Source organism: Streptomyces aculeolatus (assembly GCF_020400605.1).
GTDB lineage: Bacteria > Actinomycetota > Actinomycetes > Streptomycetales > Streptomycetaceae > Streptomyces > Streptomyces aculeolatus.
The window spans coordinates 1-214,808 of sequence record NZ_JAINRD010000014.1 but is presented as its reverse complement, the minus strand read 5'-3'; the positions used below and the strand labels follow the sequence as shown (position 1 = coordinate 214,808).

The 214,808-nt window shown below is 73.9% G+C and carries 193 protein-coding genes, 1 tRNA gene, 1 pseudogene and 1 riboswitch; of the genes and pseudogenes, 113 read left to right on the top strand and 82 right to left on the bottom strand.

What is annotated here, in order from left to right; translation table 11 throughout:
- Positions 1–124: 124 nt before the first annotated feature.
- From LG396_RS23260 to LG396_RS23235, 6 genes are all read left to right on the top strand, one after another.
- Positions 125–748: a hypothetical protein gene (locus LG396_RS23260; RefSeq protein ID WP_225796214.1), complete on the top strand. Its 624-nt coding sequence runs from the start codon at positions 125–127 to the stop codon at positions 746–748.
- Between the two features lie 255 nt (positions 749–1,003).
- Positions 1,004–2,245 carry a branched-chain amino acid ABC transporter substrate-binding protein gene (locus tag LG396_RS23255; RefSeq protein WP_225796213.1) on the top strand — a complete coding sequence of 414 codons (1,242 nt, stop codon included), beginning with the start codon at positions 1,004–1,006 and terminating at the stop codon, positions 2,243–2,245.
- 108 nt (positions 2,246–2,353) lie between these two features.
- Positions 2,354–3,283, top strand: a complete 930-nt coding sequence (locus LG396_RS23250) for a branched-chain amino acid ABC transporter permease (RefSeq protein ID WP_018835625.1) — start codon at positions 2,354–2,356, stop codon at positions 3,281–3,283.
- A gap of 5 nt (positions 3,284–3,288) precedes the next feature.
- Positions 3,289–5,085 (top strand): branched-chain amino acid ABC transporter permease, encoded by a 1,797-nt coding sequence (locus tag LG396_RS23245; RefSeq protein ID WP_225796227.1) that lies wholly within the window; start codon positions 3,289–3,291, stop codon positions 5,083–5,085.
- Between the two features lie 5 nt (positions 5,086–5,090).
- Entirely contained in the window at positions 5,091–5,999 is a 909-nt protein-coding gene (locus LG396_RS23240) for an ABC transporter ATP-binding protein (protein WP_018835627.1), read from the top strand.
- Positions 5,996–6,712 (top strand): ABC transporter ATP-binding protein, encoded by a 717-nt coding sequence (locus LG396_RS23235; RefSeq protein ID WP_027742901.1) that lies wholly within the window; start codon positions 5,996–5,998, stop codon positions 6,710–6,712. The genes LG396_RS23240 and LG396_RS23235 overlap by 4 nt, the downstream gene beginning before the upstream one ends.
- Before the next feature lie 130 nt (positions 6,713–6,842).
- Here the strand turns inward: LG396_RS23235 and LG396_RS23230 are convergent, their stop codons facing one another.
- Positions 6,843–7,517, bottom strand: coding sequence for an ANTAR domain-containing response regulator (locus tag LG396_RS23230; protein WP_037750724.1), 675 nt, complete (start codon positions 7,515–7,517; stop codon positions 6,843–6,845).
- Positions 7,518–7,620: 103 nt separating this feature from the next.
- Here LG396_RS23230 and LG396_RS23225 point away from each other — a divergent pair.
- The 3 genes from LG396_RS23225 to LG396_RS23215 all read left to right on the top strand — a co-directional run bounded on the left by LG396_RS23225 (position 7,621) and on the right by LG396_RS23215 (position 10,380).
- Positions 7,621–7,703 (top strand) — tRNA-Leu (locus tag LG396_RS23225).
- An 89-nt stretch (positions 7,704–7,792) separates the two neighbouring features.
- Positions 7,793–8,581 carry a helix-turn-helix domain-containing protein gene (locus LG396_RS23220; protein ID WP_225796212.1) on the top strand — a complete coding sequence of 263 codons (789 nt, stop codon included), beginning with the start codon at positions 7,793–7,795 and terminating at the stop codon, positions 8,579–8,581.
- 383 nt (positions 8,582–8,964) lie between these two features.
- Positions 8,965–10,380, top strand: coding sequence for a lytic transglycosylase domain-containing protein (locus tag LG396_RS23215; RefSeq protein ID WP_225796226.1), 1,416 nt, complete (start codon positions 8,965–8,967; stop codon positions 10,378–10,380).
- Positions 10,381–10,416: 36 nt separating this feature from the next.
- Here LG396_RS23215 and LG396_RS23210 read toward each other — a convergent pair whose 3' ends face one another.
- Both LG396_RS23210 and LG396_RS23205 read right to left on the bottom strand, forming a co-directional pair.
- Positions 10,417–13,137 (bottom strand): ATP-dependent RNA helicase, encoded by a 2,721-nt coding sequence (locus LG396_RS23210; protein WP_225796211.1) that lies wholly within the window; start codon positions 13,135–13,137, stop codon positions 10,417–10,419.
- 72 nt (positions 13,138–13,209) lie between these two features.
- Positions 13,210–14,088 (bottom strand): class I SAM-dependent methyltransferase, encoded by an 879-nt coding sequence (locus tag LG396_RS23205; protein WP_225796210.1) that lies wholly within the window; start codon positions 14,086–14,088, stop codon positions 13,210–13,212.
- A 340-nt stretch (positions 14,089–14,428) separates the two neighbouring features.
- Between LG396_RS23205 and rpsA the strand changes: the two genes are divergently transcribed.
- The 4 genes from rpsA to LG396_RS23185 all read left to right on the top strand — a co-directional run bounded on the left by rpsA (position 14,429) and on the right by LG396_RS23185 (position 20,584).
- Positions 14,429–15,922: a 30S ribosomal protein S1 gene (gene rpsA, locus LG396_RS23200; RefSeq protein ID WP_018835634.1), complete on the top strand. Its 1,494-nt coding sequence runs from the start codon at positions 14,429–14,431 to the stop codon at positions 15,920–15,922.
- Between the two features lie 188 nt (positions 15,923–16,110).
- Entirely contained in the window at positions 16,111–17,319 is a 1,209-nt protein-coding gene (locus LG396_RS23195) for a sensor histidine kinase (RefSeq protein WP_225796209.1), read from the top strand.
- Positions 17,316–17,984 (top strand): response regulator, encoded by a 669-nt coding sequence (locus LG396_RS23190; RefSeq protein ID WP_018835636.1) that lies wholly within the window; start codon positions 17,316–17,318, stop codon positions 17,982–17,984. The genes LG396_RS23195 and LG396_RS23190 overlap by 4 nt, the downstream gene beginning before the upstream one ends.
- Before the next feature lie 431 nt (positions 17,985–18,415).
- On the top strand, positions 18,416–20,584 hold the full coding sequence (locus tag LG396_RS23185; RefSeq protein ID WP_225796225.1) for an MMPL family transporter: 2,169 nt from the start codon (positions 18,416–18,418) through the stop codon (positions 20,582–20,584).
- A gap of 134 nt (positions 20,585–20,718) precedes the next feature.
- Here the strand turns inward: LG396_RS23185 and LG396_RS23180 are convergent, their stop codons facing one another.
- Positions 20,719–21,957: a type 1 periplasmic-binding domain-containing protein gene (locus LG396_RS23180; protein ID WP_225796208.1), complete on the bottom strand. Its 1,239-nt coding sequence runs from the start codon at positions 21,955–21,957 to the stop codon at positions 20,719–20,721.
- A 294-nt stretch (positions 21,958–22,251) separates the two neighbouring features.
- Between LG396_RS23180 and LG396_RS23175 the strand changes: the two genes are divergently transcribed.
- From LG396_RS23175 to LG396_RS23155, 5 genes are all read left to right on the top strand, one after another.
- Positions 22,252–23,178, top strand: coding sequence for a PAC2 family protein (locus LG396_RS23175; RefSeq protein WP_018835639.1), 927 nt, complete (start codon positions 22,252–22,254; stop codon positions 23,176–23,178).
- Positions 23,179–23,429: 251 nt separating this feature from the next.
- The gene (coaE, locus tag LG396_RS23170) at positions 23,430–24,050 is read left to right on the top strand and encodes a dephospho-CoA kinase (RefSeq protein ID WP_225796207.1); all 621 of its coding nucleotides are present in this window, start codon (positions 23,430–23,432) and stop codon (positions 24,048–24,050) included.
- 96 nt (positions 24,051–24,146) lie between these two features.
- Positions 24,147–24,512, top strand: a complete 366-nt coding sequence (locus tag LG396_RS23165) for a tetratricopeptide repeat protein (protein WP_018835641.1) — start codon at positions 24,147–24,149, stop codon at positions 24,510–24,512.
- Between the two features lie 132 nt (positions 24,513–24,644).
- Positions 24,645–25,319 (top strand): nitroreductase family protein, encoded by a 675-nt coding sequence (locus LG396_RS23160; protein WP_037747475.1) that lies wholly within the window; start codon positions 24,645–24,647, stop codon positions 25,317–25,319.
- Positions 25,320–25,520: 201 nt separating this feature from the next.
- Positions 25,521–26,393, top strand: a complete 873-nt coding sequence (locus LG396_RS23155; protein ID WP_225796224.1) for a sugar phosphate isomerase/epimerase family protein — start codon at positions 25,521–25,523, stop codon at positions 26,391–26,393.
- 292 nt (positions 26,394–26,685) lie between these two features.
- On the opposite strand, the gene LG396_RS23150 is transcribed toward LG396_RS23155, so the two are convergent.
- Positions 26,686–28,455 (bottom strand): hypothetical protein, encoded by a 1,770-nt coding sequence (locus tag LG396_RS23150; RefSeq protein ID WP_225796206.1) that lies wholly within the window; start codon positions 28,453–28,455, stop codon positions 26,686–26,688.
- Between the two features lie 321 nt (positions 28,456–28,776).
- On the opposite strand from LG396_RS23150, the gene LG396_RS23145 reads away from it, so the two are divergent.
- Positions 28,777–29,418 (top strand): nucleoside/nucleotide kinase family protein, encoded by a 642-nt coding sequence (locus LG396_RS23145; RefSeq protein WP_225796205.1) that lies wholly within the window; start codon positions 28,777–28,779, stop codon positions 29,416–29,418.
- A 22-nt stretch (positions 29,419–29,440) separates the two neighbouring features.
- Here LG396_RS23145 and LG396_RS23140 read toward each other — a convergent pair whose 3' ends face one another.
- Positions 29,441–29,752 carry a DUF6343 family protein gene (locus tag LG396_RS23140; protein ID WP_100302389.1) on the bottom strand — a complete coding sequence of 104 codons (312 nt, stop codon included), beginning with the start codon at positions 29,750–29,752 and terminating at the stop codon, positions 29,441–29,443.
- Between the two features lie 75 nt (positions 29,753–29,827).
- The gene (locus tag LG396_RS23135; RefSeq protein WP_037747462.1) at positions 29,828–30,139 is read right to left on the bottom strand and encodes a hypothetical protein; all 312 of its coding nucleotides are present in this window, start codon (positions 30,137–30,139) and stop codon (positions 29,828–29,830) included.
- A gap of 223 nt (positions 30,140–30,362) precedes the next feature.
- Between LG396_RS23135 and LG396_RS23130 the strand changes: the two genes are divergently transcribed.
- Positions 30,363–30,821, top strand: coding sequence for a type II toxin-antitoxin system PemK/MazF family toxin (locus tag LG396_RS23130; RefSeq protein WP_018835648.1), 459 nt, complete (start codon positions 30,363–30,365; stop codon positions 30,819–30,821).
- A 61-nt stretch (positions 30,822–30,882) separates the two neighbouring features.
- Here LG396_RS23130 and map read toward each other — a convergent pair whose 3' ends face one another.
- Positions 30,883–31,650 carry a type I methionyl aminopeptidase gene (gene map, locus LG396_RS23125; RefSeq protein WP_130455751.1) on the bottom strand — a complete coding sequence of 256 codons (768 nt, stop codon included), beginning with the start codon at positions 31,648–31,650 and terminating at the stop codon, positions 30,883–30,885.
- Between the two features lie 54 nt (positions 31,651–31,704).
- Here map and LG396_RS23120 point away from each other — a divergent pair, with 54 nt between their 5' ends.
- Complete coding sequence (locus tag LG396_RS23120; RefSeq protein ID WP_018835650.1) at positions 31,705–31,989, top strand: helix-turn-helix domain-containing protein; 285 nt, start codon at positions 31,705–31,707, stop codon at positions 31,987–31,989.
- A 99-nt stretch (positions 31,990–32,088) separates the two neighbouring features.
- On the top strand, positions 32,089–32,922 hold the full coding sequence (locus tag LG396_RS23115; protein WP_037747453.1) for a hypothetical protein: 834 nt from the start codon (positions 32,089–32,091) through the stop codon (positions 32,920–32,922).
- A gap of 56 nt (positions 32,923–32,978) precedes the next feature.
- Here the strand turns inward: LG396_RS23115 and LG396_RS23110 are convergent, their stop codons facing one another.
- From LG396_RS23110 to LG396_RS23100, 3 genes are read right to left on the bottom strand one after another with little or no spacing between them, the layout of a single operon-like run.
- Complete coding sequence (locus tag LG396_RS23110; protein WP_225796204.1) at positions 32,979–33,953, bottom strand: carbohydrate kinase family protein; 975 nt, start codon at positions 33,951–33,953, stop codon at positions 32,979–32,981.
- Positions 33,954–33,963: 10 nt separating this feature from the next.
- Entirely contained in the window at positions 33,964–34,863 is a 900-nt protein-coding gene (locus LG396_RS23105; protein WP_145899385.1) for a pseudouridine-5'-phosphate glycosidase, read from the bottom strand.
- Positions 34,864–34,904: 41 nt separating this feature from the next.
- A complete protein-coding gene (locus tag LG396_RS23100; protein ID WP_018835654.1) occupies positions 34,905–35,396 on the bottom strand; it encodes a hypothetical protein in 492 nt (163 codons plus the stop codon).
- A gap of 132 nt (positions 35,397–35,528) precedes the next feature.
- Between LG396_RS23100 and LG396_RS23095 the strand changes: the two genes are divergently transcribed.
- Positions 35,529–36,110 carry an HAD domain-containing protein gene (locus LG396_RS23095; protein WP_018835655.1) on the top strand — a complete coding sequence of 194 codons (582 nt, stop codon included), beginning with the start codon at positions 35,529–35,531 and terminating at the stop codon, positions 36,108–36,110.
- Between the two features lie 31 nt (positions 36,111–36,141).
- Here LG396_RS23095 and LG396_RS23090 read toward each other — a convergent pair whose 3' ends face one another.
- Both LG396_RS23090 and LG396_RS23085 read right to left on the bottom strand, forming a co-directional pair.
- The gene (locus tag LG396_RS23090; protein ID WP_100302383.1) at positions 36,142–36,684 is read right to left on the bottom strand and encodes a DUF1697 domain-containing protein; all 543 of its coding nucleotides are present in this window, start codon (positions 36,682–36,684) and stop codon (positions 36,142–36,144) included.
- 43 nt (positions 36,685–36,727) lie between these two features.
- A complete protein-coding gene (locus tag LG396_RS23085) occupies positions 36,728–37,270 on the bottom strand; it encodes a methylated-DNA--[protein]-cysteine S-methyltransferase (RefSeq protein ID WP_225796203.1) in 543 nt (180 codons plus the stop codon).
- 225 nt (positions 37,271–37,495) lie between these two features.
- Between LG396_RS23085 and LG396_RS23080 the strand changes: the two genes are divergently transcribed.
- Complete coding sequence (locus LG396_RS23080; RefSeq protein WP_372483552.1) at positions 37,496–38,353, top strand: MHYT domain-containing protein; 858 nt, start codon at positions 37,496–37,498, stop codon at positions 38,351–38,353.
- Positions 38,354–38,416: 63 nt separating this feature from the next.
- Here the strand turns inward: LG396_RS23080 and LG396_RS23075 are convergent, their stop codons facing one another.
- Entirely contained in the window at positions 38,417–39,352 is a 936-nt protein-coding gene (locus LG396_RS23075; RefSeq protein ID WP_225796202.1) for a glycerophosphodiester phosphodiesterase, read from the bottom strand.
- Between the two features lie 299 nt (positions 39,353–39,651).
- Between LG396_RS23075 and uvrB the strand changes: the two genes are divergently transcribed.
- The 4 genes from uvrB (at position 39,652) to LG396_RS23055 (ending at position 45,911) form a co-directional block, all read left to right on the top strand.
- Positions 39,652–41,781, top strand: a complete 2,130-nt coding sequence (gene uvrB, locus LG396_RS23070) for an excinuclease ABC subunit UvrB (protein WP_130455745.1) — start codon at positions 39,652–39,654, stop codon at positions 41,779–41,781.
- 160 nt (positions 41,782–41,941) lie between these two features.
- Positions 41,942–42,553 carry a TerD family protein gene (locus LG396_RS23065; protein WP_372483551.1) on the top strand — a complete coding sequence of 204 codons (612 nt, stop codon included), beginning with the start codon at positions 41,942–41,944 and terminating at the stop codon, positions 42,551–42,553.
- A gap of 72 nt (positions 42,554–42,625) precedes the next feature.
- Positions 42,626–44,680, top strand: coding sequence for a TerD family protein (locus LG396_RS23060; RefSeq protein ID WP_225796201.1), 2,055 nt, complete (start codon positions 42,626–42,628; stop codon positions 44,678–44,680).
- A 229-nt stretch (positions 44,681–44,909) separates the two neighbouring features.
- Positions 44,910–45,911, top strand: a complete 1,002-nt coding sequence (locus tag LG396_RS23055) for a TerC family protein (protein ID WP_225796200.1) — start codon at positions 44,910–44,912, stop codon at positions 45,909–45,911.
- Positions 45,912–45,973: 62 nt separating this feature from the next.
- On the opposite strand, the gene LG396_RS23050 is transcribed toward LG396_RS23055, so the two are convergent.
- The 6 genes from LG396_RS23050 to LG396_RS23025 all read right to left on the bottom strand — a co-directional run bounded on the left by LG396_RS23050 (position 45,974) and on the right by LG396_RS23025 (position 50,610).
- Positions 45,974–46,255 (bottom strand): DUF397 domain-containing protein, encoded by a 282-nt coding sequence (locus LG396_RS23050; protein WP_018852362.1) that lies wholly within the window; start codon positions 46,253–46,255, stop codon positions 45,974–45,976.
- Positions 46,252–47,121: a helix-turn-helix domain-containing protein gene (locus LG396_RS23045; protein ID WP_225796223.1), complete on the bottom strand. Its 870-nt coding sequence runs from the start codon at positions 47,119–47,121 to the stop codon at positions 46,252–46,254. Before LG396_RS23045 ends, LG396_RS23050 begins: the two co-directional genes overlap by 4 nt.
- A 199-nt stretch (positions 47,122–47,320) precedes the next feature.
- Positions 47,321–48,259, bottom strand: coding sequence for an extracellular catalytic domain type 1 short-chain-length polyhydroxyalkanoate depolymerase (locus tag LG396_RS23040; protein WP_225796199.1), 939 nt, complete (start codon positions 48,257–48,259; stop codon positions 47,321–47,323).
- 66 nt (positions 48,260–48,325) lie between these two features.
- Positions 48,326–49,171, bottom strand: a complete 846-nt coding sequence (locus LG396_RS23035; protein WP_225796198.1) for a PaaX family transcriptional regulator — start codon at positions 49,169–49,171, stop codon at positions 48,326–48,328.
- 86 nt (positions 49,172–49,257) lie between these two features.
- Positions 49,258–49,914 (bottom strand): MBL fold metallo-hydrolase, encoded by a 657-nt coding sequence (locus LG396_RS23030; protein WP_018835667.1) that lies wholly within the window; start codon positions 49,912–49,914, stop codon positions 49,258–49,260.
- A gap of 12 nt (positions 49,915–49,926) precedes the next feature.
- Complete coding sequence (locus LG396_RS23025) at positions 49,927–50,610, bottom strand: maleylpyruvate isomerase family mycothiol-dependent enzyme (protein WP_225796222.1); 684 nt, start codon at positions 50,608–50,610, stop codon at positions 49,927–49,929.
- Between the two features lie 224 nt (positions 50,611–50,834).
- Here LG396_RS23025 and uvrA point away from each other — a divergent pair, with 224 nt between their 5' ends.
- Positions 50,835–53,798: an excinuclease ABC subunit UvrA gene (uvrA, locus tag LG396_RS23020; RefSeq protein ID WP_225796197.1), complete on the top strand. Its 2,964-nt coding sequence runs from the start codon at positions 50,835–50,837 to the stop codon at positions 53,796–53,798.
- A gap of 376 nt (positions 53,799–54,174) precedes the next feature.
- Complete coding sequence (locus tag LG396_RS23015; protein ID WP_225796221.1) at positions 54,175–57,441, top strand: phosphodiester glycosidase family protein; 3,267 nt, start codon at positions 54,175–54,177, stop codon at positions 57,439–57,441.
- Positions 57,442–57,505: 64 nt separating this feature from the next.
- On the opposite strand, the gene LG396_RS23010 is transcribed toward LG396_RS23015, so the two are convergent.
- Entirely contained in the window at positions 57,506–58,450 is a 945-nt protein-coding gene (locus LG396_RS23010) for a carbohydrate kinase family protein (protein ID WP_225796196.1), read from the bottom strand.
- Between the two features lie 153 nt (positions 58,451–58,603).
- Here LG396_RS23010 and uvrC point away from each other — a divergent pair, with 153 nt between their 5' ends.
- The 12 genes from uvrC (at position 58,604) to LG396_RS22945 (ending at position 72,678) form a co-directional block, all read left to right on the top strand.
- On the top strand, positions 58,604–60,679 hold the full coding sequence (gene uvrC / locus LG396_RS23005; protein WP_225796195.1) for an excinuclease ABC subunit UvrC: 2,076 nt from the start codon (positions 58,604–58,606) through the stop codon (positions 60,677–60,679).
- 18 nt (positions 60,680–60,697) lie between these two features.
- Positions 60,698–61,654: an RNase adapter RapZ gene (gene rapZ, locus LG396_RS23000; RefSeq protein ID WP_225796194.1), complete on the top strand. Its 957-nt coding sequence runs from the start codon at positions 60,698–60,700 to the stop codon at positions 61,652–61,654.
- The gene (locus tag LG396_RS22995; protein ID WP_018835673.1) at positions 61,651–62,685 is read left to right on the top strand and encodes a gluconeogenesis factor YvcK family protein; all 1,035 of its coding nucleotides are present in this window, start codon (positions 61,651–61,653) and stop codon (positions 62,683–62,685) included. Before rapZ ends, LG396_RS22995 begins: the two co-directional genes overlap by 4 nt.
- Positions 62,676–63,653 (top strand): DNA-binding protein WhiA, encoded by a 978-nt coding sequence (gene whiA, locus LG396_RS22990; RefSeq protein ID WP_018835674.1) that lies wholly within the window; start codon positions 62,676–62,678, stop codon positions 63,651–63,653. Before LG396_RS22995 ends, whiA begins: the two co-directional genes overlap by 10 nt.
- Before the next feature lie 782 nt (positions 63,654–64,435).
- Complete coding sequence (gene gap, locus LG396_RS22980; RefSeq protein ID WP_018835679.1) at positions 64,436–65,440, top strand: type I glyceraldehyde-3-phosphate dehydrogenase; 1,005 nt, start codon at positions 64,436–64,438, stop codon at positions 65,438–65,440.
- A 190-nt stretch (positions 65,441–65,630) separates the two neighbouring features.
- Positions 65,631–66,851, top strand: a complete 1,221-nt coding sequence (locus LG396_RS22975; RefSeq protein ID WP_027742943.1) for a phosphoglycerate kinase — start codon at positions 65,631–65,633, stop codon at positions 66,849–66,851.
- A gap of 9 nt (positions 66,852–66,860) precedes the next feature.
- The gene (gene tpiA / locus LG396_RS22970; protein WP_100302370.1) at positions 66,861–67,646 is read left to right on the top strand and encodes a triose-phosphate isomerase; all 786 of its coding nucleotides are present in this window, start codon (positions 66,861–66,863) and stop codon (positions 67,644–67,646) included.
- A 151-nt stretch (positions 67,647–67,797) separates the two neighbouring features.
- Positions 67,798–68,028, top strand: coding sequence for a preprotein translocase subunit SecG (gene secG / locus LG396_RS22965; RefSeq protein WP_037720488.1), 231 nt, complete (start codon positions 67,798–67,800; stop codon positions 68,026–68,028).
- A gap of 92 nt (positions 68,029–68,120) precedes the next feature.
- On the top strand, positions 68,121–68,456 hold the full coding sequence (locus tag LG396_RS22960) for an RNA polymerase-binding protein RbpA (protein WP_078572785.1): 336 nt from the start codon (positions 68,121–68,123) through the stop codon (positions 68,454–68,456).
- Positions 68,457–68,660: 204 nt separating this feature from the next.
- The gene (locus LG396_RS22955) at positions 68,661–69,890 is read left to right on the top strand and encodes an MFS transporter (RefSeq protein ID WP_225796193.1); all 1,230 of its coding nucleotides are present in this window, start codon (positions 68,661–68,663) and stop codon (positions 69,888–69,890) included.
- 10 nt (positions 69,891–69,900) lie between these two features.
- Positions 69,901–71,553 (top strand): glucose-6-phosphate isomerase, encoded by a 1,653-nt coding sequence (gene pgi / locus LG396_RS22950; protein ID WP_225796192.1) that lies wholly within the window; start codon positions 69,901–69,903, stop codon positions 71,551–71,553.
- Between the two features lie 60 nt (positions 71,554–71,613).
- Positions 71,614–72,678, top strand: a complete 1,065-nt coding sequence (locus LG396_RS22945) for a PP2C family protein-serine/threonine phosphatase (protein ID WP_225796191.1) — start codon at positions 71,614–71,616, stop codon at positions 72,676–72,678.
- On the opposite strand, the gene LG396_RS22940 is transcribed toward LG396_RS22945, so the two are convergent.
- Positions 72,648–73,409 carry a sugar isomerase domain-containing protein gene (locus LG396_RS22940; protein ID WP_225796190.1) on the bottom strand — a complete coding sequence of 254 codons (762 nt, stop codon included), beginning with the start codon at positions 73,407–73,409 and terminating at the stop codon, positions 72,648–72,650. The two genes, LG396_RS22945 and LG396_RS22940, sit on opposite strands and share 31 nt — an antisense overlap.
- Before the next feature lie 116 nt (positions 73,410–73,525).
- Between LG396_RS22940 and LG396_RS22935 the strand changes: the two genes are divergently transcribed.
- Positions 73,526–74,683: an N-acetylglucosamine kinase gene (locus LG396_RS22935; protein ID WP_225796189.1), complete on the top strand. Its 1,158-nt coding sequence runs from the start codon at positions 73,526–73,528 to the stop codon at positions 74,681–74,683.
- A gap of 154 nt (positions 74,684–74,837) precedes the next feature.
- On the opposite strand, the gene pgl is transcribed toward LG396_RS22935, so the two are convergent.
- From pgl to tkt, 5 genes are read right to left on the bottom strand one after another with little or no spacing between them, the layout of a single operon-like run.
- A complete protein-coding gene (pgl, locus tag LG396_RS22930) occupies positions 74,838–75,620 on the bottom strand; it encodes a 6-phosphogluconolactonase (RefSeq protein WP_018835689.1) in 783 nt (260 codons plus the stop codon).
- A gap of 10 nt (positions 75,621–75,630) precedes the next feature.
- A complete protein-coding gene (opcA, locus tag LG396_RS22925; protein WP_225796188.1) occupies positions 75,631–76,716 on the bottom strand; it encodes a glucose-6-phosphate dehydrogenase assembly protein OpcA in 1,086 nt (361 codons plus the stop codon).
- Entirely contained in the window at positions 76,713–78,242 is a 1,530-nt protein-coding gene (gene zwf, locus LG396_RS22920; protein WP_225796187.1) for a glucose-6-phosphate dehydrogenase, read from the bottom strand. The genes opcA and zwf overlap by 4 nt, the downstream gene beginning before the upstream one ends.
- Positions 78,243–78,248: 6 nt before the next feature.
- Entirely contained in the window at positions 78,249–79,367 is a 1,119-nt protein-coding gene (gene tal / locus LG396_RS22915; RefSeq protein ID WP_018835692.1) for a transaldolase, read from the bottom strand.
- Between the two features lie 47 nt (positions 79,368–79,414).
- The gene (tkt, locus tag LG396_RS22910; protein ID WP_225796186.1) at positions 79,415–81,505 is read right to left on the bottom strand and encodes a transketolase; all 2,091 of its coding nucleotides are present in this window, start codon (positions 81,503–81,505) and stop codon (positions 79,415–79,417) included.
- A gap of 253 nt (positions 81,506–81,758) precedes the next feature.
- Between tkt and LG396_RS22905 the strand changes: the two genes are divergently transcribed.
- Complete coding sequence (locus tag LG396_RS22905) at positions 81,759–82,700, top strand: heme o synthase (RefSeq protein ID WP_018852375.1); 942 nt, start codon at positions 81,759–81,761, stop codon at positions 82,698–82,700.
- Between the two features lie 42 nt (positions 82,701–82,742).
- Complete coding sequence (locus LG396_RS22900; protein WP_225796185.1) at positions 82,743–83,384, top strand: hypothetical protein; 642 nt, start codon at positions 82,743–82,745, stop codon at positions 83,382–83,384.
- Positions 83,385–83,435: 51 nt separating this feature from the next.
- Here LG396_RS22900 and LG396_RS22895 read toward each other — a convergent pair whose 3' ends face one another.
- From LG396_RS22895 to LG396_RS22885, 3 genes are all read right to left on the bottom strand, one after another.
- Complete coding sequence (locus LG396_RS22895) at positions 83,436–84,419, bottom strand: COX15/CtaA family protein (protein WP_018835696.1); 984 nt, start codon at positions 84,417–84,419, stop codon at positions 83,436–83,438.
- Between the two features lie 91 nt (positions 84,420–84,510).
- Positions 84,511–85,302, bottom strand: a complete 792-nt coding sequence (locus tag LG396_RS22890; protein WP_037747378.1) for an ABC transporter permease — start codon at positions 85,300–85,302, stop codon at positions 84,511–84,513.
- Between the two features lie 76 nt (positions 85,303–85,378).
- On the bottom strand, positions 85,379–86,314 hold the full coding sequence (locus LG396_RS22885; RefSeq protein WP_225796184.1) for an ABC transporter ATP-binding protein: 936 nt from the start codon (positions 86,312–86,314) through the stop codon (positions 85,379–85,381).
- Positions 86,315–86,496: 182 nt separating this feature from the next.
- Between LG396_RS22885 and LG396_RS22880 the strand changes: the two genes are divergently transcribed.
- From LG396_RS22880 to LG396_RS22815, 14 genes are all read left to right on the top strand, one after another.
- Complete coding sequence (locus LG396_RS22880) at positions 86,497–87,258, top strand: helix-turn-helix transcriptional regulator (protein WP_018835699.1); 762 nt, start codon at positions 86,497–86,499, stop codon at positions 87,256–87,258.
- Complete coding sequence (sufB, locus tag LG396_RS22875; protein ID WP_018835700.1) at positions 87,255–88,703, top strand: Fe-S cluster assembly protein SufB; 1,449 nt, start codon at positions 87,255–87,257, stop codon at positions 88,701–88,703. Before LG396_RS22880 ends, sufB begins: the two co-directional genes overlap by 4 nt.
- A 75-nt stretch (positions 88,704–88,778) precedes the next feature.
- Positions 88,779–89,960 (top strand): Fe-S cluster assembly protein SufD, encoded by a 1,182-nt coding sequence (gene sufD / locus LG396_RS22870; protein WP_037747374.1) that lies wholly within the window; start codon positions 88,779–88,781, stop codon positions 89,958–89,960.
- Positions 89,957–90,292, top strand: coding sequence for a non-heme iron oxygenase ferredoxin subunit (locus LG396_RS22865; protein WP_018835702.1), 336 nt, complete (start codon positions 89,957–89,959; stop codon positions 90,290–90,292). The genes sufD and LG396_RS22865 overlap by 4 nt, the downstream gene beginning before the upstream one ends.
- A gap of 7 nt (positions 90,293–90,299) precedes the next feature.
- A complete protein-coding gene (gene sufC, locus LG396_RS22860; protein WP_018835703.1) occupies positions 90,300–91,064 on the top strand; it encodes a Fe-S cluster assembly ATPase SufC in 765 nt (254 codons plus the stop codon).
- Complete coding sequence (locus LG396_RS22855; protein ID WP_225796183.1) at positions 91,061–92,317, top strand: cysteine desulfurase; 1,257 nt, start codon at positions 91,061–91,063, stop codon at positions 92,315–92,317. The genes sufC and LG396_RS22855 overlap by 4 nt, the downstream gene beginning before the upstream one ends.
- A gap of 16 nt (positions 92,318–92,333) precedes the next feature.
- On the top strand, positions 92,334–92,786 hold the full coding sequence (gene sufU / locus LG396_RS22850) for a Fe-S cluster assembly sulfur transfer protein SufU (RefSeq protein ID WP_018835705.1): 453 nt from the start codon (positions 92,334–92,336) through the stop codon (positions 92,784–92,786).
- Positions 92,783–93,172, top strand: a complete 390-nt coding sequence (locus LG396_RS22845) for a metal-sulfur cluster assembly factor (protein WP_225796182.1) — start codon at positions 92,783–92,785, stop codon at positions 93,170–93,172. The genes sufU and LG396_RS22845 overlap by 4 nt, the downstream gene beginning before the upstream one ends.
- 230 nt (positions 93,173–93,402) lie before the next feature.
- Positions 93,403–94,014, top strand: coding sequence for an RNA polymerase sigma factor (locus LG396_RS22840; RefSeq protein WP_037747366.1), 612 nt, complete (start codon positions 93,403–93,405; stop codon positions 94,012–94,014).
- A complete protein-coding gene (locus LG396_RS22835) occupies positions 94,007–95,008 on the top strand; it encodes a CU044_5270 family protein (protein WP_225796181.1) in 1,002 nt (333 codons plus the stop codon). The genes LG396_RS22840 and LG396_RS22835 overlap by 8 nt, the downstream gene beginning before the upstream one ends.
- Before the next feature lie 193 nt (positions 95,009–95,201).
- Positions 95,202–96,197 carry a 2,3,4,5-tetrahydropyridine-2,6-dicarboxylate N-succinyltransferase gene (dapD, locus tag LG396_RS22830; protein WP_225796180.1) on the top strand — a complete coding sequence of 332 codons (996 nt, stop codon included), beginning with the start codon at positions 95,202–95,204 and terminating at the stop codon, positions 96,195–96,197.
- A gap of 172 nt (positions 96,198–96,369) precedes the next feature.
- Entirely contained in the window at positions 96,370–96,939 is a 570-nt protein-coding gene (locus tag LG396_RS22825; protein ID WP_037747359.1) for a SigE family RNA polymerase sigma factor, read from the top strand.
- Positions 96,936–98,165, top strand: a complete 1,230-nt coding sequence (locus tag LG396_RS22820) for a WD40 repeat domain-containing protein (RefSeq protein ID WP_225796179.1) — start codon at positions 96,936–96,938, stop codon at positions 98,163–98,165. Before LG396_RS22825 ends, LG396_RS22820 begins: the two co-directional genes overlap by 4 nt.
- A 53-nt stretch (positions 98,166–98,218) precedes the next feature.
- Positions 98,219–99,076: an EI24 domain-containing protein gene (locus LG396_RS22815; protein WP_225796178.1), complete on the top strand. Its 858-nt coding sequence runs from the start codon at positions 98,219–98,221 to the stop codon at positions 99,074–99,076.
- On the opposite strand, the gene LG396_RS22810 is transcribed toward LG396_RS22815, so the two are convergent.
- Positions 99,066–100,901 carry a DUF8508 domain-containing protein gene (locus LG396_RS22810; RefSeq protein ID WP_225796177.1) on the bottom strand — a complete coding sequence of 612 codons (1,836 nt, stop codon included), beginning with the start codon at positions 100,899–100,901 and terminating at the stop codon, positions 99,066–99,068. The genes LG396_RS22815 and LG396_RS22810 overlap by 11 nt on opposite strands.
- Before the next feature lie 228 nt (positions 100,902–101,129).
- On the opposite strand from LG396_RS22810, the gene LG396_RS22805 reads away from it, so the two are divergent.
- The 3 genes from LG396_RS22805 (at position 101,130) to LG396_RS22795 (ending at position 106,560) form a co-directional block, all read left to right on the top strand.
- A complete protein-coding gene (locus tag LG396_RS22805; protein WP_018835714.1) occupies positions 101,130–102,611 on the top strand; it encodes a hypothetical protein in 1,482 nt (493 codons plus the stop codon).
- 353 nt (positions 102,612–102,964) lie between these two features.
- Entirely contained in the window at positions 102,965–105,334 is a 2,370-nt protein-coding gene (locus tag LG396_RS22800; protein WP_225796219.1) for a PQQ-dependent sugar dehydrogenase, read from the top strand.
- Between the two features lie 185 nt (positions 105,335–105,519).
- Positions 105,520–106,560, top strand: a complete 1,041-nt coding sequence (locus LG396_RS22795) for a 3-keto-disaccharide hydrolase (protein WP_225796176.1) — start codon at positions 105,520–105,522, stop codon at positions 106,558–106,560.
- Positions 106,561–106,630: 70 nt separating this feature from the next.
- Here LG396_RS22795 and LG396_RS22790 read toward each other — a convergent pair whose 3' ends face one another.
- Both LG396_RS22790 and LG396_RS22785 read right to left on the bottom strand, forming a co-directional pair.
- Positions 106,631–108,013 carry a TerD family protein gene (locus LG396_RS22790; protein WP_225796175.1) on the bottom strand — a complete coding sequence of 461 codons (1,383 nt, stop codon included), beginning with the start codon at positions 108,011–108,013 and terminating at the stop codon, positions 106,631–106,633.
- A 16-nt stretch (positions 108,014–108,029) separates the two neighbouring features.
- A complete protein-coding gene (locus LG396_RS22785) occupies positions 108,030–108,986 on the bottom strand; it encodes a DMT family transporter (protein WP_225796174.1) in 957 nt (318 codons plus the stop codon).
- Positions 108,987–109,075: 89 nt separating this feature from the next.
- Between LG396_RS22785 and LG396_RS22780 the strand changes: the two genes are divergently transcribed.
- The 12 genes from LG396_RS22780 (at position 109,076) to LG396_RS22725 (ending at position 122,697) form a co-directional block, all read left to right on the top strand.
- Positions 109,076–109,678 (top strand): TetR/AcrR family transcriptional regulator, encoded by a 603-nt coding sequence (locus tag LG396_RS22780; protein ID WP_018835719.1) that lies wholly within the window; start codon positions 109,076–109,078, stop codon positions 109,676–109,678.
- A 193-nt stretch (positions 109,679–109,871) separates the two neighbouring features.
- Positions 109,872–110,504: a GntR family transcriptional regulator gene (locus tag LG396_RS22775; protein WP_225796173.1), complete on the top strand. Its 633-nt coding sequence runs from the start codon at positions 109,872–109,874 to the stop codon at positions 110,502–110,504.
- Between the two features lie 53 nt (positions 110,505–110,557).
- The gene (locus tag LG396_RS22770; protein ID WP_225796218.1) at positions 110,558–111,454 is read left to right on the top strand and encodes a dihydrodipicolinate synthase family protein; all 897 of its coding nucleotides are present in this window, start codon (positions 110,558–110,560) and stop codon (positions 111,452–111,454) included.
- A complete protein-coding gene (gene araD / locus LG396_RS22765) occupies positions 111,451–113,190 on the top strand; it encodes an L-arabinonate dehydratase (RefSeq protein ID WP_100302345.1) in 1,740 nt (579 codons plus the stop codon). Before LG396_RS22770 ends, araD begins: the two co-directional genes overlap by 4 nt.
- A 100-nt stretch (positions 113,191–113,290) precedes the next feature.
- Positions 113,291–114,241 (top strand): carbohydrate ABC transporter permease, encoded by a 951-nt coding sequence (locus LG396_RS22760; protein WP_225796172.1) that lies wholly within the window; start codon positions 113,291–113,293, stop codon positions 114,239–114,241.
- Complete coding sequence (locus LG396_RS22755; RefSeq protein ID WP_018835724.1) at positions 114,238–115,146, top strand: carbohydrate ABC transporter permease; 909 nt, start codon at positions 114,238–114,240, stop codon at positions 115,144–115,146. Before LG396_RS22760 ends, LG396_RS22755 begins: the two co-directional genes overlap by 4 nt.
- Entirely contained in the window at positions 115,143–116,342 is a 1,200-nt protein-coding gene (locus tag LG396_RS22750; RefSeq protein ID WP_225796171.1) for a Gfo/Idh/MocA family protein, read from the top strand. Before LG396_RS22755 ends, LG396_RS22750 begins: the two co-directional genes overlap by 4 nt.
- Positions 116,339–117,205, top strand: a complete 867-nt coding sequence (locus tag LG396_RS22745) for a DUF6807 domain-containing protein (protein ID WP_225796170.1) — start codon at positions 116,339–116,341, stop codon at positions 117,203–117,205. The genes LG396_RS22750 and LG396_RS22745 overlap by 4 nt, the downstream gene beginning before the upstream one ends.
- Positions 117,206–117,291: 86 nt before the next feature.
- Complete coding sequence (locus LG396_RS22740) at positions 117,292–118,617, top strand: ABC transporter substrate-binding protein (protein WP_225796169.1); 1,326 nt, start codon at positions 117,292–117,294, stop codon at positions 118,615–118,617.
- Positions 118,618–118,684: 67 nt separating this feature from the next.
- On the top strand, positions 118,685–119,983 hold the full coding sequence (locus LG396_RS22735; protein ID WP_225796168.1) for a pectate lyase family protein: 1,299 nt from the start codon (positions 118,685–118,687) through the stop codon (positions 119,981–119,983).
- A gap of 169 nt (positions 119,984–120,152) precedes the next feature.
- Entirely contained in the window at positions 120,153–121,601 is a 1,449-nt protein-coding gene (locus tag LG396_RS22730; protein WP_225796167.1) for an NCS2 family permease, read from the top strand.
- A 37-nt stretch (positions 121,602–121,638) separates the two neighbouring features.
- Positions 121,639–122,697: a type II toxin-antitoxin system prevent-host-death family antitoxin gene (locus LG396_RS22725; RefSeq protein WP_225796166.1), complete on the top strand. Its 1,059-nt coding sequence runs from the start codon at positions 121,639–121,641 to the stop codon at positions 122,695–122,697.
- Here LG396_RS22725 and LG396_RS22720 read toward each other — a convergent pair.
- The 4 genes from LG396_RS22720 to LG396_RS22705 all read right to left on the bottom strand — a co-directional run bounded on the left by LG396_RS22720 (position 122,684) and on the right by LG396_RS22705 (position 126,820).
- Positions 122,684–123,325 (bottom strand): response regulator, encoded by a 642-nt coding sequence (locus tag LG396_RS22720; protein ID WP_026278308.1) that lies wholly within the window; start codon positions 123,323–123,325, stop codon positions 122,684–122,686. The genes LG396_RS22725 and LG396_RS22720 overlap by 14 nt on opposite strands.
- A gap of 92 nt (positions 123,326–123,417) precedes the next feature.
- Positions 123,418–124,638: a sensor histidine kinase gene (locus LG396_RS22715; RefSeq protein ID WP_225796164.1), complete on the bottom strand. Its 1,221-nt coding sequence runs from the start codon at positions 124,636–124,638 to the stop codon at positions 123,418–123,420.
- Positions 124,639–124,642: 4 nt separating this feature from the next.
- Positions 124,643–125,866: a hypothetical protein gene (locus tag LG396_RS22710; RefSeq protein ID WP_225796163.1), complete on the bottom strand. Its 1,224-nt coding sequence runs from the start codon at positions 125,864–125,866 to the stop codon at positions 124,643–124,645.
- Positions 125,867–126,046: 180 nt separating this feature from the next.
- Positions 126,047–126,820, bottom strand: coding sequence for an IclR family transcriptional regulator (locus LG396_RS22705; protein ID WP_026276174.1), 774 nt, complete (start codon positions 126,818–126,820; stop codon positions 126,047–126,049).
- Positions 126,821–126,955: 135 nt separating this feature from the next.
- Between LG396_RS22705 and LG396_RS22700 the strand changes: the two genes are divergently transcribed.
- Complete coding sequence (locus LG396_RS22700; RefSeq protein WP_225796162.1) at positions 126,956–128,491, top strand: aldehyde dehydrogenase (NADP(+)); 1,536 nt, start codon at positions 126,956–126,958, stop codon at positions 128,489–128,491.
- A gap of 150 nt (positions 128,492–128,641) precedes the next feature.
- The gene (locus tag LG396_RS22695; RefSeq protein WP_225796161.1) at positions 128,642–130,579 is read left to right on the top strand and encodes a hypothetical protein; all 1,938 of its coding nucleotides are present in this window, start codon (positions 128,642–128,644) and stop codon (positions 130,577–130,579) included.
- Positions 130,580–130,642: 63 nt separating this feature from the next.
- On the opposite strand, the gene cobC is transcribed toward LG396_RS22695, so the two are convergent.
- From cobC to LG396_RS22625, 14 genes and pseudogenes are all read right to left on the bottom strand, one after another.
- Entirely contained in the window at positions 130,643–131,746 is a 1,104-nt protein-coding gene (gene cobC / locus LG396_RS22690) for an Rv2231c family histidinol phosphate aminotransferase CobC (protein ID WP_263979473.1), read from the bottom strand.
- Positions 131,736–132,665 carry a sirohydrochlorin chelatase gene (locus LG396_RS22685; protein ID WP_225796159.1) on the bottom strand — a complete coding sequence of 310 codons (930 nt, stop codon included), beginning with the start codon at positions 132,663–132,665 and terminating at the stop codon, positions 131,736–131,738. Before LG396_RS22685 ends, cobC begins: the two co-directional genes overlap by 11 nt.
- A 208-nt stretch (positions 132,666–132,873) precedes the next feature.
- Positions 132,874–133,437, bottom strand: a pseudogene (locus LG396_RS22680) (precorrin-8X methylmutase); the annotation flags it as partial.
- Positions 133,434–133,697 (bottom strand): DUF362 domain-containing protein, encoded by a 264-nt coding sequence (locus LG396_RS39780; RefSeq protein WP_018835740.1) that lies wholly within the window; start codon positions 133,695–133,697, stop codon positions 133,434–133,436. The pseudogene LG396_RS22680 and the gene LG396_RS39780, both read right to left, overlap by 4 nt.
- A complete protein-coding gene (gene cobJ, locus LG396_RS22670; RefSeq protein WP_225796157.1) occupies positions 133,694–135,448 on the bottom strand; it encodes a precorrin-3B C(17)-methyltransferase in 1,755 nt (584 codons plus the stop codon). The genes LG396_RS39780 and cobJ overlap by 4 nt, the downstream gene beginning before the upstream one ends.
- Before the next feature lie 25 nt (positions 135,449–135,473).
- On the bottom strand, positions 135,474–137,054 hold the full coding sequence (gene cbiE / locus LG396_RS22665; protein WP_225796156.1) for a precorrin-6y C5,15-methyltransferase (decarboxylating) subunit CbiE: 1,581 nt from the start codon (positions 137,052–137,054) through the stop codon (positions 135,474–135,476).
- On the bottom strand, positions 137,051–138,346 hold the full coding sequence (locus tag LG396_RS22660) for a cobalt-precorrin-5B (C(1))-methyltransferase (protein ID WP_225796155.1): 1,296 nt from the start codon (positions 138,344–138,346) through the stop codon (positions 137,051–137,053). Before LG396_RS22660 ends, cbiE begins: the two co-directional genes overlap by 4 nt.
- A complete protein-coding gene (gene cobM, locus LG396_RS22655) occupies positions 138,346–139,176 on the bottom strand; it encodes a precorrin-4 C(11)-methyltransferase (protein WP_100302330.1) in 831 nt (276 codons plus the stop codon). Before cobM ends, LG396_RS22660 begins: the two co-directional genes overlap by 1 nt.
- Before the next feature lie 11 nt (positions 139,177–139,187).
- Positions 139,188–139,916, bottom strand: a complete 729-nt coding sequence (gene cobI / locus LG396_RS22650; RefSeq protein ID WP_037747281.1) for a precorrin-2 C(20)-methyltransferase — start codon at positions 139,914–139,916, stop codon at positions 139,188–139,190.
- Entirely contained in the window at positions 139,913–141,403 is a 1,491-nt protein-coding gene (locus LG396_RS22645) for a cobyrinic acid a,c-diamide synthase CobB (protein WP_225796154.1), read from the bottom strand. The genes cobI and LG396_RS22645 overlap by 4 nt, the downstream gene beginning before the upstream one ends.
- 7 nt (positions 141,404–141,410) lie before the next feature.
- Positions 141,411–142,028 (bottom strand): cob(I)yrinic acid a,c-diamide adenosyltransferase, encoded by a 618-nt coding sequence (gene cobO, locus LG396_RS22640; protein ID WP_037747278.1) that lies wholly within the window; start codon positions 142,026–142,028, stop codon positions 141,411–141,413.
- Entirely contained in the window at positions 142,028–144,214 is a 2,187-nt protein-coding gene (locus LG396_RS22635) for a putative cobaltochelatase (protein ID WP_225796153.1), read from the bottom strand. Before LG396_RS22635 ends, cobO begins: the two co-directional genes overlap by 1 nt.
- Positions 144,215–144,329: 115 nt before the next feature.
- On the bottom strand, positions 144,330–148,016 hold the full coding sequence (cobN, locus tag LG396_RS22630; RefSeq protein WP_225796152.1) for a cobaltochelatase subunit CobN: 3,687 nt from the start codon (positions 148,014–148,016) through the stop codon (positions 144,330–144,332).
- A complete protein-coding gene (locus LG396_RS22625) occupies positions 148,013–149,119 on the bottom strand; it encodes a cobalamin biosynthesis protein (protein ID WP_225796151.1) in 1,107 nt (368 codons plus the stop codon). The genes cobN and LG396_RS22625 overlap by 4 nt, the downstream gene beginning before the upstream one ends.
- A 410-nt stretch (positions 149,120–149,529) precedes the next feature.
- Positions 149,530–149,692, bottom strand: a riboswitch (cobalamin riboswitch).
- A gap of 66 nt (positions 149,693–149,758) precedes the next feature.
- On the opposite strand from LG396_RS22625, the gene LG396_RS22620 reads away from it, so the two are divergent.
- Positions 149,759–150,442, top strand: a complete 684-nt coding sequence (locus tag LG396_RS22620; RefSeq protein WP_225796217.1) for a histidine phosphatase family protein — start codon at positions 149,759–149,761, stop codon at positions 150,440–150,442.
- Between the two features lie 55 nt (positions 150,443–150,497).
- Positions 150,498–151,199: a DsbA family oxidoreductase gene (locus LG396_RS22615; protein ID WP_037747262.1), complete on the top strand. Its 702-nt coding sequence runs from the start codon at positions 150,498–150,500 to the stop codon at positions 151,197–151,199.
- Positions 151,200–151,298: 99 nt separating this feature from the next.
- Here LG396_RS22615 and thpD read toward each other — a convergent pair whose 3' ends face one another.
- The 4 genes from thpD to ectA all read right to left on the bottom strand — a co-directional run bounded on the left by thpD (position 151,299) and on the right by ectA (position 154,608).
- Positions 151,299–152,192 carry an ectoine hydroxylase gene (gene thpD, locus LG396_RS22610; protein ID WP_037747260.1) on the bottom strand — a complete coding sequence of 298 codons (894 nt, stop codon included), beginning with the start codon at positions 152,190–152,192 and terminating at the stop codon, positions 151,299–151,301.
- 5 nt (positions 152,193–152,197) lie between these two features.
- Entirely contained in the window at positions 152,198–152,596 is a 399-nt protein-coding gene (locus LG396_RS22605) for an ectoine synthase (RefSeq protein WP_018835755.1), read from the bottom strand.
- 133 nt (positions 152,597–152,729) lie between these two features.
- Complete coding sequence (gene ectB, locus LG396_RS22600) at positions 152,730–153,998, bottom strand: diaminobutyrate--2-oxoglutarate transaminase (RefSeq protein WP_018835756.1); 1,269 nt, start codon at positions 153,996–153,998, stop codon at positions 152,730–152,732.
- Positions 153,999–154,053: 55 nt separating this feature from the next.
- The gene (ectA, locus tag LG396_RS22595; protein ID WP_026276176.1) at positions 154,054–154,608 is read right to left on the bottom strand and encodes a diaminobutyrate acetyltransferase; all 555 of its coding nucleotides are present in this window, start codon (positions 154,606–154,608) and stop codon (positions 154,054–154,056) included.
- Between the two features lie 409 nt (positions 154,609–155,017).
- Between ectA and LG396_RS22590 the strand changes: the two genes are divergently transcribed.
- Entirely contained in the window at positions 155,018–156,109 is a 1,092-nt protein-coding gene (locus LG396_RS22590; protein WP_225796150.1) for an amidohydrolase family protein, read from the top strand.
- A 52-nt stretch (positions 156,110–156,161) separates the two neighbouring features.
- Here LG396_RS22590 and LG396_RS22585 read toward each other — a convergent pair whose 3' ends face one another.
- On the bottom strand, positions 156,162–157,364 hold the full coding sequence (locus LG396_RS22585; protein WP_225796149.1) for an IS110 family RNA-guided transposase: 1,203 nt from the start codon (positions 157,362–157,364) through the stop codon (positions 156,162–156,164).
- 440 nt (positions 157,365–157,804) lie between these two features.
- Here LG396_RS22585 and LG396_RS22580 point away from each other — a divergent pair, with 440 nt between their 5' ends.
- The gene (locus LG396_RS22580; protein ID WP_225796148.1) at positions 157,805–158,776 is read left to right on the top strand and encodes an SCO1860 family LAETG-anchored protein; all 972 of its coding nucleotides are present in this window, start codon (positions 157,805–157,807) and stop codon (positions 158,774–158,776) included.
- Between the two features lie 13 nt (positions 158,777–158,789).
- On the opposite strand, the gene LG396_RS22575 is transcribed toward LG396_RS22580, so the two are convergent.
- From LG396_RS22575 to LG396_RS22565, 3 genes are read right to left on the bottom strand one after another with little or no spacing between them, the layout of a single operon-like run.
- Complete coding sequence (locus tag LG396_RS22575) at positions 158,790–160,319, bottom strand: cobyric acid synthase (protein WP_037747251.1); 1,530 nt, start codon at positions 160,317–160,319, stop codon at positions 158,790–158,792.
- Positions 160,316–160,558, bottom strand: coding sequence for a hypothetical protein (locus LG396_RS22570; protein ID WP_018835761.1), 243 nt, complete (start codon positions 160,556–160,558; stop codon positions 160,316–160,318). Before LG396_RS22570 ends, LG396_RS22575 begins: the two co-directional genes overlap by 4 nt.
- A 35-nt stretch (positions 160,559–160,593) precedes the next feature.
- Positions 160,594–161,811 (bottom strand): inorganic phosphate transporter, encoded by a 1,218-nt coding sequence (locus tag LG396_RS22565; protein ID WP_225796147.1) that lies wholly within the window; start codon positions 161,809–161,811, stop codon positions 160,594–160,596.
- Positions 161,812–161,971: 160 nt separating this feature from the next.
- On the opposite strand from LG396_RS22565, the gene LG396_RS22560 reads away from it, so the two are divergent.
- The 3 genes from LG396_RS22560 (at position 161,972) to LG396_RS22550 (ending at position 165,284) form a co-directional block, all read left to right on the top strand.
- Complete coding sequence (locus LG396_RS22560) at positions 161,972–162,604, top strand: class II aldolase/adducin family protein (protein WP_018835763.1); 633 nt, start codon at positions 161,972–161,974, stop codon at positions 162,602–162,604.
- A gap of 70 nt (positions 162,605–162,674) precedes the next feature.
- The gene (locus tag LG396_RS22555; RefSeq protein WP_225796146.1) at positions 162,675–163,814 is read left to right on the top strand and encodes a DUF8805 domain-containing protein; all 1,140 of its coding nucleotides are present in this window, start codon (positions 162,675–162,677) and stop codon (positions 163,812–163,814) included.
- A gap of 165 nt (positions 163,815–163,979) precedes the next feature.
- Complete coding sequence (locus tag LG396_RS22550; RefSeq protein ID WP_225796216.1) at positions 163,980–165,284, top strand: hypothetical protein; 1,305 nt, start codon at positions 163,980–163,982, stop codon at positions 165,282–165,284.
- A 30-nt stretch (positions 165,285–165,314) separates the two neighbouring features.
- On the opposite strand, the gene LG396_RS22545 is transcribed toward LG396_RS22550, so the two are convergent.
- Positions 165,315–165,722 carry a VOC family protein gene (locus LG396_RS22545; RefSeq protein WP_018852416.1) on the bottom strand — a complete coding sequence of 136 codons (408 nt, stop codon included), beginning with the start codon at positions 165,720–165,722 and terminating at the stop codon, positions 165,315–165,317.
- A gap of 221 nt (positions 165,723–165,943) precedes the next feature.
- On the opposite strand from LG396_RS22545, the gene LG396_RS22540 reads away from it, so the two are divergent.
- The 3 genes from LG396_RS22540 (at position 165,944) to LG396_RS22530 (ending at position 168,980) form a co-directional block, all read left to right on the top strand.
- The gene (locus LG396_RS22540; protein WP_225796145.1) at positions 165,944–167,542 is read left to right on the top strand and encodes an ABC-F family ATP-binding cassette domain-containing protein; all 1,599 of its coding nucleotides are present in this window, start codon (positions 165,944–165,946) and stop codon (positions 167,540–167,542) included.
- Between the two features lie 335 nt (positions 167,543–167,877).
- Positions 167,878–168,096 (top strand): helix-turn-helix domain-containing protein, encoded by a 219-nt coding sequence (locus tag LG396_RS22535; RefSeq protein ID WP_026276177.1) that lies wholly within the window; start codon positions 167,878–167,880, stop codon positions 168,094–168,096.
- Between the two features lie 92 nt (positions 168,097–168,188).
- The gene (locus LG396_RS22530) at positions 168,189–168,980 is read left to right on the top strand and encodes an enoyl-CoA hydratase/isomerase family protein (protein ID WP_100302316.1); all 792 of its coding nucleotides are present in this window, start codon (positions 168,189–168,191) and stop codon (positions 168,978–168,980) included.
- A 64-nt stretch (positions 168,981–169,044) separates the two neighbouring features.
- Here LG396_RS22530 and LG396_RS22525 read toward each other — a convergent pair whose 3' ends face one another.
- Positions 169,045–169,683 carry a hypothetical protein gene (locus tag LG396_RS22525; RefSeq protein ID WP_225796144.1) on the bottom strand — a complete coding sequence of 213 codons (639 nt, stop codon included), beginning with the start codon at positions 169,681–169,683 and terminating at the stop codon, positions 169,045–169,047.
- A 143-nt stretch (positions 169,684–169,826) separates the two neighbouring features.
- Between LG396_RS22525 and LG396_RS22520 the strand changes: the two genes are divergently transcribed.
- Genes LG396_RS22520 through LG396_RS22500 form a run of 5 tightly spaced genes read left to right on the top strand, consistent with a single transcriptional unit; the run spans position 169,827 to position 172,410 of the window.
- Positions 169,827–170,312, top strand: coding sequence for an Asp23/Gls24 family envelope stress response protein (locus tag LG396_RS22520; protein ID WP_372483550.1), 486 nt, complete (start codon positions 169,827–169,829; stop codon positions 170,310–170,312).
- 48 nt (positions 170,313–170,360) lie between these two features.
- Positions 170,361–170,555 carry a hypothetical protein gene (locus LG396_RS22515; protein WP_225796143.1) on the top strand — a complete coding sequence of 65 codons (195 nt, stop codon included), beginning with the start codon at positions 170,361–170,363 and terminating at the stop codon, positions 170,553–170,555.
- A 3-nt stretch (positions 170,556–170,558) separates the two neighbouring features.
- Positions 170,559–170,990 (top strand): Asp23/Gls24 family envelope stress response protein, encoded by a 432-nt coding sequence (locus LG396_RS22510; RefSeq protein ID WP_225796142.1) that lies wholly within the window; start codon positions 170,559–170,561, stop codon positions 170,988–170,990.
- Positions 170,987–171,664 carry a DUF6286 domain-containing protein gene (locus LG396_RS22505; RefSeq protein ID WP_018842774.1) on the top strand — a complete coding sequence of 226 codons (678 nt, stop codon included), beginning with the start codon at positions 170,987–170,989 and terminating at the stop codon, positions 171,662–171,664. Before LG396_RS22510 ends, LG396_RS22505 begins: the two co-directional genes overlap by 4 nt.
- Before the next feature lie 5 nt (positions 171,665–171,669).
- On the top strand, positions 171,670–172,410 hold the full coding sequence (locus LG396_RS22500) for an Asp23/Gls24 family envelope stress response protein (RefSeq protein WP_225796141.1): 741 nt from the start codon (positions 171,670–171,672) through the stop codon (positions 172,408–172,410).
- Between the two features lie 221 nt (positions 172,411–172,631).
- Here LG396_RS22500 and LG396_RS22495 read toward each other — a convergent pair whose 3' ends face one another.
- The 5 genes from LG396_RS22495 to LG396_RS22475 form a co-directional block, all read right to left on the bottom strand.
- On the bottom strand, positions 172,632–173,387 hold the full coding sequence (locus tag LG396_RS22495) for an SDR family oxidoreductase (protein WP_018835776.1): 756 nt from the start codon (positions 173,385–173,387) through the stop codon (positions 172,632–172,634).
- Positions 173,388–173,391: 4 nt separating this feature from the next.
- Complete coding sequence (locus LG396_RS22490) at positions 173,392–174,363, bottom strand: SURF1 family cytochrome oxidase biogenesis protein (protein WP_225796140.1); 972 nt, start codon at positions 174,361–174,363, stop codon at positions 173,392–173,394.
- A gap of 45 nt (positions 174,364–174,408) precedes the next feature.
- Positions 174,409–175,650: a DEDDh family exonuclease gene (locus LG396_RS22485; RefSeq protein WP_225796139.1), complete on the bottom strand. Its 1,242-nt coding sequence runs from the start codon at positions 175,648–175,650 to the stop codon at positions 174,409–174,411.
- A gap of 63 nt (positions 175,651–175,713) precedes the next feature.
- Positions 175,714–176,409: a response regulator gene (locus tag LG396_RS22480; protein ID WP_018835779.1), complete on the bottom strand. Its 696-nt coding sequence runs from the start codon at positions 176,407–176,409 to the stop codon at positions 175,714–175,716.
- Positions 176,406–177,644, bottom strand: coding sequence for a sensor histidine kinase (locus tag LG396_RS22475; RefSeq protein WP_225796138.1), 1,239 nt, complete (start codon positions 177,642–177,644; stop codon positions 176,406–176,408). The genes LG396_RS22480 and LG396_RS22475 overlap by 4 nt, the downstream gene beginning before the upstream one ends.
- A gap of 219 nt (positions 177,645–177,863) precedes the next feature.
- On the opposite strand from LG396_RS22475, the gene LG396_RS22470 reads away from it, so the two are divergent.
- From LG396_RS22470 to LG396_RS22460, 3 genes are all read left to right on the top strand, one after another.
- Positions 177,864–178,250: a hypothetical protein gene (locus LG396_RS22470; protein WP_225796137.1), complete on the top strand. Its 387-nt coding sequence runs from the start codon at positions 177,864–177,866 to the stop codon at positions 178,248–178,250.
- A 161-nt stretch (positions 178,251–178,411) separates the two neighbouring features.
- On the top strand, positions 178,412–179,407 hold the full coding sequence (locus tag LG396_RS22465) for a LysR family transcriptional regulator (protein WP_225796136.1): 996 nt from the start codon (positions 178,412–178,414) through the stop codon (positions 179,405–179,407).
- A gap of 161 nt (positions 179,408–179,568) precedes the next feature.
- Entirely contained in the window at positions 179,569–180,762 is a 1,194-nt protein-coding gene (locus LG396_RS22460) for a M14 family zinc carboxypeptidase (protein WP_225796135.1), read from the top strand.
- Between the two features lie 99 nt (positions 180,763–180,861).
- Here the strand turns inward: LG396_RS22460 and LG396_RS22455 are convergent, their stop codons facing one another.
- Positions 180,862–181,311 carry a carboxymuconolactone decarboxylase family protein gene (locus LG396_RS22455; RefSeq protein WP_225796134.1) on the bottom strand — a complete coding sequence of 150 codons (450 nt, stop codon included), beginning with the start codon at positions 181,309–181,311 and terminating at the stop codon, positions 180,862–180,864.
- A gap of 84 nt (positions 181,312–181,395) precedes the next feature.
- Here LG396_RS22455 and LG396_RS22450 point away from each other — a divergent pair, with 84 nt between their 5' ends.
- Together LG396_RS22450 and LG396_RS22445 are read left to right on the top strand one after the other, a co-directional pair.
- Positions 181,396–182,265 (top strand): sigma-70 family RNA polymerase sigma factor, encoded by an 870-nt coding sequence (locus LG396_RS22450; protein WP_225796133.1) that lies wholly within the window; start codon positions 181,396–181,398, stop codon positions 182,263–182,265.
- Between the two features lie 108 nt (positions 182,266–182,373).
- Complete coding sequence (locus tag LG396_RS22445; RefSeq protein WP_225796132.1) at positions 182,374–183,129, top strand: lysoplasmalogenase; 756 nt, start codon at positions 182,374–182,376, stop codon at positions 183,127–183,129.
- Between the two features lie 60 nt (positions 183,130–183,189).
- Here LG396_RS22445 and LG396_RS22440 read toward each other — a convergent pair whose 3' ends face one another.
- Positions 183,190–184,713: a S8 family serine peptidase gene (locus LG396_RS22440; protein WP_225796131.1), complete on the bottom strand. Its 1,524-nt coding sequence runs from the start codon at positions 184,711–184,713 to the stop codon at positions 183,190–183,192.
- Between the two features lie 269 nt (positions 184,714–184,982).
- Between LG396_RS22440 and moaA the strand changes: the two genes are divergently transcribed.
- The gene (gene moaA / locus LG396_RS22435) at positions 184,983–185,972 is read left to right on the top strand and encodes a GTP 3',8-cyclase MoaA (RefSeq protein WP_225796130.1); all 990 of its coding nucleotides are present in this window, start codon (positions 184,983–184,985) and stop codon (positions 185,970–185,972) included.
- 88 nt (positions 185,973–186,060) lie between these two features.
- Here the strand turns inward: moaA and LG396_RS22430 are convergent, their stop codons facing one another.
- The gene (locus LG396_RS22430) at positions 186,061–186,333 is read right to left on the bottom strand and encodes a hypothetical protein (RefSeq protein ID WP_018835789.1); all 273 of its coding nucleotides are present in this window, start codon (positions 186,331–186,333) and stop codon (positions 186,061–186,063) included.
- Positions 186,334–186,519: 186 nt separating this feature from the next.
- The gene (locus tag LG396_RS22425) at positions 186,520–186,915 is read right to left on the bottom strand and encodes a DUF3099 domain-containing protein (protein ID WP_100302301.1); all 396 of its coding nucleotides are present in this window, start codon (positions 186,913–186,915) and stop codon (positions 186,520–186,522) included.
- A 174-nt stretch (positions 186,916–187,089) separates the two neighbouring features.
- On the opposite strand from LG396_RS22425, the gene LG396_RS22420 reads away from it, so the two are divergent.
- Positions 187,090–187,371: a GlsB/YeaQ/YmgE family stress response membrane protein gene (locus tag LG396_RS22420; RefSeq protein ID WP_018835791.1), complete on the top strand. Its 282-nt coding sequence runs from the start codon at positions 187,090–187,092 to the stop codon at positions 187,369–187,371.
- Between the two features lie 49 nt (positions 187,372–187,420).
- On the opposite strand, the gene tyrS is transcribed toward LG396_RS22420, so the two are convergent.
- From tyrS to LG396_RS22405, 3 genes are all read right to left on the bottom strand, one after another.
- Positions 187,421–188,698: a tyrosine--tRNA ligase gene (gene tyrS, locus LG396_RS22415; RefSeq protein ID WP_100302300.1), complete on the bottom strand. Its 1,278-nt coding sequence runs from the start codon at positions 188,696–188,698 to the stop codon at positions 187,421–187,423.
- A 67-nt stretch (positions 188,699–188,765) separates the two neighbouring features.
- Positions 188,766–190,175, bottom strand: coding sequence for a TldD/PmbA family protein (locus LG396_RS22410; RefSeq protein WP_225796129.1), 1,410 nt, complete (start codon positions 190,173–190,175; stop codon positions 188,766–188,768).
- The gene (locus tag LG396_RS22405) at positions 190,172–191,701 is read right to left on the bottom strand and encodes a TldD/PmbA family protein (RefSeq protein ID WP_225796128.1); all 1,530 of its coding nucleotides are present in this window, start codon (positions 191,699–191,701) and stop codon (positions 190,172–190,174) included. Before LG396_RS22405 ends, LG396_RS22410 begins: the two co-directional genes overlap by 4 nt.
- Before the next feature lie 234 nt (positions 191,702–191,935).
- On the opposite strand from LG396_RS22405, the gene fabG reads away from it, so the two are divergent.
- The 3 genes from fabG (at position 191,936) to LG396_RS22390 (ending at position 194,053) form a co-directional block, all read left to right on the top strand.
- Positions 191,936–192,655, top strand: a complete 720-nt coding sequence (gene fabG / locus LG396_RS22400) for a 3-oxoacyl-[acyl-carrier-protein] reductase (protein WP_018835805.1) — start codon at positions 191,936–191,938, stop codon at positions 192,653–192,655.
- Between the two features lie 5 nt (positions 192,656–192,660).
- A complete protein-coding gene (gene fabI / locus LG396_RS22395; RefSeq protein ID WP_225796127.1) occupies positions 192,661–193,428 on the top strand; it encodes an enoyl-ACP reductase FabI in 768 nt (255 codons plus the stop codon).
- Between the two features lie 211 nt (positions 193,429–193,639).
- Positions 193,640–194,053, top strand: coding sequence for a hypothetical protein (locus tag LG396_RS22390; protein WP_100302296.1), 414 nt, complete (start codon positions 193,640–193,642; stop codon positions 194,051–194,053).
- Between the two features lie 8 nt (positions 194,054–194,061).
- On the opposite strand, the gene LG396_RS22385 is transcribed toward LG396_RS22390, so the two are convergent.
- Positions 194,062–194,745: a FadR/GntR family transcriptional regulator gene (locus LG396_RS22385; RefSeq protein ID WP_018842761.1), complete on the bottom strand. Its 684-nt coding sequence runs from the start codon at positions 194,743–194,745 to the stop codon at positions 194,062–194,064.
- A gap of 52 nt (positions 194,746–194,797) precedes the next feature.
- Here LG396_RS22385 and LG396_RS22380 point away from each other — a divergent pair, with 52 nt between their 5' ends.
- On the top strand, positions 194,798–196,165 hold the full coding sequence (locus LG396_RS22380; protein ID WP_225796126.1) for an MFS transporter: 1,368 nt from the start codon (positions 194,798–194,800) through the stop codon (positions 196,163–196,165).
- Positions 196,166–196,232: 67 nt separating this feature from the next.
- On the opposite strand, the gene LG396_RS39365 is transcribed toward LG396_RS22380, so the two are convergent.
- Complete coding sequence (locus LG396_RS39365) at positions 196,233–196,349, bottom strand: SGM_5486 family transporter-associated protein (protein ID WP_018835810.1); 117 nt, start codon at positions 196,347–196,349, stop codon at positions 196,233–196,235.
- Positions 196,350–196,773: 424 nt separating this feature from the next.
- On the opposite strand from LG396_RS39365, the gene LG396_RS22375 reads away from it, so the two are divergent.
- On the top strand, positions 196,774–197,292 hold the full coding sequence (locus LG396_RS22375) for a SixA phosphatase family protein (RefSeq protein ID WP_027768728.1): 519 nt from the start codon (positions 196,774–196,776) through the stop codon (positions 197,290–197,292).
- Between the two features lie 60 nt (positions 197,293–197,352).
- Here LG396_RS22375 and LG396_RS22370 read toward each other — a convergent pair whose 3' ends face one another.
- On the bottom strand, positions 197,353–199,659 hold the full coding sequence (locus LG396_RS22370; protein ID WP_225796125.1) for an excinuclease ABC subunit UvrA: 2,307 nt from the start codon (positions 199,657–199,659) through the stop codon (positions 197,353–197,355).
- 62 nt (positions 199,660–199,721) lie between these two features.
- Between LG396_RS22370 and LG396_RS22365 the strand changes: the two genes are divergently transcribed.
- Positions 199,722–200,720: a helix-turn-helix transcriptional regulator gene (locus LG396_RS22365; RefSeq protein WP_225796124.1), complete on the top strand. Its 999-nt coding sequence runs from the start codon at positions 199,722–199,724 to the stop codon at positions 200,718–200,720.
- Here LG396_RS22365 and serB read toward each other — a convergent pair.
- A complete protein-coding gene (gene serB, locus LG396_RS22360; RefSeq protein ID WP_018835815.1) occupies positions 200,680–201,870 on the bottom strand; it encodes a phosphoserine phosphatase SerB in 1,191 nt (396 codons plus the stop codon). The genes LG396_RS22365 and serB overlap by 41 nt on opposite strands.
- 411 nt (positions 201,871–202,281) lie before the next feature.
- Between serB and LG396_RS22355 the strand changes: the two genes are divergently transcribed.
- Complete coding sequence (locus tag LG396_RS22355) at positions 202,282–204,855, top strand: ABC transporter ATP-binding protein/permease (RefSeq protein ID WP_443729182.1); 2,574 nt, start codon at positions 202,282–202,284, stop codon at positions 204,853–204,855.
- An 81-nt stretch (positions 204,856–204,936) separates the two neighbouring features.
- On the opposite strand, the gene LG396_RS22350 is transcribed toward LG396_RS22355, so the two are convergent.
- On the bottom strand, positions 204,937–205,341 hold the full coding sequence (locus LG396_RS22350) for an aggregation-promoting factor C-terminal-like domain-containing protein (protein WP_100302292.1): 405 nt from the start codon (positions 205,339–205,341) through the stop codon (positions 204,937–204,939).
- Between the two features lie 328 nt (positions 205,342–205,669).
- Here LG396_RS22350 and LG396_RS22345 point away from each other — a divergent pair, with 328 nt between their 5' ends.
- The 4 genes from LG396_RS22345 (at position 205,670) to LG396_RS22330 (ending at position 208,385) form a co-directional block, all read left to right on the top strand.
- Positions 205,670–206,836: a GAF domain-containing sensor histidine kinase gene (locus LG396_RS22345; protein ID WP_037747486.1), complete on the top strand. Its 1,167-nt coding sequence runs from the start codon at positions 205,670–205,672 to the stop codon at positions 206,834–206,836.
- Positions 206,829–207,524, top strand: a complete 696-nt coding sequence (locus LG396_RS22340) for a response regulator (RefSeq protein WP_018842754.1) — start codon at positions 206,829–206,831, stop codon at positions 207,522–207,524. The genes LG396_RS22345 and LG396_RS22340 overlap by 8 nt, the downstream gene beginning before the upstream one ends.
- A gap of 165 nt (positions 207,525–207,689) precedes the next feature.
- Positions 207,690–207,935 (top strand): chaplin, encoded by a 246-nt coding sequence (locus LG396_RS22335; RefSeq protein ID WP_037747171.1) that lies wholly within the window; start codon positions 207,690–207,692, stop codon positions 207,933–207,935.
- A gap of 210 nt (positions 207,936–208,145) precedes the next feature.
- Positions 208,146–208,385, top strand: a complete 240-nt coding sequence (locus tag LG396_RS22330) for a chaplin (protein WP_026276188.1) — start codon at positions 208,146–208,148, stop codon at positions 208,383–208,385.
- Between the two features lie 87 nt (positions 208,386–208,472).
- On the opposite strand, the gene LG396_RS22325 is transcribed toward LG396_RS22330, so the two are convergent.
- Positions 208,473–209,270, bottom strand: coding sequence for an Rv1486c family protein (locus LG396_RS22325; RefSeq protein ID WP_225796122.1), 798 nt, complete (start codon positions 209,268–209,270; stop codon positions 208,473–208,475).
- Positions 209,271–209,385: 115 nt separating this feature from the next.
- Here LG396_RS22325 and LG396_RS22320 point away from each other — a divergent pair, with 115 nt between their 5' ends.
- From LG396_RS22320 to LG396_RS22310, 3 genes are all read left to right on the top strand, one after another.
- On the top strand, positions 209,386–210,183 hold the full coding sequence (locus tag LG396_RS22320; RefSeq protein WP_018835823.1) for an ABC transporter ATP-binding protein: 798 nt from the start codon (positions 209,386–209,388) through the stop codon (positions 210,181–210,183).
- A gap of 136 nt (positions 210,184–210,319) precedes the next feature.
- Positions 210,320–210,700 carry an NfeD family protein gene (locus LG396_RS22315; protein WP_051102863.1) on the top strand — a complete coding sequence of 127 codons (381 nt, stop codon included), beginning with the start codon at positions 210,320–210,322 and terminating at the stop codon, positions 210,698–210,700.
- Between the two features lie 82 nt (positions 210,701–210,782).
- Complete coding sequence (locus LG396_RS22310; protein WP_018835825.1) at positions 210,783–211,745, top strand: SPFH domain-containing protein; 963 nt, start codon at positions 210,783–210,785, stop codon at positions 211,743–211,745.
- A 114-nt stretch (positions 211,746–211,859) separates the two neighbouring features.
- Here LG396_RS22310 and LG396_RS22305 read toward each other — a convergent pair whose 3' ends face one another.
- From LG396_RS22305 to LG396_RS22295, 3 genes are all read right to left on the bottom strand, one after another.
- Entirely contained in the window at positions 211,860–212,387 is a 528-nt protein-coding gene (locus tag LG396_RS22305) for an HNH endonuclease (protein WP_018835826.1), read from the bottom strand.
- 81 nt (positions 212,388–212,468) lie between these two features.
- Positions 212,469–213,008 carry a YbhB/YbcL family Raf kinase inhibitor-like protein gene (locus LG396_RS22300; protein ID WP_018835827.1) on the bottom strand — a complete coding sequence of 180 codons (540 nt, stop codon included), beginning with the start codon at positions 213,006–213,008 and terminating at the stop codon, positions 212,469–212,471.
- A 144-nt stretch (positions 213,009–213,152) separates the two neighbouring features.
- A complete protein-coding gene (locus LG396_RS22295; protein WP_018835828.1) occupies positions 213,153–213,935 on the bottom strand; it encodes a sporulation protein in 783 nt (260 codons plus the stop codon).
- Between the two features lie 51 nt (positions 213,936–213,986).
- Here LG396_RS22295 and LG396_RS22290 point away from each other — a divergent pair, with 51 nt between their 5' ends.
- Entirely contained in the window at positions 213,987–214,625 is a 639-nt protein-coding gene (locus LG396_RS22290; RefSeq protein ID WP_225796121.1) for a DNA-3-methyladenine glycosylase, read from the top strand.
- Positions 214,626–214,808 lie beyond the last annotated feature (183 nt).

Below are 214,808 nucleotides of genomic sequence, written 5' to 3'. Positions count from 1 at the left end.
CCCCGGGGGGGGGGGGGGGGGGGCCCCCCCCCCCCCCCCCGCCGCCCGTGCGTACGTTCGGTAGTCGGACGCGGGTGTGCACAGCCCGCTGCGCCCGGGCGCGTACGCCCTTACCCTGTCCGCCATGAGCGCGCCCACCCGGCCGGAGCCGGGCCCCGAGCCGGAGCAGGGCCCGCCCGCGGAGGTCCTCGGCGGCGGCTCCGCGGGACCGCGCCTCGGCGAGCGCTGGACGGCGCTGCCGTCCCGTTCCCGCCGGCTCGTCGGCGCCGTCGCCGGCCTCGCGGTGCTGGCCGTTCTCGGCGTATACGCCCTGGCCACACGGCCGGAGCCGGAACCGGCCGCGCTCGTGCCGTACCCGATCCAGACGACCGACTTCTCCTTTCTCGGGATAGAGACCCCCAAACCGGGCGATACCGCTTTTGCCGCGCAGCTCATGGCCACCTCGGACAGCGACGCCTCCCTCGAGAAGATCACCCAGGGCTACAGCGGCCTGAAGCTGTCCGTCCGGCCCGCACTCCCGCTCGAACTCCCCGAGAACCAACCCACCCGGGTCACCGTCAGGTTCGAGGTCGTCCGGTGCGCCGGCCTCCCCCTGGACGCCCGCCTGCCCTCGCTGCGCGTAACGCTGCGTAACACGCGCGCAATACAGGACTACAGCTCCATCCTCGGCGGCACCTACGCCGCCGAACTGTCCCGGGCGCTGCGTACGATATGCGAACCCGCCCCCCGGGCCGCCCCCGGCGCATAGGACACCAGCAGCGGCTTCGCGCCCGTTCGGGCGTCCGGACTCCGCGGATCCGGCACAGACCGCGCCCGCCGACGCGGAAGGTGGCTGTAAGGGTCATAACAAGAGAGTCACAGCATTGCCTGCACCTCTGCCCCCTCGACCCGGGGCGGCTTAGAGTCACGCCCAGTCACCGCGCAGCAGGTCACCTTCCGACGCCTGCCGCGTGCACCGGCCCACTCTGCGCAGTCGAGGCCGCGCCAGGGGAAAGGACTGATCGTGCGTCACCGTTCCTTGCTCATACTCACCACTGCGGTCACCGCAGGGGCTCTCACGCTGTCTGCTTGCGGTTCCCGCGACGACGACAGCGAAGACGGGGGCGGTGGCGACGGAACGACCGTCGTTATCGGCCTCGACGCCCCGCTGACAGGTGACCTCTCGGCCCTGGGCATCGGCATCCAGAACTCCGCCGAGCTCGCCGTGAAGACGGCCAACGAGAACGAGGAGGTCAAGGGCGTCACGTTCGAGCTCGAGCCCCTCGACGACGTGGCGCAGGCCCAGCAGGGCCAGCAGAACGCCACCAAGCTCGTCGGCAACGAGGACGTCATGGGCGTCGTCGGCCCGCTCAACTCCGACGTCGGCCAGTCCATGCAGAAGGTCTTCGCCGACGCCGACATGGTCCAGGTCTCGCCCGCCAACACCAACCCCTCCCTGACCCAGGGCGAGGAGTGGCAGGACGGCGAGAAGACGCGCCCGTTCGACACGTACTTCCGCGTGTCCACCACCGACGCCATCCAGGGCCCGTACGCGGCGCAGTACCTCTACAACGAGAAGAAGCTGAAGAAGGTCTTCGTCATCGACGACAAGAAGACCTACGGCGCCGGCCTCGCCGGCACCTTCGCCGACGAGTTCGAGAACCTCGGCGGCAAGGTCGTCGGGACCGACCACGTCAACCCCGACGACAAGGACTTCGCGGCCATCGCCACGAAGGTCAAGAACTCCGGCGCCGACTTCGTCTACTACGGCGGCGAGTACCCGGCCGGCGCCCCGCTGGCCGCCCAGGTCAAGAAGGCCGGGGCCAAGATCCCGACCGTCGGCGGCGACGCCCTGTTCAGCGCCGAGTACGTGGCCCTCGCCAAGGAGAACGCCGAAGGCGACATGGCCAGCTCCGTCGGCGCCCCGCTGACCACCCTGGACACCGCCAAGGAGTTCATCAAGAACTACGAGGCAGCCGGCTACGAGGACGCCTACGAGGCGTACGGCGGCTACTCCTACGACTCCACCTGGGCCATCATCCAGGCCGTGAAGGCCGTCGTCGACGAGAACGACGGCGAACTGCCCGGTGACGCGGACGAGGCCCGCAAGGCCATCACCGAGGCCATGAACGACGTTTCCTTCGAGGGCGTGACCGGCAAGGTCGGCTTCGACGAGTTCGGCGACACCACCAACAAGCAGCTGTCGCTGTACCAGGTCAAGGACGGCGAGCACGTGCCGCTGACCAGCGGCGAGTTCGAAGGCTGACCGGGGCGACCACCACCGCCCACTGATCACAAAGACCGCAAGCGGCGCGGGGGGCGCACACAGCGCCCCCCGCGCGGCCATATCTGACACCCACTCGGAGGCCCAGCGGTGAACGATCTGCCGCAGCAACTTGCCAACGGCCTGCTACTCGGCGCCTTGTACGGGCTCATAGCCATCGGCTACACGATGGTGTACGGCATTGTTCAGCTCATCAACTTCGCCCACGGCGAGATATTCATGATCGGCGGCTTCGGCGCCCTGACGATGTGGTTGTGGATGCCCAACGGCACCAGCCTGCTCGTCGCCCTGCCGCTGATGATCCTCATGGCCGTCATCTGCTCCGTGCTCGTCGGCGTCGGCGCCGAGCGCTTCGCCTACCGTCCCCTGCGCGGCGCACCCCGCCTCGCCCCCCTCATCACCGCGATCGGCCTGTCCATCGCGCTGCAGCAGGCCATCTGGGCCTGGTACCCCGAGGCCACGAAGTCGCGGCCGTTCCCCGAGTTCTCCGGCCCGCGCCTCGACTTCGGCGCGTTCACCATCGAACGCGGCGAGCTCTACCTGCTCATCGCCGCCCCCGTGTGCATGATCGCCCTCGGCTTCTTCGTCTCCAAGACCCGCACCGGCCGCGCCATGCAGGCCACGTCGCAGGACCCGGACACGGCCAAGCTCATGGGCATCAACACCGACCGCATCATCGTCATGGCCTTCGCCATCGGCGCCGCCTTCGCCGCCATCGCGGCCATCGCCCACGGCCTGCGCTACGGCGAGGTCAACTTCAAGATGGGCTTCATCGCCGGCCTCAAGGCCTTCACCGCCGCCGTCCTCGGCGGCATCGGCAACATCTACGGCGCCATGATCGGCGGAGTGGTCCTCGGGCTCTCCGAGGCCATGGCCACCGCCTACATCGCCGACATCCCCGGCATGGAGCAGCTCGGCGGCGGTGCGTGGAAGGACGTCTGGGCGTTCGTCCTGCTCATTCTCGTACTGCTCTTGCGGCCCCAGGGCCTGCTGGGCGAACGCGTCTCGGATCGGGCGTGATAGCGATGAACACCCTGGAGAAGAACACCGCACCCGAAACCGCCCCCGCGGGCGGCGTGCTGCCCCTGCCCCCGGGCCCCGCCCGGCTCGTCGCCCTCGTCGGCGCCGCCGGCACCTTCGTCTCGACCTTCCTCTCGTGGACCTACACGGAGGAGTTCCCGGGCAACCTCACCGTCTACGGATACCCCGGCGGACTGCAGCTCCTGACGCTCACCGGCGCCCTGCTCACCCTGCTGTTCCTGCTCTCCGGCAGCGGCCTGCGCGGACTGCGCTGGCTCACCCCCGGCGGCCCCAACAGCGCGGTACGGCTGCTCGCACTCGGCACCCTCGGCGTCACCGGCTACACCGTCGGCGCCATCATCAAGAACCTCGGCGGCCTGATCAACGTCGACCCCGGCGGCTACATCGCCGTCGTCATGGCCCTGATCACCGTCATCGGCGCCCTCGGACTGCCGGCCGACGTCCCCGTGGACCCCGAGAAGCCGCCGGCCAACCCCTGGGCACAACTGGTCCACTCGCTGAAGGCACCCGTCCCCGGACGTCTGCGCGACATGCCCGGCTGGGTGGAGATCGTCATCATCTCCGCCGCCTTCGCCCTCGGCCTGTACATCTTCACGTTCGGAATCGACACCGACTACGCCGAACTCTTCATCGGCTACATGGTGCTCGTCTCCTTCGCGTTCCCCGCCGTGGGCCGCGCGGGCCTCACCCGGCAACTGGGCCAGCTCACCGCCAAGCACCGGAACGTGACCGTGACCGCGGCCTTCGTCGCCGCGTTCGCCTTCCCGTTCACCCAGAGCAACGACGCCTACGCCAGCATCGGCACCAACATCCTCATCTTCGCCACCGTGGCGCTCGGCCTCAACGTCGTCGTCGGCCTGGCGGGCCTGCTCGACCTCGGCTACGTCGCCTTCCTCGGCGTCGGCGCGTACACCGCGGCCCTCGTCTCCGGCGCACCCACCTCCAGCATCGGGGTCACCTTCCCGTTCTGGGCCGCCGTGCTCACCGGCGCCGCCGCGTCGCTCGTCTTCGGCGTCCTCATCGGCGCCCCGACACTGCGGCTGCGCGGCGACTACCTCGCCATCGTCACCCTCGGGTTCGGCGAGATCTTCCGCATCGGCGTCCAGAACCTCGACGGCGACTCCGGGCCCGACATCACCAACGGGCCCAACGGCATCCCGAACATCCCCGAGCTGGAAATCCTCGGCTTCAACCTCGGCGAGGAACACACCATCCTCGGCCAGGAGCTGGGCAGGTTCTCCAACTACTTCCTGCTCATGCTGCTGTTCACCGTCGTGATCGTGACGATCTTCCGGCGCGCGGACCAGTCGCGCATCGGCCGCGCCTGGGTCGCCATCCGCGAGGACGAGACCGCCGCACGGGCCATGGGCATCAACGCCTTCCGGCTCAAGCTCCTCGCGTTCGCGCTCGGCGCCACCCTGGCCGGCATGGCGGGCACCGTACAGGCGCACGTGACGTACACCGTCACGCCCACGCAGTACAAGTTCGTCGAAGCCGTGCCGCCGAACTCCGCGTTCCTGCTGGCCGCCGTCATCCTCGGCGGCATGGGCACCGTCAGCGGCCCGCTCATCGGCGCGTCGCTGCTCTACCTGATCCCCGCCAAGCTGCAGTTCGTCCAGGAGTACCAGCTGCTGCTCTTCGGCGTGGCGCTGGTCCTGCTCATGCGCTTCCGCCCCGAAGGCCTCATCGCCGACCGGCGCAAGCAGCTCGAGTTCCACGACACCGGCCAGCTCGACGTGCCCAAGGAAGATACCGACCTCAGCAAGAAGGTGGGGGTGTGACACCGATGGCCAGCGACACCATCCCCGCCAAGGGACAGGGCGGCGGAACCGTCCTGGACGCCCGCGGCGTCACCATGCGCTTCGGCGGCCTCACCGCCGTACGCAACGTCGACCTCACCGTCGACCAGGGCGAGATCGTCGGACTCATCGGCCCCAACGGCGCCGGCAAGACCACCTTCTTCAACTGCATGACCGGGCTCTACATCCCCACCGAGGGCACGGTCCGCTACAAGGGCACGGTCCTGCCGCACCGCTCCCACCGCGTCACCGAGGCGGGCATCGCCCGTACCTTCCAGAACATCCGTCTCTTCGCCAACATGACGGTCCTGGAAAACGTCCTCGTCGGCCGGCACACCCGCACCCGCGAAGGGCTGTGGTCCGCGCTCCTGCGCGGCCCCGGCTTCAAAAAGGCGGAGCGGACGTCCGAAGCACGCGCCATGGAGCTGCTGGAGTTCACCGGGCTGGCCGCCAAGCGCGACCACCTCGCCCGCAACCTCCCCTACGGCGAACAGCGCAAGCTGGAAATCGCCCGGGCACTGGCGAGCGAACCCGGACTGCTGCTCCTCGACGAGCCCACCGCGGGCATGAACCCGCAGGAGACCCGGGCCACCCGCGAGCTGGTCTTCGCGATCCGCGAACAGGGCATCTCGGTACTCGTCATCGAGCACGACATGCGGTTCATCTTCGGACTCTGCGACCGCGTCGCCGTCCTCGTCCAGGGCGAAAAACTGGTCGAGGGCACCCCCGACGTCGTCCAGAGCGACGACCGCGTCGTCGCCGCGTACCTCGGCACCCCCTTCGAGGGCGTCCCCGAGGACGAGGCCGTCGCCGAGGTCACCGCGGCCGAGGACGCGCTCGCCAAGAACACCGGGAGCGGCAGCACCCCCAAGACGAGCAAGGAGGGCGACGCGTGACCGCGCTACTGCAGGTCGAAGACCTGAAGGTCGCCTACGGCAAGATCGAGGCCGTCAAGGGCATCTCGTTCAGCGTCCAGAGCGGCGAGGTCGTCACGCTCATCGGCACCAACGGCGCCGGCAAGACGACGACCCTGCGCACCCTGTCCGGACTGCTGAAGCCCTCCGGCGGCAAGATCTTCTTCGACGGCACGCCGCTCAACGGCGTCGGCGCCCACAAGATCGTCGCCATGGGCCTCGCCCACTCCCCGGAAGGCCGCCGGCTCTTCCCCCGCCTCACCATCACCGAGAACCTCCAACTCGGCGCCTTCCTCCGGAAGGACTCGGCGGGCATCGAGCAGGACATCACCATGTGCTACGAGCTGTTCCCCATCCTCGGGGAACGGCGCAAGCAGGCCGCGGGCACCCTCTCCGGCGGCGAGCAGCAGATGCTCGCCATGGGCAGGGCACTGATGTCCCGGCCCAAGCTGCTCATGCTCGACGAACCCTCCATGGGCCTCTCGCCGATCATGATGCAGAAGATCATGGAGACGATCCGGGAGCTGAAGTCCCAGGGCACCACCATCCTGCTCGTCGAGCAGAACGCCCAGGCCGCACTCTCCATCGCCGACCACGGCCACGTGATGGAGGTCGGCAAGGTCGTCCTGTCGGGCACCGGCGAGGAACTGCTGCACGACGAGTCCGTGCGCAAGGCATACCTCGGCGAAGACTGAAACCCACCGCACACACAGAGCGGCCCGCGCCCCGGGGAGGGGGGCACGGGCCGCTCTCACGTGCGACGCGGGCGCGGCGCGGGCGCGGCAGGCAACCGCCGAACGGATGCCGCCCTGCCGGCCCCGCGGACTAACCCTGCTTCTTCTTGCCCTTCTTCTCCGCGTCGTCCTCGATCACGGCCTCGGCCACCTGCTGCATCGACAGCCGGCGGTCCATCGACGTCTTCTGGATCCACCGGAACGCCGCCGGCTCCGACAGCCCGTACTCGGTCTGCAGGATGCTCTTCGCCCGGTCCACCAGCTTGCGCGTCTCCAGCCGCTGGGTGAGGTCGACGACCTCCTTCTCCAGCGTCTTCAGCTCCGTGTAACGCGACACGGCCATCTCGATGGCCGGGACCACGTCACCCTTGCTGAACGGCTTCACCAGATACGCCATGGCCCCCGCGTCCCGCGCCCGCTCGACCAGCTCGCGCTGGGAGAACGCGGTGAGCATCAGCACCGGGGCGATGGAGTCGGCGGCGATCTGCTCGGCGGCGGAGATGCCGTCGAGCACGGGCATCTTCACATCGAGGATCACCAGATCCGGGTGATGCTCCCGAGCCAACCGCACCGCGGTCTCCCCGTCCCCGGCCTCCCCGACGACGGTGTACCCCTCCTCCTCCAGCATCTCCTTCAGATCGAGCCGGATGAGGGCCTCGTCCTCGGCGATGACGACCCGGGTGGTCTGCGGCGGCACGTGTTCGTCGCCACCGGCACTTACGGCGGCGATGTCCTCCGGGGTTTCGGGGGTCTCGGGGGCGCTCACGGTGCTCCTCGGGGTATTGCCTGGCTGCGGAAGGGGCATCCACGAGAGTACCGACCCCGCGGGGGGAGGTGAGTACGCGGTAGGGTGGGACCGCGCAGAGCGGGCCCGGTTGGTGGAACTGGTGAGACACGCGGCTCTCAAACAGCCGTGCCTTCGGGCATGTGGGTTCGAATCCCACACCGGGCACTCTCCCTCGCTCAAGCGGAGCGCACCCTTCTCGTGAATTCCGGCGGCCGGGCAGTGTGTTCACACTCCGGGTCGCGCACAGTTGTTCCATGAACACGCACGGTGCGGATATCCGCGATCAGGCACTTGCCATGCTGCACAACGGGGCCCGGAACGCCGACGTCGCCAGACGCCTGGGCGTCCCCGCAGGGACCGTCGGCTACTGGCTCCACCGGGACCGGGCCGCACGGGGGACGTTGCCCGGTGTGCCGGAGCGGCCGTGCCCGCGGTGCGACGGCCGCCCCCTGAACGACACGGCCTACTCCTACCTCCTGGGCCTCTACCTGGGCGACGGCCACATCGTCCGGTACTCCGGACACCGGGTGCCCAGCCTCATGATCACCTGTGCCGACGCCTGGCCCGGGCTGATGCGCGACTGCCGCCGTGCGATGAACGCGGTCTTCCCGCACAACAGGGTCTGCCTGGTCTCCCGGACGGGCTGCCACAACGTGAAGGTGTACTCCCTTCACCTGCCGTGCCTGTTCCCCCAGCACGGCGCGGGAAAGAAGCACGAGCGGCGGATCGCTGTGGAGCCGTGGCAGCAGGAGATCCTCGACCGGCACCCCTGGCCCTTCATCCGCGGGCTCATCCACTCAGACGGGTGCCGGATCACGAACTGGACCACTCGTCTCGTCGCCGGCCGGCGCAAGCGCTACGAGTATCCGCGCTACTTCTTCAGCAACAAGTCCGACGACATCCGCAGGCTGTTCACCGACGCCCTCGATCGCGTCGGCGTCGAGTGGTCGGCCCTTGCCCGCGGCTCCGATCCGTTCAACATCTCCGTCGCCAGGCGGGCGTCCGTCGCGCTCATGGATGTCCACGTCGGGCCGAAATACTGACTCCGGGACTCCGGATTCCGGGGGATGTCCGGGTGCCGTCACCGTTCATCCACAGGCGGTAGAACGCGGCATCAACTTGACGTATGGTCGCGAGCATTGCTGTGCGGGGGAGCCTGCAGACCTACGGAGGGGACGGGTAGGCGATGTCTGCGCCGACGCGACGACGACTGCGCAAGGGTGCGATGACCGCGGCTGTGGCTGCCGCCGCGATGGCGGCGCTGTCGGCCTCACAGGCGCCGGGTCTCGCGGCCGGGCCCGAGGCTCCCGGGAAGAGCGCCCCTGACCAGGCGCCGGGGGGCGGGGAGGACTCGATCACGGGTGGCTCTCCTTATTACACGGACCTGCCGCCGCTGGAGAGCGCCAACCCCTCTCCGGGTGACGAGTTGGAGGACGAGGCCGACGAGTCCGGGATTCCGGCGACGGTCCTCGACGCGTACAAGCAGGCCGAGAGCCGGCTCGCGCGCAGCAACCCCGGGTGCAACCTGGAGTGGGAGCTGCTGGCGGCCATAGGCCGGGTGGAGTCGGGGCATGCCCGCGGCGGTGACGTGACCGCGGACGGCACGACGCGGAACCCCATCCTCGGCCCCGTGCTGAACGGCAACGGCTTCGCCAACATCACGGACACCGACGGCGGCGAGTACGACGGGGACACCAGCCACGACCGGGCCGTCGGCCCGATGCAGTTCATCCCCTCGACGTGGGCCACCTGGGGCAGCGACGGCAACGACGACGGTGAGCGCAATCCGGACAACGTCTACGACGCGGCGCTGTCCGCCGGGCGGTATCTGTGCGCGGGCGGGCGGGACCTGTCCTCGCAGGCCGACCTGGAAGCCGCCATCCTCGGGTACAACCAGTCGCAGTCGTATCTCCGCACGGTCCTGACCTGGTACGACTTCTACAAGGAGGGCGGCGCCGACCCGGTGCCCGACGGCTCGGGTGCCGACCCGGGCGACCGGAGCGACGGCATCAACACGCCGAGTCCGTCGCCGAGCCCTTCGGAGAGCGACAAGCCGGGCAAGGGCGGCGGCAAGGACGAGGGCAACGACGACGGCGAGGGCAACGGCGGCGGCTCGCCCAGTCCCGGTCCCAGCGATCCGCCCCCCTCCGGCGGGGGCGGCGACGACGACCCCGAGGAGCCGGCGCCGACCATCTCGGACCTGCGGGTGGCGAGTGCGCAGTCCAGCACCGCGTACACCGGTGCCGACTTCGCGGAGCGCCCGAAGGTGCGGGGCGTGACCTCGCGCGGCGCGGGCGTGTCCGGGAAGACGGTCACGTTCACGATCAGCGGCCAGACCGGTGCGGTCTTCGCCGGCGGCGGGAAGACCGCGTCGGTCACGACCAACAGCTCCGGTTACGCGACGGCGCCGGTGGTCAAGGCCGGTCAGCTGGCCGGGGACTTCACGATCCGTGCCACGACGGGCGGCGGCGTGAGCCCGGTGGACTTCGCCGCCGAGGTGGAGGCGTCGTACGGGCTGGCGCGTGTCGGTGACGAGGCGCTCAAGGCGGCGGCGGGCGGCGAGTTCGGTGCCGTCGAGGCCAAGGTGACGTACCGGGGCGGCCCTGCCGCGGAGGCGCCGGTGACGGCGGCGATGGTCACGGAGGCGGGCGAGCAGAACGACAAGGGCCCGTACTTCAAGGACGCGGAGGGCAACCCGGTCCGCAAGCTGAACCTGACGACGGACGCGGACGGCACGGTGAAGCTGCCGACGATCCAGGCGGGCGACGAGACGGGGAAGTTCCTGCTGCTGCTGACCACGAGCGAGGGCGTGACGTTGACGCTGGAGCTGACCGTCGAGTAGCCGGGCGGCGGGGCGCGTGGTGTCCGGGGCTCCCGGTCAGCGGCCGGCGTTCGTGCGGCGCGTGGTGTGCCGGGTGGGCGCGGCGGTGGCCGGGTCCTCGGGCCAGGGGTGCTTCGGGTAGCGGCCGCGCAGTTCGGCGCGGACCGCGGGGTAGCCCTGTCGCCAGAAGGAGGCCAGGTCGGCGGTGACGGCGGCGGGGCGGCCGGCGGGTGAGAGCAGGTGCACCAGGAGCGGTACGCGGCCGTCCGCGATCCGCGGTGTGCTGTCGAGGCCGAAGAGTTCCTGGAGTTTGACGGCGAGCACGGGTTGCTGCGGGTCGTCGTAGTCGACGCGGATGCGGGAGCCGCTGGGCACCTCGATGCGTTCCGGGGCGAGTTCGTCGAGCCGGGCGGCTTCGCCGCGGGCCCAGGGGAGGAGCCCGTGGAGTACGCGGGCGGCGTCGGTGCGGCGGGGTTCGTCGTCCAGCCAGTCGTCGGCGCGGGCGAGGAGTGCGTCGTCGCGGACGTCGGGCCAGGGGTCGCCGAGTGCATGGTGCAGGAAAGCGAGCCGGCGCCGTAGCGCGCGGGCGGCGTCGGTCCAGCGCAGCAGGGCGGTGCCTTCGCGGCGCAGTCCGTCGAGGCGGGCGGCGTGCAGGCGGGCGGGGTCGGGGCGGGGGAGTGGCCGGGCGCGGAGTTCGACGGCGCCGAGGCGGGTGACGCGGCGGGCGACGGTTTCGCGGCGCTCGGTGGACCAGGTGACTTCGTCCTCGGTGCCGAGGAGTGTTTCCGCGGCGCGCAGGGCGGTGTCCTCGTCGAGGGGGGCGCCGAGCCGCAGCCGGGCGCCGGCGGCGCCGACGGGCCGGTCGGCGACGGCGACGGCGAGCCATGCCTGGCCGCGCAGGGCGGATTCGCCGCCGGTTTCGACGCGGGTTCCCGATGCCATGAGGTAGGACCCGTCGCCGCGTCCGCGGGCGACGCGTTCGGGGAAGGCGAGGGCGGCGACGAGGCCGGCGACGGCGTCGTCGCCGAGCGGGCCGCGGCCGTCCCGGGCGGGGGAGCGGGCCTCGGGGGTGCGTCCGGTCGCGTCGGCGGGGACGGTGCCGGTCCCGGTGCGGTCGGCGGGTTCGGCGGCTGCCGCGGGCGGGGCGCCGGGTTGCCCGGTGGCCGGGGTGGCGGTCCGCGGGTCCGGTTCGCGTGCCGCGTCTCCGGTCCCGGCTTTCGCGGGCTCGCCCGCCGGTGTGCCGAGGGCGCGCCGCAGGCGCTGGGCTTCGCGGCGCCAGCGGGCGGCGTAGGCGTCGCCGCCGCGGCGGGCGCGGCGCCAGGCGGCGGCGAGGTCGTCGCCGTACGGGCGCGGCGGTTCCTCACTGAGCAGCGCCACGGCCTCCGCGGCGGCCCGGGGGCCGGCTTCGGCGGCGGCGTCGAGCAGGGCGCGGCCGAGCCGGGGGTGGAGGCCGAGGCCGGCGAGGCGGGTGCCGCGGGGTGTCGGGCGGCCGGCGGTGTCCACGGCGCCGACCGCCCGCAGCACGTCGCGGGCGGCGGCCATGGCGCCGGGCGGCGGGGCGTCGAGCAGGGCGAGCCCGGTGGCGTCGGGGTCGCCCCAGCAGGCGGCTTGGAGGGCGAAGGCGGCGAGGTCGGCGACGGCGATCTCGGGCGACGGGTAGCGCGGCAGCCGGCCGTCCTCGGCCTCCGCCCAGCAGCGCAGCGCGAGCCCGGGCCCTTCGCGCCCGGCGCGGCCCAGTCGCTGCGTGGCGGTGGCGGCGGACACCCGTACGGTCGTGAGCGCTCCGAGGCCGCGGGCGTGGTCCATGCGCGGTTCGCGGGCGAGTCCGCCGTCGACGACGATCCGTACGCCGGGCACGGTGAGGCTGGACTCGGCCACCGCGGTCGAGAGGATCACGCGCCGCTCGCCGGGGGCGCTTCCGCGCAGCACGGCGTTCTGCACGTCGGCGGGGGCCTGTCCGTGCAGTTGGAGCACTTCTGCGGGTACGCCGCCCAGCAGTCCGGCGACCCGGGCGATCTCGCCGACGCCGGGAAGGAAGCACAGGATGTCGCCGTCCGGCCGGCGCAGCGCTTCGCGTACGACGTCGGCGATGTGGGCCAGCAGCGCCGGGTCGACCCGGGTGCCGTGCGCGGGGCGGGTGCCGGCGGGCGGGGGGCGGTAGCCGATCGCCACGGGGTGCATGGTGCCTTCGCCGCGTACGACGGCGGCGGGGGCGGAGTCGTCGGGTCCGGTGAGGAGGTGCGCCCAGGCGGCGGTGTCGGAGGTGGCGGAGGCGGCGATGAGCCGCAGTTCGGGGCGGAGGGCGGCGCGTACGTCGACGAGGAAGGCGAGTGCGGTGTCGGCGTCGAGGTGCCGTTCGTGGCACTCGTCGAGGAGAACGGCGTCCACGCCGGCCAACTCGGGGTCGCGCTGGAGGCGTTGGAGGAGGACGCCGGTGGTGACGACCTCGACCCGGGTGCGGGGTCCGGCGCGGCGTTCGCCGCGGACGGTGAAGCCGACCCGGTCACCGGTCTCCTCGCCGAGCAGCCACGCCATGCGGCGGGCGGCGGCCCGCGCCGCCATGCGGCGGGGTTCGGCGACGAGTACCCGGCGGGGGGCGGCTTCGGCGCCGGGGAGGAGTCCGGCGAGGGCCAGCGGCACGAGGGTGGTCTTGCCGGTGCCGGGCGGTGCGCCGAGTACGGCGGCGCCGGGAGCGTCGGGGCCGTCGAGGGCGGCGCGCAGGGCGGGCAGCGCGTGGCGTACGGGCAGGGCGTCGAGTGCGTCGGAGCGGAGGGCCACGAACGCCAGTGTGCTACGGCCCGGGCTCCCGGCGGCGCGCGCCTGCCGCTTGAACAGGCGGGCGGGGGTCGCTCAGGCCGCTTCGCAGACGAAGATCGCCGTGCCGGGGATGAGGTGCCCGCGCAGCGGCGACCAGCCGCCCCATTCCTGGTCGTGCCACTGCGGCCACTCCGGCTCCACCAGGTCGAGCAGCCGGAAGCCGCCGTCCACGACGTCGCGGACGCGGTCGCCGAGCGTGCGGTGGTGTTCGACGTACAGTGCGCTGCCGTCCTCGTCCTGCTCGACGTACGGGGTGCGGTCGAAGTAGGACCCGGCGACCGACAGCCCCTCGGGGCCGGGTTCGTCGGGGAAGGCCCAGCGCACGGGGTGGGTGACGGAGAAGACCCACCGCCCGCCGGGCCGCAGCACCCGCCGGACCTCCCGCATCACCGCGACCGGGGAGGCGACGAAGGGCACGGCGCCGTACGCGGAGCAGGCGAGGTCGAACGACCCGTCGCGGAACGGCAGCGCCGCCGCGTCGGCCTGGAGCAGCGGGAACGGCGCGGCGGCGCCGGAGGCGTCGAGGGCCAGGCGGCGCGCGTGCTGCAACTGCCGGTGCGAGAGGTCCAGTGCTACGGGCAGCGCCCCCTGCTCCGCGAGCCAGCGGGAGCACTGCGCCGCGCCCGCGCCCACCTCCAGTACCGCGCGCCCCGTCAGTGAACCGGCCGGTCCGAGCAGCCGCGCCTCGGCCTCGTCGAGGCCCTCGGGGCCCCAGATGAATCGGGCGCCGTCGGCGCCGCCGAGGAAGCCGCCGTGTTCGCGCTGGTAGTCGTCGGCGTTGCGGTCCCACCAGCCACGGCTCGCGAGGCGGGTTTCCCGCGCGGGGACGGGGCGTCGGGTAGCCTCTGCCGGAACATCCGCATCAGCAGCCCCATCGGCACCATCGGCACCGTTTTCGTACTCGTGGACCATCGGCCGGACCTGTCGTAGTACCTTCCTGCCACGCGCGAGAGTGACGGAGCGCCACTACTGCCGGGTATGAGGCGGCATGCCCCAGGTGCACTCTTCGCGCATTGACCATGCCCGGCTGCCCCCGTATGCTACAAGTTGCGCTGCGGGCCTGCGTGCCTCGGACGGAGCAGGCCGCGCTCGCATCTGTTGTATGTCCCCTCGGTTCACGAGGCGCTGCCGGACTCCCCCTGGGGGGTTGGGAAAGCGCCTCTTAGGCTGTCCGGCTTCGGCGGTGCGATCACAGGGCTCTCGGCGTGGAGTGACGACGACTCAACTTGCCCGTACCGGAGCCCAATCCCACATGACGAGCAGCACCGAGAACACCGCGGCCGCCACGACGCAGGTCGCGGTCAACGACATCGGTTCCGAGGAAGCCTTCCTCGCCGCGATCGACGAGACGATCAAGTACTTCAACGACGGCGACATCGTCGACGGCGTCATCGTGAAGGTCGACCGGGACGAGGTCCTGCTCGACATCGGCTACAAGACCGAGGGTGTCATCCCTTCCCGGGAACTCTCGATCAAGCACGACGTCGACCCGAACGAGGTCGTCGCCGTCGGCGACGAGATCGAGGCCCTTGTTCTTCAGAAGGAGGACAAGGAAGGCCGGCTGATCCTCTCGAAGAAGCGCGCGCAGTACGAGCGTGCGTGGGGCACCATCGAGAAGATCAAGGAAGAGGACGGCATCGTCACCGGTACCGTCATCGAGGTCGTCAAGGGCGGTCTCATCCTCGACATCGGCCTGCGGGGCTTCCTGCCCGCATCGCTGGTCGAGATGCGCCGCGTGCGCGACCTGCAGCCCTATGTCGGCAAGGAGCTCGAAGCCAAGATCATCGAGCTGGACAAGAACCGGAACAACGTGGTTCTGTCCCGCCGTGCCTGGCTCGAGCAGACCCAGTCCGAGGTCCGGCAGACCTTCCTCACCACCCTCCAGAAGGGCCAGGTGCGATCGGGTGTTGTCTCCTCGATCGTCAACTTCGGCGCCTTCGTGGACCTGGGCGGCGTGGACGGCCTGGTGCACGTGTCCGAGCTGTCCTGGAAGCACATCGACCACCCCTCCGAGGTCGTCGAGGTCGGCCAGGAGGTCACGGTCGAGGTCCTGGACGTCGACATGGACCGCGAGCGCGTCTCGCTGTCCCTGAAGGCGACCCAGGAAGACCCGTGGCAGCAGTTCGCGCGCACGCACCAGATCGGTCAGGTCGTGCCCGGCAAGGTCACGAAGCTGGTGCCGTTCGGCGCGTTCGTCCGCGTCGACGAGGGCATCGAGGGCCTGGTCCACATCTCCGAGCTGGCCGAGCGCCACGTGGAGATCCCGGAGCAGGTCGTCCAGGTCGGCGACGAGATCTTCGTCAAGGTCATCGACATCGACCTGGAGCGTCGCCGCATCAGCCTCTCGCTGAAGCAGGCGAACGAGACCTTCGGTCCCGACCCGATGGCCGTCGACTTCGACCCGACGCTCTACGGCATGGCCGCCTCGTACGACGACCAGGGGAATTACATCTACCCCGAGGGCTTCGACCCGGAGACCAACGAGTGGCTCGACGGGTACGAGAAGCAGCGCGAGGAGTGGGAGGGCCAGTACGCCGAGGCCCACACCCGCTTCGAGCAGCACCAGGCGCAGGTCGTCAAGTCCCGCGAGGCCGACGCCCAGGCGGCGGCCGAAGCGGGCGACTCGGCGCCGGCTCCGTCCGGCGGCGGTTCGTACTCCTCCGAGGGTGCCGACGACTCCGGCGCGCTGGCCTCGGACGAGGCGCTGGCGGCGCTCCGCGAGAAGCTGGCCGGCGGCCAGAGCTGACCGCGGGCCGGAAGGCGTAGCAGTCGGACGCAGCACGACAGACGGAAGCCCGTCGTCCCTCCGGGGGCGGCGGGCTTCCGCCTGTGTGCCCGTACGCGGTCTCCTGCCCGTACGCGGCCTCCGGCGGGGCGTGCGGGCCCGCGGGCCTTCGTTCCGGGGCGTGCGCCCTGGGCACGTACGCTGGGGTCATGCCCCTGCCCGTACGCCAGCTCCGCCTGCCCCAGGGCCGCGCGGCGGACACCGCCCTCGCGGCCGGGACGGGCACGCTCGTGGCGCTGGGCACGGTGCAGGCGTTCGTCGGCGAGCGCAAGGAGTCGTGGACGACGACGGCCGTGGGCTGGGCGCTGATCGTGCTGGCGTCCGGGGCGCTGTACTTCGCCCGCCGCCATCCGGTAGCCGTGGCCGGGTTCGTCATCCCGCTCGTCGGCGTCTACTACGTGAGCAGCGCGTACGACGGACCCGTGTTCCTCGTGCTCGTCATCGCGCTGTACGGCGTGGCCGCCGCGGGGCGGCTGCGCGCGGCGGCGGCGCTGGGCGCGCTCGTCGTCGCCGGCACCACCGCGGGGACGCTGTCGGGCAACGACGACGTCAACGGCGTCGCGCTGTTCATGCTGACCGGCTGGATCGTCGCCGTGCTGGCGCTGGGCGCGATGTGGCACGGGCGGCGGGCGCACGTCGAAGGCGAGGCGCGCCGGCGCGCGACCGAGGAACGGCTGCGTATCGCACGCGAGTTGCACGACGTCATCGGGCACAACATCTCGCTGATCAACGTCCAGTCGGGCGCGGCGCTGCACCGGCTGAAGAAGAGCGACGCCCCCGACCCGGCCGCCGCCGACGCGCTGGCGACCATCAAGGAGACCAGCCGCGAGACGCTGCGCGAGCTGCGCACCACGCTGGGGGTGCTGCGGCAGGTCGACGACGAGGCGCCGACGGCGCCCGCGCCCGGGCTGGCGCGCCTGGGCGAGCTGACCGAGCGGGCGGCGGACACCGCGGGGCTGCGGGTGCAGACTCTCGTCGAGGGTGCGGAGCGGTCGCTGCCGGCGGAGCTGGACCTGATCGTGTACCGGGTCGTCCAGGAGTCGCTGACCAACGTCGCGCGGCATGCGCGGGGGGCCACGTCCGTGACCGTACGGCTGGACTACGGTGAGCGCGAGCTGCGGCTGGCGGTGGAGGACGACGGACGGGGCGCGGCCGCCGACGTCCGTACCGGGGACGGAGCCGGGAGCGGACCAGGAGGCACCGGGACCGGCGCGGTCGGTGGCGGCACCGGCATCGGCGGAATGCGGGAGCGGGCGCGGGCGGTCGGCGGGGAGCTGGCCGCGGGGCCGCGGCCGGGTGGCGGCGGCTTCGCCGTCACCGCCAGGCTGCCCTACGGAACGGAGCACGCGCAGGCATGATCAGGATTCTGCTCGCGGACGACCAGAAGCTGGTGCGCGCCGGCTTCCGCTCGATCCTGGAGGACGAGGACGACCTCGACGTGGTCGGGGAGGCGAGCGACGGCGCCGCGGCGGTGGCCGCGTGCCGCGAACTGCGCCCCGACGTCGTACTGATGGACATCCGGATGCCGGACACCGACGGCCTGGAGGCCGCCCGGCGGATCGCCGCGGACGAGCGGCTGGCGGACGTCAGGGTCGTCATCCTGACCACGTTCGACCTCGACGACTACGTCTACGGGGCGCTGCGCGCCGGCGCCGCCGGGTTCCTGGTCAAGGACACCGAGCCGGAGGAGCTGATCCACGCGGTGCGGGTGGCGGCGCGCGGCGACGCGCTGATCAGCCCCTCGGTGACGCGGCGGCTGATCGCCGAGTTCGCCGGCCGGGTGAAGGCTCCGGAGCCGAGCCCGCGGCTGAACGCGCTGACGGAGCGGGAGGCCGAGGTGATGCAACTGGTGGCGGCGGGGCTGACGAACGACGAGATCGCGGCGCGGCTGGTGCTGAGCCCGGCGACGGCGAAGACGCACGTGAGCCGGATCATGACGAAGCTGGGCGTACGGGACCGGGCGCAGCTGGTGGTGCTGGCGTACGAGTCGGGGATGGTCCAGCCGGGCTGGCTGGGCCCCTGAACCCCCGTCCCGCACAGCGCTGTTCGGCACGGCCCGCCCACACCCCCCACGCACCCGCCCAAGGGTAGGCCGCCCCACCGACAGCGAGCCGCCCCCGCGGACCCCGCCGCCGAGCCCGCCCGCCAAGCTCCCCGCCGGCCCCGCCCGCCCTCCGCATCAGCGCCCTGCCCGGCGCCGCCGCGCGGCCGTAGGGGCTCCCCCTAGGGGATCGGGCAGGGCCCGGGGGAGCGGACGCAACCCGGGTAGTACGGGGCGGCCGCGGACGCAACCCGTGGGGTACGGCCGTTGCCTGCACCGGGCCGATGTGTGCACCCGGCTCCGCCCACCAAGCTGGCGTCATGTCCGCAAACCCCGCAGCTCCGCCCCCCGCCCCCGACGTCCGCCCCGGGCTCTTCGCCCGTCTCGCCGACTGGTCACGCCGCCGCCGCAGAATGGCGGTCCTGCTCTGGATCGCCGTCCTCCTCGGCGTCACCGCGACCTCCCAGGCCGTCGGCGGCGACTGGCGCAACGACTTCTCCCTCCCCGGCACCGACTCCCAGGCCGCCACCGACCTGCTGGAGGAGCACGGCTCCGCGCAGGCCGGCGACAGCGTGGAGATCGTGTTCAAGGACGAGCGGGGGATGCGCGCCGCGGGCACCGAGCAGGACGTCGAGCGGGTGCTGGAGCAGGTGCGCGGGCTGCCGAGCGTCGTGGACGTGCGCAGCCCGTACGCCGACGGCGGGGCCGCGGTGTCCGAGAAGGGCGACATCGCGTACGCCACCGTCACCCTGGACGACAAGGCGGAACTCGTCCCCAAGGCCGACGTCAAGGAGATCATCGACACCGCGCAGGACGCGCAGACCGACGCGCTCCAGGTCGAGCTGGGCGGCGACGCCGTGCGCGGCGCAGAGGAGGGCGGCGGCGGGGCCGCCGAGGGCGCGGGCATGCTCGCCGCGCTGGTGATCCTCGTGCTGCTCTTCGGCTCGCTGGTGGCCGCCGCCGTGCCGCTGGTCACCGCGCTGTTCGCGGTCGGCACCGCCGTCGGCCTGATCACCCTGGCCGGGCACGTCTTCACCGTCGCCGACTTCACCCCGCCGATCATGATGCTCGTCGGCCTCGGCGTGGGCGTCGACTACGCGCTGCTCATCTTCTACCGCTACCGCCACGAGCTGGTCCGCGGCGCCGACCGCGACAGCGCCGCGCGGATCGCGCTCGACGCCGCCGGGCGCACGGTCTTCTTCGCCGGCTGCACCGTCATCATCGCCCTCCTCGGCCTGGTCGCCCTCGGCCTCGGCGCGCTGCAGGGCGTGGCCCTCGCGGTGGCGCTGACCGTGCTGGTCACCATGGCCGCGTCGCTGGTGCTGCTGCCCGCGCTGCTCGCCGTCCTCGGCCGGCGCATCCAGCGCCACGTCCTCAAGCACGCCGAGAAGGCCGCGGCCAAGGGCAAGGTCGAGGGCCGCCGCTGGCGCGCCCTGGCGACGGCCGTGCAGCGCCGTCCGCTGCCCGCGCTGGTCGCCGCCCTGGTCGCCCTGCTGGCCCTGTCGGCACCCGCGCTCGGGATGCGGCTCGGCTTCGCCGACGCCGGGAACGACCAGACCTCCACCACCAGCAGGAAGGCGTACGACCTGCTTGCCGAGGGCTTCGGGCCCGGCTTCAACGGCCCGCTCTTCGTCGTCGCACAGGGCGGCGGCGCCACCGGTGCGGCCGAGGCGGGGGAGCAGGCGCAGGCGCAGATCGCGCGGACCGACGGCGTGGCCGCGACGAGCCCGCCGCTGCCGTCCGAGGACGGCGAGGTCGCCACCGTCATCGTCTTCCCCGAGTCGGCGCCGCAGGACGCGGCGACCGCCGACCTCGTGCACGACCTGCGGGACGACGTGCTGCCGCCGCTGGCGGCGCAGACGGACGCGGAGTACCTGGTCGGCGGCGCCACCGCCGGTGCGCAGGACTTCTCCGACACGGTCGCCGACCGGATGCCGCTGTTCGTCGCGCTCGTCGTCGGCCTGTCGACGCTGCTGCTGATGCTGGTGTTCCGCTCGCTGTGGATCCCGCTCAAGGCGGCGGTGCTGAACCTGCTGTCCATCGGCGCCGCGCTCGGCGTGATCACGCTGGTGTTCCAGGAGGGCTGGTTCGGCGTGGAGCAGGGGCCGATCGAGGCGTTCATCCCCGTGATGATCTTCGCCATCGTGTTCGGGCTCTCCATGGACTACGAGGTCTTCCTCGTCTCCCGGATGCACGAGGAGTGGGAGCGTACGAAGAACGCCGCGCACTCGGTACGCGAGGGCCTGGCCGTCACCGGGCAGGTGATCACGGCCGCGGCGCTGATCATGATCGTGGTGTTCGCGGCGTTCATACTCAGCCCGGACCGGATGCTCCAGCAGTTCGGGCTCGGTCTCGCGGTGGCGATCCTGCTGGACGCCCTGGTGATCCGCTGCCTGGTCGTGCCCGCGGTGATGCAGTTGCTCGGCCGGCACGCCTGGTGGCTGCCCGGCCCGCTGGCCAGGAGGCTGCCGAAGGTGGCGCTGGAGCGCCCCGAGGGGCCGCAGAGGGCCGAAGGCACCGGGGGCGTCGCGGGAGACGAGGCACGGGAGCCGTCCGGGCAGCGGGGCGCCGGGGTCCCGTAGGACGGCTGCGGACGGCGGACGCGCGGCGGCCCGCCCGTACGCCCTGGCCACGGCCAGGGCGTACGGGCGGGCCTTTCCGTACGAAGGGGGCGGCACGTCCGTACGACCCGGGTCCCGCCCTTACGGCCCGCGTGTCAGCGGCGCTTCTCCGCCTGCTGCCGCCACCGGCCCTCCTCCCGGCGGTCGAGCCACACCACCGGGTGCTCCTCGGCCTGCGACAGCTCCTTCCACCAGCCGCCCAGCGTCCCCCGCACCTGCACCGTCGGAAGCGCCTCGGCCAGCGCGGCGCGCGCCAGGTCCGGCTCGTTGCTGTTGCGCTCCTCCGCCGAGACGGTGTCCCAGGCGGAGAGCATCGCCCGGGCCGCGTCGTAGGTCTCGACGGCGTACGGGCGGGTGGCCAGCTCCGCGCCGAGGGCCTCGCGGACGGCGGCGCGGCGGTCGGCGTCGGGGTCCAGGCGGACGTCGTAGTGGCCGCGGACGGTCAGCCAGCCGTCCGGTACGGAGAAGCCGGCGTCGGCGGCGGGGTTGCGGCCGGTGCACGTCGGCGCGGTCGGATCCCACAGCGCCTTCACGCCGTCGAACCCGCTGTCCTCGACCTCCTCCAGCCACTCCGCCAGGTTCCGCGCCCCGCCCTCCAGGAACACCGCGTCCGGCCCGAACCGGCCGATGCCGTCGGCGAGCTGCCCGGCGTCGTCGGCGCGGACCTCGACGCCGTCCGCGCGCAGCCGGTCGACGAGCGCCCGGGTGGGGTCGGCGGCGGTGTCGCCGCGGACGTAGACCTTGCGGACCCCCGGGGTGGCGGCGAGGTGGCGGGCCAGGACGACGCCCATGTCGGCGGTGGACGCGGAGGAGCGCAGCTCGTTGGTGTCGGCGTAGCGCGCCTCGGGACCGGTGCCGGCGCCGTCGTGGCGGCAGGCGCGTACGACGGGGAGGCGGAAGGACGTCAGGCCGCTCTCCGGCAGGTTGAGGGCGGGGTCGCCGCCGACGACCCCGGTCAGGCCCGGCTCCCTCTCCACCCAGCGGGCTATCAGGCTGCGGTTCGCGGGCTCGGTGGACTCCTTGTGGGCGGTGAGGTCCGAGACGCCCAGCGGCGGCGTCGCCACGCCGCCGTTGCCGCCGCCGTTGCCGCTGCCGTGGTCGGCGAGCGCCCGGGTCACGCTCCGGGTCAGGACGGTGTCCCGGCCGCCGCCCGGGTCGGCGTCCCCGAGGGCTCCTATGCGGTACACGCCCGTGAAGGCGGCGGCCGTGGTGGCGTCGGGTGACGGCGCCCCCGGCGGTCTCAGCCCGGCGCCGCCGGGCCATGCGGACACGACGATGCTCGCGATCACGATGACGCAGGCACCGATGGCGGCGAGCGTGAGGGAGCGCGACACGCGGCGCCGCCCCCCTCGGCGGGGCCTCAGCGGCTCCCGCAACCCACCGCGCCCGCCCGGGACTTCTCCTCCCGGCCCCTCCTCAGGCACGACGACCCCCTCCTTCTGCGAAGAAGGACGCTATACGCCGCGGCGAGGTTCCGCCGCCGTACGTCATGATCCAGCCAGCCGGTCCGGCCGGATTCCGGGGCCGGCGGCCCGGCTGACCTGGTGTACGGGCGGTGCGGCGGCCGCGCCCGCAATTCGGTCCGCGTCACCGGGAATCACCGCGGGCACGCGGGGTGTTACACCCTCATGAGCATGTACGAATGGGACCCCAGCGGGCTCGCGGCCGTCGACGCGGTGCTGGAGCACGACTCGGCGGGGCTGACCCTGCTCTACCACCTCGAAGGCTTCATGGACGCCGGCGAGACCGGCGCCCAGATCAACGAGCGGCTGCTCGACGACCTGCCGCACGAGGTCGTCGCGCGCTTCGACCACGACCGGCTCGTCGACTACCGCGCGCGCCGGCCCCTGATGACCTTCCGCCGCGACCACTGGGCCGCGTACGAGGTCCCCACCCTCGAACTCCACCTCGTCCGCGACGCCACGGCCAGCCCGTTCCTGCTGATGACGGGCCCCGAGCCCGACGTGGAGTGGGAGCGCTTCGCCGAGGCCGTCCGCGAGATCGTGGAGCGGCTGAACGTGCGCCTGGCGGTCAACTTCCACGGCGTCCCCATGGGTGTGCCGCACACCCGCCCGGTGGGCCTCACGCCGCACGGCAACCGCATTGACCTGGTGCCGGGCCACCGCGGCGTCTTCGACGAGGCCCAGGTGCCCGGCAGCGCCGACGCGCTGCTGGAGTACCGGCTCGGCGAGGCCGGGCACGACGTCCTCGGCGTCGCGGCGCACGTGCCGCACTACCTGGCCCGCACCCCGTACCCGGACGCCGCGCTGACCGTCCTGGAGTCGATCACCTCCGCGACGGGCCTCGTCCTGCCGGGGGTGGCGCACGCGCTGCGCTCGGAGGCGCTCAAGGTGCAGAACGAGATCGAGCGCCAGGTCGACGAGGGCGACGAGGAACTGGTCGGCATGGTCCGCGGGCTTGAGCACCAGTACGACGCGCTGGCCGGCGGCGACGACCGGGAGAACCTGATGGCCGAGCCCGCGGAACTGCCCTCTGCGGACGAGCTGGGCAGCGCCTTCGAGCAGTTCCTCGCGGAGCGCGAGGAGGGCGACTGAGACGCGGACCGTGCGGCGGCGGGGACCGGAGCGCGGACGGTGCGCTCCGGCCTCCGCCGCCCTTGCGTACGCGGCCCAGGGTCTGTCGTTTGGATCTTGCCGGATCAGGGAGCGGCGGCTGGTGCCGTGCATCGCAAGGCGGAGGAGGGAGGCGACGCGGAGCGTCGTTGACCGACGACAACGCGGCGAGGTGCGGTGCCAGGCGCCGCGAGCCCGGCGAAGATCCAAACGACAGACCCTAAGGTTGACCCATGCTGACGGTGGGACTGACCGGCGGGATCGGCGCCGGCAAGAGCGCGGTGTCGCGGCTGCTGGCCTCGTACGGGGCGGTGATCGTCGACTCCGACCGGATCGCCCGCGAGGTGGTGGAGCCCGGCACCCCGGGGCTGGCCGCGGTCGTCGCGGAGTTCGGCGACGGCGTGCTCGCCGCGGACGGAAGCCTGGACCGGGCGAAGCTCGGCGGCATCGTCTTCGCCGACGCCGACCGGCTCCGGGTGCTGAACGCCATCGTCCACCCCCTGGTCCGCGACCGCTCCGCCGCGCTGCAGGAGGCGGCGGGCCCGGACGCGGTCGTCGTGAACGACGTGCCGCTGCTGGCCGAGAACGACCTGGCCGGGCTGTACGACGTCGTCGTGGTCGTCGACGCGGCGCCCGCCACCCAGCTCGACCGGCTGGTACGGCTGCGCGGCATGGCCGAGGACGAGGCACGCGCCCGGATGGCGGCGCAGGCCACGCGCGAGCAGCGGCTGGCGATCGCCGACATCGTCGTGGACAACGACGGTACGCAGGCGGAGCTGGCGGAGCGGGTGCGCAAGCTCTGGGAGGAACTGGTGGCACGCAAGGGGGTCAGGGGGCGGAACACCGGGGCATGATCCCGTGTTGAAGGTGATTCGTCTCCCCGCGGTCTCCCGGTGAGCAAGGCGGAAGACGTCAGAGGGAGGACGGAGAGGACGAGGAAGGAGTCCGCCGTGGCCGAGCGCAGCCCGGAGACCGACGTCGTCGACTACCGGGCGGCCGAGCAGTTGCTCGCCGCCCGCGATCCGCGGGGCGCGGTCCAACTGCTCGACCCGCTGGTCGAGGCCCATCCCGAGAAGGTCTCGCCGCGGCTGCTGCGCGCCCGCGCGTACTTCATGAGCGCCCGCCTCGGCGCGGCGGAGGCCGATTTCCGCACGGTCGTCGACCGGGAGCCGGACAACGCCTACGCGCACTTCGCGCTGGCCCGCACGCTGGAGCGGGCCGGGGGCGACCCGGACGAGGTGCGGCGGCACTTCCGGCTGGCGGCGGCGCTGGACCCGCGGCCGGACTTCGTGGACGCGGCGGGCTTCGAGGAGTAGCGGGGCGGCGGGCACGCCGCCTACGGACGTACGGACGACGGACGGACGGGGACGGGCAGGCGGGCGGCGGGCGCTGGCCTTCCGGCCGTACCAGGTCTAGTCCAAGTCCGTCCGGCGTGTTCTGCTGGCCTGATGACGACCTCGCAGCCCCATCCGGCCCCGTATCCCACCGTCCCGTACGAGCCGCTCGGCGTGCCGGCGTCGGACGCGCCGGTGCGCAGCCGCGTCTTCCACGACGCGATGACGCGCCGCCGCACCGTACGCGACTTCTCGCCGCGCCCGATCCCGGACGGCGTCCTGGAGTGGGCGGTCCGCACCGCCGCCACCGCGCCCAGCGGCGCCAACGTGCAGCCGTGGCGCTTCGTCGTCGTCACCGACCCGGACCGCAAGCGGCGGCTGCGGGAGGCGGCGGAGCAGGCGGAGCGGGAGTTCTACGCGCGCCGGGCCTCGCCGGAGTGGCTGGCGGCGCTGGCGCCGCTGGGTACGGACTGGCACAAGCCGTTCCTGGAGGCGGCGCCCGCGGTGATCGTCGTCTTCGAGGTGCACAAGGGGCCGCAGAGCCCGCGCCCGTACTACACGAAGGAGTCGGTCGGCATCGCCGTCGGCTTCCTGCTCGCGTCGCTGCACCAGGCGGGGCTCGCGACGCTGACGCACACGCCGAGCCCGATGCGGTTCCTCGGCGAGGTGTGCGAGCGGCCGCCGGAGGAGCGGGCGGCGTACGTGATCCCGGTCGGCTACCCGGCAGAGGGGGCGCGGGTGCCGGACATCCGGCGCAAGGAGCTGGACGACGTGCTGGTCCGGCTCTGAGAGGCCGGGCGCGGGGCCCGTGGCCCCCGACCCGTTGACCGCGTGACGCGGGCCGCTTACTCTGATGCGCGCATGCCAGAAAGCGCTTTCTAAACGGACTCGTGAGACGCGGGAGAGGCGGTTGTGCGCATGAACGGCAGGCACGAAACGGACCTTGGAGCCGACGGGACGGGCAGGCCCCGGCGGCCGGTGAACAGCGGGATGGGGCGGCGCGGGCTGCTCGCCGCGGCGCTCGGCGCCGGTACCGCCGCCGCCCTCGGCGGCGCGGCCGGACCCGCGGCCGCGGCCCAGGCGGCGGGGCGCGGCAGTTGCGGCAAGCGGCGCATCCCGCCCGGCGGTATCGGCATGCACCTCTACACCATGCGCGGGCCCCTGGCCACGGACTTCGCCGGCACCCTGCAGCAGTTGTCCGACATCGGCTACGCCACCGTCGGCGTCAGCGGCCGGCACGGCCACAACGCGCAGCAGATCCGCGGCATGATCGACGACGCCGGGCTCAGCGCGGTACTGGAGCACGTCGCGTGGGACATCGTCCGCGGCAGCGGGCTGCCGCAGGCGATCGAGGACGTCCACACCCTGGGCGGCCAGTGGGTCGTCGTCCCCAGCCTGCCCGGCGCCATGCACACGCCGGCCGGCTTCCGCGAGGCCGCGCGGATCATGAACGAGGCGGGCCGCGCCTGCCGGGACGCCGGCCTGCAGCAGGTCCTCTTCCACAACCACGGCAGCGACCACGCCACCGTCGACGGCGAGGTGCTCTTCGACATCCTCGTCAACGAGACCGATCCCCATCTCGTCGCCTTCGAGTTCGACGTGTTCTGGGCGTCGCGCGGCGGTGCCGACCCGCTCACCTACTTCCGCCGCTACCCGGGCCGGTTCCCGGCCCTGCACGTCAAGGACATGGCCGAGAACGGCGACTTCGCCGACGTCGGCTCCGGCGTGCTGGACTTCCCGAGGATGTTCCAGGGCGCGAAGAGCGGCGGGGTCAGGCAGTGGCTCGTCGAGCACGACAACCCGGCCGACCCGTTCGCGACGGCGCGCAACAGCTATGAGTACCTGGCTGCGCTGCGTTACTGACGCGCGCCTGCGCCACCGCGGCGCTCCCTGCCACGGGGTGCGTCCGGTGCCTCCGGCCTTTCCGGTGCCTCCGGTGCGTTTCCCGGGCGGGGGACGCACCGGGCGGACCCGCACCCGGGCGGGTGTTCGCGGGTCCCGGCGCGGCGGCGGCCGCTCGGCGGGCTCTCCTGGCTCCCGCCGACGGCCGCCGCCGCTCGGGCCGCGTCCGGCACGGTCCGCGGGCCCTGGTGCGGGACGTGGGGCCCCGGGCCCTGGCCCCCTCGCCGCAGACCCGCCCCGCAAGCCCGCCCCTCTACGGCCGGTTCAGCGCCCGCGCGGCGCCCGCGGCCACGGCGGTGGCGAGGATCCACCCGGCGGCGGTGAGCAGATACGCCACCCACTGCGAGCCGCCGTCGGGCGCGAACGCGTTGCCCTGGCCGAAGTCGACGACCGGCAGCAGCGTGTCCAGGGTGTAGACGAACGGGTTGAACCCGATCTTCTTGTCCGGCTCCAGTGCCCGCGGCCGGTCCGCGTGGAAGAGGAGCGAGCCCAGCACCAGCAGCCCGGCCAGCCAGGCGACGGCCCGCTCGGGGCGGTAGCCGTAGCCGACGACGCCGTCCTGCACGATGCCCCAGACACGGGCGTACCAGGGCAGCCGGACGCGGCGGGCGCGCTGCTTGGCGAGCAGGACGCGGCGGGCGTCGTCGTCATGACCGAGGCGGCGGTACTCGGCGGCGAGCTGCTCGTAGGGCTGTGGAACGTATGGGCTGTCGCCCCGGCTCAGCCAGGACAGCCGCTCGGCGGCCGACAGCGGGGTGTGGAGCTGTCCGTAGACGGCGCCGTCGAGGTGGACGCGGGACGGCCAGGAGCCGGCGGTGTCGTGAACCACTCCGAATGTGGAGTGCCGCAGGTCGAGGGCGCCGTGGAGTCGGGCGGTGCGCAGGTCGGCCTCGGGAGTGCTGGTGCGGCGTATGGACAGGGCGGTGGCCTCGGGAGCGTGCCGGGCGATGCTGCTGCCGGCGAGGTCAAGGCGGCCGGTGATTTGCGCACCCGACAGCACGACCCGGCCGGTGGCCGTCACGTGGTCCCCCTCGATGTCCCCGCCGACCTGGATTCCGTACGCGTTGAGGGCGGTGCCCTCCACGTCTCCCCGCAGTTCGGCGCCACTCATCACGAGCCGGCTCCCTATCGCCGTGCCGGCGATCCGCATCTCGCCCCGGGAGCAGAAGCCCTTGTCCAGCACGACGTCGGAGCCGATGTGCGCTCCGGGGACGTCGAGGGTCTGCCCGGCCGGGTGGTCGAGCGTGGCGGCGCGCAGGAACAGCGCGCCGTTGATGGCGGCGCCGCGGGCGGCAAGCCTGCCGGTGGCCGTCAACCGGTACGCGGACAGGTCGCCGTCGATCTGGACCCGGGCGGCGTCGAGAGCGATCCCGTCCGGGCCGGGAGCGAGTGTGGCGGCGCGCATGTCGACGCTGCCGCCGACGCGGGCGCTGCGCAGCACCACCGTGCCCTGGGCGGAGAAGTCGTCGCGCATGAGGATGTCGTTGTCGACCTGGAGGCGGGTGGCGTTGAGCGCCTCGCCTTCGGGGCCGTGCAGCCGGGCGCCGTTGAGGATGAGGGTGCCGGCGATACGGGTGGCGACGAGCCGGATCTTGCCGCTGGTCGTACAGCCGGTCAGGCGGAGGCTGCCCTCGGCCCAGAGGTGGGAGGCGAGCAGGCCGGGCAGGTGCGAGCCGTTGAAGCTGAGCTGGCGCGTACGGGCACCGTAGAGGTCGACGGACTCCTCGAACGAGCAGTCCTGGAGCCGCAGATGGTGCTCCACGTCGGCGTGGTCGAGCGCGAGGCGGCCGGTGATCCGCGCGCCTGTGAGCTGCACCGCGGCGGTGTGCCCGGACTCGGTGTCGCGCGCGCCGAGCAGCAGCGCGGCGACGACCTCGGCGCGCACGATGCGCTCCGGGCCCCAGGCCGCGCCGCCGGCCGGGTCGTCCGCGGCGGGATCGCCGGTGCGCAGGTCGACGCGCTCGGCGGTGGGGAAGGCGTCCCACAGCCGCCGCTCGGGCGGGCTCAGCTCGTCCGGTCCCACGTGTGTCGTCCCCCTCGCTCCGCGCCGGCCGCGGTGCGCGCACGCGCATCCGCTGCCCCCGTACTCAACCACTCCCGCGCACCGCCCGGTTGGGCAGCCCGCAGACCCGCAGCCCGCAAGCCGGCAGACCCGCAGACCCGCCGTCGGCAGACCCGCCGCCCGCAGACCCGCTCAGCCGCGGCCGTCGGGCACGGCACAGCACCGCCGACCCTCCCCGCGGCGTCCACGCACCGCAGCCCGCAGCGGTCGCCCAGCCCCCACCCCGCCCGCGCAGCCCCCTCCGCCACGGCAGCCGCCGCCGCCGCGCGGCATCATGGGACCGTGCGGTTGGAAGCGATCTCCTGGGAGCGGCTCACCGACGCGCTGGCCGAGCGCATCGCCGGGACGAAGGCGGCCGACGGCAGCCCGTGGCTGCGCGTCGCCGTGGACGGTGCTCCGGCCGCGGAGCCCGGGGTGCTGGCCCGACGGGTCGGCGACGCCCTGCGGGTGCTCGGGCACGAAGCCCTCGTCCTCGACGCGGGCGGGTTCCTGCGGCCGGCCTCCCTCCGCTACGAGTTCGGGCGCGAGGACCCCGACGCGTACTACGACACCTGGCTCGACACCGGGGCACTCTGGCGGGAGGTGTTCGGCCCGCTGGAGCCCGGCGGCGACGGGCGCGTCCTGCCGGACCTCTGGGACCCCGCCACCGACCGCGCCACGCGCAGCCCGTACGTCCAACTGCCGCCCGGCGCCGTCGTGCTGCTGCACGGACCGCTGCTGCTCGGCCGCTGGTTCCCCTTCGACCTGGCCGTCCACCTCCGTCTCTCCGCCGCGGCTCTGGCCCGGCGCACACCGGAGCAGGACCGCTGGACACTGCCCGCCTTCGCCCGCTACGAGGACGAGGCCGACCCCGCGGAAGCCGCCGACGTCCTCGTACGCCTCGACGACCCGCGCCGCCCGGCCTGGCGGCCCGGGAGCCCCTGAGCCCGGCGCTCCGCGCCCCGCGTCAGCGCAGCCGCTTCGACTCGTGGGTCTCCTCGGTCTCCTCGTCGTCCCTGCGTATCGGCTCGTACGGCGGCACGTCCCGGCCCGGCTGGAAACGCGGGCCCTGTCTCATGTGCCGGACCACCACCACGATGTCGACGGTCGTGATGGCGGCGAGAGCCGCGGTCACCGCGGCCCAGACCGGTTGGTCGACGGCGACGAAGAAGACCGTGCCCGCGATCATCCAGAGCGTTCCCCACAGCGCCAGCCAGAAGCGCAGGCGCAGCGGAGAGCGGGCGTGCACGGGCTCGTCGCCAGAGCGTATGAGCCTCATGCCTAGCACCTCCTGCCTCCAGCATCCGACTCCGCGGGGCCGAGGTCCAACCAGGCACGCTGCGCGTACGACCCCCTACTGCGCGCAGCGCGCCAGGGATATCCGCCGGCCCTGCGGCCACTGCGCCTCGGGCAGCCCCTCCGCCCGCTCGGCGTCCGCGAGCCCGTCTGCCATGCGGGCGGACCACACCGCCGCGTCGGGCCCGTCCCGCAGCTCCGCGGGTGCGCCGGGGCGGCCCGCCCCGGTCGGCTCCGTGCGCTCCGCCAGCTCGGCGGCCATGCCCGCCAGGTCCAGCCCGGCGCCCTCGGTCTCGTCCACGTCGCACGCGGCCAGGCCGAGCTCCTGCTCCGCCGATTCGAGCTCGTCGACAACGTCGTGGTAGTCCATGCCCTGGAAGCTACAGCCCCGCACTGACAACGGACGCCCCGGCCGCCCTCAGCGCCCCATTTCCCCCGGCATATGACGCCCTGCCGCAGACGCCCCGCTGCGCCGCCCTCGCGCAGTCGCCCGGCCCGGGAACCGCCCGGAGGCCGGCGTCGGAAATCGGGTATCGTGCCCCCGCCGCCACCGCGCCGCCGCCCGCGCGTTCCCGGTTGCTACGGTGCCTTGCGTGACCACGCCGACCGACGACAACGGCCAAGCGAGCCAGCCCGGGCAGCACGGCCCCACCGCCACCACCGAGATAGACCCGCGCGCCGCAGGCGTCGTGCGCACCTCCTACGCGCCCGACCCCGACGGCGACCCCGACCCCGGCGAGATCGTCTGGACCTGGGTCCCGTACGAGGAGAACGACGGCCGCGGCAAGGACCGCCCCGTCCTCGTCGTCGCCCGCGAGTCCGCAGGCACCGTCCTCGCCGTCCAGTTGTCCAGCAGGCGCCGCGACGACGACCACGACTGGGTGCGCATAGGCGCCGGCCCCTGGGACCGCGCGGGCCGCGACTCGTGGGTCGACCTGGACCGCGTCCTGCGGCTGCACGACGGCGGCATGCGGCGCGAGGCGTGCTCGCTGGACCGCCAGCGGTTCCACCTCGTCGAGCACCGCCTGCGCCTGCGCTACGGCTGGCGCTGACCCCGCGCGGCGCGGCCGTTGCCCGCCGCCCGCCCGGCCCCCGGCCGCGTACGGGACGCGCTCACAGCGCCGTCAGCACCCGCGGCCCGTCCTCCGTCACCGCGATCGTGTGCTCGATGTGCGCCGCCCTGCTGCCGTCCGTCGTGCGCAGCGTCCACCCGTCGCCGTCCACCCCGTAGTCGTCCGAGCCGCCCGCGAGCAGCATCGGCTCGATCGCCAGCGTCAGCCCGTGCCGCAGCGGGTAACCGCGCCCCGCGCGCCCCCGGTTGGGCACATGTGGGTCCTCGTGCATCCGCCGCCCGATGCCGTGCCCGCCGAAGTCCGCCGGCATCCCGCAGCCCGCCTCCGCGGCCACGCGCCCGACGGCGGCCGAGATGTCGCCCAGCCGCCCGCCCGCGACCGCCGCCGCGATCCCGGCGTCGATCGCCCGCTGGGTGGCGGCGATGAGCGCGGTGTCCTCGGGCCGGGGCGTGCCCACGGTGAAGCTGATCGCCGCGTCGCCCGTCCAGCCGTCCAGTTCTGCGCCGAAGTCGAGGGACACCAGGTCGCCGTCGCGCAGCCGGTAGGAGGTGGGGATGCCGTGCACGATCGCGTCGTTGACGGAGGTGCAGAGGACGGCCGGGAAGGGCGTGGAGGCGAACGACGGCCGGTAGCCGAGGAACGGCGATCCCGCCCCCGCCTTGTCCAGGACCTCCCGCGCGACCCCGTCCAGCTCCAGCAGGCTCACGCCGACGCCGGCCGCGTCCCGGGCGGCGGCGAGGGCCTGGGCGACGACGCGGCCGGCCTCCCGCATGGCGTCCAGCGCGGCATCGTTCTTGATTTCGACCATGACGTGGCCCTCCCTCACTGTCCCAATTACTATACCGGTATTAGTATCACGCTCATGGTTCGTACTCCACTGACCCCCGAGGAGCGCCGCCGCGGCGAGCGCTTCGGCGCCCTGCTGCGCGCCGCCCGGGGCGAGCGCAGCATGACCGACGTCGCCGCAGCGGCCGGCATCTCCGCCGAGACGCTCCGCAAGATCGAGACCGGCCGCGCCCCCACCCCGGCCTTCTTCACGATCGCCGCCCTGGCCACCACACTCGGCGTCTCCCTCGACGCCCTGGCCGACACCTGCGCCGCACCCGAGCCGGACGCCCCCGCGGACCGCGCCGTCCACGCCGCGTAGCGCCCGCGGGTCAACTCCCGGCCCCGTCGCCGCCACCCGACCCGGTGAGTCCGCCGCCGGAGTGCCGTAGCGGGGCGCGGCGGCGGGCATGGCGCACCCATGACGTACGCGAACGGCACCCGTGACACCCCCGGCGGCGGCTGGGAGGCGCGCTACCGCGCCGCCCTGGAACGGGGCGCCGGCCGCGGGGAGGCGCTGCTGACGGGGGTGGCGGCGCTGGCGCTGTACGGGTTCCGCGCCGTGCCCGCCGCCGCGGACGTACGCGTGGTCGACGTGCTCGTACCGCCGCGCCGCCGCCTCACCCCGCCGCCCGGCCTCCGCATCCACCACGCCCCGCGCCGCCTGCCCCCGCCCGTCCGCCTGCCGCCCGGACTCCCCGCCGCCCCGCCGGTCCGTGCCGCCGCCGACGCCCTGCGCGACGTGCTCGACCACGACAGGACCGCCGCCCTCCTGCGCGAACTTCTCGACACCCGCGCCACCCCGCCCGGCGCCGCGGCCACCGCGCTGCGCGCCGCCGGCCTGCACACCCGCCCCGACGTCGCCGCCGTACTCGCCGCCCTCGGCCCCGCCGTCCGCCCACCCGCCGAGGTCCGCGCCCGCACCGTGCTCCGCACCGCCGGCCTGCCGCCCCCGCTCTGGCACACCCCGCTGCACCTCGACGGCTACTGGCTCACCACCGCGCACGCCCACTGGCCCCGCACCGGCGTCCTCCTCCACCTCACCGAGCCGCCGTTCCGCACCGACGACGGCACCGTGGAGCACCACAACGCCCTCGAATCCCTGGGCCTGCACCTCGTCCACACCACGCCGCGGCAGTTGTTCCGCGAGCCGGACGCCTTCACCGCCGCCGTCCGCGAGGGCCTCGCCGCGGCTCCGCACGGCCCGGACCCGCGCCGCCTGCGTGCACGCCCGTGGCGCCGGCGGGTGCTGTGAGGCGCGGACCCCGGCCCGCGCGACCCCGGGCCTCCACTACGCTCCCTGCCCGGCCGCTACGCCCCCTCCCCGCGGCTACGCCCTACGTCCCGCACCACCGGCCGTCCGCCCGGCGTGCGGACCGCCGTCGCCGCAGTGGCGCACCCCGCGACCGCGGCCGCGCGCGGGGTGCTGCCGGACTGTACGGCCGCCAGATAGGCGCCCGTGAAGGCGTCGCCGGCGCCCGTCGTGTCGAGGGGCGTCACCGGGGTCACGGGTATGTGCACCGCGGCTGCTCCTGGCGCGGCCAGGTGCGCGCCGTCGGCGGCGGCGGTGACCACGGCGGTGGCGTCGAGCGCGGCGGCCAGGGCCGCTGCCGCGGCGGCGGGGGAGGGGAGGCCGGTGAGCAGCGCGGCCTCCGCGGCGTTGGGGAACACCGTGTCGGCGCCGGCGATCGCGGCGAGGAAGGCCCGTACACCCGACTCCGCGATGAAGCCGGCCGACGCGGGGTCCACGCTGACCGTCGCCCCGCGGGCGTGCGCCTCGGCGGCGGCGAGAGCGGCGAGCGCGCGGCCGGGGGCGGCGAAGAACAGGTAGCCGGAGAGGTGGACGTGCGTGACGCCGGTCAGCAGCCCAGGCTCCCAGTCCTGCGGCCCCAGCCGGAACGCCGCCCCGCTGTCCGTCAGGAACGACCGCTCGCCACCGCCGTCGACCAGGGCGACGACCTTGCCGGTGGGCGCCTCGGGATCCGTACGGACGTGGGCGTCGACCCCGGCGCGTACCAGCGCGGCGCGATGCCAGTCGGCGGCATCCCGGCCCGCGCGCGCCAGCAGACGCACCCGCGCGCCGCAATGCGCCGCCCACGCGGCGACGTTCGCGCCGGCGCCGCCGGGCAGGATGGCGATCTCGGCCGGCGTGTCCGTACCGGGGGCGAGGGGTGCGGCGTGCCGGGCGACGACGTCGGTGACCACGTCGCCGATCACGAGCAGCACCGCACGGCCGGCGCCGTCGCGCCTCTCCCCGCCCCCGTCCGCTGCCGGACCTCCGCTCATACCCGGCCCCTCACGCCCCGCCCGCCACCGCGATCTCCGCGGCGAGCCGCACGTTGCCCCGTACCGCCGCGAGGTTCGCCTCCAGCGACGCCCCCCGCGTGTGCTCCGTGAGATAGCCGAGCAGGAACGGCGTGATCGCCTGCCCGCTCACCCCCCGCCGCTCCGCCTCGCGCAGGGCGTCCGCCAGCACCGCGTCGTGCACCGCCGGGTCCAACTGCTCGCCGGCGGGCACCGGGTTGGCCACGACCACCGCGGACGGCGGCACGTCCAGCTCCCGCTGGGCGCGCAGCACCGCCGCGACCTGACCGGGCGTACTGACCGTCCATTCCACCGGCTCTCCGGACGTGCGCAGGTAGAACCCGGGGAACTCCGCCGTGCCGTAGCCCAGCACCGTCACGCCCAGCGTCTCCAGGCGCTGCAGCGTCGCCGGCACGTCCAGGATGGACTTCACGCCCGCGCACACCACCGCGATCCGCGTCTCCGCCAGCAGCCGCAGGTCCGCCGACTCGTCCTGCGACTGCGTCCACTCCCGGTGCACCCCGCCGAGGCCGCCGGTGGCGAAGACGCCGATGCCGGCGCGGGCCGCGAGGAACGCCGTGGCGGCGACGGTCGTCGCGCCGCTCGCGCCGAGGGCGGCGGCCGGCGCGAGGTCGCGTACGGTCAGCTTGCGCACGGTGTCGTCGGACGCGATGCGCTCCAACTGCGCCCCGTCGAGCCCGACATGCGGGGTGCCGTCGAGGACGGCGATGGTGGCGGGCACGGCGCCCGCGGCGCGGACGACGTCCTCCAGCTCCACCGCCACCCGCAGGTTGCGCGGGCGGGGCAGGCCGTGGGCGATGATCGTCGACTCCAGGGCGACGACCGGTCGCCGGTCCGCGAGCGCGGCGCGTACCTCGTCAGTCAGCTGCATGCGCCCACGGTACGTGCCGGCCGTGGCCCGGTGATCAGTCCCTACGTGTCGTACAGGCCGTCCCACGGCTCGTGGAACCCGAGCCGGTCGGGGTACAACTCCGCCCAGTCCGGCTCGTCCTCACCGTCCGCCGCAGCTCCCGGGCCGCCCGGCGCGGCCTCTGCGTGCCGCTCCGCTACCAGCCCGAAGCGGATGCCGTCGACCGAGACCTCGAACGGCCTGATCGCGATGTCGCCGAACGCCAGCCCCGGCAACTCGTCGAGCCAGCCCTCCATCTTCGCGTCCAGCCGCCCGTCCGCGGGCACGCCGGGGCCCGGGGTCCAGATGTCGGACCCGGTGTGGTGGCCCGCGGCGTCGAAGCGGTGCAGCACGGCGTACCAGCGGCGGTGCTCCAGCCAGTCGGGGCCCATCCGGTAGTCGGGCGGGTACGCGGCGGTGATCGAGGCGAGGAACTGCCCGTCGTCGTAACGGCCGATGTTCTCGGTGCGGTAGCCGGGCTCGTGACGTATCGGGATGACCTCAGGGATCGCCATGGCCCAGACCTTAAGGGGTGGACGTCGCGGCCGGCATGCGGGCCCCGCCCCGGGCGCCCGGAGGGCGGACCGGGGGAGCGGGGCGGGCGCGCGGGGGGATACGCGGACGGCGTCAGCCCTTACCTTCGGAGGATGGACGACGTTGACCGCGCTGCCGACCCTGACGCCGCCCCGGCCCCCGCCTCCGACGCTCCCGACGTCCCCGCCCGCCCGCTGCTCCTGCTCGACGTGGACGGCCCCCTCAACCCGTACGCCGCGCCCGGACAGCCGCCCGGCTACGGCGAGTACGTGGTCACCGGCATGCCCGCCGGGCCCATCCGGCTGTGGCTGCGCCCCGCGCACGGGGAGCGGCTGCTGTCGCTGCCGTACGAACTGGTGTGGGCGACCACGTGGATGCACGAGGCCAACACCGTCATCGGCGACCGGGTGCTGGGGCTGCCGCCGCTGCCGGTCATCGAGTGGCCGTCGATGTTCACCGCCGACGACCCGGACGGGCTGTACTGGAAGACGCGCCACGTCGCCGCGTGGACCGCCGGCCGGACGTTCGCCTGGGTCGACGACGAGATCACGTCTGCCGACACGTCGTGGATCTCCGAGCACCACGCGGGGGAGGCGCTGCTGCGGCGGATCGACCCCGCGCGCGGGCTGGTGGAGGAGGACTTCGAGGCGCTGGAGGCATGGGCCCGGGAACGGGGCCGGAGCCGGCCGGGATGAACCCGCCGGCACCCGGGCGCCGCGGCTGGCCTCAACCGTCCGCCATCTGAAGCAGCTTGAGGACGGTGTTCCAGTTGCGGGCGGTCGCCGTCACCGCCAGCCTGCGGCCGGCGAAGTCGCCGGCCAGCTTCGACCGCCCGAGCCCGCCCGGGCACCAGACGTAGACGACGCGGTCGCCCAGCTCGAACCGGTCGGGCGCGTAGGACGCGGGGTCGACGGTACGGAACCACGCGTCGTCCGGCGCCGGCCCGGACAGGAACACGGCCAGGAAGCGGGCCGGTTCCGCGGCGCCCTCCGGCAGCGGATTGCCGGCGACGACGGCCGCGATCTCGTCCCGCGTGCGCGCGACGACCGGTATCCGCAGGCCGAACTCCTGCTCCACGACCGCCTCGACGGCCGCGGCGGTCTCCGCCGGCGGCGTGCCGGGGTCGTCGAAGACGACGTTCCCGCTGGCGACGTACGTGGCGACGCCCCGGAAGCCGTGGCCGGTCAGCGCCTCGCGCAGCCGTGCCATGGGGATCTTGTTCTTGCCGCCGACGTTGATGCCGCGCAGCAGGGCGATCTGCTTGCTCACGCCCGGCGCCTTTCTCTTCGCGCTCTTCGCACTCTTCGCACCATCAGAACAGCGGCTCCGGCAGCACGCCCTCCAGCGCCAGCAGGCTCCGCTTCGTGTCCAGCCCGCCGCCGAAGCCGCCCAGGCCGCCGTCGCTCTCGATCACGCGGTGGCAGGGCACGACGATCGGCAACGGGTTCGACCCCATGGCCCGGCCCACCGCCTGCGCGGCGCCCGGCTCCCCGACGCGGTCGGCGAGGAACTGATAGCTGACCACCGAGCCGAACGGCACCCGGGCGGCCAGCTCCTCCAGCACCCGCCGGTTGAAGCCGTCGGACAGCGACCAGTCCAGCTCCAGCCGGAACTCCTTCAGCCCGCCCGCGAAATACGCCCGCAACTGCTCCTCGGCCACCGCTATGTGCCCCACGGCGCCCGCCGGCTCGTCCCGGCCCGCGGCGCCCGCACCGCCCGTGCCCGCGGCGTCGGGCCCGGCGTGGAAACCGACCTTGACCAGACCCCGGTCCGTGGCGGCGAGCAGCAGCGGGCCGATCGGCGAGTCGACCACGCGGCGGGCCGTCCGGGGTGCGAGGGCATCGGTGGCGTTCATGCTGCGAGCGTAGGACACGGCACTGACAGTCACCGCCGCCCGTGCTCCGCCCCAGGTTCGCGTCCGACGGGGCAAATCGGCCGCGTACCGATTGCGTATCGGCTGCCCCGCGGGCGGTGGAACCATTTCGGCCGCGACTCGCACAGACCTACGATTCCTTCTGGTTGCCCTGTACATCTGTCGACACAGCTGTAGACACACCTCAGTAGACCCGGGAGTCCCTCCGTGCTCGCTGCCCCCGTGCCCGTCGACGGGTTCACGTATGGCCTGCTCACCCCCGTCACCGCCTTCATCATGGCCGCGGTCGGCAGTGCCCTGGGGCTGCGCTGCACCATGCGCGCGCTGACCGTCGAGCCCGCGCGGCGGTCGGGCTGGCTGCTGCTCGGCGCGGTCGCCATCGGCACGGGCATCTTCACCATGCACTTCATCGCGATGATGGGCTTCACCGCCGACTCCGTCCACATCAACTACAGCGTGCCGCTCACGCTCGCGAGTCTCGGCGTCGCGATCGTCGTCGTCGGCATCGGCGTCTTCATCGTCGGCTACCTCGGCCGCACCGCGTTCGCCCTCACCACCGGCGGCGTCGTCACCGGACTCGGTGTCGCGGCCATGCACTACCTGGGCATGGCGGGCATGAAGATGGACCGCGGACGGCTCGTCTACGACGGCACGGTCGTGGCGCTGTCCGTGCTCATCGCCGTGGTGGCGGCCACCGCCGCGCTGTGGCTGGCGATGACCGTGAAGAGGTTCGGCGTCGCGGTGGGCGCCGCGCTGATCATGGGCGTGGCCGTCTCCGGTATGCACTACACGGGGATGGCGGCGCTGGAGGTGCAGGCGCACGCCACCAACGCGGCGGCGGAGGGCAAGAGCCCGGCGGAGATCCTGGCCCCGATCCTGATCGGTCCCGTGCTGCTCCTGGTGTTCGTCGGGCTGTTCGTCGGCATGGACCCGCTGGAGGACGAGTGGCGGGTGTCCGCGGGCGACGGGGGCGTCGCGGGCGGGGACGCCGCCGCCCCCGAGCCCGCGGGCTCGGGAGCGGCGTCGTACTTCGAGCGGGGCGGCGGCCGGCCGGGTGGAGTCTGACACCGAGGCCGGCCGGCGGCCCGGCGGACCGGGCGGCCCGTACCGGACCGCCCGCGGCCGCCGCTACTCGGCGGCGACCCCGAAGCCCGCCTCCTCAAGCGCCTCGGAGATCAGGTCCGGCTTGTTGGTGATGATGCCGTCCGCACCCCACTCGGCCAGCTCGACGGCCCGCGCCGGGTCGTCGACCGTCCACGTGTAGCTCTCCAGCTGCTTGCCGTGCGGCCCTTCCAGGGCGTGCACGGCCGCGTAGTACTCGGCCGACATGGTGCCGTGGTTGGAGTTGATCTGGTCCGAGAAGGCGGCGTACTCGGGCAAGGCGGCCACCGCGGGGGTGCCGAGGAAGCCGGTCTTCACGTCCGGCCGCAGCTCGTGCACGGTCTTGATGGAGTCCGCGCCGAAGCTCTGCACGACCAGCTTGTTCTTCACGGCCGCGCGGCTCAGCCAGCCGCTCTTGCGCAGCTCGGTGAGGATCTCCGCCTCGATCCCCGGGTACAGCTCCGGCTTCTTGATCTCCAGCACCAGCTTCTGGCGGTTCTGCGTGACCCGCTCCATGTACTGGTCGAGGGTCGGCACCCGTGCGCCGGCCCACTCCTCGCCCTTCCAGATGCCGGCGTCGAGCGTGCGGATCTCCTTCCAGGTGAAGTCGGAGACCTTCCAGGGGGCGCGGTCGGGGAAGACCTCCTCCACGTTCGTGGTCCGGGTGAGCGTGTCGTCGTGCATGATGACCAGCTCGCCGTCCTTGCTGCGCTGCACGTCGTTCTCGACCCAGTCGATCCCCATCTCGCGGGCCGTGTCGATGGCCGCGAGGGTGTTCTCGGGGGCGTACGCGGAGGCGCCGCGGTGCGCGACGGTCACGATCGGTGCGGCGGTGGTGGCGGAGGTGGAGTCGGCTGCGGGCTCGGCAGCGGTCGCGGTGGCGGAGGTGGCGGCCGCGGTGAGCACGAGGCCGGCCAGCGCCGTCAGAGCGCCGGACGCGCGCGTAAGCGTGCGGGAGGGCATGCAGTCTCCTCGACTAGAGGTGATCACTTGTCGCCGCAGGGTCCCAGTGGCAGGCGACAGAGTACGAGGCCGCGGATGGCCAGAGATTGAACGCCGATATCGGCGCGGTGAACGCGGGCCGATATCGGTCGGTGCAGGTGACAGGCTTGGGGAAGCGCTTGCTATGCCGATTTGGGCCCCGCGGAACTGGCTGGAAATCATCTGGTCGGCTGAGCCCTACATTCGGTATTGGGCCAGGTCGGCGAGAGCGCCGGGGCGGTCCGCGGCGCGTTGTCAGTGGCGGGTCGTACGGTGGGGGCATGCGGCCCGTCACAGACATCGAACGCACCATGGCGCCCTTCGAGGTAGTCAGCCCGTATCAGCCGAACGGCGACCAGCCCGCCGCCATCGACGAGCTGGAGCGGCGGATCAGGGCAGGCGAGCGGGACGTCGTGCTGCTCGGCGCGACCGGCACGGGCAAGTCGGCGACGACGGCCTGGATGGTCGAGCGCCTGCAGCGCCCCACGCTGGTCCTCGCGCCCAACAAGACGCTGGCCGCCCAGTTGGCGAACGAGTTCCGCGAGCTCCTGCCGAACAACGCGGTGGAGTATTTCGTCTCGTACTACGACTATTACCAGCCCGAGGCGTACGTCCCTCAGACGGACACGTACATCGAGAAGGACTCCTCGATCAACGAGGAGGTGGAGCGCCTGCGCCACTCCGCGACGAACTCGCTGCTCACCCGGCGCGACGTCATCGTGGTCGCCTCCGTCTCCTGCATCTACGGCCTGGGCACGCCGCAGGAGTACGTCGACCGGATGGTGCCGCTGAAGGTCGGCGAGGAGATCGACCGGGACCAGCTGCTGCGCCGCTTCGTCGACATCCAGTACAGCCGCAACGACCAGGCGTTCACGCGCGGTACGTTCCGGGTGCGCGGCGACACCGTCGAGATCTTCCCGGTCTACGAGGAACTGGCCGTCCGCATCGAGATGTTCGGTGACGAGATCGAGGCCCTGTCCACGCTCCACCCGCTGACCGGCGAGGTCATGAGCGAGGACGACGCGCTGTACGTCTTCCCCGCCTCGCACTACATCGCCGGCCCCGAGCGGATGGCCAAGGCCGTCGCCGGCATCGAGACCGAGCTGGGCACGCAGCTGGGCGCGCTGGAGAAGCAGGGCAAGCTGCTGGAGGCGCAGCGGCTGCGCATGCGCACGACGTACGACCTGGAGATGCTCCAGCAGATCGGCACCTGCTCCGGCGTCGAGAACTACTCGCTGCACATGGACGGCCGCGAGACCGGCTCCCCGCCGCACACCCTGCTGGACTACTTCCCGGAGGACTTCCTCCTCGTCATCGACGAGTCGCACGTCACCGTCCCGCAGGTCGGCGCCATGTACGAGGGCGACGCCTCCCGCAAGCGCACCCTCGTCGACCACGGCTTCCGACTGCCCTCCGCGCTCGACAACCGCCCGCTGAAGTGGGAGGAGTTCCTGGAGCGCATCGGCCAGACCGTCTACCTCTCCGCCACTCCCGGGCCGTACGAGCTGTCCCGCGGCGACGGCGTCGTGGAGCAGATCATCCGGCCCACCGGGCTCGTCGACCCCGAGGTCGTCGTCAAGCCGACCGAGGGCCAGATCGACGACCTGGTGCACGAGATCCGCACGCGCGCGGAGAGGGACGAGCGCGTCCTCGTCACCACGCTGACGAAGAAGATGGCCGAGGACCTCACGGACTACTTCCTGGAGCTGGGCATCCAGGTGCGCTATCTGCACAGCGACGTCGACACGCTGCGCCGCGTCGAGCTGCTGCGCGAGCTGCGCGCCGGGGAGTACGACGTCCTGGTGGGCATCAACCTGCTGCGTGAGGGCCTGGACCTGCCCGAGGTCTCCCTCGTCGCCATCCTCGACGCCGACAAGGAGGGCTTCCTGCGCTCCGGCACGTCGCTCATCCAGACCATCGGCCGCGCCGCGCGCAACGTCTCCGGCGAGGTGCACATGTACGCGGACAAGATCACGCCGGGCATGGAGAAGGCGATCGACGAGACGAACCGCCGCCGCGCCAAGCAGGTCGCGTACAACGAGGAACACGGCATCGACCCGCAGCCGCTGCGCAAGAAGATCAACGACATCGTCGCGCAGATCGTCCGCGAGGAGGTCGACACCGAGGCGCTCCTCGGCTCGGGCTACCGGTCCGCGAAGCCCGACCTCCCGGCGAAGGCGCCGGTGCCGGAGCTGCGGCAGAAGACGAAGCCCGCCGGCCGCCGCGCCGAGGCCGCCGCGGCACCGACGGAGACGCCCGCCGCCGACCTCGCCGCGCAGATCGAGGACATGACCGCCCGGATGCGGTCCGCCGCCGCGGACCTCCAGTTCGAGGTGGCGGCCCGGCTGCGGGACGAGGTGGCGGAGATGAAGAAGGAGCTGCGGCAGATGAAGGAGGCCGGGTTGTCGTAGGGCCGGGTTGTGCGGGGCGTGGAAGCGCCCCCGGGCGTACGCGGAGCGTGGCCGTCCGGGACCGCACAACCGGTGCTGTGTAGCAGGAGCGCCACAAATCCTCCTCCGGGGGGAGCACAGGGCCGCTGTCCTGCGTAATGTGCGTGGCAGCGCGCCGGTCATGGCGCGTTCGAAGCAGGAGGGGAACGTAAGCGTGTCGATCAACTTGTCCAAGGGTCAGGCCATCAGCCTGCAGAAGTCCGATGGCGGCACCCTCAGCTCGGTCCGCATGGGGCTGGGCTGGCAGGCCGCCGAACGGCGCGGTCTCTTCGGGAAGCGCACGCGCGAGATCGACCTCGACGCCTCCGCCGTGCTCTTCGCCGACAAGGAGCCCGTCGACGTGGTCTTCTTCCGCCACCTCGTCAGCGACGACGGCTCGGTGCGGCACACCGGCGACAACCTCGTCGGCGGCGCCGGCCAGGGCGGCGACGACGAGTCGATCCTGGTGGACCTGCAGCGCGTGCCGGTGCACATCGACCAGGTCGTCTTCACGGTGAACTCCTTCACCGGCCAGACCTTCGAAGAGGTGCAGAACGCCTTCTGCCGGCTCGTGGACGAGAGCAACGGCCAGGAGCTGGCGCGCTACACGCTCACCGGCGGCGGCACGTACACCGCCCAGATCATGGCGAAGGTGCACCGCACCGGGTCCGGCTGGGGCATGACCGCCCTGGGTTCGCCGGCCAACGGCCGTACCTTCCAGGACCTGATGCCGTCGATCCAGCCGCTTCTCTAGGGGCGACGGGACGACCGGTTTCCGAGGCATGACGCGACGTCGACGGCCGCAGCGAGTGCAGGGGAGGGCCGCATGACGGCCGAGTTGGTCCGCGGGCAGAACCATCTGCTGCCGCAGACCCGGGTGGAGATCAGGATTTCGGCGGGGAGCCCGGTGACGCCGGGCGCCACGCTGGGGGGAGAGGACGGCAGGGTCAGCGACCCGGGCCGGATCGCGCACCCCGGTGCGCCGCAGCTGCCGGGCCTCGAAGTGCCCGCCCAGGCCGCGGCGGAGCACCGGCTGGCGGTAGACCTGGACGCGGTCCCGCCGGACGTGGAGCGCGTACACGTACTGCTGGCGCTGCCCGCGGGCGTGCCGGGGCCGCGGAGCTTCGGCGCCATCGAGCCGCCGTCGGTGGCGGTCACGGGCCTCGACGGCACGGCGATCGCGCGGTTCGTCATCACCGGCCTGGACAGCGAGTCGGCGGTCACCGCCGTGGAGCTGTACCGGCGGGGCGATGCGTGGAAGATCCGGGCCGTGGGCCAGGGGTACGCGGGCGGGCTCGCCGCCATGCTCGCGGACCAGGGCCTGCCGGAGGCACAGCAGCTCGCCGCGGACATCGAACGGGCCGTGGCCGAGGGGCTCGCCCGCGCCGTCGCCCCGGCGCCGCCGCCGACCGCCGGCCAGCCGGCGGGAGCGGGCGCCCGGCGTCCGCAGCCGGCGGCCGAGGAGCGGCAGGCGCAGGCCGGGCCCGTCGACTACCGCCACCCGCGCCGCGCCGCGGCCGCGGGTGCCGCCGGGGCATCGGGCGCCCCGGGCAGCGGACCGGGCACGTCCGGTACGCCGCGCGCCCCCGCGTCCGCCGCCGCGCCGCCGCCCCCGGACGTGGGGGCCGGCACCGGCGCGGGAGCCCGTGCGGGCGCACCGGCCGGGGCGGGTGCCGCCGCGGGCGGCGTCCCGCCGCAGGGCGACCGCGCCAAGTCCGGCCCGCCGGAGCCGGTCGCGGGCGACGCCCCCGGCTGGAGCATGGAGGAGCGGCTGTACAACCAGGTCTGGGGCATGTTCGAGGACCTGGCCCGCACGGTCGCCGCGTACCGCAGCGCCGTCGACTTCGCCGACTCCCGGATGGACCGCGAACTCGACCAGCTGCTGGCCGACCCGCGCGCCCGGATGGGCTCCATCGCCGACTCCGCGCGCGCCGAGGTGCTCGCCCGCCACTCGACCCTGGTCGACCGGGCCCGCGAGGTCCTCGACCGCGACCTCGGGCAGCTCGTCGCCGAGGCCGGCGTCGTCGAGCCCGCGCTGCCGCCGGCGTTCGCCTCCTGGGCGAGCCCCGTGTGGCACGAGTACGAGGTGCCGGGTGAGTCCCCGATGGCCCTGCGCCTCGGCGACCTCCACCTCCCCGAGCACACGGAGCTGCGCGTTCCGCTGCTCGTACGGCTGCCGCTGGAGCGCGGCCTGTGGGTGGACAGCGGTACGTCCTCCCTCGGCCCGGGAGCGCTCGAAGGCGACCCGGAGCGCGGCTTCCCGGACGCCGCGGAGCGGCGCGCGCTGGCGCTCGACACCGCCGTGGCGCACGCCGCGCGGCTGATGTCGGTGCACCCGGCGGGCGAGTTCAACGTCCACTTCATCGACCCGGGCGGCACCGCCACCCCGGCGCTCACCCCGCTGCTCCACTCCGGCGTCCTCGCCGAGCCGCCGCCGAAGGGCGCGGCAGGCGTCACCGACACCCTCACCCGGCTGACCCAGCGCATCGACCTGGTGCAGATGGCGCTGCGCAGCGGCGCGGCCGACGCGCTGCCGCCGGACCTGGATCCGGCGCAGCAGCTCCTCGTGGTCAACGACTTCCCGCACGGCTTCGACGACCGCGCCATCAACCAGCTGCGCTACCTCGCGGACGAGGGCCCGTCCGTCGGTGTGCACCTGCTGGTGGTCGCCGACCGCGAGGACGCGAAGGGCTACGGCCCGCTGCTGGACCCGTTCTGGCGCGGCATGCTCAGGCTCACGCCCACCCCGGACGACCACCTGGCCGACCCCTGGATCGGCCACGCCTGGACGTACGAGCCGGCCCGCGCGCCGATGGGCAGCCGGGTGCTGGAACAGGTGCTGGCCCAGGTCGCGGCGGCCCGCCGCGCGCTGCGCCGCTGACCGGTCCGTACCGCATCACGCACGGCCCGCAGGCACTGCGCCTGCGGGCCGTTTCGCGTACGCGGCCCCCGGTTCGCATACGCTCTGACCTGCATATTTGATCGGAACTTTGCCATGGCTTGGCTCGTTCTATACAGTCGACGGTTGGGGGTGAGCTTCCAGTTCTCCGAGTGGAAGGCACGCCCGGCAACCATGACGCTGTACATGCCGGACTTGCCGCGGAGGACGAGTGGACGTATCGCTGACCCTGTGGGTGCTCACGATCGTGGGCCTGTGTGCCCTGATCGGCACCGACTTCTTCGTCGGCCGGAAACCCCATGAGGTGACGCTCAAGGAGGCCGGCACGTGGACGATCATCTGGATCGTCCTCGCCGGACTCTTCGGCGTCGGACTCCTGATCTGGGGCGACGGCCAGGCGTCCGGTGAGTTCTTCGCCGGCTACGTCACCGAGAAGTCGCTGAGCGTCGACAACCTCTTCATCTTCGTCATCATCATGAGCAAGTTCGCCGTGCCGCCGCAGTACCAGGCCCGGGTGCTCATGGTCGGCGTCCTCATCGCGCTGGTGATGCGCGCGGCGTTCATCGCCGCGGGCGCCGCGCTGATCGCGTCGTTCTCCTGGGTCTTCTACATCTTCGGCGCGTTCCTCATCTACACCGCCTGGAAGCTGATCCAGGAGGCCAAGGGCGACGACGAGGAAGAGGAGTGGGAGGAGAACCGGCTGCTCAAGATGGTCGAGCGCCGCTTCGCCGCCACCGACAAGTACCACGGCACGAAGCTGTTCATCACCGAGAACGGCAAGCGGCTGATGACGCCGATGCTGATCGTCATGCTGGCGATCGGCACCACGGACCTGCTCTTCGCGCTGGACTCCATCCCCGCGATCTTCGGCCTCACCCAGGACCCGTACATCGTCTTCACCGCGAACGCCTTCGCGCTGATGGGCCTGCGGCAGCTCTACTTCCTGATCGGCGGGCTGCTGAAGAAGCTGGTCCACCTCTCGTACGGCCTGTCGGCCATCCTCGGCTTCATCGGCGTGAAGCTGGTGCTCCACGCGCTGCACGAGAACGGGGTCCACGTCCCGGAGATCAGCACGGCGATCTCCCTGAGCGTCATCGGCGGCGTGCTGGTCATCACGACGATCACGAGCCTGCGGGCCTCCCGCCGCCTGGAGTCCGAGAAGAAGGCGGAGGAGCCGGCGGAGGCCGGCCGCCCGGGCAAGAGCGAGGACTGACCCAGACCCTCTACGTGCCCGGCCCGGAGGGCGTCCGGGACCGGGCACGTAGAGCTACACCGTCAGCGGGGCTCTTGGGCCGACGCGAAGGCGACAAAAGAAGTCCACGCCTCGGGCGACACCGTGAGCACGGGGCCGGAGGGGTCCTTGGAGTCGCGCACGTGCACTCGCTCGGGCGCGACAGCCACCTCTACGCAGTTGCCGCCGCCCGATCCGCTGTAGCTGCTCTTCGTCCACGCGACGGCGACCTCTACGCAGTTGCCGCCGTCCGACCCGCTGTAGCTGCTCTTCACCCAAGCCGACTCACGTGAGCTGCCGGCGTTCGTTGCCTGCTCCACGTTCATAGATCTCCTGCCAGGCGGTCGATGAACTGTGCCGATTCATCGGGGTTCAGTGCCAGTGAACGCATCTTTCCATACCGGTGAGTGAACGCGCTGACACGGTCAGCGTCGGAGACGACGAACCCTGCCTCCTGCGACTCCACGTAACCCACGGTCTCGTGCGCCGACGTCTCCATGACGACCATGGGGCCGTTGAGCCCGGGATGGAAGCCGCAGGTCCAAGGCATCACCTGGATCTCCACGTGCGGCAGATCCGCGTGCTTCCGCAGTGCCTCCAACTGCTCGCGCTGTACCCGCTTTCCGCCCACCGGGTTGCGGAGCGCGGCCTCGCCGACGATGAAGCACAGCTCCACCGGCTTCTTCCTGGTGAGCAGCCGCTGCCGCGACAGTCGCGCCTCCACGCTCAGCTCGATCTCCTCTTCGGCGAGCGGCGGGCAATGTGCCGAGAACAACGCCCGCGCGTAGCCCTCCGTCTGCAACAGCCCGGGCACCAGCAGCGGATCCCAGTCGTACCGGCTCAACGCCTCCTCTTCCAGCAGCGCGACGTCCCGGAAGAACTCCGGCAGCTTCGCCCGGTCCACCTCCTCCTGCAGCACCATCAGCGTGCCGCGGGCGTCGAGTTCCCGCTCCGCGCCCCGCGTGAAGGCCAGCTTCGCCGGCCGCCTGGCCTGTTCGATGGCGGAGACCGTCTCGTAGGAGTAGCCCACCGCCTCGGCGAGTTGGGGCTGCGTCAGGCCGGCGCGCCTGCGGTGGAGCTTGACCAGCTTCCCGTACGCGACCCAGGTCGGCGGCGGCGCCTCCTTCTCCTTCTTGACGCGCTTTCCCGCTTTCCGCTGGTGCCTTGCCTGCTCACTGCCGCCCGCGCCCATACGCGTCACCCCTCGTCAGTTGTCGACACGATCAGGCTATTCGCGTAATCGTGCGACTACTGAGCGAAGTCGAAATTCGCCACCCCCAAGCCACCCCGCCCCTGCTGTCACCAGTCGCACGTCCGCCGGAGGGCGAAGGGGAGCCGTCAGTGCGGGACCGCACCAGCGGCTCCCCTCCGTCAAGCCCGGCCGCAGGCGGTCAGGTTCCGTCGATGCCGAAGAACGACACGGCCGCGCCGGCCATGCCGCTCATGGGCAGGCTGTGGCCGGCGCCCTGGACGCTGATGGCCTCGACCCGCACGGTCCCGCTTGCGTCGGCGAAGCGGTCGCGCGTCCAGCCGGGCTGCGGCTGGTCCGTCGAGGTCGGGGTCTGACTCAGGCCGAAGACGTCGGTCCACTGCTCGACCGCTTCTCCATGAAGCTGGTACGGCACGAGGGGGTCCGCGGTGCCGTGCCAGAGCTGTACCCGGGGGCGGTCACCGGTGTGGCCCGGGTACGCGGCCCGGACCGCGTCGCCCCACTGCTGCGGAGACTTGTCCAGGTTCCCGCTCACGCACTGGCTCGTCCAGGGCGGGAAATCGGCCTCGTTCGCGAAGCAGGTGAAGGGGACGCCCATGAACGACGCCCCGGCCTTGAACACGTCCGGGTAGACGGCGAGCAGGGCTTGCGTCTCCATGCCGCCGGACGAGCTGCCGGTGGCGAAGACCCGTGCGGGGTCGCCGCTGTACTGCCGCTCCGCGTAGCCGACCATGGAGACGATCGACGCGGGATCGCTGCCGCCGCCACGGGTCTTGGACTCCGGTGACCACACGTCGAAGCAGTTGGACATCGCCGTCTGCTTCGTCGCGGTCGGGTAGATGACGACGAACCCGTACTGATCGGCCAGCGAGTTGAACTCGCTGGACCCGGCGAAGCCGGGACCGGAGCCACCGCAGCCGTGCATGGCGACGACGATCGCCGGGCTGGCGGGAGCTGCATCGGGAACGTAGATGTGCATGCGCAGATTGCCGGGATTATCGCCGAAGTCGGTGACCTCGACGAGTTCGGCCGCGGTTGCCGACGCCGGGGCGGCGATGGCGGCGAGGGCGATCAGTAAGCCGCTTGCGAGGGTGGCGAGAGCGGCTCTGATGCGAGTCATGCTGCCTCCTGTTCTGGCCCCGCCCGCATCAAGTTAGGCAGCTCGATAACGACCGTCAATGATGTGTCAAACATTGGCCGAAGGGTGCTGTGCCCCTGTGTCGGCGATGGTCGCGAGCCACGCCGCGGCCAGTTCGTCCGAGGGGGCGATCAGCTCGGCCTGCAGGGTCCGGAACATCTCCTGTGCCCGCACACCCGGCCACTCCGGCGGCAGCAGTGCGGGCGGCAGCCGCGGGTCCTGGCGGATCAGCAGCAACCACTCCGCCGTCATCCGGGTCCGCCGCGACAGCGCGTCCAGCTCACGGAAGGCACCGCCCGACCAGCGGTCGAGGAAGCCCCGGTAGCTCGTGGCGAGCGCCCGCAGGTCCCACGCCTCCCGGGCGATCCTCGCCGGGTCGCTCCACATCGCCGCCTCGCCCCGAAAGACCGAGGCATGGTCGAGCAGGTCCAGTTCGGACAGCACCTGCGAGATGTCCGTCGTACCCGGCGAGACCCACAGGCCGCTGCGCAGGGGAGCGAACCCGGCCCACCCCAGCCGGGTCCGAAGCGCGTGACGGTCGGCACGCCGCGTCTCCGGCACCGAGAACGCCAGCAGAGTCCAGCGGCCGTCCCATTCCCGGTCCACGATCTCGGCCTCCAGCTTGCGCAGGCCGTCGCGCAGCACCGTGACCCCGCGCGGTGCCAGTCCGAAGAAGACCTGACGGCCACGGCGTATCGGTCGCAGGAGGCCGCGGCGCGCCATCCGGGCCACGGTTGCGCGCGTGGCGTGCTCGCCGACCTCCAGCCGGTTCAGCACGGCGATGATGCTGCCCGCGGAGACGGCCACACCGCGGCCGAGCACCTGGTCGCCGAAGAGGGCGAGCAGAAGCGTCTGGGGGCGCACGACCTGCCCGGCGTCATCCGAGGCGTCCACCGGCTCCCTCCACGGTCCCTCCCGCCGGTCGCGGGGCTGCGACAGGCTACCTCCGCGGAGGGGGCCGACCGCTCAGGTCCTCGCCCTCACCAGCCGCGTTCGCGCCACTCCGCCAGGTGGGGGCGCTCCGCGCCGAGGGTGGTGTCGTCGCCGTGGCCCGGGTAGACCCAGGTCTCGTCCGGCAGCTCCGCGAAGATCTTCGTCTCCACGTCGTGCAGCAGCGACGTGAAGCGCTCCGCGTCGCCCCAGGTGTTGCCCACGCCGCCCGGGAAGAGGCAGTCGCCGGTGAAGACGTGCGGGTGGCCGTGGGGGTCGTCGTAGACCAGGGCGATGGAGCCCGGGGTGTGGCCGACGAGGTGGCGGGCGGTGAGCGGGATGCGGCCCACCGTGATCGTGTCGCCGTCGTCCACCAGGACGTCCGTCGGGACCTCGATGTCCGCGGCGTCCGCGCGGCCCGCGTAGGTGCGGGCGCCCGTGGCCGCGACGACCGGGGCCAGGGCCTGCCAGTGGTCGCCGTGGCCGTGGGTGGTGACGGCGGAGGTGATGCCGTCCGGGCCGACGAGGGTGAGGAGCGTGTGGGGCTCGTTCGCGGCGTCGATCAGCAACTGCTCGTCCGTCGCGCGGCAGCGCAGCAGATAGGCGTTGTTGTTCATCGGCCCGACCGCGACCTTGGAGATCATCAGGTCAGTCAGCTCGTGCACGTCGGCGGCGCCGCCGACGGTGACCTTGCCCGTGTACGACATGTGACCAGCCTCTCAGAGAGGGGGCAGGGTCGGCAGTGCGGCGCCGTCCTCGGTACGTACGCCCGTGCCCGTGGTGCGGCCGGCGAGCCAGCCCATCAGCGCGTACGGGGCGCCCGTGACCCGCACCGGGGCGCCGGCGGCGCCCGCCGCGGCGCCGGTGGTCCAGGTCCCACCGCCGGGGGCGGAGAGGGACAGGGGCGGGACCTCCTCGTTGCCCGCGAAGCGGGCGCTGAGGAAGGCGATCTCCCGGGCCACGAAGTCGGCCGGGAGCTGGTCCAGCGTGTAGCCCGCGTCGAGGTCCACGTGGTGCAGCTCCACCTCCACCAGCCGCCGGAACGGGATCCGCGCCATGACGTCGGTCACGCCGCCGCGCAGCTCACACCGCGCCGACCAGCCGTCCGCCGGGATGTCCGCCGCCGTCTTCTCCAGCCGGGCCGCCGTCGCCCGTACGTCGTCGAGCTGCTCGGCGAGCGGGCGGGGGGCGCCGGCGGCGATGTCGGCGTCGCGGGCCTCGGCGCTCGGGTACATGGGGCGGCCGGTGAGCACGTTGACCAGGGCGTCCGCGTTGCGGGCGAGGTGGGCGAGCACGTGGCCGCGGGTCCAGCCGGGCAGGGCGCTGGGCGCCCGTACCGCGTCGTCGTCCAGCTGCCCGGCGCGGGTGAGGAGGCTGTCGGTGGCGGCTCGTAGGGTGGCCATGTCCCGTACGGGGTCGTGCGTGTGACCTGCGGTTTCTGTCATGGGATCCCCTGGAGGCGAGCGGGTGGGAATGCTGGGCCGGGCTTCGTTGTCAGACCCAGACGTTAGCGTGTGGCTCGATGGGAGAAAGCTGCGGACAGCTCCGCGGCCACCCCCATACGCTTGACAAGGGGTGCCGCCCGTCCGGACGGTCCCCGCCGCTCATCACGAAAGGTCCGACCGGCGTGGCCGACCGTCTCCTCGTCCGTGGCGCTCGCGAGCACAATCTGAAGAACGTCTCGCTCGACCTGCCCCGCGACTCCCTCATCGTCTTCACGGGACTCTCGGGGTCCGGCAAGTCGTCCCTGGCGTTCGACACGATCTTCGCCGAGGGCCAGCGCCGCTACGTCGAGTCGCTGTCCAGCTACGCCCGGCAGTTCCTCGGCCAGATGGACAAGCCGGACGTCGACTTCATCGAGGGGCTGTCGCCGGCCGTCTCGATCGACCAGAAGTCCACCTCGCGCAACCCGCGGTCCACGGTCGGCACGATCACCGAGGTCTACGACTACCTGCGGCTGCTCTTCGCCCGTATCGGCAAGCCGCACTGCCCGGAGTGCGGCCGGCCGATCACCCGGCAGTCGCCGCAGGCGATCGTGGACAAGGTGCTCGCGCTGCCCGAGGGCAGCCGTTTCCAGGTGCTGTCGCCGCTGGTGCGCGAGCGCAAGGGCGAGTTCGTGGACCTCTTCTCCGACCTGCAGTCGAAGGGGTACAGCCGGGCGCGGGTCGACGGGCAGACGTCGTCGCTGACCGACCCGCCCAAGCTGAAGAAGCAGGAGAAGCACACGATCGAGGTGGTCGTCGACCGCCTCACGGTCAAGGAGAGCGCCAAGCGCCGGCTGACGGACTCCGTCGAGACCGCCCTCGGGCTCTCCGGCGGCATGGTCATCCTCGACTTCGTCGACCTGGACGAGGACGACCCGGACCGCGAGCGGATGTACTCCGAGCACCTCTACTGCCCGTACGACGACCTGTCGTTCGAGGAGCTGGAGCCGCGCTCCTTCTCGTTCAACTCGCCGTTCGGCGCCTGCCCCGACTGCACGGGCATCGGCAGCCGGATGGAGGTCGACCCGGAGCTGATCGTCCCCGACCCGGACAAGTCGCTGGACGAGGGCGCCATCCACCCGTGGTCGCACGGCCACACCAAGGACTACTTCGCCCGGCTCGTCGGCGCGCTCGCCGACGACCTCGGCTTCCGCACGGACATCCCGTGGGCGGGGCTGCCGCAGCGGGCGCAGAAGGCGCTGCTCCAGGGGCACCGGACCAAGATCGAGGTGCGCTACCGCAACAGGTACGGCCGCGAGAGGTCGTACACCACGGCCTTCGAGGGCGCCGTGCCGTTCGTCAAGCGGCGGCACGCGGAGGCGGAGAGCGACTCCAGCCGCGAGCGCTTCGAGGGGTACATGCGGGAGGTCCCCTGCCCGACCTGCAACGGCACGCGGCTGAAGCCGGTCGTCCTCGCGGTCACGGTGCAGGGCAGGTCGATCGCCGACATCTCGGCGATGTCGATCAGCGACTGCGCCGACTTCCTCGGCGAGATGTCGCTGAGCGACCGCGAGAAGACCATTGCCGAGCGGGTGCTGAAGGAGGTCAACGAGCGGCTGCGCTTCCTGGTCGACGTGGGCCTGGACTACCTGTCGCTCAACCGCGCCGCCGGCACCCTCTCCGGCGGCGAGGCCCAGCGCATCCGGCTCGCCACGCAGATCGGCTCCGGCCTCGTCGGCGTGCTGTACGTGCTGGACGAGCCGTCCATCGGGCTGCACCAGCGGGACAACCACCGGCTGATCGAGACCCTGGTCCGGCTGCGCGACCTGGGGAACACGCTGATCGTCGTCGAGCACGACGAGGACACCATCAAGACCTCCGACTGGGTCGTGGACATCGGCCCGGGCGCCGGCGAGCACGGCGGCACGGTGGTGCACAGCGGTTCGCTGAAGGAGCTGCTGGACAACGACGCGTCGGTCACCGGGCAGTACCTGTCGGGGAAGAGGGAGATCCCGACGCCGGAGATCCGGCGGCCCGTGGACGGCAAGCGGGAGCTCGTCGTCCGCGGGGCGCGGGAGAACAACCTCCAGGACATCGACGTGGCGTTCCCCCTCGGGGTGCTCACGGCGGTCACGGGTGTCTCGGGGTCGGGCAAGTCGACCCTGGTCAACGACATCCTCTACACGCACCTCGCGCGCGAGCTGAACGGCGCGCGGAGCGTGCCCGGCCGGCACACCCGGGTCGACGGGGACGACCTGGTGGACAAGGTGGTGCACGTCGACCAGTCGCCCATCGGCCGTACGCCGCGCTCCAACCCCGCGACGTACACGGGCGTCTTCGACCACGTCCGCAAGCTGTTCGCGGAGACGACGGAGGCGAAGGTCCGGGGCTACCAGCCGGGCAGGTTCTCCTTCAACGTCAAGGGCGGCCGCTGCGAGAACTGCTCCGGCGACGGCACGATCAAGATCGAGATGAACTTCCTCCCGGACGTGTACGTGCCGTGCGAGGTCTGCCACGGGGCGCGGTACAACCGCGAGACGCTGGACGTGCACTACAAGGGCAAGTCCATCGCCGAGGTGCTGGACATGCCGATCGAGGAGGCGCTGTCCTTCTTCGAGGCGGTGCCGGCGATCGCGCGCCACCTGAAGACGCTCAACGAGGTGGGCCTCGGGTACGTGCGGCTCGGCCAGCCGGCGCCGACACTGTCGGGCGGCGAGGCGCAGCGGGTGAAGCTGTCGAGCGAGCTGCAGAAGCGCTCCACGGGCCGCACGGTGTACGTGCTCGACGAGCCCACGACGGGTCTGCACTTCGAGGACATCAAGAAGCTGATCGGCGTGCTGACCGGGCTGGTCGACAAGGGCAACACGGTGATCGTCATCGAGCACAACCTGGACGTCATCAAGACCGCCGACTGGGTCGTCGACCTCGGCCCCGAGGGCGGCAGCGGCGGCGGCCTGGTGGTGGCGGAGGGCTCGCCCGAGGAGGTCGCCGCGGTGCCGGCCAGCCACACGGGGAAGTTCCTGCGGGACATCCTGGGCGACCGGGTGAGCGACTCGCCGCCGGCCCGGAGGCGTACGACGGCCAAGAAGGCCGCCAAGGCCACGTCGGCCAAGGCCCCCGCCAAGAAGGCGGCGGCGAAGAAGACCGCGGCCAAGCGCCGCGGCTGACGCCCGGACGACACGCGGCGGGCGTGTCACGCCGACACGCCCGCCCCCTCCCACCTGGTACGGACCTGTCTGACGCGATCTCAAATGACGGACCGGCGGCGGCAATTGTTCGGTCGGAGTTTGCGCGCGCCCTCTGGTGTAGACCACTTTCCACTGCCAGGCTGTGGCCCGCCGTGCGCAAGAAGCGTGCGTTCCCGTGTCGTTCCAAGGAGAAAACGTGCTCAGAGCGGGAGTACGCAGTAAACCCTTCCGACCCAGAGCCGTCGCGGCAGCGGCGGCTTCCTTGTTGCTCCTCGGGGCCCCCGCGGCCGTCGGCCAGGAGCGGCCCGCCGCGACCGGCGCCGCCGGTCCGGTCTCCGTGCCCGCCGGCGAGGGCATGGACATCGCCTCCGTCTCCCGGCCCGTCGCCCCCGGGATGGAACTGACCTCCTTCGAGCGGCTGGAGACCGACAAGTGGCTCAAGGCCGACGCGCTCAGCGTCGACCTGGGGGCCGGCACCCGCGTCGACTACCTCGGCGGCAAGGTCTCGGAACGCGCCCCCGTCTCCGAACTGGCCGCCGAGCACGACCCCGGCCCCGGCCGCACCACCGTGGCCGCCATCAACGCCGACTTCTTCGACATCAACGAGACCGGCAGCCCCCTCGGCCCCGGCGTCGAGGAGGGCCGCGCCACGCACTCGTCGGCGCCCGGCGTCTCCGAGGCGGTCGGTGTCGGCCCCGACCAGGCGGGCCGCGTGCTCGACCTGTACTTCGACGGCACCCTCACCCTCCCCGACGGCACGCACCCCCTCGGCGGCCACAACGCCGCCAACGTCCCCGCGGACGGCATCGGCGCGTACAACGCCCGGTGGGGCGAGGCCGACCGCGCCCTGACGGTCGACGGCGCCACCGAGGTCACCGAGGTCGCCGTGCGGGACGGCAAGGTCGCCGAGGTGACCGCGGGGCCCGGGAAGGGCGCGATAGCCGAAGGCACCACGGTGCTCGTCGGCCGCGACACCGGCGCCAAGATCCTCGCCCAGCTCTCACAGGGCGACGCGGTGCAGGTGGAGTACGACGTCCGCACCGGCGACGGCGGCCCCGTGCCCCGTACCGCCGTCGGCGGGCGCGGCGTCCTCGTCGAGGACGGCGTCCCGCAGGACTGGGAGGGCAAGCCCAACAACACCGCCGCCCCCCGCACCGCGGTCGGCTTCTCCAAGGACGGCGGCACCATGCACGTGCTGACCGTCGACGGCCGCCAGGCGGACGCCGGCGGCGTCACGCTCACGCAGCTGGCCAGGATGATGGACGCCCTCGGCGCGTACGACGCGCTGAACCTCGACGGCGGCGGCTCCTCCACCCTCGTGGCCCGCGCCCCCGGCTCCGACGAGCGGTTCGTGGAGAACTCGCCGTCCGACGGCGAGGAGCGGGAGGTCCCCAACGGCCTGGCGTTCACCGCCCCCGGCGGCAGCGGCAAGCTCAAGGACTTCCGCGTCACCACCGCCGCCGACCCGAAGCTCGCGCCCGGCGTCGACCCGGTGCCCGGCGGCCACCCCGACCGCGTCTTCCCGGGCCTGACCCGCGACCTCGACGCCGCCGGCTACGACGAGACGTACGGCCCCGCGCCCGGCCGCCCGTCGTGGTCCAGCAACCGGGGCGACATCGGCGGCGTCGACGGCGACGGTACGTTCACGGCCCGCCGCGGCGGCACCGCGGAGGTCACCGCCCGGCGCGGCGGCGCGTCCGGGAGCGTCGAACTGACCGTCCTGGACCGGCTGGAGCAGATCACGCCCACCAGCGAGCGCGTCGGCCTCGCCGACCCGGCGGACGAGGCCGCCTTCGGCATCGTCGGCCGCGACGCCCACGGCACCAGCGCACCCGTCGACCCCGCGGACGTACGCCTCGACTACGACCGCGCGCTCTTCGACATCGCCCCGGACGCGCGCAGCGGCGGCTTCACCGTACGCGCCCGCACCACCGAACCGACGGCCTCCGGCGTGCTCAAGGCGACCGTGCAGGGCAGGACCACGCACGTCGCGCTCACCGTCGGGCTCACCGAGACGGAGCTGGCGGACTTCGAGAACGCCGCCGACTGGACCTTCTCCACGGCCCGAGCCACCGGCTCGCTGGCCCCGGAACCCGAGGGCCACACGGGCGCCGGGATGAAGATCACGTACGACTTCTCCCAGTCCACCGCCACCCGCGCCGCGTACGTCACGCCACCGCAGCGCATCGCCATCCCCGGCCAGCCGCTGAGCTTCGGGCTGTGGATCAAGGGCGACGGCAAGGGCGCCTGGCCGTCGCTGCAGCTCAAGGACGGCGCGGGCGCCGACCTCGTGCTCCGCGGCGACTACGTCACCTGGCAGGGCTGGAAGCAGGTCGTCTTCCAGGTCCCGGAGGGCACGCAGTACCCCCTGTCCGTCTTCCGCTTCTACCTCGCGGAGGCCAAGCCCACCAGCCAGTACAGCAGCGAGGTCGTCATAGACGGCCTGACCGCGCAGAGCCCGCCCGGGGTCGACCTGCCGCGCACGCCCGCCCACCGCGACCCGCTGATCGACTCCGGCGGCGAGACGGCGGACCGGGACTGGCAGTACGCGGTGATGTCCGACGCGCAGTTCGTCGCCCGTGAGCCGGACAGCCCGATAGTCCGGCAGACCCGGCGCACCCTCCAGGAGATCAGGGCGGCCCGGCCGGACTTCCTCATCGTCAACGGCGACCTGGTCGACGAGGGTTCGCCCGAGGACCTGACGCTCGCCCGCGGGATACTGGAGGAGGAGCTGGGCGACGCCGTGCCCTGGTACTACGTGCCGGGCAACCACGAGGTGATGGGCGGCTCCGTCGCCAACTTCGTCGCCGAGTTCGGACCCGCGCAGCGGACGTTCGACCACAAGGGCACCCGCTTCCTGACCCTCGACACCTCCTCGCTGACGCTCCGCGGCGGCGGCTACGCGCAGATCGCCGAGGTCAAGCGGCAGTTGGAGGCGGCGGCGAAGGACCCGTCGGTGGACTCGGTGACCGTCGTCCAGCACGTCCCGCCGCGGGACCCGACCGCGCAGCGCGCCAGCCAGCTCAGCGACCGCAAGGAGGCGCGGGTGCTGGAGGACTGGCTGGCGGACTTCCGGGCGCGTACGGGCAAGGGCGCGGCGTTCGTCGGCGGGCACGTCGGCACGTTCCACGCCGAGCACGTCGACGGGGTGCCGTACCTGATCAACGGCAACTCCGGGAAGGCCCCGGCCACCCCGCCCGGCGAGGGCGGGTTCTCCGGCTGGTCGCTGATCGGCGTCGACGAGGTGTCGCGCGGCGAGCAGCAGCAGGCGCGGAACGCGCCCCACCGCGGGCTGCCCGACTGGGTCTCCGTGCAGACCCGGCCGCACGTGGACACGCTGGCCGTGGCCGCGCCCGAGGAGGTCCGCGTGGGCCGCTCGGCGGCGGCGACGGCGTCCCTCGCGCAGGGCGCGCGGCAGGTGCCGGTGGCGTGGCCGGTCAGCGCGGACTGGTCCGGTACGGACCGGCTGCACATCGGGCCGCCGCGCTCGGCGGACCGGGGTGACATCGCGGCGTACGACCCGGCCACCGGCGAGGTGACGGGGCTGCGCCCCGGGACGGTCACCCTGACGGCGACGGTCAACGGCGTCACCGGGGGGGACCGGATCACGGTCACCCGCTGACGGCACCCGGCAGCGGGGCGGTCGGTCGCGGGGCTCTCCGGCCCCGCGGCCGTGCCGCCGCGGGTCAGTCGTCCGTGAACTCCGCCAGCTCCGCCGCGTACGGCGGCTCGGCGCCCGCGCGGGAGCAGGTGATCGCTGCCGCGCGGGCGGCGTGGCCGAGGGCCGCGCGCCAGCCGGCGGGGTCGAGGCCGGCGAGGGCGCCGGGCGCCAGGGCGTCGTGGGCGTCGAACCAGTGCAGCAGCGCAGCGTTGACGGTGTCGCCCGCGCCGATCGTGTCCACGACGCGGACCGGCGGCGCCGGCACGTCGTACCGCTGAAGGCCCTGCGCGAGCACCGCCGTCAGCCCTTCGCCGCCGCGGGTCAGCACTGCCGCCCGCGGCCCCGCCGCGAGCCACTCCGGCAGCGCCTCGGCCCACGGCCGCCCGCCGGCGAGCCACTGCGCGTCCTCCACCGACAGCTTGAGCAGCGCCACGTGCGGCAGCCAGGAGCGGAAGCGGGCGCGGTAGGCGTCGGCGTCGGTGATGAGCCCGGCCCGGATGTTCGGGTCGAGGAGCGTGAACAACCCGTCCGCGGCGGCCCGCTTCAGCAGCGTCTCGTACGCGGTCGCCCCCGGCTCCAGCACCAGCGAGCACGTCCCCACCGCCAGCGCCCGGACCCCGGCGGGCAGCGCGTCCGGCGCCCGGAACAGCCGGTCGGCCGTGCCCTCGGCGTAGAAGCGGAAGCCCGCGGACCCGTCCGGGCTGACGTCGGCGACGGCGAGCGTCGTGGGCTCCGCCCCCCGCTGCACGAGGCCGGTGTCGACCCCCGCCGCCTCCAGCCCCGCCATCAGCGCCGCCCCGAAGGCGTCGGTCGACACCCGCGAGGCGAACGCCACGGGGGCCCCGAGCCGGCCCAGCGCCACCGCGGTGTTGTACGGCCCGCCACCGCGCACGGGCTGCAGCGCGGGCAGTACGCCTCCGCCCCCGGCCGGTACGAGATCGATCAGAGCCTCTCCGCCAACCACGATCATGTGCCCAGCGTACGGTCCGACCGCTGTCCACAGGTCCCCGGAAGGCAACACGGGCACGCCCCGGCGACCATACGGTCACCGGACTGTCGCGGGCTCGGTACACGGCTGTGGACAAGCGGTCCGGCGTCAGTGGGCGACAGTAGGGTGGGGACCATGGCCGATCCGTCCAGTTACCGTCCCAAGCCCGGGCAGATTCCCGACTCTCCGGGGGTCTACAGGTTCCGGGACGAGCACGGCCGGGTCATCTACGTGGGCAAGGCGAAGAGCCTGCGGCAGCGGCTCTCGTCGTACTTCCAGGATCTCGCCGGGCTGCACCAGCGCACGGCCACGATGGTCACCACCGCCGCGTCGGTGGAGTGGACCGTGGTGGCCACGGAGGTCGAGGCGCTCCAGCTGGAGTACACCTGGATCAAGGAGTACGACCCCCGGTTCAACGTCAAGTACCGGGACGACAAGAGCTATCCGTCCCTCGCCGTGACGCTCAACGAGGAGTTCCCGCGGGTGCAGGTCATGCGCGGGCCCAAGCGCAAGGGCGTGCGCTACTTCGGGCCGTACGCGCACGCCTGGGCCATCCGCGAGACCGTCGACCTGATGCTGCGTGCGTTTCCCGTGCGGACCTGCTCCGCCGGGGTGTTCAAGCGCAGCGCGCAGATCGGCCGCCCCTGTCTGCTGGGGTACATCGGCAAGTGCTCCGCGCCCTGCGTCGGCCGGGTCACGGCCGCGGAGCACCGGGAGCTGGCCGAGGAGTTCTGCGACTTCATGGCGGGCCGCACGGGGACGTACCTGAAGCGGCTGGAGCGGCAGATGCACGAGGCCGCGGAGGAGATGGAGTACGAGAAGGCCGCGCGGCTGCGGGACGACATAGGGGCGCTGAAGAGCGCCATGGAGAAGAACGCGGTCGTCCTCGCCGACGCCACCGACGCCGACCTCGTCGCCCTGGCCGAGGACGAGCTGGAGGCGGCGGTGCAGATCTTCCACGTCCGCGGCGGCCGGGTCCGCGGCCAGCGGGGCTGGGTCACCGACCGGGTGGAGGCCGTGGACACCGCCGGCCTGGTGGAGCACGCGCTCCAGCAGCTCTACGGCGACGAGCAGGCCGAAGGCATCCCGCGCGAGGTGCTGGTCCCGGCGCTGCCGCAGCCGGCCGGGCCGGTACGGGAGTGGCTGACCGAGCGCCGCGGGGCCCGGGTGGACCTGCGGGTGCCGCAGCGCGGCGACAAGAAGGACCTGCTCGCCACGGTCGCGCGGAACGCGCAGCAGGCCCTCGCCCTGCACAAGACGAAGCGCGCCTCCGACCTGACCACCCGCTCCCGGGCGCTGGAGGAGATCGCCGAGGCGCTGGAGCTGGACTCGGCGCCGCTGCGCATCGAGTGCTACGACATCTCCCACCTCCAGGGCGACGACGTCGTCGGCTCCATGGTCGTCTTCGAGGACGGCCTCGCCCGCAAGAGCGAGTACCGCCGCTTCGAGATCAAGGGCTTCACCGGCCAGGACGACGTGCGCGCGATGCACGAGGTGGTCACCCGCAGGTTCCGGCGATACGTGCAGGAGAAGCAGAAGACGGGGGAGTGGGGCGATCCCGAGGCCGAGGCCGCCGCGGAGCGCGGCCGGGCCGCGCACCCGGACACGGTCGTGGACCTGGACGTGCACGCGGACACCGACGCGGACACCGGGACGGGCGCGGACGCCGGCGCCGGCGGACCGGCAGGGCGGGACCCGGACACCGGGCGGCCCAAGAAGTTCGCGTACCCGCCCCAGCTCGTGGTCGTCGACGGCGGGCAGCCGCAGGTCGCCGCCGCCAAGCGGGCCCTGCGCGAGCTGGGCGTGGACGACGTGGCCGTCGTGGGCCTGGCCAAGCGCCTCGAAGAGGTCTGGCTGCCCGACAGCGACGACCCCGTGATCCTGCCGCGCAGCAGCGAGGGCCTGTACATGCTGCAGCGCGTACGGGACGAGGCCCACCGCTTCGCCATCGCCTACCAGCGCAAGAAGCGGGCCAAGAGCATGAAGGCCGGACCGCTGGACGACGTGCCGGGCCTGGGGGAGAGCCGCCGCCGGGCCCTGCTGAAGCACTTCGGTTCGGTGAAACGGCTCAGAGCTGCGACTATTGATCAAATCTGTGAGGTTCCCGGCATCGGCCGCAAGACGGCCGAAAACATCGCCGCGACCCTTGCGCAGGCGGCACCGGCCGCGCCGGCGGTGAATACGGCCACCGGAGAGATCATGGACGAGTGAGGACCGGGGGACAGAGCGATGAACGACAACGGGACAGACGAGACGGACGAGACCGCCGTGACCACGGGTGACCTGGCCTCCGGGCCGGGCGAGACGGGTGACTCCGCGCAGGCGGGCATCCCGGAGCTGGTGATCATCTCCGGGATGTCGGGCGCCGGCCGGAGCACTGCCGCGAAGTGCCTGGAGGACCTCGGCTGGTTCGTCGTGGACAACCTGCCGCCCGCCCTCATCCCCACCATGGTGGAGCTGGGTGCCCGCTCGCAGGGGAACGTGGCGCGGATCGCGGTCGTCGTGGACGTCCGCGGCCGGCGCTTCTTCGACAATCTGAAGGAGTCCCTGGCCGACCTGAAGGAGAAGCAGGTCCCCCGGCGCATCGTCTTCCTGGAGGCGTCGGACAACTCGCTGGTGGCCCGCTTCGAGTCGGTACGCCGCCCGCACCCGCTGCAGGGCGACGGCACGATCCTCGACGGCATCGCCGCCGAGCGCGACCTGCTGCGCGAGCTGCGCGGCGACGCCGACCTGGTGATCGACACCTCCAGCCTGAACGTGCACGAGCTGCGCGCGAAGATGGACGCCCAGTTCGCCGGCGGCGAGGAGCCGGAGCTGCGCGCCACGGTGATGTCCTTCGGCTACAAGTACGGCCTGCCCGTGGACGCCGACCTGGTGGTGGACTGCCGCTTCCTGCCGAACCCGCACTGGGTCCCCGAGCTGCGCCAGTTCACGGGGCTGAACGAGGACGTCGCGCAGTACGTGTTCAACCAGCCCGGCGCCAAGGAGTTCCTCAACGGCTACGCGGAGCTGATGCATCTGGTCACCGAGGGTTACCGGCGCGAGGGCAAGCGGTACGTGACCATCGCCGTCGGCTGCACCGGCGGCAAGCACCGCTCCGTCGCGATGTCCGAGCGGCTGGCCCGCCGGCTCGCCTCGGACGGCATCGAGACCGTCGTCGTCCACCGGGACATGGGGCGCGAGTGAGCCGGATCGCCGGCGGCCGGAACCTCCGGCTGCGCCGCCGGGGCGCCCGCAGGCCCGGTTCGCAGCCGAAGGTGGTCGCGCTCGGCGGGGGGATGGGCCTGTCGGCCTCCCTCGCCGCGCTGCGCCGGATCACCGGCGATCTCACCGCCGTCGTCACGGTCGCCGACGACGGCGGCTCGTCCGGGCGGCTCCGCGCCGAGCTGGGCGTGCTGCCGCCGGGCGACCTGCGCAAGGCGCTCGCGGCGCTCTGCGGCGACGACGACTGGGGCCAGACCTGGTCCCGCGTCATCCAGCACCGCTTCACCAGCCAGGGCGAGCTGCACGACCACGCCGTCGGCAATCTGCTGATCGTCGCGCTCTGGGAGCAGCTCGGCGACCATGTCGCGGCCCTCGACCTGGTGGGTACGCTCCTGGGCGCGCACGGCCGCGTGCTGCCCATGTCCGCGGTGCCGCTGGAGCTGCGCGCCGACGTACGCGGCCACACGCCGGAGCTGCCCGAGGAGGTCACCACCGTGGCCGGCCAGGCCACCGTGGCCCTCACCCCCGGCGAGGTGCAGCAGGTCCACCTGGTGCCCGCCGACCCGCCGGCCGTCCCCGCCGCCGTCGAGGCCGTCCGGGAGGCGGACTGGGTGGTGCTCGGCCCGGGCTCCTGGTTCTCCTCCGTCATCCCGCACCTGCTGGTGCCCGACCTGCGCGAGGCCCTGGTGGAGACCAAGGCCCGCAAGGTCCTCTCCCTCAACCTCGCCCCGCAGCCCGGGGAAACGGACGGATTTTCCCCGCGGCGTCATTTGGAGGTTTTGCGACGACACGCCCCTAAACTCGCCCTCGACGTGGTGCTGGCCGACAAGGATGCAGTGCCCGGTGCGGCAGAGCGCGACGGGTTGCGCGAGGCTGCGAAAGAGCTTGAGGGCTCGGTCGAGCTGGCGCCGGTGGCGCGGACCGACGGGACTCCCCGGCACGATCCGGAGCTGCTGGCCGCCGCGTACGACCGTATTTTTCGGATGCATGGAAGGATCGGGCCATGGCGATGACGGCAGCGGTGAAGGACGAGATCTCGCGGCTCCCCGTGACCCGGACGTGCTGCCGCAAGGCGGAGGTCTCCTCCACGTTGCGGTTCGCCGGCGGGCTGCACCTCGTCAGCGGCCGGATCGTGATCGAGGCCGAGCTGGACACCGGGGTCGCCGCGCGCCGGCTGAAGAAGGACATCCTGGAGATCTTCGGCCACGGCTCCGAGATGATCGTCATGGCGCCCGGCGGGCTGCGCCGCAGCAGCCGGTACGTGGTCCGCGTCGTCGCCGGCGGTGAGCAACTGGCCCGGCAGACGGGCCTGGTCGACGGCCGCGGCCGGCCCATCCGCGGGCTGCCCCCGCAGGTCGTCTCCGGCGCCACCTGCGACGCCGAGGCCGCCTGGCGCGGCGCCTTCCTCGCCCACGGCTCGCTCACCGAGCCCGGCCGCTCCTCCTCGCTGGAGGTCACCTGCCCGGGACCGGAGGCGGCCCTCGCCCTGGTCGGCGCCGCCCGCCGGCTCAGCATCCCCGCCAAGGCCCGCGAGGTGCGCGGCGTGGACCGCGTGGTCGTACGGGACGGGGACGCCATCGGCGCCCTGCTCACCCGGCTCGGCGCGCACGAGTCGGTGCTCGCCTGGGAGGAGCGGCGGATGCGCCGCGAGGTGCGCGCCACGGCCAACCGGCTGGCCAACTTCGACGACGCCAACCTGCGCCGCTCCGCCCGCGCGGCGGTCGCGGCCGGTGCGCGGGTGCAGCGGGCGCTGGAGATCCTCGGCGACGAGGTGCCGGAGCACCTGGCGGCGGCCGGCCGGCTGCGCATGGAGCACAAGCAGGCGTCGCTGGAGGAGCTGGGCGCCCTCGCCGACCCGCCGCTGACGAAGGACGCGGTCGCGGGGCGTATCCGCCGGCTGCTCGCGATGGCCGACAAGCGGGCCGGCGACCTGGGCGTCCCGGGCACGGAGGCGAACCTCACGGAGGAGATGGTGGGCTGACGCCCCCCGTTCCCCCGCCTGTCAGTCGGACCGTACCGAGGACCCGTCGACCGCCGCCGTGGCCCGGTTTCTTCACCCCTACTCGTCCACAAGGTGCGGCGGGCCGGTGTCCCACTCGTGTTCGTTGACCCAGCCCACTCCTCCGCAACAGCACCTCCCAGGCCCGATTCGCTTGCCGGCCGTGCGGCGTCGTTGCGCATGCCGACCGGAACGCTTCCCACGTCCTCGCCCGCAGAGGCCAGGCCGTGTGGACTGCGGGGCGTGAGTCGCGCGTCCCAGTCGTCCGGCCCATAGGCTGAACGGCTCAGACGCGGGAGCAACCCCGCAGCCAGCGGGGGACCTACCCGCAACCGGCCCCGCAGGGCCGGGCAGTTGACCCAGTACTACCTCGGCGCCTACTCCCGCCGCCCGGCAGCCCGGCGGCGGACGCCGACTGGGCCCGTTCCGGCAAGCTCTTCGAGAGCTACGCGGCCGTCTCCACCCGCGACACCGTCCTCGTCGGCTTCGGGGTCGAGCACCTCGGCGACAAGGCGGCACGGGCCGCTCTTCTGAGCCGCGCACTGTCCCATCTGAGGCGCTGACACAGGCCCGCTGACCGGCCACGACGCCGGATCGCGGCGGCGGCCCGTAGCCCTACCGGGGGGTACGGGCCGCCGTCCGCATCACCGGCGGGGTCCGGGCCGCCACGCGGGTGCGGAAGCGGTAGGGTCGGCAGTGGTCGGGGATTCCCAGTCAGAGCACCGGTCGATGAAGGACCGGCGTACCAACGAGGAGATCGGTTCGTGACGATCCGCGTAGGCATCAACGGCTTCGGCCGCATCGGCCGCAACTACTTCCGCGCCATCCTTGAGCAGGGTGCGGACATCGAGGTCGTGGCGTTCAACGACCTGGGTGACGCCGCGACCACCGCACACCTGCTGAAGTACGACACCCTGCTCGGCAAGCTCAAGGCCGAGGTGAGCCACACCGCCGACGCCATCACGGTCGACGGCCGCCCCATCAAGATGCTCGCCGAGCGCGACCCGGCGAACCTGCCCTGGGGCGAGCTGGGCGTGGACGTGGTCATCGAGTCCACCGGCATCTTCACCAAGGCCGCGGACGCGCAGAAGCACCTGGACGCCGGGGCCAAGAAGGTCATCATCTCCGCGCCCGCCAAGGGCGAGGACATCACCATCGTCATGGGGGTCAACGAGGACTCCTACGACCCGGCCAACCACAACATCATCTCCAACGCCTCGTGTACGACGAACTGCGTCGCGCCGATGGCGAAGGTGCTGGACGAGAGCTTCGGCATCGTGCAGGGCATGATGACCACCGTCCACGCCTACACCAACGACCAGCGCATCCTTGACTTCCCGCACAAGGACCTGCGCCGCGCCCGCGCCGCCGCCGAGAACATCATCCCGACCACCACCGGCGCCGCGAAGGCCACCGCGCTCGTGCTGCCGCAGCTGAAGGGCAAGCTGGACGGCATCGCCATGCGCGTGCCGGTGCCCACGGGCTCCGTCACCGACCTGGTCGTCGAGCTGAGCCGCGAGGTCACCCGGGACGAGGTCAACGCCGCGTACCAGAAGGCCGCCGAGGGCCAGCTCAAGGGCATCCTGGAGTACACCGAGGACCCGATCGTCTCCTCGGACATCGTCAACACCGCGCCGTCCTGCACCTTCGACTCCCTGCTGACGATGTCCCAGGGCAAGCAGGTCAAGATCGTCGGCTGGTACGACAACGAGTGGGGCTACTCCAACCGCCTGGTCGACATCACCACCTTCGTCGGCGAGCGCCTCTGAGCGCGCCGCACCCGCCGCGCCGGCCGTGCCGGGCGGCAGCCCGGGGGCCGCGGCTCCCCGTGCACGCCACGTGGGCCGGGGCCCGGCCGCCGCACGGCGGCGGGGCCCCGCTCGTTCCGACGACCAGGCCGCCGCGTGCGCCGCTCCGCGGCGGCGCGCTGGCGGTGTCAGCAGTGATGCAGGAGTCCTCATGAAGACGCTCGACGACCTCCTCGGCGAAGGCATCGCCGGCAAGCGGGTCTTCGTCCGCGCGGACCTCAACGTGCCGCTGGACGGCACCACCATCACCGACGACGGCCGCATCCGCGCCGTCGTCCCGACGATCGCCAAGCTGGCCGAGGCCGGCGCGCGGGTGGTCGTCGCCTCCCACCTCGGCCGCCCCAAGGGCGCGCCGGACCCGGCGTTCTCGCTCGCACCGGTGGCGCGTCGGCTGGGCGAACTGCTCGGGGACTCCGCGAAGAAGACGGAGTTCGCCACGGACACCGTGGGCGACAGCGCGAAGGCCACCGTCGCCGGGCTCGGCGACGGCGAGGTCACGCTGCTGGAGAACCTGCGGTTCAACCCCGGCGAGACCGCGAAGGACGACGCCGAGCGCGGCGCGTTCGCGGACGATCTGGCCGGGCTCGCCGACGTGTACGTGGGCGACGGCTTCGGCGCCGTCCACCGCAAGCACGCCTCGGTGTACGACCTGCCGGCCCGGCTGCCGCACTACGTCGGCCACCTCATCGCCGCCGAGGTGGGCGTCCTGCGCAAGCTCACCGAGGACGTCGCGCGGCCGTACGCGGTCGTGCTCGGCGGCGCCAAGGTCTCCGACAAGCTCGGGGTCATCGATCACCTGCTGGAGAAGGCCGACCGCATCCTCATCGGCGGCGGCATGATGTTCACCTTCCTCAAGGCCAAGGGGTACGAGGTCGGCTCCAGCCTGCTCCAGGAGGAGCAGGTGCCGGCGGTCCGCGAGTACCTGGCGCGGGCCGAGGAGCTCGGCGTGGAGTTCGTGCTCCCCGTCGACGTGGTCGCCGCCCGGGAGTTCCCGGACGTCAAGGCGCAGGCGCCGACCGACCCCGTGACCGTACCGGTGGACGCCATGCCCGCCGACGTGATGGGGCTGGACATCGGCCCGGCGTCCGGCGAGCTCTTCGCCTCGAAGATCGCCGACGCCGCCACGGTCTTCTGGAACGGGCCGATGGGCGTGTTCGAGCACCCCGACTACGCCGACGGCACCCGCGCGGTCGCGCAGGCCCTGGTGGACAGCTCCGCGTTCACCGTCGTCGGCGGCGGTGACAGCGCCGCCGCCGTGCGCATCCTGGGCTTCGACGAGAATGCGTTCGGCCACATCTCGACCGGTGGCGGCGCCAGCCTCGAATACCTCGAGGGCAAGACGCTCCCCGGCCTCGCCGCACTGGAGGACTGACCCGTAACGATGAACGACAAGCCGACCCGTATCCCGTTCATGGCGGGCAACTGGAAGATGAACCTCAACCACCTCGAGGGCATCGCGCACGTCCAGAAGCTCGCCTTCGCGCTCCACGACAAGGACTACGAGGCCGTCGAGGTCGCCGTCCTGCCGCCGTACACCGATCTGCGCTCGGTGCAGACGCTCGTGGACGGCGACAAGCTGAAGATCAAGTACGGCGCCCAGGACATCTCGCCGCACGACGCCGGCGCGTACACGGGCGACGTCTCGGGCCCGATGCTGGCCAAGCTCAACTGCACGTACGTCGTCGTCGGCCACTCCGAGCGGCGGCAGTACCACGGCGAGGACGACGCGCTCGTCAACTCCAAGGTCAAGGCCGCGTTCAAGTACGGCATCACGCCGATCCTGTGCATCGGCGAGGGCCTGGACGTGCGCAAGGCCGGCGACCAGGTCGCGCACACCCTCGCGCAGCTCGACGGGGCGCTGAAGGACGTCGCCGCGGCGGACGCGGAGAACATCGTCGTCGCGTACGAGCCCGTGTGGGCCATCGGCACCGGCGAGGTCGCCACCCCGGAGGACGCGCAGGAGGTCTGCGGGGCGATCCGGCGGCGGCTGGCCGAGCTGTACAGCGACGAGGTGGCGGACGCGGTACGCATCCAGTACGGCGGCTCCGTCAAGGGCGGCAACGTCGCGGCGATCATGGCGCAGCCCGACGTGGACGGCGCGCTGATCGGCGGCGCTTCGCTGGACGCCGACGAGTTCGTCAAGATCGTCCGCTTCCGGGACCAGTGAGGTACGCGGCCCCGGGCCCCTTCCCCCGATCCGGGGAGTAGGCCCGGGCCGCCTGTTCGTCGTAGGCTGTCGGGGGCCGGTCACGCAGGATGACTGCACCGGCCCCCTTCCGTATCCGTCCGTCACCGAGAGAGTTGGAAAAGCCGTGACCGTGGCCTTCTCCATCGCCCTGATCATCTTCAGCGGGCTGCTGATGATGCTCGTCCTCATGCACAAGGGCAAGGGCGGCGGCCTGTCCGACATGTTCGGCGGCGGCATGCAGTCCTCAGTCGGCGGCTCCTCCGTCGCCGAGCGCAACCTCGACCGGATCACCGTGGTCGTCGGCCTGATCTGGTTCGCCATCATCGTCGTGCTGGGCCTGCTGATGAAGTTCGACAGCTGAGCCACCACGGCGGCCGACGGTACGTAGACTAGGGCGCCCGCGGCGGGGTCGCCGACGATGCCTCGCCGCATTTCACGCAGGGAGTTACGACCGTGGCAAGTGGCAACGCGATCCGTGGAAGCCGGGTCGGCGCGGGGCCGATGGGGGAGGCGGAGCGGGGCGAGTCAGCGCCGCGCCTGCGGATCTCCTTCTGGTGCTCCAACGGGCACGAGACCCGACCCAGCTTCGCCACCGACGCGCAGATCCCGGACAGCTGGGACTGCCCGCGCTGTGGCTTCCCGGCGGGCCAGGACCGGGAGAACCCGCCGGACCCGCCGCGCACCGAGCCGTACAAGACGCACCTCGCGTACGTGCGCGAGCGGCGCAGCGACGCCGACGGCGAGGCCATCCTCGCCGAGGCCCTCGCCAAGCTCCGCGGCGAGATCTGACCCACCCCGGCCCAGGCGGGCGGCCACCGGCGGCAGAGCGCCGAGCCGCCCGGGCCCCGCCGGCGGTACCCCCTTCTTCTCCGGCACAGGACCCGCACCGGCAGGGCGCTGCCACGCGCGCAGTGCCCCCGCCGCCCGATCTGAGGCGGCGGATAGGGCAACCGACCGAGGTGCCCCGGGCGCCCGCGTACCTACGGTCCCGGCATGCGATCCGAGGCCACCCGCCCGCGGCACACCGCGGCACCCACCTGGCGCGGCGGATTCGGGCGGCTGTGGTCCGCCGCCGTCGTCTCCCGCTTCGGCGACGCCCTGCGGGGCGCGGCGCTGCCGCTGCTCGCCGTCGAGCTGACCGACTCCGCCCTGCTCGTCGCCCTCGTCACCGCCTGCGGCTTCCTGCCCTGGCTGCTCTTCGGGCTGATCGGCGGCGCGATCGCCGACCGGGTCGACCAGCGGCGCGCGATGTGGGTCGTGGACGTGCTGCGCGGGCTGCTGATGGCGGCGTTCGCGCTCGCCGTGTGGCTGGACCGGGCCGGCATCGGCCTGCTCCTCGCCCTCGCCTTCGCGCTGACGGCGCTGCAGACCGTCTTCGACAACGCCGCCACCGCCCTGCTCCCCGCCGTCGTGCCCGCCGCCGCCCTCGGCACCGCGAACGGGCGGCTGCTGGCCGGCCAGGAGGCCGTGCACCGCTTCGCCGGCACCCCGCTGGTGCCCGTGCTCGTCGGCGCCGGGGCGGCCGTGCCGTACGCCGTGGACGCCGCCTCGTACCTGCTGGCCGCCGTCCTCGTCGCCGGCCTGCCGCACCGGTCGCGCCCCGCCGCCGCGGAGCGGCCCCGGACCCCGCTGCGCCGGGACGTCGCCGACGGGCTGCGCACCCTGTGGTCCGACCCGGTGCTCCGGGGCGTCTGCGCGGCCGCCGTCGTCGCCAACACCGGCTTCGGCGCCCTCGTCGCCACCCTCGTGCTGCACCTGACCGGCTGGCTCGGCGCCGGCACCACCGGCTACGCCCTCGCGCTCACCGCGTACGGCGCCGGGAGCGTCGCCGGCGGCATGGCCGCGGGCCGCGTCGCCGCCGCCCTCGGCACCCCGCGCACCCTGGTCTGCGCGGGCCTCGCCCAGACGGCGTGCCTGACGGCCTTCGGCACGGTACGCAGCCTCCCCGCGGCCGGGGCCGCGCTCGCCGTCCTCGGCCTCGCCGGGATGATCTGGACCGCCACCGAGGTCACCGTGCTGCAGCGGCGCAGCCCCGCCGGCGCCGTCGGCCGGGTCAGCGCCGCGTTCCGCACCCTGTCGGTCTCCGCGGTGCCGCTCGGGGCCGTGCTCGGCGGGGTGCTCGCCGGCTCGCTCGGCCGCAACACCCCGGCGCTGGCCGCCGCCGTCCTCATCGCCCTCGGGGTGCTCGTGCTCGGTCCGGCGGCACGCACCGGGATCAATTAGGTTGGACGGCATGGCCGACACCACGTCACGCACCAGGCTCGACCAGACCCCCGAGTGGCACGCACTCGCCAAGCACCGCGAGGAGTTCGGCGCCACGCACCTGCGCGAGCTGTTCGCCGCCGACCCCGAGCGCGGCCGCCGGTACACGCTCCGCGTCGGCGATCTCTACCTCGACTACTCCAAGCAGCTCGTCACCGACGAGACCCTGCGCCTGCTGCGCGAACTGGCCGCCGCGACCGGTGTCGCCGAACTGCGCGACGCCATGTTCCGCGGCGAGAAGATCAACATCACCGAGGACCGCGCCGTGCTGCACACCGCGCTGCGCGCGCCCAGCGCCGAGTCCGTCGAGGTGGACGGCGTCGACGTGGTGCCCGGCGTGCACCACGTGCTGACCCGGATGACCACCTTCGCCGACCGGGTCCGCTCCGGCGACTGGCGCGGCCACACCGGCAAGCCGGTCCGCGCCGTCGTCAACGTCGGCATCGGCGGCTCCGACCTGGGCCCGGCCATGGCGTACGAGGCGCTGCGCGCGTACACCCAGCGGGACCTGACCGTCCGCTTCGTCTCCAACGTCGACGGCGCCGACCTGCACGAGGCGGTCCGCGACCTCGACCCCGAGACCACGCTGTTCGTCATCGCCTCCAAGACGTTCACCACCATCGAGACGATCACCAACGCCACCGCCGCGAAGCGCTGGCTGCTGGCGGGCCTGGACGCCGGCGACGAGGCGGTCGCCAAGCACTTCGTCGCTTTGTCGACCAACGCCGAGAAGGTCGCCGAGTTCGGCATCGACACGGACAACATGTTCGAGTTCTGGGACTGGGTCGGCGGGCGCTACTCGTACGACTCCGCCATCGGCCTGTCCCTGATGGTGGCCATCGGCCCGGTCGCCTTCCGCGAGATGCTGGCCGGCTTCCGGCTGGTCGACGAGCACTTCCGCACCGCGCCGCCGGAGGAGAACGCGCCGCTGCTGCTGGGCCTCCTCGGCGTCTGGTACGGCAACTTCTTCGACGCGCAGTCCCACGCCGTGCTCCCGTACAGCCACTACCTGTCGAAGTTCACCGCCTATCTGCAGCAGCTCGACATGGAGTCCAACGGCAAGGCCACCGACCGCGGCGGCGAGCGGGTCGGCTGGCAGACCGGGCCCGTGGTGTGGGGCACGCCCGGCACCAACGGCCAGCACGCGTACTACCAGCTGCTCCACCAGGGCACCAAGATGATCCCCGCCGACCTGATCGGCTTCGCCCGTCCCGTCCCCGGGCTGGACGAGCTGGCGGGGCAGCACGACCTGCTGATGGCCAACCTCTTCGCCCAGGGCCAGGCCCTGGCCTTCGGCAGGACGGCGGCGGAGGTGGCGGCCGAGGGCGTGCCCGGGGCGCAGGTGCCGCACCGTACGTTCCCGGGCAACCACCCGACGACGACGATCCTGGCCGACGGCCTCACGCCGTCGGTGCTGGGGCAGCTCGTCGCGCTGTACGAGCACAAGGTGTTCGTCCAGGGCGCCGTCTGGGACATCGACTCCTTCGACCAGTGGGGCGTCGAGCTGGGCAAGGTGCTGGCCAAGCGGCTGGAGCCGGCGCTCTCGGACGGCGCGGAGGTCGAGGGCCTGGACGGCTCGACCCTCGCGCTGGTCGACGCCTACAGGGCGCTGCGGGGGCGCTGACCTGCGGCGTTCGGCGGCGTTCGAGTCGCGGGGCGGGATACCGCGCGGCAGCCTGGAGGCATGCGGGCGCTGCGCGGCTACTCGTCCTACTGGGCCGGAGGCATCTTCCTCCTCGCCGTGACCGTCGTCGACCTGGCGACATCGCGCGAAAGCTCGCTGGCCGCCCTGTTCGCGGTCGTACCGGTATTCGTCGCGGTCAACGGAACGCGGCGGGCGATCCTCGTCTCCGGTGCGGTCGCGCTGGTCATGGGTGCGCTGCTGAGCTGGTGGAACTTCCGCGCGGCGGACCTGGACTTCTTCGCCCGCGACCTCGGGATCGTCTGCGCCACCGGGATCGGCCTGCTCGTGCACCGCGAGCGCCTGGCACGCGAGAAGCAGCTCGTCAGCGTCACCCGTGTAGCCGACGTCGTGCAGCGGGCCCTGCTGCCTGTCCCGCCTGCACGGGCCGGGCCGCTGGACGTGGCGCACTCGTACCGCTCCGCCGCGGACGAGGCGCTGATCGGCGGCGACTTCTACAAGGTGCTCAGTACCCGCTGGGGCGTGCGCGTCGTCATCGGCGACGTACGCGGCCACGGCCTCCGCGTCGTCCGCACCACTGGCATGGCCATCGGCGTCTTCCGCGAGGCTGCGTACGACGAGCCCGAGCTCGACCGGATCGCCGCCCGGCTGGACCGGAGTCTGGAGCGGGACAGCGGGCCGGAAGGGTTCACCACGGTGCTGCTGCTCAACGTCTCGGGGGAGGGGGTGTGCAGAGCCCTCGGCTACGGTCACCCCGCGCCGCTGCTCCGCACAGCCGGGGGCCGCGTGCATGAGACAGGGCTGCCCTCCTCCGTGCCGCTGGGCCTCGGCCTGCCGCGGAGCGGCTACGCCGAACCCGAACGGACCATGGCGCTCGCCGAAGGAGACGAGCTGCTGCTGGTCACCGACGGGGTGCTGGAGGCACGCAACGCGGCGGGCGACTTCTACCCGCTGGCGCAGCGCTTCGCGAGCGCGCCGCGGAACTGCCCGCCGGCAGAGGTGCTGGCAGCGCTGCGGCGCGACCTCGCGGACTGGACGCCCGAGGCGCACGACGACTCGGCGCTGGTGCTGCTGCGCTACGCCCCGCGGCGGATCCGGCCCGCGTAGCGGGCCTCCAGCGCGGCGTTGTGCTCGTCGCCCCCGGGGATGTTCGCCGACAGGTACACCGGCGGCGTCGCGCCGCGCTCCAGCAGCAGCCGCACCGCCTCGGCGACGACCTGCTGCACGAGCAGCGCGCCGGTGATGGACGACACCGCGCAGGCCGTGCCGCCGCCGGGCAGCGCGAGGACGGAGTCGCCGAAGGGGGCGCCGTTGTCGAGCACCACGTCGGCGTGGTCGGTCAGCCGCTTGCCGGAGGGGTGCCGGGACTCGGCGCGGGTGCCGTGGGACAGCGAGGTGATCGCGACGAGCGGGTGCCCGTGCTCCTTGACGACGGCGGCCATCTCGACGACGCAGCCGTTGATGCCGGAGTTCGAGGCGATGACGAAGGCGTCCGAGGGGTGCGGCGCGGCCAGTTCGTACAGCCGGCGCGCGGTAGCGGGGTCGCGCTCCAGCTTGGCGTCGGAGAGCAGCGCGGGGGGCTCGCCGCCGTGGATGACGAGGTCGCGCAGGGCGATCTTGTTCGTCGGTACGAAGCCGCCGGCGCGGCCGGCGATCTCGGTCGCCAGCGACTCGGAGTGCCCGGTGCCGAACGCCTGGATCACGCCGTCGCCCCCCAGCGCGTCCGCGAACACCAGGGCGGCGGCGCCGACCTCGGCGCGCTGCCCCTCGGCCACCCGCCGCAGTGAGGTCAGGGCCGCGGCGGTGAAGGCGGCTGCGCTGATCGGCTTGTGGGTCATCGCTGCTCCCGGGAGTGGTCTGGACAACATGCCGTACGCGGGGTCAATCTCAGGCAGTCGCGTACGGCACGTCAAGGGCGCGGGTGCGGCGGGACGCCGACCACGGGAGCGGGCACATGGAGAAGCTGGTCATCGGCATCGACGTGGGCGGTACGAGCACGCGCGCGGCCCTCGCGCCCGCGGCGGGCGGCGGCGCCCTGCGCACGGCGTCCGCGGGGGCGGGCAACCCGCGCTCCGTGCCGCCGGAGGTCCTCACGTCCCGGCTGACGGCGTGCGTGGCGCCGCTGGCGGAGGCGGCGGGGCCGGGGGCGGTCGCGGCGGTGGTCGCGGGCGTCGCCGGCGCGGAGCCCCGCAACCCCGACGACGCCGGCACACGCGTGGCGTACGCGGCCGTGCGCACGGCGCTCCGCCGCGCCGGGGCCGGGCGGGTGCCGGTGCAGGTGCGCGGCGACACGGAGATCGCCTTCGCGGCGGGCCCGGGCGCACCGCCGTCGGGTGTGGTCCTGGTCGCCGGCACGGGCGCGTCGGCGGCCCGGATCGCGGCCCGGCGGCAGACGGCGACGATCGACGGCCACGGCTGGCTGCTGGGCGACGAGGGCAGCGGCTTCTGGATCGCCCGGCAGGCGCTGCGCGCGGCCCTGCGGTCGCTGGACGGCCGGGCCCCGGCCACGGCGCTGGTGGAACTGCTGACGGAGGCGACGGCGGCCGGGGGACGGCCGGGGGCGCGCACGGAAGGCGCGGAAGCCCCGGTACGGGCGCGGAGCGCGGCCGGAGTCGTGGAGGGCGCGGAGCGGGCCCTCGGGGCTCGTCAGGCGGGCGGTGCAGGGAGCGCGGGGGCGGCCGCGGCGGACGGGGGAGCGGGGCGCGTACGGGAGCGGGACTCGCCCGCGGGGCCGCCCGGCGGCGGCACGTCCGGGCGGGCGGCCGGCGGCCCGGTGCGGGATCCGGTGGTGCGGGTCGCGCTGGTGGACGCCGGGTTCGCGGGGAGGCCGGTGGAGATCGCGCGGCTGTGCCCGGTGGTCGTACGGGCCGCGGAGGCCGGTGACGCCGTGGCCGGGGCGATCCTGGACGAGGCCGCGGACCACCTCGTGGAGACCGTCAGCGTGCTCGCCCCGGTGCCCGGCGAGCCCCTGGTCACCACCGGTGCCCTCCTCGCACCCGCGGGCCCGCTCCTGCCCCGTTTCACCGCCCGCGTGCGCCCGTACGGGCTGACCCCGGCCCCCGTCCCGGACGGCCTGGCGGGTGCGGTGGCGCTGGCCCGCGAGCTGCCCTGAGGCAGGCGGGCCACCTCGGTGCCGGGGCCGGCCGGGCCGTCCGGGAGTGCACCGCCCGCTGCGGCGGGCGCACCTCCTCCGGCACCGGTGCCTGGCGGGCACCCCATGCGGTCCGCCTGTCGACGCCCCCGGCGCGCACAGGTCCCCGTACCCCCTACGGCGACGCCGGCGGGTACAGCGTCGGCGGCAGCAGCGCCGCCGCCGGGCGGTCCATGAGCCACAGGGTCCTGCGGCTGCCCCGCGCGCCCGCCGCCGGAGTCTGGATCTCGCCCCCGCCCGACAGCGCCATCGCCGCCGCCCGGGCCTTGTCCTCGCCCGCCGCCAGCAGCCAGACCTCCCGCGCCGCCCTGATCGCCGGCAGCGTCAGCGAGATCCGCGTCGGCGGGGGCTTCGGCGCCCCGTGCACGCCGACGACCGTGCGCTGCGTCTCCCGTACCCCCGGCAGCTCCGGGAAGAGCGACGCGACGTGCGTGTCCGGGCCGACGCCCAGCAGCAGCACGTCGAACGACGGGACCGGACCGTGGTCCTCCGGCCGCGCCGCGGCGGCCAGTTCACGCGCGTACGCGGCAGCCGCCGCGTCCGCGTCGGCGCCGAACTCCGCCTGCGCCGCCGGCATCTCGTGCACCCGCGCCGGGTCGAGCGGCACCGCGTCCAGCAGCGCCGCGCGCGCCTGGGTCGCGTTGCGGTCGGGGTCGCCGGGCGGCAGGAAGCGCTCGTCGCCCCACCACAGGTCGAGCCGTGACCAGTCGACCGCGTCCCGGGCCGGCGCGGCCGCCAGCGCCGCCAGCAGGCCGTTGCCGTTGCGGCCGCCCGTGAGCACGACCGACGCCGCGCCCCGCGCCGACTGCGCGTCCACGACCTTCGTGATCAGCCGGGCGGCGGCCGCCTCGGCCATCAGCTCCTTGTCGCGGTGGACGACGATCTGCGGCGTGCTCACGGGGCCCCGCTCACGACGCCTTGGCCGAGGACGGCTTCGCGGCCGACTTCTTCGCCGGCTGCTTCTTCGCCGCCGCCTTCTTCCCGGTGCCGGCCTTCGGGGCGGCCCCGGATTCGGCCGGGGCTTCCGCCGCTTCCGCTGCTTCTGCTACGTCCGCCTCCACCGCCCCCGCCGGCGCCAGCCGCTCCACGCCGTACGCCACCGCATGCGCGTACGCCTCGTCCGGGTCGAGCCGGCGCAGCTCCTCGGCGATCAGCTCCGCCGTCGTGCGCCGCTTGAGCGCCACGTGCCGCTCCGGCTGCCCCGGCACCGCCAGCTCCGCCAGCGCGCCGTTCGGCCGGTCCAGGCAGATCACGCCGTCCGTCGTCAGCAGCCGCACCGCGGTCAGCCCCGGGCCCGGCGAGCCGGTGCGCTCCACCGGCACCCGCAGCCGGTCCGCCAGCCACAGCGCCAGCAGCTCCGAGGAGGGGTTGTACTCCTCGCCCTCCACGACCGCCGACTCGATGGCCGCGTGCCGCTGGTCCAGCGCCGCCGCCAGCACGCTGCGCCACGGCGTGATCCGCGTCCACGCCAGGTCGGTGTCCCCGGGCGCGTACGCCGTGGCCCGCTGCCGCAGCGCGTCGACCGGGTCCTCGCAGGCCGCCGCGTCCGTGATGCGGCGGGTGGCGAGCCTGCCGAGCAGGTCCTCCGCCGGGTTGTCCGGCGCGTCCTCCGGCCACCACACCACCACCGGCGCGTCCGGCAGCAGCAGCGGCAGCACGACGCTCTCCGGGTGCCCGGCCAGCTCGCCGTGCAGCCGCAGGAGCACCGTCTCGCCGGTGTCCGTCTCGTTGCCCACGCGCACCTCGGCGTCCAGCCGCGCCAGCGCGCGCTCGCGCGGGGAGCGGCCGGGGCGCTTGATGACGACCAGGATCCGCGACGGATGCTCCTTCGACGCCTGGCTGGCGGCCTTGAGCGCGTCGTAGTGGTTGCCCTCGTCGGTGACGATCACCAGCGTGAGCACCATCCCGACCGCCGGCGTGCCGGTGGCCCGCCGCGCGCCCACGAGCGCGGCGTTGATCTGGGCCGAGGTGGTCTCGGTGAGGTCGATGTTCATGGCCGCCGCCAGCTCCGTCCGTCTCGTGCCAGCATCTCGTCCGCCGCCTTCGGACCCCAGGTGCCCGCCGTGTACGACTCGGGCTTGCCGTGCCCGGCCCAGTGCTCCTCGATCGGGTCGAGGATCTTCCAGGACAGCTCGACCTCCTGGGGGCGCGGGAAGAGGTTCGCATCGCCGAGGAGCACGTCCAGCAGCAGCCGCTCGTACGCCTCGGGGCTGGACTCGGTGAAGGACTCGCCATAGGCGAAGTCCATCGTCACGTCCCGCACCTCCATCGACGTGCCCGGCACCTTGGAGCCGAACCGCACGGTGATGCCCTCGTCCGGCTGGACGCGGATCACCAGGGCGTTCTGGCCCAGCTCCATCGTGTCGGTGGTGTCGAACGGCAGGTGCGGCGCCCGCTGGAAGACGACGGCGATCTCCGTGACCCGGCGGCCGAGCCGCTTGCCGGCGCGCAGGTAGAAGGGGACGCCCGCCCAGCGGCGGTTGTCGATCTCCAGCTTGATCGCGGCGTAGGTGTCGGTCCCGGAGTGCGGGTCGATACCGTCCTCCTCCAGGTAGCCGCGCACCTTCACGCCGCCCTGCCAGCCGGCCGTGTACTGCGCGCGGACCGTGTGCAGGCCGAGGTCCTCGGGCAGGCGCACCGACTCCAGCGCCTTGGTCTTCTCCGCCACCAGCGCCTGCGCGTCGAAGGCCGTCGGCTCCTCCATCGCGGTCAGCGCCAGCAGCTGGAGCAGGTGGTTCTGGATGACGTCGCGCGCGGCGCCGATGCCGTCGTAGTAGCCGGCGCGGCCGCCGATGCCGATGTCCTCGGCCATGGTGATCTGCACGTGGTCCACGTACGACCGGTTCCAGATCGGCTCGAACATCGTGTTGGCGAAGCGCAGCGCCAGGATGTTCTGGACGGTCTCCTTGCCGAGGTAGTGGTCGATGCGGAAGACCTGGTCGGGCTCGAAGACCTCGTGGACGATCCGGTTCAGCTCTTCGGCGCTCTTCAGGTCGTGGCCGAACGGCTTCTCGATGACGGCGCGCCGCCAGGAGTCGCCGGCCGGGTCGGCCAGGTGGTGCTCCTTGAGCTGCTGGACGACCAGCGGGAAGAACTTCGGCGGCACCGAGAGGTAGAACGCGAAGTTGCCGCCGGTGCCGCGCGCCTTGTCCAGGTCGTCGACGGTGGTGCGCAGCCGCTCGAACGCCTCGTCGTCGTCGAAGTCGCCCTGGACGAACCGGAAGCCCTCGGAGAGCTGCTGCCACACCTCTTCGCGGAACGGCGTGCGCGCGTGCTCCTTGACCGAGTCGTGCACGACCTGCGCGAAGTCCTCGTCCTCCCAGTCGCGGCGGGCGAAGCCGACGAGGGAGAAGCCGGGCGGCAGCAGGCCCCGGTTCGCCAGGTCGTACACGGCGGGCATGAGCTTCTTGCGCGACAGGTCGCCGGTGACGCCGAAGATCACCAGGCCCGAGGGGCCCGCGATCCGCGGCAGGCGCCGGTCCTGCGGGTCCCGCAGCGGGTTGGTGTCAGAGCCGGTCACCGTCGACTACGCCCCCTTCGGTACACGGCGCTCCAGCTCCTGCCGGGTGGAGTCGAGCAGGTCGGTCCAGGACTTCGCGAACTTCTCCACGCCCTCGTCCTCCAGCAGGCCGACCACCTCGTCGTACGAGATGCCCAGCTTCTCCAGGGCGTCGAGGTCGGCACGCGCCTCGGCGTACGTGCCGCGCACCTTGTCGCCCTCGATGCCGCCGTGGTCGGCGACCGCGTGCAGCGTGGACTCCGGCATGGTGTTGACCGTCCCCGGGGCGACCAGGTCGTCCACGTAGAGCGTGTCCTTGTACGCCTTGTCCTTCACGCCCGTCGACGCCCACAGCGGGCGCTGCTTGTGGGCGCCCGCCTTCTCCAGCGCGAGCCAGCGGTCCGAGGAGAAGACCTCCTCGTACGCCTCGTACGCCAGCCGGGCGTTGGCGACGGCGGCCCTGCCGCGCAGCTCCTTCGCCTCGGGCGTGCCCAGGGCGTCGAGCCGCTTGTCGACCTCGGTGTCCACGCGGGAGACGAAGAACGAGGCGACCGAGCGGATCTCCGCCAGGTCGAGACCCGCGGCCTTCGCCTGCTCCAGACCGGCGAGGAAGGCGTCCATCACCTCGCGGTAGCGCTCCAGCGAGAAGATCAGCGTGACGTTGACGCTGATGCCCTTGCCGAGCACCTCGGTGATGGCGGGCAGCCCCGCGCGGGTGGCGGGGATCTTCACGAACATGTTGGGCCGGTCGACCAGCCAGGCCAGCTGCTTGGCCTCGGCGACGGTGGCGGCCGTCTCGTGGGCCAGCCGCGGGTCGACCTCGATGGAGACCCGGCCGTCCTGGCCCTCGGTGGCGTCGAACACGGGGCGGAGCACGTCGGCGGCGTCGCGTACGTCGGCCGTCGTGATCATGCGGACGGCCTCCTCGACGGTGACGCCGCGGACGGCGAGGTCCGTGAGCTGGCCGTTGTAGCCGTCGCCCGCCGAGATGGCCTTCTGGAAGATCGTGGGGTTGGTGGTCACGCCCACGACGTGGCTCTCGTCGATCAGTTCGGCGAGGTTGCCGGACGTGATGCGCTTGCGGGACAGGTCGTCGAGCCAGATCGCGACGCCTTCACCGGAGAGGCGCTCGAGTGCGTCGGTCATCGGTATTGCATCTCCTGACATCGTTTCGTCTGTATGCGTCAGCGACTTCAGGCCCGCAGGGATTCCCGGGCGGCCTCGGCTACGGCCTCGGCGGTGAGTCCGTACTCGCGGAACAGAACCTTGTAGTCGGCGGAGGCGCCGAAGTGCTCCAGGGAGATGACGCGTCCGGCGTCGCCGACGAAGCGCTGCCACGGCATCCCCACGCCCGCCTCGACGGCCACCCGGGCCTTGACGGCGGGCGGCAGCACGGCGTCGCGGTACTCCTGCGGCTGCTCGTCGAACCACTCCACGGACGGCATCGAGACCACCCGCGTCGGCACGCCCTCGGCCTGCAACTGCTCCCGGGCGGCGACGGCGAGCTGCACCTCGGAGCCGGTGCCGATGAGGATGGCCTGCGGCTCGGCCCGCTCGCCGCCGGGGCCCTCGGCCTCGAACATCACGTAGCCGCCGCGGGCTGTGTCGTCGTTGGCCTCGTACGTCGGCACGCCCTGCCGGGTCAGCGCCAGGCCGTGCGGGGCGCCGACGCCGTACTCCTTGGTGTAGCGGCGCAGGATCTCGCGCCAGGCGATCACCGTCTCGTTGGCGTCCGCAGGGCGGACCACGTTCAGCCCGGGGATCGCGCGCAGGCTCGCCAGGTGCTCGACCGGCTGGTGGGTCGGGCCGTCCTCGCCGAGGCCGATGGAGTCGTGCGTCCACACGTACGTCACCGGCAGGTGCATCAGCGCCGAGAGCCGCACGGCGTTGCGCATGTAGTCGGAGAAGACGAGGAACGTGCCGCCGTACACACGGGTGTTGCCGTGCAGCGTGATGCCGTTCATGGCGGCGGCCATCGCGTGCTCGCGGATCCCGTTGTGGACGGTCCGGCCGTACGGGTCGGCGCCGGTCAGCGGGTTGTCGGCGGGCAGGAACGAGGCCGAGCCGGGGATGGTGGTGTTGTTCGACCCCGCGAGGTCGGCGGAGCCGCCCCACAGCTCGGGCAGCACCGGGCCGAGCGCCTTCAGCACCTCGCCCGACGCCTTGCGGGTCGCGACGGCCTTGCCCGCCGGGAACGACGGCAGCTCGTCCGCCCAGCCCGCGGGCAGCTCGCCGGCGCGGATCCGGTCGAACTCGACGGCGCGCGCGGGGTTGTCCTGCCGCCAGACGGCGAACTGCTTGTCCCACGCGGCGTGCACCTCCGCGCCGCGCTCACCGAGGGCGCGGGAGTGCGCGAGCACGCCGGCGTCGACCTCGAAGTGCCGCTCGGGGTCGAAGCCGAGGACGCGCTTGGTCGCGGCGACCTCCTCCTCGCCCAGCGCCGAGCCGTGCGCGGCCTCGGTGTTCTGCGCGTTCGGGGCCGGCCAGGCGATGATCGAGCGGGCCGCGATGAACGACGGCCGGTCGGTGACCGCCTTGGCCTCCTGGAACGCCTGGTACAGCGCCTCGGGGTCGAGGTCGCCGTTCGGCTTCTGCTCGACGCGCTGGACGTGCCAGCCGTACGCCTCGTAGCGCGCGACCGTGTCCTCGGAGACGGCGGCGGCGGTGTCGCCCTCGATGGAGATGTGGTTGTCGTCCCAGAGCAGGATGAGGTTGCCCAGCTTCTGGTGGCCGGCGAGCGAGGACGCCTCGTGCGAGATGCCCTCCTGGAGGCAGCCGTCGCCCGCGACCACCCAGATGTGGTGATCGAAGGGAGAGGTGCCGGCGGGCGCGTCCGGGTCGAAGAGGCCGCGCTCGTAGCGCGCGGACATCGCCATGCCGACGGCGTTGGCGACGCCCTGGCCGAGCGGCCCCGTCGTCGTCTCGACGCCGGCGGTGTGTCCGTACTCCGGGTGGCCCGGGGTCTTGGAGCCCCAGGTGCGGAACGCCTCCAGGTCGGCCAGCTCCAGGCCGAACCCGCCGAGGTAGAGCTGGATGTAGAGCGTCAGGCTGGAGTGGCCCGCGGAGAGGACGAAGCGGTCCCGGCCGGTCCACTGCGGGTCGGCGGGGTCGTGCCGCATCACCTTCTGGAAGAGGGTGTACGCGGCGGGGGCCAGGCTCATCGCCGTGCCGGGGTGGCCGTTACCGACCTTCTGTACGGCGTCCATGGCCAGAACGCGGACGGTGTCCACCGCTCGGTCGTCCAGTTCGTTCCACTCGAGGTCGGTGGTCGGCTGCGTGCTCACCCTTGTTCAGGGCTCCTCTCTCCACGGTCGGGAACTCCGGCGACCGGAAAGCACCGGGCGCCTTCGAGCCTATCCCGCTGATATCCAGACTGCCGGTGCCGGGCCCGTTGCGCCTGCCGGCGGGCGTCCGCGCACGCCCGCCGGGGGGCGGCCGGGTACCCGCCAACACGGGGCACCCCCCGCGCGGAGGGCCGATACGCAGCGTCTACAGTGACGACGTACAGAATCCCTTGACCGCGATGCAGAGGTGTCCGTGACGGCCGTCGAATCCCGACCCGCGGGTGTACTCGGGCAGGGCTCTCTGCACCGGCCGACCGGTGCCCGGGTCAAGGCGTTCGTGGCGCTGACCAAGCCGCGCATCATCGAGCTGCTGCTCATCACCACCGTTCCGGTGATGTTCCTGGCCGCCGAGGGCGTGCCCGACCTGTGGCTGGTGCTCGCGACCTGCGTCGGCGGCTATCTGTCCGCCGGCGGTGCCAACGCGCTGAACATGTACCTGGACCGGGACATCGACGCGCTGATGCACCGCACGGAGCAGCGGCCGCTGGTGACCGGGATGGTGCGGCCGGCCGAGGCGCTGGCCTTCGGCCTGGCGCTGACGGTGGTGTCCACGGTGTGGTTCGCCACACTCGTCAACCCGCTGTCGGCGGCGCTCGCCCTGGGCGCGAACCTCTTCTACGTCCTCGTCTACACGATGCTGCTGAAGCGGCGCACCTCGCAGAACATCGTCTGGGGCGGCATCGCCGGCTGCATGCCGGTCGCCATCGGCTGGTCCGCGGTGACGAACAGCGTCTCCTGGGCCTCGCTGATCCTCTTCCTGGTGATGTTCTTCTGGACGCCGCCGCACTACTGGCCGCTGTCGATGAAGGTCAAGGACGACTACGCGCGCGTGAAGGTGCCGATGCTGCCGGTGGTGGCGTCGAACAAGGTCGTGGCGCGGCAGATCGTCGGCTACAGCTGGGTGATGGTCGCCGTCTCGCTGCTGCTGTGGCCGCTGGGCTACACCGGCTGGTTCTACCCGGTGGTGGCCGCGGTGCTCGGCGCGGTGTGGCTGCGCGAGGCGCACGGGCTGCTGCGGCGGGCGAAGAGCGGGGTCGTGGGCGCGAAGCTCAAGGAGATGCGGCTCTTCCACTGGTCGATCACCTACGTGTCGCTGCTGTTCATCGCGGTGGCCGTGGACCCCTTCCTGCGCTGAGTCCCTTCCTGCGCCGACTTACCGGCGGGTAGCATCTGCGGCATGAGCGACGACGACCGCAGGACCCGCAAGCTCACCCGGCAGATCGAGTCCTTCGCCGGCCGCCACGGCGGCGCGCGGGGGCAGGTCGCGTACCTCGGCGAACCGGGCGCCCGGCTGGTGCTGGTCGGGGCCGACGGCTCGTGGGGCGACCTGGTGGCGCCGAGCATGCAGAGCGCGACGGCGGCGGCCGAGGCGGCGGGAGTGGCGCTGCAGGAGGACTTCGACGGCGAAATGGCGGCGGAGGTGCGGACCGGCCCGTACGAGTGGACGCGGATGGCCGGGATCCAGGTGGGCGGCCCCGCGAACCCGGGCGCGGCGGCCGAGCCGCCCGAGCCTGCGGCGGCCTCCGAGGGCGGAGCCGAGCGGAGCGAGGCGCCCGCGGCCGAGCCTGCGGCGGACTCCGGTGAGAGCGCCGGGGCAGGCGGATCGGCCGAGTCCTCGCCCCCGCCACCGCCCGCGGAGCCTCCCGCCGCCGCGGCCGCGCCGGCGGAGAAGGCCGGCACGGACGGCGCCCGGAGCGCCGAGACACCTGAGGGCACGGGCGACGGTGGCACGGGGTCCGGGGACGCACCGGCCGCGGAAGGCCGTACCGACGCCGCAGCGGACACCGGCGGGGCCGGCGGGGAGAAGAAGGACTCCTGACCGCCGCCCGGCGAACCGTCCGGTCCCGTCCCCGCCGGGAGGCGGGCGGCCCTACGGGGCCGGGGACCCCACCGGCCGCGCCTCCGCCGGAGCGGTCGGCGGCGGCACCTCGGCGGGCTCCACGTGCGGCCGGTGCCGCAGCGAGACGACCACCCGCAGCACCGCGATCCACACCAGCGTCGAACCGAACAGGTGGATCATGACCAGGACTTCGGGCACGTCCGTCAGGTACTGCGCGTAGCCGATGACGGCCTGCGACATCAGCACCAGGAACAGGTCCCGGGTGCGGGACAGCGGCCCCGCAGGCCCGTCGACGAGCTTCAGCGTCACCCAGATCGCAACCGTCAGGGCGATCACCGCCCAGGCCGTGACCGAGTGCACCTTCGCGGCGTGGTCCCAGCTGATCCACCCCATCCGGGGCACGTCGCTGGAGTCGCCCGCGTGCGGCCCGGTGCCGGTGACGACGGTGCCGGCGGCCAGCAGCAGGACCGACACGGCGACCAGCGCCCGGGTCAGCCGCCGCACCACGGCCCCGACGAGCATGTCCGGCCCGCCGTCGCCCTCGCGGGCGCGGTGCCAGGTGAGGTACGTGATCGTGATCAGCCCGGTGGCGAGCAGGAAGTGGGCGGCGACGGTGTACGGGTTCAGCTCGGTGAGCACCGCGGCGCCGCCGAGGACGGCGTTGCCCATGACCACCCAGAACTGCAGCCAGCCCAGCCGCGTCAGCTCGCGGCGCCACGGCTTGGTGGAACGGGCGGCGATGATGGCCCAGCCGACGGCGGCGCACAGCACGTAGGTGAGCAGCCGGTTGCCGAACTCGATGGCGCCGTGCATGCCCATCTCGGACGTCGCCAGCAGGCTGTCGTCGGAGCACTTGGGCCAGGTGTCGCAGCCGAGCCCGGAGCCCGTCAGCCGGACGGCGCCCCCGGTGACGACGATGAGGATGCTCATCAGCACCGCGGAGAGCGTCGCCCGCTGGACCGTCTTCTGCGTCGGGGTCCAGCGCTCGGCGATGAGGGCGAGGGGGTTCAGCACGGCGCCTATCGTATGCCGCCCCTTGTGCGCGGTTTCACGAGGGGGGGAGGCGGACGTTCCCGTACGCCCGTGAGCCCCGGTCGGCGCCGGGTCACTCCCAGCGGAAGAACCGCGCGGCGGCGGCGAGCCCCAGCACCGCCCAGCCGGCCAGCAGCCCCAGGTCGCCCCACGGCATGCCGCCGCCGTCCTGGAGGACGTCCCGCAGCCCGTCCGACAGCGCCGCGACGGGCAGCACTTCCAGCACCGCGCGGGCGCCGTCGGGGAACTTCTCCAGCGGCACGAGCACGCCGCCCGCCACCAGCAGCAGGACGAAGACGAGGTTCGCCGCGGCGAGCGTCGCCTCCGCGCGCAGCGTGCCCGCCATCAGCAGCCCGAGGCCCGAGAACGCGGCCGTGCCCAGGGCGACGAGCAGCACCGCGGCGAGCGCACCGCCGGCCCCGCCGCGCGGCGACCAGCCGAGCGCCAGCGCGATGGCGGTCAGCAGCACCAGTTGCAGCGCGATCGTGGCCAGCACCGCCGCCGCCTTCGCCGCCATCAGCCCGGCGCGCGGCAGCGGCGAGGCGCCGAGCCGCTTCAGCACGCCGTAGCGGCGGTCGAAGCCGGTGCCGATGGCCTGGCCGGTGAAGGCGGTGGCCATGACGGCCAGCGCGATGGCGCCGGGGGCGAGGAAGTCGACGCGCCGGCCGGGGCCGGTGTCGACGACGTCGACCGTGCTGAAGAGCAGCAGCAGCACCGCCGGGATGATCATGGTGAGGAGGAGCTGCTCGCCGTTGCGCAGGAGCAGCCGGGTCTCCAGTCCCGCCTGCGCGGCGACCATGCGGGGCAGCGGCGCCGCCCCGGGGCGCGGCGCGTAGACGCCGGTCCCCGCCTGCCGAGCACTCATCCGCGCACGTCCTTCCCCGTCAGCTCCAAGCCGCGGTCTCCCGGGGGGCGACCCCCGTACCCCCGGATGGCCCCGTTCACGAGCGCACGTCCTTCCCCGTCAGCTCCAAGAAGACGTCCTCCAGCGTGCGCCGCTCCACCGTCATCTGCTCCGGCAGCACCCCGTTCTGCGCGCACCAGGTCGTGACCGTGGCCAGCAGTTCCGGGTTGATCTCGCCGCTTATCCGGTACGAGCCCGGGGCCAGCTCCAGCGCCGCGGTCTCCGGGGGCAGCGCCTTCAGCAGCGAGCCGAGGTCGAGGCCCGGGCGGCCGGTGAAGCGCATGGTGTTCTCCGCGCCGCCGCGGCACAGCTCCTCGGGGGTGCCCTCGACCAGCAGCCGTCCGCCGTCGATGATGGCGACCTTGTCGGCGAGCTGCTCGGCCTCGTCCATCTGGTGAGTGGTGAGCACCACGGACACCCCGTCGGCGCGCAGCTCGCGGATCAGCTCCCAGGTGGCGCGGCGGGCCTGCGGGTCGAGGCCCGCGGTCGGCTCGTCGAGGAAGACCAGCTCGGGGCGGCCGACGACGGCCATGGCCAGGGCGAGCCGCTGCTGCTGGCCGCCGGAGAGCCGGCGGTAGGGGGTGCGGCCGCAGGAGGCGAGGCCCAGCCGCTCGATCAGGGCGACGACGTCGAGGGGGTGGGCGTGCAGGCGGGCGATGTGCCGCAGCATCTCCTCGGCCCGGGCGGCCGGGTAGACCCCGCCGGACTGCAGCATCACGCCGACGCGGGGCCGCAGTTCGGCGGCGTCGGCGAGGGGGTCGCGGCCGAGGACGCGGACGGTGCCGGCGTCCGGCCGGCGGTAGCCCTCGCAGATCTCGACGGTGGTCGTCTTGCCCGCGCCGTTGGGGCCGAGGACGGCGGTGACGTCGCCGCGGGCGGCGGTGAGGCCGAGCCCGGCGACGGCGGTCTTCTCGCCGTACCGCTTGACGAGGCCGGACACCTGGACGGCCGCGTCGGTGGAGGGCTGTTGCATGAGTGCGAGTCTAAAGAGCCCGCGGGCCCGGCCGGCGCCGCCCCGGGAGGGTTCACGCCAGGGGGTGGGCCGTGGCCCGTACGGAACTTAGGTAACCCTAAGTGATGCATTCCACCACACGGTGATCGAGACCCGGCTTGTCGCATCGCGGCGAATTAAGCAACAATGGCGTTGTGAAAAACGTGGACCCGGGTGCGAGCACCGCGAAGGACCAGGCGGCCGGGCCGGCCGCCGGTGCCGCCGTGCCCGGGGACGGGACGCGCAACCGCGTGGTCCGTTCCATCCTGGACCACGGCCCCTCGACCGCAGCCGACCTGGCCCACCGGCTCGAACTCACCCCCGCCGCCGTCCGGCGGCATCTCGACGCCCTCGTCGCCGAGGGCATCGTGGAACCACGCGACCAGCGGGTCTACGGGACCCGTGGCCGCGGCCGCCCGGCCAAGGCCTTCGCCCTGACCGACTGCGGCCGGGACGCCTTCGACCAGGCGTACGACCAGCTCGCCGCCGACGCCCTGCGCTGGATCGCCCAGAGCGCGGGCGGCGGGGAGCGGGGCGAGGCGGCCGTCGCCGCCTTCGCCCGTGACCGGGTCGCCGAGCAGGCCGAGCGGTACGCCGCGGAGCTCGCCGGCGTGCCGCCCGAGAGCCGGGTCGAGGCTCTCGCGCGGCTGCTCTCCGCGGACGGGTACGCTGCCACCGCGCGCAGCGCGCCCGGTGCCCCCGGCGAGCAGCTCTGCCAGCACCACTGCCCGGTGGCGCACACCGCCGAGCAATACCCGCAGCTCTGCGAGGCGGAGACCGAGGTCTTCTCCCGCTTGCTCGGCACCCATGTGCAGCGTCTGGCCACCATCGCCCACGGCGACGGGGTGTGCACGACGTTCGTCCCCGAAATCAGCGGGCACCACGCCCGCAGGCAGCCACCGACATCCGGGAGGACCCCCGCATGACTGCGCCCACGGCCTCTGCCCCTACTGAGGCGAACGCCGCCTCGGAGCACCCCGAGCTCGAAGGGCTGGGACGCTACGAGTACGGCTGGGCCGACTCCGACGCAGCCGGAGCCGCCGCCAAGCGCGGCCTGTCCGAGGACGTCGTCCGGGACATCTCCGGCAAGAAGTCCGAGCCCGACTGGATGCTGAAGACCCGGCTGAAGGGTCTGCGGCTGTTCGGCAAGAAGCCCATGCCCACCTGGGGCTCCGACCTCTCCGGCATCGACTTCGACAACATCAAGTACTTCGTCCGGTCCACCGAGAAGCAGGCCCAGTCCTGGGAGGACCTGCCGGAGGACATCAAGAACACGTACGACAAGCTCGGCATCCCCGAGGCGGAGAAGCAGCGCCTGGTCGCCGGCGTCGCCGCGCAGTACGAGTCGGAGGTCGTCTACCACCAGATCCGCGAGGACCTGGAGGAGCAGGGCGTCGTCTTCCTGGACACCGACACCGCGCTGAAGGAGCACCCGGAGCTCTTCAAGGAGTACTACGGCACGGTCATCCCGCCCGGTGACAACAAGTTCGCCTCCCTCAACACGGCGGTGTGGTCCGGCGGCTCGTTCATCTACGTCCCCAAGGGCGTGCACGTCGAGATCCCGCTCCAGGCCTACTTCCGGATCAACACCGAGAACATGGGCCAGTTCGAGCGGACGCTGATCATCGTCGACGAGGACGCCTACGTGCACTACGTCGAGGGCTGCACCGCGCCGATCTACCAGTCGGACTCGCTGCACTCCGCGGTCGTCGAGATCATCGTGAAGAAGAACGCCCGCTGCCGGTACACCACGATCCAGAACTGGTCGAACAACGTGTACAACCTGGTCACCAAGCGCGCGGTGGCCTACGAGGGCGCGACCATGGAGTGGGTCGACGGCAACATCGGCTCCAAGGTCACCATGAAGTACCCGGCGATCTACCTGATGGGCGAGCACGCCAAGGGCGAGACGCTCTCCGTCGCCTTCGCCGGCGAGGGCCAGCACCAGGACGCCGGCGCCAAGATGGTGCACATGGCGCCGAACACGTCGTCCAACATCGTCTCCAAGTCGGTGGCGCGGGGCGGCGGCCGGACCTCGTACCGCGGCCTGATCGAGATCGGCGAGGGCGCGGAGAACTCGAAGTCCAACGTGCTCTGCGACGCCCTGCTGGTGGACACGATCTCCCGCTCGGACACCTACCCGTACGTCGACGTCCGCGAGGACGACGTGACGATGGGGCACGAGGCGACCGTCTCCAAGGTCAGCGACGACCAGCTCTTCTACCTGATGCAGCGCGGCCTGTCCGAGGACGAGGCGATGGCGATGATCGTCCGCGGCTTCGTCGAGCCCATCGCCAAGGAGCTGCCGATGGAGTACGCGCTGGAGCTCAACCGGCTGATCGAGCTGCAGATGGAAGGCGCGGTCGGCTAGCGGCCGCACCGCGTCCGCCGGCAGGCCGGCACAGCCTTCGAGAAGATCCACGAGAAAGCGAGTACGAGAACAGTCATGGCCGACGCCCAGAAGATCCCGGCCGGCTCCACCGCCGCCGGAAGCATCGCGGTGGCCGCCGAGTCCACCGTGGCCACCAGGATGAGCGCCCCGCCGTCCTTCGACGTGGCCGACTTCCCGGTCCCGCACGGCCGGGAGGAGGAGTGGCGCTTCACCCCGCTGGCGCGGACCCGCGGCCTGCACGACGGCAGCGCCACCGCCACCGGCGAGCCCAAGACGGCCATCACCGCGCCCGACGGCGTCACCGTCGAGACCGTCGGCCGCGGCGACGCGCGGCTGGGCCGGGCCGGCACCCCGGTGGACCGGATCGCCGCCCAGGCGTACTCCTCGTTCGAGAAGGCCACGGTCGTGACCGTGCCGAAGGACACGCAGCTCACCGAGCCCATCCGGGTCTCGGTGCACGGCGAGGGCGGGGTGTCGTACGGGCACCAGCTCATCGAGCTGGGCGCCTTCGCGGAGGCCGTCGTCGTCATCGACCACACCGGCGACGCGGTGCTCGCGGAGAACACCGAGTACGTGCTCGGCGACGGCGCCAAGCTCACCGTCGTCTCCGTGCAGGACTGGGCCGACAGCGCCGTGCACGTCGCGCAGCAGTCCGCGCTCATCGGCCGGGACGCCACCTTCAAGTCCGTGATCGTCACCTTCGGCGGCGACCTGGTCCGGCTGCACCCGCGGGCGAACTACGCGGGTCCGGGCGCCGAGGCCGAGCTGTACGGGCTGTACTTCACCGACGCGGGCCAGCACCAGGAGCACCGCCTGTTCGTCGACCACGACGCCCCGCACTGCCGCAGCAACGTCGCGTACAAGGGCGCGCTCCAGGGCGCCGACGCGCACGCCGTGTGGATCGGCGACGTGCTGATCCGCAAGGCCGCCGAGGGCACCGACACGTACGAGCTGAACCGCAACCTGGTGCTCACCGACGGCGCCCGCGTCGACTCGGTGCCCAACCTGGAGATCGAGACCGGCGAGATCGTCGGCGCGGGCCACGCGTCGGCCACCGGCCGCTTCGAGGACGAGCAGCTCTTCTACCTGATGGCCCGCGGCATCCCGGCCGACGAGGCCCGCCGGCTGGTCGTCCGCGGCTTCTTCGCCGAGCTGGTGCAGCAGATCGGCATCGAGGACGTCGAGCAGCGGCTGATCGAGAAGATCGAGGCCGAGCTGGAGGCGTCCGTCGCATGACCGACACGACCGACGCGACGTATGTCCGCGCCTGCGCGCTGAGCGAGCTTGAGGAAGACCTCCCCAAGCGAGTGGAGCTCGGCGGCACGCCGGTGTCGGTCGTCCTCACCCAGGACGAGGTGTTCGCGATCTACGACATCTGCTCGCACGCGAACGTCTCCCTCTCCGAAGGCGAGGTGGAGGACTGCCAGATCGAGTGCTGGCTGCACGGCTCCACCTTCGACCTGCGTACCGGCAAGCCCTCCGGGATGCCCGCGACGCGCCCCGTCCCCGTGTACCCCGTCAAGATCGAAGGGGACGACGTGCTCGTCTCCCTCACCCAGGAGTCCTGAAGGCACCATGGCAACGCTTGAAATCCGCGACCTGCACGTCTCCGTCGAGGCCGACAACGCCACGAAGGAGATCCTCAAGGGCGTCGACCTGACCGTGAAGCAGGGCGAGACCCACGCCATCATGGGCCCCAACGGCTCCGGCAAGTCCACCCTGGCGTACTCCGTCGCCGGCCACCCGAAGTATCAGATCACGTCCGGGACCGTCACCATCGACGGCGAGGACGTGCTGGAGATGAGCGTCGACGAGCGCGCCCGCGCCGGCCTCTTCCTCGCCATGCAGTACCCGGTCGAGGTCCCCGGCGTCACCGTCTCCAACTTCCTGCGCACCTCCGCCACCGCCATCCGCGGCGAGGCCCCCAAGCTCCGCACCTGGGTCAAGGAGGTCAAGGAGGCGATGGCGCGGCTGAACATCGACCCCGCCTTCGCCGAGCGCAGCGTCAACGAGGGCTTCTCCGGCGGTGAGAAGAAGCGCCACGAGATCCTCCAGCTGGAGCTGCTCCGGCCGAAGATCGCGATCCTCGACGAGACCGACTCCGGCCTGGACGTCGACGCGCTGCGCATCGTCTCCGAGGGCGTCAACCGGATCCGCGAGACCGGCGAGGTCGGCACCCTGCTGATCACCCATTACACCCGTATCCTGCGCTACATCAAGCCCGACCACGTGCACGTCTTCGCGGGCGGCCGGATCGCCGAGTCCGGCGGCCCGGAGCTGGCGGACAAGCTGGAGGAAGAGGGCTACGCAGCCTATGTGAAGGGCGGCGCATCCGCGTGACCCCACTGCCGGGCCTCCTCGACACCGAGGCGATCCGCAAGGACTTCCCGATCCTGGACCGCACCGTCCACGACGGGAAGAAGGTCGTGTACCTCGACAACGCGGCCACCTCGCAGAAGCCGCGCCAGGTGCTCGACGCGCTCAGCGCGTACTACGAGCGGCACAACGCCAACGTGCACCGCGGCGTGCACGTCCTCGCCGAGGAGGCCACGGCGCTGTACGAGGGCGCCCGTGACAAGGTCGCCGCCTTCGTCAACGCGCCCAGCCGGGACGAGGTGGTCTTCACCAAGAACGCCTCCGAGTCGCTGAACCTCGTGGCCAACATGCTCGGCTTCGCCGACGAGCCGTACCGCGTGGACCGCGACACCGAGATCGTCATCACGGAGATGGAGCACCACTCCAACATCGTCCCGTGGCAGCTGCTCGCGCAGCGCACCGGCGCGAAGCTGAAGTGGTTCGGCCTCACCGACGACGGGCGCCTCGACCTGAGCGACCTCGACGAGGTCATCACGGAGAAGACGAAGGTCGTCTCCTTCGTGCTGGTCTCCAACATCCTCGGCACGCACAACCCCGTCGAGGCCATCGTCCGCCGCGCCCAGGAGGTCGGCGCGCTGGTCGTCGTCGACGCCTCCCAGGCCGCCCCGCACATGCCGCTGGACGTGCAGGCGCTGCAGGCCGACTTCGTCGCCTTCACCGGGCACAAGATGGCCGGGCCCACCGGCATCGGCGTGCTCTGGGGCCGCAAGGGGCTGCTGGACGACCTGCCGCCGTTCCTCGGCGGCGGCGAGATGATCGAGACCGTCTCGATGCACTCCTCGACGTACGCCCCGGCGCCGCACAAGTTCGAGGCCGGTACGCCGCCGATCGCCCAGGCCGTCGGCCTCGGCGCCGCGGTGGACTACCTCAGCGGCATCGGCATGGAGCAGATCGAGGCGCACGAGCGCGCCATCACCGAGTACGCGCTCGGGCGCCTGCAGGAGGTGCCGGACCTGCGGATCATCGGCCCGACCTCGGCCGAGGACCGCGGCGCCGCGATCTCCTTCACGCTCGGCGACATCCACCCGCACGACGTCGGCCAGGTGCTCGACGAGCAGGGCATCGCGGTCCGGGTCGGCCACCACTGCGCGCGGCCGGTCTGCCTGCGGTACGGAATTCCTGCGACCACGCGGGCGTCGTTCTATCTGTACTCCACCCCGGGTGAGGTCGACGCGCTGGTCGACGGCCTGGAGTACGTCCGGAACTTCTTCGGCTGAAGGGCGTGGGAACAGCGTGAAGCTCGATTCGATGTACCAGGACGTCATCCTGGACCACTACAAGCACCCGCACGGGCGGGGCTTGCGGGCCGGCGACGCCGAGGTGCACCACGTCAACCCGACCTGCGGTGACGAGATCACGCTGCGCGTGAAGCTCGACGGGCGGACCATCGAGGACGTCTCGTACGAGGGCCAGGGCTGCTCCATCAGCCAGGCCAGCGCCTCCGTGCTCAACGAGCTGCTGGTCGGCAAGGAGCTGGCCGAGGCGCAGCGGATCCAGGAGCAGTTCCTGGAGCTGATGCAGTCGCGTGGGAGGATCGAGCCGGACGACGCCATGGAGGAGGTGCTGGAGGACGCGGTCGCGTTCGCCGGCGTCTCGAAGTACCCGGCGCGCGTGAAGTGCGCCCTGCTGTCCTGGATGGCGTGGAAAGACGCCACGGCCCAGGCGCTGAAGGAGGCCGCAGCATGACGGACACCAGCACGACGGACACCAGCACGACGGACACCGGCACGACGGACGCCGACACGGCCGCCGCGGGCGCCAAGCCGGCGGAGGAGGACGAGATCCGCGAGGCGCTGTACGACGTGGTCGACCCCGAGCTGGGCATCGACGTCGTCAACCTCGGCCTGATCTACGGCATCCACGTGGACGAGGGCAACATCGCCACCCTGGACATGACGCTGACCTCGGCGGCCTGTCCGCTGACCGACGTCATCGAGGACCAGGCGAAGGCCGCCACCGAGGGCATCGTCAACGACCTGAAGATCAACTGGGTCTGGATGCCCCCGTGGGGCCCCGACAAGATCACCGACGAGGGCCGCGAGCAACTGCGCGCGCTGGGCTTCAACGTCTGACATCCGCGAGAAGGCCCGCCCCGGTCCGCCGGGGCGGGCCTTCTCGCGTCTCGGCACGTCCGCGGCCGCCCGCCGCCGCGCCGGCGACAACCGGCGGACGGCCGGCGGGAAACGGGTGAGAACGCGTTCGGGGCGATCGGGCAACAAGAGGTGACAGCACTCCGCTCACACCTTTCTCGATCGGGGACCGCCCAGTGATCGACCCACCGCACGACATCACGGAGAGATTTGTGGAACCACCGCAGGACGTCTCGCCGCTCGTCGACGGAGACGCCGCCGTGATCGAGGAGTCGCTGGACCGGCCCGAGGCGTTCGCCGAGCTGTACGACCGGTACGCCCCCGCCATACACCGCTACGCGACCCGCCGGCTCGGCGGCGGCGCGGCGGACGACATCACCGCCGACACCTTCCTGGCCGCCTTCCGCAACAGGGCGCGCTTCGACCCCCGCCGCGCCAGCGCCCGGCCGTGGCTCTACGGCATCGCCGCCAACCTCATCGGCCGGCACCGCCGCGCCGAGGTGCGGGGCCTGCGCGCCCTGGCCCGTACCGGCGTCGACCCCGTGGCCCACTCCTGGGTGGACGAGGCCGACGACCGGCTCGCCGCCGAGGCCGCACACGCCCCGCTCGCGGGCGCGCTCGCCGCCCTGGCGTCCGGCGACCGGCACGTGCTGCTGCTCGTCGCCTGGGCCGACCTCAGCTACGCGGAGGTGGCCGAGGCGCTGGACATACCCATCGGCACCGTGCGCTCCCGGCTGAGCCGGGCCCGGCGCAAGGTCCGCGCGGCCGTCGGACCCGATCCCCAGTCCACCCACGACGCACCCGAGGCGGCAACCCATGGATGAGATGTCGAAGTTGCGCGAGTGGCGCGCCGACGCGCCGACCCCCGACCGGGCCCGGCTCGCCCCCGGCCGCCGCCGGCTGCTCGACGCGGCCGGCACCCGCAAGCGCCGGCGGCTGCCGGCGCCGGGCGACTGGCGGGTGGTGTCGGGCGCGGTCGCCGCGGGCGTGACGGCGGTGGCGCTGCTGTCGACGAGCCTGGGCGGCGGACCGGGCGACGGTACGGGGACGCCGGCGGCGGACGGCGGCGTGCAGACGGCGCAGCCGCTGGTGCCGCAGGCCAGGGCGTCGGACCTGCTGCGGAAGGCCGCGACCGCGGTGGCGGCGGACTCCGTGCCGCAGCCGCAGTCGGGGGACTGGGTGTACGTACGGGAGGTCCGCGTCGGCGGCTCGGAACCTGACGACAACTCCCCGAACGTGTCGGAGAGCTGGTTCGAGTACGCGGACCCCGAGTTCGAGGACTGGAACGAGGGCGACGACCACTCGCCGCGGGAGGGCTTCGAGTACCTCGCCGCGCTGCCCGAGGACCCCGACGCGGTGCTGCAGAAGGCCCGCTGGTTCTATCCCGAGGACGGCGACCGCCCCGACACCGAGGACCCCGGCGCCGGGCGCAGCGACACGGAGCTGGCCGCCTGGAACTTCGGGTCGCTGGGACTGCTGGCCGGGACGGTGCCCAACCACCCCCGCGGGCAGGCCCGCATCTACGAGGCGATGGCCACGATCCCGGGGCTGCGGGTCGCGGACACCACCGTGATGGACCCGGCGGGCCGGCGGGCGCTGGCGTTCTACCTCGGCGACGAGGTGGACGCCGACGACGGCCCGTTCCGCGACGAGCTGCTGATCGACCCGGAGACGTACACCTACCTGGGCACCCGGTACATCGCGACCGAGGACACCGACCAGTCGCGGTACGGGCCGGCGGCGGAGGAGGGCGACGTGGTGGCCGGCACGGCGGTCCTCAGCACCGCGCTGGTGGACGACGACGGCGAACGGCCGTGAGGGCCGGCGGCGTCCGGAGGGGGCGAAGCCGTACGGGACAGGGGTCCGTACGGGACGCGGGGGCGGCCCGGGAGCACCGGGCCGCCCCCGTGGGCCGCCGCGGCGCCCGCCCCGCGGCCGGCGGCCCCTGGCGGAGCGTGTCGCCATACGGACCGGTTCGCCTCCCGTGCGGGGCGGCGGTTAGCGTTCGGGTATGAGCGACGCAGCGACCTCCGCCACCCTCACCACCGGCGCCGCGGCCACCGGCCTGGCCACCGTCACCCCCGACGGCACCGTCCTGGACACCTGGTTCCCCGCCCCCGCGCTCGCCGACGGCCCCGGCCCCGCGGGCACCGAGCGGCTGACCCCCGAGCGCGCGGCCGAGCTGCTCGGGGAGCCGGCGCGGGCGGCACTGGGCCCCGACCCGCGGCGCGGGGTGGAGGTCGTCGCGGTGCGCACGGTGATCTCCTCGCTGCAGGAGAAGCCGGCCGACGCCCACGACGTGTACCTGCGGCTGCACCTGCTCAGCCACCGGCTGGTCCGCCCGCACGGGCAGAGCCTCGACGGCATCTTCGGCCTGCTGGCCAACGTCGCCTGGACCTCCCACGGCCCCGTGCCCGCCGACCGGATCGAGGAGGTGCGGCTCGCGGTCCGCGCCGCCGGGCAGCACCTCCAGGTCAGCCACCTCGACAAGTTCCCGCGCATGGTCGACTACGTGCTGCCCTCCGGCGTCCGCATCGGCGACGCCGACCGCGTCCGCCTCGGCGCGCACCTCGCCGCCGGCACCACCGTCATGCACGAGGGCTTCGTCAACTTCAACGCCGGCACCCTCGGCACGTCCATGGTCGAGGGCCGGATCTCCGCGGGCGTCGTCGTCGGCGACGGCTCGGACGTCGGCGGCGGCGCCTCGATCATGGGCACGCTCTCCGGCGGCGGCAAGGACGTCATCTCCCTCGGCGAGCGCTGCCTGCTGGGCGCCCAGGCCGGCATCGGCATCTCGCTGGGCGACGACTGCATCGTCGAGGCCGGCCTGTACGTCACCGCCGGCACGAAGGTCGCGCTGCCGGACGGCGCCGTGGTCAAGGCCCGCGAGCTGTCCGGCGCGAGCAACCTGCTGTTCCTGCGCAACTCCACCACCGGCGCGGTCGAGGCCCGCCAGCGCTCCGGTTCGTGGGGCGGGCTGAACGCCGCGCTGCACGCCAACGACTGACGCGGGGCGGCCGGTTCGTACCCCGGATCCGCCTCCCCGGCCCCGCCCGAGCCCGCCGCGCACGGCATGTCGCCGTGCGCGGCGGTTTTTTCGTCTTTCGAGGCATAGCGGCGGTACGCGGGAGGCGTCTACAGGGGCAGGGTGACCCCGGACGAGGGAGGGGCAAGGGGAGATGGACGCGGCAAGCGAGGCCGGTTTCCACGAGTTCGTGGAGTCCAGGTCCGGTGTGCTGTTCAGGACCGCACTGCTGCTGAGCGGCGGTGACCGCGGCGCCGCGGAGGACCTGCTGCAGAACGCGCTGATCAAGGCGGCGGGGCGCTGGCAGCGCATCGACGAGCCGGAGGCGTACGTCCGCCAGGTGCTCTACCGCCAGCAGATCAGCCGCTGGCGGCTGCGCTGGCGGTCCCGCGAGCAGGTCGTCGCCGAGCCGCCGGAACCTGGCAGGGCGGCGGCAGGCGGCGACCCCGTGCACGACGCGGAGCTGCGGATCGTGATGGCGCGGGCGCTGCGCCGGCTGACCGTGAAGCAGCGCACGATGCTCGTGCTGCGGTACTACGAGGATCTGCCGGAGGCCGAGGTGGCCGCCGTCCTCGGGTGCTCGGTCGGCACCGTGCGCAGCACCACGCGGCGTTCACTGGACAAGCTGCGCGCCATGTCCCCGGAGCTGGCCTCCCTCGGCCTCGACCCGCCGGGCACCCCGCAACCCGTACGCGAAGAGCAGTTGACGGAGGTCAAACCGTGAAGGTCGAGGAGCTGGTGCGCCGTTCGCTGCACCACATGGCGGAGTCGGACGCGCGTCCGGACCCCGGGCTGGCGGGGCGGGTGCTCAGGACGCGGCGCAGGCGCCGGGCGCGGGGCGTCACCGGCGCCGTGGCGGCCGTGGCCGCCGTCGTCGCGGTGGCCGTCGCCGTGCCGCTGACCGTGCCCGGATCCGGCGGGGGGGAGTCGGCCGCGGTCCCGCAGGACGACGTGATCGGGCGGCCGGGGGAGTCGCCGCCGCGGGGGCTGATCGCCGCCGGCGACGTGGCCCTGGCCTCCTGGTACACCAACGAGACCGAGGACCTGCCCGGCGGCGACGCCGTCGGAGGCCGCAAGTGGCGCCTGTACGACCCGGACACCGGGCGGTACGAGGACACCGACTGGGCCTGGATCGACGTCGCGCCCGGCATGCGCACGGCGGCCGTCCTCGAGGACGACCTGCCCGCGCGGCGCATCGGGCTGCTCGACCTGGCCAGCGGCGAGGTGGAGCGGTGGATCCCGCTCGACGGCGAGGGCGTGGGCTCGGTGGAGTTCTCGCCGGACGGCGAGCGGCTCGTGGCCACCGCGTACTCCCACAACCCGGACCGCCGCTTCAAGGACGCCTCGTACTGGCTGAACGACGACAAGGTGCCGGGCGCCAAGCGCAGCCGCACCGGCTTCTACGTCGCCGACGCGGACTCCGGCGACGCCGAGTACACCGAACTGCCGTACGCCGACGACCCCGACCACGGTATGGAGGGCATGAACGGACGCGAGGACCTGAACTGGAGCAGCGACGGCGAACTGCTCTGGGAGCACTGGGCGTTCGAGCCCGGCCGCCTCTACTACGACCTGTCCGGCGAGAAGGCCGAGCGGCCGGCGCGGGAGAAGCACGTCTCGTACGCCGAGGCCGGCCTGTCGCCCGACGGCCGGCTGGTCGGCGGCGAGTTCGCCGGCGAGGGCGACGAGATCGCCTCCGAGGTGCTCGACGCCCGTACGGGCGAGCGCGTCGCGAAGGTGCCCGGGCAGCAGCTCCTCGCCTGGGCCGACGACGAGCGGCTGATCGCCTGGGGCTGCGACCCCGGGGTCTGCCAGGAGAACGAGTACAAGAACCGCCTCGTGCTCATCGGCTTCGACGACGACGAGGTGATCCCGCTGTCCGGCAACCGCGCGGGCAACGGCGACGGCGGCGACGCCCGCCGCTGGGTCCCCGAGTTCACCGAACGCTGACCCCCGCCCCCGTCCGCGACCGCGCATGCCCGCAACCCTCTAGGGTTGCGGGCATGCGTGACTTCACCACCGGATTCGGCTACGTCGGCAAGGGGCTGCGCTGGGTCGCCGGGCACGGGCGGTCGTGGGCCCTCGGCCTCGTGCCCGCTCTCATCGCGCTCGTGCTCTACGCCGCCGCGCTCGCCGCCCTCGCCTACTGGGCCGACGACGTCGCCGTGTGGGCCACGCCCTTCGCGGACGACTGGGACTCGCCCTGGCCCGGGCTGCTGCGCGGGCTGTTCATGGCGCTGCTGCTGCTCGGCGGCATCGGCCTCGCGCTGCTCACGTTCACGGCCGTCGCGCTGCTGATCGGCGACCCGTTCTACGAGGCGCTGTCCGGGCGCGTCGAGGAGGACGCCGGGCACTGCCCGCCCAGCCCGGACGAGCCGCTGCTGCCGGGGCTGTGGCGGTCGCTGAAGGAGAGCGTCCATGTGCTGTCGCGGGCGCTGATGTTCACCGTGCCGCTGTTCTTCCTCGGCTTCGTGCCGTTCTTCGGGCAGACCGTCGTGCCCGCGCTCGGCTTCGCCGTCGCCGGCTTCTTCCTCACGGTCGAGCTGACGTCGTTCGCCCTGCAGCGCCGCGGGATAGACGTGCGCGGGCGGCTGGCGCTGCTGCGCCGGCGCAAGATGCTCGCGCTCGGCTTCGGCGTGCCGATCGTGCTGCTGTTCCTGGTGCCGCTGGCCGCGGTGGTGGTGATGCCGGGGGCGGTGGTGGGCGCGACGCTGCTCGCCCGCCACCTCGTCGGCGACGACGTGCCGGCCGCCGGCCCGGCACCCGGCCCGGCACCGGTGCCGGGCGCCCCGGGGACGCCGCCCGCGCCGCCCGCCCCCGGTGCGCCGCCGGGCGCCGGGCCGCCGCCCGTCAGGGCCTGAGCCGGGCGACCGAGGGGTCGTGGTCGCTGGCCTGGTCGGCGTACTCGGCGTTGAGGTGCACGATGTCGTAGTCCGCCCGGGCCGCCAGCGCGGGGCTGGTCAGGATGTGGTCCAGCACCTGGGAGTTGCCGTTGAAGACATACCCGTAGCGCTCGGCGCGCGGCAGCCCGTTCACCAGGTCCACGAGCGCGCGTCCTGCGGTCAGCCGCTCGACGGCGGGGGAGAAGGGGAAGTCGTTGATGTCGCCGGCGACGACGACGCCCGCCCGGCGGTCCACGGCGAGCACGTCCCGTACGAACCCGTTGACCGCCGCGGCCTGCGCGATCCGCTGCTCCTCCGAGCCGCGCGCGGGCGGCTGGAAGCGGCTGTCGAGCCCTTGGTCGCCGCCCTTGGAGCTGAAGTGGCCGGCGACGACGAAGACCGTGCGGCCGCGGAAGGTGAACTCGCCGGCGAGCGGCTTGCGGCTGTCGTTCCAGGCCGCGTCGCCGGGCGCGATACGCCCCGGGGAGGCGGAGAGCGCCGGGGCGCCGCCGTCGTCGGTGACCGCCACGGGCGTCGTGGCGTCGCCGCCGGGGCGGTCGGTGAAGGACACGCGCTCGGGGTCGTAGAGGAACGCGACGCGGATGTTGCCGCCCGGCTGGCCGCCGTCCGCGTCGTCCGCGGGGTCGATCTGGCGCCACTCGTAAGCGGGCCCGCCGGCGGCGGCGATCGCGTCGGTCAGCTTGCGCAGGGTGGCGCCGGCGCCGGTCACGGCGTCGTCGGTGGCGCCGTTGTCGTCCTGGACCTCCTGGAGCGCGACGATGTCGGGGGAGGCGAGGCCGTCGACGAGGGCGCGGGCCAGCCGGTCGAACTTCGCGGCGCCGTCGCGGGCGGAGAGGTTCTCCACGTTGTACGTGGCCACCGCCAGTTCGTCCGCGCGCTGCGGGCGGGCCGACTCGCGGTCCGGTCCGGTCCGCCGCTCGGCGCCGAGAGCGGTGGCCTGGAGCTCGTAGCCGCCGAACTGGTCGTAGTCCAGCGGTCCTTCGGTGGTGCCGCCGAGCCGGTCGCCGACGTCCAGGACGGGGAAGGGGCGCTCGGCGAACGGGATGAGGGAGGCGACCTTGACCCGGCCGCCGTTGGGGTCGCGGTAGCCGGCGTACAGCACGCCGCCGCGGGCGGTGCGGTTGTGCGCGGGCTCGGCGGTCACCCACAGCTCGTTGAACGACGTGGTCGGCCCGACGACCCGGGCGTCGCGCACGGCGACCCGCATGCCCTCCAGCGACTCGTAGCGGTCGAGCGCGTACGAGCCGGGGCGCAGCCGCAGGTCCTCGATGCTCCCGCCGTCCGCGTCGGGGGCGAACCGGGCCGGGACGGTGGCGTCACGGAGCACGAAGGCCCCGGGCAGCGGGTTGCCGGCGGAGACGGTGGTCCACGTGGCGCCGGTCAGCTCGGTGACGGACTGCAGCCCGGCGTCCTTGCCGCCGGGGTAGTACTCGGTGACGGTGCCGGAGACCTCGACCGCGTCGCCGGGCGCGACACCGGGGGTCGTGGAGCCGGTGAAGACGAAGACGGCCTCGCTGGTGGCGGGGTCCGCGTCGGGCCGGGGGTCCTGGAGCCAGAAGCCGCGGGCGGAGCCGAAGGCGCGGACGGCCGTGACGGTACCGGGCACGGCGCTCACCTGCTGCCCGGCGAACGGGGATATCCGGGTGTCGCCCTGGACGTCGCGGATGCGTATCTGCCCGTCGCCGGCCGCGGCGCCCGCGGCCCCGGCGGCGGGTGCGGCGAGCAGCGCGGCGGCGAGCGCGGCGGCGACGGCGTACGGGACGGGGCGGGCGCGGCGTTGCATGGTGTCCTCCGGGACAGGGACAGGGACAGGGACGGGGCAGGATGGGACGGGGGCGGAAGGGACCGTGCGTCTACGCGCGTCAATGTCGTGTGCGCGTACGGGCGTTGTCAAGGAACCTGAAATGAACACCGGGCGCGCGGCCCGCCGGAACGGCGTCTTCGGCCGCGCCGCCCCGCGGGGGCTACCCTTGGGCAGCGTCCGATTGATCCCCAGTCTTCGGAGTTGTCGATGACCGCAGACCGCACCGTCCTCCCGCCCGTCCGGCTGCCCGCCGAGGCGGAGCTGGCCCGGGAGGCGCTGGCCGCGCCGCTCTTCGCGCGGGCCGTCCGGCTGGCCCGCTGGGCCGGTCCCGGGCTGCGGGTGGGCGCCGGCGGGGAGCTGCCCGACGCCGAGGTGCGCGAGGCCGCGGCGGAGCTGGGCCTGAAGGAGAGCGCGGACGACGAGGGCGAGACGCGGGCCGTCGCCGGCGAGGCGTGGCGGATCGCCGTGGACGTCGGCCTGGTCGACGTGACCGCGCCGGAGGAGGGCGACGAGGAGCTGGGCACCGCGGCGCCGAGCGCGGACCTGCGGCTGGTCACCGGCGGCGCGCCCGCCGACGTGCTGGAGCTGTGGGCCGCCGCCTGCGAGTGCGTGCTGTCCGACGCCGCGCTGCCGGACATGAGCGCGCTGGTGGAGCAGATCACCGCGGGCGAGGAGCTGGACCTCGACCGGCTGGACTGGGACCCCGAGGCCGACGCGGACTTCCTCGACGGCGCGCTCGGCAACCTCTACCTGCTCACCGCCATGGAGGGCCCCGGCACCGACGGCGCCGTCCCGCTGCCGGCGCTGGCCGCCTCCCTCGTCGTGCCCGACGACATGGACGAGCCGACCGAGGAGGTCCTCGCGGAGGTCTCGGAGGCGGTGCTGCGGCTCGACGAGCAGTTCCGGATGCTGGAGCCGGTGGGCGTCGTGGCGTACCGCCCGGTGGCCGAGGAGATCCTGCTCGAAGCCGCCGGCGCCGCACCGGCCGCGGACGGCGCCGAGGACGACGCCGACGACGCGGACGTCTCCCGCTACGGAGTCGTGCGCCTGACCCCTCTCGGCCTGTACGCGCTGCGCCGGCGGATGCTCGCCGAGGGCCTGGTCGCCCCGCTCGTCGGCGAGCTGGCGGGCGAGGACGCCTACGTCCTGCTCGACGCGCTGCCCCGGCTGCCCGACGCGGTCGCCCAGACGGAGGCGGAGGCGTGGCTGGAGGACCGCAAGCCCGCCGAGGCGGCCGCCGCGCTCCTCGACGCCGCCCGCGGCGCCGACGACCGCGCCCCCGCCCGCCGGCTGGCCTGCCAGCAGGCGCTGGCCGTCGCGGGCGGCGAGGCGGAGCCGGCGGTACGGGACGTCCTGCACGACCGCGAACTGGGCGGTCTGGCGCGCGTCTGGCTCACCGAGCGCGGCGTCGCCGGCGTGCCGCAGCCCAGCGAGGACATGGTCTTCTGGCTGGCGGTCGACACGGTCGCCGCCCAGTTGGGCGGGCTGCGGGACGACACGCCGGAGCTGCGCGAGCTGGTGGAGCATCTGGTGGCCATGCACCGCGGCTTCTTCGCCGCCGCCTGGCGGGTGGACCACCCGGCCACGCCGGAGGTGCTGGAGGCGATGGGCCGCCTCCACCCGGACCGCCAGGTCGCCAAGGACGCCCGCAAGGCGGCCTTCAAGGCCCGCTCCCGGCCCGCGGAGTAGCGCCCGCCGTCCCGGGGCGGATCCGAGAGCGCCCGGCCCGTACGCGGCCGGGCGCTCTCGTGTGCTCCCAACTGGGCTTTGTCCTATCCCGGGATGAAGTTGCCCGCGGTTGCTGCCAAAGCTCTTTTCGGCAGGGACGAAAGCGGTTACGGTCCTGACGGCGGCGCGCGCCCGTCCGCACACCAGTCACTTGTCCGCACACCAGTCACGCATGTCAGGTATGTCGCGAAACGATGCCCCGCACCCGTCACCCCACGGGAGGACGCAACGTGAACAGGACACGACCGAGACTCCGCACCGCGCTGGCGGCTTTCGCGGGAGCCCTGCTCCTCGGCAGCGGCCTCGCCCCCGGCATGGCCGCCGCCGGCGCCGCACACGAACCACCGCCGGCGGCCCAGGACGGCCCCGCCGCCCCCGACCTGCAACAGGTCACCCTCGCCAAGGGCGTCGACCAGGTCGGCGAGCCGATGGCGCTCGCCGTGCTCCCCGACGGCGCCGTGCTGCACACCTCGCGCGACGGCACCCTCTGGCACACCGGCGCCGCGGGCGGCACCCGCGTCGCCGCCCAACTGCCCGTCTACCCGCACGACGAGGACGGCCTCCAAGGCGTCGGCGTGGACCCGGACTTCGAGGACAACCGCGCCGTCTACCTCTACTACGCGCCCGTCATGGACACCCCGCACGGCATCGCGCCCAGCGACGGCGAGCCCGCCGACTTCGAGGCGTACGAGGGCGTCAACCGCCTCTCGCGCTTCACCCTGAACCAGGACGGCACCCTCGACCTCGGCAGCGAGCAGACCGTGCTGGAAGTCGGCACCGACCGCGGCCGGTGCTGCCACAACGGCGGCGACATCGCCTTCGACAGCGAGGGCAACCTGCTGCTGTCGACCGGCGACGACACCGACCCCTTCTCCTCCGACGGCTACACGCCCATCGACGAGCGCGAGACCCGCAACCCGTCCTTCGACGGGCAGCGCTCCGCGGGCAGCACCGACGACCTGCGCGGCAAGATCCTGCGCATCAAGGTCGACCCCGCCGACGGCTCGTACACCGTCCCGGACGGCAACCTCTTCGCGCCCGGCACGGAGAAGACCAGGCCCGAGATCTACGCCATGGGCTTCCGCAACCCGTTCCGGATGAGTGTCGACAAGGCGACCGACACCGTCTACGTCGGCGACTACGGCCCCGACTCCGGCGCGGCCGACCCGGCGCGCGGCCCCGGCGGCCAGGTCGAGTTCAACCGGATCACCGAGGCCGGCAACTTCGGCTGGCCGTACTGCCACGGCGCGAACGACGCCTACATCGACTACGACTTCGCCACCGGCGCGTCCGGCGAGGCGTTCGACTGCGCGGCGCCGCGCAACGAGTCGCCGCGCAACACCGGCCTGACCGAACTGCCCCCGGCCCAGTCCGCCTGGATCGCCTACGACGGCGACTCCGTACCGGAGTTCGGCAGCGGCTCGGAGTCCCCGATGGCCGGCCCGGTCTTCCGCCACGACCCGGACCTCGACTCCCGGCTCCAGCTCCCCGAGCGCTACGACGAGCTGTTCTTCGCCGGCGAGCAGGGCCGCGAGTGGATCAAGACCATCGGCGTGAACGAGGACGGCGGCGTCGGCGCCATCGAGGACTTCTCGTCCGGCAGCAAGATCATGGACATGGAGTTCGGCCCCGACGGCGCGCTGTACTTCCTCGACTACGGCACCGGCTTCTTCAACGGCGACCAGAACTCGGCCCTGTACCGCATCCAGAGCGCCGCCCAGGGCTTCGCCCCCGTGCCCGTCGCCTCCTCCGACGCGACCACCGGGCACGCGCCGCTGAAGGTCGCGTTCTCCTCGGCCGGCACCGCCGACCAGGACAGCGAACAGCTCAGCTACCGCTGGGACTTCGGTGACGGCAAGACCTCCGGCAAGCAGAACCCGACGCACAACTACGGCAAGGACGGCCAGTACTCCGCCGTCCTCACCGTCACCGACCCGGACGGCAACACCGGCACCTCCGCCGTGCGCGTCGTCGTCGGCAACACCCCGCCGGAGGTGGAGCTGACGCTGCCGGCGGACGGCACGGTCTTCGAGTACGGCGACGCCATCCCGTTCGAGGTGGCCGTCACCGACGCGGAGGACGGCGAGATCGACTGCTCCCGGGTGCGCGTCGACTACGCGCTCGGCCACGACACCCACGGCCACCCGATGACCTTCGAGGAGGGCTGCACCGGCACCATCGAGACCTTCGAGGAGGACCGGCACGACGACAACGCCAACCTCTTCGGCCTCATCCGCGCCCGCTACACCGACGGCGGCGGCGCCACGGCCGGCGTGCCCGCGCTGAACACCAGCGCCGAGCACAAGCTCCAGCCCGCGCACCGCCAGGCCGAGCACTTCGACACCGCGGAGGGCGCCGCGGCAGGCTCCGCGAGCGGCGCCGAGGGCGGCCGGGCCGTCACCGGCGGCGGCGGCGAGTGGATCGCCTTCGAGCCGTACGTGCTCGACGGCCTCACCCGCCTGACCGCCCGCGTCGACGCCGCCGGCAGCGCCGACGGCGCCGTGGAACTGCGCGCGGGCGCGCCCGACGGGCCGGTGCTCGCCACCGCCCCGGTGGGCGGCGCGAGCGGCTGGAGCGAGGTGGGCGCCGAGGTGACCGACGCTCCCGCGGGGACGACGTCGCTGTACCTGGTGTTCACCGGAGGGGAGTTCAAGCTGGACAGCTTCCACCTCGGCAGCGGCTGAGCCCGCACGCCGCCACCGCACTGCCGCCGGCGCCCCGAGGGGAGCGCCGGCCGGCAGCGGCGGCGCGGCGCGCCCGGAGCCGGGACCGCACCGGCCGGCTCCGGGCACCTTCCGCGCCGTAGCACCGCATCCCCCCACGGCCCCTTGACCCGTATGCCCGACGACACCACCCGAGGAGCCACACCATGCGTCGTACGAGCCTTCCGCTCGCCGGCACCGCCCTGGCCGCAGCCACCCTCGCCGGCGGACTGCTCGCCCCGACCGCGACCGCGGCCGGGGAGTCCGCGACCGCCGCCGGCGACACCACCTGCGCGGCCCCCGACGCCCGCCCCACCGTCCGCTTCCTGGACGACGACAGTGGCGTGCCCAACCGCGCGGCCGGCGGCGGCTGCACGGTCAACGACCTCATCGACGACGAGCGAGCCTGGCAGAGCCGGGGCGCGTTCACGGCCCACACCGCCAAGGTGTCGGGCTCCCTGCTGCGCGCCGACGTGATCGGCCCGGGGGAGTACGCCCGGCTGGTCGTGACCGCGGCGCAGTCCGGCATCGGCGGGAAGCACGGGCCCGCGCCGTACGACGTGATCTTCGACGGCAGCCAGGAGTCCTTCGACGACTGGGGCTACGTCGGCGGGCGCGGCTTCGACCTGAACGACGACGGCTCGATGGCCACAGGGCCGGAGCCGGCGGGCGGCGGGCTCGGGCTGCTCTGGTACGAGAAGGAGGAGTTCGGCGACTTCTCGCTGCGGCTGCAGTTCCGCGACGAGCGGGCGGACGACGGCCGCTCCAACAGCGGCGTCTTCGTCCGCTTCCCGGGCGTCGACCCGGCGGCCAACCCGGAGTGCCGGACCAACGACCCGGCGTGGGTGTCCGTCAACTGCGGGCACGAGATCCAGATCAACGACTCGGCCGAGACCTCCGGCAACGACCCGCGCAAGACCGGCTCGGTCTACGGTTTCGCCGACCTCGACCTGGCCGCCGCGAAGCCCACGGAGAAGGGCGTGTGGAACGACCTGGAGATCCGGGTGGTCGGGCAGCAGTACACGGTGATCCGGAACGGCGAGGTCATCAACGAGTTCGAGAACAAGCCCGGCCTGCCCTTCCCGGGCCGCCCGGACGACCCGGGCACCAGCGGCCGGCAGTTCGCCGAGGGCTACATCGGGCTGCAGAACCACGACACGCAGTCGGTCGTGGAGTTCCGCAACATCCGGGTGCGCGACCTGGCGTAGCCGGAGGGCGCACGTGAAAGCGGCGGGGCACGGTCGCGGACCGGGCCCCGCCGCCTGCGTGCCGTACGGGCTAGAGGGCCGCCGCGGCCGGCTTGACCATGCCCTTCACGGTGCGCGAGTCGACGTACTCGCCGAGGGCGGTCATCTCCCACTCGCCGCTGAACTGCTTGATGAATTTCGCCATGAGAACGCCCGTGCGAGGCTCGGACCCGGTGAGGTCGAAGCGGACCAGCTCCTCGCCGGTCTGCCCGTCCAGCAGGCGGCAGTACGCCTTGGCGACGTCGGTGAACTTCTGCCCGGAGAAGGAGTTGACCGTGAAGACCAGGCCCGTGACCTCCGGGGGCAGGCCGCCGAGGTGGACGGTGATGACCTCGTCGTCGCCGGCGCCCTCGCCGGTGAGGTTGTCGCCGGAGTGCTGGATGGCGCCGTTCAGGATCTGGAGCTTCCCGAAGAAGCAGTTGTCGATCTTGTTGCGCTGGGGGCCGTACGCGATGACGGAGGCGTCCAGGTCGATGGACTTGGCGCGGCGCCTGCCACCGCCGTAGGCGGGCTCCCAGCCCAGGCCCATCTTCACCGTGCTCATCAGCGGCCGGCCGCCCTTGACCAGGGAGACCGTCTGGTTCTTCTGGAGGTTGACGCGGCCCTTGTCGAGGTTGACCTTCCCGGGCTGCCCGGCCGCGGCCGGCGGCTGGCCCGGCTGCTGCGGGGCGGCGGCCGGGGGCGGGCCGAAGCCGCCGGGGGCGGGCGCGCCGGGCGCCGGGGGAGCGGCGGGCGGGGCGGCGGGGGCGCCCCACTGGCCCGGGGGCGGCGGCATGGAGCCGGGCACCGGCGCGGCCGGCGGCATGGGGGCGGCGGGCGGCACCGGGGCGGCGGGCGCCTGCGGGGCCTGGGGCGCGGCCGGAGCCTGCGGGGCGGCCGGGGCAGGCGGCGGCGGGGGTGCGGCGGGCGCGGCCTGGGCGGGTGCGGGCGCCGGCTCGTCGACGCTGACGCCGAAGTCCGTGGCGATGCCGGCGAGCCCGTTCGAGTAGCCCTGGCCCACGGCGCGCACCTTCCACGTGCCGTTGCGCCGGTAGACCTCCACGACCACGAGCGCCGTCTCGCTCGACAGCTGCGGCGGCGTGAACGTGGCGACGACCGCGCCGCTGGCCGCGTCCCGCACCGTCGCCGTCGGCTCGGTGCCGGAGAACGTGCCGCTGTCGAGGCTGGCGGTGACCACGATCTTCTCGATGTCCGCGGGCACGCCTGCGGTGTCCACCGTGATGCTGTCGCCGGCGCCCGCCGACTGGTGCGTCACTCCGGGGCCCGAGGGCTGGTTGTAGAAGACGAAGTCGTCGTCGGAGCGCACCTTGCCGGCGGCGGTGAGCAGGAGGCCCGAGACGTCGAGCCGCACCGGCGCGGTGACGTCCACGGCCACCCGGGCGGCGCTGAGCGGTAGGTTCGAGCCAGGGGTCATCGCAGTCATGCACGGGCTAACGAACGGCCCCGGTCCGCGGTTCCTCCCGTGTCCGCCGGACGAGGACCTTCCCGGAGCCGGTACGTCCCGGGTCGCCGGCCGGCCGCCGCGCGGCCCCCGTGCGCAGGGTCGCCGCCGCCACCCCGGCCGCCGCGACGGCCATGCCCGCGACCGCCAGGAGGCCGGGTGCCTCGCCGAACATCACGTACGCCCACAGCGCCGTGACCGGCGGCGTCAGGTACATCAGCGCGCTGGTCGCGGTGACGCCGCTGCGGCGCAGGCTCAGCCAGTAGAAGCCGTAGCCGCCGGCCGTGGACAGCACCACCACCCACGCCACCGCCAGCCAGAAGCCGCCGCCCGCGGGCGGCGCGCCCCGGCCGCCGGCCAGCGCGACGGCGCCGAAGAGCACGGCGCTCACCAGCACGTGCACGGGCAGCGCGTCGGCGGGCGGCAGCGGCGAGCGGGCCCGGCGCTCCAGGAAGCTGGCGCCGAGCAGCGCGGCCATGCCGGCGAAGGGCAGCGCGTAGGCCCACGGCGGTGCCGCGCCGGTGCCGCCGAGGTCGTCCCGTACGACGAGCGCCACGCCCGCGAGCCCCACCGCAAGACCCGCCCACTGCCGCCGGCTCACCGTCTCGCCGAGCAGGGGCCCGGCCAGCGCGCCGGCGGCCAGCGGCTGGAGCGCGGCGATCAGCGCCGCGCTGCCCGCGGGGACGCCGAGGCCCACGGCCCAGACGATGGCGCCCAGGTAGCCGCCCTGGGACAGGGCGCCGATCACGGCCTGCTCGCCCAGCGCCCGGCGCGGGAGCCGGCGGCGGCGCAGCAGCAGCCAGCCGCCGCAGAAGAGCGCCGCCGCGGCGAGGAAGCGCCACATGAGCAGGGTGTCGGCGGCGGCCTCGCGGGTGCCCAGCTCGGCGCCGATGAAGCCGGAGCTCCAGAAGGCGACGAGACCGGCAGATATGGCCGTGACACCCATGCTGACCTCCTTGATTAAACCGATCGGTTTACTCGCTTTGGCCAGTGTACTAAACAGGTCGGTATACTCGGCGGCGGAGGTGGTCGCAGATGGCGGCACAGACAGCGGTGCAGCCGCGGCTCACGCCCGCGGCGCGGAAGATCCTGGACGCCGCGGAGACGCTCTTCTACAACCGCGGCATCACCGCCGTCGGCGTGGACCTCATCGCCCGCCGGGCGGGCGTGACGAAGAAGACGATCTACGACCGCTACGGCTCCAAGGACGCCCTCGTCGCCGCCTACCTGCGCCGGCGCGACGAGCGCTGGCGCACCTGGCTGCCCGCCGAGGTCGAGCGCACCGCCGCCGGCGGCACCGCCTGCGACCGGATCCTCGCCACCTTCGACGCACTCGGCACCTGGATGGGCGGGCAGTCCCCGCGCGGGTGCAGCTTCGTCAACGCCGCCGCCGAGCTGACCGACCCCGGGCACGCCGGGCGCCAGGTCATCGCCGACCAGAAGCACTGGCTGCGCGGCTACCTGCGCGAGCTGTGCGAGCGGGCCGGCGCCGCGGACCCCGGGCTGCTCGCCGACGAGCTGCTGCTGATCCACGAGGGCGCCACCGTGCTCTACGGGCTCTCCGCCGTGCCCGACCCCGTCACCGTCTCCCGGCGCCTCGCCGAGGCCGCGCTGCTGCGCGCCGGCTGCACCGCCTGAGCCGTACGCGCCGTCCGGGCCGACGCCCGTACGCCGCGGGCCGCCACCCGCGTCCGCCGCCCGACTCCCCGCGGCGGCGCGGAAGTCGTGCTGCCGCACCCATTGACGAACCCTCCGTGCCGCCCTACTTTCAGCGCGTCGTACTTCGTACGTCATATATGAGACGCGATACCTGAGATATCCAAGGGCACCCATGACCTTCGCTCCAGGCCCGATCCCCTCCCGCACGCAGTTCGTGCAGGACGCGATCAAGCACGCCGTCCTCACCGGCAAGCTCACCCCGGGACAGCCGCTCGTCGAGGCCGACCTCGCCGCGCAGTTCGGGGTCTCCAAGACCCCCGTGCGCGAGGCGCTCAAGACGCTGGCCGGCTCCGGACTCGTGGTGATGAGCCAGTACAAGGGCGTCACCGTGCGTACCGTGGACGCCGCCATGGCCCGCGAGGTCTACGACGTCCGCCTGCTGCTCGAACCCGAGGCGCTGCGCCGCACCGTCGCGCTCGACGCCTCGCTGCAGGCCGCGGAAGAGGCCCTGACGCGCGCCGAGTCCGCGCCCGACGCCGCCGACCGCAGCCTCGCCAACCGCGACTTCCACCGCGCCCTGTACCTGCCCTGCGGCAACCCGCTGCTCAGCCGCATGCTCGACGACCTCCGCGACCAGGCCGCGCTGGTCTCCACCGTCGCCTGGTCCGCCAACCCCTCCTGGGAGCGGGAGGCCGGCGAGCACCGGGAGATCCTCCGGCTCGCCGCCGCCGGCGACGCACAGGCGGCGGGCGCCGCGCTGCACGACCACATCGCCTCGTTCCTTGCCCGGGCGTTCCCCGCATGACCGCGGCCCAGGCGCTGCCCGAAGCCGCCGCCCCCGACAGGAAGGCCGGCCCCATGGACCACCTCAGGCCCGCGCTCGCCGAGGCCGTCGCCATCCCCGTCACGCCCTTCGACGCGGCCGGCGCCATCGACGAGGGCGCCTTACGCGCGCTGCTGCGCCGCCTCCTCGACGGCGGCGTACGGACCGTCACCCCCAACGGCAACACCGGCGAGTTCTACTCCCTCGGCCCCGGCGAGCGCCGCCGCGTCACCGAGCTGACCGTCGCCGAGGTCCGCGGCGAGGCCGCCGTCATCGTCGGCGTCGGCCACGACCTGCCCACCGCAGTCGAGGCCGCCCGGCACGCGCGGGAGGCGGGCGCCGAGATGGTGATGGTGCACCAGCCCGTGCACCCGTACGTCTCGCAGAGCGGCTGGGTCGACTACCACCGCGCCATCGCCGAGGCCGTGCCCGGCCTCGGCGTCGTGCCGTACATCCGCAGCGACCGGCTCGACGGCGCCCGGCTGGCCCGGCTCGGCGAGCTGTGCCCCAACGTCGTCGGCGTCAAGTACTCCGTCCCCGACGCCGCCCGCTTCGCGGCGTTCGCGCGCGACGCCGGGGCGGAGCGGTTCGCGTGGGTCGCCGGGCTCGCCGAGCTGTACGCGCCCGCCTACTGGGCCTGCGGCGCCACCGGCTTCACCTCCGGCCTGGTCAACGTCGCGCCCAAGGTGTCGCTCGCGATGCTGGAGGCGCTGCGCGCCGCCGACTACCCCGCGGCCATGCGGGTCTGGGAGCAGATCCGCCCCTTCGAGGACCTGCGCGCCGCCGACGCCTCCGCCGACAACGTCTCCGTCGTCAAGGAGGCCCTGGCCACCCTGGGCCTGGCCCGCCGCGACGTGCGCCCGCCGGGCAGGCTGCTGCCCGAGCCGGTACGGGAACGGGTCGCGGAGATCGTCCGGGGGTGGGGGATATGACCGGCGAAGGGCCCGGGCAGGGGCGCGAGTTGCGCAGCCACCGCTGGTACGGGGACGGGGTCGCCGCCGGACTGCGCTCCTTCAGCCACCGCGCCCGCACCCGGCAGCTCGGCTACCTGCCCGAGGAGCACCTCGGCAAGCCGGTCGTCGCCGTCCTCAACACCTGGTCCGACATCAACCCCTGCCACGCCCACCTGCGCGAGCGCGCCCAGGCCGTCAAGCGCGGCGTGTGGCAGGCCGGCGGCTTCCCGCTGGAGTTCCCCGTCGCCACGCTCTCGGAGACCTTCCAGAAGCCCACGCCCATGCTCTACCGCAACCTCCTCGCCATGGAGACCGAGGAGCTGCTGCGCTCGTACCCCGTCGACGGCGCGGTGCTCATGGGCGGCTGCGACAAGACCACCCCCGCGCTCCTCATGGGCGCCGCCAGCGCCGGCCTGCCGGCCCTCTTCGTACCGTCCGGGCCGATGCTGCCCGGCCGCTGGCGCCGCGAAGTCCTCGGCTCCGGCACGGACATGTGGAAGTACTGGGACGACCACCGCGCCGGCCTCGTCGGCGACTGCGAGCTGGCCGAGCTGGAGTGCGGGCTCGCCCGCTCGCCCGGCCACTGCATGACCATGGGCACCGCCTCCACCATGACCGCCGCCGCCGAGGCGCTCGGCATGACCCTGCCCGGCGCCTCCTCGATCCCCGCCGTCGACTCCGGGCACGAGCGGATGGCCGCGGCGGCGGGCGCGCGGATCGTCGGGATGGTCCGCGAGGACCTGACCCCCGACCGGATCCTCACACGCGAGGCGTACGAGGACGCCGCCGCCACCGTCCTCGCCCTGGGCGGCTCCACCAACGCCGTCATCCACCTCGTCGCCATGGCCGGCCGCTCCCGCGTCGCCCTGGCCCCCGCCGACTTCGACCGCATCGCGCGCACCGTGCCGGTGCTCGCCGACGTACGGCCCGGCGGCCGCTACCTCATGGAGGACTTCCACTTCGCCGGCGGCCTGCCCGCGCTGCTCTCCCGCATCGCCGACGTGCTGCACCTCGACCGGCCCACCGTCACCGGCCCGCTGCGCGACCGGCTCGCCGGCGCCCGGGTGCACGACGCGGAGGTGATCAGGACCCGCGCGAACCCCGTCGCCGCCGAGGGCGGGGTGGCCGTGCTGCGCGGCAACCTCTGCCCGGACGGCGCCGTCATCAAGCACGTCGCCGCCGAGCCCCGGCTGCTCGCGCACACCGGGCCCGCCGCCGTCTTCGACGACTACCGCGAACTCCAGCGCACCATCGACGACCCCGCGCTCGCGCTCACCGCGGACCACGTGCTGGTGCTGCGCAACGCGGGCCCGCTGGGCGGCCCCGGCATGCCCGAGTACGGGATGCTGCCGATCCCCGCGTACCTGCTCAAGCAGGGCGTGCGCGACATGGTGCGGATCTCCGACGCCCGGATGAGCGGCACGAGTTACGGGGCCTGCGTGCTGCACGTCGCCCCCGAGGCGTACGTCGGCGGGCCCCTCGCGCTCGTCGAGAACGGCGACCTCGTCACCCTCGACGTCGCCGCCCGCACCCTGCGGCTGGAGGTCGGCGACGCCGAACTGGCCCGCCGCCGCGCCGCCTGGACGCCGCCGCCCCCGCGCTACGAGCGCGGCTACGGCGCCCTGTACGCCGACCAGATCACGCAGGCCGACACCGGCTGCGACTTCGCCTTCCTGGCCCGTACGGGCCGGGTGCCGGAGCCCTACGCGGGCTGACCGCCCGGCCCCGCACCACTCCCGTCCCACCCCGCCAGAACCTGTCCGACTCATCGAACGACGTTCGCGAAGCGCTTCGACGGCACCGATAGGAGCAGACATGGCCCAAGCCGTGGCGCGGCCGCCCGGAACGGCCCGGCGGCGCGCGGAGGACCGGCGCGGGGGAAGCCGCGGCCGGGGCTCCCGGCGCCTCCCGTATCTGCTGATCGCCCCCGCCGGACTGCTGATGCTGGGCTTTATCGCGTACCCGATGCTCAGCGTCTTCTACTACAGCCTGCGGCACTACAACGTCACCAAGCCCTGGCGCGACGGCTTCGCGGGCCTGGACAACTTCACCACGCTGCTCACCGACGACCCGCTGTTCTGGGACTCCCTGGCCTTCAGCGCCAAGTGGGTCGTCGTCGAGGTCGGCCTCCAGCTCGCGTTCGGCCTCGCCCTCGCACTGATCGTCAACCAGACCTTCGTCGGCCGCGCGTTCGCCCGCGCGCTGGTGTTCTCGCCGTGGGCCGTCTCCGGCGTCCTCACCACCACGATCTGGATGCTGCTCTACAACCCCGCCACCGGCGTCAGCCGCTACCTCGCCGACGCCGGCATCGGCGAGTACGGCACCTCGGTCCTCTCCGACACCGGCACCGTCTTCTGGGCCGCCGTCCTGGCCGAACTCTGGCGCGGCGTGCCCTTCTTCGCCATCCTCATCCTCGCCGACCTCCAGTCCGTGCCGAGGGACCTCTACGAGGCCGCCGCGGTCGACGGCGCCGGGCGGCTGCGGCAGTTCGTCCACATCACGCTGCCCCACCTGCGGGACGCGATCATCCTGTCGACGCTGCTGCGCGCGGTGTGGGAGTTCAACAACGTCGACCTCCTCTACACCCTCACCGGCGGCGGCCCCGCGGGCCGGACGACCACCCTCCCGCTGTACGTCGCCAACACCGGCATCCACGGCCACGACTTCGGCTACGCCTCGGCGCTGACCACGGTCGCGTTCGTGATCCTCCTCTTCTGCTCGATCCTCTACCTGCGTCTGAGCAAGTTCGGAGGCGACAACCGATGAGCACCGCTCCGACCGCGCTCGCCGCGCCCCCGCACGCCCGCGGCGCCGCGACCGCACCGCCGGCCCGCCGCGGCCGGGCGCGCAGGCGGCGCCCGTACGACGAGGTGCCGCGCTGGCAGATATGGGTCCCGCTCGGGCTCTACCTGCTGTTCACGCTCATCCCGTTCTACTGGATGCTGCTCTTCGCGCTGCGCCCCGCCGGCTCCACCTCGCTGGTGCCCTGGCCGATGACGTTCGAGCACTTCGACAAGGTGTGGACCGAGCGCAGCTTCGCCACCTTCTTCCAGAACAGCATGCTCGTCGGCGCCGCCACGCTGGTCATGACCACCGGCGTCGCGCTCGCCGGCGGCTACGCGCTGGCCCGCTTCGACTTCCGGATCAAGAAGGTCTTCCTGCTCGGGCTGCTGTGCTCGCAGTTCATCCCCGGCGCGCTGATGCTCGTCCCGCTCTTCGAGATCTTCCGCAGCCTCCAGATGATCAACTCGCTGGGCAGCGTCGTCATCGCCGAGACGGTCTTCCAGCTCCCGCTGTCGCTGATCCTCATCAGCACGTTCATCAAGAACGTGCCGTACGCGCTGGAGGAGGCCGCCTGGGTCGACGGCTGCGGGCGCTTCCGGGCGTTCTGCGCGGTGGTGCTGCCGCTGCTGCGGCCCGGGCTGATCGCCGTCGGGTCCTTCGCGTTCGTGCACAGCTGGAACCACTTCCTCTTCGCGCTGATGTTCCTCAGCGAGCAGGACAAGCAGACGATCCCCGTCGGCCTCAACACGCTCATCGGCGCCGACAGCGTCGACCTGGGCGCGCTGGCGGCGGGCGGGGTGATCGCGGCGGTGCCGGTGGTCATCGTCTTCGCGTTCATCCAGCGGTGGCTGATCACCGGCTTCAGCGCGGGGGCGGTGAAGGGATGACGGCCCACAGCCCCCGTACGCCCGCTTCCGTGCCCGTCGTGCTGGCCGGGGCCCGCGGGCACGGCCGGCGGCACCTGGCGAACATCCGCCGGCTGGAGCGGGCCGGCCGGGTCGTGCTCGCCGGGATCTGCGAGACCCGCCCGCTCGCCGACGCGGAGTTCGCCGGCGAACCCGTCCCGCAGGGCGCCGACTTCGCCGCGCTGCTGGACCGTACGGGCGCCCGGCTGGCCGTCGTCTCCACGCCGATCCCCACCCACGCCGACTTCGCCGTGGTGGCCGCCGCGTACGGCGTGCACCTGCTGCTGGAGAAGCCGCCCGCGGCGTCGTTCGCGCTCTACGAGCGCATCGAGGCCGCCTGCCGCTCCGCCGGCGTCGCCTGCCAGATCGGCTTCCAGTCCCTCGGCTCGCACGCCCTGCCCGCCGTCCGCGCGCTCGTCGCCGGAGGCGCCGTCGGCCCGGTGCGCGGCATCGGCGCCGCGGGCGCGTGGGTGCGCGACGAGGCGTACTTCCGCCGCGCGCCCTGGACCGGGCGGCGCCGGCTCGACGGCGTCGACGTGGTCGACGGGGTGCTCACCAACCCGCTCGCGCACGCCGTGGCCACCGCGCTCGCGCTGGACGGCACGGTACGCGCGGGCGAGGTCGCCGGCATCGAGCCGGAGCTGTACCGCGCCCACGACATCGAGGCCGACGACACCTCCTGCCTGCGGCTGACCACCGCCCGCGGCACCGAGATCGTCGCCGCCGTCACGCTGTGCGCCGAGCGGGCGGCCGAGCCGTACGTGATGGTGCACGGCACCACCGGCCGGATCACCCTCTGGTACAAGGAGGACCGCGTCCTGGTCCAGCGCGCCGGGCACGGCCCGGAGGAGATCACGTACCCGCGGACCGACCTCCTCACCAACCTCCTCGACCACCTCGGCGCCGGCACGCCGCTGCTCGCGCCCGTCGCGGACGGCGGCGCGTTCATGCGGGTCGTCGAGGCCGTACGCACCGCGCCCGACCCCGTGCCGCTGCCCGCCGCCGCCTGGCGCACCGCACCGGCCGACGGCGCCGGGCCGGCCGCCGCCGCCCCGCCGGCCGTGCGCCGCGTGGTGCCCGGCATCGACGCGCTCGTCGCCGCCGGCGCCGAGCGGCTGGCCCTCTACTCCGAACTCGGCGCCCCCTGGGCCGCCGGCAGCGAGGTGAGCCACGCGTGACCACCCCCTCCCGCAACCGCACCGGCGCCGACGCCGCCACCCTGCTGTCCTGCGCGGGCCGCCGCGTCGGCCGCTACGTCCACCGCCCGCACCTCGCCCGCCGGCTGTCCCCGCGCCCGTACCTCCACCCGCTCACCACCCTGGCCGGGGTGCCGGTCACCGAGCTGATGCCCGGCGACCACCCGCACCACCTCGGCGTCAGCATCGCCGTCCCGGACGTGGCCGGCGCGAACTTCTGGGGCGGGCGCACCTACGTCCGCGGCCGCGGCCCCACCGAGCTGGACAACCACGGCGAGCAGCGGCACGCCGGCTGGCTGCTGCGCGACCCGGACGGCTTCGTCGAGGAGCTGAGCTGGTACGCGGACGGCGCCGAGGTGCTGCGCGAGCGCCGGGCCGTCGCGGTCGCCCCGGCGGGCGCCGGGGCGTGGGCGCTGGGCGTGTCGTTCGCGCTGACCAACGTCTCCGGCGCACCGGTCTCGTTCGGCAGCCCCGCCACCAACGGCCGCCCCGGCGCGGGCTACGGCGGCTACTTCTGGCGGGCGCCCCGGACGGAGCGCCCGCCGCGGGTGTTCACCGCGGCCGCCGAGGGCGAGGACGCGGTGCACGGGCGGCCCGCCCGCTGGCTGGCGCTGGCGTCGGACGCCTGGACGCTGGTCTTCGCCGGCGCCACCGACGCCACGCGCCGCGACCCCTGGTTCGTCCGCACCCGGGACTACCCCGGTGTCGGCTCGGCGCTGGCCTGGTCCGCGCGGGTGCCGCTGGCGCCGGGGGAGAGCCTGACGCGGCGGGTCGTCACGGCGGTGGCCGACGGCCGGCTGGACCGCGCCGCCGCGGCGGCACTGGCGCGCAGAGCGGTGGCGTGAAGGGCCGCGGCAGCCCGTACACCGCACTCCTCCGACCCCGTACCTCCCTCATTCCACCGAAGCATCCCACCGAAGAGAGCCGACACATGACCATGACCACACCACTGAGAGCAGCCGCCGCCCTCTGCCTGGCGGGCTCCCTCACCCTCACCGCGGCCGCGTGCGGCGACGACGGCAGCACCGGCGGCGGCAGCGAAGGCGAAGGCGCCGGCTCGATCACCTTCTGGGACAACAACGGCGGTGTGCGCACGCCGGTGTGGAAGGAGATCATCGCGGACTTCGAGAAGGCGCACCCGGACATCGACGTCGAGTACGTGCCGATCCCGATCAACGACGTGCAGTCCAAGTACGACACCGCCATCGCGGGCGGCGGCCTGCCGGACGTCGGCGGCGTCACCACCTCGTACCTCGCGAACATGGTCGCGCAGGACGCGCTGGAGCCCGTGGGCGGCCGGATCGAGGACGGCTCACTGAAGGGCGTGCTGGCCGAGAGCATGACCGAGAGCGTCCGGGCCGCGGGCGGGCGCGGCGACGAGATGTACTCCGTGCCGACCTCCGCCAACAACGGGACGCTGTGGTACCGCACGGACCTCTTCGAGGACGCCGGGCTCGCCCCGCCCACCACCTGGGACGCGTTCCACGACGCCGCGGAGAAGCTGACCGACAAGGAGGACAACGCCTTCGGCTACACCATCCGCGGCGGCGAGGGCTCCATCGCGCAGGCGCTGGACGCGATGTACGGGCAGTCGGGCATCACGGAGTTCTGGGACGGCGAGGAGACGACGGTCAACGCGCCGGAGAACGTCGCGGCCCTGGAGAAGTACGCCGGGCTGTACGGGGACGTCACGCCCGAGGCGGACGTGAACAACGACTTCGTGAAGATGGTCGCCCAGTTCGACAACGGCGACATCGGGATGCTGAGCCACAACCTCGGCTCGTACCAGGACCACCTCAAGGCCTTCGGCGAAGGCGGCTTCGCGGGCCTGCCGCAGCCGTCGGGACCCGGCGGGAAGCGGGTGCAGGTCTCCAACCCGGTCGACGGCCTCGGGCTCTTCAAGTCCAGCGACAACAAGGGCGCGGCCTGGAAGTTCATCGAGTTCGCCGCGGCCCACGAGGCCAACAGCGCGTGGAACGAGTCGGCCGCCCAGATCCCCGCCAACAGCGAGGCCGCACAGGACGCCTGGGTCAAGGAGTCGGCGCGGGACAACGGCGCCTTCGCCTCCCTGACGGACGGCAGCACCGAGATCGTGCAACTGCCGTACTACCTGCCGGACTGGAACAACATCAGCAAGACGGACAACGAGCCGGCGTTCCAGAAGGTGCTCCTCGGCGAGATGAGTGCGAAGGAGTTCCTGGACGCCATGGCGGAGCAGCTGAACGAGGCCCGGGCGGAGTGGCAGGAGCAGCAGTGACCCCCGCGGGCCGGCGGCCGCCCGAGGCTGCCGGCCCGCCGACACCGACTCTGAGAAGGAGCCGCACATGCGTCACCTGACACGTCACGCGGCGGGCCCGCTCGCGCTCTGCGCGGCACTGCTGGCCACGGCGGCCGCCCCCGCCTCCGGACACGGCACCCCGTCCGGGCACGACCCCGCCCGCGCCACCCTCCCCGCCCGCGACGGCTGGGCGTCGGCGGCCGGCGGCACGACGGGCGGCGCCGCGGCGGACCGGGAGCACGTCCGCACGGTCCGTACCTGGGACGAGTTCCGCGCCGCGCTCGCCGCGGGCGGCGGCGAGCCGCAGATCATCCGGGTCGCCGGCACGATCGACGCGGGCGCCGCCGGCTGCGCGCGGTACGAGGCCCCCGGCTACGACTTCGACCGCTACCTCGCCGACTACGACCCCGCCGTCTGGGGCTACGACACCCCCGTCAGCGGCCCCCAGGAGGACGCCCGTGCCGCTTCCGCCGCCAACCAGGCCGCGGCGATCCAGGCGTACGTGCCCTCGGACACCACCGTCGTCGGCGTCGGCCGGAACGCCGCGATCAGGGGCGCCGGCCTGCAGATCAAGGACGCCGACAACGTCATCGTCCGCAACCTCACCCTGGAGAGCCCGCTCGACTGCTTCCCCCAGTGGGACCCCACGGACGGCGAACGGGGCGCGTGGAACTCCGAGTACGACGCGGCCGTGGTCCACAACTCCACCCACGTCTGGCTCGACCACAACACCTTCACCGACGGCCGCCACCCCGACAGCTCCCTGCCGCGCCACTACGGCGAGCTGTACCAGCAGCACGACGGCGAACTCGACGTCGTCCGCGGCGCGGACCTCGTCACCGTCTCCTGGAACGTCTTCGAGGACCACGCCAAGACCCTGATGATCGGCAACAGCGACGCGGCGGGCGACACGGACCGCGGCAGGCTGCGGGTGACGCTGCACCACAACCTCTTCCGGAACGTGGGCGAACGGGCGCCGCGGGTGCGCTTCGGCCAGGTCGACGCGTACAACAACCACTACGTGATCGCCGAGGAGTCGTACGCGTACTCCTTCGGCATCGGCTTCGAGTCGCGGCTCGTGGCGGAGAAGAACTCCTTCCGCCTCCCGCCGGGGGCCGGCCCGGGCCGGATCCTGAAGAAGTGGAGCGAGGCCCCGCTGACGGCCGCACGCAACCACGTCAACGGCGCGGAGACCGATCTCGTCGCGGCCCACAACGCGGACAACCCGGACACCCCGCTGCGGCGGGGCGCCGGCTGGACCCCGACGCTGCGCACCCGGGTCGACGACCCGCGGGCGGTGCCGGGCACGGTGGTCCCGCGCGCGGGCGCGGGCCGCATCCGCTGACCGGGGGCCGGCCGGTACCGGGCGGGGACGGTCCGTGGGTACGGCACGGACCTGTGCGGGTCCGCCGCCGAGGCGTAACACAAGCTCAACCTGATCAGGCGCCTCAGCAGGCACAATGCCACCTGCCGTGCTCACGGCAACCGTCCCCGTCGCCGCTCAGGAGTCCCCCGTGTCCGACAAGATTGCCGACAAGTCCCCTCACCCGCCGTCGAGTTCGGCGCGCCTGGAGAGCTTCTTCCGGATCCGCGAACGCGGCTCGACCGTCGGACGGGAGATCCGCGGCGGACTCGCCACGTTCTTCACGATGGCGTACATCCTCGTGCTCAACCCGATCATCCTGAGCGGCGCCGAGGACAAGTACGGCAACCAGCTCGACTTCGGCCAGCTCGTCACCGTCACCGCGCTCGTCGCCGCCGTGATGACCGTGCTCATGGGCGTGACCGCCAACCTCCCGCTCGCGCTGGCCGCCGGGCTCGGCATCAACGCCGTCGTCGCGTACCAGATCGCCCCGCTGATGACCTGGGCGGACGCGATGGGGCTCATCGTGCTGGAGGGCATCATCGTCTGCCTGCTCGCCGCCACCGGCGTGCGCGAGGCGGTCATGAACGCCATCCCGCAGCCGCTCAAGGTCGCGATCAGCGTGGGCATCGGGATGTTCATCGCGCTCATCGGCTTCATCGACGCCGGCTTCGCCACCCGCATCCCGGACATCGCCGACACCACCGTCCCGCTCCAGCTCGGCAGCACCGGGTCGCTGAGCGGCTGGCCGGTCGTCGTGTTCTGCGCCGGCGTGCTGCTCACCGTGTCGCTGCTCGCGCGGGGCGTGAAGGGCGCCATCCTCATCAGCATCCTGGCGATGACCGTGGTCGCCATCGTCCTCGACTCGGTCGCGGACATCGCCGACGAGGCGTGGGGCCTGACCGTCCCCGACTGGCCCGGTGACGTCGTCGAGGCGCCGGACTTCGGGCTGCTCGGCGAGTTCAGCTTCTTCGGGGCGTTCGACGAGGTCAGCGCGGTGACCGTGGTGCTGCTCGTCTTCACCCTCTTCCTCACCGACTTCTTCGACACCATGGGCACCGCCGTCGGCGTCACCAGCGAGGCCGGCCTCCTCGACGAGCAGGGCCGCGTCCCCCGCCTGGGCCGCCTCCTCTTCGTCGACGGCCTCGCCACCGTCTTCGGCGGCGCCGCCTCCGGCTCCTCCAGCACCAGCTACATCGAGTCCGCCGCCGGCGTCGGCGAGGGCGCCCGCACCGGCCTGGCCAACCTCGTCACCGGCGGACTCTTCGCCCTGGCCCTCCTCTTCACCCCGCTCGCCCTGGTCGTCCCCTCCCAGGCCGCGGCCCCCGCGCTCATCGCGGTCGGTTTCCTGCTGATGACGCAGGTGCGCCACATCGACTGGACCCGGTACGAGATAGCCGTCCCCGCCTTCCTCACCATCGCCGTGATGCCGTTCACGTACTCCATCACCAACGGCCTGGGCGCCGGCTTCATCGCGTACGTGCTCCTCCAGGCGGTCATGGGCCGGGCCCGGAAGGTGCACCCGCTGATGTGGGCGGTGTCGGTGCTGTTCGTCGTCTACTTCGCGATCGAGCCGATCGAGGACCTGCTCGGCGTCTGAGGCCCGTTGTCGGACCCGGCCGGTAGCCTGCGCCGGCATGGACAGCGTCGAACTGATCGATTTCGTCCCGGACTTCGAGCAGGCCGTCGGCCGGGTCGCGGAGACGGGCGAGCGGGTGCGGATCACGGAGGGCGGCGAGCCGGCGCGGGTGCTGGTGTCGGCGGCCGAACTGGCCGAACTGGAACACTTCGCCCAGCGCGCCGGCGACTACGGCATGCCCCGGACCCGGCCCCGGCCCACCGACGAGCGGTGGCGCCCGTTCGGCCCCGAGGAGCAGGGCCCGTACACCCGGTTCGTGCACAGCGACGGGGTGCGGATGACGTTCGTACGGGACCGCGAGGTGGTGGCGGAGCTGAAGTCGGCCGCCGAGTTCGAGTGGGTGGAGGAGAGGGCGCGGCTCGGCCGCCAGAGCTACATGCCGCCCAAGCAGCGGGCCGCCTTCGAGGAGTTCCTCGCCCGCCAGCCGCCCGTGGGCGACGGCATCGCGTGGATCGCCGGCTCCTGGCTGGAGGACGAGCCCTTCCCGGTGCTCGACTTCGTCAAGGGCCGCACGCCCGAGGACGTCGCCCTCGCCTACGGGGCCGACCCGCGGGACATCGCCGAAGGGCTGCTACTGCACGAGGTGCGGGAGATGGACCGGCGCGACGGCACCGAGGAGTTCATGCGCGTCATCGCGTTCGGTGAGGCCGGCGAGTGGACGTGGCTGGGGTACCTGTCGGACGACCACGGCGGCCGGCTCTCCCCGCCGCCCGCGGAGCAGATCAAGCTGGTCTCGTGCGCGCCCAAGGGCATGTACCACTTCGCCTACCTCAGCGACGGCGCGTACCAGAACCCCTTCCCGACCGAGGACCACGTCGCGCCGGCGCGGGACGGGTGGGAGGTCAACTGGTACACCCCCGGCGAGATGCCCTTCGTGCCCGACGCACCCCTCGGCTTCCTCAATCCGCACATACGCAGGGCGGAGGAAGTGACCCTCTGGAACGACCCCGCCGAGCTGTTCTTCGCCGGGCTGGAGCGGGCCTTCGGCCTCGCCCTGCCCAAGCAGGGCATCACCGAGGGGAAGGTGCGCTGCGCCCGGCTCCTCACCCCGGGGTGACGAAGCCCGACTCGTACGCGGCGATCACCGCCTGGGTCCGGTCGCGCGCGCCCAGCTTGGCGAGCACCGCGGCGACATGCGACTTCACCGTCGCCGCGCCGATGTCCAGCCGGGTGGCGATCTCCGCGTTGGCCAGCCCCTGCGCCATCAGCCGCAGCACGTCCGCCTCGCGGTCGGTGAGTCGCGCGCGGAGCGCGGTGGTGCGGTGGGACCTGGCGTGCTCGGCGGCCAGCGCGCGGACGGCGGCGGGGTAGAGGAGGGAGTCGGTGCGGGCCACGAGGCGCACGGCCTGGACGAGGTCGGCGGCGGCCGAGCGCTTGAGCAGGAAGCCGGCGGCGCCGGCGCGGAGCGCGTCGTAGACGTACGAGTCGTTCTCGAAGGTCGTGACGACGACGATGCGCGGCGGCGCGGCCATGGTGCGCAGGAGTTGCTCGGTGGCGCGGATGCCGTCGACGTCCGGCATGCGTACGTCCATCAGCACGACGTCGGGCTCCAGCCGCCGCACGACGGACACCGCCTCGGCGCCGGTCGCGGCCTCGCCGACGACGTCGAGGTCGTCCTCCGCGCTGAGGATGGCGCGCAGGGCGGTACGCACCATGCGCTCGTCGTCGGCGACGACCACGCGCAGCGGCCGCGCCGGGCCGGGCCGGCCGGGCCGGCCGGCGGTGTGCGGGCCGGTCGTGTGCGGGTCCGGCGTTCCGGCGCCGTCTCGGGGGCCGTTCACCGCGGGAGCCTCGCCGTCAGGCGCCAGCCCTGCGCGTACGGGCCCGCCTCAGCGGCGCCGCCGAGCAGCCGAGCGCGTTCCGCGACCCCGCGCAGCCCCCGGCCGCCGCGCGCGGCCGGGTCCTTCGGGGGCGCGGTCTCCGGCACGTCGTTCTCCAGCACGATCCCCAACTCCCCGCTCTCCTCCGCCACCGTGATCCGCAGCCGTACCGCCACCGGACCCGCGTGCCGCAGCACGTTCCCCAGCCCCTCCTGCACGATCCGGTACGCCTCCCGCGACACCGGCCCCGGCAGCGCCGCCGTGTCCGCCTCCACCCGCGCCCGTACGTCCGCCCCCGCCGCCCGGGTGCGCGCGAGCAGCGCGTCCAGGTCGCGGGCCAGGTCCGGCGCGGGCGCGTGGCCCGGGGCGTCGTCCTCCTGCCGCAGCAGGCCCAGCACCGTGTCCAGTTCCGCGACCGCCGCGCGCGTCGTGCCCTCGATCGCCGCCAGCGCCTCCCGGACGAACTCCGGGTCCCGGTCGAAGACCCGCCGCGCCGCGCCCGCCTGCAACGTCACCGCGCTCAGCGCGTGCCCGACCGAGTCGTGCAGCTCCCGCGCCAGCCGGTTGCGGCGGGCCAGGTCGGCGGCGCGGTCCTCGGCGGCGGCGAGCCGGTCGGCCGGCGTGGGGCCGAGGAGCGCGGGGGCGGCGCGGGCCAGCAGCAGGCCGGCGGCGGCCGCGGCGGCGGTGAGCGCGGCCAGCAGCGCGAGGCCGAGGGGCGGCGCGACCGGGGCGGGCACCGCGAGCGCCCCCCAGTCCCGCTCGCGCAACCCGCTCCAGAACGGCGTCGCGAGCAGCACCGCCGCCATCGGCGGCACCGCCAGGGTCGCCCCGCTGACCAGCGCCCCCACGCCCGCGTGCAGCGTGAACCACCCGGCCGTCCGCCGCCGCGCCGCCCACGACCGGTCCCGCCCGGCGGGCGGCAGCCCGCCGGGCACCCGGCACAGCGCCTGCGCGGCGGAGGTCTCCAGCGTCCGCACCATCGGGAAGACGAGCGGGGTGGCCGCGACCAGCGGCAGGGCCAGCAGGTACGCGACCACTTGCCAGCCCAGGTCGCGGAAGGTGTCGGCGTCGTGGTCGACGATCTGTACCGCCACGCTGACGAGCAGGAAGTACGGCATGAGCAGCGCCCCGCCGAGCAGCAGGTGGGCCCAGCGGAGCCGCACGACGGCCGCCGACACGGGGTCAGCTCCGCCGGGGGATCGGGGCGCGGCGGCCGGGTGCGACGGGCCGGAGGGGGGAGCCGGGCGCGGAGGGCTGCATCCGGGCGGGGCTCGCGGCCCCCGCGGGTGGGGCGGCCCCTTCCGGCCCGGCGCCGCTCGCGGCGGCCGGGCGTCCGGCGTGCGCCGCGGGGCCGGCGGCGGCCCGGGCGAATCCGGCCGCCGACGTGTCCCCGGCCGGCGACGCGCCTTCCGCCGCCGACGCGCCCCCGCCCGCCGCCGCGGGCACCCGCGCCGATAGTTCCGCGAGCAGCGTGGCGCCCACCGCGAGGACCAGCAGGCCGGTGATCATGCCGCCAGCGTAGGCGAGGTTCATCGCCTGCGTCGGCTGCCTGTCACCCCGTACCGGGTTCTCCGTGGCCAGCGACGCGAGCAGCATCCAGCCGCTCCACGCCGCCAGCGCCGAGCCGCCGGTCCAGCCCAGGGCCACGGCCGTCGTCAACCGGGTGCGCGGGCGCCGGCGGTGGGCGAGCAGGAGGACGCCCGCCGCGGCGGCGAGCGCGAACGCCACCTGCATCCCCTCGTTCACGTGGAGGTCGGCGGCGCGCTGCCCCGCGTACTCGTCGGACAGCCCGGCCGTCGACCCCAGCGCCCAGCTCAGGTGCACCGCCGCGACCGCAGCGGCGACGACCGCGGCCAGCACGGCGAGCACACGCTGCGCCGGTGCGGTGGGGGACGGCGGCAGGTCGCCGAGCCGGCCGCGCAGCAGAGGGCCCCAGCGGTCGCGTACGTACAGCACGAACAGCCCGCCGAGCGCCAGCGCCTGGATGCCGAAGCCGACGTACACGACGGTGAACACCCACGCGTCGAGGAACTGCGCGTCGTCGTCCGCCGCACCGCCGCCGCCCCCGCCGAACATGCTGATCAGCGCCTGGAGCGGGAAGCCCACCACGATCGGCGCGAGCAGCCCGGTCGCGGCCCACAGCGGCAGCCCGACGAGCCACGCCGGCATCCGGCGGCCCCAGGGCCGGGTCAGCGCGAAGGCCAGCACGATGACGGCCGCGTCCATGAGGACCGTGAGGGAGTTGGCGGCGGCCATGGTGGCGCGCTTGTCGAGCAGTTCGCTGCCGGCGGGGATGCCGACGGTGCTGCCGGCGATCCAGGCGATCTTCAGCGTCAGGTACGGGAGGCAGGCCGCGGCGGCGACGAGGCGGAGAACGCGGGCCGGGCGCGTAGTGGTGGAGTCCATGCCTTCACGGTCCCGTCCGCGCCCGTTCCGTACGTCGCCCCAGCCGGCGATCCGCCTCCGCCGCGCGGCGGAGACGCGACCGCCGCAGGGTCGTACGCGACCGGGCGCGGGGGCGGCGCACACGCCCGCCGGCCGTCCCCCTCGGGCGTCCGCCGTCCCCTCGGACGCCCGCCGGCCCGCTCAGAGGTGCCGCGTCGCCAGCGTCAGGCGGTCCCGCGCGTCGAGCAGCGCGTCCCGGATGCCCTGTTCGTGCGCCGGCGTCAGCCGCGCCACCGGCACCGAGCAGCTGATCGCGTCCCGCGCCGGCGTCCGGTACGGGACCGCGACACCCAGGCAGCGCAGCCCGAGCGTCGACTCCTCCCGGTCCAGGGCGTATCCGCGCTCGCGCACCCCGTGCAGCTCCTCGATCAGCCGCTCCCGGTCCGTGACCGTGTGCTCGGTCAGCGGCGCCAGCGACTCCGGCAGCAGCTTGCGGATCTCCTCGTCGGGGTACGTGGCGAGCAGCGCCTTGCCCAGCGCCGTCGCGTGCGCCGGGAGCCGGCGGCCGACGCGGGTGAACGGCCGCAGGTAGTGCTGCGACTGGCGGGTGGCGAGATAGACGATGTTCACGCCGTCCAGCCGCGCCAGGTGGATGGTCTCCGTGGTGTCGTCCGCGAGCCGGTCGAGGGTGGGCCGGGCGGCGGCGACGACCTCGTCGCCGTCGATGTACGACGTGCCGACGAGCAGCGCCCGCACCCCGATCCCGTACCGTGTGCCCGTCGCGTCGGTCTCCACCCAGCCCAGCTCCGTCAGCGTACGAAGGAGCATATAGAGGCTGGACTTGGGGTAGCCGACGGCTTGCTGGACGTCACCGAGGCTGTGCATTCCCGGCCTGGCCGCGAAATACTCGAGAAGTTCCACGGTGCGGACGGCAGACTTGACCTGTCCACCCCCACCGGCGTCGGCGACCCCCATGGCGCTTGACCCCTCTGCTTCCGCAGCGATAAAAGTGCAAGAAATTCATGTACAGGGACGGCGTTCAGAATACCGAACCACCGGTATCGTCGGTCACCGTCTGCCCTGTGTGCAAGAGGAACGGAGACATCCCAGTTGTCCGCACCAGTCTGGAGCGTCGATCCCCGCACCGGTAACCGCCGGGAGCAGGTCGCCACCGAGGCGACCGCCGAGGAGGTCGACACGACCGTACGCGCCGCGCACGCCGCCGCCCCGGCGCTCGCCGAACGCGCGCAGCGCGCCCGGTTGTTGCGGGCCGCGGCCGACCTCTTCGACGAGCACGTCGACAAGGTCGTCGAGTGCGCCGACGCCGAGACCGCCCTCGGCCCCGGCCGGCTCAGCGGCGAACTGGTACGCACCACCTACCAGTTGCGCGCCTTCGCCGACATCGCCGAGGCCGGCGACTTCCTCGACGCGCGCATCGACCACGCCGACCCCGCCCTCACGCCGCCCCGGCCCGACCTGCGCCGCTGGAAGGTGCCGCTCGGCGTCGTCGCCGTCTACTCGGCCTCGAACTTCCCGCTCGCCTTCTCCGTCCCCGGCGGCGACACCGCCAGCGCGCTCGCCGCCGGCTGCCCCGTCGTGGTCAAGGCCCACCCGGACCACCCCGGCACCTCCGAGCTGTCCGCGGCGCTGCTGCACCGCGCGGCGGAGGAGGCGGGGCTGCCGCCCGAGGTGGTCTCCGTCGTGCACGGCTTCGACGCGGGCGTGGAGCTGGTGCGCCATCCGCTCGTCGCCGCCGCCGGGTTCACCGGCTCGGTGCGCGGCGGACGGGCCCTGTACGACGCCGCCGCGGCCCGCCCCCGGCCCATCCCGTTCCACGGCGAGCTGGGCAGCCTCAACCCCGTCGTCGTCAGCGAGGCGGCCGCCGCGGAGCGGGCCGAGGAGATCGGCGCGGGCCTCGCGGGGTCGATGACGCTGGGCGTGGGGCAGTTCTGCACCAAGCCCGGGCTGGTGCTGGTGCCCGCGGGCGAGTCCGGCGACCGGCTCGTCACGTCGCTCACGGCGGCGGTCAGCGACACCGAGGCGGGCGTCATGCTCGACCACCGGATGCGGGACGCGTTCGTCGGCGGCGTACGGGAGCGGGCGGAGCTGGAGGGCGTGCAGAGTCCGGTGACGCCGGGCGCGGGCAGCGAGCACACCGTCAGCGGCGGCTTCCTCACCGTCGACGCCGAACACGTCACGAGCGGCGGCGAGTACGACCTGCTGCTGGAGGAGTGCTTCGGCCCGGTCACCGTCATCGTGCGGTACGGGGACGCGGCGCAGGTCTCCGCGGTGCTGGCCCGGGTGCCGGGCAGCCTCACGGCGACCGCGCACCTGGGCGCCGCGGAGGCGGAGGCCGACGGCGGGGACGGCGGCGCGGCGCGGCTGCTCGCGGAACTGACGCCGCTCGCCGGGCGGATCCTCGTCGACGGCTGGCCCACGGGCGTCGCCGTCGCCCCCGCGCAGCAGCACGGCGGCCCGTACCCGGCGACGACGTCGACCTCGACGTCCGTCGGCGGCACGGCGATCGAGCGCTGGCTGCGCCCGGTGGCGTACCAGAACGCCCCGCAGCCGCTGCTGCCCGCAGAACTCCGCGACGGCAACCCGGCGGGCGTGCCCCGCACGGTGGACGGCGTCCGGCAGAGCTGACGCCCGACGCGGGCGGCGGCGCGGGCGGCCGCGGTTCGAACGCCGCCCGCACGCGTCGCCCGTACGGGCCGGCGACCGCGCGCACCGCCTTCCGTCCCGCAGGATGTCTCCCCGGGAGAGAGCCCGACCGCGCTCCCGGGGAGGAGCACCATGGTCCGGTCCAGGCGGCTGGCCGCGGCGTGCCTGATCGCCGCCGCGCTGTCGTTCGTCGCCGTCCCGAACGCCCGCACCGCGGGCACGCCGCGCGTCGACCTCGCCGTCCTCGTCGTGGACGACGGCGGTGCGCCGGTCGCGGCGATCGCCGGCCATCTGGCGGCGATCGGCACGCCGTTCACGACGGTGCGGCCGGGGGAGCGGGACCGGCCGCGGATCGACGAGGAGTTCCTGACCGGCGCGGGCGGCGGACGGCCGCGGGCGCGGTACCAGGCGGTGGTCGTACCCGGTGGCCGCACCGCCCTGGGCCGGGCCGAGACCGCCGCGCTCGCCGCGTACGAGCGGCGCTTCGGCATCCGCCAGGTCGACGCCCACGCCGCCCCCGGCCCGCACGCCGCGCCCGGCGCGGCCGCCTGGTCCGGCAGCCTCGACGGCCGCACCGCCCGCGTCACCCCCGCCGGGCGGGCCGGGCCCTTCGGCTACCTGCGCGGCCCGGTGCCGTTCGCGGACCTCGATCCGCGGACGCCGGAGACGTACGGCCACCTCGTCCGGCCGGGCGGCGACTTCACGCCGTACGTGGACGCCGCCGTGCCCGGGAAGCCGCACACGCGCGGCGCGCTCGTCGGCGAACTCGCCGGCGACGGCCGGCGCCGGCTCCTCGTCACCCTCGGCGAACCCGGCGACCGGATCGCGTACCGGCTGCTGGCCCGCGGCATCGTCGACTGGGCCACGAAGGGCGTCCACCTGGGCGCCGCCCGCTACGGGTTCGCCGTCCAGGTCGACGGCGTCCTCGACCGCGACGCCCGCTGGGACCCCGACGGCGACTGCACCTCCGGCGCCCCCGGCTGCGGCCGCCCGCGGCCGGTCCGGATGACGGCCCGCGACGCCGCGTACGCCCGCGAGTGGTCGGCCGACCGGGACTTCACCCTCGACCTCGTCTACAGCGGCGGCGGCTCGGAACGCCACCGCCGCGCGCACGGCGGCACCGACGCGCTGGCCGACCGGCTGATCACCGACCGCGAGGCGTACCGCTGGGTCAACGGCACGTACGACCGCGCCCGGCTCGGCTGCCTCCGCGCAGGCGGCGGCGACGGTGAGGGGCGCTGCGCGCGGGACGCGGCGGGCGGGGTGCGCTGGACGCCGGAGCAGCGCATCGCGCGGCAGATCGAGGACAACGTGGTCTGGGGGCAGGCGCGGAACCTGGTGGTGCGCCGGGACGAGTTGGTCACCGCCGGCCACTCCGGGCTCGCCGCCCCGCCGGAGCAGCCCCTCGACAACCCGGAACTCGCGCCCGCCCTCGGGACGACGGGCGTCCGCTGGCTGGCCGCCGACCGCACCCGGGACCCGCTGCTGCGCCGGGTCGGGACGGCGCTGACGGTGCCGCGGCACGGGCTGGGGCTGTTCGCGGGGGCGGGGCGGGAGGAGGACCAGCTCGACGAGTACGGGCACCGCCGCGGGCAGCGGCTCGACCCCTGCACCGGCTACCGCTCGCGGCTCGTCCCCCGCGCGGCCCGGACCGCCCTCGGCCACGTCCTCGCCGCCGACCCCACCCCGCACTACCTGTACCAGTCGAACCTCGCCGAGGACCGGATCGCCTACCCCCTCCTCGACCGCGTACTGGCCGACTACCGCCGCCTGTTCACCCCCGCCACCCCGCTCGACAACCCCCGCCCCCGCGCCATCGCCCGCGACCTCCAGCGCCGCGCCGCGTGGGCGGAGGCGGTACGGAACGGGGACGTCACCGCGTACCGCGTCGGCGGCACCGTGACGGTGCGGGCGCCGGCCGGCGTCGAGGTGCCGGTCACCGCTCCGCCCGGGGCCGTGCAGCGGTTCGCCCGCGGCGACGCGGACGTGGGCCGGCCGTACGGCGGGAGGGCCGCCGGGTGGACGCACGCCGACGCGGTCCGCGGGGCGGTCGTCCTCCGGCTGCCGTGACCGCGACGGGAAGGCACGGAAGGGACTGGCGGGACGGCCCGGGCCCGGGCCCGGGGCCGGGGCTCAGCCCAGCGCCCGGGCCAGCGCCTCCGCGAACCGGTCCGTCGTCCGCCGGTCGCGTACCGCGAGGCGCAGCCAGCCGGGGCCGAGGCCGGGGAAGGTGTCGCCGCGGCGCACGGCGAAGCCGAGGCGGCGCAGCCGCTCGCGCACGACGAGCCCGGCGCCGCCGCCGTCCGCGGCCCCCACGCCTCCCGCGTCTCCCGCCACATGGATGAGGACGAACGGCGCCTCCGCCGTCCCGGCGGTCGTGACCTCCGCGAACTCCCCGAGCCTGCGCAGCAGGTACGCCCGGTCCGCACCGACCTCCGCCGCCGCCTCAGCCGCCTCCGCGAGCGCCCGCGGCGCGCACACCGCCTCCGCCGCCGCCAGCGCCGGGGTCGACACCGGCCACAGCGGCTGCGCCCGCTCCAGGGCGGCGACGGTTGCGGGGTCGCCGAGGACGTAGCCGACGCGCAGGCCCGCGAGCCCCCAGGTCTTGGTGAGGCTGCGCACGACGACCAGGCCGGGGACGTCCGTACGCCCGGCCAGCGACTCGCGCTCGCCCGGCACCGCGTCCATGAACGCCTCGTCCACGACGAGGATCCGCCCCGGCCGGGCCAGCGCGGCGAGGCCGGCGGCGGGGTGGAGGACGGACGTCGGGTTGGTGGGGTTGCCGACGACCACGAGGTCGGCGTCGCGCGGCACCGCCCGCGGCGGCAGCCGGAAGCCGTCCGCCGCGCACAGCAGCACCCGGTCCACGGCGTACCCCGCGTCCCGCAGCGCCGCCTCCGGCTCCGTGAACTGCGGGTGGACGACCACGGCCCGGCGCACCGCCAGCCGCAGCGCCCGGGCCAGCAGCACGAACGCCTCCGCCGCCCCCGCGGTCAGCAGCACCCGGGCGGCCGGCACCCCGTGGCGCGCGGCGACGGCGGCGCGGGCCGCGCGGCCGTCGGGGTAGGCGGCGAGCCCGTCGAGGGAGCCGGCGAGGCGGGCCTTCAGCCAGGCGGGGGGCGTGCCGGCGCGGACGTTGACGGCGAGGTCGGTGAGCCCGGTGCCGGCGTCGCGGAGTTCGGCGTCGCCGTGGTGGTGGAGGTCGTGCCGGGCGAGCGGTGCGGGGTCAGCGCGCATGCGCGTGGCCGCCGTGGTGGTGGCTGTGGTGGTGGGCCGCACCGTCCTCGTCCGGGTGGAAGTGGGGCTGCTGCGGGGCGCCGACCTTGTCCTCGTAGCCGGGGAGCGCGATGCGGTAGACGCAGGAGTCGCAGTTCATGCGCAGGTCGCCGGCCACGGCCTCGCCGTACCGCTCCGTCACCAGCTCCACCAGCTCAGCCGCCGGGCCGATGACGCCCGCCGTGCGCACGTCGACCTCCGGCCGGGCCGCGGCCCACCGCCGCGCCTGGTCGGCGACGCGCTCGGGGAGCACGCCGGTGAAGAGGAAGTACGGCAGCACGACGACCTGTGCGGCGCCCAGCCGGCGGCAGCGCTCCAGGCCGGCGGCCACGTCGGGTGCGGCGAGCGACACGAACGCCGTCTCCACGCCCGCGTAGCCGCGGCCCTCCCAGAGCAGCCGGGCGGCCTTGTGCACCTCGGCGTTGGCGTCCGGGTCGGTGGAGCCGCGGCCCACGAGGAGGACGGTGGTACGGGCCCGTTCTGCGCCGTCCGGCCCGCTGCCCCGGTCCCCGGCCAGGGCTTCGTCGACGCGCCGCTCCAGCACGGAGAGCAGCTTCGGGTGCGGGCCGAGAGGGCGGCCGTAGGCGTACGAGAGGCCGGGGTGGCGCTCCTTCTCGCGGGCCAGCGCGGCGGGGATGTCGCCCTTGGCGTGCCCGGCGGAGACGAGCATGAGGGGTACGGCCGCGAAGTGCCGTATGCCGCGCTCCACGAGCCCCGCGACGGCCTCGCCCAGCGGCGGCGGCGACAACTCGATGAAGCCGCCGGCGACGGGCAGCCCGGGGCTGCGGTCGGCGAGCGCGCGCACGAACGCGCGGAACGCCTCGGCGCCGGCGGCGTCACGGGTGCCGTGACCGGCGATGAGCAGGGCGGGCTTGGTCACTTGCGTTCTCCTCGGTGGTACGGGGCCCGGCGGCGCCGGACGGGTCGGTGCTGGGAGGGGCGGACTACGGGCCGGGGTTGAGCCGGTGCCCGGCGGAACCGGCGGAGGGCGGGTCCTGTCCGGCGGCGGGGACGTGCTCCGCGCGGCCGAGGGCCGGGTTCCGGCCAGGGGCGGCGGGGGTCCGTCCCGCGGGAAAGGAGGCCGGCGCCGGGGCGTAGAGCAGGGCGTTCAGGGCGGCGGCGGCCACCGCGGAACCGCCCTTCTCCGAGACGTTGCTGACCGCCGGCAGCCCCGCGGCCCGCAGCGCCGCCTTGCTCTCCACCGCCCCCACGAACCCCACCGGCAGCCCGACCACCAGCGCCGGCGCCGCGTCCAGCGCGAGCAGCTCCTCCAGCGCCGTCGGCGCGCAGCCGACCACCCACACGGCGCCGGCACCCACCTCCCCGTACGCCAGCCGCACCGCCGCAGCCGAGCGCGTCAGCCCCGGCGCGGCCACCGCGTCGCGCAGCCGGCAGACCGCCGTGCGGGCGGTGATCCCCGCCGCGACCATCTCGACGTCGGCGACGACCGGCGCGCCCGCGTGCAGCGCGGCGTGCGCGGCGCGCAGCGAGTCCTCGTCGCACACCAGGTCGCCGGCGTAGGCGGGATCGGCGGAGGAGTGGATGACGCGCTCGACGACCGCGCGGGTCAGCGGCGGCAGCCGCGCCGTGTCCACGCGGGCGCGCAGCCGGCGGTACGACTCCTCCTCGATGGGGTGGACGGTCCGCGTCACGGGCTCTCCTCCGGGGCTTCGTCGATGGCGTCGGCCGGGCAGACCTCCACGCACTCCAGACAGCCGGTGCACAGGTCGGCGCGGACGAACAGGGCGCCGCCGCGGGGGCGGACGGCGTGGACGGGGCAGGTGAGGAGGCAGGCGCCGCAGCCCGTGCAGCGGTCGTTGACGGTGAGCGAGAGCCGCGGGGGCCCGGCCGGGCGGGGCGGCGGCGCCGCGGCCGGGGCGGCGGATCCGGCCGGACGCGTACGGGCGTTCACGTCTGCCACCGGTAGCCGCGCGGCGTCACCATGCGGCCCGCGATCTCGCGGGTCGCCGAGTTGCCGACGGTCACCACGGTCATCATGTCCACCGTCTCCGGGTCGAGTTCCGCGAGCGTCGTCAGCAGCACGTGCTCCTCCGGCCGGGACGCGCTCCGTACGACACCCACCGGCGTCGCCGGCCCGCGGTGCTTCGCCAGCAGCGCCAGCGCCTCCGGGAGCTGCCGGGTACGGGCGCGGCTGCGCGGGTTGTAGAACGTGACCACGAGGTCCGACTCCGCCGCCGCCCGCACCCTGCGCTCGATGACCTCCCACGGGGTGTGCAGGTCGGACAGGCTGACGGAGACGTGGTCGTGCCCGAGCGGCGCGCCCAGCAGCGCCGCCGCGGCCAGCGCCGCCGTCACGCCGGGCACGCCGACGACGTCGATGTCCGCGCCGCGCGGGTCGGCGCCGCCGGCGCCGGACCCGCCGGCCGGGCCTGCCTCCGCCAGCGCCGGGGCGGCCATCGCGTAGACCCCGGCGTCGCCGCTGCCCACCAGCGCCACGGCGTGCCCCGCGCGGGCCTCGGCCACGGCGGTACGGGCCCGCTCCTCCTCGGCGCCCAGGCCGGATTCGAGGACCCGGGTGCCGGGGCGGAGCAGGTCGCGGATCTGCGCGACGTACTGGTCCAGGCCGACGACCACCGACGCGCGGCGCAACTCCGTGCGGGCCCGCGGCGTCAGCAGGTCGCGGGCCCCGGGGCCGAGGCCGACGACCGCGAGCCGCCCGCGGGGGCGGCGGCGGGCGACGGCGCAGGTGGCCATGGCGGGGCGGTCGGCGGGGGCCGACTTCCGCTTCCGTACGAGGAGTTCCGCGCCCGGACCCGCCGCCGTGAGCGCGGCGGCCTCCGCGACGCTCGGCGTGCCGACGGCGGCGAGGGGCGCGGCCGAGGGCGTGGGTACGTCGACGGCGGCCAGCCCGGCGGCGGGGAAGGTGCGCAGCGGCACCCCGAGGCGCTCGGCGGCGGCGAGCAGCCCCGGCTCGCCGGCCTTGGCGTCGACGGTGGCGAGCGCGGCCACGGAGCCGGGGCTCAACCCGGCCTCGTCGAGGGCGTCCGAGACGAGCCCCAGCACCTCCTCCACACCGACCCCGCGGCTGGCGCCCACGCCGACGACGAGGGACGGCGGGCGGAGCACCGCCTCGCGGGCCGCGGGCGGCAGGCGGCGGTCGGTGACGTGGAGGCGGACGTCCGCGGCCACGCCGCGGACCCCCACGTGCGGCGGCAGCGCGGGCAGCGGCCACGTCGCGTCGGCCCGCAGCGCGACGGGGGCGCCGTCCAGCACCGCCCGCGTCACGGCCGCCACCGCGCCCTCCACGGGCCAGCCGAGGGAGTCGAGGCCGGGGACGCCGACGGCGTCGGTGGCGGTGGTCACGACGGGTGTGCAGCCGTCGCCGAGCAGCTCGGCGACCTCGGCGGCCAGGTCGTTGGCGCCGCCGCCGTGGCCGCCGAGGAGGGCGACGGCGAAACGGCCCGCCTCGTCGACGCAGACCACGCCGGGGTCGGCGGCCTTGCCGCGCAGCAGGGGCGCCAGGAGGCGGACGGTGGCGCCGGTGGCGAGGAAACAGACGAGTTGGTCGCAGTCCTCGAAGGCGCGCGCCACGGCGGCGCGGACCGGGACCTCGTCGTAGCGGCGGGTCCGGTCGGGCCAGGCGTCGGCGAGCCGCCGCGCGGCGGCGGAGCCGGCGGCGGTGGCGGCGACGAGGCCGATCACGGGGCGGTCCTGCGGGGGTCGGCGGTCACGTTGTCCTCTCCGAGGGGGATCGCGGGGTCGCGGCGGGGGCGGGCGGGGGTGTCGCACGCGGGGAGGCGGGCGGCGGGATCCTGTCCCGCGGGCGTGCATCCGGGGGGCCCGTGCCCCGCGGTTCGGCCTCCGGCCGGTGCGCGGACGGCGGATGCCCCGCCGCGGTGCGCCGCTGTCGCTCCGTACCCGCGTCGCCCGGTTCCGCCTCCGCGTCACGGACGCCCCACAGGACGAACACCGGGTTCGCCGCAGCGAGTCGCGTGACCTCGCCGGGCAGCGGCGCGAGGCGGGAGGACTGCAGCAGCACGCCGTCCACCCCGAACCCGGCCGCCGCGAGCGCGGCGCGTACCCCCGGCACCCGGTCGACGGCGGCGAGCGTCACGACCACGGCCCGGCGCGCCCGCCGGGCGCACGCCGCGACGACCTCCGCCGCGTCGGCGCCCCCGCCGCCGACGAACACCGCGTCGGGGTCGGGCAGTCCGGCCAGCGCGGCGGGGGCCGTCCCGTGCACCGCCTGTACGTCGACGCCGTGCGCCCCGGCGTTGGCCAGGATCCGCGCGACGTCCTCGGCGCGGCGCTCCACGGCGACGGCGGCGGCGCCGAACCGCGCGCACTCCACCGCGACCGACCCGGACCCGGCGCCCACGTCCCACACCAGGTCGCCGGGGCGGGGCGCGAGACGGGCGAGGGCGAGGGCGCGGACCTCGTACTTGGTGACCATGCCGGCGCGGTGCTCGAAGTCCGCCTCGGGCAGCGCCCAGCCGTCGCCGGGGCGACGGGTCCTCGGGTACGGGCCGGGGCCGGCGAGGGTGCGCGGCGCGGGGGCGAGGGCACGGCCGGGGCGTTCGTCGAGGCAGAGCACGACGTTCACGGCGCCGGTGCCTGTGCCGGTGCCGGTGCCCGTGACGGGGGGCCAGGGGCGGGTGGCGGCTTCGGCGGGGGAGAGGCGTACGACGTGCTCGCCGGCGGAGCCGAGGGCGGTGGCGACGACGAGGGTACGGGGCACGCCGGCGGCGGCGAGCGCGGCGCCGAGTTCGGCGGGGCCGGCGCCGGGTCCGGTGAGGACGGCGGTCTTGGGGTGGGCGCGGCAGACGTTGACGGCGGTGCGGAGGTCGCGGCCGTGGGCGCTGACGACGGCGGCGTCGTCCCAGGGAAGCCCGGCACGGGCGAAGGCGACGGCGAGGGAGGGGGCGGCGGGCCGGACGTCGAGACGGTGGGGCCCGAAGCGGTCGGCGAGCACCCGAACGATCCCGAAGAACCCGGGGTCCCCGGAAGCCAACACGACAACCCGCCCCGGACGCCGGGGGGTTCTCCCAGCGGGGGCTTTGCCCCCGGGCCCTCCACGCAGCTCCTCGGGCCCACCCCCGGGCTCCGGCTCCGCGGCGGGGCGTCGTGCGGTTGACTCCAGGTGCGCCGCGATCCGGTCCAGTGCCGGGCCCAGCGGGCCCAGCGTCACGCACTCCGCGTGCCGCGGCAGTTCCGCCTCCGCCAGGTGCCGGGCCGCGCCCACCACCAGGTCCGCGTCCTCGATCCGCGCCGGAGGCGAGCCGGTGCCGCAGCCCATGACCGTGATCACCGCAGCAGCTCCCCGTCGCTCCGCGCCACCAGCACCCGGCCCGTGAAGTCCACCATCGCCGCCTCCGCCGCGACCCGCCGGTCCGTGAAGCGCTCCAGCACCTCCGCCACCCGGCCGCACAACTCCCGCCCCGCCGCCGGCAGCAGACCCGCCGCCTCCCACAACTCGTACGCGTGCCGCCCCGTGTTGGCGACCGCCACCTCGGCCGCCACGTCCTCCGACCCGCCCGCCGCGCGCGTGATCGCCGCCAGCACCCCCGGGTCCACCTTCGAGCGCGTGTAGTGCGTCATCAGCACCCCCGCCGCCAGCTTCGTCAGCTTCCCGACCATGCCCACGAACACCACCCGCTCCACCCCCTGCGCCACCGCCCGCCGCAGCGCCGCCCCCGTGAAGTCCCCCACCTCCACGAAGCACACCGCCGGCAGCCCCGGCAGCAGTTCCCTCGCCCCCCGCTCGGTGCGGCCGCCCGTGCACAGCACCACCGCCGTCTCGCCCTGCGCCGCCGCCACCGAGACCGCCTGCTCCACGCTCGCCCGCCACGACGCCGTCGAGAACGGCCGGACGATCCCCGTGGTGCCGAGGATGGAGATGCCGCCGAGGATCCCCAGCCGCGCGTTCGTCGTCCTGCGCGCCCGCCGCTCGCCGTCCGGCACGCTGATCGTCACGTCCAGGCCCCGCCGCGCCAGGTCCACGACCTCCGCCACCGCCTGCGTGATCATCCGCCGCGGTACGGGATTGATCGCCGGGCCGCCCAGCTCCAGACCCAGCCCCGGCTTCGTCACCACCCCGACCCCGACGCCGCCGTGCAGCTCCAGACCCGGCCGCCCCCGCCAGCTGACCGTCGCCGTGAGGTGCGAGCCGTGCGTGACGTCCGGGTCGTCGCCCGCGTCCTTGACGACCACCGCCTCCGTACGGCCCGGCCGCAGCTCCACCGCCCGCTCCACCGCGAACGTCACCCGCCGCCCCGACGGCAGCGCCACCTCCACCCACCGCCGCGCCTCCCCGGTCGCCAGCAGCAGCGCCGCCGCGCGCGCGGCGGCCGACGCGCAGGTGCCGGTGGTCCATCCCGTGCGCAGCGCCTTCTGCCGCACCTTCGCGGTCCGCGGCAGGTCGGGCTCCCGGAGATCCGGCTCCCGGAGATCAGCCTCCCGGAGATCAGCCTCCCGGGGCTCCGGCTCCCGCGGGTCCTGCTCCCGCGGCTCCGGGTTCCGCATGTCCCGTTCCCGAGCGCCCTGTCCCTGCCGGTCCGCGTCCTCGGTGCCCTCCGCGTCCGGCCCCCGCCCGCCCGGCATCAGCCCTTCTCCTCCCCGCCCGCCCGCAACGCCCGCCGCGCCGCCGGGTCCGCGCGGCGGAAGCCGTGGAAGTGCCCCGGGTGGTACAGGTGCGACCGCGTCCCCGCGGAGCCCAGCGCCGGGCCGACGAGGAACAGCGTGTGCTTCCACAGCCGGTGCTCCTTCACCGCCGCCTCCAGCGTGCCCACCGTGCAGCGCACCACCAGCTCGTCCGGCCACGTCACCCGGTACGCCACCACCACCGGCGTCTGTGCCGCGTAGCCGCCCGCCAGCAGCTCCGCCGCCAGCCGGCCGGAGCGGGCCGCCGACAGGAACACCGCCATCGTCGTGCCGTGCCGCGCGAACTCCCGCACCTCCTCGCCGCCGGGCATCGGCGTCTTCCCGCCGCCCAGCCGCGTGAGGATCACCGACTGCGCCACCTCCGGGACGGTCAACTCCCGCCCCGCCGCGGCCGCCGCCGCCGAGAACGACGACACCCCCGGCACGATCTCCACGTCGAGCCCCAGCTCCGTGCACCGCTCCACCTGCTCCTGCGTGCCACCCCACAGCGCCGGGTCGCCGGAGTGCACGCGCGCCACCCGCAGTCCCGCGCCGGCCGCCCGCGCGTAGACCGCGACGACCTCCTCCAGCGGCACCGCCGCCGAGTCGACGACCTCCGCGTCCGCGCGGGCGTGCTGCAGCACGTCCTCGTGGACGAGGCTCGCCGCCCAGATCACGACGTCCGCCTCGGCGATCGCGCGCGCGGCCCGGAACGTCAGCAGATCCGCCGCCCCCGGCCCGGCCCCGACGAACGTCACCTTGCCGCCCGCGTACGGCCGCTGCCCCGGCACTCCAGCACCGCTCACAGCTTCTCGCCCCGCCCCGCCCGCCGCGCCGGCGCGATCAGCGTCGACAGGTACGGCAGCGGCTCCGCCCCCAGCTCCGCCGCCGGCCGCACCGACTCCTCCGCCAGCCCCAGCGACGACCCCCACACCGCCCCCTGCATCCGCCCCGTCTCCGCGAGCACCCCCGCGACCTCGCCCGCCAGCCGGCCGAACTTGTACGCCACCACCGTCCCCGGCCCCCGCAGCGCCTCCTCGAGCACCGCCGTGCCCGCCGTCACCGGCACCAGCGTCAGCGGCTCCGTGCCCTCGGCGAGCACCGTGCCGGCGCGCGCCGCCAGGTCCTGCATCGCGGTGATGCCCGGCACGCTCTCGACCCGTACGCCGGGGAGCAGGGCCGTGACGGTCCCGGCGAGGTAGGTGAAGGTCGAGTAGACGTTGGGGTCGCCGAGGGTGGCGAACGCCACCGAGCGGTGCTCGCGCAGCAGTTCCGCGACCCGGGCGCCCGCCGCGTCCCACGCCGCTTCGCGGCGTGCGGCGTCGCTGCGCTCGTTGAGCGCGAAGACGACGCGTACGACCTTCGCCTCGTCGACGTAGTGCAGGACCGTCGCCTCCGCGCGCCCCGTGCCGCCGCCCTCCATCACCGGCACGACGACCACCGCCGCCGCCCGCAGCGCACCCGCGCCCTTGACCGTGACCAGCTCCGGGTCGCCGGGACCGACCCCGACGCCGACGAGTCGCATGCTCATGCCGTCTCACACCCTTCGACGAGCCGGCGCGCCATGGCTGGGGCGGCGGCCCAGTGCACGTGCAGGTACGAGGCGTGGACACCGCCCCGTACGAATCCTTCGACGCGCCGCACCGGCTGCGTCATCCCCCATGCGGGCGTCTCGCCGGCGGGCGGGTCGAGCGCGGTGCGGTGGAACTCGTGGCCGCGTACCCGGGTGCCGGCGGCGGCCAGGGCACTGTCGGCGACGGCGACGGCGTCGCGGTAGCCGAGGGTGAGCCGGTCGGTCATCCGGGCCCGGGCGTCCAGCACCCCGCACATGGGCGCGCCGTCGAGGTCGCGGGCGAGGTAGACGAGGCCGGCGCACTCGGCCGCCACCGGCGCACCGGCGGCGGCGAGCCGGGCGACGTCGCGGCGCAGCGGCTCGTTGGCGGCCAGCTCGGCGCCGTACACCTCGGGGAAGCCGCCGCCGACGACGAGTGCGCGGGTGCGGGGCGGCAGCTCCTCGTCGCGGAGGGGGTCGAAGGGGACGACGTCGGCCCCGGCGGCGGCGAGGAGTTCGGCGTGCTCGGCGTACGAGAACGTGAACGCGGCGCCGGAGGCCATCGCGACGACGGGCCGCGGCCCGGCGGCGCGGGGGGTCTTCCCCGGTCCCGCCGCATCCCGGAACCGGGGGCCGGCGCCCGGCCCCGTCCCGGTTTCGCGGTCGTCCCCCGTGCCGTGCCCACCCGGCAGCCCAGCGCCCGCCGTTGCCGCCACCGCGTCGACCGCCGACCACGGCACCGCCGCCAGCGGCGGTGCCGTGCGGGCCAGGCGCAGCAGCTCCGGTACGTCGCACGACTCCCGTACGCGCTCCGCCAGCGCCCGTACCGCCGCCACCGCCGCCGGGCGGCGCTCCGCCGCCGGCACCAGGCCCAGGTGCCGCGACGGCGCCGCCAGTTCCGCGGCGCGGCGCAGCGCGCCCAGTACCGGGACGCCCGCCTCGTCCAGGGCCTCGCGCAGCAGGGACTCGTGGCGGTCGGAGGCGACCTTGTTCAGGACGACGCCCCCGATCCGCACCTCCGGGTCCCACGACGCGAACCCGTGCACCAGCGCCGCCACCGACCGCGACTGCCCCGAGGCGTCGACCACCAGCACCACCGGCGCCCGCAGCAGCTTCGCCAGCTCCGCCGTCGAGCCCGACTCGCCTGCGCCCGAGGCGCCGTCGTACAGGCCCATCACGCCCTCCACGACCGCCACGTCCGCGCCCGCCGCGCCGTGCGCGAACAGCGGGGCGACGAGGCCCGGGCCGCACATGTGCGCGTCCAGGTTCCGGCCCGGGCGCCCGCCGCCGGGGGAGCCGGCGACCGCGAGGGCGTGGTAGCCCGGGTCGATGTAGTCGGGGCCCGCCTTGTGCGGCGAGACGGTCAGGCCGGCGGCGGCGAACGCCGCCATCAGGCCCGTCGCGACCGTCGTCTTGCCGCTGCCGGAGGCCGGCGCGGCGACGACGAGCCGGGGGATGTCGATCACGGATTGCTCACCATTCGATGCCCCGCTGGCCCTTCTGGCCCGCGTCCATGGGGTGTTTGACCTTGCCCATCTCCGTGACGAGATCGGCGAACCCGACCAGCTGCGCCGGTGCGTTGCGGCCGGTGACGACGACGTGCTGGCTGCCCGGCCGGTCGCGCAGCACCGAGACCACCTCGGCGGTGTCCACCCAGCCCCAGTGCATCGGGTACGCGAACTCGTCGAGCACGTACAGCCGGTACGTCTGCGCCGCCAGGTCCCGTTTGACCTGCTCCCAGCCCTCCCGGGCCCGCGCCTCGTTGTCCGGCTCCCCGGCGGCGCCGTCCCGTGCGGGCCGCTGGATCCACGACCAGCCCTCGCCCATCTTGTGCCACGCCACCGTGCCGCCCTCGCCGCTCGCGCCGAGGACCCGCAGCGCCCGCTCCTCGCCGACCCGCCACTTGGCGGACTTCACGAACTGGAACACCCCGATCGGCCACCCCTGGTTCCAGGCCCGCAGCGCCAGCCCGAAGGCGGCCGTGGACTTCCCCTTGCCCGGGCCCGTGTGCACCACGACCAGCGGGCGGTTGCGGCGCTGCCGCGTCGTCAGGCCGTCGTCCGGCACGGCGGCCGGCTGTCCCTTCGGCATCAGGCGGCCCTCCTCGGCTTCCCCGGCCCGCGCCCGGCGGCGGGACCTTCGCGTACGGCACGTGCGCGCCGGTCCGCGCGGACCTCCCGGACCAGCCCGCCGACCGCCTCCGCCCGCAGCTCGCCCAGCGACACCGCCGTGCCGCGCAGCTCGCGGGCCAACTCGCCGGCGAGCCCGAGCCGCACCGGCCCCGACTCGCAGTCGACGACTACCGAAGCGACCCCCTCCGCCGCCAGCAGGCGCGCCGCCCGTCCCGCCCGGGCGACCGGCTCCGGGCCGCCCGTCGCCCGGCCGTCCGTGACGACCACCAGTAGCGGGCGGCGCGCCGGGTCCCGCAGCCGCTCGACGCGCAGCGTCTCGCGGGCCCGCAGCAGCCCGGCCGCCAGCGGGGTGCGCCCGCCGGTGGGCAGCCGCTCCAGCCGGGCCGCCGCGGCGTCCACCGACGAGGTCGGCGGCAGCGCCAACTCGGCGTCCCCGCCGCGGAACGTGACCAGGCCGACCTTGTCGCGGCGCTGGTAGGCGTCGAGCAGCAGCGACAGCACCGCGCCCTTCACGGCGCCCATGCGCTGCCGCGCGCCCATCGAGCCGGAGGCGTCGACGGCGAAGAGCACGAGGTTCGACTCGCGGCCTTCGCGGACGGCCTCGCGCAGGTCGTCGCGGCGGACGAGGAGACCGGGGCCGCGGCGGCCGCGCGTGTGCTGGTGCGGGGCGGCGGCCCGGACGGTGGCGGCGAGGTGCAGGGCGCCGAGGGTGCCGCGGGGGCGGCGGGCGCCGGCGGTGCGGCCGTGGGCGGTACGGGCGCGGGAGCGGCGGCCGGCGGCGCCCTCCCCGACGCCGGGTACGTCGAGGCGGCGGGTGCGGAACGGCTCGGCGGGGGCGGCGGGTTGCGCGTCGGGGCCGGGTTCCGCGGGCCCGGGCGGGCGGGGCCCGGCGCCGGGATCCTCCGCCGGGGCGCGGGTGGCGGCGGGGGCGTCACCGGGGGGCTGCGCGGGGTCGGCCGTACGGGAGGGGTCCTGCGGCGCGGGGTCGCGCGGGGCGGCGTCGCCGGAGGGCTGCGGGGCGGCGTCGCCGGGGTGCTGCGGCGGCGGTGCGTCCTGGCCGTCCGCGTCGCCGGGGTGCGCCCCGCCGCCCCCGCCGTCGCCGTCCGGCGGTCCCTCGTCCGTGCCGCCGTGCTCCCGCAGCGTCTCTTCCAGCTTCTCCTCGTCCAGACCCGGCGCGTCGAACGGGTTGCGCCGCCGCCGGTGCGGCAGCGCCAACAGAGCGGCCTGCCGTACGTCCTCCGCCGCCACCTCCGTCCGCCCCGACCAGGCCGCCAGCGCCGTCGCCGCACGGGCCATGACGATGTCCGCGCGCATCCCGTCCACCTCGAACGCCGCGCACGTCGCCGTGATCTGCCGCAGCGCCGCGTCGCCCAGCACCACCGCCGGGAGCAGTTCCCGGGCAGCCGCGATCCGGGTCCGCAGCGCCTCCTCCTCCGCCGCCCAGCGCGCGGCGAAGCCGGCCGCGTCCGCGTCGTACGCGAGCCGCCGCCGCACCACCTCCGCCCGCTCCGCCGGCTCGCGGGACGCGGCGACCTCCACCGTCAGCCCGAACCGGTCGAGCAGCTGCGGGCGCAGCTCGCCCTCCTCCGGGTTCATGGTGCCCACCAGCAGGAACCGCGCCGCGTGCCGTACGGAGACCCCCTCGCGCTCCACGTGGTTGGCGCCCATCGCCGCCGCGTCGAGCAGCAGGTCGACGAGGTGGTCGTGGAGCAGGTTGACCTCGTCCACGTACAGCACGCCGCGGTGCGCCTGCGCCAGCAGCCCCGGCTCGAACGTCTTCCTGCCCTCGGCCAGCGCCCGTTCGATGTCCAGCGCCCCCGCGAGCCGGTCCTCCGACGCACCGACGGGAAGCTCCACCATCCGCGCCGCGCGCGCACCGTCCGCGCGGGCCGCGTCGTGCGGCCCGTCCGGGCAGCCTGCGTCGGGCGCCGCAGGGTCGCACGAGAAGCGGCAGCCGGGCACGACGGCGAGGTCGGGGAGCAGCGCGGCGAGGGCTCGTACGGCGGTCGATTTCGCCGTCCCCTTCTCACCCCGTACGAGGACCCCGCCGACCGCCGGGGACACCGCGTTGAGCAGCAGCGCGAGCCGGAGTTCTGCCATGCCGACGACGGCTGTGAACGGGTAGTGCGGCGCACCGGTGTTCATGCGCGGGCCCCTCCAACGGGTGATATGGCGGTCAACTGCTGTGATATTGGGTGGAAACATGCCAGCGTGTACGTGCCGGACGTGGAGCGGACTTGCACGGTCCGCGTCCTGTGGGTCATTCCTCCCCCTCCAGATCGCCCTCGAGTTCGAGGTAGATCTCCCGGAGCCGGGCCAGGGTCCGCTGGTCCGGCTCCGCCCACAGCCCCCGCTCGGCCGCTTCCAGCAGCCGTTCGCCGATCCCGCGCAGCGCCCACGGGTTGGCGCGCCGCATGAACTCCTGGTTCCCGGCGTCGAAGACGTACTCGGCGGCGAGCTTCTCGTACATCCAGTCGTCCACCACGCCCGCGGTCGCGTCGTAGCCGAAGAGGTAGTCGACGGTGGCGGCCATCTCGAACGCGCCCTTGTAGCCGTGCCGCCGCATCGCCGCCGTCCAGCGCGGGTTCACCACCCGGGCGCGGAACACGCGGTGCGTCTCCTCCCCGAGCGTGCGGGTCCTCACCTGCTCGGGCACGGCGCTGTCGCCGATGTACGCCTCCGGCGAACCGCCCGTCAGATGGCGGACCATCGCCACCATGCCGCCGTGGTACTGGAAGTAGTCGTCGGCGTCGGCGATGTCGTGCTCGCGCGTGTCGACGTTCTTCGCCGCCACCTGGATCCGCCGGAACGCCGCCTCCATGTCGCCGCGCGCCGCCCGCCCGTCGAGCCCCCGGCCGTAGGCGTAGCCGCCCCAGACCGCGTACACCTCCGCGAGGTCCGCGTCCGAGCGCCAGTTGCGGGCGTCGATCAGCGGCAGCAGGCCCGCGCCGTACGCGCCGGGCTTGGAGCCGAAGATACGGGCCGTGGCGCGGCGGCGGTCGCCGTGGACGGCGGTGTCCTCGTCCGCGTGCGCCCGTACGAAGTTGGCCTCCGGCGGCTCGGCCAGCTCCGCGACCGCGCGCACCGCGTCGTCCAGCAGGCCGACGACGTGCGGGAAGGCGTCGCGGAAGAAGCCCGAGATGCGTACCGTCACGTCGATGCGCGGCCGGCCCAGCTCCGCGTGCGGCACCACCTCGAAGCCCGTCACCCGCCGCGAGGCGTCGTCCCACACCGGGCGGCAGCCCAGCAGCGCCAGGATCTCCGCGATGTCGTCGCCCTGGGTGCGCATGCAGGACGTGCCCCAGACCGTCAGCCCCACGGACCTCGGGTATTCGCCGTGGTCGGCGAGGTGGCGGGCGAGGAGGGAGTCGGCGAGGGCGCTGCCGACGTCCCAGGAGAGCCGGGAGGGGATGGCCTTGGGGTCGACGGAGTAGAAGTTGCGGCCCGTCGGCAGCACGTTGACGAGGCCGCGGGTGGGGGAGCCGGACGGTCCCGCGGGCACGTAGCCGCCGTCGAGCGCGTGCAGGACGTTGCCGATCTCGTCGCCGGTACGGCGCAGCCGCGGTACGAGTTCGGCGGCGGCGAACTCCAGCACCCGCACGGCGTCGGGGCACTCGGCCCCGAGCACCTCCGCCACGGCGGGGGCGGCGGCGCCGGCGGCCCAGTCCTTCGCCTCCATGAACTCCGCGAGGCCGCGGGCCTGGGACTCCAGCACGTCGACGGCGTCGGAAGCGGTACGGAGGGCCGGCGGCCGCCGCTCCGCGGCACCGTTTGCGGCGCCCCACTCCGCCAGCTCCGCCGGCGGGGCGATCCGGGCCCCCGGCTCGGCCAGCAGCTCCGCCTCGACCAGCCCCACCCGCGCCGCGAGCGCCGCCCGCAGCCCCGGCAGTGCCCCGCCGGCGCCGCCCCACACCTGCGCGGAACGCAGCACGGCCAGCGCCAGGTTCACCCGCGCCGCGCCGACCGGGCCCGCGCCGAGCACGTGCAGCCCGTCCCGTATCTGCACGTCCTTGATCTCGCACAGCCAGCCGTCGACGTGCAGCACGAACTCGTCGAAGTCCGCGTCCTCGGGCTGCTCCGCCACGTGCAGGTCGTGGTGGAGCTCCGCGGCCCGCACCAGCGTCCAGATCCGGCTGCGCACGGCGGGCGCCTTGGCCGGGTCGAGGTCGGAGACGAGCGCGTACTCGTCGAGCAGCTGCTCCAGCTTCGCCAGGTCCCCGTAGGAGTCGGCGCGGGCCATCGGCGGCACGAGGTGGTCGACCACCGTCGCGTGCCCGCGGCGCTTGGCCTGGGTGCCCTCGCCCGGGTCGTTGACGATGAACGGGTACACCAGCGGCAGATCCCCCAGCACCGCGTCCGGCGCACAACCCGCCGAAAGACCCAGCCCCTTGCCCGGCAGCCACTCCATCGTGCCGTGCTTGCCCATGTGCACGACCGCGTCGGCGCCGAACGTGCGGTCCAGCCAGCGGTACGCGGCCAGGTAGTGGTGCGACGGCGGCATGTCCGGGTCGTGGTAGATGGCGATGGGGTTCTCCCCGAAGCCGCGCGGCGGCTGGATCATCACCACCGCGTTGCCGAAGCGCAGCGAGGCCAGCACGATCGCGGGTCCGCCGTCGCCGTCGTCCACGTACAGCTCGCCGGGCGGCTCGCCCCAGTGCGCGACCACCGAGGCCCGCAGATCCGGGTCCAGCGCGGCGAACCACTGCTCGTAGTCGCTCAGCGGCACCCGGGCGGGCGCCGCCGCCAACTGCTCCTCCGTCAGCCACTCCACGTCGTGCCCGCCGGCGGCGATGAGCCGGTGGATCAGCTCGTCGCCGTCGTCGGGGTACCCCTCGACGGCGTAACCTGCGGCCCGTAGCGCGTCCAGCAGCCGGACCGCGGAGGCGGGCGTGTCCAGGCCGACGGCGTTGCCGACACGGGAGTGCTTGGTGGGGTACGCGGTGAAGACGAGCCCGATCCGCTTCTCACCGTTCGGCGTGTGCCGCAGCCGCGCGTGCCGCACGGCGATCCCCGCGACGCGCCCGGCGCGCTCCTCGTCCGCCGCGTACACCGGAACGCCGTCGGGACCGTCCTCCTTGAACGAGAACGGCACCGTCACCAGCCGCCCGTCGAACTCCGGGATCGCCACCTGCATCGCCGCGTCCATCGGCGACAGCGCGGCATCCGACGCCAGCCAGGCGTCCCGCCCCGACGTCAGGCACAGCCCCTGCAGCACCGGCACGTCCAGCTCCGCGAGCGCCCCCACGTCCCACGCCTCGTCGTCCCCGCCCGCGGAGGCGTCGCCCGGCCGCGTTCCGCCCGCGGCCAGCACGGTCGCCACCAGGACGTCGGCGCGGGCGAGCAGCTCGAACAGCCCGCCGTCGGCGCCGCGCAGCGAACCGCAGTACACCGGCAGGGCGTTGGCGCCGTGCGCCTCGACGGCGGCGCACAGGGTGTCGACGAAGGCGGTGTTCCCGGAGAGTTCGTGGGCGCGGTAGAAGAGCACGCCGACGGTGGGGCGGTCGTCCTTCCGCACGTACGAACCGTGCACCCCGTACGCGGGCATCCGCCGCGGCGGGGCGAAGCCCTCGCCGGTCAGCAGCACCGTGTCGGACAGGAACCGCGCCAGCTCCGCGAGGTTCTCGGGCCCGCCCTCGACGAGATAGCGCAACGCCTCGGCGACGACCCCCGCGGGCACCGACGACTCGGCCATCAACTCGGCGTCGGGCACGGACTCCCCGCCGAGCAGCACCGTGTGCGCCCCGGCGGCGCGCAGCACGTCGAGTCCGTCCTCCCAGGCGCGCCTGCCGCCGAGGAGCCGGACGACGACGAGGTCCGCGCCGTCGAGGAGCCCGGGCAGGTCGTCCGGGCCGGTGCGGGAGGGGTTCGCGATCCGGAAGTCCGCGCCGGAGGCGCGGGCGGCGAGGAGGTCGGTGTCGGCGGTGGACAGGAGGAGGACGGTGGTCATGCGGCACTCGCTTCGATGGGCAGCAGGGCGGCGAGGGAGGTGGTGAGGAGGGCGAGGAAGCAGACCCGGGAGGAGAGCCGGACGGCGCGCTCGATGTCGCGTACGTCCGGAGGACGCCCGGCCGGATTGAGCACGGCCCGGTGCTCCGCCCGCCCCCCGTACGACAACTCCCCGCCGAGCCGCAGCCCGAGCGCACCGGCGAACGCGGCTTCCACGGGGCCGGCGTTGGGACTGGGATGCCGCGGCCCGTCCGCCCGCCAGACGCGGAGGGCGGCACGGGGATCGGGCCCGGCGACCGCGGCGAGCGCGGCGGTGAGGCGGGCGCCGGGAGAGCCCACGAGATCGTCGAGCCGCGCGGCGGCCCAGCCGAACCGCAGATAGCGGGCGGACCTGTGCCCGACCATGGCGTCGAGGGTGTTGACGGCCCGGAACCCGACCAGGCCGGGGGCGTCGCCGATCGCCCCCCAGAGGAGGGCGCCGACGACGGCGTCGGAGGTGTTCTCGGCGACGGACTCGACGACGGCGCGGGCGATGTCGGCTTCGGTGAGCCCGTGGGGGTCGCGCCCGCAGAGGCGGGGGAGGCGGCGGCGGGCGTCGTCGAGGTCGCGGGAGCGGAGGGCCCGGGCGATGCCGAGGGCTTCGCGATGGAGCGAGGCCCCACCGAGAACGGTCCAGGTGAGGAGAGCGGTGAGCCCGAGACGGGGCAGGTGGTACGCACCCGCGCCGGGACGCCCGAGTCGGGTGTGTCCCCCGGCCCCGTCCCCCTCGGGGCTCCGCCCCGAACCCCCGTCCGGGGCCGGGCCCGTGCGCTCCTCAGGAGTCCGCCCCGGCGCCGCCGCGCGGGTCGCCACCGTGGTCAGGGCGGCCGCCGCCACCGTCGTGCCGACGCAGAGCGCCGTGTGCAACGCGCCCGCCGGGCGGGTGTCGCGCCAGAGGCGGGCCTCCAACGCCCTTGCGGCGCGGCCGAACGCCGCGACCGGGTGGCCGCGGCGCGGGTCGCCGAAGACCCGGTCCGCGGCGTAGCCCAGGGCGGCGCCCAGGGCGTACGCCGGCGAGCGGGGACGGAGCCGCGGGGCGGGGCGTGACGTGGTTTCGGGTGTCATGGTGCCGTTCGGTGAGGGTGCGGGCAGGCGCGGAGCGGGGGTGCGGGGGCGGAGCCCCCGGAGGGGCGCTGGGCGGAGCCCCGGCGGGGTCTCGGGGGCGCAGCCCCCGAGTCTCGGGAAGGGGCGGGTCAGGGGAACAGCGCCCCCGCCGCAACGGCCCGCACGCCGCCGGACAGTCCGGCGTTACGCGTCGGATCCCGCGGACACCGCAGGCACAGCGCACTCCTCGGCGCCGGCGAAGCACGGCAGAACGGGCATCAGGATCCCGCCGACCACCGCCCGCGGGGCGATGGTCTGCAGCGGAACGGGGGTGAGGTGCGGTCCGGCCGGCCTGTCGGCGGCGGGCGCCGTGGGTGACACGGCTGACTGGGCCATGGCGAAAACCTCCCGGGGATCACGCGTCCCATGCGGTGGAGCAGCTCACGACGGTGCGGGTCTGACTCACCGAACTCCGCCCCGCGCGGGGCGTCGTCCGGCTCACAGTGGCGCGGCCGTGCCGGAATCTCACCGGGCTTCCGTTGCGCCGTCGTATTCGGTTGACGAGATGACGATACCGTCGCCTGCGGACCGGCGGCCATACGGCGTCCGCCGGAAGGGACATGGAAGGGGCAGGTGAGACCGCTGGGGACGGTCCGGGTGATGCTCGTCACGCCGGCGATCAACGCCGAGCTGCGGCACGCCGCGTTCGGTGCGGACGAGCCGCTGGACGCGGCGGGTCGAGGTGCGGCGGAGCGCGCAGGCGCGCACGCGGCGGCCTCGCTGCGTACGCACACGCCGGCGTACGCCGCGCCGTCGGTCCGCTGCCGGCAGACCGCCGACGCGCTGGGGCTCGCGGCGGAGCCGGAGGCGGAGCTGGCGGACTGGGACGTCGGCATCTGGCGCGGGCGGGAGCTGGAGGAGCTGGCGGCGGCGGAGGGCGAGGCGGTACGGGCCTGGCTGACCGACCCGGCGGCGGCGCCGCACGGCGGGGAGTCGCTGCTCCAGCTGCGGGGCCGGGTGGGCGTGTGGCTCGACGGCCTCGCCGGGCCGCCGGGCGCGTACGACACCGGAGGGGCCGCCGGGCCCGGGACCGGCGGTCCAAGCAGCGCAGGCAGCCCCAGCGGCCCCGACGGCTTCCGCGGCCCGGCCGGCCCCCGCCGCCGCGTCGTCGCCGTCGCCGAGCCGGCCGCCGTCCGGGCCGCGGTCGTGCACGCCCTCGACCTGCCCTCCGCCGCCTTCTGGCGGCTGGACGTACCGCCCCTGACCGGCACCGAGCTGACCGGCCGCGCCGGCCGCTGGAACCTCCGCTGCGGCATCCCGCTCGCCCCCGACCCCGGCCCCTGAGCCCCGCCCCGCCCGGCGGGGAATACCGACCACCGCCCCGCCCGTTTGTTCGGTCATGCGAGTAGAGATCTGGTCCGATGTCATCTGCCCCTGGTGCTACATCGGCAAGGCCCGGTTCGAGAAGGGGCTCGCCGCCTTCGCCGGGCGGGACGAGGTCGAGGTGGTACACCGCTCGTACGAGCTGTCCGCCGGGGCGGCGCGGGACGCCGGCCTGCCCCTCGGCCCGGAGCTGAAGGCCAAGTACGGCTGGGACGACGCGCAGCTCGAGGCGATGGAGGAGCGCGTCGGCGCCGCCGCCGCGTCCGAAGGGCTCGGCATGCGCCACGACCGGTTCGTCACCGGCACCTTCGACCTGCACCGCCTGCTGCACCTCGCCAAGGAGCGCGGCGTGCAGGAGCGGCTCCTCGACGCGCTCTACACCGCGAACTTCGCCGAGGCCCGCCCGATCGGCGACGACGACACGATCGTCGACATCGCGACCGGCGCCGGTCTCGACGCCGACGAGGTGCGCAAGGTGCTCGCCGACGAGGACGCCTACGCCGACGCCGTACGCGCCGACGAGAAGGAAGCCGCCGAGCTGGGCGCCAACGGCGTGCCGTTCTTCGTCATCGACCGCCGCTTCGCCGTCTCCGGCGGGCAGCCGGCCGACGTCTTCACGCAGGCCCTGGAGCAGGCCGCCATGCGCAGGCTGCAGGACGTCGCGGGCACGGGCGGCCAGGGCCTCTGCGCGGACGACCACGCCTTCGACGCCCCGTAGCCGACCGCTCACACCATCGCCCGCACCGCCGCAGCCGCGGATACGGCCGCGCCCCCCGCCCGGTATTCCGGGAGGGGGGCGCGGCCGTCTGCCGTCATCTCACCGCACGGGCGTGAAGTCCCGCGCGCCGATGTAGTCCGGCCGCCGCACGGGCGCCGCGAACGGCTCCACCGCCGCGTTCTCCACGCTGTTGAACACGAGGAAAACGTTGCTGCGCGCGTACGGCGTGATGTTGTCGCCCGAGCCGTGCATGCAGTTGCAGTCGAACCAGGTCGCCCCGCCGGCCGAGCCGGTGAACAGCTTGATGCCGTGCGCTTCCGCCATCTCCGTCAGCGCCCCGTCCGACGGCGTGCCGGCGTCCTGCATCTGCAGCGACTTCTTGTAGTTGTCCTTCGGCGTGGCGCCCGCGCAGCCGAGGAAGGTCTTGTGCGACCCCGGCATGATCATGAGGCCGCCGTTGGTCTCGTAGTTCTCCGTCAGCGCGATCGAGACCGACACGGTCCGCATGTTCGGCAGGCCGTCCTCGGCGTGCCAGGTCTCGAAGTCCGAGTGCCAGTAGAAGCCGCTGGCACCGAACCCGGGCTTGACGTTGATCCGGCTCTGGTGGATGTACACGTCGGAGCCGAGGATCTGCCGCGCCCGGTCCAGGACGCGCTCGTCGCGCACCAGCTTGCCGAAGACGTCGCTGATCTTGTGGATCTCGAAGATGGAGCGCACGGTCTGCGTGCTGGGCTCGACGATCGAGCGCGCGTCGGCGCGGATCTGCGGGTCGGCGACGAGCCGGTCCAGCTCCGCCCTGTACGTCTCCACCTCCTCCGCGGTGATCAGCTGGTCGACCGTCAGGTAGCCGTTGCGCTCGTAGCCCTCCAGCTCCCAGGGCGGGATGGGCCCGTCGGCACCCGGTTCCGACCAGACCACCGGGTCCTGACGGGGCGTGCTCACTTCGTCGGCGCCGCGCGTCGGGTAGAGGTCGGTGACAGTCGGGCTGGCCATGGTTCTCAGTCCTCCTCAGTCAGCAGTGGGTACACGCCGTTCTCGTCGTGGTCTTCGCGGCCCGTGACCGGCGGGTTGAAGACGCAGATGCAGCGGAAGTCCTGCTTGATCCGCATCGTGTGCTTCTCGTGCCCGTCCAGCAGGTACATCGTCCCCGGCGTGATGACGTGCCTCTCGCCGGTCTCGTCGTTGGTGAGTTCGGCTTCGCCCTCGACGCAGACGACGGCCTCTATGTGGTTCGCGTACCACATGGAGGTCTCGGTGCCCGCGTAGAGCACGGTCTCGTGGAGGGAGAAGCCGACGCGCTCCTTCGCGAGCACGATGCGCTTGCTCTCCCAGGTGCCCGACGCGGACCTGATGTGCCGGTCGGTGCCCTCAAGCTCCTTGAAGGATCGGACGATCACGGTGCCTCTGTGCCTCTCTCTGGTGTTCGGCCCGGCGACGCTGCCGGTGGGTCTTTCGGCGTGTACGCGTCCGCCCGTACGGGCGGGGCGACGGGGGGCGCGGCGGCCCCGGCGGGGCCGCGCGCCCCGGCCGTCAGGCGGTCTCGCGGACCGCCCGGGCCAGCGTGCGCAGCCCCTCGTCCAGGTCGTCCGGCGTCGTCGTCAGCGCCGGCAGCAGCTTGACGACCTCGCTCTGCGGCCCGGAGGTCTCCAGGATGAGCCCCAGCTCGAAGGCGCGCCGGCAGACGCGCGTCGCGCGCGCCGGGTCGGGGAACTCCAGCCCCCACACCATGCCGCGGCCGCGGTACGTGGCATCCGTGTCGGCGTGCTCCGCGCAGATGGCGATCAGCGCCTGCTCGATCTGCTCGCCGCGGGCGAGGGTCTGCTTCTCCATCTGCCCGTCGGCCCAGTACGTGTCGAGCGCCGCGGTCGCGGTGACGAACGCCGGGTTGTGGCCGCGGAACGTGCCGTTGTGCTCGCCCGGCTCCCAGACGTCCAGCTCCGGCTTGAAGAGCGTGAGGGACATCGGCAGCCCGTAGCCGCTGATGGACTTGGAGAGCGTGACGATGTCCGGCGTGATGCCCGCGTCCTCGAAGGAGAAGAAGCCGCCGGTGCGGCCGCAGCCCATCTGGATGTCGTCCACGATGAGCAGCATGTCGCGGCGTTTGCACAGCTCGGCGAGGCCGCGGAGCCACTCGGCGCGGGCCACGTTGATGCCGCCCTCGCCCTGGATGGTCTCGACGATGACGGCGGCGGGCTTGTTGAGCCCGGAGCCCTGGTCCTCCAGCAGCCGCTCGAACCACAGGAAGTCCGGGACCTGGCCGTCGAGGTAGTTGTCGAACGGCATGGGGGTGCCGTGCACCAGCGGGATGCCGGCGCCGGCGCGCTTGAAGGCGTTGCCGGTGACGGCGAGCGAGCCGAGCGACATGCCGTGGAAGGCGTTGGTGAACGAGACGATCGCCTCGCGGCCCTTGACCTTGCGGGCCAGCTTCAGCGCGGCCTCGACGGCGTTGGTGCCCGTCGGCCCCGGGAACATGACCTTGTACGGCAGGTCGCGGGGGCGCAGGACGACGTTCTGGAAGGTCTCCAGGAACGCGCGCTTGGCGGTGGTGGCCATGTCCAGGCCGTGCACGATGCCGTCGCGCTCCAGGTAGTCGAGCAGCGCGCGCTTGAGCACGGCGTTGTTGTGGCCGTAGTTGAGTGATCCGGCGCCGGCGAAGAAGTCGAGGTAGGTGTGGCCGTCCTCGTCGTACAGATAGCTGCCCTGGGCCCGGTCGAAGACCGCGGGCCAGCCACGGCAGTAGCTGCGCACCTCCGACTCCAGGGTCTCGAAGACGCTCAGGGCGGGCGGTGTGATGGTCACAGCGTTCTCCTGGGAGATGATCCGGTGTGCGGGGGGTACGAATGGGGCGGTGCGCTCAGCCCGCGAGGGGGCCGATGCGGTACAGCAGCTCGGGCTCGTGTCCGTCCGGGAAGTGCTCCCCGCGGAACAGCACGTCCCGGTCGACGCCGGCGCCGTGGCGGCGCGCGTACGAGCGGAAGAGCTGGTCGGAGGCGGAGTTCTCCGGGGTGATGGTCGTTTCGAGGCGCCGTATGCCGCGGTCCTGCAGTGCGCGCTCGGTCAGTCCGTCGAGCAGCGCGCCGGCGAGTCCGCGGCCGCGGAACGCGGCGTCCACGGCGATCTGCCAGACGACGAGGGTCTCCGGCCGGGCGGGCCGGATATAGCCGGTGACGAAGCCGACCGGGGCGCCGTCCGAGTCCCGTGCCACGACGGTGGTGTCGGCGAAGTCGCGACACCACAGCAGGTAGCTGTACGAGGAGTTGAGGTCCAGCGACCCGGAGTCGCGTGCGATGCGCCAGATTGCGGCGCCGTCCTCGATTCGCGGGGTGTCCAGCCGGACACCCGCCTCGTCTGCAGCCGCGGAGCGGGGTTTATCGGGAGGGCCTGCTAGGTCTGCTTGTGCGGCAGTCATGCAGATTGAATTTACCTAGGGGAAATTGAAATCGCACGGCCGGCAGGGGTTACAAAAGGGACGTAGGTGTGTTATCCGCGAGCGCGTGCGAGCGCGCGAACCGAAGGGGATATGCCCGGTATCTTATGGAATTCCCGGGGGGACTTGGCACCCAAGCCGGAAATGTAACGGGTTGATAACGACTCCGGCCGGTGTCCGGATTGAGAAGGTTGACTGGCCGAAAATTTACGTGGTTTACCCGGCCGCGAAGCGGGCAGAAGATGACGGGAAAATCACTTCGCGGAGGCGACGATAAACTGCCGTTAAACATACGTCAATGCCTCACCCCCCGTGTTCGTTCCTTTGCGTGAAGGTGCCCGCGGTACTCCCGGGAGATCGCCGGGACCGGTCGCCCGCTAAGGTGCCCCGCATGAGCGAGAGCCCGGTGCTGCGCGTGAGGGGCCGGGTGCTGACCGGCCGCGAGGAAGCCCGCGACGAGCTGTGGGTGGTGGGCGGACGCGTCACCTTCACGCCACCGGCCGCCGCGCGTGAGGTCGTCGACGTCGAGGGCTGGGTGCTGCCGGGGCTCGTCGACGCCCACTGCCACGTCGGGCTCGACGCGCACGGCGCGGTGGACGACGCCACCAGCGAGAAGCAGGCCCGCACCGAGCGCGACGCCGGCGCCCTGCTGCTGCGCGACGCGGGCTCGGCCGCCGACACCCGCTGGATCGACGACCGCGAGGACCTGCCGCGGCTCGTCCGCGCCGGCCGCCACATCGCCCGTACCCGCCGCTACATCCGCAACTACGCCCACGAGATCGAACCGGACGACCTCGTCGCGTACGTCGCCCGCGAGGCGCGCAGAGGCGACGGCTGGGTCAAGCTCGTCGGCGACTGGATCGACCGCGACGCCGGCGACCTCACGCCCTGCTGGCCGCGCGAGGCCCTGGCCCCCGCCATCGCCGAGGCGCACCGCCTCGGCGCCCGCGTGACCGCGCACTGCTTCGCCGAGGACTCGCTGCGCGACCTGGTCGAGGCGGGCATCGACTGCATCGAGCACGCCACGGGGCTCACCGAGGAGACCCTGCCGCTCTTCGCCGAGCGCGGCGTCGCCATCGTGCCGACGCTGGTCAACATCGCCACGTTCCCCGACCTCGCCGCGGGCGGTGAGGCCAAGTTCCCGCGCTGGGCCGACCACATGCGCCGGCTGCACGGCCGCCGGTACGCCACCGTGCGCGCCGCCCACGACGCCGGGATCCCCGTCTACGCGGGCACCGACGCCGGCGGGTCGCTGGCGCACGGCCTCGTCGGGCAGGAGGTGGGCGAGCTGGTCGCCGCCGGGCTCCCCGTGGCCGACGCCGTCTCGGCGGCGGCGTGGGGCGCGCGGGAGTGGCTGGGGCGGCCCGGCCTGGAGGAGGGCGCGCCCGCTGATCTCGTGGTGTACGAGACGGATCCGCTGGCCGACGTGCGGGTGCTGACCGCCCCGCGGCGGATCGTGCTGCGGGGCCGGATCGTCGGCTGAGGGCACCGAAACGGGAGGGCGCACTCCGGGGGGGGTGCCTCTATGTCTTTCGTCAAGCGAGGCGTGGGGTTCTGGGTTCGTAGAAGGTGCCGTCGCGGAGCATCGCGAACAGGACGTTGATCCGTTGTCTGGCCAGGCGGAGAAGTGCCTGGGTATGGGTCTTCCCGCGGGCCCGGCATCGGTCGTAGTAGGTGCGGGAGGCGGGATCGTGCAGGGCGGCGAACGCGGACAGGAACATCGCCCGCTTGAGCTGCCGGTTGCCCTCTTTGGGTGCGTGTTCGCCGTGGATCGAGGTTCCGGACGATTTCGTGGTCGGGGCGAGGCCGGCGTAGGAGGCCAGGTGGGCGGCGGTGGGGAAGCTGGTGCCGTCGCCGACGGTGACCAGCAAGGTGGCGGCGGTCCTGACCGCGACCCCCGGAATCGAGGTCAGGACCGCGGAAAGAGGGTGAGCCTCCAGGAGCTGTCCGATCTGTGCTTCCAGGGCTCGTCGCTGTTCGTGGACGGCCGCGAGCGAGCGGGCCAGGGACGGGATCACGAGGTCGAGGGTGCCGGTGCCCGGGACCACGACGGTCTGCTCGTCGAGGGCGTCGAAGACCTCGTCGATCAGCCGCTGGGCCATGCGCGGGGCCTTGGGCCGGATGACCTCGGCCAGCCTGCGGCGTCCGGCTTTCCGCAGGCTGGCTGGGGATCCGTAGCGTTCCAGCATCCAGGTCACGGCGGGGTGGTCCAGGCGTGGGCCGAGGACGCGTTCCAGGCTGGGGTGGAACTGGGTGAGCAGGCCGCGTATCCGGTTGGAGGTGCGGGTGGCTTCGGCGGCGAGGTCCTGGTCGAAGCCGACCAGCACGGTCAGTTCGGCGGTGATCTCGTCGGTCGATTCCAGCGAGCGCAGGGTGTGCGGCATGGTCCGGGCGGCGTCCGCGATCACCGCGGCGTCCTTCGCGTCGGTCTTCGCCTCGCCTGGGTAGAGGTCGGCGATCCGCCGCATGGACAGGCCGGGCAGGTAGGCGACCTTGCAGCCGGCGGCCCGGGCGACGGTCAGGGGCAGGGCTCCGATGGAGGCGGGCTGGTCCACGACCATCAGCACGGTGCCGAACTTCGCGGCCAGCTTGTCGAAGACGGCCCGCAGTTTCGGTTCGCTGTTGGGCAGCTGCTTGTCGAATACCTTCTTGCCGGCCGGGGTCAGTCCGTGGCCGTGATGGGTGCTCTTGCCGACGTCCAGGCCGAGGAAGACGCCCACGTCGTCGATGTCGTCCAACCCATCCTCCCGAACGGGGTTCGTGCCGTGCTGGCCAGGGCGTTGGCGTCGTATGCGCGCATCCACGTTATGCAGACCTGCCGCCCGCAAGCAGCCGGGCATTGCGCCAGGCCAGGCGGTAGTCGGACCTCTCATCAGCGTCTCCAACGACGCCTCTCGGGCCCGGTGACACCACCCCCCAGGTCATCGTCTCGACAGGGGGGAACAGTCATGCCGGGCCCGGAGGCCAGCGGCCCTCTTGCAGGACCGCGAAGAAGATAACGGGGGGCCGGGGTCAACTTCCGTGAACTGATTCGCCCGATGGGGTGAACGAGCGCAGAGTGTCCATTGCGTCACCCTCAGTGCGTAAACATGGCGGGGCAGTTGACGATCCGACGCCCGTTCACCCGTGGGGGGTTTGTTCCTTGTCCCGTCTGTCCCGTCTGTCCTGCCTGTTCCGCATGCCCGCGACCGCCGTCACGGCGGCCGCGCTGGCCGCCGGCCCCGCCCTGCTCCTGGCCGCTCCCGTGCACGCCGACGACTCCGCCGCCCCGGCCCGTACGGGCTCGGCCGACGCGTCCGTGCTCCGCGCCGACCTCGACGTCTCCCTGCTCGACAAGACCGTGCAGGTGCCCGTGCTCTCGACGCTCAACGAGATCCGCCTGCCCGCCGCGGGGCGGGAGACCGGCGCCGCGGACAAGACCGCGCTCGACGTCCGGGTCGACGGCCTCGCCCCCGCCGAGGGCGCCGAACACCCCGACGGCGCGCAGGCGGTGAACATCGCGCGCGCCGAAGTCGCCACCGCGGAGGCCACCGTCGACGAGGACGGCACCGAGGCGTCGGCGAACCTCGCCCGCGCCGAGGTGCACGTCCCCGGGCTGCCCGCGCTCTCCCTCGTCGAGGTCGAGGAGGTGACGTCGAAGGCGGTGTGCGCGGTCGGGGAGAAGCCGGAGGCCGAGTCGCACACGCTCGGCGCCGTCACCGTGCTCGGCAAGCGCGTCACCGTCACGGTGGGTGGGGAGCCGACGGTGGTCGCGGTGCCCGGCGTGGGGGAGGTGTCGCTCGGCTTCTCGCAGACGACGACCACCCGGTCGACGGCGAGCGCCGCGGCGCTGCGGCTGACGGTGGCGGTGAACCCGCTGAAGCTGAACGTCGCCGAAGTGGCGGGCGAGGTCACGCTCGTCGAGGCCGCGTGCGAGACGCCCGCGGGCGGCGGTACGGATACGGCCGAGGAGCCCGGTGAGCGGCCGCAGGGGGACGCGGAGCCGGTCCAGGACGCGCGCCCCGCCGACGGCGCGGACCCTGCCCCGGAGCGGCAACTCGCCGAGACGGGCGGCAGTTCCGCCACCCCGTACCTGGTCGGCGGCGCAGCGCTGCTCGTCGGCCTCGGCGTGAGCGGCGTGGTGCTCGCCCGCCTCCGTACGCGGGGCTGAGCACGGTCCGCAGCTAAGAAGCCGGGGCCCCGGGCGGCAGGAACGGCAGGTCGCCCGGGGCGCCGGACTCGATCAGGCGCAGCAGCGCCTTGGTGTCCGCGTGCTCCTCTATCAGGTCCCCCAGCCGCTCCAACTGCTCCTCCCGCAGCCCCGCGAACGACGTGTCCGGCGCCGGCACGAACGCCCGGCCCGCGTCCGCCGCCACCCGCCGCAGGAACGCCCGCCGGAAGCCGTCGTTCTCCAGGGCCCCGTGCCAGTGCGTCCCCCACACCTGCCCCACCCGGCACCCGGCGAGGAACGGCTCACCGCCCCGTACCTCCGCCACCCCGTGGTGGATCTCGTACCCGTCCACCGGCTCGCCCAGCGCCGTCCCCGACGGCCGGGCCAGCGTCTTCTCCGCCGCGAACGCCACCCGTACCGGCAGCAGCCCCAGCCCCGCGACCGACCCCGCCGGCCGGGCCTCCACGCCCGCCGCGTCCTCGATCCGCTCCGCCAGCATCTGGAACCCGCCGCAGATGCCCAGCACCGGCCGCCCCTCCGCCGCCCGGCGGGCCACCGCCGCGTCCAGCCCCCGCTCCCGCAGCCACGCCAGCGCCCGTACCGTGCCCCGCGTCCCCGGCAGCACCACCAGGTCGGCGTCCGCCAACTCCTCCGGCCGGTCGGTGAACTGCACCGCCACGCCCGGCTCCGCGGCCAGCGCGTCCACGTCGGTGAAGTTCGACATCAGCGGCACCGGCACCACCGCGACCCGGAGCACCTCCGTCCCGTACGGCCGCGTGGCCGGCAGTTCGCGTATCAGGCCGCGCAGCGACAGCCGCAGCCCGTCCTCCTCGTCGATGCCGAGCCCGTGCCGGTACGGCAGCACCCCGAGGGTCTGCCGCCCCGTGAGCCCGCGCAGCATCGACAACCCGGGCTCCAGCAGGGAGACGTCGCCGCGGAACTTGTTGACCAGGTAGCCCGCGACCAGGCTCTGGTCGGCGGCGCTCAGCAGCGCGGTGGTGCCGAAGAACGACGCGAAGACCCCGCCCCTGTCGATGTCCCCGACGACCACGACGGGCAGCCGCGCCGCCCGCGCCAGGCCCATGTTGACGATGTCGCTGTGCCGCAGGTTGATCTCCGCCGGGCTGCCGGCGCCCTCGCAGATCACCACGTCGTACGAGCGCCGCAGCTCCTCCAGGCAGTCCGTGACGGTGTCGAACAGCGCCCGCTGCCGTTCCCCGTGGTAGCCCGCCGCGCTCAGCTCCGCCATCGGCCGGCCCAGCACCACGACCTGGCTGCGCGCCTCGCCGCCCGGCTTGAGCAGCACCGGGTTCATCAGCGCGCTGGGCTCGGTGCGGGCCGCCGCCGCCTGCATGGCCTGTGCCCGCCCGATCTCGGCGCCCTCGCGGGTCACGTACGAGTTGAGCGACATGTTCTGCGCCTTGAACGGCGCGACGGCGACGCCGCGCCGGGCCAGCCACCGGCAGATGCCGGCGGTGACGACGCTCTTGCCCGCGTCCGACGTCGTGCCGGCGACCAGCAGGCCGCCGGCACGCGCCGTCATTTGACGATCAGATAGATCCCGTACGCCACGGCTGCTGCACACAGCGTGAAGCATACGTACGCACCCGTCCTGGCCAGGGCGGAGGGTGCCGTCTCCGGCCCCGCGGAGCCGTCAGGACCGCCCGGTTCCGTCTTCGGCGACAGGCCGACGATGCCGACCGTGAAGAGGCCCACGAGAGCCACCGTCATGACGAGGCTGACGCCGAAGACCTCGCCGAGTGCTGCCCAGTCGATGTCCATGCTGCTTCCTCAGTGCTCGGTCGGGGAACGGCCGGTCAGACCGTGGCCTGCGGGGCGGGCCCTGTCGCGGTGCGCGGCGCCGGGATGCTCACCGGCTCCACGGCGCCGTCCGCGCCGCCCTCGGTCGCGACCGCCTGGCCGGTCACCGGGTCCACGTCGTTGACGTTGGAGTGGTCGACCCGGTCGCGGCGCGAGGCCGCCCAGATCGTGGCGCAGGCGGCGACGCCCAGGATGGCGACCGTGACCACGCCCCAGTCGCCCTGGTCGGCGAGGAACGCCGAGGCCCCCGCGATCAGCCCCGCCGCCGGCAGGGTGAGCCCCCACGCGGCGACCATCCGCCCGGCCGTGCTCCAGCGCACCACGCCGCCCTTCTTGCCCACGCCGGAGCCCATGATCGAGCCGGAGCAGACCTGGGTGGTGGACAGGGCGAAGCCCAGGTGCGACGAGGCGAGGATCACCGTGGCCGAGCTGGTCTGGGCGGAGAAGCCCTGCGGCGGCTGGATGTCGGTGAGGCCCTTGCCCATGGTGCGGATGATCCGCCAGCCGCCGAGGTACGTGCCCAGCGCGATGGCCAGCGCGGCGGAGACGATGACCCAGGTGGGCGGGTCGGAGCCGGGGGCCAGCGAGCCGCCGGTGATCAGCGCCAGGGTGATGACGCCCATCGTCTTCTGCGCGTCGTTGGTGCCGTGCGCGAGGGAGACCAGCGCGCCGGAGGTGATCTGGCCGGCCCGGTAGCCCTTGGCCGTCTGATCCGCGGAGCGGCGGGCGGCCAGCCGGTAGGTCAGCCGGGTCGCCGCCGCGGCGGCGATGCCCGCGACCAGCGGAGCGGCGATGGCGGGGATGAGGACCTTCATGACGATCGCGTCCATGTGCACCCCGTTCCAGCCGACGGAGACGAGGGTCGCGCCGATCAGTCCGCCGAAGAGGGCGTGCGAGGAGCTGGAGGGCAGCCCGGCGAGCCAGGTCAGCAGGTTCCAGACGATCGCACCGACCAGCCCCGCGAAGATCACTTCGGGCTGGATGCCGGACCCTTCGTCGATGATGCCGCCGGAGATGGTCTTGGCGACTTCCACGGAGAGGAAGGCGCCGACGAGGTTGAGGACTGCGCTCATCGCCACCGCGGTCTTGGGCTTGAGTGCCCCGGTGGAGATGGTGGTTGCCATGGCGTTGGCGGTGTCGTGGAACCCGTTCGTGAAGTCGAACACCAAGGCGGTGACTACGACGACTCCGATGATGAGAGTGAGGTGTTCCATGTACCCAAGCAATCCGCTCGAAGGTTGGGGGCCGTGAGGAACGTAAGTACTCCGAGTGAACACAAGGTGAACTGGGCCGGACGTGACGGTGACGAGGGCGAATGGGTGTCGCAATGTCTCCGGCGGGGCACTTCATGCGCAGGTCACAGGGAGGATACTGATGCGTCACGCGTGGCGTGAGCTGGTGGGGACGGCCCGGCGGATGTACTCCGAAGGGCTGGTCGTCGGAACCTCGGGCAACGTGTCCGTGCGGGTGGGAGACCATGTGCTCATCACTCCGACCGGCGTCCCCTACGAGGAGCTGGGGGACGACGACCTCGTCGCCGTCGACATGAACGGTGGACAGACGCACGGCACGCTCAGGCCGACGAGCGAACTGCCCATGCACCTGGCGGTCTACGGGAGCACCGACGCGCGTGCGGTGGTGCACACCCACGCCGTGCACGCGACCGCCGTCTCCACGCTCGTGCCGGAGCTGCCGACCGTCCACTACGCGACCGCGGCCCTCGGCGGCCCGGTGCGCGTCGCCCCGTACGCGCTCTACGGGACGGCGGAGCTGGCCGCGGGCATGCTGCGGGCGCTGGCCGGGCGGTCCGCGTGCCTGCTGCAGAACCACGGCACCGTCGCCCACGGCGCCGGCCTCGCGCAGGCGTACGACAGGACCGCGCAGCTGGAATGGATGTGCCGGGTGTGGCTGGCGGCGAGCTCGGTACCGGGGCTGAGCCCCTCGCTGCTGTCGCCGGACCAGCTCGGGGAGGTGGCGGAGAAGCTGAAGGGCTACGGCCAGGGGTGAGGGCGGCACCGGTGACCCGGGCGGGTCCGCGCACTGGCAGGGTCCTGCCCGTACGCGGACAATGGCCGGGATGCGTATCAAACCGGCCGCCGCGGCCCTGACCAGCATCCTCGCCACCGGACTCGGCGCCGGGGCCGCCGCCGTGGCCGCCGGCCGGTACGGCTCCCGGGCCGCCCTGCGGCCCGCGCCCCCCGGCCCCGTCGGCTTCGACGGCCCCCGGCTGCGGGTGATCGCCGCGGCCGGCGGGCAGGTCACCCTCGCGCCCGGCTCGCCGCCCGCCCTGCTGCCCGAGACGTACGGCCTGGCGGGCGACGGCGTGCACGCCGTCGTCGGCCCGCTGGTGCGCGCCGAGTCCTGGGAGGGCGGCCGGCTCGTGCGCACCCTGGAGCGCGTCACGTACGGCAGCCTCGACGCGGGCACCCGGGTGCGGCTGACGCCGAAGGTGTACGCGGGCACGCCCCGCTCGGCACTCGGCATCGCGTACGAGGACGTCACCGTCGAAGGACCGCTGGGCCCGCTGCCCGCGTGGTACGTGCCGGGCACCCGCGGCACCTGGGTCATCGCCGCCCACGGCCTCGGCGACACCCGCGAACAGGTCCTGACCGCCCTGCCGTTGCTGCACGACCTGGGGCTGCCCGTGCTCGCCGCCGCCCACCGCGGCGACCCCGGCGCCCCGCCGCCCCCGGGCGGCCGCGGCGCGCTCGGCCACGCCGAGTGGCCCGACCTCGACGCGGCGCTCCACTGGGCGGTGCGCCACGGCGCGCGGCGCGCGGTGCTGTACGGCTGGTCGACCGGCGCCACCATGGCGCTGCGCACCGCCGCGGAGTCCGCGGCGGCCTACGGCATCGCGGGGCTGGTGCTGGACTCGCCGGTGCTCGACTGGCGCGCCGCGGTACGGGCCCTGGCGGGCCGCTCCGGCGGCCGCGGGCGGCTCGCGCTGCCGGCGCCGCTGCGCGGCCTGGCGGTGCTGGCGACCGAGGACCACGGGGAGTTGGACACGGCGCTCGCCGTCCCGGAGGCGCCGACGCTGGTGCTCGCCGGCCAGGCCGACGACGTCGCCCCGCTCGCCGCGGCGCGGGCGTTCGCGGCCCGCGGCGGCGACCGGCTGCTGCTGCGCGAGGTCCCCGACGGCCGGCACGCGGCGCTGTGGAACGCCACCCCGGACGCGTACGGGGAAACCCTGCGCCGCTTCCTGACGCCGCTGCTCTGACCGGGGCCGGAGCCCGGACCCGGGGTCGCCCCGGCGCGCCGTGGCCGAACCGTCGCCAACCCCGGATTGGGCTTTCGCCGCCCCACCGGCGAGACTTGGTCCGTGATGGCGCACAGTTCGCACCACCCGCCGCTCCGCCTCGTCCCCAGGCAGCCCCGTCGCGAGATGGCCGCCGCCGCCCGCCGGGCAGTCGTCGACCGGGCCCTACGCCCCGCGCCGCGGCCCCCGGAAGGCATCGCCGCGCCCCGGGTGCTCGCCGGCCACGCCCGCGCCCTGCTCGCCGAGGCGGTGCGGGTCGCCAGAGGGGCCGAGGGGCGGCCGCAGCCCTGGAAAGAGGCGCCGCAGACCGAGTGGGACCGGGCCCGGCTCGCCGGCCTGGTCGAGGTGCAGGGCGCGTACGCCCGCCCCGCCTGGCGGCTGCGCGCCTGGGACCGCGACGAGCGCGCCGTGCTCCGCGGCTGGGTCGCGCTCTTCGACGCCTGGTCGCTGGCCCACCCCGCGCCCGGGTCGCTGGCCCACGACTCCGTCGCCCTCGGCGACGCGATCGAGGCCATGCCGCAGATGCTGGCCCTGCTCCACCTCACCGGCGGCCCCGTTCGCGTACCCGTCCTGCTCGACCTCCTCGGCCAGCGCGTCGAGGAACTGCGCACCGAGCGCTGCGAGGTCGCGTACGGCAGCGAGGGCACCCCCGTGCCGGGCCGGGCCGCCGAGCCGCCGGCCGCGGAGGTACCCGACGCGGAGCTGCCGGAGCTGCTGGCCGGGCTGCTGGACTGGGCGCTGGAGGCGTTCGCCTCCGTGGGGGCGCTGACCCGCGAGGGCCCCGAGGTGTCGCTGACGCCGCTGGGCCACTGGGCCGTGTGGATGAAGATCGAGCAGATCTGCATCGCCGCCCAGGGCCCCGAGGGGCACATCGAGAAGCCCGCGGAGGCGATGCTCCGCAGCTGCGCGGGGCTGACCCCGGGGCCGGCCCGCGCCGAGTACCGCGCGTGGCTGGCGGCGCGGCCCTCGGGCAGCGCGGTCGCGGAGCTGCTGGAGGTGGCGGGCGGCGACGACGCGCTGCTGCGCGGGCTGGCGTTCGAGGCGCTGCGCGTGGTGGGCGCGGCGGCGGAGGGCGCGGTCCGCGAGGCCTGTGACGAACCGATGCTGCGGCCCTACGCGCTGCTGTGGCTGGCGGAGCAGGAGGGCGGGGACGCGGACGAGGCCCTGGGCGCGCTGACCCGGGAGGAGGCGACGTGGCTGTGGGTCGACACCGCCGCCGCGGTCGCCGACCACGGCGACGGCAGCCTGCTGGTGCGGCACCTGGAGTCCGCGGTGCAGGGCAGCGTGCCCGCGCTGCTGGCGGAGGTGGGGGGCGCGGGCCATCCCCGTACGGTCCAGGTGCTGGTGGCGCTGGCCGCCGCGCACCCCGACCCGGCGGTGGCCAAGGCCGTGCGCCGGGCGGCCTTCCGGGTGCACACCGGCGGGGCCTGACCCGGATGCGGGCGGGGCGGCGGGCGCGGGTCAGCGGGGGGAGGGTGCGTACGTGCCGAAGCTCCAGACGTTGCCCTCGTGGTCCCGCGCCATGTAGTCCCGCGACCCGTAGTCCTGGTCGGTCGGCGGCATGAGGATCTCCACGCCGTGCTCCACGGCCTGCCGGTGGTGCGCGTCGGGGTCGTCCACCACCACGTACACCCCGCTGGGGCCGCCGGCGCCCACCGCCCTGTCGAACTCGCTGCCCGTGCCCTTCGAGCCGAGCATCACCAGCCCGTTCCCCTGGGCCAGCTCCGCGTGCAGCACCCTGCCGTCCTCGCCCTCGTAGACCGCGACCTCCCGGAAGCCCAGCCCCTCGGTCAGCAGCCGGACGGCGGCCTTGGCGTCGTCGTACAGCAGGGTGGGGTAGACGGTCGGGGCGTCGGCGCTGCCGGGCATGCGGATCACGTCCTCTCGAAGCCTGTACGGGCAGTCTGGCACCGGCCACCGACAGCGGCAGCCCGGCCGCGCCCCCCGGGACCGCGCCCCGGATCCGGGGCGCCAATCGGGTTGCGGGCCCCGATACACTTGCCGCATGGCAACTCTCCACGTGCATTAGGCGGCCCAGCGTTCGTTCCGCCCCGTCCTTGCCGTCTTCCGCCCTGCCCTGGAGAACTTCCGTGATCACCGCCACCGGCCTGGAGCTGCGCGCCGGCGCCCGCATCCTCCTCGAATCCGCCACCTTCCGCGTCGCCAAGGGCGACCGCATCGGCCTCGTCGGGCGCAACGGCGCCGGCAAGACCACCCTCACCAAGGTCCTGGCCGGCGAGGGCCAGCCCGCCGCAGGCGCCGTCACCCGCGGCAGCACCGTCGGCTACCTGCCGCAGGACCCGCGCACCGGCGACCTCGACGTGCTCGCCCGGGACCGCATCCTGGCCGCCCGCGGCCTGGACGCCGTCATCCGCAAGATGCGCGAGGACGAGGACCGGATGTCGAACGGCAGGGGCGCCACCCGCGAGAAGGCCATGCGGCGCTACGAGCGCATGGAGACCGAGTTCCTGACGAAGGGCGGGTACGCCGCCGAGGCGGAGGCCGCCACCATCGCCGCCAGCCTCGGGCTGCCCGACCGGGTGCTCGGCCAGCCGCTCCATACGCTCTCCGGCGGCCAGCGCCGCCGCGTGGAGCTGGCGCGGATCCTCTTCTCCGACTCCGAGATCCTGCTGCTCGACGAGCCCACGAACCACCTCGACGCCGACTCCGTCGTCTGGCTGCGGGACTACCTGAAGACGTACCACGGCGGCTTCGTCGTGATCTCCCACGACGAGCACCTCGTGGAGACCGTGGTAAACAAGGTCTTCTACCTCGACGCCAACCGGTCCCGGATCGACGTCTACAACATGGGCTGGAAGCTCTACCTGGCGCAGCGCGAGGCGGACGAGAAGCGCCGCCGCCGCGAGCGCGCCAACGCCGAGAAGAAGGCCGCCGCGCTCAACGCGCAGGCCGACAAGATGCGCGCGAAGGCGACCAAGGCCACCGCCGCGCAGAACATGGCCCGCCGCGCCGAGCGGCTGCTCTCCGGGCTCGACGAGCAGCGGCAGGCCGACAAGGTCGCGCGGCTGCGGTTCCCCGACCCGGCCCCGTGCGGCAAGACGCCGCTGACGGCCGACGGCCTGTCCAAGTCGTACGGCTCGCTGGAGGTCTTCACCGACGTCGGCCTCGCCGTCGACAAGGGCTCCCGCGTCGTCATCCTCGGCCTCAACGGCACTGGGAAGACCACGCTGCTGCGGCTGCTGGCCGGCGTCGAGAAGCCCGACACCGGCGGCGTCACTCCCGGCCACGGCCTCAAGCTCGGCTACTACGCGCAGGAGCACGAGACCCTCGACCCGGACCGCTCGGTCCTGGAGAACATGGCCTCGGCCGCGCCGGACATGGACGCCGTCGAGATGCGCAAGGTGCTCGGCTCGTTCCTCTTCTCCGGCGACGACGTCGACAAGCCCGCCCGCGTGCTCTCCGGCGGCGAGAAGACCCGGCTCGCGCTGGCCACCCTCGTCGTCTCCTCCGCCAACGTGCTGCTGCTCGACGAGCCGACCAACAACCTCGACCCGGCCAGCCGCGAGGAGATCCTCGGCGCGCTGCGCACCTTCACCGGCGCCGTCGTCCTCGTCACCCACGACGAGGGGGCGGTGGACGCGCTGGAGCCGGAGCGGATCATCCTGCTGCCGGACGGCGTCGAGGACCTGTGGAACGCGGACTACGCAGACCTGGTAGCGCTTGCTTGATCACCCCCGTCTGGATCATTCGGCTCATGGGTGATCCATCATCTGAGTGAGTGGTGCTCGTACCACGGCGTGGCGCCTGGTCACCGGGCGTGCGGTGCCGGCTACGCGCGCCGTCGCCGGCGCCTCGCCCCGTCGCCGCCCCCTGACCTGCCTAATCACTCGGCGACGCGGTCCCGGAAGGCCCGCGGATGGGCTCGGAATGGGTGGTTCCGACGGGCCCGTCGGGGAACTGCGGAGAAAACCTCGTGCCGCGGACCTTGCCGAACGGGTGGCCAGGAGGCCATAAAGGGGTGATCATGAGAGTCCAGAGCGCACTTCCGTACGAGGAGGCACGGGTGGCCGAGACTCTGAAGAAGGGCAGCCGGGTTACCGGCGCCGCGCGCGAAAAGCTCGCGGCCGACCTGAAGAAGAAGTACGACTCCGGAGCGAGTATCCGGGCGCTGGCCGAAGAAACCGGCCGCTCCTATGGATTCGTGCACCGGATGCTCAGCGAATCCGGCGTGACCCTTCGCGGTCGCGGCGGAGCGACGCGAGGCAAGAAAGCGTCGTCCTGAGGGGACTGCCGCGGCCGCCGTGACCGGCGCCCCGGCCCCGCACAGGCACCCGGCCGGTCCGCCGGACCGGCCGGGTGGTTACTGTTCGGTATATGACAGAGCTGCTGCACAGAGACGGCGTACGACTCGCCCTGGACGGCGAGGACGGCACGCTGGCCACGGTGACCCTCGACCACCCCGCCCGGCGCAACGCGCAGTCGCCCGCCATGTGGCGGGCGCTCGCCGCCGCGGGGCGCGAACTCCCCGGCAGCGTCCGCGTGGTGGTGCTGCGGGCCGAGGGCAAATCCTTCTCCGCCGGACTCGACCGGCAGGCATTCACCCCCGAAGGCTTTGCGGACGAGCCGTCATTCCTTGAGCTCGCCCGCTATTCCGACGGCGACCTCGACGCCGTCATCGCCGAATACCAGGAGGCGTTCACCTGGTGGCGGCGGAATGACATCGTTTCCCTCGCGGCGGTGCAGGGACATGCGATTGGCGCGGGTTTTCAGCTCGCCCTCGCCTGCGACCTCCGGGTGTGCGCGGACGACGCGCAGTTCGCCATGCGGGAGACGTCGCTCGGGCTCGTGCCCGACCTCACGGGAACCGGCCCGCTGGTGCAACTCGTCGGTTATGCACGGGCGTTGGAGATGTGCGTCACGGGTCGCTCCGTACACGCGGAGGAGGCCGGGCGGACGGGCCTGGCCAACCTCGTCGTCCCGGCGGCCGACCTGGACGCCGCGACGGCGGACCTGGCGGCGGCGCTGCTGGCGGCGCCGCGCGACGCGGTGATCGAGACGAAGGCCCTGCTGCGGGAGGCCGCGGGCCGGACGTACGACGAACAGCGCGCGGCGGAGCGCGCGGCACAGGCCCGCAGGCTGCGGGACCTGGCGGGGGCGGGGGAGTAGGGCCCCCGCGTACGGGCGGGCCCTGGGCCGGCGCGTGGGCACGGCCTCCCGCCGGATCACCGGATCACCGGATGTCGGTGACGAGGACCGTGACGGTCGCGGCGTCGGCCCTGGCGCGTACGGCGCGGGCCACATCGAGCGCGCGGTGCGCGGAGTCGACGACGACGCGCAACTCGGCGTGGTCACCGTCGGGCAGGGTGTCGATATCCAGCAGCCCCGGGACGTCCGGGGTGCCGGTGCCGGTGCCGGTGCCCTGTTCCGGGGGGTCGGGCCGGGCGGCGGGCTGCGGGGTTTCCAGCAGGGCCGCCACGTGGACGTCCACCGCCGCCACCCGCAACCCCAGGCGCTCCTCGGCGCCCCGCAGCAGCGCCTCCCGCAGGGCCTCCGCGGTGGCGGTCATCGGCCGGTCCACGGCGGCGTCGCACTCCGCCGAGATCCGCAACTCCCCGTACGGCAGCGCACTCACGGGCGCCGGCCCCACCCCCGGACCCGCCCCACCGCCCCCGGCGTCCTCCGCATCGCCATCCAGCCCCACCCGCAGCCCCGTCACCCGGGCCCCGCGCACGTCCGCCGCCGCGCGCCGCAGCGCGCCCGCCGCCGCGCGTTCCGCGATCCACGCGCCGTCGTCCGCGGCCCCCAGGGGCAGCAGCCTGCCGAGGCCCACCTGCTCGCGCACCGCCCGCTCCCAGTCCCCTTCCGTCATGCGCTCCATCCTCCCCCACCCGCGCGGCCGGCCACCCGATCGCCGGTCCCCGGTGGGCCGGCTGTCGCATTCCCCTGGCCCACCCCGGGCAGGGGACGGATAGTGGGGGGCGAAACGAGCGCACACCACGTTCGTCAGAAAGGGTGGAGACGGTGAGCAGCGAGTCGACGGTCCGGGAGGTCACGCGGGAGCCGGCAGCGGCCCCGCCGAAGGTGCTGGGCACGCGGCGCGGCACCGGTGATCCGGCGACGCGGGGGCGGACGACGATCGCCGACGGCGTGGTCGAGAAGATCGCGGGCCTGGCCGCCCGCGACGTCGTCGGCGTGCACGCCATGGGCAGCGGCCTCGCCCGTACCACCGGTGCCGTACGGGACCGCGCGCCCGGCTCCGCCCGGTCGGCGACCGGGGTGCGGGCCGAGGTCGGCGAGGTGCAGACGGCCCTCGACCTGGAGATCGTCGTCGACTACGGCGTCTCCATCACCGAACTCGCCCGCGCCGTACGGGAGAATGTCATTTCGGCCGTCGAGCGGATGACCGGACTCGAAGTGGTCGAGGTCAACATCGCGGTGACCGACGTGAAGCTGCCCGACGACGAGGAAGAGGGGGCCGAGCAGCCGCGGCTGCAGTGACGGCGGGGCGGGGGACCCGCCCCGGGGAGCTTGGGGAAGGTGCGTGCGATGAGCATGGCAGTGGTCGGCCTGATCGCCGGGATGGCGCTGGGCTTCGCCGGTTACTTCGGCGGGTTCGGCGCCTTCCTCCTGGTGGCGGCGCTCGGCACGATCGGCTTCGTCGTCGGCCGGGTGCTGGACGGCGACCTGGAGCCGGGCGACTTCTTCCGCAGGCCCGGCGAGCGCGACGACCGGCGGCGGTGACCGGTGGCGTCCGTGGCGAGCGAGCACGCGGGAGAGGAAGACGAGGCGGCGCAGGGCGGCCCGGCAGCGCGGGCCGCCCGGACGGCAGAGGCCGGCGAGCCGGCCGTGCCGGCGGGGGAGCGGGGCGCGACCCGGATCGAGGACCGCGTCATCGCGAAGATCGCCTCCCAGGCGGCCCGTGAGGCGCTCCTCGGCGAGCCCGGCACGGACGCCGCGCACGCGGCCGTCGTCGTACGCGGCGACACCGCCCGCGTCCGCGTCGGCGTCCACCTCGGGTTCCCGTCCGACCTCGGCGCGCAGTGCCGCGCCGTGAGTCGGGCCGTCACCGAGCGGGTAGGAGCCCTGGTCGGGCTCGATGTCCCGGAGGTGGCCGTGGAGGTCGAGCGGCTGCACGCCACGGAGCGGCCGAACGCGCCGCGGGGGAGGGTGCGATGAGTGCCGAGAAGACGACGTCCTGGCCACCCGGCGGCAAGGACGGCGCCCCGGCCGCCGAGCCGGACGAGTGGCGGCAGAGCACGTCGGCCTCCGGGTACGCCGGCGAGCGCGGCGGCGGCGGGATCGCCGACGCGGCGGCCCGCTTCTGGTCCGTACGCCGTGTGCCCGCCGCGCTCACCGCGGCCGCGGCCACCGTGGGCGTCGGGCTGCTGCTCTACGACGTCGTCGCCGTACGCGCCGAACGCCCCGCGATGCGCTGGCGCCGCCGCGTCGCCGACGAGTTGGCCGCCCGCCCGCTCGACGACCCCTGGGTGCTCACCGCCGCGTGCCTGGCCGTGCTGCTCGGCGCCTGGCTGGTGCTGCTGGCCGTCACGCCGGGGCTGCGCGGCGTGCTGCCGATGCGGCACGCCTCGCCGGACCTGCGGGCCGGGCTCGACCGGCGGGCGGCCTCCGTCGTGCTGCGCGACCGGGCGATGCAGATCTCGGGCGTGCGGTCGGTACGGGTCTCGGTGGGCCGCCGCCGCGTCAGCGCCCGCGCCGAGTCGCACTTCCGCGAGCTGGACGACGTCCGCGCCGACCTCGCCGCCGTCCTCGGCGACGGCATCCGCGAACTCGGCCTCGCCCGCAGGCCGGAGCTGTCCGTCCACGTCCGCCGGCCGCCGGCGAAGGGGTGAGCGCGATGCTGCGCGTCGTCAACCGGATCCTGCTCGGCGCGGTCGGCCTCGCGGTCGCCGGCGCCGGGATCGCCGTGCTCTCCGCCGGCCTCGACCTGCCGCGGCCGGGCTTCGCACCGTACGCCGACGGCTCCGACGACGTGCTGCTGAGCCGCGGTACGCGGCTGCGGTGGCGGGACGCCGGCTGGTGGTGGCCGACGGTGGTCGGCGGGCTGTCGCTGCTCGTGCTCTGCTGCGGCTGGTGGCTGATCGCCCAGCTGCGGCGGGCCCGCCTCGGCGAGGTCGTCGTCGACACGGGCGCCGGCGGGGTCCGGGCGCCGGGTGCGCCTGGTGCCTCCGGTCAGCCCGCTGCCTCCGGTGCGGAGGGCGGCCGGGCGGGGGACTGGGCCTCGGCCACGGATCCCGACTCCGGCCCCGGCGGCGACGGTCCCGGCGGCCCCGGCACGCTCACGCTGCCGGCCCCGCCGCTGGCCCTGCTGCGCGGGTCCGCGCTGGAGGAGGTGCTGGCGGAGGAGGCCGGTGCCCTGGAGGGGGTGGAACGGGCCCGGGTGACGCTCACGGGCCGGCGGACGGCACCGCGCGCCAGCTTCGGTGTGCTGCTGGGCCCCGGGGCGCATCCGGCCGCGGCAGTGGACCACATCGAGGAGCGGGCGCTCGCCCCGGCCCGCGCGTCGGTGGGCCTGGCGCGGCTGCCCGCGGAGATCAGGTTCCGCCCGGCCAAGCACCGCCCGGAGCGCGTCTCGTGACGGCGCGGGCGGGCGGGGGCCCGTAGGCCCTGTCCGCGGCGGACCGCGGTGGTCGTGCGCTGCGTACGGCTCACACCGCCGGTACGGCTCCTGCCGTCCGTACGGCCCGTACGGCGTACGCGCGACCGGCCGCGGGACTCCGCGCCGCCCGTCCCGCCGGGGGTAACCGCCGTCCGCGACCGGCGTCCGTGTGCGTACGTGCTCTCCGGCCGGCCATCCCGTCAGATGCTCCGCCGCATGCCGCCGTCGATCGGCAGCATGATCCCGGTCAGGTACGACGCCGCGGGCGACAGCAGGAACGCCGCCGTCCGGCCGAACTCCTCCGGGGTGCCGTAGCGGCCCAGCGGGATCTTCGCCTCCGTCCTGGCCCGCGCCGCCGCCGCGTCGCCGGACAGGGCGTCCAGCTCGCGGGCCCGGTCGGTGTCGATCCGCGCCGGCAGCAGGCCCACGACGCGGACACCGCGGGGCCCGAGGTCGTCGGCGAGCGACTTGGCGTACCCGGCGAGGCCCGGGCGCAGCCCGTTCGAGATGGTGAGCCCGGGAATCGGCTCGTGGACGGAGCCGGAGAGCACGAAGCCGATGACGCCGCCCTCCGCCAGCTCGCCCGCGGCCGTCCTGGCCATCCGCATCGCCCCGAGGAAGACGGAGCCGAACGCCGTCTCCCACTCGGCGTCGGTGTTGGCTGTGGCGTTGCCCGCCGGCGGCCCGCCGACGCTGATGAGCACGCCGTCGAAGCGGCCGAAGTGCTCCCGGGCGGCGGCGATGAGCCGGTCCGGGGTGGCCGGGTCCGCGTTGTCGGCGGCGACCCCGACGGCCGACCCGCCGAGTGCGGCGGCGGCACTCGCCACCCGGTCCTTGTCGCGGCCGCTGAGCACCACCCTTGCGCCCTCGGCGAGCAGTTGCTCCGCGACGGCGAGACCGAGGCCGCGCGAGCCCCCGGTCACGACGTAGGCGCGGTCGTTGAGTCCAAGATCCATGGGGTCAGTCTGCCGCCATCTGCTCGGCGGGCGCCAGGGATGGGGCACGGTCGTCGTCCGCGGCCGGGCGCACGGGCGCGTCTGCGCCCTTCCCGGCCCCGTCGCCGGGGGTCCCGTCCGGCGCCTCGCCGTCCTTCGCGGGCTCCTCGGGCGCCGCGGGCCCGGTGGTCTCCCCGGCATCCCCGGCCGCGGCGGTCTCCGAGGCCTTCGCGGCCTTGGCCGCCGCCGCCTCGCGGTCGCGGCGCTCGCGGCGTACGAGGATCCACCAGCCCACCGGCACCGCCGCCGCGAAGATCCACCACTGGATCGCGTACGCGATGTGCACCCCGATGCTGCTGTGGTCCGGCTCGGGGACCGGCTCGGGCTGCTTGCCCGCGGGCCGCGGCGCGGTGCCGACCAGCTCGACGAACCCGCCGAGCACCGGGCCCGGCAGCCCGTCCGCGGCCTCGTCGGCGCTGTTGATCAGCATCACCTGGCGGTCCGGCAGGCCTGCCTTGTCGCGGATGCCGCTGCCGGTCGTCTCGTCGGGGCGCAGCCGGCCGGTGACGGTGACCTCGCCGGTGGGCGGGGGCGGCACCTTCGGGAAGCTGGTGAGGTCGGCGCCCGCGGGCACCCAGCCGCGGTTGACGAGGACCGCGGAGCCGTCGCCGAGGCGGAGGGGGGTGACGACGAAGTAGCCCTGCTTGTCGTCGGCGCCGAGCCGCTGCCGTACGACGACCTCCCGCTCCGGCTCGTACGCGCCGGTGGCGGTGACCGTGCGCCAGGTGTCCTCGCGCGGCACCGTGCGCCCCTCGCGGGCGAGCCGCTCCACGGGGGCCGGCTCGGCCTCGAGGTTTTGGGCGATGAGGTCGTTGCGCGCGACCCGGTCCTGATGGCGGTGCAACTGCCAGAAGCCGAGCTGGATCATCACGGGGATGAGCAGGACGGCCACCAGGGTGGTGATCACCCACTGCCGGGACAACAGGAAGCGGTACACCCCTCGACGGTACCCCCCGGCATGCCGCCGCCCGACGGGACCCCGCTACCCCGCCCCGCCGCTCCCCTCGGCCGCCGCGTCCGCCGGCTCGACGTCCCGCATGAGGTGGAGGAAGGCCGCCTCGTCGATCACCGGGGTGCCGTGCGCGGCGGCCCGGGTCACCTTGCCCGTCGGCGCGCCCGGGTCGTTGGTGACCAGCAGGCTCGTGTACCGCGAGACGCTGCCCGCGACGTGCAGCCCGGCCTCGACCGCCCGGTCCTCCAGCAGGCTGCGGTCCACCGACGTGTCGCCGGAGAACGCCACGCGCATGCCCTGCTTGAGCCGCCCGCCGCGCACGTACCGCCCCGGGTTCGGGTACGGCGACGCGGGCAGCCGGCGGTTCGGCCGCCACGTCCGCCACTGGTACGCGCCGTGGCCGCCCGGTGAGCGCGTGCCGCCGGAGCCGCTCGCGCCCCCCGCCGCCGGCTGCTCGGACCACTCCGTGAGCGGCTGGCAGGCCAGCAGCGGCAGCCTGGCGCCCGCCTCGGCGGCCTGCGCCAGGCTGGGGCGGAAGATCTCGGCGAGCACGCGGGCGTCGTCCTCGGCGTCGTGGGCCCTGCGCTGGGCGACGCCGAAGTGTTCGGCCAGGGACGCCAGCCGGGCGTTGGGCAGGGGCAGCCGCAGCTGCCGGGCGAGCGCGATGGTGCACAGCCGCCGGCGCACCGGGGCGGCGAGCCCGGCGCGGGCGTACTCGCGGGCGATCATCATCCAGTCGAAGACCGCGTTGTGCGCGACGAGCACGCGGCCCTCCAGCCGCGCCGCGAACTCCTCGGCGATCTCCGGGAAGAGCGGCGCGTCGGCGAGCATCTCGCGGGTCAGGCCGTGGATCCACACCGGGCCGGGGTCGCGCTGGGGGTTGACCAGCGTGTACCAGCTGTCCTGGACCGTGCCGCGGGCGTCGAGGCGGTAGACGGCGGCGGAGACGATGCGGTCGTCGGAGCGCAGCCCGGTGGTCTCGACGTCGACGACGGCGTACGCCTCCGGGTAGTCCGCGGGCCACGGGCCGGCCGCGGGCGCTGCCGCGCCGGGGTGCTCCCCGCCGTCGGTCCCGGTGCCCGTCCCGGCGGCTCCGCCCCCGGTGCCCGCGGGCTCCGCCTCCGCGGTACGCGCCGGGTCCGCGGACTCCGCCGGGCCGGCCGGCGCGGGCAGTGGGAGCGCCGGCTGCAGCGCGCCCGGATCCGCGCCCGGAAGTGGCTGCTGCTGCGCGACTTGACGGGGACTCAGGGGCGTCGCGCGGTCTTCGAGCATGGGTTCAGAGCATAGAGCCTGCCACCGACACGGGGGCGCGCGCGGGTGCCGTCCGAGCCCCCGTCAGAACCCGCCGGCGGGCTGTCCGGCCGCCGGTCCGCGCGGGGTGACCAGGCCGGTCTCGTAGGCGAGCACGACGAGTTGGGCCCGGTCGCGCACGCCGAGCTTCGTCATCGACCGGCTGACGTGCGTCTTTGCGGTGATCGGGCTGATGTGCAGCCGGGCGGCGATCTCCTCGTTGCTGAGGCCGCCGCCGACGAGGGTGACGACCTCGCGCTCGCGCCGGGTGAGGTCGCGCAGCGCGTGGTCCGCGTCGGGCACGCCGCCGGCGGGGCGGGAGACGTACTCCTGGATCAGCTTGCGCGTCAGCGCGGGGGAGAGGAGCGCGTCGCCGCGGGCCGCGACCCGTACGCCGTGCAGCAGGTCCTCCGGCTCCATGTCCTTGACGAGGAACCCGGCCGCCCCGGCGCGCAGCGCGCCCCAGACGTACTCGTCGACGCCGTAGTTGGTGAGGATGACGACGTGCACGCCGGCCAGTTCGGGGTCGGCGGCGATCCTGCGGGTCGCCTCGATGCCGTCGAGCACCGGCATCTGCACGTCGACCAGCGCCACGTCCGGCCGGTGCCGGGCCGCGAGCCGTACGCCGTCGGCGCCGTCGGCGGCCTCGCCGACCACCTCGATGTCGTCCTCGGCGTCGAGCAGCGCCCGGAACCCGCCCCGGATGAGGGCCTGGTCGTCCACGAGCAGCACCCTGATCACGTCGCCGCCCCCGCCGCGGGCCCGTCCGGCTGCCGCACCGGCAGCTCGGCGCGTACCCGGAAGCCGCCCTCCGGCCGGGGCGCGGCGTGCAGTTCGCCGCCGAGCGCGGCGACGCGCTCGGCCATCCCCGTCAGCCCGATGCCCGGCGCCGGCGGCGCGGCGGGGTCGGCGGCGCCGTCGTCGTCGACCTGGACGACGACCCTGTCGGGCTCGTACGACACGCGTATCCCCACCGCCGCCGCGGGCCCCGCGTGCCGCGCGACGTTCGTCAGCGACTCCTGCACGATCCGGTACGCCGCCCGGTCCACCTCCGCGGGCAGCTCCGGCCGCTCGCCGGCCACCGCCACCTCCGCCGGCACCCCCGAGCCCCGGGCCCGCTCCACCAGCTCCGGCAGCCGCTCCAGCCCGACGCCCTCGGCGCCGCCGTCCGCGTTGCGCAGCACGTGCAGCGTGGAGCGCAGCTCGCGCGCGGCGTCGCCGCTGGCCTCCTGGATGGCCAGCAGCGCGGGCGGCGGCTCCTCGCCGCGCTTCTTCGACAGGTGCACGGCGACCCCGGCCTGCACCTTGATCACGGAGATGCTGTGCGTGAGGGTGTCGTGCAGCTCGCGGGCGATGCGCAGCCGCTCCTCGTCGGCGCTGCGCTGGGCGTTCTCTGCGGCCCGCTCCTCGGCCTGGGCGAGCATCGCCTCGTGCTGGATGCGCATCGCGGCGGCCATCGCGCACGCCACCACCCAGCCGAACGTCAGGAACCGCTTCTCCAGCGCCGCGCGCAGTGCGTCGTCGCCGAGCGGGAGGAGGGGCAGCGAGCCGAGGCTGATCGCGAGGGAGGCCAGGGCGGTGGCCGCGAAGAAGGCGCGGTGCCCGGCGCGGATGCAGCGGTAGACGGCGACCAGAACCGGCAGCACCGGGCTGCCGTCGGGGTAGCCGCGGAGCTGGTACGCGAGCATCGCCACCACCGTGACCAGCAGTACCGCGCGCGGAAAGCGGTGCCGGGCGGGCAGCGCCGCGCTGCCCGCCAGGCCGAGCACCCAGGCCGGCGCGTCGAGGCCGGTGCGCCCGTCCGGCGCCAGCAGCATCGTGCCCACGCAGCCGAGCGCCACGCCTGCGGCGAAGCCCGCGTCCTTGGCGTACGCGCGGGCACCCCGCGCCGACTCCCGCCCGTCCTCGATCGCGGTCGCGAGGTAGCGGAACACCGTGTGCTCGCTGTTCGCTTCCGTCTGCGCTGCCGCACTCATGTCCTGCACCGTAGCGAATCAGTGCCGGTCAGGCGTCCTCCGGAAGGCGCAGCGGGCGCTGCTGCGCAGGTTGCAGCCGCCGGGCCCCTACACCCCCGGCCGCAGCGCGGGAACCACTCGCGGGACGATGACGGGCGGCGGTCCGGGGGCGGATCGTGGAGCCCGAAGGCAGCCGGCCGGGGAGCGGCCGGGGCGCGGACGGCAGAACGGGAGCCCACCATGGCCCTTCACGGAGCTGACGGAGACCAGCGCGTACTGATCCCGCAGCCGGCGGCGGCGCGGGACGCCGGACGGGAGGGGGCCCGGGAAGCGGCCCGGGCCGCGGCCCGGCACGAGCAACGGCACGCGGTACGGCACGACGCCGGGCCGTGGGACGCGGCGCCCCGGAACATCCGGTACCTGAGGCTGCGGCTGGCGGATCCCGGCCGCCGCGTCGAGGTGCGGCGGCTGCTCTCGCTCGTCCTCGACGTACCCCCGCTGCCCGGCGCCGACCCGGCGGTGCTGATCGCCGAGGTGCCGGACGACCGGCGGGCGGTGGACGTGCTCATCGAGCTGGCATGGGCGGGGATCGAGCTGGACGGGTTCCGGCTGGACGCCGCGGTGTGACGGCCCGCGCCGGGAGCGGTGACGAGGGAGCGCGCCCGGCGCGGGGAAGCCAACTCCCGGGCACCCGAGATCACTTGGCGGAGCGGACGGCACGTATCGTGTGGCGCGTCCATGCAAAAAAGTGATGGCGCGGGCGAAGAGGGCGGTGACACGATCCCCCGGTGGACTCACGATATCTGCGCGCTTTCGTGACGGTGGCCGAGACCGGCGGGATATCGGCGGCGGCCGAGCGGCTGGGCTACGCGCAGTCGAGCCTCAGCGCCCAACTGCGCCGCCTGGAACAGGAACTCGGCGTCACGGTCGTGGTCCGCACCTCCACCGGCGCCTCCCTCACCGACGCCGGCCGCCGGCTGCTGCCGTACGCGCGCGAGGCGCTGGAGATCGACGAGCGCATGCGCAGCGCCGCCGCCGACTCCCGGCCCCGGCTGCGCATCGGCGCGCCGGAGACGCTGGCGGGGGAGTGGCTGCCGGACATCGTCACCGCCCTCGGCTACGGCGCGGGCGGGCCGGACGCGGACGCGGAGATCAGCGTCGTCGTCGGCTCCCGCGAACGGCTGGCGGAGCAACTGGCCGCCGGCGAACTGGACCTCGCCTTCCACTTCGACGACGGCAGCCGCACCGCGGGCCCCAGCGCGGTCGTCGGCCACGAGGAAGTCGTGCTCGTCACCGGCCCCGCGCACCCGCTGGCAGGCGCGACGGAGGTCACGGAGGCGGACGTACTGGCCGCCGACTTCCTCGTCGCGGAGCCCGGTTGCAGCTCGACGGTCCTCTACGACCGCCTCAGCCGTGACCTCCCCGCCCGCTCCCGCGCCGCCACGGCCGCGGGCTCCCTGCCCGCGCTGCGCCGCCTCGCGGCCCACGGCCGCGGCCTGGCGCTGCTGCCGAGGCTGGCCGTCGTACGGGACCTGGAGGACGGCGGCCTCGTCGACCTCCCGCTGGCCACCCGCCCCGGCCCGGTGGCGATCGAGGCCCGCTGGCGCCGGGACCCGGGCCAGGCGGAACCGACCCTGCGCGCGGTCCTCCGCCTCGCCCGCCGCCACACCACCCAGCTCCCGCCGGCGCGCGGCCCCCGCCCTCAGCCGTCCCCCGGCCACCGCCCGTACCGTCTGACACACCGTCACCGCCCCGCCGCCGCCCCCGAGCCGACCGGCCGGTAACCGCGCCGCGTCGACCGGGGCGGGGCGGGGGCGGTGGCAAGGATGCTGCGGTGGGTGCGTATGCGACAGGAGCAAACACCCCGTTCACAGATGTCTCTTGAGCGCTTAGAGTGTCGCGCACCCCCCCTCAGCAGTGCCTTACGACGCCTGAGGAGCAGTGAATGTCCCCACGAAACTGGGTCGCCACACTGGCGAGCACCGCCCTGATCGCCGGCCTCTCCACCGTGGCCGCCAACGCCGCCGACAGTCCCACCGCCGGCGCGATCCCGCCGGTGTCCCACTGCGGCACCGAGGCATCCGGATCCGGCAACAACGGCTTCGTCGACTACGCACAACTGACCACCGCTCTCCGGCAGCTGGAGACCAGCACCGGCGGCATCGTCGACGTGGAGGTGGCCGGGTACTCCAACCAGGGCCGCGCCATCCACGCCGCGCGCGTCGGCGAGGGCGACAAGGTCGTGTACGTGCAGACGCAGATCCACGGCAACGAGATGCACGGCACCGAGGCGGCCCTGGAGCTGCTCAAGCAGTGGGGCTCCAACAGCCCGGCGGCCAAGAAGCTGCGGGAGAACGTCACCGTGGTGGTCGTCCCCCGGCTGAACGTCGACGGAGGCGAACTCGACCAGCGGCAGAACGACATGACCTGGAACGAGGTCGTCGCCGACTTCCCGCAGCTGGCGGGTGCGTCCCCGTCGTGGAACTACAACTCCCGGGTCGGCGGTTTCGACATCAACCGCGACTTCAACCCGAACCTGGACTACGTCCCCGCGGCCGGGGACTTCCCGGGCAACAGCGCCGACACCGGCTGGTACATCACTCCCGAGGCGCAGACCTCCCGCAACGTCTACCGTTCGCTGGAGCAGGAGTTCGGCACCGTCGACTACTTCGTCGACCTGCACAACCAGTGGTCCTGCTACGCCACCGAGGACATGGAGAGCATGTCGCCGCTGTCCATCTCGGCCAAGTTCATCGACAACCCGGCCGAGTTCGGCAACTGGCCCAAGTTCGACCTGGACGCCTCCAAGCGGGCCAACGTCGCCGTCCACGACGCGCTCCAGGCGCGGGGCGAGTCCGGCTACGGCAAGCTGACCCTCTACCCCCAGTCCACCAACCTGCCGGGCACCGCGCTCGGTTCGTACCAGCTCCGCGGCTCCGCGGTGGTCCTCTTCGAGACGTCCTCGCAGACCCAGTACGACGGCATGAAGCGCAACGGCATGCTCGCCAAGATGGTCGAGACCGGACTCGGCGGCCTGGTCGACGCCGTCGCGGACGGCTCGGTGAACTCCCTCGACACGGCCGTCTACGACGCCATCCCGAACCGCGTCACGCTCCCTTCCGACGGCCCCCGCGCCTGACGCAGCGGCCGCCCCGCGGCACCGCCCGGTAGCCCGGTTCGCCCCGGCTCCGCACCGACCCTCCGGTCCGGAGCCGGGGCAACCGGCCCCCGGTCTCGGTCACCAGGTCTTTCCGGCCTGCTCCCTGACCGTGCGGTTGATCCTGTTGAAGAAGTTCGTCACCGCGATCTCCAGGGTGATCGCGCCCAGTTCCTCCTCGCCGAAGTGTTCCGCGGCCGCCGCCCAGACCTCGTCCGTCACCCCCGGTGCGCCGTCCTGGAGCCGGGTGGCGGCCTCCGTCAGGGCGAGGGCCGCCCGTTCGGCGTCCGTGTAGTACGGGGTCTCCCGCCACGCGACCACGTGGTGCAGCCGCTCGTCCGTCTCGCCGGCCGCCTTCGCCGCCCGGACGGCGGCGAAGACGCACGGGCTGCAGCCGTTGATCTGGCTGGTGCGCAGATGGACCAGCGACAGCAGCCGCGGGTCGGCGCCGCCCGCGTGGATCGCCCTGTAGAGGTGCCGGATCGCCGTGGTCACGTCCGGGTTGTCCGGGCCGGTCACGCGTGCTTCCATCGGTGCTGCTCCTTCATCGGTTACCTGCGCCCCTCCGGGGCCGTCATCCCTCATGACGGAGCAGCACCGAGGAAGGTAACCCGCATGTCCGACCCCACCCCCGAGGCGGCCGAGGCCTTCGAGGCCGAGCGCGACCGGCTGCGCTCGGTCGCGTACCGCATGCTCGGGTCGCACGCCGACGCCGAGGACGCCGTGCAGGAGGCATGGCTGCGGCTGGCCCGCCAGGACGCGGCCGGCATCCGCAACCTCCCCGGCTGGCTGACCACGGTCGTCGGCCGGATCTGCCTCGACGCGCTACGGGCCCGCCAGGCGCGCCCCGAGACGGCGTACGACGACGGGCCGGAACCGCTCGTGGCGCTCGACGACGCGCAGGCGCCCGAGGACGACGCGGTGCTCGCCGACTCCGTCGGGCTCGCGCTGCTGGTCGTCCTGGAGTCGCTCGGGCCCTGCGAGCGGCTGGCGTTCGTGCTCCACGACCTGTTCGCGGTCCCGTTCGACGACATCGGCCGGATCCTCGGCAAGTCCACCGACGCCGCCAAGATGCTCGCCAGCCGCGCCCGTCGGAAGGTGCGGACGGGCGAACGGCCGGCCGGGGTCCGGCGGGAGCAGCGCGCCGTGGTCGACGCGTTCCTCGCGGCGGCGCGGCGCGGTGACTTCGAGGAGCTGCTGCGGGTCCTCCACCCCGAGGTCAAGCTGACCCTCGACACCCCCTCCGGCACCGTCGTCACCCTGGGCGCCACCAGGGTCGCCGCCGGGGCGCAGGCGTCCGCCGGAGCGGGCGCGCGCAGGCAGGAGGTGCTCGTGGACGGCGGCCCCGGGATCGTCTCGTGGCACGGGGACGGCGCGCCGCAGGCGGTGCTCGCATTCGCCGTCGACGGCGGGCGGATCACCGGGATCCGGATCGTCCTCGATCCGGCCCGGCTCGCGCTGCTGGACCTGCCGGCTCCGGCGTAGGGGCGTCGGGTACGCGGGCTCGCGGCCGTCCTGGGGGTCCGCGGGGTCCGCGGGCTCTCCCGGGCGTCCTGCGCAGACGCGTGGCGCTCCGTACGCCAGACTGGGCCCATGGCCGAAGCCGCCGTACCGACCCCCCGTCCCCGCCGCCGCCTCCGGGTGGGCCGCGGGGCCGTGGCGCGGGGCGCGCTCGGGGTGGTCGCGGCTGCCGCCGCCGCGCATCTGGTGGGGCACCTCGCCGGAGCCGGCTGGCTCGTGCACGCCACCAAGCCGGTGCTCATGCCGGCCCTCGCCGCCTGCGCCGCCGCCCGCGGCGCCCCGCGGGCGCTGGTCGCCGGGCTGGGCTTCGGGTGGGCCGGGGACGTGCTGCTCCAGGTGGGCGGGGACGGGCCGTTCCTGGCCGGAATGGGGGCGTTCGGCGCCGGGCACGTGTGCTATCTGGCGCTGTTCCGGCGCGAGACCCGGCTGCCGCGCCCGCGGGAGCGGTGGCTCGTCGTCGCGTACGGGGCCGCCTGGGCCGCCGGCGTCGGCGCGCTGTGGCCGGGGCTCGACCCCGGGCTGCGCGGGCCCGTGGCCGCGTACAGCCTGCTGCTCGCCGTGATGGCCCTCGGCGCCGCCCGGTTCGGGCCGCGGGCGGGCGCGGGGGGCGCGCTGTTCCTGCTCTCCGACACCCTCATCGCCACCGACCTCGCCGACTGGCCGCAGCTGCCCGCCGCCGGGTTCTGGGTGATGGCGACGTACGTCGCCGCGCAGTACCTCATCACGGACGGCGTGCTGCGCCGCATGGCGCCCGCGGGCGGGCCGGAGCGCGCGCCCCTGCCCGCGCCCGCGTCCGCAGACGGCGAAGGCCGGGCCGCGGCGCCCTGAGGCACCGCCGCCCGGCCCGTGAGCCGCCGGTCACGTCACCGTCACGTCACCGGCCGGCCCTCATCGCCGTACGGCGTCGTACGCGTCGACGATGCCTGCCCCGTAGAAGCCGTTGTTGCGCTTGCTGCCGGTGCAGGTGGAGTCCTCGACCCCGTTGCCGTCCGGGTCGTAGAACTCCGGGCAGCCCGGGTTGTCCGCCTGGACCTTCATCATCATGTGCAGCGCCGCGGGCGACAGCCGCGGGTGCTTGCTCTTGATGAGCGCCGCCACGCCCGCGGCGTGCGGGGTGGCCATCGACGTGCCCTGCAGCCAGCCGTACTTGTTCTCCGGCAGCGTCGACAGGATGCGGCCGTTCTTCGACGGCGTGTCCGGGATCTGGTAGCCGTCACCGCCGGGCGCGGCGACGTCGACGACCTTCTGGCCGTAGCTGCTGTAGTACGACTTGTCGTCGTTCACGCCGGTCGCCGCGACGGTCACGATGCCGGGCAGCTGCGTCGGGATGTCCCAGCACTCGGCGGGGTCGATCGTGCGGTCCCCGGGCGTGGTGTCGTTCGGGCTGGAGTCGTCCAGGATCTCGTCGGACGCGAGGTCGTGGTTGGAGTTGCCGGCCGCGGCGAGGTGCAGGGTGCCCTTGCCCATCGCGTACATCGAGGCGCGGTTGACCGCCTCGACGATCGCCCGCTGGTCGGGGTCGTCGAGGCAGTTGTAGAGCCACGGGTCGACGTAGTAGCTGTTGTTGGTGATCTCGATGCCGTTGTCGCCGGCGAAGACGAAGGCGCAGACGACGGCCTCGGCGTAGAACAGGGCGGTGTCCGGCTCGCTCACCTTGAGCGAGGCGACCTGCACGCCGGGCGCGACGCCGGCCACGCCGACGCCGTTGCGCTCGGCGGCGATCTCCCCCGCGACGTGGGTGCCGTGGTAGTCGCCCGCCGGGTCGTAGGGCCGCCAGGCGCCCTCGGTGGTGTCCGCGACGCCGCCGACGCAGTTGGCGGACTGCTCGGCGGAGAAGTTGTTCTTGAGGTCGGGGTGGGTGTCGTCCACGCCCGTGTCGATGACGCCGACGGTGACGTCACGGCTGCCGGTCGAGATCTTGTGCGCCTTGTCGGCGCCGATCGCCGGCAGGTCCCACTGCTCGTTCTCCAGCGGCTCGACGTCCGGGTCCTGCGAACGGGCCTTGGCGGCGCCCTTGTAGACCTCCGGCGCGCTGGTCTCCAGCGTCCCGCCGGGCGTCAGCGGCGCGGTCCGGCTCGCGCCCGCGGACTGCACGCCGCGCACGCCGCGCAGCTCGGCTGCGAAGTCCGGGTTGGTGGAATGGGCGACGAACACGCCGATCTTCTTGTGCGTGGCGACCACCGAGCCGTCCGCGTCCGCGATCGCGTCGGTGACCCGGGCGATCGTCTTGCCATCGGTCTTCGTGTTGACCACGTAGGAAAGGTTCTCGCCGGCCGCGGCCCCGGCACTGCTGCCGGGCTCCGGAGCCGACGCGGCGGAGGCCGCCCCCGGCAGGACGCCGAGCGCCGCCGCGAGGGTGAGCCCGAGTGGCACTGCCAGCAGGCGCCGGCCGCGGGGTCGGAGATGAGTCATGGGATCTCCAGATCATCAGTCAGGAATCCGCCGCGGACAGTTGCCGCGGTCAGGTACACGGCAAGCGAACGTATCCCTGATCACCCGTGGCCATCAATACATCGCCATGCAGTGTCTTTTGGCGTGTCGGCCACGTCGGACGCTTCCGGCGCAGTCGTCACGCGCATCTGGCGGAACGTTTCGGCCCGCATGCTCAACAAACTGTTGAATGTCGGTGGCCTGGCGTAGGCTGCCTGGGGTCAGGAACCGCCGTGGGAGGGGCCGTCTCCATGCTGCGTGACACCTATGGGCGAGTCGCCACAGACCTGCGCGTCTCGCTCACCGACCGGTGCAACCTGCGGTGTACGTACTGCATGCCGGAGGAAGGGCTCCAGTGGCTCGGCAAACCCGAGCTGCTCACCGACGACGAGATCGTCCGCCTCGTCCGCCTGGCGGTCACCGAGTTGGGCGTGACCGACGTGCGCTTCACCGGCGGCGAGCCGCTGCTGCGCCCCGGGCTCACCGGCATAGTCGAGCGCTGCGCCGCGCTCGCGCCCCGCCCCAAGCTCTCCCTGACCACCAACGGCATCGGCCTGGAGCGCACGGCCCCGGCGCTCAAGGCCGCGGGCCTGGACCGGGTGAACGTCTCGCTGGACACCCTGCGGGCCGACGTCTTCCAACGGCTGACCCGCCGCAAGCGGCACGGGGACGTGCTCCGCGGCCTCGCCGCCGCCCGGGCCGCCGGCCTGGAGCCGGTGAAGGTCAACAGCGTGCTGATGTCCGGGTTCAACGAGGACGAGGCCCCCGACCTGCTCGCCTGGGCCGTCGCCGAGGGGTACGAGCTGCGGTTCATCGAGCAGATGCCCCTCGACCCGCAGCACGGCTGGCAGCGCGACGGCATGATCACCGCCGGCGACATCCTCGCCTCCCTGCGGACGCGCTTCACGCTGACCCCCGAGGGCGAGACGGCGCGCGGCTCCGCGCCCGCGGAGCGCTGGCTCGTGGACGGCGGCCCGGCCCGCGTCGGTGTCATCGCCTCCGTCACCCGGCCCTTCTGCCGGGCCTGCGACCGCACCCGGCTGACCGCGGACGGACAGGTGCGCAACTGCCTGTTCGCGCGCGAGGAGACCGACCTGCGGGCCGCGTTGCGCTCCGGCGCGCCGGACGAGGAGGTGGCGCGGCTGTGGCGGGAGGCGATGTGGGGGAAGAAGGCGGGCGCGGGCCTCGACGACCCGTCGTTCGTCCAGCCGGACCGGCCGATGTCGGCAATCGGCGGTTGACGCGGGGCGGTTGAGAACCTCCCCGTGCCGGGCCGCCGGCTGAGGCCCCCGGCCGCGGCTCCCGGCCGCGGCGCCGGGTCCCCGCCCGTCAGCCGCGGGCCGGATCCGGCCCGCTTTCGCCTTCGGCGTCCTTTTCCGCGCTCTTCTGCGCCTCCTGCCAGTCGGCCAGCGTGACGACCTCCTTGAGGAAGTCGCGTACGCCCAGAAAGCGGCTCAGGTATTCGCGGTGTTCCTCACACGCGAGCCACGTCTTGCGGCGCTCGGGCGTGTGCAGCTTCGGATTGTTCCAGGCGAGCACCCACACCGCGGGCGTACGGCAGCCCTTGGCGGAGCAGATGAGAGTGGGATCGGCGGTGTTCACGGGGCCCCAGCCTACGTCCCGGAAATGGGGCGACGCCGGGCAGCCACGGGGGGAGCCGCCCGGCGTCGGTCCGTCGCTCCGACGGGGGATGCGGAGCGCGTACGAAGTATGTCACGCGAGGAGGGGCACCCGGCACCGGATCGGCATATTTGATTTGAGGTTTTTCTGAGCTTGCACTCTTGGTGATCAAACGGTCGGCGGAGCGCTATCGCTGGTCGTCGACTCGGTCCGGGCCGCGGAGGGTTCGGCAGGTGCGTCGGGCTTCCGCGCGGCCCGCGGCGGCGGGGCGATCACGGCGCGCTGCGGCGCGATGTCGAAGGCGGACGGAAGCGAACGGACGTTCTCCCGGCCCGCGTTCGCGATGACCACGGCGAAGTACGGGATGAACATGCCGAGGACGAGCGCGATCACCGCGACGTGCCGCTCGACATTCCAGAGCAGCGCGGCGGCCACCACCGAGACGGCGCGGATCCCCATGGAGATCACGTACCGCCGCTGCCGGCCGCGCACGTCGTCGTCCAGGCTCTGCCGCGCGCCGGTGATCCTGAACACGTCGGCATCGCCGTGGCGCTTCCGCTTCACACTCCACCCCCTGTCACCGGGTACGTCCCCAAGGTACGCCGGGATGGGCCGGCCTTCGACGCGGGGGCGGGACATACCGCCCCATACCTCGAACGGCCCTGGCCGGAATGCACTACCCGGCCCGCCGCAAGAAACTGGCACGGCAGGCGGACCCCGCCCGCACTAGGAGGCGACATGAGCTGGCTGTGGGCCATCATCCTGGGCCTGATCCTGGGCGTCATCGCCCGGGCCATCCTGCCCGGCAAACAGGCCATCCCCCTCTGGCTGACCACCGTCTTCGGCATCATCGGGGCCATCATCGGCAACGCCGTGGCCTCGGGGATCGGCGTGGACGACACCAAGGGCATCGACTGGATCCGGCACATTCTCCAGCTCGCCGGCGCGGTGGCCGTCGTGGCACTGGGCACCCCGGTGTACGAGAACATGCGCGGCTACAAGAAGCGGAGCCCCCGCTAGCCGATCAGCCCCGCCCCCGAGCCGCTCAGGCGCCCCGCCGCTCCGGCGTTCAGCCGGCCGGCGGGGCCGCCAGCTCGACCGCCGCCAGGTTGCGCTTGCCCCGGCGCAGCACCAGCCAGCGACCGTGCAGGAGGTCCTCGACGGCCGGCACGGCGTCCTCGGCCGCGACCTTCACGTTGTTCACGTACGCCCCGCCCTCCTTGACCGTCCTGCGGGCCGCCGACCGGCTCGGCGCCAGGCCCACCTCGGCCAGCAGCTCCACCACCGGACCCAGCTCCGCGACCCGTGCGTGCGGCACCTCGGCCAGCGCCGCCCGCAGCGTCGCCTCGTCCAGCTCCGCCAGCTCGCCCTGCCCGAACAGGGCCCGCGACGCCGCGATCACCGCGGCGCACTGGTCCGCGCCGTGCACCAGCGTCGTCAGCTCCTCCGCCAGCGCCCGCTGCGCGGCCCGCGCCTGCGGCCGCTCCTCGGTCTGCCGCTCCAGCTCCGCCAGCTCCGCACGGCTGCGGAAGCTGAGGATCCGCAGGTAGCGGCTGACATCGCGGTCGTCGACATTCAGCCAGAACTGGTAGAAGGCGTACGGCGTCGTCAGCTCCGCGTCGAGCCAGACCGCACCGCCCTCCGTCTTGCCGAACTTCGTGCCGTCCGCCTTGGTCATCAGCGGCGTCGCCAGCGCGTGCACCACGGCCTCCGGCTCGACCCGGTGGATCAGGTCGGTGCCCGCCGTCAGGTTGCCCCACTGGTCGCTGCCGCCCGTCTGCAGGGTGCAGCCGTGCCGCCGGTACAGCTCCAGGAAGTCCAGCCCCTGGAGGATCTGGTAGCTGAACTCGGTGTAGCCGATGCCGTGCTCGGACTCCAGCCGGCGGGCCACGGCCTCCTTGGCGATCATCTTGTTCACCCGGAAGTGCCGGCCGATGTCGCGCAGGAACTCGATCGCGGACATGCCCGCGGTCCAGTCCAGGTTGTTGACCATCCGGGCGGCGGCCGGGCCCTCGAAGTCGAGCAGCGGCTCGATCTGCGCGCGGACCCGCTCGACCCAGCCGGCGACGACCTCCGGGTCGTTGAGCGTGCGCTCCGCGTCCGGCTTGGGGTCGCCGATCTGGCCCGTCGCGCCGCCGACCAGCGCCAGCGGCCGGTGCCCGGCCGCCTGCAGCCGGCGCATGGTCAGCACCTGCACCAGATGGCCGACGTGCAGGCTGGGCGCCGTCGGGTCGAAGCCGCAATAGAACGTGACGGGACCGTCCGCGAGCGCCTTGCGCAGTGCGTCCTCGTCGGTGGACAGGGCCAGCAGCCCGCGCCACCGCAGCTCGTCGACGATGTCCGTCACGTCTCTCGTATCTCCTCGGCCTCGAACCCGCGCCGCCCCTTGCGGCTGCGTACGAGGGTAATGGCAGCTACACGCCCTGGCTGACGGAGCTCATGTTGAAGTCGGGGATCCGCACCGGCGGCATCGCCGCCCGCGTGAACCAGTCGCCCCACTCGCGCGGCAGCGTCCGCTCCGTGGCCCCGGCCTCGGCCGCGCGCCCCAGCAGGTCGACCGGCGACTCGTTGAAGCGGAAGTTGTTCACCGCCCCGGTCACCTCGCCGTTCTCCACCAGGTACACGCCGTCCCGGGTCAGCCCGGTCAGCAGCAGCGTCGCCGGGTCGACCTCGCGGATGTACCACAGGCAGGTCAGGAGCAGCCCCGGTCCCTCGTGCCCCAGGTCCGCGACCATCTCGTCCAGCGACTTCGTGCCGCCCCCGTCGAGGACCAGGTTGTCCGCCTCCGGCGTGACCGGCAGGCCGGTGAGACCCCCGGTGAAGCGGTTCGTCAGCAGGTGCTGCAACGTGCCCTCGCGCACCCACTCCGTGGGCCCGACCGGCAGCCCGTTGTCGAACACCGACCAGTCGTTGCCGGAAGCGTGCGCGACGACGAACGGCGCCGACTCCAGGCCCGGTTCCGCCGGGTCGCTGCGCAGCGTCAGCGGCAGCCCGGCCAGCTTCTCACCGACGCGGGTGCCGCCGCCCGGCTTGCTGAAGACCGTACGGCCGTCGTGCGCGTCGCGGCCCGATGCGGACCAGAACATGTACACCAGCAGGTCCGCCACCGCGCTCGGCGGCAGCAGCGTGTCGTACCGCCCGGCGGGCAGCTCCACCGTGCGCTCCGCCCACGCCAGCCGCTGCGCCAGCTCCGCGTCCAGCTCGGCGGGGTCCACGTCGGCGAAGTCCCGGGTCGAGCGGCCCGCCCAGGCGGACTTCGTCCGGTCCGGCGACTTGGCGTTCAGCTCCAGCGTGCCGGTCGGCTGGTCGTGGCGCAGCCGCAGCCCCGTGGAGGTGCCCAGGTAGGTGGAGGTCACCATGTGGTTCGCGAAGCCGTAGAGCTGCCGGCCGCCGGCCCGGGCGCGGGCGAAGGACTCGCCGAGCGCCGGCGCGAAGGCGGCGAACACGTCGGAGGACGTCTCCGCGGGCGGCGCGGTGAAGTCGGCCGACTGCGGCACGCCCTCGACCAGCGGCCGGGCGTCCTCCGCCGGTCCGCTCTCGCGCGCGGCCGCCTCCGCGGCCCGTACCAGCGGCTCCAGGTCGTCGGCGGTGACGGCGGCGCGGGAGACGACGCCGGAGGCCGTGCCCTCCCGGCCGTCGACGGTGGCGATGACGGTGAGCGTACGGCCGCGGGTCTCGCCGTTCGTCGTCAGCGCGTTGCCCGCCCAGCGCAGGTTCGCGCTCGACTCCTCGTCGGCGATCACGACGCAGCCGTCGGCGCGCGACAGCTCCAGGGCCCGCTCGACGGTCTCGTGGGGCGCGGTCGTCCGGGTAGTCCGCGTCATCGGCCGGCCTCCTGGGTGGTGTTGAGGATGTTGACGTTGCGGAAGAGCGCGGACGGGCAGCCGTGCGAGACCGACGCCGACTGGCCGGGCTGGGCCTTGCCGCAGCTGAACGTGCCGCCGAGCACGTACGTCTCCGGGCCGCCGATCGCCGACATCGAGCCCCAGAAGTCGGTGGTCGTCGCCTGGTACGCCACGTCCTTGAGCTGGCCCTTCAGCTCGCCGTTCGCGATCCGGAAGAACCGCTGCCCGGTGAACTGGAAGTTGTAGCGCTGCATGTCGATCGACCAGGAGCGGTCGCCGACGACGTAGATGCCGCGCTCGACCTCGCCGATCAGCTCCTCGGTCGTCGGCCCCTCGGGCGCGGGCTGCAGCGAGACGTTCGCCATGCGCTGGACGGGCACGTGGGCGGAGGAGTCGGCGTAGGCGCAGCCGTTGGAGCGGTCGGCGCCGGTGAGCTTCGCGATGCGGCGGTCGGTCTGGTAGCCGACGAGCACGCCCTCGCGCACCAGGTCCCACGACTGGGCCTGCACGCCCTCGTCGTCGTAGCCGATGCTGGCGAGCCCGTGCTCGGCGGTGCGGTCGCCGGTGACGTTCATCAGCCCGGAGCCGTAGCGCAACGTGCCCAGCTGGTCGAACGTGGCGAAGGAGGTGCCGGCGTACGCGGCCTCGTAGCCGAGGGCGCGGTCCAGCTCGGTGGCGTGGCCGACGGACTCGTGGATCGTCAGCCACAGGTTCGACGGGTCGACCACCAGGTCGTACGAGCCGGCCTCGACGCTCGGCGCCGCCATCTTCTCGGCCAGCCAGCCGGGGATCCGCGCCAGCTCCGCGTCCCAGTCCCAGCCGGTGCCGGTCGCGTACTCCCAGCCGCGGCCGGCGGGCGGCGCGAGGGTGCGCATCGAGTCGAAGTCGCCGGAGTCGGTGACCGTCACCGCGGTCAGCTCCGGGTGGATCCGCACGCGCTGCTGGGTCGTCGAGGTGCCGGCGGTGTCGGCGTAGAACTTGTTCTCCTGGACCGCCAGCAGCGAGGCGTCCACGTGCGAGACACCCTCGGCGCCGAGCAGCCGCTCGCTCCACTCGGTCAGCAGCCCGGTCTTGTCGGCGTCCGGTACGTCGAAGGGGTTCACCTCGTACGCGGAGATCCACGTTTTCTCCGCGTGCACCGGCTCCGGCGCCAGCTCGACCCGCTCGTCCGCGCCGGCCGCGGCGATGACCCGCGCCGACAGCTTCGCCATCGCCACCGCCCGGGCGGCGACCCGTGCGGCGGCGTCCATCGTGAGGTCGACCCCGGCGGCGAAGCCCCAGGCCCCGCCGTGCACCACGCGCACCGCGTACCCGAGGTCGGTGGTGTCCGTGGAGCCCGCGAGCCTGGCGTCCTTCAGCCGCCAGGCGGCGCTGCGGACCCGCTCCAGGCGGAAGTCGGCGTGTTCGGCGCCGAGCGCCCGGGCCCGCGCGAGCGCGGCGTCCGCGAGGGCGCCGAGCGGCAGTGCGAGGAACCCGTCGTCGAGGGAATGGACCGACTTGCTCACGTTCTGCCCTCCGGTCGGTGGTGGGTGGTGGTGCCGCGGGCCGCGTCCGGGCCCCCGGCCGATCATGCCCGAGCGGATGCCCCGTGCCCAGCGGGTTTCTGTGAGAACCCCACAAGTGTCCGCCGCGGGCCTGTGTGGGGGGCGGAATGCCCGTGGCGCGTCCCGTACCGATAGCTTCTCGGGTGAGGAGTCCTGGAGAGAGTCCGGGATCCACCAGGGAGAAGGGATGGGTCCTTGAGCCGCTCGGTTCTGGTCACCGGAGGCAACCGCGGTATCGGCCTCGACATCACCCGCGCGTTCGCCGAGGCGGGCGACAAGGTCGCGTTCACGTACCGCTCGGGCGAGCCGCCCGCGGAGCTGGTGGAGCTGGGCTGCCTGCCGGTGAGGTGCGACATCACCGACACCGAGCAGGTCGACCGGGCGTACAAGGAGGTGGAGGAGGAGCACGGCAACGTGGAGGTGCTGGTGGCCAACGCCGGTGTCACCAAGGACCAGTTGCTGATGCGGATGTCCGAGGAGGACTTCACCTCCGTCGTGGACACCAACCTCACCGGCACCTTCCGCGTCGTCAAGCGCGCCAACCGCGGCATGCTGCGGGCCCGCAAGGGGCGCGTCGTGCTCATCTCCTCCGTGGTGGGCCTCATGGGCTCCCCGGGCCAGTCCAACTACGCCGCCTCCAAGGCGGCGCTCGTCGGCTTCGCCCGCTCGCTGGCGCGCGAGCTGGGCTCGCGCAACATCACCTTCAACGTCGTCGCGCCCGGCTTCGTCGAGACCGACATGACGCGGGCGCTGTCGGAGGAGCGGCAGGCGGAGATCTTCGCGCAGGTGCCGCTCGGCCGGTACGCGCAGCCGGCGGACGTCGCCGCGGCCGTGCGGTTCCTGGCCTCCGACGACGCCTCGTACATCACCGGAGCCGTCATTCCCGTGGACGGCGGATTGGGCATGGGTCACTGAGCACCATGAGCGGAATCCTCGAAGGCAAGCGCGTCCTCATCACCGGCGTGCTGCTGGAGTCGTCCATCGCCTTCCACGCCGCGAAGCTGGCGCAGGAGCAGGGCGCGGAGATCATCCTCACCGCGTTCCCGCGGCCCACGCTGACCGAGCGCATCGCGAAGAAGCTGCCCAGGCCGACGAAGGTCGTCGAACTCGACGTCACCGACGACGAGCACCTGGCGCGGATCGAGGGCATCGTGCGCGAGGAGCTGGGCGGGCTCGACGGGCTCGTGCACTCCGTCGGCTTCGCCCCGCCGGACGCCCTCGGCGGCAACTTCCTGAACACGCCCTTCGAGTCGGTCGCCACCGCCATGCACGTCTCGGCGTTCTCGCTGAAGTCGCTGACCATGGCGTGCCTGCCGCTGATGCAGGGCGGCGGGTCGGTGGTCGGCATGACCTTCGACGCGCAGTTCGCCTGGCCGCAGTACGACTGGATGGGCCCGGCCAAGGCGGCGCTGGAGGCCACCAGCCGCTATCTGGCCCGCGACCTGGGCAAGGAGAACGTCCGCTGCAACCTGGTCTCCGCGGGGCCGATCGGCTCGATGGCGGCGAAGTCCATCCCCGGCTTCACGGACCTGGCCGACGTGTGGAACACCCGCTCGCCGCTGGAGTGGGACATGGCGGACCCGGAGCCGGCGGGGCGCGGGGTCGTGGCGCTGCTGTCGGACTGGTTCCCGAAGACGACGGGGGAGATCGTGCACGTCGACGGCGGTGTGCACATCATGGGCGCGTAGCCGGCGGGCGCGGCGCGTGGCCGGCGGGCGCCGGGCGCGTTCCGTACGGCAGGACGAGCGGACGGGCGGCTCCCTCACGGGGTCGCCCGTTCGGCGTACGCCGGTGGGCCGCGGCCGGGGCGTCGGCGCACGCTGGAGGGACAGTTACCGTCCCCTTGTGGTGCAGCAGCGACGCTCGTGCGCGGCGTCGCCGTACGGCCGAGGAGGTTCCGTGGTGCGTGAGGGCCCGCGTCGTCCCGGCCGCCGCACCCGGGGCTCCGCGCGCCGCCGTACGCTCCTGGGCGCGGCCGTCGCCGTGGCCGCCGCGCCGGTGCTGCTGGGCGCCGCCGGTCCCGCGGGCGCCGTGGACGGGGCCGGCGCCGACGGGCGCGGCGGGCCGACGCGGGCCGAGTGCCGCACCGCGATCACCGGGTCGACCGTCACCGCCCGCTGCTACAACGCCGGGCCCTACACCGACGCCGTACAGCTGCACATCGAGTGCGCCCGGTGGTGGGACCCGGACGTGGACGGGATGCCGATGCGCCTCGACCCCGCGGAGGGCGGCGAGCTGAGCGACCGCTGCTGGTTCGGCGTCGACCGGGCGTGGGTCAGCCACGAGCCGATACGGGACGTACCGGACGGGTAGCCGGGGCCTCAGCCGCCGAGCGCCGGCTCCGGCATGCAGCCGTAGGCGTGCCGGCCCGCCTCCGCGGCGGCCGTCTCCGCGTCCCCGGCGCGGATCGCGGCCACCATCCGGGCGTGGTCCAGGTGCTCCGCCGGCAGCAGCACGTCGCCCACCTTGGAGCGCAGGGTCGTGCGGACGACCTCGCCGAGGTCCGCGTAGACGGCGGTCAGCACCTCGTTGTGCGACGCCGTCGCCACCCCGAGGTGCAGGGTCGCGTCCGCGTCGACGAAAGCGGCCGCGTCCCCCGACTCCCACGCCTCCTCGCGGCGCCGCAGCAGCAGCTCCAACTGCGCCATCTCCGGCTCCGTACGCCGTACCGCCGCCAGCCGCGCCGCCTGCGCCTCCAGCGCGCTGCGCAGCTCCGCGACGTCCCCCGGCGGGGTCCCGGCGAACCGGCGCTGCATGACGCCCGCCAGCTCGCTCGTCGCGGCGACGTACGTGCCGGAGCCCTGCCGGATGTCGAGCAGGCCGTTGTTCGCGAGCGCCCGCACCGCCTCGCGGACGGTGTTCCGCGCCACACCCAGCTGCTCGACCAGCTCCGGCTCGGTCGGGATGCGGCTGCCGACGGGCCACTCACCCGCGGTGATCTGCGTACGCAGCTGGGCGATCACCTGGTCGGTGAGGCTCGACCTGCGCGGCGACGTCAGTGCCATGTCTCTCCCGTGCTCGGACTGCGGAGTGGACAACCATTCATCCAATGATTCTATGATGGTCTCCATGTCACGCCGCAGCATCCTCACCGAACCCGTCGAGGCCCCGGGGGAGACGACCCGAGACGTGCAGGTCACCGAGGTGTCAGCAGCCTCCGGGCCGCCTTCCGCGCCACGGGTGACGCCGTGGCTGCTGCGGCTCATGATCCCCGCGCTGCTGCTCGCGGCGGTCAACCTGCGCCCGGCGATAGCCTCGTTCGGCTCGGTCCTGGAGGACGTGCGCACCGACATCGGCATGAGCGGCACCGTGGCCGGGCTGCTCACCTCCATGCCGGCGCTCTGCTTCGCCGTCTTCGGCAGCCTCGCGCCCCGCTTCGCCCGCCGCTTCGGCCCTGTGGCCGTCGTCGCCGGCGGGCTCGTCGCGATAGCCGGCGGCCTGGCGCTGCGCCCGCTGTTCGGCAACACTCCCGCGTTCCTGGCCGCCAGCGCGCTGGCGCTCGGCGGCATCGCGGTGGGCAACGTCCTGATCCCCGTCATCGTCAAGCGCTGGTTCCCCGACCGGGTCGGGTCGATGACCGGGCTCTACTCGATGGGCCTGGCCCTCGGTACGGCCTCGGCCGCCGGCCTCACCGTGCCGTTGAGCGAGGCGCTGGGCGGCAGCTGGCGCCTGGGGCTCGGCGTGTGGGCCGCCGTCGCGGCGGTCGCCGTCGTGCCGTGGGTGGTGCTGTCGCGCGGGTCGCGCCGGGCGGCGGCCGCGGAGTCCGCGGAGCCCGTGGGAGCGGCCGGGTCCGCAGGGTCCGCGGGGGACGCCGCTGCCGAGGGGGCGGCGGAGCCGGCACGGCCGGTCCGTATCACCGCGAGCCCCACCGCCTGGGCGCTCGCCGTCTTCTTCGGCCTCCAGGCCACCGCCGCGTACGTCACCATCGGCTGGCTGCCGCAGATCTACCGCGACGCCGGTGTGTCCGCCTCCAACGCCGGGCTGCTGCTCGCCCTCGCCATGGGCCTGGGCGTCCCGCTGGCCTTCGTGCTGCCGCGGATCGCGGCCCGGCTGCACCACCAGGGGCCGCTGGTCGTCGTGCTCGGCGTGTGCGGCCTCGGCGGCTACGCGGGGCTGTGGCTGGCGCCCGCGGGCGGCGCCTGGGTGTGGGCGCTGCTGCTCGCCGTGTCCAACTGCGCGTTCCCGCTGGTCCTCACCCTGCTCGGGGCCCGGGCCCGCAGCCACGCCGGCCTCGTCCGGCTCTCCGCCTTCGCGCAGAGCACCGGCTACCTGATCTCCATCCCGGGCCCGCTTGCCGTCGGCGCGCTCTACGGGGCCACGGACGGCTGGACCGTCCCGCTGGCGGTGCTCGCGGCCTTCATGGTCGCCCAGGTGGGGGTGGGGATCCTCGCCGGCCGCGACCGCGTGGTCGAGGACGAGCTCTGACGGCGGCACGGCCCGCCGGCACCGGCGACAGCCGCGACGGCAACCGCAACCGCAGCGGTCGCGGGGCTCAGGGCGAGGCGATCGTGGCGATGACGCCGATGACCACCGTGATGGCGAGCATCGCGCCGAGCACGTAGAGCAGCTTGCGCTGTCCGTTCTGGGGATTCGGGTCGAGCACGGGCATACCGCCAGTCTCGCATCCCGCCCCCGCGGCTCCGCGCGGGGGCGCCGGGCGGGGACGGAGGGTGGGGCTAGCCCCACCCTCCCCTAGGGGGCCAGGGTCAGGGGTAACTGGGTGGGTCACCGGATGGGGCGGGCCGCCCCGGGTCCGTAGGTTCGAAGCAGCACGAAGGACTCGGGACGTCAGGCAACCCCACGGAGGCGAAGATGTCAGCCGGTGCCCACACCCAGCCCGCACCGCCGGCGGCGCAGCGCCTGCTGCCGTGGTGGTCCGTCGCCCTGCCCGTCATCGCGTTCACCGCGCTCCTCGCCCTGCGGCTCCTCTGAGCCCCCGCCCGGGTGCGGACGGGCCGCCGCCTCGTCACTCCTGGCGGGAGACCCTGCGAACTGCCCGGACCCGGCGGCCGGTTTCGTGCGAAGCTGAGCTTATGAGCGCAGGAACGCCCCGCAGCATCGTTCTCCTCCGACACGCCAAGGCCGACTGGGCCCAGGACTCCGACCACGAGCGCCCGCTCGCCGAGCGCGGCCGCGCCGACGCTCCCGCCGCCGGGGACTTCCTCGCGGCCCACGACATCGACCCGGACCTGACCCTCTGCTCCAGTGCCAAGCGCACCCGCGAGACCTGGAAGCTCGTCGTGGGCAAGCTGCCCCGGCGCCCGCGCACCGTGTACGAGGAGCGGCTGTACGAGGCGTCCCTCGGCGAGCTGATCCAGGTGCTGAACGAGGTCCCCGACGACGTCTCCACGCTGCTGGTCATCGGCCACAACCCCGGCATGCACGGCCTCGCCGACGCCCTGGCGGGCTCCGCCGAGGGGGACACGCTGAGCAGGCTGAGCCGCGGGTTCCCGACGTCGGGCGTGGCCGTGGTGGAGTTCGCCGGCTCGTGGAAGTCCGTGGAGCACGGCGTGGGCCGGCTCACCGAGTTCTGGACGCCGCACCAGCAGTGAGCGCCGGGCCGGGACGGGCCCCGCCCGCCCCGGCCCTCCGGCCGCCTGCACTCTCGCCGCTCAGCCCGCCAGGTCCCGGCGCAGATAATCCGCCGTCGCCGACTCCGCCGTGCCGACCAGCTCCGCCGGCGTGCCCTCGAACAGCACCCGCCCGCCGTCCCGTCCGGCGCCCGGCCCCAGGTCGATGACCCGGTCAGCGTGCTTGACGACGTCCCGGTCGTGCTCGACCACGACCACCGTGCCGCCCCCGTCCACCAGCCGGTGCAGCAGCGTGATCAGCCCTTCCACGTCGGCCATGTGCAGCCCGGCGCTCGGCTCGTCGAAGACGTACAGGCCGCCGGGCGACCGCAGCCGGGTGGCGAGCTTGAGGCGCTGGCGCTCGCCGCCGGACAGGGACGCGACGGACTGGCCGAGCGTGATGTAGCCGAGTCCCACCTCGCCGAGCGGGGCGAGCAGGCGCGCGACCTCCGCCTCCCCGGGGCCGCCCGCCGCGAGGAAGCCGGCGGCCTGCGCCGCCGTCATCTCCAGCACGTCGGCGATGGAGCGGCCGCGTACGGAGTGGGCCAGCGCCTCGTCCCCGAACCGCCGCCCGCCGCACGCCTCGCAGCGCCTGCTGACCGGGTCCATGAACGCCAGGTCGGTGACGATGGCGCCGCGGCCCCGGCAGGTCGCGCAGGCGCCGCGCGAGTTGAAGCTGAACAGCGCGGCGGACGCCCCCGTCGCGCGGGCGAAGCAGCGGCGCAGCGGGTCCATCGCGCCCAGGTACGTCACGGGGGTCGAGCGGGACGAGCCGGTGATCGCCGACTGGTCGACGACGACGGGCGCGCGGCCCTCCGGGCCCGCCCCGGCCGCGTAGCGCCGTACGAACTCCGCGACCAGCGTGCTCTTGCCCGACCCCGCGACCCCCGTCACCGCCGTCAGTACCCCGAGGGGGAACGCCACCGTGACGTCGCGCAGATTGTTTGCCGTCACGTGCTCCACCGGCACGAAGCCCGCCGGGGTATGCACCCGGGCGGGCAGCGGCACCGTGCGGCCCAGCCGGCTGCCCGTCGGCGTGTCCGCCGCTGCCAGCGCCGCAGGCGGCCCCGCGAACACCACCTCGCCGCCCCGCGTCCCCGCGCCGGGGCCCATGTCCACCACGTGGTCGGCGATCGCGATGACGTCCCGGTCGTGCTCCACGACCAGCACGGTGTTGCCCTTGTCGCGCAGCTCCCGCAGCAGTCCGGTGAGGTGGTGCACGTCCCGCGGGTGCAGGCCGGTGCTCGGCTCGTCGAACACGTACGTCATCCCGGTCAGGCTCGACCCGAGCTGCCGTACGATCTTCAGCCGCTGCCCCTCGCCGCCCGACAGGGTCGAGGTGTCCCGGTCCAGGCTCAGGTAGCCGAGGCCGACGCCCACCAGCCGCTCCAGGGTGCTCACCGCCGCCGCGGCGGCGGGGCCGCCCACCGGGTCGTCGACCTGCTTCAGCTCGGCCAGCAGGTCCCCCGCCTCCAGCGCGGCCAGTTCCGCGATGTTCCACCCCCGGACGCGGCCGGCGAGCGCGGCCTCGTTCAGCCGCGCCCCGCCGCACCGCGGGCACGGCGCCTCGGTGACCACGCGCAGCACCTCGGCGCGGGTCCGGCCCCTGAGCGCGCCGACGTCCCGCCTGAGGTAGAGCCGGCCGAAGCGCTCGACCAGGCCCTCGTACGTGTTCTCCCCGTCCGCGCCGGTGCTCTTGACGCGCCGCGGCACCCGGAACCCCTTGCCGTGCAGGAGCAGCTCCCACTCGCGCGCTCCGTAGCGGGCCAGCGGCAGGTCGGGATCGAAGAGGCCGGACTCGGCGTACGTCTGCCACCACACAGAGCCGACGCCGAACGGCGCGAACCGGATCGCGCCCCCGTTCAGCGACTTCGACCGGTCCAGCAGCCGGTCCAGGTCGAGGCGGACCTCCTTGCCGAGCCCGTCGCAGCCCGGGCACATCCCGCGCGGGTCGTTGAACGAGTACGCGCTCGCCTCGCCGGCGGACGGCTCGGCGCAGCGGGAGAACAGCACGCGCAGGACGGCGTAGACGTCGGTGGCGGTGCCGACGGTGGAGCGGGCGCCGCCGCCCAGCGGGCGCTGGTCGACGACCACGGCGGGCGTGAGGTTCTCCAGGCTTTCGGCGCGCGGCCGGTCGTGCCGCGGCAGCCGGTTGCGGACGAACCAGCCGTAGGTCTCGCCGAGCTGCCGCTGCGACTCCACGGCGAGGGTGTCGAAGACGAGCGAGGACTTGCCGGAGCCGGACACCCCGGTGAAGACGGTGATCCTGTCGCGGGGGATGTCGAGGGAGACGTTCTTGAGGTTGTGCTCGGCGGCTCCGGTGACCCGGATGAGGTGCTGAGGTGCCATGACCTCGACGCTACGGACGAAGGAGGTCAGACCGTGTCCGCCTTCTCGGGCATGATCGGGGCATGGGCGACACCCCCGCACGGCTGCTCACCCTGCTGTCCGTGCTGCAGAGCGGGCGCGAGCACACCGGCCCCGAACTGGCCGCGCGCCTCGGCGTCAGCGTGCGCACCGTACGCCGCGACGTCGACCGGCTGCGCACCCTGGGCTACCCCGTGGACGCCGCCGTCGGCGCCATCGGCGGCTACCGGCTCGCCGCGGGCACCGCGATGCCGCCGCTGCTGCTCGACGACGACGAGGCCGTCGCCGTCGCCGCCGGGCTGCGCGCCGTGGCCGCCGGGGGCGTCGAGGGGATCGAGGAGACGTCCGTACGGGCCCTGGCCAAGCTGGAGCAGGTGCTGCCGGCGCGGCTGCGGCGCCGCGTCTCCGCGCTCCAGCGGGCCACGGTGCCGCTGACCGTGAGCCCCGCGGGCGCGGTGGCGGCGGCCGGGGCTCCGGTGTCGGCGGAGGTGCTGGCGGCGCTGGCCGCGGCGAGCACCGGGGGGGAGGGGCTGCGGTTCGGCTACCGGGGCAAGCGCGCGGGCGGCACCCGCCGGCACGTCGAGCCGTACCGCCTCGTCAGCACCGGTCAGCGCTGGTACCTCGTCGCGTACGACCTCGACCGCGCCGACTGGCGCAGCTTCCGCGTCGACCGGATCGACGACCCGCGGCCCACCGGCGTCCGCCACCCGCCGCGCGAGCTGCCCGCCGCCGACGCCGCCGCCTTCGTCGCCGAGTCCATCGCCGGCCACCGGGGCCGCTACCGCGCCGTCGTCACCCTGCACGTACCTCTCGACGAGGCGGTACGCCGCCTGCCGCGCGGCGCCGGGCTGCTGGAGCCGGCCGGCGAGGACCGCTGCACGCTGGTCACCGGCGGCGACGCGCTGGACTGGCTGGCCGTGCGGATCGCGCTGCTGGGCGTGGACTTCGAGGTGCGCGAGCCGCCGGAGCTGGCGGACTTCCTGCGCGACCTCGGGGACCGGATCAGCCGGTCGTGTCCGCCGCCTCCACCTCGTCGCGCGTGATGCCCAGCAGGTAGAGCACCGTGTCGAGGAACGGGACGTTCACCGCCGCGTGCGCGGCCTCCCGGACCAGCGGCTTGGCGTTGAACGCCACCCCCAGGCCCGCCGCGTTGAGCATGTCGAGGTCGTTCGCGCCGTCCCCGATCGCGACCGTCTGCGCCAGCGGCACGCCGGCCTCGGCGGCGAAGCCGCTGAGCAGCCGGGCCTTGCCCGCCCGGTCCACGACGGGCCCGGTGATCCGGCCGGTGAGGGTGCCGTCGACGATCTCCAGGGTGTTCGCGGCGGCGAAGTCCAGCGACAGGCGGTCCTTGAGGTCGTCGGTGATCTGCGTGAAGCCGCCCGAGACCACGCCCACCTGGTAGCCGAGGCGCTTGAGCGTACGGATCAGGGTGCGGGCGCCCGGCGTCAGGCGGACCTCCTCGCGCACCTTGTCCACCACCGACTCCTCCAGTCCCGCCAGCAGCGCCACCCGCGCGTGCAGGGACTGCTCGAAGTCCAGCTCGCCGCGCATCGCGGCGGCGGTCACCTCCGCAACCTCGGCCTCGCAGCCGGCGTGCGCGGCGAACAGCTCGATGACCTCGTCCTGGATGAGGGTGGAGTCGACGTCCATCACCACGAGCCGCTGGGCCCGGCGCTGCAGCCCGGACGCCACGACGGCGACGTCCACGCCGAGGCGGGCGGCGGCGGTGGCCAGCGCGGTGCGCAGCTCCTCGGTGGCGGCGCCGGAGACCTCGAACTCGACGGCGGTCACGGGATACTTCGCGAGCCGGAAGATGCGGTCGATGTTGCCGCCGCTGCCGGTGATCGCGGCGGCGATGCCGGCGGTCGACTCGGCGGTCAGCGGCTGCCCGAGCACGGTCACGTGGGAGCGGCCGGGGGCGCGCGGCTCGTTGTCGCCGGTGCCGGAGATTATCTCCGCCTCCAGGCGCATGGAGTCGGCCCAGGAGTGGATCGTCGCGCGCAGCTCGCCCTCGGTGGCCCCGACGGGCGGGGTGACCAGGGCGCACAGGGTGATGCGGCCACGGGTGACGATCTGCTCGATGTCTATGACCTCGACCCCGTAGGCGGCGAGGGTGTCGAAGAGGCCGGCCGTGAGACCGGCGCGGTCGCGGCCGAAGATCTTGACGAGAAGCGTGCGGGCGGCGGTGGTCATGATGCGACCACGGTATCGCGGTACGGGCCGCGGGCGGCCGGGCGGGTCGGGGTTGCGGCGGGCGGCGGCGGGCCCGCTGGGCTGGGAGGTTGCCGTGCGGGGTACGTGCGGTTGCGGGCGGCCGAACGGGCGGGGGAGAGGCGCCGGGGACCGCGCCCGGATCCCCCGGCCGCCCCCGCCGCCGCCGTGTCCGCGCTGCCACCGTCCGTAAGTGATCAAGTGCGGTCAACGGGCGCGAAGCGCCCGGAGCGGGCAGGAAGCGGAACGCAAAAGTCCACCTCCTGTCGTGACCCGCGTTTTCGTGAAGCGACTGTTACTGAAATAGTTCCTCAGGATGTTCGCCATCCCTAGACTCCTTACGGGCCTGTTGAAGTCAGGTGCCGTGCAAGGGGCACCTCGGGGGACAACTTTGTGGGGCATGGAGTGCCTGAACTCGTACTTGAACTGAATGGACAGACGTGGACGCTCGATCCGGCGCGCGCCTATCGCGTCGGGCGGGATCCGCAGGGGGACGTGGTGCTGGAGGACGCCAGGGTGTCCTGGCGGCACGCCAGCCTCCGGTGGGGCGGCCGTAGCTGGCTCCTGGAGGACGTCGGCAGCACCAACGGCTCGTACGTGGAGGGCCAGCGGGTCCACCAGATCGAGGTCGGCCCCGGCTCGGTCGTGTATCTCGGCAACGCCACCGACGGCCCGCAGCTGCGGCTCTCCGCGCCCGCCGGCGCCGCCGCCCCCGACGTCTACAGCGCGCAGACCGCGATGGCCCAGCCGCCGCCCGGCGCCCAGCAGGCCGCGCCGCCGCAGCCGGCGGCCGGCGGCTGGGGCGGGCCCCCGCAGGGGCCTCCCCAGGGGCCGCCGTTCCAGGGGCCGCCCGCCGGCATGCCGCAGCAGCAGCCGTACGTGCCGCAACAGCACTCCGGGCCGCAGCGCCCGCCCGCCGGCGCGGGGGCCGGCGGCTCCGGCGCCCCGTCGGTCTACGGCGACCGCAGCCCCACGACGTTCCACCAGCTCTCGCTGGGCCGCGTCACCCGCATCGGCCGTGCGCTGGAGAACGAGCTGGTCGTCTCCGACCTCCAGGTCTCGCGCCACCACGCGGAGTTCCGGTCCACGCCCGACGGCCGCTCCGAGATCGTCGACCTCGGCAGCCACAACGGCACGTACGTCAACGGTGAGCAGCTGCCGCAGCGCGGCCGGCGCCCCATCGGCCCCGACGACATCATCGGCATCGGTCACTCCACGTTCCGGCTGGTCGGGGACCGGCTGGAGGAGTTCGTCGACACCGGTGAGGTCAGCTTCTCGGCCCGCCACCTGACCGTGAAGGTCGACGGCGGCAAGGTCATCCTGGACAACGTCTCCTTCGGTGTCCCGGAGAAGAGCCTGGTCGCGGTCATCGGCCCGTCGGGATCCGGCAAGTCCACGCTCCTCAAGGCGCTCACGGGCTACCGCCCCGCGGACGTCGGCGAGGTCCTCTACGACAACCGGAACCTCTACAAGCAGTTCGCCGAGCTGCGCCACCGCATCGGCCTGGTGCCGCAGGACGACATCCTGCACACCCAGCTCACCGTCACCCGCGCCCTGCGCTACGCCGCCAAGCTCCGGTTCCCCGGCGACACCGCGGAGGCCGAGCGCGCCGCCCGGGTGGACGAGGTGCTGCGCGAGCTGAAGCTCGACATCCACAAGGAGAAGCGGATCAGCTCGCTCTCCGGCGGCCAGCGCAAGCGCGTCTCGGTGGCCCTGGAGCTGCTCACCAAGCCGTCGCTGATCTTCCTGGACGAGCCCACCTCGGGCCTCGACCCGGGCATGGACCGCGACGTCATGCAGCTGCTGCGCGGCCTGGCCGACGACGGCCGCACGGTCCTGGTCGTCACCCACTCCGTCGCCGAGCTGGCGCTCTGCGACCGGCTGCTCGTCATGGCCCCGGGCGGCGGCGTGGCGTACTTCGGCCCGCCCGAGGAGGCGCTGAACTTCTTCGGCTACGAGAGCTGGGCCGACATCTTCTCCGCCTTCGAGAACTACCGCGAGTACGACTGGAAGGGCCGCTGGCAGGGCTCCCAGCACTACCAGATGTACGCGGCCGACATCGACGCCGTGGCCCCGCAGGCAGTCGCGATGCAGCCGCCGCAGATGCTCCGCCCGTCCAAGCCGCAGGCATGGATGCCGCAGCTCTGGACGCTGATGAGACGGTACGTCTCCGTCCTCTCCTCCGACGGCTTCTTCATCGCGCTCACCATCGCCCTGCCGGTGGTCCTCGGCGTGGTCAGCATGGTCATCCCCGCCGAGTTCGGGCTCGGCTACGGGCCGGAGAAGATCCACCTGATCAACAGGGCCGCGGGCACGATCGTGCTCATCCTCGCGGTGGGCGCCTGCTTCTCCGGCGCCGCGAACTCCGTGCGTGAGCTGATCAAGGAACGGGTGATCTACGAGCGAGAACGCGCCGTCGGCCTGTCGCGCTCCGCGTACGTGATGTCGAAGGTGATCGTGCTCGGCATCATCACCATCTTCCAGGGCGGCGTCATCAGCGCCATCGGCATCCTCAGCCGCAGCCAGCTGCCCGAGGAGGGTGTGATCCTCTCCGACCTGCCGGCGGTGGAGCTGGCGATCGGCGTGACCACGCTGGGCCTGACCGCGATGATGGTCGGCCTGATCATCTCGGCGCTGGTGAAGACCTCCGAGATGACCATGCCGCTGCTGGTGATGTTCGCCATCGTGCAGGTGGTCTTCACCGGCGTGCTCTTCCAGCTGCACGGCACCCCGGGCGTGGAGCAGCTCGCCTGGCTGATGCCCTCGCGCTGGGCGGTGGCCGCGATGGGCTCGACGGCCGACCTGAACGTGCTGCTGCCGTGGGACAGCGGCGAGACGGACGCGCTGTGGGAGCACACGGCGGGCACGTACATGCTGAACATCAGCGTGCTGCTCGCCATGAGCGTGGTGTGCGGCTTCGTGGTCGCCCGGCTGCTGCGCAAGCACGAGCCGGAGGTCATGCGCTGAGCGCACCCTGACACGGCAGACGGGCGGCACCCCTCGCGGGGTGCCGCCCGTCTGCCGCGTGCGGCCGGGGCCGCCGGTGGCTCAGTACCAGTTGTTGACCTGCCAGAAGGACCACGCGTCGCAGGCGCTGCCGTAGCGCTCCTTCATGTAGTCCAGGCCCCACTCGATCTGCGTCTCGGGGTTGGTGCGCCAGTCGGAGCCCGCGGTCGCCATCTTGGTCGCGGGCAGCGCCTGGACCAGGCCGTACGCGCCCGAGGAGGCGTTCTGCGCGGTGTGGTCCCAGCTGCTCTCCCGCTCGACGATGTTGGAGAAGCACTGGAACTGCGCATCACTCTTGATCATCTTGTCGGCGATCGCCCGCGACTTGGTCGGGGCGGCCTCGGGGGCGGCGGCGGTGGCGACAGGGGCGAAGGACAGGGCGGTGGTCGCGGCCGCCGTACCCGCGAGGGCGGCGACGAGGGCCTTGCGGCCCCGGATACGGTGCATGCTCTCTCGCATCGTTCTCTGCTACCTCTTCACACGACGTCTGGGGACTCCGACATTGTTAGAGGATCGGGAAATGCGATGCAAAACCCCCCATTACGAACCTTCCTCGTAGGCTCGGCAGGGCCTTTGGTCCCGCGCCCGACGCCCACGGACCGGCCCGCTCCCGGCGGCCCGCCACTACTCCCGGTCGTAGGTGACGTACCTCTCGTGGCACAGCTCACACCGGTGCCCTTCCCCGGCGTCCGCACAGGGCCTAGGACCGGGGGCCGATACGGGTCCGGTCCGCGGCTGGATCACGTGGATCGGCCCGGCCGGTAGCGTGATCGGCATGTCCACCCCCGCCGCCGGCCCGGTCGCCGGACTCGAAGCGGTCAGCCGCGCCCTGCTCGCCATGAGCCGGCAGGTGCAGGTCCGCGACGTGCTCCAGACGATCACGGCATCCGCCCGCGAGCTGCTGCAGGCCGAGTACGCCGCCCTGGGCGTACCGGACGACCACGGCGGCTTCGCCCAGTTCGTCGTCGACGGCGTCAGCGACGCGCAGTGGAAGGCCATCGGCCCGCTGCCCCGCCAGCACGGCATCCTCGCCGCGCTGCTGGAGGACGCCGAGCCCGTCCGCCTCGGCGACGTGAGCAAGGACCCCCGCTTCGGCGGCTGGCCCAGCGCCCACCCGCGGCTGCGCGACTTCGTCGGCGCCCCCATCGCCGACGGCGAGGAGGTCCTCGGCGCCCTCTTCCTGGCGAACAAGCAGTGCGAGCCGGACGACCCGCCGGCCCCCGACGGCTGCCGCTTCGGCGCCGAGGACGAGGCCCTGCTGCGTACCCTCGCCGACCACGCCGCCATCGCGCTGACCAACGCCCGCCTCTACGAGCGCAGCCGCGAGCTGACCATCGCCGGCGAGCGCGCCCGGATCGCCCACGAGCTGCACGACGCCGTCTCCCAGAAGCTCTTCTCGCTGCGCCTGACCGCACAGGCCGCCGCCGCCCTCGTCGACCGCGACCCCACGCGCGCCAAGGGCGAGCTGCAGCAGGTCGCGCGGCTCGCCGCGGACGCCGCCGACGAGCTGCGCGCCGCCGTCGTCGAGCTGCGCCCCGCCGCTCTGGACGACGACGGCCTGGTGGCCACCCTGGCGACCCAGGTGCAGGTGCTCGACCGGGCCCACCGCGCCCGCGTCACCTTCACCTCCGCGCAGGTGCGCGCCCTGCCCGCGGCGCAGGAGGAGGCGCTGCTGCGGGTCGCGCAGGAGGCCCTGCACAACGCGCTCCGGCATGCCGACGCGGCGCTGGTCGAGGTCGTCCTCACCCGGCACGGCCGCGGCGCGCGGCTGCGGGTGCGCGACGACGGCCGGGGCTTCGACCCCGACACCGTCCGCTCCGCAGGCCGCCACCTGGGCCTGGTGTCCATGCGCGACCGCGCCGCCGGGGTCGGCGGCGCCCTGACCGTCCAGTCGGCGCCCGGGCAGGGCACCGTGATCGAGATGGAGGTGCCCGGTGGCTGAGACGGGCGAGAAGCAGAGGGCAGCGGCGCCGGACGGCACGGAGGTACCCGGCCGGATCCGCGTGCTGCTGGTCGACGACCACCAGGTGGTGCGGCGCGGGCTGCGCACCTTCCTGGAGGTGCAGGACGACATCGAGGTCGTCGGCGAGGCCGCCGACGGCGAGGAGGGCGTGGCCCGTACCGCGGAGCTGGTGCCGGACGTGGTGCTGATGGACGTGAAGATGCCCGGCACCGACGGTATCGAGGCGCTGCGCCGGATCCGCGAGTCCGGCAGCGCGGCGCGCGTGCTGGTCATCACCAGCTTCACCGAGCAGCGCACCGTCGTCCCCGCGCTGCGCGCGGGCGCCGCGGGCTACGTCTACAAGGACGTCGACCCCGAGGCGCTGGCCAAGGCGATCCGCTCGGTGCACGCCGGGCACGTGCTGCTGCAGCAGGACGTCGCCGGGGCGCTGCTGGCGCCGGAGGCCGGCGGCGGGCCCGCGCAGGGGCGGGGGACGACGCTGACCGAGCGTGAGCGCGAGGTGCTGGCGCTGATCGCGGACGGCCGCTCGAACCGCGAGATCGCCCGCGCGCTCGTGGTCTCGGAGAAGACGGTCAAGACGCACGTGTCGAACATCCTGATGAAGCTCGACCTCGCGGACCGTACGCAGGCCGCCCTCTGGGCCGTACGACACGGCCTGAGCGGCTGAGACGGCGGCGGGCCGCACCCGGCCCGCCGCCCGCGGAACGCCTTCCTCCGGTCCGAGATTCATACTGTCGTGTAGATGTCGCCCGGCCGGCGCAACCCCACCGCACCCCCCGCGTTCTCCATGGCATGCCGCGGCACACGCCGCGGCCGACCCGAGGAGGAACACATGCGGAACCTGAAGAGGGCTGCTGCCGTCACCATCGCCGCGAGCGGCCTGGCCATGGCCGGCGCGGGCATCGCCGCCGCCCACGGCGGCGCGGCCGCCGGCGGCCAGGCCGCCGGCTCGCCCGGTATCGGCTCCGGCAACCTGGTCCAGGTGCCGGTCCACGTGCCCGTGAACGCCTGCGGCAACACCGTCACCGTCGTCGGCGCGCTGAACCCGGCGTTCGGCAACCTCTGCCTGAACCGCTGACCAACCGCTCTCTGCCGGCACCGGGACCGGCCCCCGGGCACCGCCCGGCGGGCCGGTCCGGCGCGCTTGCGGGCTTGTACGATCGCCCCTCCATTGCGCCGAACGGTGGGCTCAGGCCGCCGCGGCGTGTCCCGCTGGACTCCCGGCCGTTGCGCAACATGCACCCCCCGAGCCCGGGGTGTGCGCAGCCAACAGGAGGAACGACTTTCCATGCATGCAGTGAAGAAGGCCGCCTTCGTCCTCGCCACCACGGGCCTCGCAGCAGGCGCCGGGGCGAGCGCGGCGGTCGCCGACGCCGGTGCCGGGGCCGCGGCCCAGGGCTCGCCCGGCGTCGTCTCGGGCAACGTGGCCCAGGTCCCCGTGCACGTGCCGGTGAACCTCGTCGGCAACAACATCTCCGTCGTCGGCCTGCTGAACGCGCCGTTCGGCAACACCGGCGTCAACGGCTGACGGAGCACACCTTCCGTCGCGTACGCCCCCCACGGCACGACCGCGGGGGGCGTACGCGCCCCCGCACGCCCCGCGCGCCCGCGCACGTCACCCGTGCTCCAACTCCTCCACGAACGCGTTGTACGCGGCCACCCGCGCCCGCCGCGACGTCCGCTCCAGCGGCCGCAGCGCCTCCCCGCGCGCCGCTATCTGCCCCGCGCTGACCGCCGCCCCGTGCCCCTCGCCGGGATGCCGCGCGATGTCCACCAGCGCGCCCACGCGCTGCGCCAGCTCCAGCACCCGCACCGCCCGCGGCGGATACCCCGGCGCCAGCACCTCGCGCCCGCGGTCCGCCCGCGCCCGGTACGCCGCCAGCGCCGCCTCCGCGACCGGCCCGGACCCCGCCACGTCCAGCTGCGCCAGCACGTCCGTGGCGTCCCGCATCGCCTCCGCCAGCTCCCGCTCCGCCTCGCCCAGCGACGGCACGTCCGCCGGCGGCGCGTCCCGCACCGGCAGGCACCGCCACCGCACCCGGACCACCTCGTCCCCCTCGGGACCCACCGACCAGACCTCCGGCACCAGGCCCAGCGGCGGCCCGCCCGTCACCAGCACCGCCTCCCCGGCGTCCAGCGCCAGCGCGTTGAACTCCGGCGGCCCGGACAGCCCCAACGGGTGCCCCGGCACCGGCAGCGCCACCCGCAGGCCCTTCGCGCCCAGGGCCCGCAGCCGCCCCAGCGCCATCGTCAGGGCCACACCCTCGGCCGACTCCTCCTCCGGCAGCCCCGCCACCCGGTGCCCGGCGTCGTCCGCGACGATCCGCTCCGCGGCCTCGTCGGGCGAGATGTGCCCGGAAAGCAGGGCATTTCCCCAGGCCGCCAGCCGGCCTGAACGTGGTTCTTCGAGCATGGCACCAGCCTACGGACCGGGTCCGACATCGCGTGGCGTAGGTTTGCCCTGGGGCGGTGTCGCAGGCGCGCACCGCGTACGACGGACCGAGACTGCAAGGGGAGACGGCGCGCTCATGAGCGATGTACTGGAGCTGGTGGACGTATCGGTGGTCCGCGACGGCAGGGCTCTGGTCGAACAGGTCTCCTGGTCGGTCGCGGAGGGCGAGCGGTGGATCATCCTCGGCCCCAACGGCGCGGGCAAGACCACGCTGTTGAACATCGCCTCCAGCTACCTCTTCCCATCCGGGGGCACCGTCCAGATCCTCGGCGAGAAACTCGGCGGCGTCGACGTCTTCGAGCTGCGCCCCCGCATCGGCATGGCCAGCGCCGCGCTCTCCGAGAAGCTGCCCAAGCGCCAGACCGTCCTGCAGACAGTCCTCACCGCCGCGTACGGCATGACCGCCACCTGGCAGGAGAGCTACGAGGCCGTCGACGAGGACCGCGCCAGGGCCTTCCTCGACCGCCTCGGCATGAGCGAGTACCTGGAGCGCAGATTCGGCACCCTCTCCGAGGGCGAGCGCAAGCGCACCCAGATCGCCCGCGCCATGATGACCGACCCCGAGCTGCTCCTCCTCGACGAGCCGGCCGCGGGCCTCGACCTCGGCGGCCGCGAGGACCTCGTACGCCGCCTCGGCCGGCTGGCCCGCGACCCGTACGCGCCCTCGATGATCATGGTGACGCACCACGTCGAGGAGATCCCCCCGGGCTTCACGCACGTGCTGATGATCCGGCAGGGCAAGGTGCTCGCCGCCGGGCCCATCGAGACCGAGCTGACGTCCCGCAACCTCTCGCTCTGCTTCGGCCTGCCGCTCGTCCTCGACCGCGTCGGCGACCGCTGGACGGCCCAGGGCCTGCCGATGTCCAAGGCGTAGCCGCCGCCTGGCCGCCCGGCCCACGGGAGACGTAGGTTCGCGGCCGCAGCCCCGGGCATCTGTCCCGAATCCCTTGCCCCGCAATAGCATTGGACCCGTGGATGCATGGGTGTGGTGGCTGATCGCCGCCGTTGGCATGGGCATTCCCCTGGTGCTGACCGCCATGCCGGAGTTCGGCATGTTCTCGGTCGGCGCGGTCGCCGCCGCCGTGACGGCCGGCCTGGGGGGCGGGATCACCGTTCAAGTGATCGTCTTCGCGGTCGTCTCGACCGCCCTCATCGCCGCCGTACGGCCGGTGGCGCGCCGCCACCGCGGCCAGGGCGGAGCGACGACGGGCGTCGACGCCCTCAAGGGCAGACAGGCGGTGGTGCTGGAGCGCGTCGACGGCTCCGGGGGGCGCATCAAGCTCGCCGGCGAGGTGTGGAGCGCCCGGGCGCTCGACTCGGGCGAGGTTTACGAGCCCGGTCGGAAGGTCGATGTTGTGGACATCGACGGTGCGACCGCCGTCGTCATGTGACCGGAAGCGCCCTTACGGGCAGGGCCGTTCTGCCAAACTCGGCGACTGGGCCGCACAATTGGATCACTAACCGGGGAGCAGCATGCAGCCGATCATCATCGTCCTGATCATCCTGGTGGTGCTCGTCTTCATCGCACTCATCAAGACGATCCAGGTCATCCCGCAGGCCAGTGCGGCCATCGTGGAGCGCTTCGGCCGCTACACCCGCACCCTCAACGCCGGCCTCAACATCGTGGTGCCGTTCATCGACACCATCCGCAACCGCGTCGACCTGCGCGAACAAGTCGTGCCGTTCCCACCCCAACCCGTGATCACCCAGGACAACCTGGTCGTGAACATCGACACGGTCATCTACTACCAGGTCACCGACGCCCGGGCCGCCACCTACGAGGTCGCCAGCTACATCCAGGCCATCGAGCAGCTCACCGTCACCACCCTGCGCAACATCATCGGCGGCATGGACCTGGAGCGCACCCTGACCTCCCGCGAGGAGATCAACGCCGCGCTGCGCGGCGTCCTCGACGAGGCCACCGGCCGCTGGGGCATCCGCGTCAACCGCGTCGAGCTGAAGGCCATCGAGCCGCCCACCTCCATCCAGGACTCGATGGAGAAGCAGATGCGCGCCGACCGCGACAAGCGCGCCGCGATCCTCACCGCGGAAGGCGTCCGGCAGTCCGAGATCCTCACCGCCGAAGGCGAGAAGCAGGCCGCGATCCTGCGCGCCGAGGGCGAGGCCCGCTCCGCGGCGCTGCGCGCCGAGGGCGAGGCGCAGGCCATCCGCACGGTCTTCGAATCCATCCACGCCGGCGACCCGGACCAGAAGCTGCTGTCGTACCAGTACCTGCAGATGCTGCCGAAGATCGCCGAGGGCGACGCGAACAAGCTCTGGATCGTGCCCAGCGAGATCGGCGACGCCCTCAAGGGCCTCGGCGGCGCCCTGGGCAACTTCGGCCCGCCCTCGCCCACCGGCGGCGGCGACGGCGGCGCCCCCAAGACGAACACCCGCAAGGCCCCGACCTACCGCGAGCAGCCGCCGCTGGAGTAGCACCGCGCGGCCCCCGTGCACGCCGTACGGCACGAGCCCGCCCCCGGTCGTCGCAACGACCGGGGGCGGGCTCTTCCGCGTACGGCACGGACGGGGGCGCTCACGGGCCGGGGCTCAGGCGGCCACACCGACCTCGCGGCCCTCCGGCGGCACCAGCCACTCCGGCAGCTGCTCCCGCTCGCGCACTCCCAGCGCCAGCAGCAGAGCGTCCGCCGGCGTCGGCTCGAACGGCCTCCGCAGCAGCCGCATCCCCGCCTGCTCCGGCGTACGGTCCGCCTTGCGGTGGTTGTCCGCGGCGCAGGACGCCACCGTGTTCAGCCAGGTGTCGCCACCGCCCAGCGAGCGCGGCAGGACGTGGTCCACGGTCGTCGCACGCCGGTCGCAGTACGCGCACCGGTGCCGGTCACGTACCAGCACACCCCGCCGCGACCACGGCGCGCGTCTTCGGAACGGCACCCGCACGTACCGGCAGAGCCGGATCACCTGCGGCACCGGCAGATCGACGCTCGCCGCCCGCAGCCGCATACCGGAGTGCGCCTGCTCGACCACGGCCTTGTCCTGCAGCACCAGCACCACCGCACGGCGGAGCGACACCGTCGACAGCGGCTCGAAGCTCGCGTTGAGCACCAGCGTCTCGCGCATCCCGGTCACCTCCCGACTCCCCCCACCGACCGGCGAGGTGGCTCCACTGTGCCCCGGGAGATCGGCCGCGACAACGCAATTTCAGCCCGCCGCGGGCTCCTCGTGCGTGCCGATGAGCTGCGCCCTCGCAAGGGTGTGGAAGCGGAGGTTGAAGCCCACGACGGCGGGTGTCGCCGCGGCGTCGGGACCCAGCTTCTCCTGGTCCACCGCGTACACCGTGAACACGTACCGGTGCTCACCGTCACCGGGCGGCGGGGCCGCGCCCGTGAAGTCGTGGGTCCCCGCGTCGTTGCGCACGGTCACCGCACCCGCCGGCAGCCCGGCCATGTCACCCGTGCCCGCGCCCGCGGGCAGCTCCGTCACGGACACCGGGATGTCGAACACCGACCAGTGCCAGAAACCGCTGCCGGTCGGCGCGTCCGGGTCGTAGCAGGTGACCGCGAAGCTCTTCGTCTCCGCCGGGAACCCCGACCAGCGCAGCTGCGGCGAGGTGTTGCCCTTCGCCCCGATCTGCGCGTCCGGCAGGGGGGCGCCCTCCTTCACGTCGTCGCTGGTGACGGTGAACGACGGCACCGCGGGATGGAAGTCGTGGGGCAGCGGCGGCCGGTTCTGCTCGGGCACGTGAGACACCTCCAGGTGGCTGTGACGCAAGGACACGGCGCGGCGGGCACGCGGGTCACGCGGTACGCGGGACACCGGCACACCCGCCACGGCGGTCAGCCTAACGAGCAGCGGCCCGGGCGCCGCCGCCACACGACCGTGCGCTCAGAACCAGTTGCGCCGCGACCCCACCTCGGAGATCCACTGGTTGAGGTACGCGCTCCAGTCGGTCTGCTGGAAGTCGGTCAGCCCCACCTGGAACATCCGGAACGAGTCGCCGCCGTCCGTGAACAGCCCCGGCTTCTTGTCCATCTCCAGCACCACGTCCATCTGGTGCCCGTCGGCGAGGAACGTCAGCTCCACGGCCGTCAGCCCGCGGTACTGCTGCGGCGCGTAGAACTCGATCTCCTGGTAGAACGGCAGCCGCTGGCGCGTGCCGCGGATGTGCCCGCGCTCCAGGTCGGCGCTCTTGAAGCGGAAGCCCAGCCCGCCGAAGGCGTCGAGGATCGCCTGCTGCGCCGGCAGCGGGTGCACGGAGATCGGGTCGAGGTCGAGCGAGTCCACCGCCCGGGAGATCTCCAGCTCGGTCGTCACGCCGACGTTCATCCCCGGCAGCCGCTGGCCCATGACGGACGTCACCGGCGTCTCCCACGGGACGTCCAGGCTGAACGCCACGTTGTGCACGGCGTTCGGCTGGATCTCGAAGGCGCCGCCGAGCCGCTGCCGGTGGAACTCGATGTCCTGCTTGTACTCGTTGTCGCCGCTCTCCACCTCCACGCGCGCCTGCAGCCCGACGGACAGCCCCTCGACCTCCTGGGCCACGGACCCGCCCTCGATGCGGACCTCGCCCTGCACGACGCCGCCGGGCACGACGTTCGCGTCGTTCAGGACCGTCTCCACCGACGCGCCGCCGGCACCCAGGCTGGCGAAAAGCTTCTTGAACCCCATCGCGGACTCCCCTGCTCCCCTGTTAGGACTGCTCAACTACGCTCACCCGACATGCCCCGTACTCCACTCGACCGCTCGTTCTTCCGTCGGCCCGTACTGGAGGTGGCGCCGGATCTGCTGGGCCGAACACTACTGCGCCGCACAGCCGCCGGGACGATCTCCCTGCGACTCACGGAGGTCGAGGCCTACGCGGGGGAGCAGGACCCCGGTTCGCACGCCTACCGGGGCCGCACGGACCGCAACGCCGTCATGTTCGGCCCGGCGGGACACATCTACGTCTACTTCACGTACGGGATGTGGCACTGCATGAACGTGGTCTGCGGCGAGGAGGGCGCGGCGAGCGCCGTCCTCCTGCGCGCCGGCGAGGTGACGGAGGGCACGGAGCTGGCCCGCAAGCACCGCCCCAAGGCCCGCAAGGACCGCGAACTGGCGCAGGGCCCGGCCCGCCTGGCGACGGCACTCGACGTCGACCGCGCCCTCAACGGCACCGACGCCTGCACCCCGGGCACCCCCCTCGAACTCCGCACCGGCACCCCCGCGGACCGCACCCGCATCCGCACCGGCCCCCGCACGGGCGTCGGCGGCGACGGCGCCCACCACCCGTGGCGCTACTGGATCGACGGCGACCCGACGGTGAGCCCGTACCGCGCCCACGAGCCACGACGCCGCCGCAAGGCTGCCGGAGCTTGACGCGGGAGGGGCGGGTCCGTATCGTGGAGAGAGCCGCAAACGGCCTGGTGCCTCGCACGCTCTGATGCGGGCACCGTCCTCCAGACGATCTTTCGTAAACTTGAGTCCTCTCTTGTTGCGCTTCGGCTGCGACTACCGGGACCCGGTTTTGGAGCGAAGCGAAGTCTTCGCTACAGTGGTGGA

What these genes read in the sequence shown, in the direction of transcription:
- whiA (WP_018835674.1), top strand. Translation starts at nt 62,676, where the DNA reads ATGGCGATGACGGCAGCGGTGAAGGACGAGATCTCGCGGCTCCCCGTG.
- thpD (WP_037747260.1), bottom strand. Translation starts at nt 152,192, where the DNA reads ATGGCCAGCCCGACTGTCACCGACCTCTACCCGACGCGCGGCGCCGAC.
- LG396_RS22350 (WP_100302292.1), bottom strand. Translation starts at nt 205,341, where the DNA reads ATGCACCGTATCCGGGGCCGCAAGGCCCTCGTCGCCGCCCTCGCGGGT.
- LG396_RS22525 (WP_225796144.1), bottom strand. Translation starts at nt 169,683, where the DNA reads ATGACGGAAGGGGACTGGGAGCGGGCGGTGCGCGAGCAGGTGGGCCTC.
- LG396_RS22635 (WP_225796153.1), bottom strand. Translation starts at nt 144,214, where the DNA reads ATGAACACCGGTGCGCCGCACTACCCGTTCACAGCCGTCGTCGGCATG.
- LG396_RS22330 (WP_026276188.1), top strand. Translation starts at nt 208,146, where the DNA reads ATGCATGCAGTGAAGAAGGCCGCCTTCGTCCTCGCCACCACGGGCCTC.
- LG396_RS22445 (WP_225796132.1), top strand. Translation starts at nt 182,374, where the DNA reads ATGGCCGAAGCCGCCGTACCGACCCCCCGTCCCCGCCGCCGCCTCCGG.
- LG396_RS23195 (WP_225796209.1), top strand. Translation starts at nt 16,111, where the DNA reads ATGCCCCTGCCCGTACGCCAGCTCCGCCTGCCCCAGGGCCGCGCGGCG.
- LG396_RS22575 (WP_037747251.1), bottom strand. Translation starts at nt 160,319, where the DNA reads ATGACGGCGCGTGCCGGCGGCCTGCTGGTCGCCGGCACGACGTCGGAC.
- LG396_RS39365 (WP_018835810.1), bottom strand. Translation starts at nt 196,349, where the DNA reads ATGCCCGTGCTCGACCCGAATCCCCAGAACGGACAGCGCAAGCTGCTC.
- LG396_RS23095 (WP_018835655.1), top strand. Translation starts at nt 35,529, where the DNA reads ATGGACGACGTTGACCGCGCTGCCGACCCTGACGCCGCCCCGGCCCCC.
- LG396_RS22470 (WP_225796137.1), top strand. Translation starts at nt 177,864, where the DNA reads ATGGCCCTTCACGGAGCTGACGGAGACCAGCGCGTACTGATCCCGCAG.
- LG396_RS22625 (WP_225796151.1), bottom strand. Translation starts at nt 149,119, where the DNA reads ATGACACCCGAAACCACGTCACGCCCCGCCCCGCGGCTCCGTCCCCGC.
- LG396_RS23060 (WP_225796201.1), top strand. Translation starts at nt 42,626, where the DNA reads ATGACGGCCGAGTTGGTCCGCGGGCAGAACCATCTGCTGCCGCAGACC.
- LG396_RS22760 (WP_225796172.1), top strand. Translation starts at nt 113,291, where the DNA reads ATGGCCCAAGCCGTGGCGCGGCCGCCCGGAACGGCCCGGCGGCGCGCG.
- cobC (WP_263979473.1), bottom strand. Translation starts at nt 131,746, where the DNA reads ATGCGCGCTGACCCCGCACCGCTCGCCCGGCACGACCTCCACCACCAC.
- cobO (WP_037747278.1), bottom strand. Translation starts at nt 142,028, where the DNA reads ATGCCGAAGGGACAGCCGGCCGCCGTGCCGGACGACGGCCTGACGACG.
- LG396_RS22335 (WP_037747171.1), top strand. Translation starts at nt 207,690, where the DNA reads ATGCGGAACCTGAAGAGGGCTGCTGCCGTCACCATCGCCGCGAGCGGC.
- LG396_RS23075 (WP_225796202.1), bottom strand. Translation starts at nt 39,352, where the DNA reads ATGCCCTCCCGCACGCTTACGCGCGCGTCCGGCGCTCTGACGGCGCTG.
- LG396_RS22500 (WP_225796141.1), top strand. Translation starts at nt 171,670, where the DNA reads ATGCTGCGCGTCGTCAACCGGATCCTGCTCGGCGCGGTCGGCCTCGCG.
- LG396_RS22865 (WP_018835702.1), top strand. Translation starts at nt 89,957, where the DNA reads ATGACCGACACGACCGACGCGACGTATGTCCGCGCCTGCGCGCTGAGC.
- dapD (WP_225796180.1), top strand. Translation starts at nt 95,202, where the DNA reads ATGAGCGACGCAGCGACCTCCGCCACCCTCACCACCGGCGCCGCGGCC.
- LG396_RS22460 (WP_225796135.1), top strand. Translation starts at nt 179,569, where the DNA reads ATGTCCCCACGAAACTGGGTCGCCACACTGGCGAGCACCGCCCTGATC.
- LG396_RS22485 (WP_225796139.1), bottom strand. Translation starts at nt 175,650, where the DNA reads ATGCTCGAAGACCGCGCGACGCCCCTGAGTCCCCGTCAAGTCGCGCAG.
- LG396_RS22515 (WP_225796143.1), top strand. Translation starts at nt 170,361, where the DNA reads ATGAGCATGGCAGTGGTCGGCCTGATCGCCGGGATGGCGCTGGGCTTC.
- LG396_RS22290 (WP_225796121.1), top strand. Translation starts at nt 213,987, where the DNA reads ATGCCCCGTACTCCACTCGACCGCTCGTTCTTCCGTCGGCCCGTACTG.
- rapZ (WP_225796194.1), top strand. Translation starts at nt 60,698, where the DNA reads ATGAACGACAACGGGACAGACGAGACGGACGAGACCGCCGTGACCACG.
- uvrB (WP_130455745.1), top strand. Translation starts at nt 39,652, where the DNA reads ATGCGGCCCGTCACAGACATCGAACGCACCATGGCGCCCTTCGAGGTA.
- moaA (WP_225796130.1), top strand. Translation starts at nt 184,983, where the DNA reads ATGCTGCGTGACACCTATGGGCGAGTCGCCACAGACCTGCGCGTCTCG.
- LG396_RS22795 (WP_225796176.1), top strand. Translation starts at nt 105,520, where the DNA reads ATGCGTCGTACGAGCCTTCCGCTCGCCGGCACCGCCCTGGCCGCAGCC.
- LG396_RS22755 (WP_018835724.1), top strand. Translation starts at nt 114,238, where the DNA reads ATGAGCACCGCTCCGACCGCGCTCGCCGCGCCCCCGCACGCCCGCGGC.
- LG396_RS22770 (WP_225796218.1), top strand. Translation starts at nt 110,558, where the DNA reads ATGGACCACCTCAGGCCCGCGCTCGCCGAGGCCGTCGCCATCCCCGTC.
- fabI (WP_225796127.1), top strand. Translation starts at nt 192,661, where the DNA reads ATGAGCGGAATCCTCGAAGGCAAGCGCGTCCTCATCACCGGCGTGCTG.
- LG396_RS22380 (WP_225796126.1), top strand. Translation starts at nt 194,798, where the DNA reads ATGATGGTCTCCATGTCACGCCGCAGCATCCTCACCGAACCCGTCGAG.
- ectA (WP_026276176.1), bottom strand. Translation starts at nt 154,608, where the DNA reads ATGACTGCCGCACAAGCAGACCTAGCAGGCCCTCCCGATAAACCCCGC.
- pgi (WP_225796192.1), top strand. Translation starts at nt 69,901, where the DNA reads ATGGCCGACACCACGTCACGCACCAGGCTCGACCAGACCCCCGAGTGG.
- LG396_RS22375 (WP_027768728.1), top strand. Translation starts at nt 196,774, where the DNA reads ATGAGCGCAGGAACGCCCCGCAGCATCGTTCTCCTCCGACACGCCAAG.
- uvrC (WP_225796195.1), top strand. Translation starts at nt 58,604, where the DNA reads ATGGCCGATCCGTCCAGTTACCGTCCCAAGCCCGGGCAGATTCCCGAC.
- LG396_RS23155 (WP_225796224.1), top strand. Translation starts at nt 25,521, where the DNA reads ATGGGGCGGCGCGGGCTGCTCGCCGCGGCGCTCGGCGCCGGTACCGCC.
- cobI (WP_037747281.1), bottom strand. Translation starts at nt 139,916, where the DNA reads ATGAGCATGCGACTCGTCGGCGTCGGGGTCGGTCCCGGCGACCCGGAG.
- LG396_RS22710 (WP_225796163.1), bottom strand. Translation starts at nt 125,866, where the DNA reads ATGGACTCCACCACTACGCGCCCGGCCCGCGTTCTCCGCCTCGTCGCC.
- LG396_RS23175 (WP_018835639.1), top strand. Translation starts at nt 22,252, where the DNA reads ATGAGCATGTACGAATGGGACCCCAGCGGGCTCGCGGCCGTCGACGCG.
- LG396_RS22740 (WP_225796169.1), top strand. Translation starts at nt 117,292, where the DNA reads ATGACCATGACCACACCACTGAGAGCAGCCGCCGCCCTCTGCCTGGCG.
- sufC (WP_018835703.1), top strand. Translation starts at nt 90,300, where the DNA reads ATGGCAACGCTTGAAATCCGCGACCTGCACGTCTCCGTCGAGGCCGAC.
- LG396_RS22660 (WP_225796155.1), bottom strand. Translation starts at nt 138,346, where the DNA reads ATGCCGGGCGGGCGGGGGCCGGACGCGGAGGGCACCGAGGACGCGGAC.
- LG396_RS22750 (WP_225796171.1), top strand. Translation starts at nt 115,143, where the DNA reads ATGACGGCCCACAGCCCCCGTACGCCCGCTTCCGTGCCCGTCGTGCTG.
- LG396_RS22580 (WP_225796148.1), top strand. Translation starts at nt 157,805, where the DNA reads ATGCCCGCGACCGCCGTCACGGCGGCCGCGCTGGCCGCCGGCCCCGCC.
- LG396_RS23100 (WP_018835654.1), bottom strand. Translation starts at nt 35,396, where the DNA reads ATGGCGATCCCTGAGGTCATCCCGATACGTCACGAGCCCGGCTACCGC.
- LG396_RS22845 (WP_225796182.1), top strand. Translation starts at nt 92,783, where the DNA reads ATGACGGACACCAGCACGACGGACACCAGCACGACGGACACCGGCACG.
- LG396_RS22725 (WP_225796166.1), top strand. Translation starts at nt 121,639, where the DNA reads ATGGACAGCGTCGAACTGATCGATTTCGTCCCGGACTTCGAGCAGGCC.
- LG396_RS23010 (WP_225796196.1), bottom strand. Translation starts at nt 58,450, where the DNA reads ATGATCGTGGTTGGCGGAGAGGCTCTGATCGATCTCGTACCGGCCGGG.
- LG396_RS23085 (WP_225796203.1), bottom strand. Translation starts at nt 37,270, where the DNA reads ATGAACGCCACCGATGCCCTCGCACCCCGGACGGCCCGCCGCGTGGTC.
- cobN (WP_225796152.1), bottom strand. Translation starts at nt 148,016, where the DNA reads ATGACCACCGTCCTCCTCCTGTCCACCGCCGACACCGACCTCCTCGCC.
- LG396_RS23205 (WP_225796210.1), bottom strand. Translation starts at nt 14,088, where the DNA reads ATGGTCCACGAGTACGAAAACGGTGCCGATGGTGCCGATGGGGCTGCT.
- LG396_RS22945 (WP_225796191.1), top strand. Translation starts at nt 71,614, where the DNA reads ATGCGGGCGCTGCGCGGCTACTCGTCCTACTGGGCCGGAGGCATCTTC.
- LG396_RS22890 (WP_037747378.1), bottom strand. Translation starts at nt 85,302, where the DNA reads ATGAGTGCTCGGCAGGCGGGGACCGGCGTCTACGCGCCGCGCCCCGGG.
- LG396_RS22555 (WP_225796146.1), top strand. Translation starts at nt 162,675, where the DNA reads ATGCGTATCAAACCGGCCGCCGCGGCCCTGACCAGCATCCTCGCCACC.
- LG396_RS22955 (WP_225796193.1), top strand. Translation starts at nt 68,661, where the DNA reads ATGCGATCCGAGGCCACCCGCCCGCGGCACACCGCGGCACCCACCTGG.
- LG396_RS22620 (WP_225796217.1), top strand. Translation starts at nt 149,759, where the DNA reads ATGCTCGTCACGCCGGCGATCAACGCCGAGCTGCGGCACGCCGCGTTC.
- LG396_RS23040 (WP_225796199.1), bottom strand. Translation starts at nt 48,259, where the DNA reads ATGACTCGCATCAGAGCCGCTCTCGCCACCCTCGCAAGCGGCTTACTG.
- LG396_RS23115 (WP_037747453.1), top strand. Translation starts at nt 32,089, where the DNA reads ATGACGTACGCGAACGGCACCCGTGACACCCCCGGCGGCGGCTGGGAG.
- LG396_RS22545 (WP_018852416.1), bottom strand. Translation starts at nt 165,722, where the DNA reads ATGCCCGGCAGCGCCGACGCCCCGACCGTCTACCCCACCCTGCTGTAC.
- LG396_RS22810 (WP_225796177.1), bottom strand. Translation starts at nt 100,901, where the DNA reads ATGCAACGCCGCGCCCGCCCCGTCCCGTACGCCGTCGCCGCCGCGCTC.
- LG396_RS22735 (WP_225796168.1), top strand. Translation starts at nt 118,685, where the DNA reads ATGCGTCACCTGACACGTCACGCGGCGGGCCCGCTCGCGCTCTGCGCG.
- LG396_RS22695 (WP_225796161.1), top strand. Translation starts at nt 128,642, where the DNA reads ATGGTCCGGTCCAGGCGGCTGGCCGCGGCGTGCCTGATCGCCGCCGCG.
- LG396_RS23260 (WP_225796214.1), top strand. Translation starts at nt 125, where the DNA reads ATGAGCGCGCCCACCCGGCCGGAGCCGGGCCCCGAGCCGGAGCAGGGC.
- LG396_RS22365 (WP_225796124.1), top strand. Translation starts at nt 199,722, where the DNA reads ATGGGCGACACCCCCGCACGGCTGCTCACCCTGCTGTCCGTGCTGCAG.
- LG396_RS22505 (WP_018842774.1), top strand. Translation starts at nt 170,987, where the DNA reads ATGAGTGCCGAGAAGACGACGTCCTGGCCACCCGGCGGCAAGGACGGC.
- LG396_RS23065 (WP_372483551.1), top strand. Translation starts at nt 41,942, where the DNA reads ATGGCGCGTTCGAAGCAGGAGGGGAACGTAAGCGTGTCGATCAACTTG.
- LG396_RS22305 (WP_018835826.1), bottom strand. Translation starts at nt 212,387, where the DNA reads ATGCGCGAGACGCTGGTGCTCAACGCGAGCTTCGAGCCGCTGTCGACG.
- LG396_RS23245 (WP_225796227.1), top strand. Translation starts at nt 3,289, where the DNA reads ATGAACACCCTGGAGAAGAACACCGCACCCGAAACCGCCCCCGCGGGC.
- LG396_RS22455 (WP_225796134.1), bottom strand. Translation starts at nt 181,311, where the DNA reads ATGGAAGCACGCGTGACCGGCCCGGACAACCCGGACGTGACCACGGCG.
- LG396_RS22440 (WP_225796131.1), bottom strand. Translation starts at nt 184,713, where the DNA reads ATGACTCATCTCCGACCCCGCGGCCGGCGCCTGCTGGCAGTGCCACTC.
- LG396_RS22775 (WP_225796173.1), top strand. Translation starts at nt 109,872, where the DNA reads ATGACCTTCGCTCCAGGCCCGATCCCCTCCCGCACGCAGTTCGTGCAG.
- LG396_RS22310 (WP_018835825.1), top strand. Translation starts at nt 210,783, where the DNA reads ATGCAGCCGATCATCATCGTCCTGATCATCCTGGTGGTGCTCGTCTTC.
- LG396_RS22315 (WP_051102863.1), top strand. Translation starts at nt 210,320, where the DNA reads ATGGGCATTCCCCTGGTGCTGACCGCCATGCCGGAGTTCGGCATGTTC.
- LG396_RS23015 (WP_225796221.1), top strand. Translation starts at nt 54,175, where the DNA reads ATGGACATCGCCTCCGTCTCCCGGCCCGTCGCCCCCGGGATGGAACTG.
- LG396_RS22615 (WP_037747262.1), top strand. Translation starts at nt 150,498, where the DNA reads ATGCGAGTAGAGATCTGGTCCGATGTCATCTGCCCCTGGTGCTACATC.
- serB (WP_018835815.1), bottom strand. Translation starts at nt 201,870, where the DNA reads ATGACCACCGCCGCCCGCACGCTTCTCGTCAAGATCTTCGGCCGCGAC.
- LG396_RS22590 (WP_225796150.1), top strand. Translation starts at nt 155,018, where the DNA reads ATGAGCGAGAGCCCGGTGCTGCGCGTGAGGGGCCGGGTGCTGACCGGC.
- LG396_RS22495 (WP_018835776.1), bottom strand. Translation starts at nt 173,387, where the DNA reads ATGGATCTTGGACTCAACGACCGCGCCTACGTCGTGACCGGGGGCTCG.
- LG396_RS22705 (WP_026276174.1), bottom strand. Translation starts at nt 126,820, where the DNA reads ATGGGGGTCGCCGACGCCGGTGGGGGTGGACAGGTCAAGTCTGCCGTC.
- araD (WP_100302345.1), top strand. Translation starts at nt 111,451, where the DNA reads ATGACCGGCGAAGGGCCCGGGCAGGGGCGCGAGTTGCGCAGCCACCGC.
- LG396_RS22790 (WP_225796175.1), bottom strand. Translation starts at nt 108,013, where the DNA reads ATGACCCCTGGCTCGAACCTACCGCTCAGCGCCGCCCGGGTGGCCGTG.
- LG396_RS23240 (WP_018835627.1), top strand. Translation starts at nt 5,091, where the DNA reads ATGGCCAGCGACACCATCCCCGCCAAGGGACAGGGCGGCGGAACCGTC.
- sufD (WP_037747374.1), top strand. Translation starts at nt 88,779, where the DNA reads ATGGCCGACGCCCAGAAGATCCCGGCCGGCTCCACCGCCGCCGGAAGC.
- LG396_RS22815 (WP_225796178.1), top strand. Translation starts at nt 98,219, where the DNA reads ATGCGTGACTTCACCACCGGATTCGGCTACGTCGGCAAGGGGCTGCGC.
- LG396_RS22325 (WP_225796122.1), bottom strand. Translation starts at nt 209,270, where the DNA reads ATGCTCGAAGAACCACGTTCAGGCCGGCTGGCGGCCTGGGGAAATGCC.
- LG396_RS22295 (WP_018835828.1), bottom strand. Translation starts at nt 213,935, where the DNA reads ATGGGGTTCAAGAAGCTTTTCGCCAGCCTGGGTGCCGGCGGCGCGTCG.
- LG396_RS22885 (WP_225796184.1), bottom strand. Translation starts at nt 86,314, where the DNA reads ATGCAACAGCCCTCCACCGACGCGGCCGTCCAGGTGTCCGGCCTCGTC.
- LG396_RS22320 (WP_018835823.1), top strand. Translation starts at nt 209,386, where the DNA reads ATGAGCGATGTACTGGAGCTGGTGGACGTATCGGTGGTCCGCGACGGC.
- LG396_RS23045 (WP_225796223.1), bottom strand. Translation starts at nt 47,121, where the DNA reads ATGGGCGCGGGCGGCAGTGAGCAGGCAAGGCACCAGCGGAAAGCGGGA.
- LG396_RS22385 (WP_018842761.1), bottom strand. Translation starts at nt 194,745, where the DNA reads ATGGCACTGACGTCGCCGCGCAGGTCGAGCCTCACCGACCAGGTGATC.
- LG396_RS23185 (WP_225796225.1), top strand. Translation starts at nt 18,416, where the DNA reads ATGGCGGTCCTGCTCTGGATCGCCGTCCTCCTCGGCGTCACCGCGACC.
- LG396_RS22935 (WP_225796189.1), top strand. Translation starts at nt 73,526, where the DNA reads ATGGAGAAGCTGGTCATCGGCATCGACGTGGGCGGTACGAGCACGCGC.
- LG396_RS23050 (WP_018852362.1), bottom strand. Translation starts at nt 46,255, where the DNA reads ATGAACGTGGAGCAGGCAACGAACGCCGGCAGCTCACGTGAGTCGGCT.
- LG396_RS22570 (WP_018835761.1), bottom strand. Translation starts at nt 160,558, where the DNA reads ATGGACATCGACTGGGCAGCACTCGGCGAGGTCTTCGGCGTCAGCCTC.
- opcA (WP_225796188.1), bottom strand. Translation starts at nt 76,716, where the DNA reads ATGAACATCGACCTCACCGAGACCACCTCGGCCCAGATCAACGCCGCG.
- LG396_RS22345 (WP_037747486.1), top strand. Translation starts at nt 205,670, where the DNA reads ATGTCCACCCCCGCCGCCGGCCCGGTCGCCGGACTCGAAGCGGTCAGC.
- LG396_RS22940 (WP_225796190.1), bottom strand. Translation starts at nt 73,409, where the DNA reads ATGACCCACAAGCCGATCAGCGCAGCCGCCTTCACCGCCGCGGCCCTG.
- LG396_RS22805 (WP_018835714.1), top strand. Translation starts at nt 101,130, where the DNA reads ATGACCGCAGACCGCACCGTCCTCCCGCCCGTCCGGCTGCCCGCCGAG.
- LG396_RS23140 (WP_100302389.1), bottom strand. Translation starts at nt 29,752, where the DNA reads ATGAGGCTCATACGCTCTGGCGACGAGCCCGTGCACGCCCGCTCTCCG.
- tpiA (WP_100302370.1), top strand. Translation starts at nt 66,861, where the DNA reads ATGAACGACAAGCCGACCCGTATCCCGTTCATGGCGGGCAACTGGAAG.
- sufB (WP_018835700.1), top strand. Translation starts at nt 87,255, where the DNA reads ATGACTGCGCCCACGGCCTCTGCCCCTACTGAGGCGAACGCCGCCTCG.
- map (WP_130455751.1), bottom strand. Translation starts at nt 31,650, where the DNA reads ATGGTCGAAATCAAGAACGATGCCGCGCTGGACGCCATGCGGGAGGCC.
- LG396_RS22550 (WP_225796216.1), top strand. Translation starts at nt 163,980, where the DNA reads ATGGCCGCCGCCGCCCGCCGGGCAGTCGTCGACCGGGCCCTACGCCCC.
- LG396_RS22420 (WP_018835791.1), top strand. Translation starts at nt 187,090, where the DNA reads ATGAGCTGGCTGTGGGCCATCATCCTGGGCCTGATCCTGGGCGTCATC.
- LG396_RS22975 (WP_027742943.1), top strand. Translation starts at nt 65,631, where the DNA reads ATGAAGACGCTCGACGACCTCCTCGGCGAAGGCATCGCCGGCAAGCGG.
- LG396_RS22900 (WP_225796185.1), top strand. Translation starts at nt 82,743, where the DNA reads ATGAGCGACGACGACCGCAGGACCCGCAAGCTCACCCGGCAGATCGAG.
- LG396_RS23160 (WP_037747475.1), top strand. Translation starts at nt 24,645, where the DNA reads ATGACGACCTCGCAGCCCCATCCGGCCCCGTATCCCACCGTCCCGTAC.
- LG396_RS22560 (WP_018835763.1), top strand. Translation starts at nt 161,972, where the DNA reads ATGCGTCACGCGTGGCGTGAGCTGGTGGGGACGGCCCGGCGGATGTAC.
- LG396_RS23135 (WP_037747462.1), bottom strand. Translation starts at nt 30,139, where the DNA reads ATGGACTACCACGACGTTGTCGACGAGCTCGAATCGGCGGAGCAGGAG.
- LG396_RS22565 (WP_225796147.1), bottom strand. Translation starts at nt 161,811, where the DNA reads ATGGAACACCTCACTCTCATCATCGGAGTCGTCGTAGTCACCGCCTTG.
- LG396_RS22825 (WP_037747359.1), top strand. Translation starts at nt 96,370, where the DNA reads ATGGACGCGGCAAGCGAGGCCGGTTTCCACGAGTTCGTGGAGTCCAGG.
- LG396_RS22370 (WP_225796125.1), bottom strand. Translation starts at nt 199,659, where the DNA reads ATGGCACCTCAGCACCTCATCCGGGTCACCGGAGCCGCCGAGCACAAC.
- LG396_RS22785 (WP_225796174.1), bottom strand. Translation starts at nt 108,986, where the DNA reads ATGGGTGTCACGGCCATATCTGCCGGTCTCGTCGCCTTCTGGAGCTCC.
- LG396_RS22450 (WP_225796133.1), top strand. Translation starts at nt 181,396, where the DNA reads ATGTCCGACCCCACCCCCGAGGCGGCCGAGGCCTTCGAGGCCGAGCGC.
- coaE (WP_225796207.1), top strand. Translation starts at nt 23,430, where the DNA reads ATGCTGACGGTGGGACTGACCGGCGGGATCGGCGCCGGCAAGAGCGCG.
- LG396_RS23220 (WP_225796212.1), top strand. Translation starts at nt 7,793, where the DNA reads ATGAACACGCACGGTGCGGATATCCGCGATCAGGCACTTGCCATGCTG.
- LG396_RS22410 (WP_225796129.1), bottom strand. Translation starts at nt 190,175, where the DNA reads ATGACGCGGACTACCCGGACGACCGCGCCCCACGAGACCGTCGAGCGG.
- tal (WP_018835692.1), bottom strand. Translation starts at nt 79,367, where the DNA reads ATGACCGACGCACTCGAGCGCCTCTCCGGTGAAGGCGTCGCGATCTGG.
- LG396_RS23030 (WP_018835667.1), bottom strand. Translation starts at nt 49,914, where the DNA reads ATGTCGTACACGGGCAAGGTCACCGTCGGCGGCGCCGCCGACGTGCAC.
- LG396_RS23190 (WP_018835636.1), top strand. Translation starts at nt 17,316, where the DNA reads ATGATCAGGATTCTGCTCGCGGACGACCAGAAGCTGGTGCGCGCCGGC.
- LG396_RS23120 (WP_018835650.1), top strand. Translation starts at nt 31,705, where the DNA reads ATGGTTCGTACTCCACTGACCCCCGAGGAGCGCCGCCGCGGCGAGCGC.
- LG396_RS22800 (WP_225796219.1), top strand. Translation starts at nt 102,965, where the DNA reads ATGGCCGCCGCCGGCGCCGCACACGAACCACCGCCGGCGGCCCAGGAC.
- LG396_RS23105 (WP_145899385.1), bottom strand. Translation starts at nt 34,863, where the DNA reads ATGCAGCTGACTGACGAGGTACGCGCCGCGCTCGCGGACCGGCGACCG.
- LG396_RS23025 (WP_225796222.1), bottom strand. Translation starts at nt 50,610, where the DNA reads ATGGCCACCCTACGAGCCGCCACCGACAGCCTCCTCACCCGCGCCGGG.
- LG396_RS22780 (WP_018835719.1), top strand. Translation starts at nt 109,076, where the DNA reads ATGGCGGCACAGACAGCGGTGCAGCCGCGGCTCACGCCCGCGGCGCGG.
- LG396_RS22530 (WP_100302316.1), top strand. Translation starts at nt 168,189, where the DNA reads ATGACAGAGCTGCTGCACAGAGACGGCGTACGACTCGCCCTGGACGGC.
- rpsA (WP_018835634.1), top strand. Translation starts at nt 14,429, where the DNA reads ATGACGAGCAGCACCGAGAACACCGCGGCCGCCACGACGCAGGTCGCG.
- LG396_RS22475 (WP_225796138.1), bottom strand. Translation starts at nt 177,644, where the DNA reads ATGAGTGCGGCAGCGCAGACGGAAGCGAACAGCGAGCACACGGTGTTC.
- LG396_RS22835 (WP_225796181.1), top strand. Translation starts at nt 94,007, where the DNA reads ATGGATGAGATGTCGAAGTTGCGCGAGTGGCGCGCCGACGCGCCGACC.
- LG396_RS23110 (WP_225796204.1), bottom strand. Translation starts at nt 33,953, where the DNA reads ATGAGCGGAGGTCCGGCAGCGGACGGGGGCGGGGAGAGGCGCGACGGC.